Annotated in this window: 240 protein-coding genes, 4 pseudogenes and 2 riboswitches (2 of these 246 running past the window's edge); of the genes and pseudogenes, 66 read left to right on the top strand and 178 right to left on the bottom strand. The window is 35.9% G+C overall.

The window, feature by feature from the left end:
* From FC748_RS07255 to FC748_RS22275, 5 genes and pseudogenes are all read right to left on the bottom strand, one after another.
* Nucleotides 1–503, bottom strand: the 5' portion of a protein-coding gene (locus FC748_RS07255) for a fatty acid kinase binding subunit FakB (protein WP_024361844.1). Its footprint begins 394 nt before the window's first position; 503 of the gene's 897 nt are visible here — the first part of the coding sequence; its start codon is at nt 501–503; the stop codon falls past the left edge of the window.
* Between the two features lie 207 nt (nt 504–710).
* The gene (locus FC748_RS07260) at nt 711–1,814 is read right to left on the bottom strand and encodes a TFIIB-type zinc ribbon-containing protein (protein WP_024361845.1); all 1,104 of its coding nucleotides are present in this window, start codon (nt 1,812–1,814) and stop codon (nt 711–713) included.
* A 14-nt stretch (nt 1,815–1,828) separates the two neighbouring features.
* Complete coding sequence (locus FC748_RS07265; RefSeq protein ID WP_025219420.1) at nt 1,829–3,148, bottom strand: SPFH domain-containing protein; 1,320 nt, start codon at nt 3,146–3,148, stop codon at nt 1,829–1,831.
* 399 nt (nt 3,149–3,547) lie between these two features.
* On the bottom strand, nt 3,548–3,826 hold the full coding sequence (locus FC748_RS07270) for a YxxD family cognate immunity protein YxxD (protein WP_024361847.1): 279 nt from the start codon (nt 3,824–3,826) through the stop codon (nt 3,548–3,550).
* Between the two features lie 31 nt (nt 3,827–3,857).
* Nucleotides 3,858–4,025: pseudogene (locus FC748_RS22275) on the bottom strand (nucleotidyltransferase domain-containing protein); the annotation flags it as partial.
* A gap of 198 nt (nt 4,026–4,223) precedes the next feature.
* Here FC748_RS22275 and FC748_RS07280 point away from each other — a divergent pair.
* Nucleotides 4,224–5,006, top strand: a complete 783-nt coding sequence (locus FC748_RS07280) for an ABC transporter ATP-binding protein (RefSeq protein ID WP_025219418.1) — start codon at nt 4,224–4,226, stop codon at nt 5,004–5,006.
* A gap of 2 nt (nt 5,007–5,008) precedes the next feature.
* A complete protein-coding gene (locus FC748_RS07285) occupies nt 5,009–6,625 on the top strand; it encodes a hypothetical protein (RefSeq protein ID WP_108030880.1) in 1,617 nt (538 codons plus the stop codon).
* Between the two features lie 84 nt (nt 6,626–6,709).
* Here FC748_RS07285 and FC748_RS07290 read toward each other — a convergent pair whose 3' ends face one another.
* Both FC748_RS07290 and FC748_RS07295 read right to left on the bottom strand, forming a co-directional pair.
* Nucleotides 6,710–7,177 (bottom strand): GNAT family N-acetyltransferase, encoded by a 468-nt coding sequence (locus FC748_RS07290; protein ID WP_024361850.1) that lies wholly within the window; start codon nt 7,175–7,177, stop codon nt 6,710–6,712.
* Between the two features lie 180 nt (nt 7,178–7,357).
* Complete coding sequence (locus FC748_RS07295) at nt 7,358–7,783, bottom strand: acyl-CoA thioesterase (RefSeq protein WP_024361851.1); 426 nt, start codon at nt 7,781–7,783, stop codon at nt 7,358–7,360.
* Nucleotides 7,784–8,228: 445 nt separating this feature from the next.
* Between FC748_RS07295 and FC748_RS07300 the strand changes: the two genes are divergently transcribed.
* The 3 genes and pseudogenes from FC748_RS07300 (at nt 8,229) to FC748_RS07310 (ending at nt 9,191) form a co-directional block, all read left to right on the top strand.
* Nucleotides 8,229–8,612, top strand: coding sequence for a helix-turn-helix domain-containing protein (locus tag FC748_RS07300; RefSeq protein ID WP_167492648.1), 384 nt, complete (start codon nt 8,229–8,231; stop codon nt 8,610–8,612).
* A pseudogene (locus tag FC748_RS07305) lies at nt 8,572–8,835 on the top strand (transposase); the annotation flags it as partial. The gene FC748_RS07300 and the pseudogene FC748_RS07305, both read left to right, overlap by 41 nt.
* 17 nt (nt 8,836–8,852) lie before the next feature.
* Complete coding sequence (locus FC748_RS07310) at nt 8,853–9,191, top strand: inorganic pyrophosphatase (protein ID WP_024361852.1); 339 nt, start codon at nt 8,853–8,855, stop codon at nt 9,189–9,191.
* A gap of 145 nt (nt 9,192–9,336) precedes the next feature.
* On the opposite strand, the gene FC748_RS22020 is transcribed toward FC748_RS07310, so the two are convergent.
* The 7 genes and pseudogenes from FC748_RS22020 to FC748_RS07345 all read right to left on the bottom strand — a co-directional run.
* Nucleotides 9,337–9,501, bottom strand: a complete 165-nt coding sequence (locus FC748_RS22020; RefSeq protein ID WP_158694859.1) for a hypothetical protein — start codon at nt 9,499–9,501, stop codon at nt 9,337–9,339.
* Nucleotides 9,502–9,732: 231 nt separating this feature from the next.
* Complete coding sequence (locus FC748_RS07315; protein ID WP_108030883.1) at nt 9,733–10,170, bottom strand: DnaD domain protein; 438 nt, start codon at nt 10,168–10,170, stop codon at nt 9,733–9,735.
* A 619-nt stretch (nt 10,171–10,789) separates the two neighbouring features.
* Entirely contained in the window at nt 10,790–11,275 is a 486-nt protein-coding gene (locus FC748_RS07325) for an NUDIX domain-containing protein (protein WP_024361854.1), read from the bottom strand.
* Between the two features lie 172 nt (nt 11,276–11,447).
* Nucleotides 11,448–12,011, bottom strand: a complete 564-nt coding sequence (gene lepB, locus FC748_RS07330; protein ID WP_108030884.1) for a signal peptidase I — start codon at nt 12,009–12,011, stop codon at nt 11,448–11,450.
* A gap of 414 nt (nt 12,012–12,425) precedes the next feature.
* Entirely contained in the window at nt 12,426–13,058 is a 633-nt protein-coding gene (locus tag FC748_RS07335) for a type 1 glutamine amidotransferase family protein (protein ID WP_108030885.1), read from the bottom strand.
* A gap of 74 nt (nt 13,059–13,132) precedes the next feature.
* On the bottom strand, nt 13,133–14,095 hold the full coding sequence (locus FC748_RS07340; RefSeq protein ID WP_108030886.1) for a helix-turn-helix transcriptional regulator: 963 nt from the start codon (nt 14,093–14,095) through the stop codon (nt 13,133–13,135).
* Nucleotides 14,096–14,669: 574 nt separating this feature from the next.
* A pseudogene (locus FC748_RS07345) lies at nt 14,670–15,077 on the bottom strand (PBSX family phage terminase large subunit); the annotation flags it as partial.
* A gap of 113 nt (nt 15,078–15,190) precedes the next feature.
* Here FC748_RS07345 and FC748_RS07350 point away from each other — a divergent pair.
* The 4 genes from FC748_RS07350 to FC748_RS07360 all read left to right on the top strand — a co-directional run bounded on the left by FC748_RS07350 (nt 15,191) and on the right by FC748_RS07360 (nt 17,723).
* Entirely contained in the window at nt 15,191–15,406 is a 216-nt protein-coding gene (locus FC748_RS07350; RefSeq protein ID WP_108030887.1) for a type II toxin-antitoxin system HicA family toxin, read from the top strand.
* Nucleotides 15,407–15,498: 92 nt separating this feature from the next.
* The gene (locus FC748_RS07355) at nt 15,499–15,930 is read left to right on the top strand and encodes a type II toxin-antitoxin system HicB family antitoxin (protein WP_108030888.1); all 432 of its coding nucleotides are present in this window, start codon (nt 15,499–15,501) and stop codon (nt 15,928–15,930) included.
* Nucleotides 15,931–16,766: 836 nt separating this feature from the next.
* A complete protein-coding gene (locus tag FC748_RS22400) occupies nt 16,767–16,895 on the top strand; it encodes a hypothetical protein (protein ID WP_255313812.1) in 129 nt (42 codons plus the stop codon).
* 486 nt (nt 16,896–17,381) lie between these two features.
* Nucleotides 17,382–17,723, top strand: a complete 342-nt coding sequence (locus tag FC748_RS07360; RefSeq protein ID WP_024361862.1) for a hypothetical protein — start codon at nt 17,382–17,384, stop codon at nt 17,721–17,723.
* A 394-nt stretch (nt 17,724–18,117) separates the two neighbouring features.
* Here FC748_RS07360 and FC748_RS07365 read toward each other — a convergent pair whose 3' ends face one another.
* Nucleotides 18,118–19,818, bottom strand: coding sequence for a hypothetical protein (locus tag FC748_RS07365; protein ID WP_108030889.1), 1,701 nt, complete (start codon nt 19,816–19,818; stop codon nt 18,118–18,120).
* Nucleotides 19,819–20,161: 343 nt separating this feature from the next.
* Nucleotides 20,162–20,581 (bottom strand): ester cyclase, encoded by a 420-nt coding sequence (locus FC748_RS07370; protein ID WP_025219411.1) that lies wholly within the window; start codon nt 20,579–20,581, stop codon nt 20,162–20,164.
* Nucleotides 20,582–20,837: 256 nt separating this feature from the next.
* Between FC748_RS07370 and FC748_RS07375 the strand changes: the two genes are divergently transcribed.
* Nucleotides 20,838–21,095, top strand: coding sequence for a hypothetical protein (locus FC748_RS07375; RefSeq protein ID WP_025219410.1), 258 nt, complete (start codon nt 20,838–20,840; stop codon nt 21,093–21,095).
* A gap of 45 nt (nt 21,096–21,140) precedes the next feature.
* Here the strand turns inward: FC748_RS07375 and FC748_RS07380 are convergent, their stop codons facing one another.
* The 7 genes from FC748_RS07380 to FC748_RS07410 form a co-directional block, all read right to left on the bottom strand.
* Nucleotides 21,141–21,881, bottom strand: coding sequence for a lysozyme (locus tag FC748_RS07380; RefSeq protein WP_024361866.1), 741 nt, complete (start codon nt 21,879–21,881; stop codon nt 21,141–21,143).
* A gap of 219 nt (nt 21,882–22,100) precedes the next feature.
* Nucleotides 22,101–22,580 carry a glutathione peroxidase gene (locus FC748_RS07385; RefSeq protein ID WP_025219409.1) on the bottom strand — a complete coding sequence of 160 codons (480 nt, stop codon included), beginning with the start codon at nt 22,578–22,580 and terminating at the stop codon, nt 22,101–22,103.
* The gene (locus FC748_RS07390; RefSeq protein ID WP_051147711.1) at nt 22,567–23,034 is read right to left on the bottom strand and encodes a MarR family winged helix-turn-helix transcriptional regulator; all 468 of its coding nucleotides are present in this window, start codon (nt 23,032–23,034) and stop codon (nt 22,567–22,569) included. Before FC748_RS07390 ends, FC748_RS07385 begins: the two co-directional genes overlap by 14 nt.
* Before the next feature lie 172 nt (nt 23,035–23,206).
* Nucleotides 23,207–23,653, bottom strand: coding sequence for an SMI1/KNR4 family protein (locus FC748_RS07395; RefSeq protein ID WP_108030890.1), 447 nt, complete (start codon nt 23,651–23,653; stop codon nt 23,207–23,209).
* Between the two features lie 177 nt (nt 23,654–23,830).
* Nucleotides 23,831–24,724, bottom strand: coding sequence for a DUF3298 and DUF4163 domain-containing protein (locus FC748_RS07400; protein ID WP_167492650.1), 894 nt, complete (start codon nt 24,722–24,724; stop codon nt 23,831–23,833).
* A 7-nt stretch (nt 24,725–24,731) separates the two neighbouring features.
* Nucleotides 24,732–25,286 carry an RNA polymerase sigma factor gene (locus tag FC748_RS07405; RefSeq protein WP_024361871.1) on the bottom strand — a complete coding sequence of 185 codons (555 nt, stop codon included), beginning with the start codon at nt 25,284–25,286 and terminating at the stop codon, nt 24,732–24,734.
* A gap of 106 nt (nt 25,287–25,392) precedes the next feature.
* Nucleotides 25,393–26,235: a polysaccharide deacetylase family protein gene (locus tag FC748_RS07410; protein ID WP_024361872.1), complete on the bottom strand. Its 843-nt coding sequence runs from the start codon at nt 26,233–26,235 to the stop codon at nt 25,393–25,395.
* Nucleotides 26,236–26,627: 392 nt separating this feature from the next.
* Here FC748_RS07410 and FC748_RS07415 point away from each other — a divergent pair, with 392 nt between their 5' ends.
* Nucleotides 26,628–27,176, top strand: coding sequence for a hypothetical protein (locus FC748_RS07415; RefSeq protein ID WP_108030892.1), 549 nt, complete (start codon nt 26,628–26,630; stop codon nt 27,174–27,176).
* Between the two features lie 272 nt (nt 27,177–27,448).
* On the opposite strand, the gene FC748_RS07420 is transcribed toward FC748_RS07415, so the two are convergent.
* From FC748_RS07420 to FC748_RS07450, 7 genes are all read right to left on the bottom strand, one after another.
* Entirely contained in the window at nt 27,449–27,742 is a 294-nt protein-coding gene (locus tag FC748_RS07420) for a hypothetical protein (protein ID WP_244311195.1), read from the bottom strand.
* 72 nt (nt 27,743–27,814) lie between these two features.
* Nucleotides 27,815–28,195, bottom strand: a complete 381-nt coding sequence (locus FC748_RS07425; protein WP_029747172.1) for a DUF7668 domain-containing protein — start codon at nt 28,193–28,195, stop codon at nt 27,815–27,817.
* Between the two features lie 269 nt (nt 28,196–28,464).
* Nucleotides 28,465–28,812, bottom strand: coding sequence for a YhjD family protein (locus FC748_RS07430; RefSeq protein WP_024361876.1), 348 nt, complete (start codon nt 28,810–28,812; stop codon nt 28,465–28,467).
* Nucleotides 28,805–29,137 carry a YolD-like family protein gene (locus FC748_RS07435; RefSeq protein ID WP_024361877.1) on the bottom strand — a complete coding sequence of 111 codons (333 nt, stop codon included), beginning with the start codon at nt 29,135–29,137 and terminating at the stop codon, nt 28,805–28,807. Before FC748_RS07435 ends, FC748_RS07430 begins: the two co-directional genes overlap by 8 nt.
* 11 nt (nt 29,138–29,148) lie before the next feature.
* Nucleotides 29,149–30,408: a Y-family DNA polymerase gene (locus FC748_RS07440; protein ID WP_024361878.1), complete on the bottom strand. Its 1,260-nt coding sequence runs from the start codon at nt 30,406–30,408 to the stop codon at nt 29,149–29,151.
* Nucleotides 30,405–30,626 (bottom strand): WYL domain-containing protein, encoded by a 222-nt coding sequence (locus FC748_RS07445; protein ID WP_024361879.1) that lies wholly within the window; start codon nt 30,624–30,626, stop codon nt 30,405–30,407. The genes FC748_RS07440 and FC748_RS07445 overlap by 4 nt, the downstream gene beginning before the upstream one ends.
* Nucleotides 30,627–30,773: 147 nt before the next feature.
* Entirely contained in the window at nt 30,774–33,377 is a 2,604-nt protein-coding gene (locus tag FC748_RS07450; protein ID WP_024361880.1) for a cation-translocating P-type ATPase, read from the bottom strand.
* A 774-nt stretch (nt 33,378–34,151) separates the two neighbouring features.
* On the opposite strand from FC748_RS07450, the gene FC748_RS07455 reads away from it, so the two are divergent.
* Nucleotides 34,152–34,721 (top strand): GNAT family N-acetyltransferase, encoded by a 570-nt coding sequence (locus FC748_RS07455; RefSeq protein ID WP_108030893.1) that lies wholly within the window; start codon nt 34,152–34,154, stop codon nt 34,719–34,721.
* Between the two features lie 608 nt (nt 34,722–35,329).
* Here the strand turns inward: FC748_RS07455 and FC748_RS07460 are convergent.
* The 10 genes from FC748_RS07460 to FC748_RS07505 all read right to left on the bottom strand — a co-directional run bounded on the left by FC748_RS07460 (nt 35,330) and on the right by FC748_RS07505 (nt 44,369).
* Nucleotides 35,330–35,752, bottom strand: coding sequence for a hypothetical protein (locus FC748_RS07460; protein WP_025219393.1), 423 nt, complete (start codon nt 35,750–35,752; stop codon nt 35,330–35,332).
* Nucleotides 35,753–35,965: 213 nt separating this feature from the next.
* Entirely contained in the window at nt 35,966–36,352 is a 387-nt protein-coding gene (locus tag FC748_RS07465; RefSeq protein WP_108030895.1) for a hypothetical protein, read from the bottom strand.
* A gap of 742 nt (nt 36,353–37,094) precedes the next feature.
* Nucleotides 37,095–37,493: a hypothetical protein gene (locus FC748_RS07470; RefSeq protein WP_108030897.1), complete on the bottom strand. Its 399-nt coding sequence runs from the start codon at nt 37,491–37,493 to the stop codon at nt 37,095–37,097.
* A 74-nt stretch (nt 37,494–37,567) separates the two neighbouring features.
* Nucleotides 37,568–37,939: a hypothetical protein gene (locus FC748_RS07475; protein ID WP_108030898.1), complete on the bottom strand. Its 372-nt coding sequence runs from the start codon at nt 37,937–37,939 to the stop codon at nt 37,568–37,570.
* 17 nt (nt 37,940–37,956) lie between these two features.
* A complete protein-coding gene (locus FC748_RS07480) occupies nt 37,957–38,862 on the bottom strand; it encodes an SAR2788 family putative toxin (RefSeq protein WP_108030899.1) in 906 nt (301 codons plus the stop codon).
* A gap of 19 nt (nt 38,863–38,881) precedes the next feature.
* Nucleotides 38,882–39,577, bottom strand: coding sequence for a S8 family serine peptidase (locus tag FC748_RS07485; RefSeq protein WP_167492651.1), 696 nt, complete (start codon nt 39,575–39,577; stop codon nt 38,882–38,884).
* 607 nt (nt 39,578–40,184) lie between these two features.
* On the bottom strand, nt 40,185–41,231 hold the full coding sequence (locus FC748_RS07490) for a phosphotransferase family protein (protein WP_108030902.1): 1,047 nt from the start codon (nt 41,229–41,231) through the stop codon (nt 40,185–40,187).
* Nucleotides 41,232–41,242: 11 nt separating this feature from the next.
* A complete protein-coding gene (locus FC748_RS07495) occupies nt 41,243–42,019 on the bottom strand; it encodes an SDR family oxidoreductase (protein WP_108030903.1) in 777 nt (258 codons plus the stop codon).
* Nucleotides 42,016–43,251, bottom strand: a complete 1,236-nt coding sequence (locus tag FC748_RS07500; RefSeq protein WP_108030904.1) for an acyl-CoA dehydrogenase family protein — start codon at nt 43,249–43,251, stop codon at nt 42,016–42,018. Before FC748_RS07500 ends, FC748_RS07495 begins: the two co-directional genes overlap by 4 nt.
* A 227-nt stretch (nt 43,252–43,478) precedes the next feature.
* Nucleotides 43,479–44,369, bottom strand: coding sequence for a LysR family transcriptional regulator (locus FC748_RS07505; RefSeq protein ID WP_025219386.1), 891 nt, complete (start codon nt 44,367–44,369; stop codon nt 43,479–43,481).
* Between the two features lie 127 nt (nt 44,370–44,496).
* Between FC748_RS07505 and hutG the strand changes: the two genes are divergently transcribed.
* Complete coding sequence (gene hutG, locus FC748_RS07510) at nt 44,497–45,462, top strand: formimidoylglutamase (RefSeq protein ID WP_108030905.1); 966 nt, start codon at nt 44,497–44,499, stop codon at nt 45,460–45,462.
* Nucleotides 45,459–46,643, top strand: a complete 1,185-nt coding sequence (gene gltS, locus FC748_RS07515) for a sodium/glutamate symporter (RefSeq protein ID WP_024361893.1) — start codon at nt 45,459–45,461, stop codon at nt 46,641–46,643. Before hutG ends, gltS begins: the two co-directional genes overlap by 4 nt.
* Before the next feature lie 78 nt (nt 46,644–46,721).
* On the opposite strand, the gene FC748_RS07520 is transcribed toward gltS, so the two are convergent.
* The 6 genes from FC748_RS07520 to FC748_RS07545 all read right to left on the bottom strand — a co-directional run bounded on the left by FC748_RS07520 (nt 46,722) and on the right by FC748_RS07545 (nt 53,359).
* Entirely contained in the window at nt 46,722–47,981 is a 1,260-nt protein-coding gene (locus FC748_RS07520) for a polysaccharide deacetylase family protein (RefSeq protein ID WP_108030906.1), read from the bottom strand.
* A gap of 390 nt (nt 47,982–48,371) precedes the next feature.
* A complete protein-coding gene (locus tag FC748_RS07525) occupies nt 48,372–49,208 on the bottom strand; it encodes a D-alanyl-D-alanine carboxypeptidase family protein (protein ID WP_108030907.1) in 837 nt (278 codons plus the stop codon).
* Nucleotides 49,209–49,330: 122 nt separating this feature from the next.
* A complete protein-coding gene (locus FC748_RS07530; protein ID WP_024361896.1) occupies nt 49,331–49,942 on the bottom strand; it encodes a histidine phosphatase family protein in 612 nt (203 codons plus the stop codon).
* A 57-nt stretch (nt 49,943–49,999) separates the two neighbouring features.
* Nucleotides 50,000–50,416 carry a DUF3995 domain-containing protein gene (locus FC748_RS07535; RefSeq protein ID WP_108030908.1) on the bottom strand — a complete coding sequence of 139 codons (417 nt, stop codon included), beginning with the start codon at nt 50,414–50,416 and terminating at the stop codon, nt 50,000–50,002.
* Nucleotides 50,417–50,531: 115 nt separating this feature from the next.
* The gene (locus FC748_RS07540; RefSeq protein WP_108030909.1) at nt 50,532–51,044 is read right to left on the bottom strand and encodes a TetR/AcrR family transcriptional regulator; all 513 of its coding nucleotides are present in this window, start codon (nt 51,042–51,044) and stop codon (nt 50,532–50,534) included.
* Nucleotides 51,045–51,670: 626 nt separating this feature from the next.
* Complete coding sequence (locus FC748_RS07545; RefSeq protein ID WP_108030910.1) at nt 51,671–53,359, bottom strand: AAA family ATPase; 1,689 nt, start codon at nt 53,357–53,359, stop codon at nt 51,671–51,673.
* A gap of 93 nt (nt 53,360–53,452) precedes the next feature.
* On the opposite strand from FC748_RS07545, the gene FC748_RS07550 reads away from it, so the two are divergent.
* The gene (locus FC748_RS07550) at nt 53,453–53,881 is read left to right on the top strand and encodes a hypothetical protein (protein WP_108030911.1); all 429 of its coding nucleotides are present in this window, start codon (nt 53,453–53,455) and stop codon (nt 53,879–53,881) included.
* Between the two features lie 121 nt (nt 53,882–54,002).
* Here FC748_RS07550 and FC748_RS07555 read toward each other — a convergent pair whose 3' ends face one another.
* From FC748_RS07555 to FC748_RS07565, 3 genes are read right to left on the bottom strand one after another with little or no spacing between them, the layout of a single operon-like run.
* Entirely contained in the window at nt 54,003–54,191 is a 189-nt protein-coding gene (locus FC748_RS07555) for an N-acetyltransferase (RefSeq protein ID WP_227665437.1), read from the bottom strand.
* A 44-nt stretch (nt 54,192–54,235) separates the two neighbouring features.
* On the bottom strand, nt 54,236–54,415 hold the full coding sequence (locus tag FC748_RS07560; RefSeq protein ID WP_036204891.1) for a hypothetical protein: 180 nt from the start codon (nt 54,413–54,415) through the stop codon (nt 54,236–54,238).
* 44 nt (nt 54,416–54,459) lie between these two features.
* Nucleotides 54,460–54,648: a transmembrane Fragile-X-F protein gene (locus tag FC748_RS07565; protein ID WP_108030912.1), complete on the bottom strand. Its 189-nt coding sequence runs from the start codon at nt 54,646–54,648 to the stop codon at nt 54,460–54,462.
* 44 nt (nt 54,649–54,692) lie between these two features.
* On the opposite strand from FC748_RS07565, the gene FC748_RS07570 reads away from it, so the two are divergent.
* Nucleotides 54,693–54,986 (top strand): hypothetical protein, encoded by a 294-nt coding sequence (locus FC748_RS07570; protein WP_024361902.1) that lies wholly within the window; start codon nt 54,693–54,695, stop codon nt 54,984–54,986.
* Nucleotides 54,987–55,074: 88 nt separating this feature from the next.
* A complete protein-coding gene (locus FC748_RS07575; RefSeq protein WP_108030913.1) occupies nt 55,075–55,452 on the top strand; it encodes a VOC family protein in 378 nt (125 codons plus the stop codon).
* Nucleotides 55,453–55,877: 425 nt separating this feature from the next.
* On the opposite strand, the gene FC748_RS07580 is transcribed toward FC748_RS07575, so the two are convergent.
* Nucleotides 55,878–56,564 carry a DUF1963 domain-containing protein gene (locus FC748_RS07580; RefSeq protein ID WP_025219378.1) on the bottom strand — a complete coding sequence of 229 codons (687 nt, stop codon included), beginning with the start codon at nt 56,562–56,564 and terminating at the stop codon, nt 55,878–55,880.
* Nucleotides 56,565–56,873: 309 nt separating this feature from the next.
* Here FC748_RS07580 and FC748_RS07585 point away from each other — a divergent pair, with 309 nt between their 5' ends.
* Both FC748_RS07585 and FC748_RS07590 read left to right on the top strand, forming a co-directional pair.
* The gene (locus FC748_RS07585; protein ID WP_024361905.1) at nt 56,874–57,656 is read left to right on the top strand and encodes a hypothetical protein; all 783 of its coding nucleotides are present in this window, start codon (nt 56,874–56,876) and stop codon (nt 57,654–57,656) included.
* A gap of 142 nt (nt 57,657–57,798) precedes the next feature.
* Entirely contained in the window at nt 57,799–58,029 is a 231-nt protein-coding gene (locus tag FC748_RS07590; RefSeq protein ID WP_025219376.1) for a hypothetical protein, read from the top strand.
* A gap of 190 nt (nt 58,030–58,219) precedes the next feature.
* Here FC748_RS07590 and FC748_RS22025 read toward each other — a convergent pair whose 3' ends face one another.
* Nucleotides 58,220–58,393: a hypothetical protein gene (locus tag FC748_RS22025; protein ID WP_158694861.1), complete on the bottom strand. Its 174-nt coding sequence runs from the start codon at nt 58,391–58,393 to the stop codon at nt 58,220–58,222.
* Nucleotides 58,394–58,689: 296 nt separating this feature from the next.
* Between FC748_RS22025 and FC748_RS07595 the strand changes: the two genes are divergently transcribed.
* The 3 genes from FC748_RS07595 to FC748_RS07605 all read left to right on the top strand — a co-directional run bounded on the left by FC748_RS07595 (nt 58,690) and on the right by FC748_RS07605 (nt 62,039).
* Nucleotides 58,690–59,562 carry a DMT family transporter gene (locus tag FC748_RS07595; RefSeq protein ID WP_024361907.1) on the top strand — a complete coding sequence of 291 codons (873 nt, stop codon included), beginning with the start codon at nt 58,690–58,692 and terminating at the stop codon, nt 59,560–59,562.
* Between the two features lie 36 nt (nt 59,563–59,598).
* Nucleotides 59,599–60,927, top strand: a complete 1,329-nt coding sequence (locus FC748_RS07600; RefSeq protein ID WP_108030914.1) for a histidine--tRNA ligase — start codon at nt 59,599–59,601, stop codon at nt 60,925–60,927.
* An 809-nt stretch (nt 60,928–61,736) separates the two neighbouring features.
* Nucleotides 61,737–62,039, top strand: a complete 303-nt coding sequence (locus FC748_RS07605) for a hypothetical protein (RefSeq protein ID WP_024361909.1) — start codon at nt 61,737–61,739, stop codon at nt 62,037–62,039.
* Between the two features lie 287 nt (nt 62,040–62,326).
* Here the strand turns inward: FC748_RS07605 and FC748_RS07610 are convergent, their stop codons facing one another.
* The 3 genes from FC748_RS07610 to FC748_RS07620 form a co-directional block, all read right to left on the bottom strand.
* Complete coding sequence (locus FC748_RS07610; RefSeq protein WP_108030915.1) at nt 62,327–62,800, bottom strand: hypothetical protein; 474 nt, start codon at nt 62,798–62,800, stop codon at nt 62,327–62,329.
* Nucleotides 62,801–62,995: 195 nt separating this feature from the next.
* Nucleotides 62,996–63,931, bottom strand: a complete 936-nt coding sequence (locus tag FC748_RS07615; RefSeq protein WP_108030916.1) for a PD-(D/E)XK nuclease family protein — start codon at nt 63,929–63,931, stop codon at nt 62,996–62,998.
* An 11-nt stretch (nt 63,932–63,942) separates the two neighbouring features.
* Nucleotides 63,943–64,683, bottom strand: coding sequence for a sulfite exporter TauE/SafE family protein (locus tag FC748_RS07620; RefSeq protein WP_108030917.1), 741 nt, complete (start codon nt 64,681–64,683; stop codon nt 63,943–63,945).
* Nucleotides 64,684–64,776: 93 nt separating this feature from the next.
* Here FC748_RS07620 and FC748_RS07625 point away from each other — a divergent pair, with 93 nt between their 5' ends.
* From FC748_RS07625 to FC748_RS07635, 3 genes are all read left to right on the top strand, one after another.
* Nucleotides 64,777–65,280, top strand: a complete 504-nt coding sequence (locus FC748_RS07625) for a hypothetical protein (protein WP_108030918.1) — start codon at nt 64,777–64,779, stop codon at nt 65,278–65,280.
* A gap of 187 nt (nt 65,281–65,467) precedes the next feature.
* Entirely contained in the window at nt 65,468–65,776 is a 309-nt protein-coding gene (locus tag FC748_RS07630; RefSeq protein WP_025219371.1) for a hypothetical protein, read from the top strand.
* Nucleotides 65,764–66,408: a hypothetical protein gene (locus FC748_RS07635; protein ID WP_108030919.1), complete on the top strand. Its 645-nt coding sequence runs from the start codon at nt 65,764–65,766 to the stop codon at nt 66,406–66,408. The genes FC748_RS07630 and FC748_RS07635 overlap by 13 nt, the downstream gene beginning before the upstream one ends.
* Nucleotides 66,409–67,283: 875 nt before the next feature.
* Here the strand turns inward: FC748_RS07635 and FC748_RS07640 are convergent.
* Complete coding sequence (locus FC748_RS07640; protein WP_024361915.1) at nt 67,284–67,532, bottom strand: hypothetical protein; 249 nt, start codon at nt 67,530–67,532, stop codon at nt 67,284–67,286.
* A gap of 247 nt (nt 67,533–67,779) precedes the next feature.
* Between FC748_RS07640 and FC748_RS07645 the strand changes: the two genes are divergently transcribed.
* Nucleotides 67,780–67,974 (top strand): hypothetical protein, encoded by a 195-nt coding sequence (locus FC748_RS07645; RefSeq protein ID WP_024361916.1) that lies wholly within the window; start codon nt 67,780–67,782, stop codon nt 67,972–67,974.
* Between the two features lie 103 nt (nt 67,975–68,077).
* Here the strand turns inward: FC748_RS07645 and FC748_RS07650 are convergent, their stop codons facing one another.
* The 13 genes from FC748_RS07650 to FC748_RS07700 all read right to left on the bottom strand — a co-directional run bounded on the left by FC748_RS07650 (nt 68,078) and on the right by FC748_RS07700 (nt 77,990).
* Complete coding sequence (locus tag FC748_RS07650; RefSeq protein ID WP_167492652.1) at nt 68,078–69,031, bottom strand: Rpn family recombination-promoting nuclease/putative transposase; 954 nt, start codon at nt 69,029–69,031, stop codon at nt 68,078–68,080.
* Nucleotides 69,032–69,105: 74 nt separating this feature from the next.
* A complete protein-coding gene (locus tag FC748_RS22030; protein WP_158497877.1) occupies nt 69,106–69,273 on the bottom strand; it encodes a hypothetical protein in 168 nt (55 codons plus the stop codon).
* 105 nt (nt 69,274–69,378) lie between these two features.
* Nucleotides 69,379–70,065 (bottom strand): ABC transporter ATP-binding protein, encoded by a 687-nt coding sequence (locus FC748_RS07655; RefSeq protein ID WP_024361918.1) that lies wholly within the window; start codon nt 70,063–70,065, stop codon nt 69,379–69,381.
* 3 nt (nt 70,066–70,068) lie between these two features.
* Nucleotides 70,069–70,680, bottom strand: a complete 612-nt coding sequence (locus FC748_RS07660; protein WP_137102293.1) for a hypothetical protein — start codon at nt 70,678–70,680, stop codon at nt 70,069–70,071.
* 176 nt (nt 70,681–70,856) lie between these two features.
* Complete coding sequence (locus tag FC748_RS07665) at nt 70,857–71,639, bottom strand: hypothetical protein (RefSeq protein WP_108030922.1); 783 nt, start codon at nt 71,637–71,639, stop codon at nt 70,857–70,859.
* Nucleotides 71,629–72,444 (bottom strand): hypothetical protein, encoded by an 816-nt coding sequence (locus FC748_RS07670; RefSeq protein ID WP_137034859.1) that lies wholly within the window; start codon nt 72,442–72,444, stop codon nt 71,629–71,631. Before FC748_RS07670 ends, FC748_RS07665 begins: the two co-directional genes overlap by 11 nt.
* Before the next feature lie 81 nt (nt 72,445–72,525).
* Nucleotides 72,526–72,927, bottom strand: a complete 402-nt coding sequence (locus FC748_RS07675; protein WP_024361922.1) for a hypothetical protein — start codon at nt 72,925–72,927, stop codon at nt 72,526–72,528.
* Between the two features lie 60 nt (nt 72,928–72,987).
* Nucleotides 72,988–73,605, bottom strand: coding sequence for a hypothetical protein (locus FC748_RS07680; RefSeq protein ID WP_108030923.1), 618 nt, complete (start codon nt 73,603–73,605; stop codon nt 72,988–72,990).
* Between the two features lie 263 nt (nt 73,606–73,868).
* Nucleotides 73,869–74,504, bottom strand: a complete 636-nt coding sequence (locus FC748_RS07685) for a response regulator transcription factor (RefSeq protein WP_024363680.1) — start codon at nt 74,502–74,504, stop codon at nt 73,869–73,871.
* Between the two features lie 568 nt (nt 74,505–75,072).
* Nucleotides 75,073–75,240 carry a hypothetical protein gene (locus FC748_RS22035; RefSeq protein ID WP_167331266.1) on the bottom strand — a complete coding sequence of 56 codons (168 nt, stop codon included), beginning with the start codon at nt 75,238–75,240 and terminating at the stop codon, nt 75,073–75,075.
* 4 nt (nt 75,241–75,244) lie between these two features.
* Nucleotides 75,245–75,418, bottom strand: a complete 174-nt coding sequence (locus FC748_RS22040) for a helix-hairpin-helix domain-containing protein (protein ID WP_167331265.1) — start codon at nt 75,416–75,418, stop codon at nt 75,245–75,247.
* Nucleotides 75,419–75,567: 149 nt separating this feature from the next.
* Nucleotides 75,568–76,416, bottom strand: a complete 849-nt coding sequence (locus FC748_RS07695) for a helix-turn-helix domain-containing protein (protein WP_025219361.1) — start codon at nt 76,414–76,416, stop codon at nt 75,568–75,570.
* A gap of 350 nt (nt 76,417–76,766) precedes the next feature.
* Entirely contained in the window at nt 76,767–77,990 is a 1,224-nt protein-coding gene (locus FC748_RS07700) for an MFS transporter (RefSeq protein WP_108030924.1), read from the bottom strand.
* A 362-nt stretch (nt 77,991–78,352) separates the two neighbouring features.
* Between FC748_RS07700 and FC748_RS07705 the strand changes: the two genes are divergently transcribed.
* From FC748_RS07705 to FC748_RS07730, 6 genes are all read left to right on the top strand, one after another.
* Complete coding sequence (locus tag FC748_RS07705) at nt 78,353–79,219, top strand: S8 family serine peptidase (protein ID WP_244311203.1); 867 nt, start codon at nt 78,353–78,355, stop codon at nt 79,217–79,219.
* 15 nt (nt 79,220–79,234) lie between these two features.
* A complete protein-coding gene (locus tag FC748_RS07710) occupies nt 79,235–80,053 on the top strand; it encodes an SAR2788 family putative toxin (RefSeq protein ID WP_108030925.1) in 819 nt (272 codons plus the stop codon).
* Nucleotides 80,054–80,245: 192 nt separating this feature from the next.
* A complete protein-coding gene (locus FC748_RS07715) occupies nt 80,246–80,698 on the top strand; it encodes a hypothetical protein (RefSeq protein ID WP_108030926.1) in 453 nt (150 codons plus the stop codon).
* A gap of 159 nt (nt 80,699–80,857) precedes the next feature.
* On the top strand, nt 80,858–81,310 hold the full coding sequence (locus FC748_RS07720; RefSeq protein WP_108030927.1) for a hypothetical protein: 453 nt from the start codon (nt 80,858–80,860) through the stop codon (nt 81,308–81,310).
* A 154-nt stretch (nt 81,311–81,464) separates the two neighbouring features.
* The gene (locus tag FC748_RS07725) at nt 81,465–81,917 is read left to right on the top strand and encodes a hypothetical protein (RefSeq protein WP_108030928.1); all 453 of its coding nucleotides are present in this window, start codon (nt 81,465–81,467) and stop codon (nt 81,915–81,917) included.
* A gap of 167 nt (nt 81,918–82,084) precedes the next feature.
* A complete protein-coding gene (locus FC748_RS07730) occupies nt 82,085–82,579 on the top strand; it encodes a hypothetical protein (protein ID WP_108030929.1) in 495 nt (164 codons plus the stop codon).
* Between the two features lie 147 nt (nt 82,580–82,726).
* Here the strand turns inward: FC748_RS07730 and FC748_RS07735 are convergent, their stop codons facing one another.
* The 16 genes from FC748_RS07735 to FC748_RS07805 all read right to left on the bottom strand — a co-directional run bounded on the left by FC748_RS07735 (nt 82,727) and on the right by FC748_RS07805 (nt 95,909).
* Nucleotides 82,727–83,413: an MBL fold metallo-hydrolase gene (locus FC748_RS07735; protein WP_108030930.1), complete on the bottom strand. Its 687-nt coding sequence runs from the start codon at nt 83,411–83,413 to the stop codon at nt 82,727–82,729.
* A 193-nt stretch (nt 83,414–83,606) separates the two neighbouring features.
* Nucleotides 83,607–84,608, bottom strand: coding sequence for a hypothetical protein (locus FC748_RS07740; RefSeq protein WP_108030931.1), 1,002 nt, complete (start codon nt 84,606–84,608; stop codon nt 83,607–83,609).
* A gap of 15 nt (nt 84,609–84,623) precedes the next feature.
* Entirely contained in the window at nt 84,624–85,451 is an 828-nt protein-coding gene (locus FC748_RS07745; protein WP_108030932.1) for a hypothetical protein, read from the bottom strand.
* Between the two features lie 660 nt (nt 85,452–86,111).
* Complete coding sequence (locus FC748_RS07750) at nt 86,112–86,534, bottom strand: hypothetical protein (RefSeq protein ID WP_108030933.1); 423 nt, start codon at nt 86,532–86,534, stop codon at nt 86,112–86,114.
* 501 nt (nt 86,535–87,035) lie between these two features.
* Nucleotides 87,036–87,455 carry a hypothetical protein gene (locus FC748_RS22190; RefSeq protein WP_202974237.1) on the bottom strand — a complete coding sequence of 140 codons (420 nt, stop codon included), beginning with the start codon at nt 87,453–87,455 and terminating at the stop codon, nt 87,036–87,038.
* 497 nt (nt 87,456–87,952) lie between these two features.
* Complete coding sequence (locus tag FC748_RS07760) at nt 87,953–89,149, bottom strand: serine hydrolase domain-containing protein (protein ID WP_108030934.1); 1,197 nt, start codon at nt 89,147–89,149, stop codon at nt 87,953–87,955.
* Between the two features lie 53 nt (nt 89,150–89,202).
* Nucleotides 89,203–89,640: a MarR family winged helix-turn-helix transcriptional regulator gene (locus FC748_RS07765; protein WP_024363668.1), complete on the bottom strand. Its 438-nt coding sequence runs from the start codon at nt 89,638–89,640 to the stop codon at nt 89,203–89,205.
* Nucleotides 89,641–89,914: 274 nt separating this feature from the next.
* Nucleotides 89,915–90,451: a hypothetical protein gene (locus tag FC748_RS07770; protein ID WP_108030935.1), complete on the bottom strand. Its 537-nt coding sequence runs from the start codon at nt 90,449–90,451 to the stop codon at nt 89,915–89,917.
* Between the two features lie 96 nt (nt 90,452–90,547).
* Nucleotides 90,548–91,063 (bottom strand): imm68 putative immunity domain-containing protein, encoded by a 516-nt coding sequence (locus FC748_RS07775; RefSeq protein WP_108030936.1) that lies wholly within the window; start codon nt 91,061–91,063, stop codon nt 90,548–90,550.
* Nucleotides 91,064–91,218: 155 nt separating this feature from the next.
* A complete protein-coding gene (locus FC748_RS07780) occupies nt 91,219–91,866 on the bottom strand; it encodes a hypothetical protein (RefSeq protein WP_108030937.1) in 648 nt (215 codons plus the stop codon).
* Between the two features lie 301 nt (nt 91,867–92,167).
* Nucleotides 92,168–92,839: a hypothetical protein gene (locus FC748_RS07785; RefSeq protein WP_108030938.1), complete on the bottom strand. Its 672-nt coding sequence runs from the start codon at nt 92,837–92,839 to the stop codon at nt 92,168–92,170.
* Between the two features lie 70 nt (nt 92,840–92,909).
* Nucleotides 92,910–93,524, bottom strand: a complete 615-nt coding sequence (locus FC748_RS07790) for an Imm43 family immunity protein (protein WP_167492654.1) — start codon at nt 93,522–93,524, stop codon at nt 92,910–92,912.
* 681 nt (nt 93,525–94,205) lie between these two features.
* On the bottom strand, nt 94,206–94,337 hold the full coding sequence (locus tag FC748_RS22405) for a hypothetical protein (protein ID WP_255313708.1): 132 nt from the start codon (nt 94,335–94,337) through the stop codon (nt 94,206–94,208).
* Between the two features lie 12 nt (nt 94,338–94,349).
* Entirely contained in the window at nt 94,350–94,799 is a 450-nt protein-coding gene (locus FC748_RS07795; RefSeq protein WP_024363651.1) for an SMI1/KNR4 family protein, read from the bottom strand.
* 43 nt (nt 94,800–94,842) lie between these two features.
* Complete coding sequence (locus FC748_RS07800; protein ID WP_024363650.1) at nt 94,843–95,271, bottom strand: hypothetical protein; 429 nt, start codon at nt 95,269–95,271, stop codon at nt 94,843–94,845.
* 104 nt (nt 95,272–95,375) lie between these two features.
* Nucleotides 95,376–95,909: a hypothetical protein gene (locus tag FC748_RS07805; protein WP_024363649.1), complete on the bottom strand. Its 534-nt coding sequence runs from the start codon at nt 95,907–95,909 to the stop codon at nt 95,376–95,378.
* Between the two features lie 308 nt (nt 95,910–96,217).
* On the opposite strand from FC748_RS07805, the gene pdxR reads away from it, so the two are divergent.
* The gene (gene pdxR / locus FC748_RS07810) at nt 96,218–97,621 is read left to right on the top strand and encodes a MocR-like pyridoxine biosynthesis transcription factor PdxR (protein ID WP_108030940.1); all 1,404 of its coding nucleotides are present in this window, start codon (nt 96,218–96,220) and stop codon (nt 97,619–97,621) included.
* Nucleotides 97,622–97,658: 37 nt separating this feature from the next.
* Here pdxR and FC748_RS07815 read toward each other — a convergent pair whose 3' ends face one another.
* The 5 genes from FC748_RS07815 to FC748_RS07835 form a co-directional block, all read right to left on the bottom strand.
* On the bottom strand, nt 97,659–97,973 hold the full coding sequence (locus tag FC748_RS07815; protein WP_167492655.1) for a TIGR04104 family putative zinc finger protein: 315 nt from the start codon (nt 97,971–97,973) through the stop codon (nt 97,659–97,661).
* A gap of 103 nt (nt 97,974–98,076) precedes the next feature.
* A complete protein-coding gene (locus FC748_RS07820) occupies nt 98,077–99,300 on the bottom strand; it encodes a GNAT family N-acetyltransferase (RefSeq protein WP_024363646.1) in 1,224 nt (407 codons plus the stop codon).
* Nucleotides 99,297–100,025, bottom strand: a complete 729-nt coding sequence (locus FC748_RS07825; RefSeq protein ID WP_108030942.1) for an AAA family ATPase — start codon at nt 100,023–100,025, stop codon at nt 99,297–99,299. Before FC748_RS07825 ends, FC748_RS07820 begins: the two co-directional genes overlap by 4 nt.
* Before the next feature lie 723 nt (nt 100,026–100,748).
* Complete coding sequence (locus FC748_RS07830; RefSeq protein ID WP_024363644.1) at nt 100,749–101,297, bottom strand: pyridoxamine 5'-phosphate oxidase family protein; 549 nt, start codon at nt 101,295–101,297, stop codon at nt 100,749–100,751.
* Between the two features lie 136 nt (nt 101,298–101,433).
* On the bottom strand, nt 101,434–102,120 hold the full coding sequence (locus FC748_RS07835; protein ID WP_024363643.1) for a DUF421 domain-containing protein: 687 nt from the start codon (nt 102,118–102,120) through the stop codon (nt 101,434–101,436).
* 284 nt (nt 102,121–102,404) lie between these two features.
* Between FC748_RS07835 and FC748_RS07840 the strand changes: the two genes are divergently transcribed.
* The 3 genes from FC748_RS07840 (at nt 102,405) to fumC (ending at nt 106,096) form a co-directional block, all read left to right on the top strand.
* Entirely contained in the window at nt 102,405–104,024 is a 1,620-nt protein-coding gene (locus tag FC748_RS07840; RefSeq protein WP_108030943.1) for an ABC1 kinase family protein, read from the top strand.
* Between the two features lie 152 nt (nt 104,025–104,176).
* Nucleotides 104,177–104,395 (top strand): hypothetical protein, encoded by a 219-nt coding sequence (locus tag FC748_RS07845; protein WP_024363641.1) that lies wholly within the window; start codon nt 104,177–104,179, stop codon nt 104,393–104,395.
* A 312-nt stretch (nt 104,396–104,707) separates the two neighbouring features.
* On the top strand, nt 104,708–106,096 hold the full coding sequence (gene fumC, locus FC748_RS07850; RefSeq protein WP_024363640.1) for a class II fumarate hydratase: 1,389 nt from the start codon (nt 104,708–104,710) through the stop codon (nt 106,094–106,096).
* Between the two features lie 139 nt (nt 106,097–106,235).
* Here fumC and FC748_RS07855 read toward each other — a convergent pair whose 3' ends face one another.
* The 6 genes from FC748_RS07855 to FC748_RS07880 form a co-directional block, all read right to left on the bottom strand.
* Nucleotides 106,236–107,039: a hypothetical protein gene (locus FC748_RS07855; RefSeq protein ID WP_108030944.1), complete on the bottom strand. Its 804-nt coding sequence runs from the start codon at nt 107,037–107,039 to the stop codon at nt 106,236–106,238.
* A gap of 275 nt (nt 107,040–107,314) precedes the next feature.
* Nucleotides 107,315–108,403 (bottom strand): sensor histidine kinase, encoded by a 1,089-nt coding sequence (locus FC748_RS07860; RefSeq protein WP_108030945.1) that lies wholly within the window; start codon nt 108,401–108,403, stop codon nt 107,315–107,317.
* Nucleotides 108,400–109,083: a response regulator transcription factor gene (locus FC748_RS07865; protein ID WP_024363637.1), complete on the bottom strand. Its 684-nt coding sequence runs from the start codon at nt 109,081–109,083 to the stop codon at nt 108,400–108,402. The genes FC748_RS07860 and FC748_RS07865 overlap by 4 nt, the downstream gene beginning before the upstream one ends.
* Nucleotides 109,061–109,666, bottom strand: a complete 606-nt coding sequence (locus tag FC748_RS07870) for a class I SAM-dependent methyltransferase (RefSeq protein ID WP_108030946.1) — start codon at nt 109,664–109,666, stop codon at nt 109,061–109,063. The genes FC748_RS07865 and FC748_RS07870 overlap by 23 nt, the downstream gene beginning before the upstream one ends.
* Before the next feature lie 185 nt (nt 109,667–109,851).
* Complete coding sequence (locus FC748_RS07875; RefSeq protein ID WP_024363636.1) at nt 109,852–110,790, bottom strand: stalk domain-containing protein; 939 nt, start codon at nt 110,788–110,790, stop codon at nt 109,852–109,854.
* 124 nt (nt 110,791–110,914) lie between these two features.
* The gene (locus tag FC748_RS07880) at nt 110,915–112,684 is read right to left on the bottom strand and encodes a glycerophosphoryl diester phosphodiesterase membrane domain-containing protein (RefSeq protein ID WP_108030947.1); all 1,770 of its coding nucleotides are present in this window, start codon (nt 112,682–112,684) and stop codon (nt 110,915–110,917) included.
* Nucleotides 112,685–113,009: 325 nt separating this feature from the next.
* On the opposite strand from FC748_RS07880, the gene FC748_RS07885 reads away from it, so the two are divergent.
* Nucleotides 113,010–113,219 (top strand): hypothetical protein, encoded by a 210-nt coding sequence (locus FC748_RS07885; RefSeq protein WP_024363634.1) that lies wholly within the window; start codon nt 113,010–113,012, stop codon nt 113,217–113,219.
* A gap of 27 nt (nt 113,220–113,246) precedes the next feature.
* Here FC748_RS07885 and FC748_RS07890 read toward each other — a convergent pair whose 3' ends face one another.
* From FC748_RS07890 to FC748_RS07940, 11 genes are all read right to left on the bottom strand, one after another.
* On the bottom strand, nt 113,247–114,830 hold the full coding sequence (locus FC748_RS07890; protein ID WP_108030948.1) for an amidohydrolase: 1,584 nt from the start codon (nt 114,828–114,830) through the stop codon (nt 113,247–113,249).
* A gap of 13 nt (nt 114,831–114,843) precedes the next feature.
* A complete protein-coding gene (locus FC748_RS07895; protein ID WP_025219337.1) occupies nt 114,844–115,395 on the bottom strand; it encodes a biotin transporter BioY in 552 nt (183 codons plus the stop codon).
* 136 nt (nt 115,396–115,531) lie between these two features.
* The gene (locus tag FC748_RS07900) at nt 115,532–116,200 is read right to left on the bottom strand and encodes a TIGR04104 family putative zinc finger protein (RefSeq protein WP_167492656.1); all 669 of its coding nucleotides are present in this window, start codon (nt 116,198–116,200) and stop codon (nt 115,532–115,534) included.
* Entirely contained in the window at nt 116,187–116,702 is a 516-nt protein-coding gene (locus FC748_RS07905; protein ID WP_024363630.1) for a sigma-70 family RNA polymerase sigma factor, read from the bottom strand. Before FC748_RS07905 ends, FC748_RS07900 begins: the two co-directional genes overlap by 14 nt.
* Nucleotides 116,703–117,019: 317 nt before the next feature.
* Nucleotides 117,020–118,468: a tetratricopeptide repeat-containing diguanylate cyclase gene (locus tag FC748_RS07910; protein ID WP_024363629.1), complete on the bottom strand. Its 1,449-nt coding sequence runs from the start codon at nt 118,466–118,468 to the stop codon at nt 117,020–117,022.
* Between the two features lie 304 nt (nt 118,469–118,772).
* Complete coding sequence (locus tag FC748_RS07915; protein ID WP_227665434.1) at nt 118,773–119,015, bottom strand: hypothetical protein; 243 nt, start codon at nt 119,013–119,015, stop codon at nt 118,773–118,775.
* Nucleotides 119,005–120,069, bottom strand: coding sequence for a LolA family protein (locus tag FC748_RS07920; RefSeq protein WP_108030950.1), 1,065 nt, complete (start codon nt 120,067–120,069; stop codon nt 119,005–119,007). Before FC748_RS07920 ends, FC748_RS07915 begins: the two co-directional genes overlap by 11 nt.
* Entirely contained in the window at nt 120,066–121,514 is a 1,449-nt protein-coding gene (locus tag FC748_RS07925) for a sensor histidine kinase (protein WP_108030951.1), read from the bottom strand. The genes FC748_RS07920 and FC748_RS07925 overlap by 4 nt, the downstream gene beginning before the upstream one ends.
* A complete protein-coding gene (locus FC748_RS07930) occupies nt 121,511–122,209 on the bottom strand; it encodes a response regulator transcription factor (protein WP_025219332.1) in 699 nt (232 codons plus the stop codon). The genes FC748_RS07925 and FC748_RS07930 overlap by 4 nt, the downstream gene beginning before the upstream one ends.
* A 160-nt stretch (nt 122,210–122,369) precedes the next feature.
* Nucleotides 122,370–123,386, bottom strand: a complete 1,017-nt coding sequence (locus FC748_RS07935) for an inorganic phosphate transporter (protein WP_024363624.1) — start codon at nt 123,384–123,386, stop codon at nt 122,370–122,372.
* A gap of 15 nt (nt 123,387–123,401) precedes the next feature.
* Nucleotides 123,402–124,022: a DUF47 domain-containing protein gene (locus FC748_RS07940; protein WP_025219331.1), complete on the bottom strand. Its 621-nt coding sequence runs from the start codon at nt 124,020–124,022 to the stop codon at nt 123,402–123,404.
* Nucleotides 124,023–124,405: 383 nt separating this feature from the next.
* Between FC748_RS07940 and FC748_RS07945 the strand changes: the two genes are divergently transcribed.
* From FC748_RS07945 to FC748_RS07955, 3 genes are all read left to right on the top strand, one after another.
* On the top strand, nt 124,406–125,176 hold the full coding sequence (locus FC748_RS07945; RefSeq protein ID WP_080653353.1) for a sulfite exporter TauE/SafE family protein: 771 nt from the start codon (nt 124,406–124,408) through the stop codon (nt 125,174–125,176).
* Between the two features lie 143 nt (nt 125,177–125,319).
* On the top strand, nt 125,320–126,696 hold the full coding sequence (nhaC, locus tag FC748_RS07950) for a Na+/H+ antiporter NhaC (RefSeq protein ID WP_108030952.1): 1,377 nt from the start codon (nt 125,320–125,322) through the stop codon (nt 126,694–126,696).
* A 169-nt stretch (nt 126,697–126,865) separates the two neighbouring features.
* Nucleotides 126,866–127,624, top strand: a complete 759-nt coding sequence (locus tag FC748_RS07955) for a class I SAM-dependent methyltransferase (protein ID WP_108030953.1) — start codon at nt 126,866–126,868, stop codon at nt 127,622–127,624.
* Between the two features lie 163 nt (nt 127,625–127,787).
* On the opposite strand, the gene FC748_RS07960 is transcribed toward FC748_RS07955, so the two are convergent.
* The 4 genes from FC748_RS07960 to FC748_RS07975 all read right to left on the bottom strand — a co-directional run bounded on the left by FC748_RS07960 (nt 127,788) and on the right by FC748_RS07975 (nt 130,853).
* Complete coding sequence (locus FC748_RS07960) at nt 127,788–128,111, bottom strand: YnfA family protein (protein WP_024363619.1); 324 nt, start codon at nt 128,109–128,111, stop codon at nt 127,788–127,790.
* A 99-nt stretch (nt 128,112–128,210) separates the two neighbouring features.
* Entirely contained in the window at nt 128,211–128,951 is a 741-nt protein-coding gene (locus FC748_RS07965) for an urease accessory protein UreH domain-containing protein (RefSeq protein ID WP_024363618.1), read from the bottom strand.
* Nucleotides 128,952–128,970: 19 nt separating this feature from the next.
* Nucleotides 128,971–129,843 carry a LysR family transcriptional regulator gene (locus FC748_RS07970; RefSeq protein WP_108030954.1) on the bottom strand — a complete coding sequence of 291 codons (873 nt, stop codon included), beginning with the start codon at nt 129,841–129,843 and terminating at the stop codon, nt 128,971–128,973.
* 152 nt (nt 129,844–129,995) lie between these two features.
* Nucleotides 129,996–130,853: a patatin-like phospholipase family protein gene (locus FC748_RS07975; RefSeq protein WP_029747330.1), complete on the bottom strand. Its 858-nt coding sequence runs from the start codon at nt 130,851–130,853 to the stop codon at nt 129,996–129,998.
* 198 nt (nt 130,854–131,051) lie between these two features.
* Here FC748_RS07975 and FC748_RS07980 point away from each other — a divergent pair, with 198 nt between their 5' ends.
* A complete protein-coding gene (locus FC748_RS07980; protein ID WP_108030955.1) occupies nt 131,052–131,393 on the top strand; it encodes a hypothetical protein in 342 nt (113 codons plus the stop codon).
* A 340-nt stretch (nt 131,394–131,733) separates the two neighbouring features.
* Here FC748_RS07980 and FC748_RS07985 read toward each other — a convergent pair whose 3' ends face one another.
* The 5 genes from FC748_RS07985 to FC748_RS08005 all read right to left on the bottom strand — a co-directional run bounded on the left by FC748_RS07985 (nt 131,734) and on the right by FC748_RS08005 (nt 137,355).
* A complete protein-coding gene (locus FC748_RS07985; protein ID WP_108030956.1) occupies nt 131,734–133,452 on the bottom strand; it encodes an FTR1 family iron permease in 1,719 nt (572 codons plus the stop codon).
* A complete protein-coding gene (gene efeB / locus FC748_RS07990; RefSeq protein ID WP_025219323.1) occupies nt 133,427–134,686 on the bottom strand; it encodes an iron uptake transporter deferrochelatase/peroxidase subunit in 1,260 nt (419 codons plus the stop codon). Before efeB ends, FC748_RS07985 begins: the two co-directional genes overlap by 26 nt.
* 6 nt (nt 134,687–134,692) lie before the next feature.
* A complete protein-coding gene (gene efeO / locus FC748_RS07995) occupies nt 134,693–135,559 on the bottom strand; it encodes an iron uptake system protein EfeO (RefSeq protein WP_025219322.1) in 867 nt (288 codons plus the stop codon).
* Nucleotides 135,560–135,725: 166 nt separating this feature from the next.
* Nucleotides 135,726–136,922 carry an MFS transporter gene (locus FC748_RS08000; protein WP_108030957.1) on the bottom strand — a complete coding sequence of 399 codons (1,197 nt, stop codon included), beginning with the start codon at nt 136,920–136,922 and terminating at the stop codon, nt 135,726–135,728.
* A gap of 13 nt (nt 136,923–136,935) precedes the next feature.
* Nucleotides 136,936–137,355, bottom strand: a complete 420-nt coding sequence (locus FC748_RS08005) for a MarR family winged helix-turn-helix transcriptional regulator (RefSeq protein WP_108030958.1) — start codon at nt 137,353–137,355, stop codon at nt 136,936–136,938.
* Nucleotides 137,356–137,620: 265 nt separating this feature from the next.
* On the opposite strand from FC748_RS08005, the gene FC748_RS08010 reads away from it, so the two are divergent.
* The gene (locus FC748_RS08010; protein ID WP_108030959.1) at nt 137,621–138,664 is read left to right on the top strand and encodes an NAD(P)/FAD-dependent oxidoreductase; all 1,044 of its coding nucleotides are present in this window, start codon (nt 137,621–137,623) and stop codon (nt 138,662–138,664) included.
* A 309-nt stretch (nt 138,665–138,973) separates the two neighbouring features.
* Here the strand turns inward: FC748_RS08010 and pyrF are convergent, their stop codons facing one another.
* Both pyrF and FC748_RS08020 read right to left on the bottom strand, forming a co-directional pair.
* Nucleotides 138,974–139,921 (bottom strand): orotidine-5'-phosphate decarboxylase, encoded by a 948-nt coding sequence (gene pyrF / locus FC748_RS08015; RefSeq protein ID WP_108030960.1) that lies wholly within the window; start codon nt 139,919–139,921, stop codon nt 138,974–138,976.
* A gap of 278 nt (nt 139,922–140,199) precedes the next feature.
* Complete coding sequence (locus FC748_RS08020) at nt 140,200–140,466, bottom strand: hypothetical protein (RefSeq protein WP_024363609.1); 267 nt, start codon at nt 140,464–140,466, stop codon at nt 140,200–140,202.
* A 236-nt stretch (nt 140,467–140,702) separates the two neighbouring features.
* Here FC748_RS08020 and FC748_RS08025 point away from each other — a divergent pair, with 236 nt between their 5' ends.
* Complete coding sequence (locus FC748_RS08025) at nt 140,703–141,410, top strand: class I SAM-dependent methyltransferase (protein WP_229389480.1); 708 nt, start codon at nt 140,703–140,705, stop codon at nt 141,408–141,410.
* Nucleotides 141,411–141,549: 139 nt separating this feature from the next.
* On the opposite strand, the gene FC748_RS08030 is transcribed toward FC748_RS08025, so the two are convergent.
* The 6 genes from FC748_RS08030 to FC748_RS08055 all read right to left on the bottom strand — a co-directional run bounded on the left by FC748_RS08030 (nt 141,550) and on the right by FC748_RS08055 (nt 147,684).
* Nucleotides 141,550–142,167: an NUDIX hydrolase gene (locus FC748_RS08030; protein ID WP_024363607.1), complete on the bottom strand. Its 618-nt coding sequence runs from the start codon at nt 142,165–142,167 to the stop codon at nt 141,550–141,552.
* Nucleotides 142,168–142,314: 147 nt separating this feature from the next.
* A complete protein-coding gene (locus FC748_RS08035; protein WP_108030961.1) occupies nt 142,315–143,280 on the bottom strand; it encodes a quinone oxidoreductase family protein in 966 nt (321 codons plus the stop codon).
* A 121-nt stretch (nt 143,281–143,401) separates the two neighbouring features.
* A complete protein-coding gene (locus tag FC748_RS08040) occupies nt 143,402–144,565 on the bottom strand; it encodes a hypothetical protein (RefSeq protein WP_238600218.1) in 1,164 nt (387 codons plus the stop codon).
* 116 nt (nt 144,566–144,681) lie between these two features.
* Nucleotides 144,682–146,037: a PepSY-associated TM helix domain-containing protein gene (locus FC748_RS08045; RefSeq protein WP_024363604.1), complete on the bottom strand. Its 1,356-nt coding sequence runs from the start codon at nt 146,035–146,037 to the stop codon at nt 144,682–144,684.
* Nucleotides 146,038–146,188: 151 nt separating this feature from the next.
* Complete coding sequence (locus FC748_RS08050) at nt 146,189–146,371, bottom strand: hypothetical protein (RefSeq protein ID WP_024363603.1); 183 nt, start codon at nt 146,369–146,371, stop codon at nt 146,189–146,191.
* Nucleotides 146,372–146,585: 214 nt separating this feature from the next.
* Nucleotides 146,586–146,776: riboswitch (cobalamin riboswitch) on the bottom strand.
* 197 nt (nt 146,777–146,973) lie between these two features.
* The gene (locus FC748_RS08055) at nt 146,974–147,684 is read right to left on the bottom strand and encodes a hypothetical protein (protein WP_108030962.1); all 711 of its coding nucleotides are present in this window, start codon (nt 147,682–147,684) and stop codon (nt 146,974–146,976) included.
* Nucleotides 147,685–148,360: 676 nt separating this feature from the next.
* Between FC748_RS08055 and FC748_RS08060 the strand changes: the two genes are divergently transcribed.
* The 3 genes from FC748_RS08060 to FC748_RS08070 are packed head-to-tail and all read left to right on the top strand — an operon-like array spanning nt 148,361 to nt 149,780.
* Entirely contained in the window at nt 148,361–148,801 is a 441-nt protein-coding gene (locus tag FC748_RS08060) for a LytTR family DNA-binding domain-containing protein (RefSeq protein ID WP_108030963.1), read from the top strand.
* Nucleotides 148,798–149,229, top strand: a complete 432-nt coding sequence (locus tag FC748_RS08065) for a hypothetical protein (RefSeq protein ID WP_108030964.1) — start codon at nt 148,798–148,800, stop codon at nt 149,227–149,229. The genes FC748_RS08060 and FC748_RS08065 overlap by 4 nt, the downstream gene beginning before the upstream one ends.
* On the top strand, nt 149,226–149,780 hold the full coding sequence (locus tag FC748_RS08070; RefSeq protein WP_024363599.1) for a DUF7010 family protein: 555 nt from the start codon (nt 149,226–149,228) through the stop codon (nt 149,778–149,780). Before FC748_RS08065 ends, FC748_RS08070 begins: the two co-directional genes overlap by 4 nt.
* 19 nt (nt 149,781–149,799) lie before the next feature.
* Here the strand turns inward: FC748_RS08070 and FC748_RS22045 are convergent, their stop codons facing one another.
* The 3 genes from FC748_RS22045 to metE all read right to left on the bottom strand — a co-directional run bounded on the left by FC748_RS22045 (nt 149,800) and on the right by metE (nt 154,143).
* Nucleotides 149,800–149,949: a hypothetical protein gene (locus FC748_RS22045; RefSeq protein WP_103976839.1), complete on the bottom strand. Its 150-nt coding sequence runs from the start codon at nt 149,947–149,949 to the stop codon at nt 149,800–149,802.
* A 301-nt stretch (nt 149,950–150,250) separates the two neighbouring features.
* Nucleotides 150,251–151,495, bottom strand: coding sequence for an MFS transporter (locus FC748_RS08075; RefSeq protein ID WP_108030965.1), 1,245 nt, complete (start codon nt 151,493–151,495; stop codon nt 150,251–150,253).
* 353 nt (nt 151,496–151,848) lie between these two features.
* Nucleotides 151,849–154,143 carry a 5-methyltetrahydropteroyltriglutamate--homocysteine S-methyltransferase gene (metE, locus tag FC748_RS08080; RefSeq protein WP_108030585.1) on the bottom strand — a complete coding sequence of 765 codons (2,295 nt, stop codon included), beginning with the start codon at nt 154,141–154,143 and terminating at the stop codon, nt 151,849–151,851.
* 182 nt (nt 154,144–154,325) lie between these two features.
* Nucleotides 154,326–154,504: riboswitch (cobalamin riboswitch) on the bottom strand.
* Between the two features lie 225 nt (nt 154,505–154,729).
* Between metE and FC748_RS08085 the strand changes: the two genes are divergently transcribed.
* Nucleotides 154,730–155,092: a VOC family protein gene (locus FC748_RS08085; RefSeq protein WP_025219309.1), complete on the top strand. Its 363-nt coding sequence runs from the start codon at nt 154,730–154,732 to the stop codon at nt 155,090–155,092.
* Between the two features lie 43 nt (nt 155,093–155,135).
* Here FC748_RS08085 and FC748_RS08090 read toward each other — a convergent pair whose 3' ends face one another.
* Nucleotides 155,136–156,830: a methyl-accepting chemotaxis protein gene (locus tag FC748_RS08090; protein ID WP_108030601.1), complete on the bottom strand. Its 1,695-nt coding sequence runs from the start codon at nt 156,828–156,830 to the stop codon at nt 155,136–155,138.
* Between the two features lie 587 nt (nt 156,831–157,417).
* Between FC748_RS08090 and FC748_RS08095 the strand changes: the two genes are divergently transcribed.
* Nucleotides 157,418–158,350: a C40 family peptidase gene (locus FC748_RS08095; RefSeq protein WP_108030584.1), complete on the top strand. Its 933-nt coding sequence runs from the start codon at nt 157,418–157,420 to the stop codon at nt 158,348–158,350.
* 186 nt (nt 158,351–158,536) lie between these two features.
* On the opposite strand, the gene FC748_RS08100 is transcribed toward FC748_RS08095, so the two are convergent.
* Both FC748_RS08100 and FC748_RS08105 read right to left on the bottom strand, forming a co-directional pair.
* Nucleotides 158,537–159,922 (bottom strand): UDP-N-acetylmuramoyl-tripeptide--D-alanyl-D-alanine ligase, encoded by a 1,386-nt coding sequence (locus tag FC748_RS08100; protein ID WP_108030583.1) that lies wholly within the window; start codon nt 159,920–159,922, stop codon nt 158,537–158,539.
* 212 nt (nt 159,923–160,134) lie between these two features.
* Nucleotides 160,135–161,544, bottom strand: coding sequence for a Mur ligase family protein (locus FC748_RS08105; RefSeq protein WP_108030582.1), 1,410 nt, complete (start codon nt 161,542–161,544; stop codon nt 160,135–160,137).
* Between the two features lie 151 nt (nt 161,545–161,695).
* Between FC748_RS08105 and FC748_RS08110 the strand changes: the two genes are divergently transcribed.
* On the top strand, nt 161,696–162,901 hold the full coding sequence (locus tag FC748_RS08110) for an ATP-grasp domain-containing protein (RefSeq protein ID WP_024363591.1): 1,206 nt from the start codon (nt 161,696–161,698) through the stop codon (nt 162,899–162,901).
* Nucleotides 162,902–163,110: 209 nt separating this feature from the next.
* Here FC748_RS08110 and FC748_RS08115 read toward each other — a convergent pair whose 3' ends face one another.
* From FC748_RS08115 to FC748_RS08130, 4 genes are all read right to left on the bottom strand, one after another.
* Nucleotides 163,111–165,345: a YheC/YheD family protein gene (locus tag FC748_RS08115; protein ID WP_108030581.1), complete on the bottom strand. Its 2,235-nt coding sequence runs from the start codon at nt 165,343–165,345 to the stop codon at nt 163,111–163,113.
* Nucleotides 165,346–165,462: 117 nt separating this feature from the next.
* The gene (locus FC748_RS08120; RefSeq protein WP_024363589.1) at nt 165,463–165,894 is read right to left on the bottom strand and encodes a hypothetical protein; all 432 of its coding nucleotides are present in this window, start codon (nt 165,892–165,894) and stop codon (nt 165,463–165,465) included.
* A 293-nt stretch (nt 165,895–166,187) separates the two neighbouring features.
* Entirely contained in the window at nt 166,188–167,702 is a 1,515-nt protein-coding gene (opuFB, locus tag FC748_RS08125; protein ID WP_108030580.1) for an osmoprotectant update ABC transporter permease/substrate-binding subunit OpuFB, read from the bottom strand.
* The gene (locus tag FC748_RS08130; protein WP_024363587.1) at nt 167,695–168,660 is read right to left on the bottom strand and encodes an ABC transporter ATP-binding protein; all 966 of its coding nucleotides are present in this window, start codon (nt 168,658–168,660) and stop codon (nt 167,695–167,697) included. The genes opuFB and FC748_RS08130 overlap by 8 nt, the downstream gene beginning before the upstream one ends.
* 281 nt (nt 168,661–168,941) lie before the next feature.
* On the opposite strand from FC748_RS08130, the gene FC748_RS08135 reads away from it, so the two are divergent.
* Nucleotides 168,942–169,727: a glucosaminidase domain-containing protein gene (locus tag FC748_RS08135; protein WP_244311196.1), complete on the top strand. Its 786-nt coding sequence runs from the start codon at nt 168,942–168,944 to the stop codon at nt 169,725–169,727.
* Nucleotides 169,728–169,820: 93 nt separating this feature from the next.
* Here the strand turns inward: FC748_RS08135 and FC748_RS08140 are convergent, their stop codons facing one another.
* From FC748_RS08140 to FC748_RS08190, 11 genes are all read right to left on the bottom strand, one after another.
* On the bottom strand, nt 169,821–170,636 hold the full coding sequence (locus FC748_RS08140; RefSeq protein ID WP_024363585.1) for an SH3 domain-containing C40 family peptidase: 816 nt from the start codon (nt 170,634–170,636) through the stop codon (nt 169,821–169,823).
* Nucleotides 170,633–171,421, bottom strand: a complete 789-nt coding sequence (locus tag FC748_RS08145) for a serine hydrolase (RefSeq protein WP_233433797.1) — start codon at nt 171,419–171,421, stop codon at nt 170,633–170,635. Before FC748_RS08145 ends, FC748_RS08140 begins: the two co-directional genes overlap by 4 nt.
* Nucleotides 171,422–171,425: 4 nt before the next feature.
* Nucleotides 171,426–172,358: a S66 peptidase family protein gene (locus tag FC748_RS08150; protein ID WP_108030578.1), complete on the bottom strand. Its 933-nt coding sequence runs from the start codon at nt 172,356–172,358 to the stop codon at nt 171,426–171,428.
* The gene (locus FC748_RS08155) at nt 172,355–173,302 is read right to left on the bottom strand and encodes an ATP-binding cassette domain-containing protein (protein WP_108030577.1); all 948 of its coding nucleotides are present in this window, start codon (nt 173,300–173,302) and stop codon (nt 172,355–172,357) included. Before FC748_RS08155 ends, FC748_RS08150 begins: the two co-directional genes overlap by 4 nt.
* A complete protein-coding gene (locus tag FC748_RS08160) occupies nt 173,292–174,347 on the bottom strand; it encodes an ABC transporter ATP-binding protein (protein ID WP_274519750.1) in 1,056 nt (351 codons plus the stop codon). The genes FC748_RS08155 and FC748_RS08160 overlap by 11 nt, the downstream gene beginning before the upstream one ends.
* A 17-nt stretch (nt 174,348–174,364) precedes the next feature.
* Nucleotides 174,365–175,339, bottom strand: a complete 975-nt coding sequence (locus FC748_RS08165; protein ID WP_108030576.1) for an ABC transporter permease — start codon at nt 175,337–175,339, stop codon at nt 174,365–174,367.
* A complete protein-coding gene (locus tag FC748_RS08170) occupies nt 175,339–176,283 on the bottom strand; it encodes an ABC transporter permease (protein ID WP_108030575.1) in 945 nt (314 codons plus the stop codon). The genes FC748_RS08165 and FC748_RS08170 overlap by 1 nt, the downstream gene beginning before the upstream one ends.
* A 140-nt stretch (nt 176,284–176,423) precedes the next feature.
* A complete protein-coding gene (locus FC748_RS08175) occupies nt 176,424–178,250 on the bottom strand; it encodes a peptide ABC transporter substrate-binding protein (protein WP_108030574.1) in 1,827 nt (608 codons plus the stop codon).
* A 20-nt stretch (nt 178,251–178,270) separates the two neighbouring features.
* Complete coding sequence (locus tag FC748_RS08180) at nt 178,271–179,338, bottom strand: dipeptide epimerase (protein WP_108030573.1); 1,068 nt, start codon at nt 179,336–179,338, stop codon at nt 178,271–178,273.
* A gap of 21 nt (nt 179,339–179,359) precedes the next feature.
* Entirely contained in the window at nt 179,360–180,154 is a 795-nt protein-coding gene (locus FC748_RS08185; RefSeq protein WP_108030572.1) for a M55 family metallopeptidase, read from the bottom strand.
* Entirely contained in the window at nt 180,151–180,885 is a 735-nt protein-coding gene (locus FC748_RS08190; RefSeq protein ID WP_238600192.1) for a M15 family metallopeptidase, read from the bottom strand. The genes FC748_RS08185 and FC748_RS08190 overlap by 4 nt, the downstream gene beginning before the upstream one ends.
* Before the next feature lie 286 nt (nt 180,886–181,171).
* Between FC748_RS08190 and FC748_RS22285 the strand changes: the two genes are divergently transcribed.
* Both FC748_RS22285 and FC748_RS22550 read left to right on the top strand, forming a co-directional pair.
* On the top strand, nt 181,172–181,318 hold the full coding sequence (locus FC748_RS22285; protein WP_238600191.1) for a hypothetical protein: 147 nt from the start codon (nt 181,172–181,174) through the stop codon (nt 181,316–181,318).
* Entirely contained in the window at nt 181,288–181,362 is a 75-nt protein-coding gene (locus FC748_RS22550) for a hypothetical protein (RefSeq protein ID WP_420798349.1), read from the top strand. Before FC748_RS22285 ends, FC748_RS22550 begins: the two co-directional genes overlap by 31 nt.
* Nucleotides 181,363–181,796: 434 nt before the next feature.
* Here the strand turns inward: FC748_RS22550 and FC748_RS08200 are convergent, their stop codons facing one another.
* Nucleotides 181,797–182,852 carry a DmpA family aminopeptidase gene (locus FC748_RS08200; RefSeq protein WP_108030571.1) on the bottom strand — a complete coding sequence of 352 codons (1,056 nt, stop codon included), beginning with the start codon at nt 182,850–182,852 and terminating at the stop codon, nt 181,797–181,799.
* Between the two features lie 24 nt (nt 182,853–182,876).
* Complete coding sequence (locus FC748_RS08205) at nt 182,877–183,569, bottom strand: aspartate/glutamate racemase family protein (RefSeq protein ID WP_108030570.1); 693 nt, start codon at nt 183,567–183,569, stop codon at nt 182,877–182,879.
* Nucleotides 183,570–183,861: 292 nt separating this feature from the next.
* Between FC748_RS08205 and FC748_RS08210 the strand changes: the two genes are divergently transcribed.
* Nucleotides 183,862–185,259, top strand: a complete 1,398-nt coding sequence (locus FC748_RS08210) for an alanine/glycine:cation symporter family protein (protein WP_024363572.1) — start codon at nt 183,862–183,864, stop codon at nt 185,257–185,259.
* A 95-nt stretch (nt 185,260–185,354) separates the two neighbouring features.
* Here FC748_RS08210 and FC748_RS08215 read toward each other — a convergent pair whose 3' ends face one another.
* From FC748_RS08215 to FC748_RS08275, 13 genes are all read right to left on the bottom strand, one after another.
* On the bottom strand, nt 185,355–185,882 hold the full coding sequence (locus FC748_RS08215; protein ID WP_108030569.1) for a DUF1572 family protein: 528 nt from the start codon (nt 185,880–185,882) through the stop codon (nt 185,355–185,357).
* Nucleotides 185,883–186,114: 232 nt separating this feature from the next.
* Nucleotides 186,115–186,723, bottom strand: coding sequence for an SCO family protein (locus tag FC748_RS08220; RefSeq protein WP_107894227.1), 609 nt, complete (start codon nt 186,721–186,723; stop codon nt 186,115–186,117).
* A gap of 102 nt (nt 186,724–186,825) precedes the next feature.
* Nucleotides 186,826–186,948, bottom strand: coding sequence for a YvrJ family protein (locus FC748_RS08225; protein WP_080653352.1), 123 nt, complete (start codon nt 186,946–186,948; stop codon nt 186,826–186,828).
* Between the two features lie 73 nt (nt 186,949–187,021).
* The gene (locus tag FC748_RS08230; RefSeq protein WP_025219290.1) at nt 187,022–187,243 is read right to left on the bottom strand and encodes a DUF2922 domain-containing protein; all 222 of its coding nucleotides are present in this window, start codon (nt 187,241–187,243) and stop codon (nt 187,022–187,024) included.
* A 16-nt stretch (nt 187,244–187,259) separates the two neighbouring features.
* Complete coding sequence (locus FC748_RS08235; RefSeq protein WP_024363568.1) at nt 187,260–187,484, bottom strand: DUF1659 domain-containing protein; 225 nt, start codon at nt 187,482–187,484, stop codon at nt 187,260–187,262.
* A gap of 257 nt (nt 187,485–187,741) precedes the next feature.
* On the bottom strand, nt 187,742–188,518 hold the full coding sequence (locus FC748_RS08240; protein WP_024363567.1) for a sulfite exporter TauE/SafE family protein: 777 nt from the start codon (nt 188,516–188,518) through the stop codon (nt 187,742–187,744).
* A gap of 264 nt (nt 188,519–188,782) precedes the next feature.
* Nucleotides 188,783–189,418 carry a response regulator transcription factor gene (locus FC748_RS08245; RefSeq protein ID WP_024363566.1) on the bottom strand — a complete coding sequence of 212 codons (636 nt, stop codon included), beginning with the start codon at nt 189,416–189,418 and terminating at the stop codon, nt 188,783–188,785.
* Complete coding sequence (locus FC748_RS08250) at nt 189,411–190,445, bottom strand: ATP-binding protein (RefSeq protein WP_024363565.1); 1,035 nt, start codon at nt 190,443–190,445, stop codon at nt 189,411–189,413. Before FC748_RS08250 ends, FC748_RS08245 begins: the two co-directional genes overlap by 8 nt.
* A 3-nt stretch (nt 190,446–190,448) precedes the next feature.
* Entirely contained in the window at nt 190,449–190,814 is a 366-nt protein-coding gene (locus FC748_RS08255; protein WP_107894222.1) for a rhodanese-like domain-containing protein, read from the bottom strand.
* A gap of 54 nt (nt 190,815–190,868) precedes the next feature.
* Nucleotides 190,869–192,263: an MBL fold metallo-hydrolase gene (locus tag FC748_RS08260; protein WP_108030568.1), complete on the bottom strand. Its 1,395-nt coding sequence runs from the start codon at nt 192,261–192,263 to the stop codon at nt 190,869–190,871.
* Nucleotides 192,264–192,277: 14 nt separating this feature from the next.
* A complete protein-coding gene (locus FC748_RS08265) occupies nt 192,278–192,817 on the bottom strand; it encodes a helical membrane plugin domain-containing protein (protein WP_024363562.1) in 540 nt (179 codons plus the stop codon).
* A gap of 16 nt (nt 192,818–192,833) precedes the next feature.
* A complete protein-coding gene (locus FC748_RS08270; RefSeq protein ID WP_105928913.1) occupies nt 192,834–194,027 on the bottom strand; it encodes an NAD(P)/FAD-dependent oxidoreductase in 1,194 nt (397 codons plus the stop codon).
* A 437-nt stretch (nt 194,028–194,464) separates the two neighbouring features.
* A complete protein-coding gene (locus FC748_RS08275) occupies nt 194,465–195,346 on the bottom strand; it encodes a cation diffusion facilitator family transporter (RefSeq protein ID WP_167492687.1) in 882 nt (293 codons plus the stop codon).
* 846 nt (nt 195,347–196,192) lie between these two features.
* Here FC748_RS08275 and FC748_RS08280 point away from each other — a divergent pair.
* From FC748_RS08280 to FC748_RS08290, 3 genes are read left to right on the top strand one after another with little or no spacing between them, the layout of a single operon-like run.
* Nucleotides 196,193–196,705, top strand: a complete 513-nt coding sequence (locus tag FC748_RS08280; RefSeq protein WP_167492657.1) for an RNA polymerase sigma factor — start codon at nt 196,193–196,195, stop codon at nt 196,703–196,705.
* On the top strand, nt 196,692–197,645 hold the full coding sequence (locus tag FC748_RS08285) for an anti sigma factor C-terminal domain-containing protein (RefSeq protein ID WP_025219285.1): 954 nt from the start codon (nt 196,692–196,694) through the stop codon (nt 197,643–197,645). The genes FC748_RS08280 and FC748_RS08285 overlap by 14 nt, the downstream gene beginning before the upstream one ends.
* Before the next feature lie 15 nt (nt 197,646–197,660).
* Nucleotides 197,661–198,023 carry a hypothetical protein gene (locus FC748_RS08290; RefSeq protein ID WP_025219284.1) on the top strand — a complete coding sequence of 121 codons (363 nt, stop codon included), beginning with the start codon at nt 197,661–197,663 and terminating at the stop codon, nt 198,021–198,023.
* A gap of 612 nt (nt 198,024–198,635) precedes the next feature.
* Here the strand turns inward: FC748_RS08290 and FC748_RS08295 are convergent.
* Nucleotides 198,636–198,974 carry a winged helix-turn-helix transcriptional regulator gene (locus tag FC748_RS08295; RefSeq protein WP_025219282.1) on the bottom strand — a complete coding sequence of 113 codons (339 nt, stop codon included), beginning with the start codon at nt 198,972–198,974 and terminating at the stop codon, nt 198,636–198,638.
* 105 nt (nt 198,975–199,079) lie between these two features.
* Between FC748_RS08295 and FC748_RS08300 the strand changes: the two genes are divergently transcribed.
* A complete protein-coding gene (locus tag FC748_RS08300) occupies nt 199,080–199,463 on the top strand; it encodes a RidA family protein (RefSeq protein ID WP_025219281.1) in 384 nt (127 codons plus the stop codon).
* A gap of 156 nt (nt 199,464–199,619) precedes the next feature.
* Here FC748_RS08300 and FC748_RS08305 read toward each other — a convergent pair whose 3' ends face one another.
* On the bottom strand, nt 199,620–200,321 hold the full coding sequence (locus FC748_RS08305) for a Type 1 glutamine amidotransferase-like domain-containing protein (RefSeq protein WP_025219280.1): 702 nt from the start codon (nt 200,319–200,321) through the stop codon (nt 199,620–199,622).
* A gap of 302 nt (nt 200,322–200,623) precedes the next feature.
* Between FC748_RS08305 and FC748_RS08310 the strand changes: the two genes are divergently transcribed.
* Complete coding sequence (locus FC748_RS08310) at nt 200,624–201,526, top strand: cation diffusion facilitator family transporter (RefSeq protein WP_024363555.1); 903 nt, start codon at nt 200,624–200,626, stop codon at nt 201,524–201,526.
* 259 nt (nt 201,527–201,785) lie between these two features.
* Entirely contained in the window at nt 201,786–202,994 is a 1,209-nt protein-coding gene (locus FC748_RS08315; protein ID WP_108030597.1) for an MFS transporter, read from the top strand.
* Between the two features lie 67 nt (nt 202,995–203,061).
* Here FC748_RS08315 and FC748_RS08320 read toward each other — a convergent pair whose 3' ends face one another.
* Nucleotides 203,062–203,766 carry a CPBP family intramembrane glutamic endopeptidase gene (locus tag FC748_RS08320; RefSeq protein ID WP_024363553.1) on the bottom strand — a complete coding sequence of 235 codons (705 nt, stop codon included), beginning with the start codon at nt 203,764–203,766 and terminating at the stop codon, nt 203,062–203,064.
* Nucleotides 203,767–203,854: 88 nt separating this feature from the next.
* Here FC748_RS08320 and FC748_RS08325 point away from each other — a divergent pair, with 88 nt between their 5' ends.
* Nucleotides 203,855–204,580, top strand: coding sequence for a MerR family transcriptional regulator (locus FC748_RS08325; protein WP_024363552.1), 726 nt, complete (start codon nt 203,855–203,857; stop codon nt 204,578–204,580).
* 55 nt (nt 204,581–204,635) lie between these two features.
* Here FC748_RS08325 and FC748_RS08330 read toward each other — a convergent pair whose 3' ends face one another.
* From FC748_RS08330 to FC748_RS08350, 6 genes and pseudogenes are all read right to left on the bottom strand, one after another.
* On the bottom strand, nt 204,636–204,956 hold the full coding sequence (locus FC748_RS08330; RefSeq protein WP_024363551.1) for a thioredoxin family protein: 321 nt from the start codon (nt 204,954–204,956) through the stop codon (nt 204,636–204,638).
* A gap of 111 nt (nt 204,957–205,067) precedes the next feature.
* Complete coding sequence (locus FC748_RS08335) at nt 205,068–205,685, bottom strand: FMN-binding negative transcriptional regulator (protein ID WP_108030564.1); 618 nt, start codon at nt 205,683–205,685, stop codon at nt 205,068–205,070.
* A 25-nt stretch (nt 205,686–205,710) separates the two neighbouring features.
* Nucleotides 205,711–205,946: pseudogene (locus FC748_RS22290) on the bottom strand (GNAT family N-acetyltransferase); the annotation flags it as partial.
* Between the two features lie 128 nt (nt 205,947–206,074).
* Entirely contained in the window at nt 206,075–206,551 is a 477-nt protein-coding gene (locus tag FC748_RS08340) for a hypothetical protein (RefSeq protein WP_108030563.1), read from the bottom strand.
* A gap of 178 nt (nt 206,552–206,729) precedes the next feature.
* Nucleotides 206,730–207,632: a glycine betaine ABC transporter substrate-binding protein gene (locus tag FC748_RS08345; RefSeq protein WP_108030562.1), complete on the bottom strand. Its 903-nt coding sequence runs from the start codon at nt 207,630–207,632 to the stop codon at nt 206,730–206,732.
* 327 nt (nt 207,633–207,959) lie between these two features.
* Complete coding sequence (locus FC748_RS08350) at nt 207,960–209,315, bottom strand: FAD-binding oxidoreductase (protein ID WP_108030561.1); 1,356 nt, start codon at nt 209,313–209,315, stop codon at nt 207,960–207,962.
* A gap of 306 nt (nt 209,316–209,621) precedes the next feature.
* Here FC748_RS08350 and FC748_RS08355 point away from each other — a divergent pair, with 306 nt between their 5' ends.
* On the top strand, nt 209,622–210,050 hold the full coding sequence (locus FC748_RS08355; RefSeq protein WP_025219274.1) for a DUF2621 domain-containing protein: 429 nt from the start codon (nt 209,622–209,624) through the stop codon (nt 210,048–210,050).
* Nucleotides 210,051–210,130: 80 nt separating this feature from the next.
* On the opposite strand, the gene FC748_RS08360 is transcribed toward FC748_RS08355, so the two are convergent.
* The 5 genes from FC748_RS08360 to FC748_RS08380 all read right to left on the bottom strand — a co-directional run bounded on the left by FC748_RS08360 (nt 210,131) and on the right by FC748_RS08380 (nt 214,087).
* The gene (locus FC748_RS08360; RefSeq protein ID WP_024363544.1) at nt 210,131–210,322 is read right to left on the bottom strand and encodes a hypothetical protein; all 192 of its coding nucleotides are present in this window, start codon (nt 210,320–210,322) and stop codon (nt 210,131–210,133) included.
* 150 nt (nt 210,323–210,472) lie between these two features.
* The gene (locus FC748_RS08365) at nt 210,473–210,970 is read right to left on the bottom strand and encodes a CcdC family protein (protein WP_024363543.1); all 498 of its coding nucleotides are present in this window, start codon (nt 210,968–210,970) and stop codon (nt 210,473–210,475) included.
* Between the two features lie 24 nt (nt 210,971–210,994).
* Nucleotides 210,995–211,381 (bottom strand): response regulator, encoded by a 387-nt coding sequence (locus FC748_RS08370; RefSeq protein WP_029747323.1) that lies wholly within the window; start codon nt 211,379–211,381, stop codon nt 210,995–210,997.
* A gap of 33 nt (nt 211,382–211,414) precedes the next feature.
* On the bottom strand, nt 211,415–212,125 hold the full coding sequence (locus FC748_RS08375; RefSeq protein ID WP_024363541.1) for a cytochrome c biogenesis CcdA family protein: 711 nt from the start codon (nt 212,123–212,125) through the stop codon (nt 211,415–211,417).
* Nucleotides 212,126–212,407: 282 nt separating this feature from the next.
* The gene (locus tag FC748_RS08380) at nt 212,408–214,087 is read right to left on the bottom strand and encodes an L-lactate permease (protein ID WP_108030560.1); all 1,680 of its coding nucleotides are present in this window, start codon (nt 214,085–214,087) and stop codon (nt 212,408–212,410) included.
* Between the two features lie 481 nt (nt 214,088–214,568).
* Here FC748_RS08380 and FC748_RS08385 point away from each other — a divergent pair, with 481 nt between their 5' ends.
* The 4 genes from FC748_RS08385 to FC748_RS08400 all read left to right on the top strand — a co-directional run bounded on the left by FC748_RS08385 (nt 214,569) and on the right by FC748_RS08400 (nt 218,419).
* Nucleotides 214,569–215,300: a FadR/GntR family transcriptional regulator gene (locus FC748_RS08385; protein ID WP_024363539.1), complete on the top strand. Its 732-nt coding sequence runs from the start codon at nt 214,569–214,571 to the stop codon at nt 215,298–215,300.
* Between the two features lie 233 nt (nt 215,301–215,533).
* Nucleotides 215,534–216,250 (top strand): lactate utilization iron-sulfur protein LutA, encoded by a 717-nt coding sequence (locus FC748_RS08390; protein ID WP_108030559.1) that lies wholly within the window; start codon nt 215,534–215,536, stop codon nt 216,248–216,250.
* A gap of 25 nt (nt 216,251–216,275) precedes the next feature.
* A complete protein-coding gene (locus FC748_RS08395) occupies nt 216,276–217,703 on the top strand; it encodes a LutB/LldF family L-lactate oxidation iron-sulfur protein (RefSeq protein WP_024363537.1) in 1,428 nt (475 codons plus the stop codon).
* Complete coding sequence (locus tag FC748_RS08400) at nt 217,703–218,419, top strand: LutC/YkgG family protein (protein WP_108030558.1); 717 nt, start codon at nt 217,703–217,705, stop codon at nt 218,417–218,419. Before FC748_RS08395 ends, FC748_RS08400 begins: the two co-directional genes overlap by 1 nt.
* Before the next feature lie 109 nt (nt 218,420–218,528).
* On the opposite strand, the gene FC748_RS08405 is transcribed toward FC748_RS08400, so the two are convergent.
* The gene (locus FC748_RS08405; RefSeq protein ID WP_024363535.1) at nt 218,529–219,827 is read right to left on the bottom strand and encodes an MFS transporter; all 1,299 of its coding nucleotides are present in this window, start codon (nt 219,825–219,827) and stop codon (nt 218,529–218,531) included.
* 206 nt (nt 219,828–220,033) lie between these two features.
* Between FC748_RS08405 and FC748_RS08410 the strand changes: the two genes are divergently transcribed.
* The gene (locus FC748_RS08410; protein WP_108030557.1) at nt 220,034–221,275 is read left to right on the top strand and encodes a helix-turn-helix domain-containing protein; all 1,242 of its coding nucleotides are present in this window, start codon (nt 220,034–220,036) and stop codon (nt 221,273–221,275) included.
* Between the two features lie 69 nt (nt 221,276–221,344).
* Here FC748_RS08410 and rarD read toward each other — a convergent pair whose 3' ends face one another.
* The 4 genes from rarD to FC748_RS08430 all read right to left on the bottom strand — a co-directional run.
* On the bottom strand, nt 221,345–222,250 hold the full coding sequence (gene rarD, locus FC748_RS08415; RefSeq protein WP_108030556.1) for an EamA family transporter RarD: 906 nt from the start codon (nt 222,248–222,250) through the stop codon (nt 221,345–221,347).
* Between the two features lie 163 nt (nt 222,251–222,413).
* Entirely contained in the window at nt 222,414–222,947 is a 534-nt protein-coding gene (locus FC748_RS08420) for a hypothetical protein (RefSeq protein ID WP_227665458.1), read from the bottom strand.
* Between the two features lie 285 nt (nt 222,948–223,232).
* On the bottom strand, nt 223,233–226,961 hold the full coding sequence (locus tag FC748_RS08425; protein WP_108030555.1) for a S8 family serine peptidase: 3,729 nt from the start codon (nt 226,959–226,961) through the stop codon (nt 223,233–223,235).
* Nucleotides 226,962–227,339: 378 nt separating this feature from the next.
* On the bottom strand, nt 227,340–230,686 hold the 3' portion of the coding sequence (locus FC748_RS08430) for an S-layer homology domain-containing protein (protein WP_108030554.1). Its footprint extends 1,591 nt past the window's final position; only the last 3,347 of its 4,938 coding nucleotides appear in the window; its start codon lies off the right edge, out of view; it ends in the stop codon at nt 227,340–227,342.

Here is a 230,686-nt window from a genome sequence, read left to right on the forward strand (position 1 = left end):
AATTGTGATAAGCTCGCTGGGATAAAGGACAGCTCGCTATGATCTGCAAGTTCATTGATTTTTTCAACGATTTGTTGTGGTGGGACGCCTTCGCGTTCTAATTGCTGCCCGAGTTCTATCATTTTCATCATTGGGAATGAACCGATTTTAGAATCAACTGGATATACTTCAAATTGTGCTTGTTGTGCTGCTGTGAAAGCGCTTAAATAAGTGCCCGACAAATGTTGCGAAGTATGAATAGCAATAGCACAGTCATAGCCTTGCTGTTTTAACGATTTATATAACGCTACCACTTCACCAATGGCAGGTTGCGATGTCTTTGGATGTGTTTTAGTAGTACGAAGTTTGTCATAAAATTCATCATGTGTCATATCAACAGTTTCTCGTAATACGCCCTCTTCAAAAACAATATTGAGTGGTAACACGTGAATTTGATTGTCCTGTATGAATTTTTCATCTAACAATGCTGCTGTATCTGTAACCCATGCTATTTTCTTGTTCATTAAATGCTGTGCTCCCTGTCTATTGTAAAGTATTAATCCTTATAACTTATGCAACTATACATAGACAGAACCGTGATGAATAGTGACATTTATCATAATTGCACAATTTTTTTACAGCGTTCGACATTTTTTCGACAAAATTCACAATAAAAAACCGTGTCCTAAAAGTAAAAAATGTACACACTTCTAGGATACGGTTATTATTCGTTATTCATTCATAAAGAAATACCAGACTACCGCCGCAATCATTAACGATACAAGGACTGCAATTGTTACACGCAATGGCGAAATCGGTGCGTCTCCTCCAACACGACCTGTCTGACCATTCACCATAAATCGATAAATTTTCTCTTTATATCTAAAAGAAGAAAGCCATATTGGTAACATTAAATACTTATATGTAATGTCATCATGTGTTGTAGAAAATCGCAAATTGGAGACAACATCTGCAAATTTTTCTATACGAATCTTTGCCGTAATTTCCGCTTCTAAATGATCGTGAATTTCTCTCTTTGCTTGGTTCCAGCCATCCTGTAAACCAATGCTATAGCGTTCTGAGAGAAATCCTGCTACATACTCTGGTTTATAGGATTTATTATTTAATAAGTTAAATGGCTCTATTTTTCGCATCATCTGACGATCATAGCGAGTTGTTGCACTAATTAAATAATCATCTATAAATTCCTGATAGAAACCACTGGTAGTATACCAATCTGTAACTGTACGCTGATTGCCATCCTTATCAGTGACCGTTCGATGCTTACCATAGCTTGCCGAATAGCGTGAGCTTGTTTTTGTATCAAACGTCCAATAAGGTAGATAAACACCTTTAAAAGCATCCGGCTTTGCACTAATTTTAGCAGCCTTTGGCGTAAACCATTTACTTTTAATCCACTTTTGAAAATTTTCGCCTGCTTGTTTATCTGTTACTTCAAATGTACATACCCCATTTGGTGCAAGTGTATTTGAAGCACTCGCTTCCATTACTTGATTTGAGCCACAATATGGACAGCTATCTGCTACTTGTAATGCATCATAAATCGTTTCAGCAGCACAAGCTTTACAAACAACCGTTTTTTTCTCTACACCCCAGTTAAAGTTTCCTCGCTCTTCGGCCTTTGCAAAATCCATTTCTTGGGCCACTTTTTCTTGTTCCTTTTCCGGTTTGGCAATCTCGGTTTCAAAGCCACAATATGGACAAGTTAGCTTGCCTGTTGCGGGGTTAAACTCAATTGATGCACTGCATGATGGACATTCAGCATCGAATTCTAGCTTTGCCTCTTTGACGTTTTCCATTTCTTGCGTCGTCATCATCAGTCATCTCCTTACTTTAGATCATTATCATCGAAAACATCGCCACATTCAGGGCAAAATTTCGGAGGATTTGCAGGAGTTTCTGGCTGCCAACCGCATTTATCACAAGCATATTGCAATGCGCCAGACGGTTTTTTCGCCCCACATTCACTACAGAATTTACCTTTATTGATTGTGCCACATGAACATGGCCAGCCTTCTTCTACTGGCTTTGCTGCACCACAGTTTGAGCAAAACTTACCCGTATTCTCTTGTCCACATGAACATGTCCAAGCATTGGATGGGCTCGATTGTTGTGGCGTTGTTGCTTGTCTCTGTTTATTTTGCTCGCTCATTTGGAATAGTTGGCTTGCATTGACGCCACCCGCTTGTGTTGCCATATTCATCCCCATGAACCCAGCCATTGCACCGCCGTCATTGTGTGAAGCTGCAATCATCGCCTCTGCTTGTGCCCCAGTTAAATGCGCAGCCGCCATCCCAGGATCACGCATCACTGCATTGCGCTGTAGTTGTTTTATCATCGCTTCATCTTCTTCAGAAGCTTTTAATGAACTAATGCCAAATGATACGACTGCTAAACCACGTGTTGCCAACCATTTTTCAGATAACACTTTGTTAAGAGCATCTGCCAGCGCCACTGTATGCGCAGGGATTTCACTATAGCGCACGCCACTTGCCGAAATTTGAGCAAATGCTGGTTGTAATGCCGTCATAAGCTCTGTTTTCAATTGACTATCAATGGCATCCCGCGTATATTCACGCTCTACATTTCCACAGACATTTGTATAAAATAATAATGGGTCTACTATTTTATAAGAATATTCACCATGACAACGAATGGTAATATCAATATCTAAGCCAATATTGCGGTCAATGACACGGAAAGGAATTGGCGCAGGTGTTCCGTACTTATTGCCAACGATTTCTTTTTTATTGAAATAATACACACGTTGATCTTTAGCAGGCTCTCCACCAAATGTGAAACGCTTTCCAATTTGCTTAAACGTTTCCGTAATGTTTGCTGACAAATCATCCCCATACATAATAGATGGCTCTGTAGATGTGTCATAAACATATTCACCGGATTCGGAAGAAAACTCCACTACCTTGCCTTGCTCAACAATCATCATACATTGCCCTTCATTAATGGCAATGATTGAGCCATTACTAATCAGATTGTCGTTTCCTTTATTTGAGCCACGTTTCGAAGTGCGTTTAATACCTTTAGCAACAAGGACATCTGCTGATAAGGACTCACAGTAGAAATACTCACGCCATTGATCTTCTAATACACCTGCTAATGCCCCAATACCTGCTTTTAATAAACCCATTCTATTTCCCACCTTTAAATAAATACTTAATGTTATTTTATCATTAAAAATATTGTCCTTCCTATTGTACTACGCAAGAAAGGACAATTTGTTTCAAAATTTTCACTTGTGCATTAGGATGCTTATTACTTCCCTACTGAAAAACCGTCAAATAATTTTCCACCATATGGTGCAAGGCGAAGCCAAGCGAATTAATAATTTTCGCTAAAGGTCTTGCATAACTAATTTTTATAGGGGTTCGGAATATTCTTTATAATCATCATGTTACGATTAACTTTGCTCAACTACACATTTATTGCACATATAGTTTTAATTAATAGCAATAGAAAATGACCAAATTCAATATTAATAGAGAACTTGGTCATTTTTAAATGTTAAGTAAGTTAATCATAGTTATATTTATTTGTTAAATATAACTTCCCCTGTATCTGCTAATTTAATAATTACAGGTCTTTTATCACCTATTCCTATTTCGATATATTTGTTATTCGTCACCTCTTTCACCAATGCAACATGATATTCTTCATAGCCTTCGTCATGAAGTTCTAATCCGTTGTCTGTGTCATAAAATGTATCAATTTCGCATAAACTGGTCTGATTATTATCCCAAGTTATTTCTATTTTAGGCTTTGAAGTACTATACTCAAGTAATTTTAAAACTACATTATCAATATTCATTTTATCTAGCTCCTCATTAGGCTGTCTTTTGATTTTTATCAAAAACGACAATATCTAAATCCGAGGTCTCTATCGCCTCTCCCCGAATGACACTTCCAGCCAATAAAGCCCCATCGCAATGAGGGAAATGTTTTGTAATAAACTGAAGTGCTGCTTCGACTGCGTGATCCCTTTTTAAATAATCAAAATTGCCACCTATTCCTGAAAATTACTGAATTATATAGAATATACTTTCTACACTTGCAGAAAATCTCCTGTTAAAGCGAATCAAATTTTTACAAAGGAATTTGTAATTAATAACAGATTGCTAAAATCATGTATAATAATATATAGCACGATGAAAAATGGTGCTAATACCGTTGTATGGTTAATTTTCTAAACAGAAAGGAGCTATAACATGGACCAACAAGAGATTTTAACGATTATGAACTTAACGAAGAGCTATGGCAGCAAAGAAATTTTAAAAGGAATTGACTTACATGTGTCAAGAGGCGAAATTATTGGCTACATCGGTCCGAATGGCGCTGGCAAAAGTACAACTGTCAAAATTATATTGGGGATTGAAGGGGAATATGGTGGTGAAATTAAGCTATTTGGGGAGGATATTAAACAAAATAGCATTGATTATAAACGGAAAATTGGCTATGTGCCTGAAATAGCCGATGTTTATGATAATTTAACTGGCTATGAGTATTTGACTTTCATCGGCCAGCTTTACGGATTGCATTTAGATGTAGCGACCGCCAAATCTAAATCATTAATGGAATTGTTCGGTGTTGGAGAAGCCTATCATGCAAGAATATCTTCTTATTCAAAAGGCATGAGGCAAAAGCTATTAATTATCGCTAGCCTTATACATAATCCAGATTTACTGTTCTTGGATGAACCTATAAACGGCTTGGATGCAAATAGTGTCATGATTTTCAAAGAGATTTTAACGCAATTAGCAGCCCAAGGTAAAACGATATTTTATTCCTCCCATATCATGGATGTAGTCGAGAAAATCAGCAGTCGCATTATATTACTGAATGATGGAAAAATCGCTGCTGATGGAACATTTGCTCAACTACAAGCAGCTAATACGGCCGGAACGTTAGAGGGGATTTTCAACCAACTAACAGGTTTTCATAATCATAAAGAAATTGGTGAACAATTCGTAGCGGTTGTCCAGGAGGTGTAGTAATGAAAGATTTCAAAGTCCTGCAACTACTTGATAAAATGCAATTTATTTTTCGGAAAATGGGCATTGATTATTCGATTATGAGACAAATCCTCCATATTAAACTAACGATGGATGAACGAAAAGTACCAACCATCTTTAACCAAAATAAAAAAGATCAAAAAAATAGCTACTTCAAATCTTTATGGATTTACGCCCTTTATGGTCTTATACTCATTCCTTTTATGGGGTTTGGTGATAACTATCATTTTCAAATGAGCATTGCATACGGCATAGTTATCTTTATCGTGATGACTACTTTGATTTCCGATTTTTCTTCTGTACTACTTGATGTCCGTGACAGAAGCATCCTGTCAACGAAACCGATCAATGCTAAAACGATAAATGCCGCTAAAATATTGCATATCCTTATTTATTTAACTTATTTAACAATTGCCTTAACAGCGATTCCCCTTTTAGTCAGCTTGTTTACACAAGGAATATTATTCTTTCTATTAACCGTATTCGCTCTTATCTTCATCAATATTTTCATTGTCGTGCTTACAACCATTTTGTATATTGTGATTTTAAGATTTTTTGATGGAGAAAAGCTAAAGGACATCATTAATTATGTGCAAATTGGCTTATCCTTAGTGTTAATGATTGGTTATCAAGTGCTTATTCGCTCCTTTGAGTTTGTCAACCTTGAAATGGTCGTAACGTTCAAATGGTGGAGTATTTTCATCATCCCTATGTGGTTTGCCGCTCCTTATGAGCTTATCTTAAATGGTAATAACTCTTACTTCACGTTAGTAGGCACTATCTTCTCCGTCTTTATACCACTTATTTCAATAGGGCTCTATATAAAGTTAATTCCAACATTTGAGCGCAATTTACAAAAGTTATTAAGTACGAGCAAATCAAAGAAGGAAAAGAGAAGTCGTTTAAAAGATTATTTCTTATCTTTTATATGCCGAACAAGTGAAGAAAAGGCGTTTTACCGTTTTGCCTCTCTTATGATGAAACAAGAACGGGATTTCAAATTAAAAGTGTATCCATCATTAGGGTTTTCTTTCGTGATACCATTTATTTTTATGTTTAATATGATGCGGTCAGATCATGTTGACTACTCGACCAGTATAAGCTATTTAAATATTTATTTTAGTATGCTGATTATTCCATCTGCTGTGATGATGTTAGGTCATTCCGCAAAATATAAAGCGGCTTGGATCTACAAAGTCTTTCCAATTAAAGACTATACAGACTTACAAAAGGGTAGTTTAAAAGCCTTTTTAATAAAGCTATATATTCCGCTGTATCTCGTTCTTAGCATCGTATTTTGCTTTATTTATGGCCCGAGAATCATTCCAGATTTATTGATTGTTTTAGTAGCAAGCTGTTTGTACACAATCATTTGCTACATGGGCTTTGAAAACAAAGTTCCTTTCACGAAGCCCTTTGACGAAATCGGTGATGGGCAGAGTTGGAAGGCCTTAATATTATTTATTCCATTAGGTATACTTGCATTTATACACTATCTACTGGCAACAAGCATTTCTTATGGTACTTTTATTTATTTCTTTGTACTGGTCATTGTCAATTTCATTTCTTGGAAATTCTTGTTTAAACGAGCTAAGTAATACTTCAAAGTATTAGACATTGCTTATCTAGCTAGTAAAAATCCACTTTGCTTTAATGGCTCAGTGGATTTTTTGCAATTCTTTTTACAAATCGTAGCTCATAACGATTAATTCCCCTTTTATTCCCATCACTCTTACACCTTTATCGGTATAACCGCACTTCTTATATAGTCCTCGTGCCGCCTCATTTCTTACATTAACAGCCAATACAATTTCATTGACGTCACAGTAATGCTGTTTGACAAAGTCAGGTAATAACATTAAAGCTTTTTTTGCATAGCCCTTCCCTTGATGTCGATAATCTGTAGAAAAAGCTCTTATTAAAATGGCATCATCATTTTCACAATATGGCTTTACACCTTCTTTTCGATGTAACACAAAGAATACTACAAGCATTCCATCCTCAATTGCTAAAATGGCATGTCGATTGACATCCTCTTTAGCAAGCGCAATACTCTCTTGCGGTGTTCCTGTATATTCAAGTTGTTCAGCTGTTAATTGATACTGGTCAATGAACGCTTTAAAGCGATTATCGTATATGTATAGTTGCATAATTTCCCCCATCTCCATACAGAACATTTGTTCTAATCATAGCATATAACAAATTTTATGCAAGATAAAAAACTTGATGCATTTAACATGGTTAAAAGAAAAAAGACAGCACCAGTTATTATTCTGGTCCTGCCTTTGGCTTACTTCAATTCAATTAATGTAAACATCAAGCTGCTGATATTATTTCGTTGCCACTGCAATTTCTTTATATTTAGCATCCCAAACAGGGTCAATTTTACTTAAAGAAACAGGTCGTAATGTTTCTTTATGTGCTAGAATATGTACGGACTGTGCTGTTGCTGCAATCGTGCCATCTTCATGTAAAATTTCATAACCATATGTTGTACGTAGACGATCGTGTTTCTCTACCCAAGTACGCACGGTTGCCACCTGTCCATAGTGCATAGCAGCCTTATAGGAAATAGATAAATCCATTACTGGCGACACATACCCTTCCTTCTCTAATGCAGCGTACTCAAATCCCGCATCGCTCACTAACTGCGTACGTCCAATCTCCATCCAAATGATATAGTTGGCATGGTAGACAACACCCATTTGGTCTGTCTCCGCATATCGAATCTCAATCTGTTTTTCACTCACAAACATTTTCTTCACCTCGTCCTACATTATAGCGTAAAAATGCTGATTTGGCGGGGTTTAGGCTTTGGAGATTTCGATAGGTTGCAAAATGAAGGTTATAAAATTTTATTTTGAATTCAAAAATAAAATTTTAAGAATGAATACTTTAACACATATAAACACATATATACTCTTTTAATTGGGGTACTTTCTGGGGTACCGTGGGGTACCATTATTATAAAAGTTAAAATACAAGCAACGAGCAGGTGCAATAATTAATAGTCACTCATTTTGTACTGCACCCCAAAAGTTAGGCCAAAAATCTAACTTTTGGGGTGCATTTATTTTAGCAAAATACGATTATGAGTTTAAGAAAAAAGTCGTTGAAGCCTACATTCAAGGGCATGGAGGTTATAGACAATTAGCTCTTCAATTTAGTAATTCCTCAGGCCATGGAGTGGTGAGAAGGTGGGTGAAACAAGTAACTGCATTAGGATTTGTCTCTCTTAGGAAACAGGAAAGACGTTCGAATTACACTATTCAATTTAAACTTGATGTCATAAACTATTATTTAAATAGTGGAGAATCTATCCGAGATGTCGCTCATAAATTCAATCTGCCAAATGACTCGATGGTTTCATTGTGGACTACGGCATTTAGAAAACATGGTATCGGTGGAATTTCTCCAAAAACGCAAGGACGTCCATCCATGTCAGACAAACCGAAGAAAACAAAGGAAGAAAAGAAATTATCGCGTGAACAAGAATTAGAACGAGAAAATGAATTATTTACGTGCGGAGCTTGCGTTCATAACGTATCAGATGAGACAATACGCAAATCTACTGAAAAACAATAAAATATTTCAAAGCATGTCTCGAAAAGGAAACTGCTTAGACAATTCGCCAATGGAAAATTTCTTTGGCCTACTGAAACAAGAAATATATTATGGGACTACCTATACTAGTTTTGAAGAAATAAAACAAGCGATTGATAAGTATATCTACTATTACAATTACAAGCGAATAAAGAGTAAATTTGGATGTAGTCCAGTAACCTATCGTGTAAGATTGGCTGCATAGAAAGGACAAAAGTCGCTATGGAACTTCATAAACTACAAAAGTTGAAAATAATAGTAGATCGGCCAATGGGCTATAAGGATGATTTTGATAATGTCTATCCGATAAATTATGGTTACGTACCTGGAATCATTGGTGGCGATAGAGAGGAACAGGATGTCTATATCCTTTCAAATAAGGTAAAGGGGCCAATAGATGAATTTACAGGTAAACTTATCGCAATTGTCCATAGAAATGATGATATTGAAGAAAAATGGGTCGTTACTTCAGAGGATGAAAATTACACAAAAGAGCAAATTAGAGAACAAATAAATTTCATGGAACAATGGTTTGATTCAAAAATTGAGCTTTTAAATTAAAATAACGAAGAGGAAGAACTCCTCTTCGAAATAAGTCTAACTTTTGGGGTTCACTACAAAATGAATGGCTTGATTAGATATTATTTTATAAAAATTTTTTAAATAGTTGAGTGCTATTGATATAAAGCTCCCGTCAGTTGAATCATTAATCCACTTTATTCTCAATTTCCAATCTTTTTTGTTCCAAAGCTACTTTATCTCTTTCTAACTTAATTTGTTCAAGTTTTATATCATTTTTCTTTTTTATTTCATAAACAACAGCTGCAATAAGTGAGACAAATATAATAGCAATCAATGAAAAATAATCCATTGGTTCTCCACCACCTCTTTCCTTAACTTACTCATCGTTCCTGGGAGTGCATCACCAATATTATACTAAGCCCTTGTCTCCCTTTCTTTGTTGCATCACTAATGTTCATTCCCTTTTCAGTCCATAATACTTTATATAAAAATGCGAGCTCAGCTTCCTCCAAGCCGTCGGGTAATTCACCATTTTCGCTTGCGATAGTACGTTGATATTGAAGTATATATTTTGAGGACTTTATTTATTCCACTCTTCCCTGACAAATGCCATAGCGCTTTCAATAGTTGTGACGTTCTTATTGAGCCAACTTTCCCCTATATCTCTCACCAACGAGTGAATAAACCCAATTTTGCTAACAATTTTTACATAATCCAGTAATACATTTATAACACCATCATTTAACCCCAACTCTTGTAAATCTTTAACCAGTTCTATATCGTCCTGAGAAACAGAGCCATTGAGATTTTTAAGATAATCAATTGGTGTCGAAGAAATAACCTTTTTTATATACCATTCTTCGTAACTCATTCCTGTTTCAACTTTAAATCTTTCTTCTCCTTTTGATTTCCATTCCTCAATTGTTATCCCGTGCACTTCTTTAAATCGTTCTTCAGCAGTCGAGCCGTATATTACTTTGTCACTTATTTTCTTAAATCGTTTAATATCATTACTCACTCCATTTCATCCCTTTTCAACTTAATTTTCACTTAAACTATATTTCAGTTAGCAGATAGATATTTATTGAAAGTTATTAAAAATTAAATTGAAGAAACCCAAACATGTTCGGTAATATAAAGATTAAAAATAGCCCTGTAAACGAGAAGGTTATAAATCTTTTTCTATCTATACCTAGTCTTAATTCCCAGAGTCCCAGACACACTAAATATAAACCTAACAACATACTAATCATTGGTAATATCACTATGTAAATACTCATTTCGTTTTCTCTTTTAATGATTACGTTACATATATCTCTTTGAACTGACACAGTCCCTTTACTTTAATACGTCTAGCATGAATAGAAGTTCCAATTTTAAGTGATTTATCCATTAATATTTAACAGTTAACAGATGCCTTGATATTAGGGAAATTTTAAAACATGAAAAGGAATAATAAAAACTTAACCATTCTAGAGTTGCTACTTTTCATAGAACCGCTCTCTGCATAAAAAGCTGAATCAAAAATGTCACAAGAAAAGTCACAAACGTTGATTTAACAACATTCGTGACTTTTTGGTGTACGTCCAAACTTCTATTTGGGAACGTTATTTTGTATGGGATTGTATAAAATAACTCTAACGAACTTGATATACCTCATTTAGTTTATGCTCTTCTATTAAATCAATGTTTCTAGGATTTTGCGTATATTCCTGTAAATAAGGTCCGATGTTTGCGTACATTTCAATATTTTGTAACTCTAAAATAGGTAGCCATTTTACATCTATTTGATTTGAATCCGGGTTTTTTGGAAATTTTGGTGTACTAGGGCTTTTTATTTTGCATTCAAACATCATAACCAATGTATGTATTTTACCAAATTTATCTAAATTAAGGTGAGGTGTGTATTCATAAACAAAAGCTAGTGGACCTACTTCTACATCTATACACGCTTCTTCTTTGGCTTCTCTTTTTACTGTATCTATAATTGATTCATTGGGTTCTGCACCTCCAGCAGGTAAATCATAAACGATACCTCTTATTGGGTCATTATACACCGTTAATAATATTTCATTATTTTCTATTATTATTGCACCAGCTCGAACTCTAATATGAGAAGACATTTAAAACCTCCTAAGTTGATATATTAAGGTTTCTAGAAGATGTTATTGAATTCCTTTCAATGTCACCAAAGTTTCCTTTGGGAACGTTTATAAGGTTTTTTTTGTATACTTTATAAATCCTTGTAACACTAAATATCCGTTATTGTAATTATAGGTTCTCTGATGAATCGTATTATTTAACAATACCTACACTGTCAAATGGATAAAATCTAACGTTGGCTTTCCCTAATACTTTATCCATTGGTACTAATCCCACACTAGAATATCTACTATCAATACTATTTCTCCTGTTATCACCTAAAACAAATAAGTAGCCTTCTGGTATCGTGGAATGATCTGTTAAAGACTGTAAAGTGAAATCTTTTGTTAGTGTACCAGTGTCTAGTAGTTGTTTTTTATACAAATCTAAATATGGTTCTTCCGAGGCTTCATTGTTTACATAAAGGGTGTCATTCTCATAAGCAATATGGTCTCCTGGTAATCCTATGACACGTTTAATATAAATCTCATCATTAGGGGTTTTGAATACGATAACGTCAAACCTTGCAATACCAGAAATTTTCTTACCAATTTTATTTACTAGAACGAAGTCTCCATCTTCATATGTTGGCATCATTGAAGCACCACCTACTCTAGTTGGGGAAACAATAAATGCCATCGTAGCGATAACAATAACACACGTTATTACTGTAGACTTAACCCAGTCTAATAATTCCTTTTTCTTAGATTTCTCCAAAATAATCAACTCCTTGAATTACCATTATATAAATTATAAACTATTTTTTCCATCTACTCGTAAATTAAAATATATACCTTCCCAAAGTGTCGTTATTTGTACCATATCTTAAAAAATTGATATTCCGCAATCTGGCCCTTTAATGAAACCGAGCACTAATCCTTATTATAGAATCGCGCCCGATTGTAGAAGATTGTTCCAACATAATTGCAAAAGAAAAAAACACACCTTTGTTCAATAAGATTAAAAAGAGATTTAGTTACCAATTCTATTTATAACAACTTCAGGAGTGCTTTGTAAGTTTTTTACTTCCATAAACTATATTTAAGTTATATACAAAAACCATACTTTGACATTGTCTAAAGCATGATTTTTATTTGAACTAATATAAAACTGCTAAGTTGATTTTTTAGCTCAGCTATTTATTGAATTCATTAACTGGAAGAAGTATTCAGGTTTATGAGTCTTATTTAGGTTATACCATGAATGTAATGTGTCGGGTGCAAATACATCTAATTTTTTCAGTACTTCCATCGTAAATTCTAGAGGTGCTACTCCTGATGCAGTAATCAAATTCTCACCAGATACCGCAGGTCTCATCTCATAAAATTTTTCCCCTTTATAATTAGGACAGACCATTTTAATATACTCTAGGTCATTGCTTGTGTGTTTTCTAGAATCTAAGTATCCCATATTCGCAAGAGCCTCAGTTGCACCACAAATTGCAGCAACAATAGTGCCAAACTTTAGAGCTTGGCCAATTCTCTCCAAGACAGGTTGATGAATTTCTTCACTCCAAATAGTCCCTCCTGGTAAAATTAAAAGATCCTTACTCTCAAGAATACATTCATCAAGTGAAATATCTGGTTTTATGCTCAGTCCTCCCATAGTAGTAATCATTTCTTTATTAGCTCCTACTGTAATTACTTTTAAAGGTGCTAAATCTTTTTTGAAATATCTTCCTGAGTTAAGTTCAGCAATTAAATATCCATATTCCCAGTCCGACATTGTATTAAATACATATAGAAAAACTTTTTTTGTTTGCATCCAATAACACTCCAATCACAATTGATATAGCTATTATAAAATAACTTCCCTGACAGTTAACGTCAGGGAAGTTATCATACTTGATAAAATTTTATTAATTCCGACAGAACTTCAATAATTCTTTTCTTAAGACTTGTTGGCTCAATAACTTTAATAGATTTATTGTATGGTAAGAGTAAATAAGGTACATATGTATGTATTATATCTTTATCAAGAAGAAAAACTGCTTGATTTGAAGTCCGTGTTTGTAAATAATGTCCTAAAAACCAATGTTGGCAAATATCAGCCAATACACTTTTATCCCCATTAATAACCAAAGAAATAATCCTATCTTTATCTTCTATAGTTGGAAGAAGATTTTTTATAAAAATGTCACGTGCTGAAAAATTTTCTGGCCGGTTAAAATTATTTTCGGTTAGCATTAGACTTTCAATTCGATCTACTCTAAAACTACGGATATCATTCCTCAGATGACAAAATCCAATCACATACCACTTATTATTCCAATAGATAATTCTGTACGGATCGACCAATCTATAATTTAATTGCTTTTCGCCACTTTTATGGTAAAGAATTTTTACTGAGTACCCGTCAGCTATGGCCTGCTCCAACTCCTTCAAAAAAGCTTCCATAGAGAGTGAACTTAATCGACTTATTACTTCAAGACTAGTTAAATGTTGGTTGATCTTTGTTTTCTGCTCTTGATTTGAATATTTGCTTAGCTTTGAAATAGCCCTATTTAGTGCTTCGCCGCCATAATATCCAGCTTCTTCTGCAAAAACAGCAGCATGATAAAGTGAAGTTTGCTCCTCAAAATCAAAAAAAAGAGGAGCCTCAATAAAATTGTTCAATAAAGTGTATCCACCGTTATGTCCTGGTTCTGAAATTATAGGTACGCCACTTGTTGAAATTGTATCAATATAACGATACACAGTCCTTATATTCATCTCTAACTTTTCCGAAATTTGTTTTGCAGTAATTTTTTCACCTGAACGAAGCATCCATAGAATTGCTAACATATTGTCAATTTTAGGCATATAATTCCACCTCTATATAGTATTTATTATCTATCATATAAGTTTATTTTTCTTAATTAGTTATAAGTAAACTCTAGTTTATCATTTAAATTTAACTTATTTCCTTGAATTAGATTATTCTGTCTTTTTAGTTTAAGTATAATTCTTAACAATCTATTTCTGATTTTTAGTATACCCCATCATCTGCGTTATTAGTTTAAGTAAAATTCCCCACTAGATAAGCATAAATCCCAATAGAGCACGATTATTGAGGAAGATTAATAACACATATTTTCTCTTTATTTTTACTCCTCTCTGCTAAATTTCTTTCTCCACTCGTAATAACTTACATAAGGTAAAGTCACACTTGGTGGCTTAACTTCTTTGTAAGCTTTGTTAAACTCCTGCCTATACGTTAGTCCTAAATCATCCATGTAGTCTCTGCCTCGTCTATATTCAGGAAGTTTATCGTTTACTAAGTAAATCGAAAGAAACCTGCACTGAATATCCATGGATGCAACGCCCCATATTCTCAATCCTGTGTGCCATTTCAGTGTAGCTTTCACCTGCTTGTAAACTTTGCGCTATCTCGATATTCAAACTTCTTATAATGTCGTTCACTACATTCCTCCAACCAGATAAGTGAGATATTGTTGATTGATTTTAGCTTTTCTGGTTTATCCATACCTCGGAAGATGATTTTTGATCCGTTCGGAAACTTTACTGTCATTAGTGATGAGCTTATCTTCATACTTACCCCTAACCCCAAATCTTCGATGATTTCGCTAAATAAAGAAAACATACTTTCCCTGTGGGTATCGTAAACTTCACGAACGACTAAAGCTGTACGTTTTTCCTCAAGTAATTTAAAGATCATTTTTAATGCAGCATGATAGGATTTCGATGAGCCATAACCACCGACGAGGAGTTGAGTCTTACAACGCCAGTCGAATAGGAAAGTTTCGAAATGTGGATTTACTTCTTTTTCAATTAATAGTGTCATTTTACTCAACTCCTTTAACATTACACGCATAAAAAACACGCGTATTTTTGCACTCCAAAATAGACACGCATTATTAATGCGTGTTATAATAGAATTAGAAAGGAGGTAAGGTAATGGGAAAGCAAGTAACCGTAAGAGAAGCGCTAAAAAGACTCAAAAAAGAAGGATTCATCAAATCTCCTACTCATAAGGGTCCTGGCAGTCATCAAAGATACATACATAAAGATGACCCAACAAGATTTGCAGACATTAGCTATCATAGTAGTGGTCAAGCGATTCCTAAAGGAACTTTAAGAAGTATCGAACGGACATCAGGGGTTAAGTTTTAACCTCTCCGCTTTGCTTATTACCTTACCTCGTATGGATAAACATATAATAATTAAATAATTAAATAAAACTAAATCAGAAATGAGGTTTTAAATTGAGTTACCCAAATCATTTTATCTTTCCTGTTGTTGTTGAAGTTGCTGAAGGTGGTTTAGGAATGTATTTCCCTGATTTCGAAGGAACTGCCATCCTGGCCGAAAATATTACTTCTGGTATTCGAGAAGCTAAAGAAATGTTGGCATTTCGTATTTTAGAATTAGAAGAAAAGGACTTACCTGTTCCTGCACCTTCGACTCCTGAAAGCATCGAGCTATTAGATTCTACTGATCGAACTGTATTTATTGACATCTATATGCCCCCATATCGTAACGAAGCAGCTAACAAAGCAGTAACTAAAAACTGTACGCTACCTCGCTGGTTAAGAGATGCAGCTGAAGATGCCGGTTTAAACTTCTCTCAGATACTTCAAGCATCCCTTAAAGAAGCTCTTGGTATTGAACAAAACGACAAAAAAGCAGCCAATTAAGGTTGCTTTTTTTTTGCAGACAATATTAATTTCTATAGGTTTATTTTGTTGATCAGAACCAAGCTTTTCAATCTCCAATTTGGTTTTATCAATATTCACCTGCATCTGCTCTAGCTTCAATCGACTTTCATCATCCATATCTACCATTTCTTCAAACTGACGAATATTTAATTATCATTTCATGTGCACAGTGTCGTTTTGTACGTGTCCTTACTAAATACAGTAGATCACAATAATTTAAACATTCCTGTTATACCATCGTATCAGAGTTGTCGCATCTATATTTTTAATTTATACATGTTGTAAACGCTCCGTTCTTCCCCCGACACAAGCTCTGAGTAAAAATGAAAGTCATTGAGATGCGATTAATAGGTGCACCAATTAAATAGAAGTTTATTTTAATATAAAAAAGCCATTTCCGATTCGGAAACGACTTAAAAATTAATCGCACGAAGAACCTCCAGAATCACTGTTACTTGAAGTGGTGTCTGAACAATCATTTCTATCTGTATCTTGTAACGAAAAGACTGAACCTGATGAAATAAAATCAGTTGTATTATTTCCTGAATAGTTAGAACGGCTTCGATTGGTAGAACTATAGTTAGTACTTCTTATCTTTTTTAAGGTAATTATAATCCCTACTATCAAGACTAAAATTACTATTGCAATAAAGAACTCCCCCACGCATTACACCTCCTTTGTACAACAGTTTAATTTTACCATTTAAAAACAAATTAATCATTAGCTTACTCTCAAAAGCAAGTACCTGTAATTCAGCAGGGAGAGCTGTGGCTATATTTGCTATAATTTAATTAAAAATATTGGGAGGTATTACAATGGATTCTTCTGCTATATTTACTATTTCAATAGCAATTGCAGCTTTCTTCATTACTGGTATTAATGAAAAGAAAATTAAAAAATTAGAAAAACGAGTTGAAGAGCTTGAAAGAAACAAGGAATTTTAATTATATAATAGTATTCTAGAGCGATAGTAATCGCTCTATATTTTTTTACTTCCCCCATTTGTTGAAAACCTTTGTCCTCACTGAAACCACTATGAACTTATTTTAAGAAGTCATTGCCTCCAAACTTATCAAGATTATATTTCTCAATTTGAACAAATTGACAATATTTCTGACAACACATCCACTGTCTTGAATTATGGTGGACTGCACCACTACACAACCTTCAGACGAATAGAATCATCAGTTTGAACGCCATCACTAACTATTGATAATTTTTTATATTTCCCTCTCATTAGGTGTTTCTATCAGGTATTATGCCTTGCTAGACAGTCTCACCTTTGTTTATATTTTCACTTATTAGTTTTTCTATTTAATTTTTATTAAAAAAGACTTGGTTAATATGACTAGAGAATGTAACAGAGCACTGCATACTATAAAAATGTAATCTGCAGATTATAACTTTTTGTTTGAAGGAGGTGAATATATATGCCTTTAACTACTGGTCCAATTGAAAATACAGGTAATCTACCAGCTAATGCCTCTAGTGTGCGTGTCAAAATTCTTAATCTAACTGGAGGTTCTCTATCTGGAGTAGTCCGCGTTTATCGACTTAATGGCACAAGACAATTACTATCTACAACTCCTTTTTTAGCCGCTGCAAATGCTTCTACTTTTGTAACACCAAGTGTAGCTGGTTCGTTCCAATATGAAGTTGAAATTGCTCCGAATCAAACTGGTGGATTATATAGCGTTTACGGGCGAACAGCATCAGGTGTTATCATTGATGCTCAAAGATTTGTGAACTCAGAATTAACACAAATTCTTTAATTTTATAAATCTAAGGGTTAAAAACGTATAAGCCCTATTTTTTACATGCTTATATTGTTGACCAAAAGGCATAAAGAAGTGCACTCTTTATGCCTTTCGTTATTTTTAGCTCTATTTGAACATTCCTAATGTCTTATTGGAAATATGGTTGTAAGGTCAGGAAATAAAAAAATTTCCCGGGTAAGCGCAAGAAACGACATGTTTTAGCTAAACTAGCAAAAGCATTGCTCACGGATTCTTAAAAACCCCCTATCCCTGTTGATAAAGGCATGCAATTCTCTAAGATTCTAATGTCGATTTAGCTCACTTCTAGCATCCCGTTCCATATTTCTTGTGAATCAAAAAAGAACTTACGTTTGTTTATTACCCTTTTATCCGTAGTGAGCTTTAACTATTAATTTAAAGCAAAATTGTTAGATTGATCCACTACTAATGCCATCGCTAAAGCGTAGAATGCTCGTCGTGCTCCAGCACAGTTTGGAGATTCTTTATCAGTCGTAGTAAGGTCTGTAGCTAAATCAACAGTCCCATTTGTATTGCAAGCATCGGCTAATATATCTAGGCGGGCTAAATCCCAAAGACCTGAACGACCATGGGAAGGAAACTTACTTTGACCATGTAATGATTGCCCAATATCAAGTTGCAGTTTTATGGCCTTTGATACTTTATTATCAATGCTTGTAGAACCTTGCCCCGTAACGCCAGGATAAACATTAAATAATCCAATCATTGCTTGATTGATGCCCTCACCTTTATTAGGCATTTGCCATGGATTCTTCATTAATTCTGATGAACCCAACATGGCATTCTCAGGAATGTACATTCCCCAATATTTAGCATGGCTAAACAAATGACTAATTAGGTTATTTTTAATAATTGAATAGTTATCAAAAATAGCCTCGTAAGTATTAATTAACTGCGTAACCATAACTGCCGAATCCGAATCGTTATTAGGAACAAGACTGTTCCATGATGAAGCTGTCGGATTTTCTATTAAGCTTGCATAGATTTGCAAGAATGTTATAGCAAATGCATTATATGCTGGAGAATCGAATCGGGCACGTAACATATTATTTGTCAGGTTCACTTCAGAAAACCCATGCACTGGAAGAACCCTTTTTGCAGATAATGAATTGTTATAGGGCTCTTGCTGGAAACAACCTTTAGAGGCATTAGCCACTGAAGTATTGATTCCCCATTGAGTATAACTAAGTACATCACGAATTGCGTTTTTCAAATTATGTGCAGGTTCTAAGGAAGCTCCAGTCTCATGAACCTTTACATCATATATATGTGCTGCCATCCAACACGCAATCGCATTCAGCGAAGAATTCAGAATAAATCTTTGGTTTTTCGTATTAAAATCTGCATGATGGTTCAAATAATTTTTACTACTAGTTCCTGGTTGAATACCAGCAAACACAACCTTTCCTCCATCATCAAGAACTGTTTGTTTATCTAAGTAAGTTTTCTGTGGATCTGTTAATGGCTCTGCCGTTGTTATCCAATAGCCAATTTGACCGGCATATGGCCCCGTAGCAAAACGGTACGATTTTTCTACATCATCATATGTCCAAGCAGATGGCGTACGATAGTACATAATAATATGGTATTCTTTAGAATTTAATACTTCATTAGCAAAATGGTTTCGGTATTGCGCTAACAACGCATCTAAATTAGAAAAGGAAACATCGTTCTGTGTTTCATCTAACTTTTTTAGCATTGCTGCACCTAAATAAATTAAGCCTGCTAATTGATCAATTGGATTTGTTGGGAAATTTAATGCTTTATCGATTAGTTTTGGAATAATTATATCAACAATTTCCTTGTAAACTTCATCACGTTCTCCAGTTTGAGCCTTTTGTTGGGCGAACTGAGCACAAAACATCATTAATTGCCCAACACCTTGTTGTATTGGAGAGGAATTGAATGTTTCACTAGAACCATTTAATAAATAGTTTTGGATAAATTTTCGTACTCGTGGATATCGGCCTTTATCCTTTTTATAAGGATGTTTTAAAGATGACGGCTCAGTAGTTAGTAGAAATGCCTCTGCGAAGGCATGAGCTTCTTGTAATGCTGTAAATTGTGTCAAATCAAATCACTCCTATTTTTTCATCGTTAATAAATATACATTTTGCCAAGATTTATAATTGTAGCGTACTGGTCAGTTATCATTCTATTATGAAGCTAATACATAAATAGAAATATTTACCTTAATACCCCTTTATTATACATGTTAAACTTATAAATCCATAATATGTAATATCATTAACCTAATCTCTCGAAGTTTTAAGCTTGACCAAGCAATACAAAAAACAGAATTAATCTATGTAGAATTAACTCTGTTTTTAAATCGAATATTTAATTCTAGCACTAGATTATAAAAGAGAAAGCGGTCGGTTTGCCCAAAATATTTCCAAACACTAGGGGTGTTATTAATTTTTATTGCGTTCCAGTTGTTTTTCCATACCAGCACGATCAATTTGAATCCAATATTCTGCTATTTTTTCATTTTCAATGCGGTATACAGCACTTGCTATTTCAATGACTGGAAGACCTGTAGGCTGAAATCCATCAACTTCACCAATATGCTTGCCAACCTGTTTCCAGCGAACATAAACTTTAAAATCTTGGACCATCAACTCTTGAATTTCTAATGAGAAGTCACCATAAGCCTCTATCATTTCTTTTACATGATCAGCGTATTCTTTAGGCGTTCTTAGTACTGTTAATTCCTCTTCAGAGATTACTTGGTGGGCCAATACTTGCTCTGCCATTAATTCCACTGCGTAATCTGGATTACGCCCCGAACGTACTTCTTTAAAAAATTTCTCAACAATTTGCTTTGGTGTCATTTGAACCCTCCACTGAACTTTACTATATATTTTGGTGAAGATCATTAAATATTTCCATGATTAATCATAATGCGAACGCTTATAAATTGAAACGTTTATCTTGTTTTGTACTCAAAATCATCACTTTGTCCATTGGCAAAAGTGTTTAATATAGGAGCTAAACCATTTTATGCCTAACTTTTGATTTAAACTCTCGAATTAAAAAATGGATAAGGAATAAGATGTAATAAGGATTTTCGGTTAGGGAGGTGAAAAGATGAGTAAAAACAAGGATAATTTTACTGATCTTTTAGCGGGTATGGAAAATGATGCTGCTAAGCTAGCAGTTATTGCGGGAATTATTACTACATTAGGAGATGTCTTAGCTACTATCGCAGCAATAATGGCATTGGAGGAAGCACAGAAATCAAACAACAATAATAATAATAATTCAAACAAAATTGATGAATTAGAAAAACAAGTTCAATATTTAACAAAGGAACTACATAAACTTAAACATTCAAGAAAAGTTTAGTGTCAGGCACACAAACAATTCAGAATTGTTTGTGTGCCTGACACCCTAAAGCGTTGTTCCACGAATCGTTGCGTAACTTAATTTATTTGCTAAAATAGCGCGCTCGGCAATGATTTTTGCTTCTTCTATTGCGTTATACCAACCACTTATAAAACGCCAGCCATTTTCATTTGAGCTACCTTTTACTGGTTCTGCATACGCTAAATAATATTGTTTTAATGCGTCGTTCATCGCAGCTAACATTGCCTCTTGACTATTATATTTCCCACTTTGAATACGGAATTTCTTTGGCTCTTTGTCAATCTCAATATATTCTATTTTTTTACTTACATCTATTATAACAACAGGCTTTAAAAAAAGGGCAATTTCGTCTAGACGACGATTCACAAGCCCTTGTAGCTTTTTTCCACCAGCATTACAGTATAATAGCATTTCTTTGCTTACTTGTTCCCATTGCTTATTATTTAAATATACTAATAGGGCACTATTTCTTAAAATATATCGTCCTAAATTATATTGGAAACTTGCCAGTGCATCGTACTGATTTTGGTTAAGTGGCACTTTAACATAGTATTCAATGGTAGTAGCATGCTCTTGTGCTTGCTTTCGTAATAGTTCCCACGCATCTTCTTTTGTAATGGTTTGCCCCTTTTCAACTGCTTTGCCACTTGGCCATTTTGTTGTTCCGTAGCCGATGGTCCAAACATTGTCAGGACCTATATAGGCATCGGAGCGAAACCCTTCCCACTTCGCTATGAGATTTAGTGCATTATTTGAAATTTCCATCTATCTATTATCCCCCTTTCTTTTTCTGCACCTTCTCTAGTCTATTCAATTCTTAATATCCGAACGTTTACATAGATACAGAACAAGGAAATATAATCGTCATTTATACAATTAAGTAACAATATGAAGCTTTTGGAATACCCACATTCAAAATAAAAGCCCTCCATAATAGGAAGGGCTTTTGAAAATGTTAAAACCGCATTTTTCGCTGTTTCAATATTAGTGTAAATTCAAAACTCTTTTTATATCCGACTCAATGCTTTTTGGCTTATCAGTTGGACCAAATCGAGCTACTACTTCTCCTTCTGGATTAACTAAGAATTTTGTGAAATTCCATTTAATATTACTTCCTAAGAAGCCTTTCGAATGCGTTTTTAAATAATTATAAAGAGGATGTGCTTCTTTACCATTTACCTTGATAATTTCATGCATAGGAAATGTAACGCCATACGTTAAACGGCAAGCTTCAGCGGCATCCAGCGCTGAAGACATTTCTTGCTTAAATTGATTAGATGGAAAACCTAGCACTTCTAACCCCATATCTCGATAAGTAGTATACAATTGTTCTAATTCTTCAAATTGTGGAGCTAAACCACATTTTGTTGCAGTATTGACTATTAACAAAGCTTTACCTTTGTATTTTTCTAAACTATATTCTGAACCATCTTCTAATGTTACATTGATATCATAAATACTCATCTTTTACCTCCATGTTATTTAATTGAGTTAATAATTCATTTAAATTTTGCAACTGTGCCCTTAAATCACCGTCTATTACTGTCAAAGCATCACAATGTGCCATTTTCTCCACTAACTTTTCTGTAATCAACGTTTCAGTTGCTCTTGCCTTCTCAGTCAAAGAAATAATTACAGCACGTTTATCCTTAGACGATGTTTCTTTCGTCACCCATCCTTTATCAACAAGCTTATTTAATATTGGATTTAACGTGCCTATGCCCAAACTCAATTTTTCGCTAATTTGTTTCACCACTAGACTATCTTGTTCCCATAAAGCAAGTAGCACCAAATACTGTGGATATGTCAAACCAAATGGCTCCAGCACTTGCCGATATAACTTTGTAAATTGGTTAGCTGCCTTGTATACAGCAAAACATAGTTGATCTTCAAGTAAGAAAGCTTTAATTTTTTTCACCTCACAATATATCGCATACGATGTATTTTTATTTTATATCGTATGCGATGTATATGTCAATTTATTGAACTGTTTAAAATACTAATGAAACTTGCAATTACCATAGCCAATATCTAGCTCCCTGTGTAACAATAAATCTGTCCAGCCAAGTTTCAAAGTTCATAGGTAACCTTTAAATGTCTCCTTCATGAACAAAGATAAGATAATTATCCTCCCCATTAGCAACTTTTTGAGAATCAACGAACATATAATCACCATATCCTCTATAATTACCCATCATAAACCAATTTTTATCATAGGCACTTTGATAGTATATATTGGTCTCATATTCATGGATATAATTTAATATCTGGCTTAATTTAAATATTTCAAAGAAATCATAACCAAGACCATTATCATTAAATAATTTCGCTCCATTACTATGTTTTAAAAATAAGCACAATTCCTTCGGTAAAACATGCTGAGTTTCTAAAGTGAATTCCTGTAGTTCATGATTTGATATTGGACAATTCCAATCACAGGTTACATTTAAAATTTCTCCATTCTCCCTTTGTATGATAATCCTGTTCTCTTTATCTAACCTTTTATTTAATGCTGTTAAGATTAATTCAATCGACATATTATCTTCACCTAATTTCTAATAGTTTACCCACCAAGGAGATGTAGTACCTCGTAATTTTCGTTAAAACAGAAATAATGATAATATTTGCAATATAGTTACTTTATCGACAAAATACTATAAAAACCCAGTACCTTTTGTAGAGGGAACTGGGTTTTCTCTGTTGTTTTAATATGTTTAGCGTTTAATCTCAAATTCTTGTGGACCAGCATAGGGTGGAGCAATGTAATATTCATAGAAAAAGATGACTGGATTTCCTTGTTCATTAATATAGAAGTTTTTTGACGTATATTCGTCTATTCCACCATCTCCCTTTGAAGAATAATATTCTTGATAGTACGACCAAAGATTTTCATCGGTCTTCGCACGTTCCTTCACTTGACGCTCTATTTCTGGATCTACTATTTTTTCGTAATCTTTTCCTAGTAAATCTTCTAACGTTAGTTCCTTTCCTGTTGTTAAATCAATATTATAAAAATACTTTGTATCAAATGTTAATCCATTTGTAGTTTCTGTTTCATTAATGATAAATGACAAGATTTTTGCATTTGAGCTTTTTACTTCATAATCAAATTTGTATGTGCTAGGTGTATATTCATTAATATCCCTTGCATCCTCGCCCTCTCCAAGGAAGTTTTTCTTAAATTCCGCTGAGTCCTGTTTTGCTTTCGCAGCAAGGCTCTCAATTTTTTCCTTAATCATCGTATTAATCTGATTTTCTAATGATGGATTCCCTATATCAGAGAATTGAGGAATTTTAATATGTGCATCAATCGAATCTGTCTTTTCTATATATTCATCAATCGTAATCACTTTTACTACTGCTCCTAATACAGGAACCTTTGACATTGCCAGAGCAAAAGTCGGACTTAGATTTACAAAGAACATGAATAGTAGACAGGCCGTTAAAGGAATCACGATAAACTTCATTTTAAAAAAAGTTAAAAAATCTTTCTTCTTGGGCTTCGTTTCATTTTCAGCCATTGTTAATACTTTTTTTCGTATCCTTTCCTTATTTAATAAGTTTTCTTCTATAACACGTTTTAATACCTTTCGTTCATGCTGCTTCATAATCGCCTCAACCGTCCTTCCCAAACTTTTTTCGTATTTCATGAGTGGTGCGGTAAATATAATTTTTTATCGTGGATTGATTTAAATGTAGTAATTTTGCAATTTCAGGAATTGAAAGTTCAGCATAATAAAATAAGTAAAATACCTTTTGCACTTTTTGAGGTTTGGTTTGCAAAAAGCTCCAAATGTCAGATAATAATTCTTTGTTTTCTATTGCCATCTCTATCTCATTTTCATATTGCTCTATGTCCGTATCTGCATGATTATATTCTTCATCTTCTTTATTTATATCAAACAACGGTATGATACGCTTTACTTTTTCTTTTAAAGAATAATGTTGGTAGATTTTAGATTTAGCGATTCGTATGACATAAGCCTCTGGGTTCTTTAGATAATCAATGCCCTTGTCCTTTAGTATTCGATACAGCGCTATATAAGTTTCTTGTATTATATCCGGGATAACACTCGTATGATTGCATTTGCTAATGACATACACTACACATTGATGATAGGTTTTGTCATAAATTTCATTAAATTTCTCTTCGATTCTTTGAGTATTCAAAGGCTCACCTCCCGTTAAACGTTACTAGGGAATGCAATATACGAATGTTGAATAACATTGTTATTATGTCATGGTTTTATGGACTACATTCGTTTCCTTTGCACAATCAATTGCCGAAATAGGGATCGACTTTTTCACTTTTTAGCGATAACAGTTCTGATACTGTTACAAATTCATATCCTTCTTTTTTTAATGCCATTAATATTTCTGGTAAGGCTTCAGCTGTTGCTGTATGAATATCATGCATTAACACTACCGATTTATTTGCGATTTGATTTAAAATTTCGTTTTTTATAGCTGCTGGGTTGCGACTTTTCCAATCTAACGAGTCGACAGACCACATAATTGTAGTATAATTTTCTGACGCGGTATAATTTAGAATGTCTTGGTTGTATATCCCGTATGGAGGTCGAAATAAGGTTGGAGTTACACCTGTTGTTGCTTCAATAATTTTGTTTGTTTTATTGATTTCTTCTGTCATTTCATTGTGCGTCAATTTCTTTAAATTTGGATGACTAAAGGTGTGATTTGCTATTTCGTGACCTTCAGCAACGACTTGTGCCGCAATATTTGGATACATCTCAACTCTGCTTCCTAACATAAAGAATGTTGCCTTTGCTTCATGCTGCGCTAATGTTTGTAAAACGCGTGGTGTAACTTTGACACTCGGGCCATCATCAAATGTAAGTGCTATATATTTTCCGTCAGGATTCAATGCAACTGTTTCATTCTCTAATTCTTCTTCCTCTTCTTCTGTCCCTTCTTCCTCTATTACATCCTCACTATCATCATTTTCTTCAAATCTTGCCTTATCACTTGCAAGATTTTCAGCTTGCCCATGCTCTTCAACTTGTCCACCTAAAAAGTAGTATCCCGCACCTAGCATGATAGTAAAGAACAAAATGACCGCTACAAATCTTGTCCATCTAATTCTTTTCCTTGCTTTCATTCCAATACACCTTTCTTTGCTATTTTTTCTTTCTTAATATAGAAGAGAATTAGAGAGTTGAAAAAGTTTCAATGAAACTAAAAAAATTTTAATTATTTTGTAGGACAATAAAAAAGCATGAAAAGTCTTGATAAATATCACGTGTTCATCATGCGCAGTGGATGCGGTCTACAGTTCGGTATGTGATAGTGTGGGTAGTACGCGGCATTAATGGCGGACAGGCGTATAGTGGAAGAAGGGAAGATTAGAAGTAATGTAGAATATAAAAATGAATACTTTGCCAATCGTTTTGCCCCGTCACATGGGGTACGGGTATTAAAAAGTTGGCTCAAGGAGATGAATGCCTTTTTCGTGTTGTTCCCTTGAACCGAAGCAAAAGGAGTGAAATATGCATGAAAGAACCATCTGAACAGCTTATTGACATGCTTGGCCATCCATATAGTCCTAAAAATGTTCAAGCTTTGCTACAATCATTCAATGTCAAGCGAATGCCTTCCCCGAACAGCTATTTCAACGACGATATTATTTGGTCTGTAAAAGCATCGATACGCATTGATATTTATCGTGCCTCAAAAATAAATGATTTGACTGGACTCCACTATACAAATCAAGATGAATGGATTATTGGTGCTATACATTTTCTTGCTCCTGGATCAGATGACCGAATTAAAAAGCCGTTTTCTGGAAAGCTTCCTAAGGGAATCACGATGTGCTCAACACCAGATGAGTCAATAAAGGCATATGGTCGACCTGAAATGGATGAAAAATGTGCGTGGCCTGGGTTCTCTGGTCAAATTTTGGCTTGGCGCAAGCCGAACATAAATATCGCAATTGAATATGCGGATAGTGCAATCGATTGCGTAATGAGAAGCTACACTGCCTGTTTAATTGGCTGCATAGGCGCATGGCGAGACGATAACCCTGGGGTCTTTTCTCCCTGATGGTCAGTCGATTATACCGTGCTACGGGTGGTAGTTCGTTCGCTCTCAAATAAATGGCACTCTTTATCAAACTTTAAGCGCATGTTTTGAAAAAAGATTTCAAAACATGCGCTTTACATTTGTTCTTATATCAAGGTTGATATGGTTATGAAGACCTTCATTAATCCTTATGTCACGATTGAATTTTATCTTGCAAAGAATTGTCGATAATATAAAAAAGACACCGAGGTGTCTTATGTATTGTCAAGTTACGTTTATGGACAATCTGAGAGTTAATTATAATAATGAAATGCAAAACCATCTTCTGGTTCGCCCACTTCATATCCCAATAATTTTGTAGCGCGTTTCTTAAATAATGTAATCCATTCATTCCATTCTTCTGATGGCAATTGAGCATAAAATTGTAGTCCACTTGATTCAATACTTACTTCTATCAATTTACCATCTGAACCATACCACTGTGGACAGCCGTTTACAAAGTGGTTCCAGTTAGGCATTTCTCTATATAAACGCTCCAACTTATCCCAAACTTCTTGTGGTGCAGAATAATGAATATTCAAATTCATATTGTATATTTCCATATATTCTCCTTTAAATTTAGATTTATAAGTTGATTTGCGACTCTTCAAATTATTGTTTTACTGTGGGTCAACTGTGATAAAAACACTTTTTAATCCGTTATCCGTATATAAAAACTCCATTTGTAAACACATATCTGCCAGTTTTGAATTTGAAGTTAAATCATAATCAACTGCAAATCCACTGTTGTCCTTGAATTCATAAAAGTTAATTTGTGCATATTCGTATTGGGGATGGAAATTACATGGAGCTCCATATTCATCAAATGAATCCAATCCATTTAAGTTTAATGTTTCTTGGACATAATGGAATAAATCACCAATATCATACACTTTAGATTCATCCACATAATTTAATATTTTTTCATATTCTTTACTATGCATTACTTTTAATATATTGGTAATAACAGTTATGGCATATTGTTTATTTTCACTTTTCATATTGAACCTCCCAATTCTATTTTTCTTTCCATTCAACTGTATAATATCATACATTTTTGAGAAAATTTATTTGAACTGGAGATACCAGTGTAATGCCATTTTCGGTTTGCCTTAGCGAGTGTTTTAGTTGTATACGACTCTAATCAAATTTTATAAAATCTTATACTTAGTTAAAAATATTAACTCCATTTTGACAAATCTCTTTGCAAAATGGAGTATTTTCGGTTTTGCTAATAAATAAAGGTTGAAAGAATTTTTGTCATCACTCTTTATTCAACGCGCCGTATATGATTAATCAACAGCTTCTCCACCTGTGATTTAAGAGCTTGATTTGCATAACGGAGTACTACATCATTCCCTGCAGTAGCAACTTGTACGTCACTAAAGTATTCATCTATCGGTTGCCAACCTACTACTCGTATACGTTTTTGTGCAAGTTCTCGTTTGAGATTAAAATATTCTTGTCTTAGCTCCTTTAGTAATGAATCCATCATTGGAAGAAATACTGTTTTCATTTTAAACTGCTCTAATTTACAATAATCAACCTGTAATGATTTAACTGCTAGCTCTAACAAAAGATACTTATGAAGTAACTGTCTTTCATCGGCTTTAATCATAGTAATCAGCATCCAGTTGGGCTGATTGAATATTTGGGATGGGGATACTCTCCGTTTTAAGTAGCGTTTCAAGTATGAGGTCATTCGTATTCATCGATTTAACTATACCAGTCCATTGTGTGATTGTATGGTCCTTCCACACTTCTACTGTAACGGTCAACTGTTGATTAAAAGCTTGATTAATTGTTTTTTGTAGTTCTTCCAGTTCCCATTCAGTCAATTCTCTTGGCTGTTCCATATACTCTTCTTTGTACTCTCTGAGAAGCTCTAAATGTTCTGGCAACATCATCGATGCCCATTTAATCGTCCCTCTATCTTTTATCATTCCAATCACTCCTATGCCAAATGACCACCAACTAAGCGATCTCGTTTTATAGCTGTACCAGCTTTTGTATAAGAAACGGCTCTTAATATTGAGGTAGCTCCAAACCTGTTACGTATGGCATCCATTGTAGGACCAATTATCTGACGTTGCGGCTTACGTTCATCAAATAAATCCAATTGAATACTATGCTCTTTCTCTAGGTTGGATATTCTGACTGATAATTGTCGTGCTGGCTCTCCAGCAAAATGTTCATCCAGTAATTCAATACAAGCTTTATACATCACAAGCGTTTCACTTGTCGGCACTGCAATGGTTTTCGAACGATGAAACCCTTTGGTCATGGCATTATGACTATAGGAAAGACCTAAGCTAATTGTACGGCCAACAAACCCTGCATCACGTGTGCGCTTCATTACGTCTTCACACATTTCTAGAAGCACTACCGCAATCTCTTTTCGTGTGTGATAATCCCTCATCAGCATTTGACCCTTACCAAAACTTAATGCTCCGTTTGTTATTAACGGCTCCCCTAATTTAGATAGATCTATTCCCCATGCATGGTAGTAGAGTTGATTGCCCATTACCCCAAAGCACTTTTCTAATTCTGCTAAATCTGCATTAGCCAAACCACCAACTGTTTGTATTCCCATAGCATTTAGATTTGCCTCCATTCGTTTTCCTATGCCCCACATTTCAGATAAAGGTCGAACAGGCCACAGTTTCTTTGGAATATCCTCATACGTCCATTTAGCAAAACCTGTTTTCTTTGCTTCAAGGTCTAAAGCTAATTTGGCGATTAACATATTGGGTCCCATACCTACTGCACTAGGTATACTAAATTGGTCAAGAATAGCCTTTTGTATTTCCTTGGCCGTCTCTTCGGGTGAACCCCAAAGCTTTTCCGTGCCAGTTAAATCAACAAAACTTTCATCCACACTATACACATGTATCGCATCAACAGGTACGTAATTAGCGATCAATTTTGTAATCGTCATCGACATTTGAATAAAGAAACTCATTTTAGGCTCAAATAATCTAATGTCAGGATGTTTTGGTATCTCATAACGTCTACTGCCAGTTTTGATTTTATATTTCTCTTTCATTAATGGTGATGCAGCAAGCACTACGCTACCTGGCTGGTCAAAATTTGCTACTACTGCAACTGGTGTTTTTAAAACATCTAATCCATGTAACATCGCCACGATACTAGCGTAAAAACACTTCATATCGATACACATAATAGGTCTATTGGGCATCGCCTCATAATTCACACGACATCACGCTCTTGTGTTATAACTGGAATAATTGCAAGAACATTGCTGATAATAAAAGTACGCTTTGCTTGTCGTGTGAAGCAATATGCAGAAAAGCAGTTATTTACAACTTTTATGATTTTCACTTGCCTTTTTGTAATTTCACCGCATTTGGATACATACATCATATGAACTGACTGATTGCGTTGCATTGCTTTTATTAACTGTTCTTTCATCCAACATCCTTCTCCCCTCGTCCGTAACAAGAACGTTTGTTTGTATTTATATTTTACGCACGTACGTTCCTTTTTACAACTGGGAATTTAAAGAAATATTAAAAGTGTCAAGCACTATTTGGGTGCCTGACACTTTATGAAGTTGCCTTATTTACTTCTGACAAACAATAGTTTAAACCACTGATTAACTAAAAACGGCATAAACGATAAGCTATAAATAAAGCCTAATTGGGCGCCACTTAATGCGGCCACTTCGAAGATACCCGTAAATGATGGAACAAATAATACGGCATGTAAAGCAACAAAACCGATTAAAAATGCTAACCAAGTATATTTATTCGAAAATACACCAATGGCAAAAATCGATTGCTTCGATCTGGAATTAAAGCCATGAATTAATCTCGACAAACATAAAGTAGTAAACGCCATCGTACTAGCTGTTAAAGTATCTCCTGTTGACAATCCGATTTCAAAAGCAACAGCTGTAGCAATTGCAATTAATAAACCTTCCAGTATAACTTGCGTCGTAAAAGCTTTATTTAACAATGGTGTGCGAATATCTCTTGGCTTGTCCTTCATGGTGTTTTTATTATTTGGTTCCAGTCCAATGGCAATGGCCGGCAAACTATCGGTAAGTAGGTTAATAAATAATAGATGAACAGGTGCAAATGGAACGGGTAAACCTAATATAGTAGCATATAAAACGACAAAAATTGCCCCTGCATTTCCAGATAACAAAAATAAAATCGCATTTTTAATGTTCGTATAGATGCTTCGTCCATTCGAGATTGCTTTGACAATCGTTGAAAAATTATCATCTGTTAATATCATAGATGATGCATCTTTCGCTACTTCAGTACCGGTTATCCCCATTGCTACACCGATATCAGCTTGTTTTAAAGCGGGACCATCATTGACACCATCACCGGTCATCGCAACGACATTGCCCTTTTCCTGCCACGCTCTCACAATACGAATTTTTTGTTCCGGCGTTACGCGAGCATAAACTGAAACATCTTGAACTTTTTCTTGCAGTTCGCGATCCGTTAAACCTTCAATTTCAGCTCCTTCAATCGCTTCGGATGGGTCCTGTAAAATCCCGATTTGTTTGGCTATGGCAGTGGCTGTTATTTTATGGTCACCTGTAATCATTACAGGTTTAATACCTGCTTTAATACAGCTTTCAACGGCTGCCTTCGATTCCTTTCTAGGTGGGTCCATCATTGCTATTAATCCTACAAAAATTAAATCTCTTTCATCAAATACAGTAATTGGACGGCCTTCTCTTACTTCCTTATATGCAATGGCTAATACTCTTAAACCATTCATTGAAAAATCTCGATTCACTTCTTCGATTTTTTTTCGATGTTCTTGCGTCAGATTAACTAGACCTTGCGACGTATTCATTTTTGACATTTTGAATAGCAGAACGTCTAGTGCTCCCTTAGTAATCATAATACTTTGCTGATTAATCCGATTAACCGTACTCATAAGCTTCCGATCTGAATCAAAAGGGAGCTCTGCCACCCTTGGACAATGGTCTCTAACAAGTAATTCATCAAAATCATACTGCTTTCCTAATTTCACAAGGGCAATTTCAGTAGGATCCCCGATTTCCTTATGATCTCTTTCCAACGCATCATTACATAATAACGCCTTTAAAATCAGATCTTTCTCAATTGCATTTTTCATATATAGTTGATCGTGTGGAATCACTTTCTGATTAACGTATACATGTTGGACAACCATTTTGTTTTCAGTTAAAGTCCCTGTTTTATCTGAACAAATAACCGAAACACTTCCCAAACTTTCAACAGCAAAGAGCTTTCGTATTATAGCATTTTCCTTTGCCATTTTTTGTGTCCCAAAAGCCAAGACAATTGTGACAATCGAACTTAATGCCTCTGGTATGGCGGCAACTGCCAACGAAACAGCAAACATAAACGATTCTACTAATTCACGGCCTCGAACCAAATCAATTGTGAAAATAACAACACAAATCATCGTGATGCCTAAAGCTAATTTTTCTCCAAATTGATCTAGACTTACTTGTAGAGGCGTTTTCTTTTCTTTTGCAGTATCAAGTAAATTAGCAATTTTCCCAATTTCCGTGTCCATTCCGATAGCTGTCACAATAACAACGCCTCGTCCATTCGTGACAAAGCTTCCAGTGAAGACCATATTTTTCTTATCCGCAATGGTTACATCTTCCTTAATCGAATCGGCACTTTTTGCGACAGCTAATGATTCACCTGTCAACGAACTTTCATTAATATGAAGATTATGGCTTTCTAGTAATCTTCCATCAGCATTTATATAATCTCCAGCCTCCAAATATAGAAGATCTCCCACAACGATATCTTCAGAAGGAATTTCTATTATCTGATTATTACGCATTACTTTCGCTATGGGCGAAGACAGTGCTTTCAAATTACCTAAAGATTTTTCTGCCTTTACATGTTGAACAGTGCCCAGAACTGCATTTAAAATAATTACAATCAAAATAACAATCGTACTTTCTACTTCACCTAATAGAAATGAAATAAAAGCCGCTACCATTAAAATAATCACTAATAAATCTTTAAACTGGCCGAAAAAAACGGCAAGTGTACTTACCTTTTTACTTTCCTCTAAAACATTATACCCGTAAACCTCTTGCCTCTTTTGAACGTCATAATCACTCAATCCCTGATTGGTCACATTCAGTTTATTCATGACTTCAACGGACGACTGCTGATGATACTGTGTCATTTGATTCTCCTTCCAGTGTAAATTATTAATAATAGTTGTGTTATTCAACATAGAGCGGACTATTGCAATAGAAGGAAAACAACTTTATCTTTATTGCACAGTCTTTTAGCTATCAAAATGTCGTTTCTATCACTTGGCCCCTTTTGACTTGTATTTTTTCTATTACAAGCCGTGATTTCTGTTACATAATAGTAAAAATTATGTGCTCTTTTGCTCTCGACTCCATATTCCTAATAGTAGAACTATAACAATCTATTCCGTGTCCTAATCCAGTATGATAATAATTGATAGAGAGATTAAATTTTTTGTCCGATTAACAAAGCTAACTTTGCTCTCGCAAATAAAATAACAAGCCCCTCTTGACGTTCAGCATCAAGAGGGGCTATGGGTAAAAAACTTATCAAGGACTAGATTTCCATAATATGTAGAAAGCTAATTACTAGTGACAGACACCTGTTATTGGCTATTAAAAATGATGACATCACGTACTTCCATTGATTTCAAAAGATTTATAATACATAAATATCACAATTATTTAGTAATCTATGGTATACTGCTTTCAGTAGCACCATCAAAGGGCACAAACCAATTCGAAGCTGTAGCGTATTTTATACGATGCAGCTTTTTTATTTTAGATTTACTCAATTCCCACTTTACAATATAATGGTTTAACTAGAAAATATTGAATAAATACTTATTTAAATAACTTTACCAAATGAAAATTCCAAATCATTAAAACAACTTCGCCAAATGACAAGCAAAGGAGAAAATCCAATGAATGTAGAAAAAATCTTTGAAAGCTTCCCATTATTACATTCTAGCAACCTACAATTTAAACAAATAGAAGAAAGCCATTTAGACATGTTATTCGCTATCTACGATAATGAAAAAGTATTTCAGTATTGTGGCATTATCCCGAAACACAATATTCAAACTGTCCAAAAAATGATTAGTCATTTTGAACGTGACTTCACGAAAAGAAATAGAGTGAAATGGGGGATTTTTTATAAAGATCAACCAGATTCTTTAGTCGGTATAATCGAAGCGATGGATTTTAACCAAAAAGTAAATATGGTAACAATCGGCTACTATTTAGCAGAGGACTATTGGAATAAGGGCATTGCAACGGAATCTGTACAAACCATTTGTAAATTTTTATTTGATGAAGCGAACATTAATAGAATTCAAGCAGAGGTTATGCCGATGAACGATGCGTCAAAAAAAGTGCTTTTAAAAAGTGGCTTTATGAAAGAAGGTTTATTAAGAAAAGCTTCTTTCTGGTCTGGTAAAGGTATTGTCGATTTGGAAATTTACAGCATTTTGCAAGAGGAGTACAATAAATAAATTGAAAAGGCACGCTAAACAGAACTATTCTATTTAGCGTGCTTTTATTTGTTTATCTTCATACATGTTTGTAGCGTTAAACGGTTCCATAAACCGAATTTACAATCGTTTAATATCTGCTCATCATCACCTACTATTAGTAGTTTAACAAGTCAGGCTTTGTAATCAACAAGAGTATCATATAGCTTACCGACATTTGCAAAAGCTATTATTTTCTATTGTATGAATGTAGACATCCTACTCCGTTTTCATTCCTTTTTTAATCGTCTTTTGATTTCTGATGCATGTAAATCAATATTTCTTTTATCTTTCAAAGTGTTTTTAAACTCCAAAGTTCCAAAGATTAGCATTGCTATACTTAGAGGCACATATAAGAGTAAAAACACCTCTTTGCTGACTTTATTAGTAAAGAATAAAATTAGTATAAGGATAGTTATCGCAGTAATAAAGCTTACATATTTATTATCTTTGTAAGACATACAATCACCCTTTCTACCTTTTTAAATAGCTGGTATTTTACAAATAGACTGAACAATATACAGTTTTAACCAAAAATAGCCACGCGCATATAAATGAACGTGGCTTTTCTTGTATAGTAGAACGTTATTTTAGTTAATAAATGTAGAAATCTTTCCACTATATGTAGCTAAATAACCCTTTCCCGCTGGCACAGCTCCTTGTAATCTTAGATTTCCTTTATATAAATATCCATCAATCCATTTTTCATAAGGATACAATGTTGGTATAGAGCTATTAAATGTATAGTATACTTGATGCGATGCATCTGCATAAAGATAAAAACCTCTTGGATTAATATCAGATTTAGTGATTGTCTCTGATATTATTTCGCCATCTTCATATTCTTTATTGATGTCAAAACCAAGAGGTAGTTCTGTTACTGGTTCTGCTATTGGTGTAAATTCCCCAACATCATTAAAGCTTGTTTCCTCTGCAGCTAAAGAGATTCCTGAAAATGCAAAAATTCCAAAAACTAATGTAAACGCGCACAACAAAATACTTAGTCTCTTCATTTCCTTCATCATCTCCTTTATATTATAAATCATTTTGATTATAACTAATAACATCATTATTTTCAATATTATTATAATTCAGACTACTATAAAAATTTACTATTGGTAAGTGTTATATTTCTTGAAATAAAAAATCCAGGCTGAATAATCTATATCACCACTTTTAAGTTAATTTCCAAAAAAATCCTCAACTATCATTGCTGAGCCATTTCCTTAGTGGCAGCTGTTATTATTTACGCCATACAGTTTAAAAAGTTCACCGGATTGATATTGTTCAAGAACTATGCCGGCATGAAAACCGGTCATATTATTCTGTTCGATTCCTGCAATCTTTTCAAGCATTTTTACAGCATCAGCTCTGCGATAGTCCACTATAATTGCATAGATACTGCAAACATATAGGACAAAAGAATTTTCATGTAAAAACAACTCATCTAACACGGCTGTTGCAAGTTCAGATGATTGCTTTAATTGATCCAAAATAGCTAGCAACGCCTTATTTGATTTATTTCCTCTTTTATAATCTCCATTCATCTGTGTTTGTTCTGCTATTAAGGCATGTTTGATAAACTCTTCAACTAATATTTTCGTAGCTTTCATATATAAACACCTACTATATATTAGTTTAGCAAGGCTAACTTTGTATTAAATAAGCTTACCGACATTTACGAAAGCTGTTCTTTTCTATTGTATAAATACAGCCATACTACTTAGTTTTCATTCTATTTTTTAAATTTTCTTTTGATATCTGATGCATGTAAATCAATCTTTTCTTTATCTTTCAAAGCGTTTCTAAACGTTAAAAATCCCAATATTAGCATTGCTATACTTAGAGGAGCAAATAAGAGGAAAAACACCTCTTTGCTTACTTTATTAGTAACGAATAAAATTAGTACAAGGATAGATATCGCAGTAATAAAGCTTACATATTTATTATATTTGTAAGACATATAATGCACCCTTTCCAACTTTTAATTATTTGATTTTTCAGTTATTTAATTCTAGTATATAAATTACGTAGTTTTACATATGAACATTTATGAGGTACTTCAGAAACAGATAAGAGTAAGAGAGAGGTGAATTTCGTGAAAAGTAAAACTATTTTCTTTATTTTTTTAACATTACTCTTCATTTTCTGTTTAGGACTGCTATCATTCTATAGTCTTAGCAATGAATAGCAACGTTTATCTATCATCATTTGTATCCAAGCAAACAGCCCAGTCTATAACCACTTTAATGCAATAAAAGTACTCTAAACAGATAGATGTAGCCTTGTTTAAAGTACTTTTATTGATTAGCTGTATGAATTTTTAAAAACTATCCACAAATCAAATCTACAATCTTAAGATTTCAATTCTCGCCATTTCCAATATGCTTCATATAGCATATCATGTAGAAATTCCTCATACTCTCGTTCCTCATCTAGACCTCTCTGTTCTAATTTTAGCCCTAACCACACCGTATTATCTTTTCTAAATTTAGGATCACCAACACCATCTACAATACAGAAAAAGTGAAAAAAGGTTGAAAGCATCCGATCGCGAACAATCTTTTCAATGCCACAAATACTATGAAAATCAAATTCATTTGCTTTTAACGCTTTGACTTCTTCAACACTTAATTTAAGCTCATCCTCTATGCCTATTATCGCGTTTTCTGGATTTCGTAGACTATCACCCATTTTAGAGTATTCTTCAATTAAATCATGAACCTCCATTAGTAAACTCATTTGACTATCCATCTAAATCACCACTTTTAAGTTAATTTAGAAAAAACCAACAACTATCATCGCTAAGCCATTTCCTTAATGGTAGCTTATTTACTTACACCATACAGTTTAAAAAGTTCGCCGGATTCATATTGTTCAAGAACTATACTTGCATGAAAACTGGTCATATTCTGTTCCATTCCTGCAATCTTTTCAAGCATTTTTAAAGCTTCAGCTCTACGATAGTTCAATACAATTGCATAAATACTACAAACATATAAGACAAAAGGATTTTCATGTAAAAACAGCTCATCTAACACGTCTGTTGCAAGTTCAGATGATTGCTTTAGTTGCTCCAAAATAGCAAGCAGCGCCTTATTGGATTTGTTTCCTCTTTTATAATCTCCAGTCATCTGAGTTTCTTCTGCTATCAAGCAATGATTAATAAACTCTTCAACTAATATTTTCTCATCTTGCACATTATCACCTCAAGTTATTATCGTAATCTATCCATAATTTTTATACCATAATCGTATTGATAATCCCAACTCTTTCCTGCTAACCAATCCCTTACTCGTTTACCTTGCGTATGAGGTTGAATAGAATTATAGTATCCTGTAATTCTTTGATGATGTTGTATATCAATGGATACGATATTACGAGTATTGTGAATAGATGTTTTACTAAAGCCAGACTTTGCAATTTGTGATTGTTCAACAATATGATGCCATTGTCTATTTACACCAGCATTCCCCAAGAATTTCCTTAAAGAGTCAAAACTATTAAAGCCTCTATGAGATAAGTTTTTAATTGGTATTCCAAGAACATATCTTGCAGTTGTTCGAATTGCAACTCCTCCAACAACATACACAAAGACCGGTAATACAGAAGCATTTAATTCAGTTGTGTCAATATTGTAAACTTCACCTGTTTCGATGTCTTGTAAACTTGCTTTAAATACATCGTCATTGTTCTCATGTACAACTGCGGCAAGTTTTTTATGAATCTCTTCACCTTTTTCGTCTATAAAGGTACTAGTTAAGATAATAGTATCGCTTTCTGGATACATATCTAACTCAAATCCAGCTTCGAAATCAGTTGTATTCAAATTAAGAGTTACAATAATTTGTCCATTTTTAAGGATTTCAATGCCTAAGTCCAAAGATTCAATATCTTCAAGTGTTTCCTTTCCATATAAATTTGTAATTTCTTTTTCTATCTCTTTCCTTATTTCCTTTTCTGCTTCTTTAATTTCTGTATCAATATCATTTTGAAACTGTTTTTCATCATTATTTTCGTTAGAAAGCTTATTTATAGGAATAATCGTACTTGCACCTGCATGCGGGATAGTTACACCGAAAATTAAAAAAATAACCATTAATATAGAGATAATCTTTTTCATAAATAATCTCCTTTCGTTATTAATTATCTTCTATAACCCCATATCCATATTCACGATCAAAACCTTCTTCACCTAAATCTTTTGCTTGCTGCTTTAACAGTGCCACTATTGATTCCTTACTTAACGATTTATTTTGTGCAACGATTAGACTGGAAATATATTTAGTAGCCTTTGCAGTTGCAAAGGACGTCCCAGTAAATTTTCTATAATATCCATCTTTGTCTATAGCTACGACGTCTTCTCCCACAAAGGCAAAATCAATTTTTCCTTTTCCTGTTGAACTAAGTCGTCTCAATTCTTTATCAGTCGCAGTAATAGATATCACTTCATCATATTTTGCTGGATAATCAACACCAAAACCGAAAGTGTTACCAGCCGCTGCTATAATAAGAATTCCATTTGCAACGGCTTTACCAATAACAGTTTTGACAGCTAAATTTTCCGTTTGATATCCAAAGCTGATATTGATAATATCTACTTTTTGCTCAATACACCATTCTATGGCTTTAACTAAGTCATCTGCCTTCCCCTTACCGTCCTTGTTCAAAACTTTCACATCAATCAAGTCTATCTCACTATTTTCAATAATATTGGCAATTGGAGTTCCATGACTCATTTCATCAATAGTCGGCGATGTCGGGTCGATAGCATTAAATTCATCAACAATACCACTTTCCAAAAATTCTTCATTAATGCCACTATCTAAAATTGCCACCTTAAGCTTTTCCTTTTGGACTTCCTGATTTTCTGATACAACATGATGAGTAAACACTAAGATAATGATTAAGGTAGCAAATATAAAAAAAGATACTTTTTCATATAAACCTCCTTTAATACATTTAATAGTTTTGTCTTTCTCGACAATTATATATTAATTGAATATTTAAAAAATTTTAATACATTTAATACATATTTACTCTTAAAATTCATTTTTTCGACATTTTTTCAGTTCGAATACGAGAATTTCTTAAATATTCGACATTAAATTTGATGGTTCTATTAAAAGGAAATTTAACAAGAGAGTTCAGACAGCCTAAGAAAAACAACATCTTAATGAAGTTTTTACGCAAAATACTGATTTCGCTATTTCTGCCTAGTTCCTTCCCCCAAAGAAGAACATGCATTCCCCCTCTTTTATTTCTTTATCGTGAATATTTTGTATTGCATAATAAAGTTGGTGCGAGAGGATAATTTAAAAATACAAATTATAGTGTCGGATAATCTGTAGTTGTTATCTATCAATTAAATTAGCTACCATCAAAAAAAGATTGTAGATAAACCTGAATCGCAGGATTATCTACAATCAAACTGTAGCTATACTTCTATTTAATACTTTTAGCAGCTTGTTGTATAAGCGCAGCTACCATTGTATCCATTTGTGCGAAACGATCGTCCTTCGTTTGTCCGTTGACATAACGATAATAAATTTGTTGGCAAATGACCGCTAATTTAAAATAAGCAAACGTTATATAATAGCCGATTGTTGAGACATCTCGACCACTTTTCTCCGCATAGTGCGCGATAAATTCCTCTCTCGAATAAAATCCAGGATGAACCGTAATCGGTGGCTCCCCTAATGCATACAACAACATTTTTGGATCATCTGCATGCATCCAATAACTCATCGCAACACCGAGATCTGCTAACGGATCACCCACTGTTGTCATTTCCCAATCAAAAAGCCCAATCATTTCTGAGTAATCTTGTGAAAACATCGCATTGTTGAACTTATAGTCATAGTGAATAATTGTCGCTTCATTATTTGTCGGTATATTAGCCTTTAACCAAGCCGTTAGCGCTGCTACCTCTGACAGCTCAGCTGTTTTTGCTTTCTCATAACGGTCAACCCAACTAACCACTTGGCGTTCCATAAACCCTTCAGGCTTGACCATATCCTTTAAAGCCGTTTCCTTATATGGAATGGCATGGAGCGCTACAAGTGATTCCACCATTTTTTCAGACAATTGACGTGCAAGTGCTATTGTCGATTCTGTCCCTGATGGGAAACGTGTGTCCAACACGACACCTTTTTTTCGTTCCATTAAGAAAAAGTCACTGCCGATAATGCAGACATCATCGACGTATACATATGGTTTTGGTACAACAGCTAAAAACGGATGAAGCGCCGATAAAATGGTAAATTCACGCTTCATATCATGCGCTTTTTTTGCCACTGGCCCAAGAGGTGGTCTGCGAAGTACAATTTCAAAATCCGCTATTTTTAAACAGTAAGTTAAATTAGAATGACCCGCACTAAATTGAGAAATTTCTAGTTTCCCCTCTGGTAAGTCTGGGAAATGTCGCTTTAAAAAAGCATGTAATTGCTCTGTATCGATTCGTTCACTTGCCCTTACTTGTATCGTATCCATAGGAACCCCCCTTAAATAATTGCACTCATTCCACCATCTACCACAATCACCTCACCTGTAACATAATCCGAAGCTGCAGCTGCTAAAAATAATGCAACGCCCTTCAAATCATTTTCAGCACCTAGACGCTTTAAAGGTGTAGCCCCCATCAAATAATCTTGTCCTCGTTCTATTAAAACATTTGACATTTTCGTTGGGAAAAATCCAGGGGCAATGGCATTAATGTTTATGCCTGATGGTCCCCATTTCACCGCTAAATCTTTGGTTAACGTAATAACTGCACCTTTACTAGCGTTATAACCAATTGTATCCATAAAATCAGGGAGTGTACCACCAAGCCCTGCAATAGAAGCAATATTAATAATTTTCCCCGCTTTTTGTGCAAGCATCACCTTACCAACAGCCTGCGTCATTAAAAATGTACCGTTGACGTTCACATCAAACACCTTTTGCCATGCCTCGTATGGCATATCGACAGCCGGCGCCCCCCATGAAGCACCACTATTGTTTACTAAAATATCAATCTTACCAAAGGTCTCTAATGTTTTTGACACAACATGGGCAATTTCCTCTGGTTTCGTCACATCACAGGCAAGCGCAAGTGTCTGGACACCTAATTGTGCGAGTTGTGTCGCCATTTCCTCACAAGCCTCCACTTTGCGTGAGCACAGCACAACGTTGGCACCAGCCTCTGCAAAGCCTTGCGCAATTTGTGCACCAAGTCCACGACCACCACCTGTAACAATAGCGGTTTTCCCTTGCAAGCTAAATAGGTCAAGAACAGTCATTTTACCAGCTCCTTTTGCTTTGGGGCATGTTTTTTCAGTTCCAATTTCGCTACAGTATTACGATGCACCTCGTCTGGTCCATCTGCTAAACGCAATGTGCGTGAATTGGCCCACTGAGCAGCGAGCGTCGTATCAGGTCCAACGCCAGCAGCACCAAATGCTTGAATGGCACGGTCGATGACACGCAATGCCATATTCGGTGCGACTACTTTAATCATCGCAATTTCAGCCTTCGCCTCTTTATTCCCTACTGTATCCATCATGTATGCTGCTTTTAACGTAAGCAGCCTTGCCTGTTCAATATCAATACGTGATTCTGCTATTCGTTCACGCATCACGCCTTGGTCTGCTAGCGGTCGATGGAAGGCTTGACGCTCTAGTAAGCGGCTACACATTTCTTCTAAAGCGCGTTCAGCTGCTCCGATAAGACGCATGCAATGATGAATGCGGCCTGGGCCTAAACGACCTTGAGCAATCGCAAAACCTTTCCCTTCACCCCATAAAATATTGTCCACAGGTACTCGTACATTTGTAAACGTAACCTCTCCATGACCTTCAGGTGCATGATCATAGCCAAAGGCAGTTAGCATGCGCTTTATTTTGACACCTGGTGTATCCATTGGAACTAGAATCATTGATTGTTGCTCATGGATCGAAGCTGTAGAATCCTTATGTTTTCCCATAAAAATCGCGACTTTACAGCGTGGATCGCCAGCCCCGGTTGTCCACCACTTATGACCGTTTAAAATATACTGATCACCATCTCGTTCAATGCTAGCCTCAATATTGGTCGCATCACTAGAGGCCACTGCAGGCTCCGTCATCGCAAAGCAAGAGCGGATTTCTCCACGCAATAGCGGCTCTAACCACTCTTTTTTTTGCTTATCCGACCCATAGCGTACAAGTACCTCCATGTTCCCCGTATCCGGCGCATTGCAGTTAAAGACTTCCGGCGCTATTAATGATCGGCCCATAATTTCACATAAAGGAGCATATTCTATATTCGATAAACCTGCGCCATACTCGCTATCAGGTAAAAATAAATTCCATAGCCCCGCTTCCTGTGCTTTACGCTTCAATTCTTCCATAATCGGAGGAATCGCTCCCCAACGATTCGCCATTGCTTCCACCTGTGCCGCATACAGTGCCTCATTTGGATAAATATACTGCTCCATAAATTTCGTCAGTTTTCCTTGCAGTTCTACTACTTTTTCACTATAAGAAAAATTCATATGAAAGCCCCCCTTTGATTGACAACACGAATGAAAAATGAATGATTATTCATTCTTATTCTTACATTAAATGTTACCGCTATACGGCATGTAAATCAATCATCTATTCCATAAAAATTTGAATAAAAGAGAAAATCCATATGCAAAAACAGCTAAAAAAAGCATCTCCATTATGTCTTCTTTTTACAGCCATAAAAAATAATAACTATATTAAAATATCATCAACATTATCTTTTACTATCAAAATAATGTATAACACCATCAATGAATTGTCGGATTGCAAAGGGCAGATGTCGATTTTTTAAATACACTAAATAAACATTCCTTTGTAAATTAGGGCAATCAATTTCTTTTTGAACAATCGTCTTCGCGGTTGGCCCCTGTAAATAGTTTTCAGGCAGAATGGTAATACCTAGATTTTCGCGAACAAGGGATACAGCCGTTTCAAAACGTTCGATTTCAAATTGAACATTGATTGCTTGACCCGCTTGTTCAAATGCATTCAAAATATCCTGCCTTGTTTGAAATCCATCTGTACTAATAATGAAAGGCTCATTGCTTAAATCTGCAATGGTCAGTAAATCTTTCGTCGCTAACGGATGATGTAAAGGTAATACAGCGACAAGTCGTTCCTCATACAAACACTTCACTTCTAGCTCTTCATCGTCCATCAATTGATTGGTAATAATTACATGCGTTTTATAGCCTTTCAGTGATTTCTTGACACGCTTGCTACCTAAAATATCGACTAAATGAAATTTCATCTGTGGATAGCGCTTTTTATATTCGACAATTGCTTTTGGTAACCAATGCTTAATCGACTCCATTACACCGATGGTCAAATCACTTGTACCATGTACAATGACCTCGTCCATTTCAATTTTTAGCACTTCCATATTTTTTAAAATAACTTTTGCTCGTTCATATAGAAGCTGACCTGCTTCGGTTAATTGCAAATTTCTTGTATTTCTTTCAAGTAAAGAAGAACCAACTTCTTGTTCTAATTTTTTAATAGCATTACTTAAAGAAGGCTGAGAAATATGCAATTTTTCAGCTGCTTTCGAGTAATTCATATGCTCAATAACAGCGATAAAATATTGTAATTGTTTTAAATCCAAAACAACCTACCCCCCATTTATAGTTTTAAACTATAGATTAATAATAATTATATATTAGTAAATATAATTATGTGAATATATAATAAATTAACACTACAACAATAATGTTAATGGAGTTGATAAAGAGATGTATACAATGACAGATCAAAAACAATGGAAAGGTCGTATCGATTCAACTACTAATCCAAGTAGTTTCCGATTACATCAAAAAGTAAAACGATTGGCTATTACCGATGTAAGCGCTTCACAACAAAAAAATGCTGGGATTGTTGGGTTTATATGTGATGAAGGGGTACGCCGCAATCAAGGGCGTGTTGGTGCAGCGAATGGACCCAATGCACTTCGTGGTGCACTGGCAAGCTTACCGTGGACATTTGATGAGCAACAGGAAATTATCGATGTCGGTAACATTCTTTGCCTCAATCATGCGCTAGAGGATGCACAACAAGAGCTCGGTGAAATTGTTCAAGGTCTACGCGCTAAAAACATGCAATGTATTATCCTTGGTGGCGGTCATGAAACATTATATGGGCATTACTTAGGTGTTCGTGCAGCATTACAAAAAGATGCCCGTATCGGCATTATTAACATCGATGCACATTTTGATTTACGACCATATGATGAACAAACTTCATCCGGTACAATGTTCCGTCAAATTTTAGAACAAGATCCACATACAGACTATTTTGTACTAGGTATTCAACGTTATGGAAATACACAAGAGCTGTTTGATAAGGCACATGAGCTGCAAGTAAATTATGTGTTAGAAGAACAAATGACAGCAGACAACAACGCGCATATTATGAACGATCTACAGCAATTTATGGATAATCATGATTATATTTTACTTACTTTATGTATGGACGTTGTCAACACAGCTTACGCACCTGGTGTTAGTGCACCCTCTCCTTTTGGTCTAGATCCCAAAACGGTTCGAGCTGTAATTCAAAAAGTAGCATCCCATCCACATACCCATTCTTTTGATATATGTGAAGTGAATCCGTTACTAGATGAAAATGGTCAAACAGTCAAATTGGGTGCTTATTTTGTCTATGATGCACTCAACAACTTACTTAGGAGGAACGGTTCATGATCGAAATTAATCAAATTACAACAATATTTCTCGCAGTCGCGTTATTTGCATTCGGGAGCTTCCTTATTAATAAAATAAACTTTTTAAAGCGTTTCTGTATTCCAGCACCAGTTGTTGGTGGCTTACTTTTTGCAGCACTAGCCACAATATTAAAAACAACTGGCCTATTAGAAATATCTCTTGATACATCATTACAAAGCTTATTTATGATTACTTTTTTCACGACAATAGGTTTAGGTGCTAGCTTTAAACTGGTAAAACTAGGCGGTAAGCTATTAGTCATTTATTGGCTAGCATGTGGGTTCCTTGCGCTAATGCAAAACGTTATCGGTGTATCCCTTGCTTCACTAATGGGCATTCATCCATTAATCGGTATGATGGCAGGTGCAGTTTCTATGGAAGGTGGTCACGGTGCGGCGGCTGCTTTCGGTCAAACATTAGAAGATTTAGGAATTTCATCTGCTATGACAATCGGTGCGGCGGCTGCAACATGTGGCTTAGTGGCGGGAGGTCTAATTGGTGGACCGATTGTCAAATATTTAGTCGGAAAATACAATTTAACACCAGATGAACAAGAAGCAGAAGCTATTGAATATGAAAACAAACATGAACAAATTACATCGGATTCATTCTTTACACAAGTGGTAATCATCACATTTTGTATGGCTGTCGGAACGTATGTTGGAACTCTATTCTCCGAAGCTACAGGTTTCGTATTACCAGGTTACGTAGGTGCCATGTTTGTCGCTGTATTGGTCCGTAATATTTTAGATAAAGTGAAACCAAATGCCATTAACATGAAAAGTATTTCTTTAATCGGTGACGTCACATTAGGTGTTTTCCTATCTATGGCGTTAATGAGCATTAAACTATGGGAAATTGCGGATTTAGCTTTACCTCTATTTGTCATTGTTTTTGTACAAGTACTATTCATCGTTCTATTCTGTATTTTTGTATTATTTAAATTACTCGGTAAAAACTACGATGCAGCAGTTATGGTGGCAGGCTTTGCAGGACATGGCTTGGGTGCAACACCGAATGCAATGGCGAATATGTCAGCAGTTGTTCAACGCTTCGGTCCTTCTACAAAGGCATTCCTCGTTGTACCAATTGTAGGTGCATTTTTAATTGATGTCTTTGGTATTCCTATTATTATTACAACCATTAACTTATTTAAATAACATGAAAAAAGCCGTGCATAGTCTTTATAAGACCGTTGCACGGCTTCTTCCATTATAGAAAGAACTTCATAGAATGCATTATTGTAATATGTCACTTACCGTTACACATTCATAACCTTGTTTCTGTAAATAAAGAATAACATTTTCGAGCCCGTTGGCTGTCGTTTGATGAATATCATGCATTAAAATAATACTGCCATCTTTGACAGATGCTTTGACATACATTAATATTTTATCGGCATTGCGATGCTTCCAATCGAGTGTATCAATCGACCATAAAATAGAAGGCATTGGGATAACAGAGCGCACTTGGTCATTTGTCGCTCCATACGGTGGGCGAAAAACAGTTGGATATTGACCAATAGCTGCGTAAATGGCGTTGCTTGTCCGATCCACTTCTTCTTTAACGCTTGTTTTCGCTAAATTAGTTAGCTTCGGATGATTCCATGTATGATTGCCAATTTCATGACCATCCTTATACACTTGCTCTACAATTTTGGCATTGCTAGAAGCATTTTTCCCAACCATAAAAAATGTTGCTTTTACATTGTATTTCTTTAAAATGGCTAATATTTGTGGCGTAACTTTCGCATTCGGTCCATCATCAAATGTTAAAGCCACCCGCTTTTTCGCTCCTTTTGCTACTGGTACTCCTTGGTTGTAAACTTTATTATTTACGGTTAAGTCCGTTAGCTCTGAAGCCTTTATGTACCCTTTTTGATTGTCAGCTTCCACATACGCCCAGCCTGCTACTATTGTATATTGCTGCACAATGGTTTTATGCGCTAGCGTGCCTAGCACTTCACCGCTTGGGCTCGCAGTTAAATGAATAATAGCCCCTTTAGGTGCATTTACCTGCTTTTTTGTCGCAGTTGGTTTTTTCAGCGCATTTGTCGCGACATAGCCAAATTCATGTCCATATTGCACATATGACCAACCACCAGGTGCTATGCCATACACTATTAACATACTATTTTCATATAGCTGTCCAACTTTTTGTGCACTTGGACTTGGATAGGACATTAAGTTTAGGCTGCCTTTTTTCGCCACTACAGCTTTTTCTGGCGTTAGCTCTGCTAATGTTGAGGCTTCCACATACCCCTCTAACTGTGCCATTCGGATATGTATCCATTCCTCATTGAAAGCTGAGGCTTGCACAAAATTGCCTTGTTTAATATAGCCATTCACCTTGCTTTCTGTGGAAGCCTCTTCATACACCGTCGCATCCTTTAGAACTTGTTGGATAGCAGGCATACTAGCTTGAGCGGAAACATGATTCCCAATAGCCATACTACATAAAAATGCCCATAATAACGCAAAAGGTAATAATTTTTTCAATATTCTACACCGCCTTTTTACAATCACTGATGTCGTCTCCCGTGTAAAATATATACAAAACATAGGATTGAAATCTGATAATGTTATTATACCAGAAAATAGTAAGAATCAACTAGATTTGCTAATTGAAAAGTTCTGTAAGAATGATTTTTGATAATCCACATCGGCGGCATACTGTTAAATTCCTTCTTATACTTTTGCAAAAACTTTATTTGAGATAATGTAATCTTATCCATTCAGAATCTAAATTTCACTGTATTTCCATGCATACGTTAATCGCTAGTTTGCTAACCTTCACAGCATCCCCAACATATGTGCCAATCAGCAGCTTCCAAGTGGTTTACTCTACTTTTGGTGCATAAGCCGTTCAGCTTGCTATGCCATATCTTCCTATAGTGCTTGATATGCAGCCATTGCATCTTCAACATGTAAAGGTGGCGTCCAAACATGCCCTTCCGCATTTGTCGTAACAAAAATATACACTTCGCCATTTTTTTCAATTAAAGAAGCTAAGCAAAGCCCTGCTTCAGGTGTATAGCCAGTTTTGCCACCAAGAATGGCACCTTCGACCCCATCCATTTTTGAAAATAAAGTGCTAGCAATCGTTAACTCATTTGGCACTTGTGTTGTGTAGCTTTTTGTCGTCATAATCTTATAAAAAGTAGGATTTTCAATCGCATATTGAAAAAGCTTGCTAATATCACGAACACTCGATATATGTGCTGGATCATGAAGCCCACTAACATTTTGGTAATGAGTATCATTTAACCCTAGTTCAAGTGCTTTATCGTTCATCAGTTCCACAAACGCTTTCTCACTCCCTGCAATGGCCGTTGCTAGCGTGGCTGTTGCATCTGCACCTGATGCAAGTAAAGTACCGTATAGTAAATCCTCAATCGTTACAAAATCACCTGCCTGAAAGCCTGCCATCGAAGCATTTTGCGCAGTATATGTTGCAATTGTTTGTGGTGTAACCATCGTTTGCATTTGAAGATCTTTACTCGCCTCAATCGCTACAATGGCTGTCATAATTTTGGTTAATGATGCTGGATAGATAATAGCATCCGCATTTTTTTCATATAACACCTCTCCGCTATCGTTTACCAATAAAGCATTTTTACTATGTAACGAAGGTAGCTCAATATCCACTACTTGTTCTTTGGACTTATTCGTATAGAAAAAAAATGCGATGACACCAATACAACAAATTAATACAAACTTTTTCATAAAAAAACGCCTCCCACACATTATAATAGGAGGCAATTATGAATATTCCTGTAGGATATTTATGAAGAAATTCTTAAGGATTGCGCCAATATTTCGCGTTACGTAATAAAAGCTACTATATATCAATAAAAATCATCGAACGCTAGAGAAATGTTTTGGATTTTCTTATCGGATAATTTAAAAAATACATCCTGTGATACATCTAACTTTAGTGCATGGTCCTTGGCTAATCCAGCATAAATGCCCCGTAAAATCCGCCCAGTTAGACCATGGGATATGACAATCACGTTTTGTTCATCTTTTACACTATCGAGCCAATCAGTCAATCTAGCAACAACCGAGTCGTAACTTTCTCCATTCGGTGCATTGAAATACCAATTATAATGGTCTGTGTTTTCTAAAAGACTTGGCCAAGACTTTTCAATTTCTTTTATTGTAAGCCCAGCCCAATCTCCAACAGCCACTTCGGCTAGTCGATGATCCTTTACTACATCATTAAAATCATAGCCTATCGTTTCGCAAATAATTTCTGCGCTCTGCAATGCTCTTCCTAAAGAACTTGAAATAATTTTCCAATCTTGAGGATTGCCTAGTAAGCTTTTTAACATAACTGCGTTTTGTTGAACTTGTTCGATGCCAACATCGGTTAAGGGTGAATCCAACTCGCCTTGGTATCGTCCTTGCGTATTAAAAACCGTTTCTCCATGACGAAGTAAATAAATAATTTGCCTCAATCCCGTTCCTCCTCTATCTCTCTATTGCCAATTGCTAGTCAGATTGTACAAGCAAAGTTAAAAAAGTACAAATAAATACACTAAAGAAATGAAGAGACAGAGTGGGCTATACAACCATGTATCATTTCTTGCAAACTGTGAATGTTTTATTTTTTTAAAAAATCCTACATATTTAAAGTCGCCTATTGCTCGTATCAAGAATATAACTGCACAAACCGTACAACCAAGTGTAAAAAAGTTAAATTCTTGCACATTCCGTAAGTAAATCCCTTTTATTAAGAGTAGGAAAGCTGCTACCACAAGAAGGAATGCTACTAATAACGTTCCTATTTTACGAGGAACGAAAGCCGGTTCTTGGCCGCCTTTCTTTATAGGGAGTACTACCATCGCACCCCAACGACCACCAAATGCCCAATAGACGTGTATTATGCTTATCAAAAACAGAACACATACAACGAGTAGTAAACTGATCATTACCTATTCCCCTCCCACTTTGTATACTACATACCAAAACATACGATAACGTATGTTTTGGTCATTTATTTGTCCCTTAAGTTACTCAACTGCAAGGGACATGTTTCTTTTCTTGTTATATCTTTAGTAATAGTTCAAGCATTTTTCCTATCGTAAAATTAGGATTTTCTGTAAACCTTGTCATCCATCCTATATACGTTAAATAAGCAAGTCTTGCTCGTTCGACCGCTTCTAATTCATCACTTCCTTTTTTTTGATATAAATGAGCAATACAACGAATTCGCTGTTCCTCAATGTCGACTAACCGCTTTGCAACAACTTGGTTATATTTAGCCCAAGTATAAATGCCTATTTCAATTTTTTTATCACTACTAAAACTGATTGTAAAAAGCTCTTCTAATGACGAATCTTCCTGCTCCATACTATGAATAATGCGCTTTGTAGCAACCATTTCCCAATAATTGAACATAGCATCTAACAGTTCTTGATGGTCACGAAAATGGTGATAAAAACTACCTTTACTTATGTTCAATATACGTGCGAGCGTTTCAATACGAACTTTATGTATGCCTTCGTCCGCTAATTGATGTAAACCAGCCTTTATCCAGTCTTCTCTTGTTAATTGCATCATTTCACCCTCCAACATACGCTATCGTATGTTTTCAACAGAATATAACATATTGTAAATTTTGTCAAACAACATTGGTACAGAACTTAAACGAGGATGGGACATAACTAAAAAATTTAAGGAACAGAGGAAAGGTGTTCGTAAATTTTTCCTATTATAGGAACTTGACTATTTTAAAAAAATAGAAGTGTTCACTAGTTGTTGGTAGCGAAGGCGGTGACTCCTGCTCAGAACGCATACAATGTAAGACGCGGGTATTCCGCGCGTTAGCGAGGGTTGCGGCTTACTGTGCTGAGCGGAAAGCAACGCTGAAGCGGACAACAACGGCGCAGCAAAAAAGTGTTAGATTGACTGCCATCAATCTAACACTTTTTCTCTTTTGTCCCAGCCTCATCGCATTCATATAAATAGCTAATCTTCTTTCTTACTACCCTTGTTGACATTGATGTTGTTATTAAAGGTGATTGTAATGTGTAAAAATGTTGGTAAAACACACCCAAGTAACAATAGTAACGGCACTATTTTTTTCATCAAATTCTCCCTACTATATAAAAATCATCTATTCACTATATGAATCGTTCATAGTGAATATGATGAATGCTTATAGGTCGTCAACTTCCTAGCTATTAAAACGTACTATCAAAAAGATTTTCCGCAATCGCTTGTTCAATATCTGAAGCCGTAAATTCCATCAGTTCATTTCTTGTAATAGTAGGCTGTTGGATTAAACGATTCGACTGGATTGTTACCAGCTTTTCAAAGACATTTCGGATATAACGTCCATTTGAAAAGTTCGGGATGGATTCAACAGGAATTTGAGTTAATTGTGCTTTCATATGGTGGGTAAAGGTATCACCATAACGATAATCGTTATTTTTACAGAGCATCGCAAAAATTTCATACAGCTCATCCGTAGTAAAATTATCAAACTGCACAAAATGATTAAAACGCGATTTAAAACCTGGATTGGCTTGTAAAAATGCCTCCATCAGCTCGGTATAACCAGCTACAATAATGACTAAATCATCCCGTAAATCCTCCATTGCCTTTAATAAGCTATCAATGGCCTCTTTACCAAATGCATCTTGTTTATCATGAATTAATGAATAAGCCTCGTCGATAAATAACACACCACCGGTCGCTTTTTTCACTACTTCCTGTACCTTTAAGGCGGTTTGACCAACATAACCTGCTACTAATCCCGCTCGATCGGTTTCAACAAAATGCCCACTAGACAATACACCAAGATGTTTGTATATTTGCCCAATAATGCGCGCAACAGTCGTTTTGCCTGTTCCAGGGTTACCGGAGAAGACTAGATGATACGTAATTGGAAAACTCGTTAAGCCATGATCGACACGTAAACTTTGAATTTTAATGAAGTTGATTAAATTATGTAATTCCTTCTTGGCATTCGGCAGCCCGACAAGGCCATCTAATTGCGCCTGTAGCTTGTTAATCTCTCTCTCTACTTCAGGCGTAATACGTAAACGTTCTCCGTGGATAAACTCCCCGCTATAGATAATTTTACCAGCCTCATTATAATAATCCCCGCGACCATGCTTTTCCCCATTTACAAGGTCGCCAATATAAGATGCCTGTCCATTGGCATAATAAAGAGTGCCTTTCCCTGTCATCGCATCCTCTTTAAATTGACCTTCCGCTTCTAGCACACCCTGTCTTGAATACACTTTTCCTTTACCATGCTTCATATCTTCAAAAAAATACCCTTCATAGTAAAGGGGGGTTAAAGCAGATTCAATTTCCACTGTGCTTGGTGTTTCGGGGGCATAGTACAGCTTCCCTGCCCCTTGCATATGGTTCCACATAAAATCGCCTTCATATTGTAAAAAACCACTTGGGTAATATTGTGTACCTTTCCCTTTTTTCATGCCATGTACAAATTCACCTTCATAATGTGGTCGATTTAAATGCGGATATTGCGCCCGTATTTTTTTAAAAGGTGCAATGACAGTCTCTTCAAAATACAAAATACCATAGCCATCCATTAAATCATTGCGAAAATGGCCCTCGTAATAAATCTTTCCATCTTTATATAAAATACCATTGCCTTGTTTTTTATTTTGAATAAATTCGCCTTGATAAATCATTTGTCCCTTTAAATACATGATGCCGTTACCTTGCTTCATATGGTTAACAAATTCACCTTCAAATAATCGTTCACCTTCTTGATCAAAAATCGTCCCCTTGCCATCGTATATATCATGACCAAAATCATTTTTCTTAACGCCACCACGGTACATTAATGTCCCATCTGGGTAAAAAAGCTCTTTTTCTTGATGATTATCGTTCATTTTATTGCCATCCTTTATCATTTCAGTATATGCTCAATTATAGCGTGGAACAGAATACATATGTGCGAATTTTTAGAATTTAAGGAGAACAATATGAAAAAAAGATATAAAATACTTTTCACGATTCTATTACCCCTTATCATCCTTTATGTGGCGACAACTTTACTTACTCGAGATTCTACTTTTAATAAGGAAGTAATCGAACAACTCGATATTGAACAGATTAAGGAAATTGAAATTATCCGAGCATCTGATGAGAAAACAATTACAATAACAGATACAGCGAAAATCGATGAAATGATGCATTTGTTCGAAGATAAAGCGATTCGCAAAGTGCTTTTTGCCAAGTCTGACGTAAAAGAGGCATACTGGTTAACATTCAAGATTAATGATAATCGTGAAATCGGCATACGGATTGATGATTCAACCCACCTTTTTGTATATTTATATGAAGAAAATTATATGAAAGACTATAAGCTATTAGATAAATTGGACACGACGTATATTGAAAAATTATTTTAATATGACATAAAAATTAGCAAGAAGACCTAGTAACAGGAACAGCATATGTAGTAAGACGCAAACTGCGCCATCCAAAATATTGCGTCTTACACTGTACCTTAATAATTCCTTATTGACGTGATTAAACTAACTGTTTAACCATCGTGAAATAGCTACTTCCAGGCGGATAATCTTTTATTTCCCCAACAACTAGATAACCTCTTGCTTCATCAAATGTTCGCGCTTGAAAATCATAGGTAGTTAACAATGCCTTTTTAGCGCCCATTTTGATTGCAGTGGCTTCTGCTTGTAAAAGCAATTTTCCACCCAAGCCCTGTTTTCGATACTCCTTGCTAAACCAAAACTTATTGATTTCTAACCAATCCCAATAAACCTCTCGTTGGAAACAATAATATTTAAAGGCTGCACTGCACCCTTCTTTCGTATTTCTTTATGATAAGATGAATGTTCATCATTAAACTCTCTTAACTTAGTATTTAGAAATGTAACAAATGCTTCATGATTTTCTAATAAAACTTCTACATTGTCATTCATCTTTTTCACCCCAACTTAAAAAATAGTGACAATTGCGGTAACACCTATCGTTCTTTACGTTTCTTCATTGCCACGACCGTGACCATAATGACGCCAAATTTTACTATTAAAATAAGCACGTAGATACTAAAAGAAATCATCGCTGGCAACAGCACCAACCACCACGACCATGTTATAACCTCTGTTAGCTTGAGCACAATAAAAATAACCGTTAACACTTCTGCGATCCCCATGTTGTCACCACCATCGTTTGCATTCTATAGATAGGAGGTACTGTATGGAAGTAAATTCAAATCTAGCATCCATGGTACTATTCATTTGCACCCTCCTTTTATTTTTTATCATCAGTTCATCTGCCACATATTTAAATTTTTTTATAACTTATTTTCATTTTCACCCTTTAAGCGCTGTATTGCTTATGACAATCACTTGTTTTTTTCTAGCGCTGATTGGTTTGAAAGATGTCAAAAATATACAGTCATTATTTTTAAGCTTTATACTAATCACATTAACCCTGATTTTTGCAGGAATCATCTCTTTTACATTATTCATTGGGCATATGTTCAGCTAATAGCCCCTGTTGTTTTAAAAAGAATGGTTTTAGTCTCCCTTCTCTTCATTTACAATATAAGCGAAATAGACAAAAAAGGAGCTTGCAAATGAAAATTACACAGCTAGATCATTTAGTTTTAACTGTAAAAAATATTGAAGAAACATGTACTTTTTATCAACAAATATTAGGAATGGAAATCGTGTCATTCGGAGAAGGAAGAAAGGCACTTCGCTTTGGCCAACAAAAAATAAACTTACATGAAGTAGGTAAAGAATTCGAACCTAAAGCCATTATACCTACATCAGGCAGTGCTGATTTATGTTTCATTACGGATGTACCTTTACCCGCTGTCATAAAACATTTACATCAATTTGCTATTCGAATAGAAGAAGGACCAATTAATAGAACAGGAGCTCTTGGCCCCATTACTTCAGTCTATATTCGTGATCCTGACAACAATTTAATCGAAATTGCTAATTATTAATTTGAGGATACAAACAACGAGATATTTATAATACACAGAGTACACCGGAAGATAATGGCTATGCTGATATAGTTATAAGGCCAATCCTTTATTTCAAATATTGAATAAATCTTCAACGTACAATGAATTTAAACAGCACCGGAAAAATGAGCTTGGAAATGATTGTCCTAGCTCATTTTTTAACAAAGGACAAGTTGTTCCCTTTTTCTATAGTTACACTTTGTTTTACTATAAAAGCATAGTTATAGTCTTCGTCCTCACCCATTCACCACTGTAAGCTCCCAGGTAGATGAATTCTCCATTGCGGATTATAACTCACAACCTCCTGTTAAATGGTCAACTGGCATATTTAGCAAAATTCTAATATCGAAGGATGTCCATCATCTTTTCAATCTTAGGGACTCTTGACACACTACACTCGAACATTAATAAAAATCACAGTACACAATCCAATCCCCTTTTTCTGGATTGTAGAAAAAATAAAAACTACCACTATCTATAATATTGAAGCGAGCCTTTTCATCAGAACTTATTTGAAATATAAATGGGTATTCTTCCCCGAAAGAAACGCCACTTTGAGTAAAAGAAGGATACCCGCCAATTTTATGCGTGGCATATATTTTTTCAACAATGTCATCGTAATATTCAATGTCCTCCTCAAATTCAAGCCGTAAAATTTCATTTTCAATTGCTGGGGTAATACTATCCGAATCTTCCCAAGCAGGGGCATCATTATTAATGAATACAGGGGTTAAAGGAAAAGGCTTTATTTTCTTAGATTGTTTATTTACCTTTTGTAATTCATCCAGTTCCGTATAACAATTGATCTTAAAAAATGAAACTAAATCATCTCTATCTAGATTATTGAATACATCGAAGTCCATATATAGGGTTAATAGTTGATAACTTGTTAATTCCTTTGGTACATAAGGTAAATTATATAAAAACATTGTACAAATAGGGTCGAAATTAGATGGAATAGTTTCTCCTTCTTTTTCCCATACGACTTTGCCAATCCAACTTTCACCTAATTCCTCTGTTGGTCGGTATCCTCCTGTTTGAAAGATAGTAGCTTTTTTAAATAGTGCATGTTTAATTTGTGCAATATTCAATAATTTCTCCTCCTAGTATGTTTGTTATCTATTATATTAAATATCCTAAAAATTCAAAAAGCCTTTTTACTGTTGGCTAACTATCTCATTTCTGTAGAGACATGAAAAAATTAATCTAAATGTTAATAACCTAAATATTAACATTTATCAGTATTGCATTTCCATTTATTGTTTTACAGTGATAAAGAGGTACTTATTAAATACTAAGTATCAATAAATAAAGTAGTAAAGGAGGTTTCTTGGTCGGAAGCACTCAATTTATCATCGAGGTAACTCGCACAAAGTACGTATATACTAGGAGGAAGATACATGACAACTCAACTAATTCGAGAAAAATTTTCGTTTGCAGATTTACCAGCAGTGAATTCAAGTTATGACAAAGTCAGAGAAGCATTCAAGGAAAAATTCAAAGTCAACCCTGATGGAATCGCCGTCAATAGTGAAACGTATTTTAAGGGGGTTAAGCCTGCAATCACTGAACAATATGGTCACCCATGTTTCAAAACACTTGGTGATTTTTCTTATACAAAAGGAGATGGGGCACCACCTAAGTCAATCATTGTTGGGAGCAATATTGCAGTAAATCATGGAGATGAAGCAGCTACGATGACTTTAGAAGTTCAAGGTAGCTGGCAAAGTCAACAAACATGGTCTTCTGAAAGTACAACTGGGTTAAATTTTTCCTCCAAATTTACGATTGAAGGAATTTTTGAATCAGGCATGGAGTTCTCTTTTAGTACGACTACAGGAGAATCAAAGAGTGAAACAGAATCTAAAACAGCCACAGCAAAAATTGAGGTGACAGTACCCCCAAGAAGTAAGAAGAAAATTGTAATTGTTGGTACATTGAAAAAAGAGACGATGCATTTCCGTGCACCTATTTTTGTCAACGGCATGTTTGGCGCAAATTTCCCAAAGAAAGTACAAGATCATTACTTTTGGTTCCTTAATGCAGCCAGTGTCCTAAAAAATACTTCCGGTGAAATAACTGGAACAATTCGAAACTCGGCTGTCTTTGATGTGCATACGGAGATTGGTCAAACAGAACCATTAACAGTTGAAGAATTAAACGAATTCATGGCATTAAACTAAATAGCTGGAAACTTTATCGGTGGGATCCTTCAACCCACCGATTTTCCATTAGTAGCCACTATCACCTTAGCTTCTTAGTTTACGATAATCGCCTTGTTATGCTATGATTTTTTTGTATTTTTAAGCATAAGGGGGAGAGATTATGTCAAAAAACACCATGATATGGACCATTATTACTGCTGTTCTGACTGCTATGGTATACATAGATGGCTATTACTTGTGGGGTATCTTTTTTGTCACTATTCCTTTAGCGGTTGTATCAGCTATCATTTCGATGGTTGTTACATATAAAGAACAACGGCCTGTCTATATGCTTGTAAATGTATTGTTCAATTTTATTGCGATTATTGGTTTTTTTGTTTTACACAAATAACTTGACGGTAATAGCTATTTTAGCGCGTACACCCACTCGTAGAATTTAACTACTGCAGTTGATTTCCGCTACGTGCGGACGCTTCTCATTCATCATAGCGTTAGCCGCAACCCTCTGCTTGTAAGCGGTTTGGTTGCGGCTAACGCTGTGTGTATTTTCCCTACTCTCCGCTAAAATCTCATGACCTTTTTCAGAAGAAGGTTAATCCTTTCCGTTCTTTGTCTACAAACATCATATACTCACCTACTCCAACCGTTCCAAATGAATCCTCATCAGCGCCATTAATTTGCCATATTCTATCAATTTCACCCTGTCTATTAAATGTTTGTAAAACAGTTAGCAAGAAGCTTAACAATTTCTCCAATGTATATCAAAAGCGCCTCTATACCAGCGTTTCTAATCGTTAAATTTTATCGTCCCTCCATCACTTTTTCATAAATGTTTACGGTGTCCGCACAAATTTTGACGGTCTCCGAAAGCAAAAATTTCGGAATCCCACCATTGTAATGTCGGAATTTGTAATGATAGGATTAAATTAACTCGAGGGTATATCTATTGCTGTTGCAGCAAACTTATGAAATATACAGATTCTAGCGATTAACAAAAATTTACATTGCTATTATTTTTCATCTTTCCATAAATTCGTGAAGGAAGGTTCGTGTGAGAGATTTAAAAAAGGGCACTATTTATGCAATTATTTCAGCTTTATGCTTTGGCATAATGCCTATTTTCGCAATAAAAGCATATAGCTTTGGTATGTCCGTTTATACATTACTCGTTTTAAGATTTTCAATAAGCTCTTTATTATTTTTTATATTTCTAATATGGAAAAAAACAACGTTTAAAATAGGCAAAAAGGATTTCAAGTTACTTTTTCTATTAGGTGGTGTGTTATTTACACTGCTTTCAGTCTTGCATTTTGAATCATTAAAATATCTAACATCATCGATGGCCGTCTTATTATTATTTTCATTTCCTATATTTGTATCAATTTTTTCTTTTTTTATCTACAAAGAAAAGTTAAAGATACAATCAATCATCGCTTTATTATTCACCTTTATTAGCATGATTTTTTTATTAGGGGTTTCTTTTCAAGGTATAAATATGAAAGGTGTAGCTTTAGCGTTACTAGCAGCTATTGTCTACGCACTTTATATGATCCTTGGAAAAAAAGTCACTGATAATAACTCCCCAGTCGTAACAAGTACGTATGTTACCTTATTTGCTGCACTAGGTGTAATTTTAATTGGCCTAATTAGAAATGAACTACATTGGAATTTTACTTCAAATGCATGGATTTACGTATTCTGCATTGTTGTTATTTCAACTATTATTGGCGAAATAACGTTATTTAAATCTCTACAGATTCTTAATTCAACAAATGTTTCTATGATAAGTATGGTCGAACCGATATTTACTTCTATTTTTGGCTTACTATTTTTGCAGGAAGTTATGCAACCGCTTCAATTATTAGGAGGCTTATTTATCTTAATCGGATTAACTTTTTTAATATATTTTCAAAACAAAATTTAGTTCAATTCAATTACTCATCGAAAGGAAGATTCTAACATGGTTTTAAATCTAAGTGAACAGAAACTATCCATTCCTGAAGGAACCGAAGATGTTTTAGGGCTTGATATGAGATATCGAGAACACATCATCAATATTATTAAAGAAGTATATGAAAACTATGGTTTTAATCCACATAAAACACCTATTTTAGAATACTTAGAGACATTTAACGGACACCACGGAGAAGGAGAAAAGTTATTTTTTCATATAAAAGATAAAAACGACAAGGATTTAATTGCTCGCTATGATTTAACCGTTCCACTGGCTAGAGTAGCAAGTATGTATCCAGATTTACCAAGACCTTATAAAAGGTATCAAATTGGTCCCTCTTTTAGAGATGACGAGCCTGGAAAAAGTCATTTTAGAGAATTTACCCAATGCGATGCTGATATAATTGGCGCAGACAGTTTATTAGCTGAAATCGACATTACAGTAATGGCACATGAATTACTAACTATATTAGGCATAAAAAACTTTGTTTTAAAAATAAACCACCGACTACTTATACAAGCTTTAGCACTGAAAGTCGGTTTGCAGAGCAAAGAAGAGCACCTCGGATTACAAAGAGCTTTAGACTATGCTGATAAAGTGTCTAAAGATGGATTACAAGGTGTTAAAAACAAACTATTAGAAAATAATATTCCTTTAAATATCGCAAATCAAACCCTAATGGAAATTGAGAGTTTTGCTAACCTTTTAACGCAATTTGATGATTTACAAAATCAAATCAATCAAATTGAAAAGTTCTTTGATAACTGCCCTTCCGCAGCAAAGGCGGCAGCCGATTTGAAATTTATCATGTCTTATTTGCCAAAAAATGTTCAATCCAATATAAAAATAGATTTAACATTAGCAAGAGGAGCAGATTATTATACAGGTTATATATTAGAGGGCGTTGCAATCGATACTGAAATCGGAGCAATTTTAGGCGGTGGGCGATACAATCAGTTAGTTTCAGCTGTTGGCAATGCAAATGAAGCAGGCGTTGGCTTAGCCTTTGGTTTAGAAAGACTGTTATCCGTTTTGAAAAGCTTAGATTATATTGATAAAAATATCGAGCTACCTTCCAAAATATTGTTAGCTAATACCAACGTAGAATTCCATCCAAAACTATTTGTGATTGCTCGGGAATTAAGAAAATACTATGATGTGGATATTTATTATAATCAATCTCCATTTGGTGACATCGTCCATTTCGCTCAACAAAATAAGCATCAAATGATTATAGAACTTATTGGAAAACGACCATTAATTCACGCTGTCATAGAGAATGAGACCATGCAGTCAAAAGTGACTGATATTTTAAATAATTTAGACTGTATCTAATGATAACTACAAGATGTTAGGAACACGATTGTTAAACAACTTTTCTTGAACGCCAATTACTAAACATCCCCCATGGAAATATTGATACTAGGATTGTTACGTTAACTTTTGCAAGACGTAGCAATCCTATTTATATGTCGTAAATGTCAATTCATAACCAAAACTTCACAAGGCATACTAAAGCTAGCCATGATTATTAATTAGCCACTTTTGCCGTCATTCACTGCGTAATTCCACTCATTTGGTATAACATAATTCTTTAAAATTACAGCCCTTACAGCGCCATTCATCCGTCGTTTGCTGAAAGTCTTCAATATCCACTGGCTCGTTTGTCAGAATATCTGCTTGAAACTTAATTTAAGCTCTCATACAGGTTCTGAGTAAATCAAAACCTTTATGTAACAACGGTTTTCAATTATAGCATTATCATTATTAATCGCTAACTGTTACTGTAAATCGTTTTTGGTCGCTTTTTAGTCACTTATTTTATAACGAAAGACCATTCATTCTCTCGGAGTGTTCTGTTCTATTAGCGTTACTCACGCCCCTATAAATTCAGTGTTTTTGATATTTCTAACAAATTTAAATATATTAATATCGGAATTAAGAAAAATTAAAATGAGGTTTCAAAATGAACAAACTAGAACAAACAACCCAAGAATTACTGAAAGTTGGTTATACGCTTGAGGAAATAATTGAACAAACTATTATGCAGCATGGAACCGCTAACTAATTAGTTGTCTGTTTTTTATATACTTTCCACTCTTTATTTCCTACAATAGGAACAGAGAAGGAGGATAAACAAACTCATGAAATTAAACAATAATATCCATATGAATAAATTCCGCATAAGAAGATGGGTAAACTTGCACCGTGAGCAAGAAATCCTTATTACAAGTGAACATTATAATCGTTTGGGTGATATAGGATTGCTGAAAATTATAAAAATAGCTTCATATAAAGATAAAATCATTTCATACGACCCGCAATTATTTGAGGTTATGCAATCTAATGTTGACCCTACATCACTTTCAAAACTTACTAGAGACTACACACAATACACTAGAGAACGTTATTTAAATAATCAGAAAAAATCAACTCATTATATTTGAAAAAAAGATTGAGGCTGAGACATAACTAAAAAAATTTAAGGAACAGAGGAAAAGTGTTCATAAATTTTTGCTATATGGAGCAGAAAGCACCACCGAAGCAGACAACAACGACGCAGCAAAAAAGTGTTAGATTGACTGCCATCAATCTAACACTTTTTCTCTTTTGTCCCAGCCTCTAGTTATTTATTTTGATGACTTAATAATAAGTACTCAACTTGTGTTTTAAGGGCTTGATTAACGTTCTGTGTTGCACTAATTTATACTGCACCAGTGATTTCTTTATAAACTCAAAAACTATTTACCTCAGCTATTAAACTGTCTACAAATTCGTTAATTTGTTCCATTTTTACTTTTAGACATAGTGAAGGACCACTTTCTGATGCTCTATGACTATTCTTCTCCCCTGCATCTAATACAAAAATTAATCTATAATAAGGCTCCCACTCATCCCTTTCATGTTCGGGTACTTGAAGAAAACCATGTCCAGGATAATAATAATTACCAAATAGAGGAATGTGATAAATACACAAACCTGGATCGTGAGGCTCTAGCATACTTAGGTGCATAATATCAATTTGTTTTAAATCATCTAATAACCTTAAGAAATCTCTTTTTAAGCAAGCGATTTCTGTATGTACCTCTGGAAAAGCAGGTCCGGAGCGGAAATGAATGTAGAATTTTACACTCTCATCATTAACTAATTTTAAATTTATTTCAACTTCACAGCTAGGTTGACCACCATAATCTTTTAATAAAGCCATAAATAATTCCCCTTTACCCTTATTAACATTTGGTTATACTAGATAAAACACAACAATCTACAGTTACTATACCATGGCAGCCGAAATATAAACTTTAAGATTATCCAGGAGCAACTAGCTCACTCATATATAAAAATGATGCGTGCGACTATTTAAATTAATTGGTCTCTTGCGGTCACTCGCTCCATATTCCACTCATTTGGTATAACATAATTCTTTAAAATTACAGCCCTTACAGCGCCATTCATCCGTCGTTTGCTGAAAGTCTTCAATATCCACTGGCTCGTTTGTCAGAATATCTGCTTGAAACTTTTTCATTTCCAGTACACTACGTCGAAATGTATGTAAAATAGTGTCCATATCAAATGATGTAAATGTATATTGTTTTCGCTGCCCCGTTAGTAAATATTCATTGTATACCTCAATTTTCTCTAACGTTACCCCGTATTTTTGTTGGACGTAATAGGCATAGAGCGCTAACTGCTGACGATCATCATCGGATTTTCCTCCGGTCTTCCAATCGATAATAATCCATTTATCGGCCATATCATCGTAATAATGAAAGTCCATCACCACAAAAACCTGTGTATCCTCAATTTTCATTGAGCGAAACTGTTCGGGTTCACCAATCCGTAATGAACCTGTTTGCGCAGTTATTTGCATAAACGTCTCACTTAGTAGAAAGTTTGTAAATACTGCTTCCAACCTACTTTTATAGTCTGTTATCAATTCAGCATTTAGTTGACCATCATAGTAAATTTCCTGCATCATGTAATACTTATTAGGCTGATGTCGCCACAAGTCTCCATGACGGGTTGAATCAATAAAGGCGGCATTTAGTTGACCACGAGCACGATTAACAAGCTCCGCAACTGACGGCACTGCCCCCGTTTGCAAATAATCAATAATGGTTTGTTCGATGAGCCGGTGAACAATTTGTCCAAATAAAATAGGCATCGCTTGCAACTTTTTTAAGCGATACACATGCTGATGAAAGGGCTCAACTTGATAGCTCAACCAGCCATTATGAGCAAAATAATATTCATATCCATATTTTCTGGCGCAGCTCGTTAACGTTTTATGGCGTGAAAGTGACCAAGAAAAAGCTGGAAATGGTGATATGTCAAACATGGAAACCCTCCTTATAACTGGTGGAAGAAATCATAACAAAGTTGCAAAATCAACACAATTGTGACAACGCGTAACAGAATTTTTACTTGATTCGCTTTTACCTTAGTAGCTAGGATAATGCCTATTTGTGCACCAATAATGGAACCTATCATTAAGACAATTGTTAGCGGCCATTCAATTTTTCCCGTTGCAATATACGTAATAGCTGCCCCAGCACACATGGCAAAAACGCCTACACGAGACAAACCTACTGCTTTTATATAGGAAATTTTTTCATGGGCATAAGTATATAACGCTAACGTACTACTACCCGGACCAAATAACCCATCATAAAATCCTACCCCAAGCAAAATGGGACCTGTTTTTCGATTCATTTTAAAACTGTCCACTTCACCAAAATCAGCCCCACCGATAAAGGACATGATTAGTGCAAAGCCTAATAAAATAATAGCAATTAGTGTTAACGTCTGACCATTCAGAAAGGAAGCAAAAAGCCCACCTAATGTTCCCCCAATTAAAGATACAAGCAAAACGGAACGCATTTCCGCCCATGACAATTCCTTTCTTCTATAAATCGTATAAAAGCTAGAAAAAGCACTGACCATATTGGAAACTTTATTTGCCCCAATCGCTGAGTGAACCGGCACGCCCATCAGCATCATCGTTGGCAATGTGATTAAACCCCCACCGCCGACTAATGTACCAATTAGATTTCCTGCAATACCGATCACTAAAAATAAAACGTATTCCATCTAATCCTTCTTTCTACATCCAAATGATGTTAATCTTATGTTACAGTATAACAGAATCCTATTTTGAAAGATGAACATATTGAGGTGATCTTCATGCATGCACAACAAAAAACACCCATGCCGCGGCTTTGTAAACAACTAACGATTGTTGTAGCAACCATTTTTACTGCTAGCATTACTGCAACGTTAATTCAATATCGTAAGCTCCCCTCATCCATTCCTGTTTTACAAAGCTTTACGACTGACCATGCACAGTTTGGCCCTAAAATCGCCATTTTCTATTTACCCTTTGTAGCGTTAATGCTTTTTTTACTTTTACACTACTTAGAAATAAAGGCTGCTTATCCAGTAGTACGAAAACACAAGCCATTCCTTTCTCATCTGGAGCGACAAAATGGTATGATTACTTTTTGTCTTATTAAAAACAGTATTTTGCTATATTTTACATATTCACTTTTTAATGATTTAACAGTGGCAATGGGACATCATCGTATTTTACAACAATGGCATGCATATGGATTTCTTGCTTTGTTATTCGTTATCTTTATCGCCGGCATTATTCGCGGGCTATTACTTCAACATAAAGCAAAAAGCTAGCTGCACAATCACCTTTGCGCACTAGCTTTTTCTTATAATAACACAGTGCCTAACTACTGATTTTAGCGCCCCTTTTTCCTTATCAACTATTAGCAAAAAAATAATAAAATTTCCCCATAAAACCATTGACCGAGAATGATTCTCAATGATAAAATTTCCGTAAAAAAACGACAAAGGAGGACGACTTATGTCGAGTTGGGGATCAAGTATTGTAAATGCTGCTAAAAAAACGGCTAAAGATCAGATTTGGCCCGTTACAACTATCGCTAGTGCGGTGGGTGGTGGATTGCAGGGTGCAAGTATTGCTAGAGAAACAGCCAACCAAAACAAAGCAAATGCACACATAAAAAATGTTGCTAATGTTCACTTACCCGTTAAAAATGTTGCCAAGACTGTTGTTTCAACAGCAGTAAAAACAACTGGTATTGGCTTAGGCGTAACACTTGGCGTAAACTTTGGCTATCGTTTAGGGCAAGAAAGAGGATGGTGGAAATAATCGCTTCTTTCAAACTTAATTTTTCTGAAAATATAAAACATTTGGATATTTTCTACAAAATACATGATGAGTTATTGACTCAACAATGCTTTTATAATGAAGTAAAAGAATATTGGGAAGTAAAGATTGAAAACTTTCCTAACAATACATTATATTACTTTCAAACAAAGGATAACTACTTTTTAGATCCGAGCAATCCAATAATTCACCAAGATGGGCAAATGATTTATTCTGTTTATACAGAAAAGCAAAAAACACAACAAGTTAATATGACAGCAAGTGTTACTATAAACAATCAAAAAATAGATGGTGTCAATATTACACCTACAATATTTGTAAATGATGTTGTTATTTCATTGTCAATCACATTGCATTTCAATAAAATGGCGCAAACAACAGCGCATATTATCACAATTGAATGGATTAGTCCTGAAGAAACGTACTATATAATGGACAACCTTTTACGATTCGAAAAAGGCGCAACTAAAGTTCAGGCAAATCCTCATTTACGAATTGACCCTTCTACTATGAAACTAGGTATTTGGCATGTAAGAATTTTAATTAGTAACATTCTCGTGCAAAAAGTACAATTCAAGTTATCAACCATTTCGTACTTCAAGGAAAGTTGGTGAAGTATTATGTGGTATTATCAATCACTCGCTTATTTTTTATATTTTACTTTAATAATATTTATACCTTCATTTGTAAGGGGTTCTCCATACAAAGAGACCCCGAAGTCTTCTTATACAAGAAGGTTACTAGCCTCTATGGTAGTGGCTCTTATCATGACATGTATTGTTACTCTTTTAGATATAAGATTTCCTTTTGGATTTGATTAACTCACTCAATTACTACCCGATAATGCTAGGTATCTATTGAGGAAAGATTGTTATGCCAGCTTCTTGTGCAAAAAGTACAATTTAAGTTATCAACTATTTCATACTTCAAGGAAAGTTGGTGAAGTATTATGTGGTATTATCAATCACTCGCTTATTTTTTGTATTTTACGCTAATTATTTTCGTATCTTTATTTGTAACAGGTTCGCCTTACAAAGAAACACCAAAATCCTCCTATACAAGAAGGTTATTCACGACTATGGTATGGGCTCTTTTCTTAACATGCATAGTTACACTATTAGATATAAGATTTCCTTTTGGATTTGACTAGTACTGCCCTTACTATGATGATAGTTTAAATACATTGCTATTGCATGCCTCTTCTTCAAACAATCAGGAGGTGTTTCCAATTAGGAATACGTCAAAAAAAGATAAAGTAATAATCGCATCAGGCTTTTTCTTTCTTGTTTTTTTCGTAAAGTTAGTGAAGGAAATGGATGATTTAAGTTTACTGGATTTACTAGCATCTTTTCTTTTAGCAGTAATAGGTACTGGGATATTTTTCATTCTTAAATATCCATTTAACAGCAAATAATCTCATTTTATACGATAATCAACCATAAAAAAGTCGATTGCATCCTAAAATTTTGGACCAAACGACTTTTACAATTTATATTACATCATTCATTTTCTTTTTATTGTGGGAGAAGATACTTTCAAAATATAAATTCATTAATATCAGCCCTAATGCAAAAGCAATAAGACCTCCACTAATAAATGCAAGTAACAGTTTATAAAATAATCCAAAGTCAGCTGTATATTGATAATAATTTAATATTAGAAAAATGCCTATTGTGCCAATAATCGAAGTAAAACTAGAAATACAATATGCCCATATAAATTGTTTTCTACTGTACAAAATATTCCCACATCCTTTCAATGTGCTTGTATATATTAGAATGAGAAAAATAAAGCAAAAATATGCATTTTATAAACATTTATTTGAAAATAACAAAGGTTTGTTTTTATTATAGAAATAGAAAGAAGCAGTACTTAACGCTCCCCCAACAAATTTTCCGTTTTTTGTACTGGGTTTCACAAATTACGGAAAATAGATTATACTGGAACTAACTATTAACAATCTTATTCAAAAAGGGGAATCTCCTATGACAGAAAATAATCAGACAGAAGCACCAAAAAAGAAAATGAGTCTGCAAGAAGCAGTAAAACAACAACTAGAAAATAAAAAGAACAAAAATGCTGCGACTAAAGGGAAAATGAATGGCGATACTTCTACAAAAAAAATGAAAAGTCAGCAAACTAAAAAAGCAAGTAATACGCGTAGAAAAATGGGCGTTTAGTGGACATAGCACGCTAGATCAACAATCATTGATAATTCCAGATCCACTATAAAAGAAAAAGCATTCAAGGAACGGCTATGTTCCCAGAATGCTTTTTCTCTTATTAAATCTCTTGGCGTAAAGATTGAACTTCTTCAAGTGATAAGTTTGTTAACTCGATTATCTCTTCATTGCTGTTACCTTTTCTAATCATCTTTCTTGCAATGCCTTCTATACCTTGTTTCATTCCTTTTTTCATGCCTTTTTCTATGCCTTTTTCCATGCCTTCCTGTTCTGCATGATATTTTGCATCTTCGATATTAGCAGCTTCATCTAGCATATATTTGACCCTTGATTGATAAGCAAGAATGGTTTCGGGATCTTGACTAATTTCTTGCCATGCTTGAAACGCTTTACGTATGTTTTCATCTGTCATTGCGATGTCCTCCAATGCATTGTATATATCTTGACGAACTATCTTTTTACTGTCATCTACCATACCTAGCAACAGTAACCACCTGTCTAATTTATTAGAAGGATGTTGTTCCTTTGCCCATGTCTTCAAAAACTTATCCATTTCAATAAAATGAATTTCTAACACATTATCTTGTATACGTTGTAAAGAAATATCGTCATATAAATGATAGGTGCTATGATAATGGGCTGCATTTGGAAAAAAAGTAAAATCACAAATATTAATTGTAATGGTCGGGTTCAATGTATGGTATCCCTTTCCCTTTTGTAACTGAAGGTTGTACAATCTTGACCAATAAAATAAAGTACGTTTAAACATGTCTTTTTTATTGGCTAATTGGATTTCGATATTTATGAACTCTCCATATTGTGTTTTGACAACAATATCTAAACGGCATTGTTTATCCTCTTTATATTCGCCACTGACTTCTTGAGTAATAAAAGTCACTTCATTTATAGGTACTCTGCCAGTACGTTGTAAAATAGCATTTAACAATGCGATTGTTAATTGCTTATTTCGTTCACTACCGAAAAGTTGCTTAAAAGCAAAATCGATCTTTAAATCCAATAATTTTAAAAGCGGAACTTGACTAAGTGTATTCAAATTATCATTCACCTCTGTATCGTTTGCTCTCAATGTTCTCGATTACTAGCTTGAACAGTTAAGACAAAGACGTTTTACTGAACTGAACGAATATTTGTATTAATCATAATTCGTAATAATATCGTCGAACAAATTATTATTCCCGCATACGGGTAAAATAACGGTACATGAATAAAACCCATTAAAGTCAAAGCAATGATGACGCCACAAAGCACTAAAATTAAGGAAAGAATGTTTTTCATTATTGATTGCCCCCTTTCTGTTTTGCTTGCATTGATTCTGTTACTGCTAGAGTAACTTGCCCATAACCGACATTTCAACCGACAATATTTTTGTCGGTTGTCGTTCTATAGCGGAAGTACATCCTCATCTCTATTGCTAAATTTTGTAACATTCATTTTTTCTAATTTTTTATTATTGAATTCAAGTACCTCATCGCATATCAATTCAATATCTTTTGACATATGGCTCGTTAGAAGAATCGTCACACCTTTGTTCTTCAGTTCAAGTAATAATGTACGAATCTCTCGCACACTCGTTTTATCTAATCCGTTAAATGGCTCGTCAAGGATTAATAAATCAGGATCCTCCATAATAGCCTGAGCAATCCCTAATTTTTGTTTCATACCTAAAGAGTACTTTTTTACAGGTTGTCTACTTTCAGGATTTAGCCCTACCTTTTCAAGTGTAGACTTAATCGTTGCATCATTTATTTTATTTTGTATTGCAGCTAAATAGCGTAAATTATTAAAACCAGAATAGTCATCAAGAAAATGAGGCGTTTCTATCATGATGCCTGTATTTTTAGGAAAGTCTATTTCTTTTCCGAGCGTTTGTCCAAATACTTTTATTTCACCACTATCAGGGGAAAGAAAACCACTCAGTATTTTAAATAAAATAGATTTACCGCAACCATTATGACCGATAAAACCATACGCCTTACCCTTTTCCAATGAAAAAGATACAGCATGAAAAATGCACTGCTTTTTAAAAGTTTTTGAGATATTTTTTACTTCTACAATAAACTGTTGCATCATTTAACCCCTTTCCGAAAAAATTAACATATTTTTTTGGCTAGAAATGGAGAGATAGATCACGCTTCCTCCTATTACCAGTAACTGTGTTATCAGAAAGCGTATGTAAGTTACGTAATCTACTAGTATATTTGCAACAAATGTATGCTGTCCTATTATTATTGGGAAAACTAATTGTAAAAAATAGAGGATAACTACAAAAATAAACCCACTATTTAGTCGGTTAAATTTAATTGATACCGCAAGTTGCACACATGCAACACAAAAAGTACCGATAAATTGTCCAACAAATGCAGGAAGTATTAGCTTTAGAAACATGTTCTCTTGGGGGATTTCTATACCTGAGAACAGTGATTCAGTAATTGGCATTGAATGGTCATACAGCGTAAACGAACTAATCCATAATATGATTTGATAGACAAATAACACCAACCATAGTACAAAAGCGAGGGATACAACATGCGAAATAATAAATAGGTATCGCTTTTCTATTCTTAGCATACTAAAAATAGATTGCTTCCCCATCATATGCGCTATGTATACATCTACTATCATGGCAATTCCAAAGTAGGGAAGCAATAGAATGAGGATTTGTATAACATGTAGCTTCTCCATTTGTATCATCCCTATACATACTAAATAAACATCTATCGCCGAATAGTTAGTATACCCCTGGTTATATAAAGTATGGAAAATCAAGGTTGCTGTTATCCAGCCTAAGAAAAGGAATACTCGTTTAGAGATAAAACGAATATTGTATCGTATAATCGACAACAAATGGAAAAACAACGTTATAAATTCACCCCCTTAGATAGACGCAACGCAAGAAAAAGAAGTCCAATACTTAAAAGACTTAGCGGAGCCTGTGACCTGAACAGCTGGAACAAAATTGAATTATCTTGCGGGTTCAAATAATAGATATTTACAAAACTTAAATCTAAAATATTCAAAAAAGGGATGTGATGAAAATTTACAATAGCATTAAAAAGCAGGAGAAAAAACATGATGCTCACGCCTAACCTACTGGATTGCCTTTTCGTTATACTTTGCCAATACAAATAAAAACTCCCTAGAAAAATAATTGCCATAAAAAACTTTATCGCAAAAAAGCTACTTATAAGCATCGGTGACAATTCCAAAGGAAAAAACGTATAAGGATCAAGTCCGAATGCGGTTTCGTTGCTCCATGCAAATGTTCCCCCAAGAATTAAAATAGCTTCTATAATAACAACGACAAAAACATAGATAGTTAGAAAGAAGCCATATAAAATCATTGTTTTAATTTGAACTTTTATTATCGTAGCTTTTGTAAGTAACCTCCCCGCACAATAACGTAGGTTTCCTTCATTTGCAAGATCATATAGAAAAATAAGAAACACAGGCATAATGAATAAAAAATAGAGATACCTATTGCCAAAGATAAAAAATAGACCATTCCAATTGTTACTATCAACTGACCAGTCATTCATCAGCAAGACTATGAGGGGAAGAATGAGTAAATAAATTAAAATACATAGAAACTTTCTACTTTTTAAAATTCTTTTACAAGTGATTTTAAAGAAATTAGATACCATTTTTTAACTCCCATTGTCTATTTAAATAAAATGCTACTGTTCCTAAGAAGATTAAAAATAGATGCATCATCACTACATCATTCCCTTGTAAGTCTATACTTGACATGACGTAATAAATTTTAGTTAATGCGAATTTTTCTAGTCCATTAAAATTGGAAATAAAAATATCAAATGTTAAGTAAAGGGCAAAAGAAATAGCATAAACGTAAACAATTTTTGAAAAGAAACTTGTTATCCCCATAGCAAAAATAGCTATCGAAAAACCTAAAGAAAAATGCAAGGCTAAAACAAACAGAATATAAAACAAAGGAGTCGTAGCAAATAAATCTCCTAATAATCCGTCTGGTTGAAATTCAAATGGATAGAGAATTTTATTTTCGAAAAATGCACTCGTCCCTAAGAAAAAAAGAGCATTAGGTATAAATAATGCCAAACCACCAGCAACGCCATTGGCAAATAATTTAGTAAAACGATATTTTATATGCCCCATACGGATAACAGAAAAATAATGAAAATGTCCTCTTTTCTCATCTACAAAAGAGGCAGCGTAAGGATAGATGGCGGCTAATACAAATACTATTTGTGTATAATGGAAACCATTCAGCCAAATATGAAATGTATTCCCCCCTACTTCAAGAAGATGTTTTAGGCTTTCAGGTGTTAAGTCATTTGCATCCCTATCAATAAAAAAGTGTGAACTTAATAGATAACTATAAGCAGAAAAACAGGATAAAATAAACATAATTATAATAACTAAAACCATTCTTTTATTGAAGACAGCACGCCTTAATTCCCTCCTCAGCATAATCATCACCACCTATTTAAAAATAGTAGGCAAAAAGGTTTTCCTCCATGAAAATATGGAGGGAAACCTTTTTGTTAGATTCTAATAGGAATCAGGATTCCAGGCCCCCCTGACATTGTACCGATTATACCAACTTCCATCATCTGTTTGTATGCCCATCCGATATTGATGATTTTGAGCCATTCCTAGATTATTCAATAAACTAGAAGTAGCACTACGAGTTGTCAAAGTTGAGCTTCTGGCATCACCATTGGAATTAACAACTCCAAATTTTGTCCGTACACTCGATTCAATAAAATCCACTCTTAAAAATGGATCTTCGTCTTTTGTATACTTGTACGCTGGAGAAGTATAGACTTTTCCATTGAAAAGACCTGTATTCATATCAAAACTAAATTTAGCATTATATGCACTTACTCCTGTTACCCCCAAAAACATCATTACAGATACTCCTAATACTGATAAAGCTCTCTTCTTATTCATGAAAACTCCTCCTTATTAGCTCAGCGAATATATTTTGATACTGCTGTTATCATATAGTTGTCATCTTGTTAATGAGTGGCTATAAAATTCGTCTTTTATTCTGTCCAGATATAAATTACTATCTTCCCCATCTTCTTGAGGGAAACGCGCCATTAAAACAGGCATTAGCTTATCCCATAATGTGTCTATCACATAAAAATCTCGATCAAAGCTATAATCTAATTTATAAAGAGATATCCCCAGTGCCTTTGCGTAGCGTTCCTTTTCTGGCAATACGATATCCGCAACATTTGTAGCAATATATTGATTGACTTCATCTTGGGAGATACTTACACCATAAATCGCTTTCGCAATTCGTATCGCATCTATATACCTTTCTGTTTCCTCTACAGCGGCTTTTTCCAAGTAAGCATTGTTATGTTTCAAATGACTCATTTCATTATGAACTTTTAATCTAAACTCTGCTTTTCTTTTATCCAACGATTCTTCTACTAAAGCTAAACCACTTTCTTTAGTAGTTTCTTGAAGTTTATGGGCTATATCAGGCATTTCGTCTAATACTTTAGCTACAGCATATTCATGCTCAATCCTCTCCCTACTTACAGCATTTTGTTCTTTACCAAATACAATTTTGCTACTAATGCCGATTGTTAACAGAAGTGCATAGACAGCAATCATAATTCTTTTCTTAGGGCATACAAATTTCTCCTTTCGATAAGCTGTTAAATTAATTTTATCTTGCCCATAACCGACATTTCAACCGACAATATTTTTGTCGGTACCGTCAAAATTTCTGTCGGTCACGATTAAATTTCCTTTTTAACAATCTTCTAAATACCCTAAGTTCGAGCTTTTTCGCTTCTAGTAAATGCTAATGGCAAATGATGACGTCCAATTAAAAAAACTAAAAAAGTGCCGATTTCCCTCGACACTTTTTATCATCAATTATCTTTCATTTCATTAAGCAATTGTTTCTCTTTTGCAATCTCAACCGCTTCTAGCCGTGTAGACACACCTAATAGGCTAAAAAGCTGTGTTAAATGGCGTTCTACCGTACGTACAGAAACATTGCATATTGCTGCAATTTTCTTATTTGGGTAGCCGTTCATTAACATCTGCAGCAATTTTAGTTCTCGATGCGTTAACTTTAAATTAGCATATCGATCATTTATTTTCTCATTTACATAATCTAAAAAATCGGTTGGAATCACAATCTTCTCTTGAAAGCTTAAACGAATTGTTGAGATGATTTGATCAATCGGAGCGGTTTTTACAAGAATGCCCTCCACTTTTTTCTCCACTAATAGGGGATAATAGGAACAAACACCATCAGTCGTATATAAAATAATAATTGCTTGTTCCTGCTGTGCTTTAATTTCTGTCGTAAGTTCTAGATTGTTATTGGTGGCAATACAAGCATCAATTAAATATACATGGAATTCTTCCTCTTGCATTCTATCAAGAACCTTATGAGGATTCTTCTCAATTTCAAAATTAAGATCTTCTATCTCCAGTGACAACGTTTTTAACCCTTTTAAAACAATTGGATGATCATCCACAACTAAAACTGAAATCAATCGTATCCCTTCCTTCGAAAAGTTTTCATTTAAAGTTGCGACACATTTACAGTATCAACCACATTTTTTATGTACTATTTATTTACTTACCAATCTTACTTAAATAGTATCTAGCATTAGCAAAAAAGATCGTTCCAAAAAAGAACAACATACAAATAATCCAACTAGCATGGCTGAATAACGACCACCTAACATAAATTCACTAAACAAATTTACAAAAATAATAAGCATCATCATTACATATAAAGCGATTAAATATTTCATTTTATCCACCTCTAACTAAATTCATCGTAAGTCTAGAGCAATTGAAATAAATACTACCCTCTACATAACTTCCCTACAAATTTTTTTAAACCTATAACATGTGAGCTTAGAAAACACGAAACGAATAAAAAAACAGTCAATTAAAGGGCTTTTACCTTCTCAATCGACTGTTTTCTTGTTTTCACACGCCACTTACAATGTTAAGACATGGGATAAATTACGTTTCCAGCCTATTGATTGAATTGAAATTGTGAATACAAAACATACCTATGTACTTGCCTCAACCTCTTTATAAGAATTAAACCTACTGTAACTTCTTGCGCATCCTTCTTGAGTATATAAAGCCTGCCCCAATAAAGAAAACGAGCATCATTCCTTTTATAATTGGAAACATAAATAGCTTACTTACAATAAAAATAACAAGGATATAATAGACGACCATGGCTATTAAAAATAATGTGAGTTTATTCAATCCATTACCTACTTTCTTTTAATGCCGCTTCTATTGCTGCGAGTGCTTTGGGGCCTATTCCATGTAGATTTTTTAATGTCGCTAAGTCGACCTCTTTTAATTGTTGCAATTGTGTATAGCCAGCAGCATTTAATGCTCGAATAGCTGGCTTAGCGACGCCTTTGGGCCATTCCGTCATAGAAGTACCACCCTTTCTTTTTCCGATGAGTCAGCTGTATTTAAGTATGACTACCATAGCCATATCTTAATCAAGAGTTTAAACATTGACAGTCTTTCTTAAGACTTATTATGCAAGTGGTCCTAATGAAATGCAATGATGTACTTAGTTTAGTATTGCTTTATTTCCTGTTCTACTAACTGTAATAACATGAATTGTTCAAGCGCCATCAAAATATTTTTCCCCTTTCGTATCCATTTTCCACCTGCTTGTCCGAGGTGATTCAGACAGATCCCCTTTCTGACATAACAAATACCCAATAAAATGAAATCATTTTCTGTTTTGCATAAAGATATCGCGTTTGAAATTTCTTTTTGTGCTTTTGAATATTTTTTATCTTGTATTAATAGCAAAGTAATATTCATCGAAATATTAATTTTCAAACGTGAAACATGACGAAAGTTTTTATACAAAGCAATATGCCGTAAAGCAAATTGTTTGATTTGAAGAACTGTTGGTAAAGGGAATAAAAATAAAATGGCGTTTAACATATATAAATCCGCTACAAAAAGTTGGTTATATTTAGATAAGTCTTGCCAAACTGGTTCAACAATAGCCCTCGCTTGCTCCAAATCACCTGCTTTAGCTAGAATGATTAATCCATCTAAAATAGTAGAAATATGAATAATCTGTTGATCTTCCCTAGCTTCTTTTAAATAAAGTCTACATTTTTCCTTCAGTCTATAAAGTACTATTTCATTGTTATAGGGTAAACGAAAAAATTGGATGATTATATCATCCCGTTTACTATATTGATAGCCATTTTGAATATAAAAAAATTCCTCAAATGTAATACCTAGTTGATTTACTATCCCATGCATCGAGGCAAAGGTGATGTCCGTATTGTTATTCTCAAACTTTGAATACGCACCCTGTGTTAAAAAATGAGCTGCCACATGTTTTTGCGTATACCCTTTGCTAATCCTTATTTGTTTTGTAATCTCACCATAACCTTTCACGTTACCATTCACTCCTTACAAAATATTCTTTTATGAATATTTTTCTAAAATGATTGAAATGTATGCAATGATGTAGTTAACAAGGGGGTATTTAAATTGATCAATGAGGTCAAGATTGAAATAACAACTTCAACACTTTGGTTAATCGGTACTGAGAGAGGAAGCTAATTTGAAGAAAATCAAACTATTCTTAAAACCACTCTCCCCTGTTTCAAAATCGAGTAACGTACCAAATCTACCTTTATTGTACAATTAGCGTTTTTTTGTTGTCCATTAATAAAAGCCTTGCAAACCTCTTGAAAGAAAGGGGCTTGCAAAGCGTATTAATGGAAGTCAGAGCTTTCGCTCCATCAATTCGAATATTCGATTTTTTTCTTTTGTTCACGACCTAATACTTTTATTGAGACTAATGCAGTAACGACAGTTAGCAAGCCTAATATCCCCATAACAAGGTTTGGATTAATAGAATCTAATAACACACCCGTAAAAACTTGTCCCACCGGAATGGATATTAATAAGGCAGCACTTAAAAATCCAAAAAATCTTCCTTGCTTTTCAACGGGAATTTTTCTTCTATACATTATGCCAAAATAAGTATTCCTCATACCAAATGCTATTCCAGATAAAAAGTAAAAAATCGTTAGCACGAGTGGCGTATTAGCTAGACTCATCAATATATTAAAAAACCCCATGACCGCACAACATATAAAACCGTAAATAAATATGCTGGATTGTACTTTCCATTTCATTGACATAAAAGCCCCAATGATTACCCCAACAGGTGAGCCAACAAAAATAAGGCTCCACCATAATGAGCTTACTTCCATATTAATAACGATTACTCGTAGTGTTAACATAATTGCTGCACCTAAAATATTGATAATAGCCGCGCTAAAAAGAAAGGTTTTTAATATCTTATCTTGGAAAAGAATAGACACGCCTTCCTTTAAGTCTACTAGAAAAGATTGTTTCGCTTTAGCTTTATGCTGTTCTGTAATATTTGAAGTTAACAATATAAGAAGAGAAAGAACGAAGCACAACCCATTAATAAGAAAGAAGTTTCCTGGACTAAACACGCTAAATAACAGACCACCTAACGTTGGCGCTAAAACGCTCTCTAGCTGATTCGATGTTTGTCTAATAGCTACAGCCTCCTGCAGCTCATCATCATTGACAATAATTGTGAGCGCAACATTGGCTGCTGGGGAATGTATCGTACTGCCAAATGAATAGACAATAAAAATAAGAAGTATATACAAAAAATCAAAATAGCCCACAATGGTAATAACGGCAAGTAAGATTAATAACATACATCGTATACTGTTTGCGACAAGCATTAAATTTTTTTTATATAATCTATCGACAAAAGTCCCCATAAACGGAGAAAGAATCACGATGGCAATTGTACTGCAAGCACTTAAAATGGAAACGAAGATGGATGATCTTGTTACTTCCAAAATCCAAAGCGGTAAAATAAATAGGATAATTTTATCTGCAAGACCTGATAAAAATTGTGCATAAAAAATTTGTGTGAATTGTTTATTAATAAAATAAACTTTTGGAATGAATTTCACACTTCCTCACTCCTTACTCCCTCTTAATTTATGTAAATCCTATCAAACTTCTACTAGTTTTATGCTTACCTCCCTCCCCATTAGCATTTAAGCAATGTTGTTTATACAAATATACAAAAATCCCATCTTATTTTTACGAAATATTCCTAAAAGAATATAGCAATCAAAAATCTTCAATATTCTTTTAGGAATATTTTGAAAAAATCGATAAATCATCGCTTATTATAGAAGCATCAAAATTAGGCTATTCGTTCAATCATTACTATCCAAGTGTATTTCGTTTTAGCAACCAGTGCTTTAGATTATTTGAGGAAAAGGGTGATGAAAATATTAAAAAACACATTATAGTTGTGCTTTTTTTGGTGTTACTAGCGTTCCTTATAAATTATGCCATGCAACAGTTTGCTGGATATGAAGACAGTGCAATTTGGGGGTATGATGCGGTTCATTCAACTTTGGGAAAGAACGAAAAACCAACTAATAAAAAGATTAAAGTAGCGATATTGGATAGTGGTATTTCCCATCATGCTGCTTTAAAAAATAAAATTGTTGCGTCGTATAACGCTATCGAATCGGACCAAGAACCAATTGATGAGTTAAACCATGGTACAGCCATTGCCGGGATTATCGGTTCGTCTCAAAATAAAATGGGCTTTTCTGGAATCGCAAAGGATAATGTAGAGATTTATAATGTCAAAGTTTTAAACAGTCAAGGTAAAAGTGACTTTCAAACAGTTATCAACGGTATTGAATGGAGTATCAAAAATGATGTAGATATTATCAATATTAGCTTTGGATTTGAAACAAATAATCTGGAATTTGAAAAGGTTATAAAGAAGGCTTTAGCCGAAGGAATTATTATTGTAGCCGCTTCTGGTAACACACTAGGATTAAGGGTTGATTACCCAGCGAAATACGAAGGTGTCATTTCAGTTTCTGCATTAAAATCTGATTTCACAAGCTATAGCTACTCTGGAAAAGGCAAAATCGATTACGCCGCACCAGGTAAAAATATCTTATCTACTGACAATAATGGTGGCTACAGCATATTTAATGGGACATCTTTTGCGGCAGCTTTCGTTACGGGCTCTATCGCTTATATACTTGGAAACACTAATGAAAAGATGAATAGTACTAATTTAAATAGCTTTCTAGCACCTTATGTGAAAGATTTAGGTCTACCTGGATTTGATGAAGAATACGGACATGGTTTTATACAACTTAATTAGGAAAAGGAGTTATGAATGATGAAAAAATTCTTAATTAAATTAATTGTAATAACAATGCTAATTTCTCTTGTGCCAAGTGTTGATCCTCTCAAATCTTACGCAAATGATGAAGCGAACACGATCGAATATAATACGATTGAAGTCGAAAATGAAATATTACAAGAGCTCGGGATAGATGATACTGAACAATTAGATTTACATGTTGAAGAAGAAAGTGATTTGGTCACAGTATATACTGACATCAACACTACGGATGTTCATGTATCCACTGTAATATATTATGATACTATTACCGAATCCATTTTATTGCATGGTACAGTGGAAGAAGATGGAGAAAAAATCTCCCATGAATATGAAGTAATCGTTCATACAAATGAAGGACAAAATTTCTCAGCAACTTTTGTCGATCAATCTGATGGCGAAATTTATGATATTGATACATTAGAAGCTCAAGCTTCTGCTTTACCAGTAGTCATTATAGCCGCCGTAGCAAGATACGGTATTTCATATGCTATAAAAAAATACGGTAGAAAAGCTACAACGAATGCGATTCGCAGTAGAAATTTTGATAAAATATTGTCTTCTATAGAAAGATTAGATGCTAATTCACGCAAGCACATCCTAGATCCAAAGCATGATTGGCATAAAGTAACGAAGAATAATTGGGATGATGTAGCAAAAGTAATGTCTTACGTGATGCGCTACGGGAAAGAGGGTCCTTATGGCTCTGCAAGAAAGAAGACATTAAATATAAATGGTCATACAGTCACAGTAACTTTTGTAAGAAAAAATGGTAAAATACACGTAAGTAATGGGTGGGTGAATAGAAAATAGAAAATTGAATTCTTTCAGTAAACAGTTTTCTTTAAAGATACTGAAAAGCAATATTACAAAACAATGTTAATCAATTTACGTACTAGCCCTAGGTTAAAAATTTCAAGTTAGTTGTTTTAACTTAGGGCTACTTCAATAGATACAAGCATCTTTATTATCAAGTAAAATAAATAGTACAGAGGTGAATAAAAATTGGAAGAAAATTTAGAACTTTACATTCTATCAGCCAACTTTAAAGAGGCTGAAGCGTTATATCACAAAATGGATTTCCAGCAATTTGATGATGAAATCATAATTAGTGCTTATAATAACAAAAATATGATTAATTATACCTTTTTGCATTATTTATTAATGAAAGAAGAGTCAGCGAAGTTGCACAATCTTGCCTGTTCATTATTTGTAAATGCTCTAACACCTATTGAAGGTGCTTATCATTGTGCTCTCTATCACGCACAAAGAGCTGTCGAATTGACAAATGAACAAGATACATTTAGCTTAGAACATTTATTATTTCTTAATATTGTCCCCGATCAATTAGTGAGTGATGAAAAAGCGATTGACATTTGCCATAAAATTTTAGCACTAGACCCTTCGAATAAAACTGCGAAAACTTCTCTTCAAGAATTACAAAGTAAAATGAAGTAAAATTATTCATTACATTTGTGAAAAGACCTACAAGCACTGGGTTAAAACATTATAAGGTTTCGTTTTAACCTAGTGGTATTTCAAAAATTTCAAGTGCCCTTCTTATCTATTGATGCTATTTAAATAGCAAAAAATCAGTAATATGTAGGTGATGATTCCATGTTAAAAAATCTAGAGCAACTTATTTTATCAAACAACTTTAAAGAAGCTGAAGCGTTATATCACAAAATGGATTTCCAAAAATTTGATGATGAAATCATAATTAGTGCTTATGATGACGAAAATATGATTTATTATACCTTTTTGCATTATTTATTAATGAAAGATGAGTCAGCGAAGTTACACAATCTTGCCTTTTCATTATGTGTACATGCTTTAACACCTATCGAAGGTGCCTATCATTGTGCTCTCTATCATGCACAAAGAGCTATCGAATTGACAAATGAACAAGATGTAGGAGATTTAGAAAATTTATTATTCATATACGGAGTGCCCGATCAAGTCGTAAGTGATGAAAAAGCCCTTGAAACTTGCCATAAAATTTTAGCATTAGAGCCTTCGAATGAAATTGCCAAAAGTGTACTTAAAAAGTTACAACGTAGAATGAAGTAAACAATCGTATGCACTTGTGAAAAAAGTACAAGCGCCTTTCTTATCTACCCTATTACGCCTATTAATAAATCGGCGTAAATTTTTAAAACTAAAAAGCTCCTAGAAACTATAAAACTTTCTTCATTACGAAAATACAACCAAAGGAGAATGAAATATGTTAAAAAATGTAGAACAGCTCATTTTATCAGCCAACTTTAAAGATGCTGAAGCGTTATATCATAAGATGGATTTCCAACAATTTCACGATCAGCTGCTATGTATCGCTAATGATAACCGCAATATGATAAATTACACCTTTTTGCTTTATTTATTAATGAAAGAAGAGTCAGCGAAGTTACACAATCTTGCCTTTTCATTAATTATCATCCCTCTAACCCCTATCGGCAACCCCCATCATTGTGCCTTTTATCACGCACAAAGGGCTGTCGAGCTAACAAATGAACAAGATACATTTAGCTTAGAACATTTATTATTCCTTAATATCATTCCTGATAAATTAGTAAGTGATGAAAAAGCGATTGAAATTTGCCATAAAATTTTAGCGTTAGACCCTTCGAATAAAACTGCGAAAACTTCCCTTAAAGAATTACAAAGTAAAATGAAGTAAAATTATTCATTACATTTATGAAAAGACATACAAGCACTAGGTTAAAACGTTATAAGGATTCTTTTTAACCTAGTGCTATTTAAAATGGTTAAGTGCCATTCTTATCTATTAATGCGCTTTAAAATGTTTAAATAGCTAAAAATTAGTAATATGTAGGTGTTGATTCCATGTTAAAAAATCTAGAGCATCAAATTCTATCATTCAACTTTAAAGAAGCTGAAGCGTTATATCACAAAAGCGATTTCGACCAATTTCAGAGTCAACTAATATCGATCGCTTACGATAACGGCAATATGATGAATTATACTTTTTTGCACTATTTATTAATGAAGGAAGAATCTGTTGAATTACACAACCTTGCATTATCATTATTTATATGTTCATTAACGCCTATTGAAGGTGCCTATCACTGCGCCCTCTTTCACGCTGAAAGGCTAGTAACTTTGACAAATGAACAAGATCCCGATACGTTAGAACACTTATTATTCCTAAATGAGGTGCCCGATAAGTTAGTGAGTAATGAAAAAGCTCTTGAAACTTGTTATAAAATTTTAGCATTAGACCCTGCGAATAAATACGCTAAAGAAACATTGAAAAAATTAACAAAGAAAAATAAAACTTCTCTTAATGTGCTACAACGTAAGCTTAAGAAAAAGTTTTAATGCATCTACTTAAAATTAATTAATAAAAATGGAAAACTATAATACAAGCAATCTATTGAGACATGTCATTTCAATGTGTCAATAGAGTGATGCGCTAAAATTTTAATTTCTCCAATCACAATTGCCATTTGAACATGCTTCACCCTACTATAAAGCAATTATCCCACCATGATAACAATAGTACGTGTCAGCTTGAAGGTTTTGAATTTTTCGCAAAGAGTGTTTTGCGTTGTCCATGTTTAAACAAAAGTGTGGATTTGCAATAACTAATTCATGATTTTCATTAGCAGCAGCATCCCCTGTAATAACACTATTTAACTTTGGAAAATATAATGAAATATGCCCTGATGTATGACCAGGTGTTGCAACTACTCGACATTCGTGATGTAAAATCATGTCACCGTCATGGACCTTTTGATTGATTGCAATATGCTTTAAATCCTTTAGTTGTTTGATAAACCATTTGCCAAATTCCATTTCTTTAAGTGGCATATTTTCCAGTAATTCCTCCGCCTGAACTAATCTCTCAGAATTCATTTCGCCACTAATATATGATGATTCTATTTCACTAGCAATAATGTTTATCCAAGGATATTTTTCTTTGAAATCATGTAAAGAGCCGATATGATCATCATCATAATGCGTAATGATAATATTCTTTAAATATTTCATTTCATAGCCACGTTTAATAATTTCATTTTCAATCAATGGTAAAAAATTTATATACCCTGTATCGACCAATGTTAGTTCATTGTTCCATACAATTAAGCTAGGATATATCGTGTTCCTTTGTCCGTTAAATTCAAATTCAATCGGTAATTCTAAAATCTCCATTATCTTTTTCCCCCATACTGTCCGCTTCTATAAGAATCAATAGCATAATTTATACATTTATAATGCATTTGGATTTTTACAAAGACAACTTGTATAAAGAGATGCACATTTTTTTATTACCTTTCGCTAGATATAGTACCATTTGTCATCGTCTACTTGAACTCATAAAAAAGAGAGCCATTATAGCCCTCTTTTAGTTTCTTTTAAAAATTTTTACTTGCTCATATTTATGAACATAATCTTCTGGTAAAGGAAGTCTTCCGTTTTCATCCATTTTATACTCTTTCCCTTGAATTAAAAAAACTGTATTTTCGTCGTGACCATATTTGCGCCAATCTTGTTCGCGCATTCCTTTACTTTCTAAATCAACATTGTGCAAAATGCCGCTCGGACTAATTCGATATCGTTTAGACCCATTATTTATGGTAAAGGGTTCCTCAGTCGTAATGCCAAAACTTTCAAAGCCCTGTAAAATCTCACCATTATCTCTTGCAGTGTGTAACCATGAAGAACTACCTGTATGAATAAAGGTTTGGATGTCCTGTAACAATTGCCGTTTTCGCTCTAAATGAACACGTTTGTGATCGGATATTTGATTATCATAATGTAATAACTTTACATATCTAGATGACCCATCATCAATAAACTGATAATTAATAATCCCATAATCAGTTGGAATACCATAAACTTGATTGTTTTTGATAGTCAAATTAAAATTTGAATCGACATGGAGAACCTTCGCTTGGTATTGATTATGAAAATTACTTTCTCTTGATGGAGATTCTATTATATTAGAGTTTAATTTAGTCTGTTTTTTTTGAATATGTAACTCCATTTTTTTCAAAGCTGAAGCTACACTTCCTAAACTTTGAAACCCCTTTAAAACCTTATTCTTATCTCTTACACTATTTAGATAAGCAGGATTACCGGTATGAATATAATTTTGTATGCTCGCTAACATTTGGCTTTTTCCCTCTAAGGAGAAGCGTTTATAATTATTTGGATTACCTACAACTGGATGTTTCTCGATGGTCAAACGATTATCCCGCTTATGGTGATGTACTTCCCGTAATTGTGAGCCTAATTGATTTGAGTTTAAAGGAGCCTGTTGTTCTTTACGAGAAAACACCATTTTTGGATAAGATGGAGAGTTAAAAGTTTGTCTTTGAGAAATTGAACGTAATGAGTGCAACATGTTTAAATCCTCCTATTATTTCATTTCCCGTTTATAGCTTATTAAAACAAAGGGTTGTAAAGTATAGGTTCCCGGTAAATCGAAAGAAGCAGAGTATTTAAATGCATAAGGTTGCTTTACTTTTATTTGAGCATGCTTTGGAACAGCATCTAATTGTTTTGGATTATATAAAGGGAACGTAGCATCAATCCAAGAAAAACTAGATGTTGGACGAAGACTTCTCTTAATTGAATACAAACTAACTAAATAGCGATTTGTCTCCTTACCGCCTATTGTAAAATCTGTTAAAATAGCATCGTCAGGAATACTGCTAATATTCGTTAAATCAAAATATTGAATATCACTCGTTGTTTTTCTTGAAGATATAGAAGAAGTACGTAAACCTACTCGATAGCTTGGATTAGCATAAAGATAGACTGGCTCTCCTACAATTGTTCGTAAACTATAAGGATAATTATTTCTTCCATCTTCCGAAGGTTTAATTTGAATATAATATTCACCAACAATACTTGTTTCAAATTCTACTTGTCTATTACCCTCGTCCCCTAATCCCGTTTCTTGAACGATTCTATCACCATTTGGATCTGTAATAGTTACATCAAATGTTTTTCTAGTTACCAAGGTTAATTTCTCACTTCTGTTCATACCAAGGGCAACTTTATAAATTTTACTATCCCCATCTCCCATGATTGATGTTAAATCGCTTTTTTCAGGAATAGAAAAGTCGGTTCTATCATTACGCTGAAGTTCTATGGCCTCTTCAGAAAGATCATTTGCGTTAGTGACCAAGGGCATAAATACAAACAAAGATAAAATAAACAACAGAGAGAAAAATTTCTTCATTTCTAATCATCCCATCCTTCTATTCTTTTTTATTGAAAATAACTATACAATATTTTTGGTTAAATCATTTAAAATATTCCTAATTGAATATTAAGAGAATGTAAACCATATAGTAGCGTCGATTTCAACACTTATAGATTGTTCCAAGCAACTCTTTTGGTTTTATCTTTATAACCACTCAATATTTAAACATGCAAAAAAAGCGCTTATCCCCTGTTGTAGGCAATCAAGTGCTTTTAATTTATATCTTATGTAATAACAATCGTGATTTTTAAAATGCTCATAGTATTGACCATATGAATCTTTTATACCACATGTTAATTATGCTTAAACCATTCAACTTACATAAACTGGTTGTTTGTTTCTTGTTCAAATCAATCTCTTATATGTAAAAATAAACCTTATCCTGTTCTTGCTCTTATTGCTTTATTGTAAAAATAGCACTTCTCAATCGTGTAGGCTAAATGAGTCAAATACAAAGGGCTTATAGCGCACTCAATATCAATTAGTACAATGGTAATTTTCCAATCTTACAAATAGTCATAACTTTAACTATAGTGTCTTTTAACACAATATAAATTTGTTCAAATAGAGCTTATGATTTAATTGTATTGCAACATTATATGGTAATCTTGCTTTTTTAGCAATTCATCTTATTTTTCACTTAAATTTTTCCAAATCATAATAAGGATTAGCAATATTCTCGCCAACTTCATTTATTGTTTCCTGAATTTCATCTAGGGTTGATTTATCTATAGTATTATAATGCCCCAGTGATTCTTTTATTTTCTTAAAACAAATTTCTAGCCCCAAATTTACTACAATAGAAAGAATAGTATCTACTTCATCATATGAATCTGTCTTCCATAATCTAGAGAGAGTTCTATCAATATCATTTCTTATATCACTTCTTAATAACTCGTATGTCATAGTTTGCCTGTCTGTTAGTTGACTAAGGGTTAATAAAAAATTATCTTTTTTAATTTCATTATTTTTAAATTGATTTAATGCATTTTGAAACATCGATATAAGTGTTTCAGTTGGTACTCTATCAGGTAGATTCTTAATTTCATTTATATCCATTATTTCTCCTTCTCCAGAAGTATTTGAGAAAACTAGAAGACATACTCTCTTCTCAATAATTCAATAGGATACTTTATGCAGTATGTTTGTCCTCATAAATCGATTTAAATAACAATTACCTTCTAAACTTATGAAAGTGATACATGAAAAGCACTTGCTTCCTGCTAGTGACAAACAAGTGCTTCTTTTAAAACTTAGAAAACTTTTACAAACTAAATTCACTTCACACTTGAATCTTCTATTCCGGAACAAACCTCTATTAAATCACTTCAAAATAAAACATTTTTATTACTTCTTTAATCTTCACAGCGGGGTGCTCCTACCACGCCCCATTTCAGTAACGTTCAGAAGATCGCTCATCTAATTCATTACAACAAATTTTTTTGCCTAAAATAATGCCTGCTCATTCCATGCGGGGAGAACTTGGGCACCAGCATATTTCTCGTTTACTTTGCAAAATGTATGTTGGTAATAAGTGATGTAACTCTTTCTTTATCATATTTAACCTAAGCTTTTTAACCACCTATAATAATATTTAAGCTGGTCTTCAATTTTAACAAACTTCAAATCATCTTCACACTCAAATATATCAACTATATCTTCTGATATAGCGGGTTTTCCAAATTTTAATTTATATGCCAAACGCCCACTCCCCATCGAAAGTTGCATTTGAGATGGATAGATATTTAGCGCAGCTCCATTACACATAATCTGTATTTTTTTCTCTTCTAAATTTTGACGCAAACTTTGAAGCGCTTGAAAAAAGTTCTCATGTTGATAACTTATTGTGTGCCCCAAAATAGATAACACTATTAAAACCATCTCTTCATCATCTGGAGATTCTTCATATAATGTTAAAATTCCATCAAAAATCTTTCCATCATTCATATATAGTTTGATATTTTTATTTTCACAATTCACAATAGCACCTTCCAAATAAAATATTAAGAATAGATTTACAAATCTGTATCGCATCCATTTTTACATGTGCTCTAACTGTTCCATTTTAACTGAATCTATGGATATTTTAATGTTTATAGGATTCACAATAAATCTTCTATTAAGCGTCGAACGTAAAGGGACAACTTTATTTGTTTATCTAAATAGCCTTCCTTTTCAATTTAAAGAATAAAACAAAAACCTTCTTTAACTTCTATATAGAGATACTAAGGCTAACTCTTTATGGATAACACTCAAAATCAAGCGATTACCTCCTTAACTCCAAGATATCTTTGAAACAGACATTCTTCCATCCACTTATCATCCAATTCCTAACGGACACATTAATCCAATACTTCAGCTAATTGAAAAATAAAGTTTATTTTCTACAGTATTTGCGGCAATGAGTCTTAAATTAATCCCTTTATCATGTACATACTGCTTTTTGGCTTTCCATACATGTAACTTTTCTGACTATATCAATTAACTTTTTGATAAGGTACTTCAACACCTTCATCAATAAATAATTGATTCTCGATATTTACATAACTCATCGTATTACGTATCCAATAATACGACTCATCTATTTTATAAAGTGGCACAGGCAACTGATGTTCAAATGAAATCATAAATTGTCTTTCTTTTATAATCGTAAATCTTGTGCCAAGTTCATCTCCTAATTCATATCGACCCGTAATATCATCATTTTTAGAGAGCGATAAAATGTCGATATGTTTTGGTGCTTCTACAGAAGATTGTATTCCCATTAAGTAATTCATAATTTCTTGTTCATATTGAGGAAACACTTCTTGATTCGTTGCTAAAACGATCAATTCCGATGTGGCTGTGTTAATAAAAGCTTGTGCTGAACAACCAAGCCATCCTCCTGTATGACCAACCCAACCATCTTGAACAATAAAACCATAGCCATAATTATCAGCTAATTCTGTTGGGGTTAACATCAATTGGACATGCTCTTTGCTAATGAACTGACCTTGCAAAAATGCCTTTAAAAACTTAGCCACCTCTGCCACTGTTCCATAAATACCACCGTCACCATATGCATTATTATATTTTTCAATTTCATGAAAATACGGGTCATCAGAAACGTTTCTATATCGTTGCTCCTCATAATCATACGTTTGACCATGCGCTTCCCATTGTTTGGCAGGTTGAGTTGTTGTATAGGTAAGATTTAATGGTTCTGCAATATATTGTCGTAAATATGTTTCATATGATAAATTGCTAACTTTCTCAATTATTTTCGCAAGCAAAACATAATTCGTATTACTGTAATACCAGTACTCTTTTGGCGCAAATTGTGGTAGCCCTACTTCAATAAATGTTTCAACACTTATTGTTGTATCTTCTACTATGTACTCTGGTATACCGGATGTATGTGTTAGTAATTGTGCTACTGTTACTTCGGTAAAATAAGGTGCATTAAACCAATTTGAAATTTTATCTTCTAACTGTAACCTTCCTTTTTCTATTAGCTGGAACGTCATTACGGCAGTAAACATTTTACTTAATGATGCTAAATTAAATTGTGTATTTTGGTTAATATTATGCTTCTTTTCGAGTTCTTGATAACCATCATAATAGTGCTTGTTTTGTCCGTTTTTTTCATAATACACTGCACCTTTAAAAGCGATATTTTTAAGTATACTCTTCATTTGTTAACCTCCTAAATAAATTAGCTATCTAACATATCGGGTATGAAGAAGCTTTATAATAACTCCTTCATCGAAATCTCCTTCAATTTTTCAACAATCCGTTCTAATTCATCTAACTCATCTGATGAAAGTTTGCAATAAATTTTATCAGCAATTTGTCGTTCTACATAATCTTGCTTCGAAAAATACTCTAAGCCATTTTCAGCTAACGTTATAAATACTTCACGCCGATTTTGTAAATTAATTTCTCGCTTGATATAATTATTCTTTTCCAACTTCGCTATTAATTGGCTAACTGCGCTAGAGCTAATATTCATTTCAATCGCAATTTCACCGACCGTAATACGTTTAGATAAGTATACAATATCTAATACAACCGCTTGTTGCGTTGTAATACCGCTATTTAAATATTGCTTATAATGTTTATAGATCAAACGGTTTATCGTATATTCTGCTTCATTGATGCGCTTAACCTGTTCGTATAAAGACAAAAAACCACCCACTAATATGTTAGATGGCTAATATATTAGCAAGTATTTTGTCAATCGTCAACTTTATATAGAAATGTCTTACCGTTAGGGCATACAGGAGGTAAAAGGCTGATTTAGTGATAAATGTCTTGTCACAATTATGTAGTACGTGTTGCAAAACGAAGGCCATAATCCAGGAATAACATGATTAATCAATCCTTTAATCTTTGCTCTTTTGATAAATGCTGTATATAAAAACTTTTCTTTCTTAGAGTTTATGAACGCCTTATCCATTCTAATCCTTTAAATTCTCTAAGATTACGGCCCAACCATCCATTGGGCTGCCATATCCCCATAGAGGCCCCGTCATTTTATCCAATTGATGAATCTTTTCCTGATATTGTTTCACCATCGCTTGACGCTCATCTTGTGTGTACACATTCAAACGTTCTTCACTTACTTTATGTCGCATATTGTGCAGGAAGTTAATCATGTCACAATAAAGTGAATTATCCTCAAATGTTATGAAATCTGGAAAAATTGCATAAACTTCGTCAAAAGCATGCTGCAAATGAAGCAAGCCAAATTTCGCCAAAACCTCTGAAATATGCGGTACCAGTTCAGACTGATACGCAAAGATATAGTCCCAACCATCCGACTGCCAGTTGCCAATCGTATTGATGGCAATGTGAAGTTGAAATAACTCTGGCGAAACCTTTTCTTTAATCGTGTCCAATCCGCCAATTTCCCATATTTTATCAGATAGTTCCGCTAAAGCCATTTCATCTGCTGGGATTTCCCCATCCCATATCTCTTTCAAGCCAATACTCATCGTAACACCACTCCTGAAATTATAATTTTACTCGTTCGCACTGTGCTATTTTCATAGCCCTCCATAAATTCTTATCTTTGCTTTTTCAATCACTGTTTATATGTTCAGTTCTGCTATAATTTCCTTACAGTGTTTTGCAATTTCTCTCATATCATCTTCAGAACAAAACTCAGCCAAATCATAATGTAAAGGGTGATGAACAAAATCCTCTACTATTCCCCTTAACAGTGCAAGCTCTTCTTTTTCTACTTTTAAAGAAATAACAGCATTTTTGTCCAAGCTACCTCCATCCAAATCCACAAGACGAACCTTTTCGTTTTTTTGACATTCAACTATAATAGCCGTAACATCCATTATAAAATTGATTGCACAACCTATATCCTGACGATGACCGTTATCGTAACTAAAGTAAATGTCCTTCGTTTGACGAAAGTCTTTTATTTCCCGAGCATTAGTCAGTTGGAAGTCTTGCAACAAATTTTTAACGTCTATCTCTACGGGGATTTCTATCTCAAATTCTCTGTTAACCAAATAATCAATTAAAGTGCAAGTATCATCTGTTCCGCCAATATATTCTCCCCACCATCGTTCAATGTACATCCTCGCTTCCATTCTGATTCCCTCCAAAGCCTTGTTATTCAAAGTAGTTCTACAAATAGCCTATTACTGTCCACTATTACCTTTGCTTTGCATGAAGATGTTACAACCATTGCACCTTAAGAGGCAGATATCCCTCTACCATTTACAAAACGAAAAAAAATTATTTATTAACCGTATAAGTAATCAATTAAATTATCAGCGTATTCCTCTTTTTTCAAAATACTAATCAAAGAAGACTTTAATATTTCAACAAAATCATCGTAGATTTCAAAAGTTTCCTCATCCATTATTTCTCCTTTGAATTTTTCATGTATTATTTCTAATGTCACCGAAAGAGCATCTAGAAAGACAGAAAAAGAATCCGCGATTGGAAATAAGGCACTCGTTTCATAACTTGCAAAAACAGGTGAATTTTCTTGGTTTGTGACAACTACAATTGGATCATCATCCTTATCTGCAACTACAAGCCAATTTGGATTCCAATTTGGATTTTCTCTTTTTTCGGTTCCAATCCAACGAAATCCTTCTTGTCTACGAACCAATTTATCTGCGGCATACAAAAAAAGGAGGCTATTCCCTAAGTCAATATCTGTACAATCTAATTGATGGCCATCAGGACGTATATTACAAATTATTTCACACTGTTGATAAAATAATACTAATTCAGGAGAAAGATAAATTTTTTCATCTACATCAAGTTTTGCTAATTTTGACCTATAACGGACTCCTCCGTTTTTTTCAACGGGGGATTCTTCTTTTGGATATTCATTCATCGCCTGTATAAATTTTAATATTGATTTTTCTAGTTGTTTCATAAAATGTCTATCCTCTCGTTTCTATGTGATGTTTTGCTACATCATTTTTTAACGGTCTTTTATTTTGCATTTTTTAACATATTCAAATAAGTTAAATCTTTCAAATCATGGTCATTTCCAAGTCGATATATATGCATGAACAACACACCTTTTTTGTAAATAAAAAACATATGTAATGAAAGCGTCTTTTGGCGTTTTCTTTACATATGTCCGAAATATTTATCCTTATTTTACCATAATATTTTAAATATCTCTAATTGTACAGTGATGTTTTTATTTCTTTGTAGTTGCGCTATATTAACTAATTTTTCTCTGGGCTAATTATAATAACATTCTTTGAATTACGAACCTCTATACAATTGTATTTTTGATTTAAAATCTCAATTGTTTTGCCATACTTCATAATTGTGATATCTTGGAAAGCCAAAAAAGGTAAACTATTCAGTTTTTCTTTTATATCGTTAATAGAAAGGTTCAAATTAAAACATTTTCTTAGTTCCATAATAAATTTATTTGCTTCATTTGGTTTTCTGACTATATAAACTTTTACCTTATCTATCAAATCAGGTTCGTCTAAAGTAAAATCATCATCTTTTATTACAGCATCATTTTCCAGCCATCTAAATAAATCGGTATCTAAAGTATAAAAAGGCAACGATAATGCACCGAAATCTTGATAGAATACGTTAAGATCGCTATTCTTTTTTAAAAACAATCCTTGCCCTCCTCCATCATCTCCTATCAAAATATATTCTGGTGCATAAGTACTTACTTCGTACAAACCGTTTCTTTCGATTGCGATGTCAAAACCATAAATATTGATTCCGTTTTCAAATGAAACTTCATTATAAGATTTCCAAAATTCAATTAGTCTCGAAGGTATATAAGTTTGAAAATAAGTATTGATTTCAGGCGCATCAATATTTCTTGTTGTTTTAGTGATTAAGGGTGTAGACTTAAAATTTAAATTCATTTATTTCCTCCAAATAACAATGACCTAGTCTTTTTTATTATTGTAAGTTTTTGATAACTAAGGAACTTGATTATCGATTATAGAAAGAAAAATATTGAGGTACATCTGCCAATTCTATAAATTGAATTCCTTTCATTTGCTTTTCATCACAAAGTTGCTTAAACCTTTCTGAACAAAATAGATATCTTGCTAATTTTAAGTCATTCAAGCAAAACACGTCTCTATCATTTTCTTGTAGAACAATTTTTTGATATTTTCCAACCATATAATTTATGTCAAAAACCTTATTTTCTGGAACACTTCTTTTTGTAAACTCTGACTTCTCGTAATCAACGAAATCTTCTCTATTATAATACTTAATAAAATAATAGGGTTTTTTTACTTTAGATTTTCCCTTTGAACTAACAACTTGTAGATTTGATGTAACATACTTTTGTAAAGTATTTACTTGATTCATCAAAGTAAAAAAATCACTACTGATAATATGACCATTAAAACCCTCATAATAGTCAAATTCAATTTTATTATTAGTAATTAACCATAAATCTTTTGGCATTTCTTGTTTTTGAAAAAAGATTTTATTCCATTCGTATCCCATTCCTTCATTATATTTAGTTTCATCAAATGATTCGTGAATAACGCCCTTCATAAAAATAGGCGACTTTACATTTTTCTTAACAATCATATAGTATCTCATACTATCCCCTTAATCTTTGATATACTTAGAAGATTTCCTAGATTACACAGTACCTAAGTTTTGTATTCCTAGTGGTTTTCCAAAATAAATAAATCAAAGCTGTTGAACAAGCCTAAAGTTCAAAACGTAATATTTTATCACTTTTTTAACTTAAATTCTATAAGCAATGAGAAAATTGCAAACAGTGGAATAATCAAAAACATAGAAGTTAATCCATCAATTTTCAACACCCAAAGGTTGATACACCCTACCTATCCACACCTATGATATTGATTAAAATAAAGATCAATAGGTACCGTAATGATTAGCGTAAATAAATAAACACCTAAAAAAATCAAAATAAATAGCATGAGATTTTCAAACATCGTAAAGTGGAGTAATTCCGATTTGGAATTGCCCGTGACAACTTGACTAACCAAGGTGTAACAAATGCCACTAACAAAGGCAAAAACAGAAGCTTAATTGTACTGTTGTGATTTTTTTCATGTAGTTACCTCATATCATTGTTGTGAAAAACATCGCTAGACACATATCTTCTCTTAATTATCAGGATGAGAAGATTTTAAGCTTCTGACCCTCCCTATGTATTTGAACGAAAAAGTATTCCGTAAACACGAACCATATTATTAATATTGCAATGCATATATTAATCCATCTTTTGCATAAATATTACTTATAAAAATCGTCAATATTTTCCTGATTTAGTATTTTCATAATATAAAAAAGACTGTCATGAATTTCTTCTGCAATCTCTAAGTCTTCTGCACAACCTGTATTTTTTGCCAGAAGTTCTACCCCCACTTTTATTTCACCTTAATATATACGTTCTTCTTCCTCATCTTCTAGTATCTGATGAAAAAAGTCAGAAAAATCCTCCCATACATCTGGCTTGGAGATAAAGTCTTGCTGCTCTAATTTATTTATTTCTACAGAATCTAGCCAAATGATTGATGGTGTTTTTTCAGTATCCATAACAATAATACTTTCAGTTTGTTCAGCAATAACAACGAATCTATTCGGTAAACCAACAGCTTCTCTTATTCTTATAGTTTCGCGTATAAAATTAGTTGGCTCAGAAAATTGAAAAGAATGGATATCTATTCCACCAACAATACCTCCACTATAAAAGCCAGATATTTCACGAAAATTATTGGGTAGCTTTATTTGGAGTTCATTTTCAATTTTATCTAAAGACTCTTTAGTAACTCCATCAAAATCATATAAAGCCTGGTATTTATTTTGTAATTCATTTATATCTTTCATATTTTATTTACCTCCAAAATTCTATTTATCGGAAAAATAGAATCTAGTTTGTTTCTTCTAAATACTTCTGTTTTGTATCTTTGAATATTTCTTTAATCCAATTTATTATTACTTTTTTTATCTTTTCAATGTTATTATTGTTCAATGTACAAACTATTACTAACTCGTTCGGGCTGCTATTTTCATTAATCCAATAAGAAAATACATCATCATTATTAGAGCTTTCTTGGATAATTTTTATTATTTTATTCTCTTTTTTTGATTTTGCCGAAAATATCGGATTTCCATCCATCATTTTTTTTCCATTACTGAAGGTAGTGTTGTAATAAGGACATATCCAATCACTTCCCTCAATATTCTCTTGATGCAACCACATGAAAAACATATCCATCCAATATTTTTCTAAAGAAGAATATACATCTTCATCATCTAAATAGTTAACAAAATCATGAAGCAATTTGCTATTTTCCACGACACTTCTCTCCTCCAGCATTATCAAGTAAGTAAGTCATGCACAAACGGATTTGAATAAAGTAACCAGCAGGTGCGCATTTTACACGTTAATAGCAAGGTTGTTCAAGAGCATTGCCAGAAACCAGCAATAACCTCTCCTGTTTCATTATGCTTATATAGATATAATGCACCGTACATAAATACATAATCCATATTATCACTATAGCCTTCTTCGTCTATTTGTAGAAAAAAGGAGTAATTATCATTTTTCAACTCTTTATCATAATAACTTTTCGGTTGAATAAGACGTGGTTCTCCTAAAACTTTAATAAACAAATAATTATTCCCTTGTTTTTGCGAATAATCGCTTATGGAGTTTATACCTAAATCTAAAATACGCTTATCCGTATTTCTTCCAATTTCGGAGTATTTATGCTCTATAACCCGTACTTCAATTGAAGGATATATATTTCTTTCCAATAAAGTATCAAAATCCTTATGAATAATAATCGAAAGCATAACATCCTCTTTTTCTGGATGAACTAGAGTTGCATAAAACCTGTAATCATCAGATATTTTTTCTTCAATGAATTTTGGAGGATTACCACCTATTCTACCCCTCACATTATCATTAAAAGGAATACATTGAGCAAACAATTAAAACCCTCCCTTCCATCTGCTTTAAGCACCATAGACATAATCTTTTTTTGTTTTGGTGCTGGTAGATTGCTGATATCATCGGCGCTACGAAATACTGACCTGTGTATTCCAACGCTTCAAAATACACCATTTATTCCCACTGTACTTTTTCATTATTTTACCATTATTTAAAATTACAAACTAGTATATATCAAATGCATATTAGCATTCCCTTTCTACAAAGATTGCTGTACGCTAATACATAAGTAACTGACATATAAAAAGCGCGTTTTTTGTATTTTTTAAAATGTCATGGAGGTTTTGATATGGACGATTTTATATTTCCTATTCACAATAATGAGGCGAAATATAAGCAAATTTATCAGCAATTAAAGACTTTAATTGAGCAAGGAATCTTAAAGTCCAATGATTGCCTTCCTTCTATTCGACGATTGGCGGAGACGTTACAGGTCAGTCGTAATACGACATTAACTGCTTATGAACAGTTGGTAGCGGAAGGCTACATACGTGGTGAAGGTCGTAAAGGCTATTTCGTTAATGTATTGGAACAAGTGTTTTTACAGAAAGAGGAACAAACAAGTAGGACAGAAAAAATACAGCAGGTGTTGCCAGCTATAAAAATTGATTTTCGGGCTGGTGCTGTCGATCAATCCCATTTTCCGCTAAAAACTTGGCGACAATTTGCTAATCGAGCACTCCAGTTAGCAGATAGTTTTGTGTATGGCGATCCTTTTGGGGAGCCTGTATTAAGAGAGCAGCTTGTTCACTACTTACTTCAAGCACGTGGGGTAAAATGTGAGGCGGATGATATTATTGTTGGTAGCAGTACACAGCAATTGTTATTGTATCTCGGTTTTATTTTGAAGCATGATTTTACAAGTGTAATTGTTGAAAATCCAGGTTATGTTGGTGCACGTCAATCATTTACATTAAATGGTTTTGAGTTGGAAGCACTACCTGTTTTGGCGCATGGCGCTGAACTTCAGCTATTGACACACATGCAATCACGGCTTTTATATGTAACCCCCTCCCACCATTTCCCTTACGGTGTTTCAATGTCTATTCAACAAAGGCAATTGATGATTCAATGGGCAAAAAGAGTACGTGGTTACATTATCGAAGACGATTATGACAGTGAATTTCGTTATACGCAGCAACCATTTCCGGCACTTGCCTCTATCGACCATTCGCGCGTTATTTATATGGGAACTTTTTCAAAATCTTTTTTACCAGGTATTCGTTTAAGCTATATGGTATTGCCTAAGTCACTTACCCATCGTTACAAAGAACAATTTGATCAATTTGAACATAATGCCTCTTCTCTCCATCAATTAACGATGGCGGCATTTATGGAAAAGGGTGAGTGGACACGTCATATTAAAAGAATGCGTATTATTTATAAACATAAAATGAACTGTCTTGTAGAAGAACTTAAAAAGCACTTCGGGCACAATATGACGATATTGGGGGAGCATTCAGGTCTTTATGTATTGATTAAGTTGCATGTGCAGCAAACCGAAGAAGAGCTACTCCAAGCTGCTGAGCATTGCGGTGTAAAAGTGTACCCAACTAGCCAGTATTATCTGCAACAGACAAACACTGAACCAATATTACAGTTAGGATTTAGTATGTTGTCAATCGAGGATATCCAACAAGGCGTTCAATTATTATCACAAGCATGGCCGTTGCTACGTTCCAAACAACATTAAAACGCGGGCTTTCAAAAACCCGTGTTTTTACTATGTATCATTTTTGAGCGTATTTTTGCAAATGCTTTGGTATTTCCCGTAAATCCATTAACAACGGCATCATCATCAGTAAGGTCAATAAATAAATAGCAATTCCTATTGCCACAGCCGAACTTTTCACTTCCTCCTCAATAACATAGGGCATTGTAATATAAGGTACAAAGACCAAAAGTAAAATAGAAATACGAGTCATTGAAGTGAGCATTTGTTTTTTTGCGCAATAAGGGCAACTGATAAATCGTGAAAATGTTACAATCGAACGCATCGATTGCTTCCAAGTCCATTTCTCCTTACATTCAATACATTTTGGCATACAGTGCATCCCCTCCATTCACTAATTATGCCATATTCTTTCACAAAGAAGCACTCCATTAAAGCAAAAAAGAATTGCACAGGTTTTCCCTGCACAAATTCTTTTAAAAATAATCTATAAATGTCGGGATACCTACAGGTAGAACAGCTTCTAAAAGGGCCAATTCAATTGCTTCACCTTGTAAGCGCTCGATTTTTTCTAAATAGCTAGGTCGTTTATAGCCCAATAGCATCGTAGCTAACGTCTGTACGGTTAGTTGTATAGCATTTTCGGATAATTGTTCGCTCACCTTCTCAACAGATACTTCTCCGCTTTGCACTGTGACAACAAAGGTACCATTATTCCAAGCGACAATACGGTCAGTTACCGCAAAGCGCAGTTGGAAGTCACTTCCTATAAACGGATAACGCATTAAAAATTCCTTTACGTCCACAATGCGTGCCATAAAGTAAGGAGAAACCTTTTGAATAATTTCACTATCCTCTAGTAAAAAAGCGACTGCTTCATTGCCCGTTGTTTTCCCATACACGTTATAGACCATTGAGCTATGGGCAGAGACAAAGTTCCATAACCCTTTACGAGCTTCTTCCTGCATATAAACAATCTCATCAATATAGAAATTTTCTTCCATTATACGGTAGAACATATAACCTTGTGCCACATCGTCCTCATCGTAATAGATTGCAGCTTGTAGTTTGACATCACTGTCTATAAACTTTTCTTCCCAAAAGTCTTCTTGAAATTTTTCATTCCACGCAATACTATTACGCACCATAACGCCATGTGTTTTTTTGGCATAGCGTGCATAAATAGCGACTACATCCTCATCTTTTGGATCGACTCGGCGAATTTTACCGTTTAGTCCGCCATAATGAGGGAGTTGCGTATCTTTTACTTGAAACTCCACAATATCGCTCATAATTTCCCAACCCTTTTTGCGATAATATGGAATGGAATAAGGAAATAAATAAGAAATATATCGACCTTCCTCTCGCATTTGTTCGAGGCATTTCAAAATAAGACTTTCCATCAAGCCGTGTCTAGAATATTCTGGATAGGTACCAACAGCCGTAATACCACCCATTTCATAAAATTTTCCATGTACATTTACTTGAAAAGGTAAATTTAATATTTGTGATACTAGTTGAGAGCCGTCAAACCAGCCAAATGCATGCCCTTCATCGAACTGTTTACTTTTGGCATTGACGAAACGACGATCCTTATGAATGGACATAGACATTTGAAATACATAATTTAGTAAATCAATTGACTGAGCCATCTCATCAAGTCGTATTTCTCGCATTACTAAACCTTTTCGTTGATTCATGATTCTCTCTCCTCATCAAATAGCTCTGCAAAAATAGTGTCTGGTGCATTTAAAAATCGCTTCGTTACAATATAATGTATAGTGTCTTCGTATCGAATCGATTCAATTCCCCCATCGTCAAAACTGTAAATGGTCGCATTCGGATAACCAAGTAAAACGGGCGAATGGGTAGCAATAATAAACTGAGCTTCATGCTCTAAATCTTTCATGATTTTAAGAAGACTAAGTTGTCTCGTAGGTGATAAAGCCGCTTCAGGCTCGTCCAATAAATAAATCGCCTTGCCTTTAAAACGGTTCATAAATAGCGATAAAAAGGACTCGCCATGTGATTGGTGGTGTAGTGATTTGCCACCAAATGCAGCATACTTATTCGGATGTTCTAACAAATCAATATGACTTGCAAATTGATAAAACGTCTCTGATCTTAGAAAAAAGCCGTTCGTCACTTTAGGCCACCAAGATAAGCGAATATAATCTCCTAATGCCGATTCCGCCTTATGTACTTCATAGGTATTTTGACGTCCCCCACCTGCTGTATTAAATTCACAGCAATCCGCAATAGCTTCCAGTAACGTCGATTTTCCAGAGCCATTTTCCCCAACAAAAAACGTCACATTCGTTGGAAACGCTAACTCTTGTAAATCCTGCAAACTAGGTATATTAAAAGGATATAGGTGTTTTTCCTCTATGTTGTCCTGTAAAACTTTGCATGCTTTTAAATACATCCTTATTCCCCTCCCTTTTACTATTATAACTCCCAATAACTATTGTGAAACGGTCTTCTTTTCCAAATACAATTAAAAAATACCTGCTAGCTATAACAGCATAATGCCAACTAGGGAAATAGGTGACCAGACTAGCGTTAAACAGAAATAAAAGTCAGAATATTAAAATAAATCACAAACTCATCATTCCTTTTAATACCGAACAATACCGAATGCCTACTTGTCATACCTATATCGGAAACACGACATCCCTTGCCGTTACAGTAACTACCTACACAATATTTCCCGAGAAATATTTCAGTTATCCAGCGCAAATTACTAATAAAGATAATAAAATTATGCCATTATAACGATTTGAATAAGAAGGGGTGGTACTTCCTATACTTGATTGGCGTTCAACACTTAGCTCATAGTGGTTAAAAGCGTAGAAACTACAAGTGCTAGCAGTCCTATCATTGATACGTTATTGTTTGTTATGATGTGCATATAGCCTCCTCTACTTTTCATTATTTCTTATATTAAAAAACCCCATCTCCCAAAAATAGAGAGACGAAGTTATCCGCAGTACTACTTTGATTACATAAAGGCTTCCTTTAACAATATCAGTAGGCTGACTATAGCTATCTTATTTAGTACAAAGACGCTTGAACGAGTTCTCGAATTGTTTACCAGCAGCCACCGTGTAAACTTTCCCCACTATTATTTCCAAGTCAAGTTGCTATGTTAAATATCCTGTTGAATGGATCTACCAGGATAAAACTTCATTTGTCCATTATCTTGATGTGCTTTAGCGGTCATCGTTATTGGTTTCAATTTTAGAACAATCGTTTTACTTCCTAAAGAAGATTGATACTTCTCAACATGTGCTTTTGATAAGGGCGCTTGATAGTAAGCTGGGACATATTTATCTAGCATTGCTTGCATTGCTGCCGTTGCTTCGTCTAAATTTGTTACTACTTCGATGATACCGTTTGCGATAACGCTCATATAAGCAGTATCTGTATTAGCAGGAATCGGATCGGCAATTGTTCCGTAATTTTCACTTATGGTCATACAAGCATTTGAATTCGTATGTAAGATGGTGATTTTTCTTCCTTCATTTGCGCCATGAATATAAAAAATCCCTTCTTTGAATACAAAATTAAGCGGAATGACATATGGCATGTTATGATCTACCAAGCCAAGAAAAGCTGTTTGAGCTTCTCGTAAAAAGTTATAAATTTGCCCTTCATTTGTACACATTCGATCCGCCTTACGAATATTAGTTTCCATCCATATCACTTCTCCTTACCTATGATATTGGAAGTTTATAATAGAACCGTGCGATTAAGAAGGGACAGTTTTGGGAATATCCATGGGTACAAGAAACTGTTAAAAAACCAGCACGTATTTTAAATTACGTGCTGGTCTAATATTTTTGGATAAATAATTGCCCATTCGATTGGATTTCAGCATAGAATACTTCTTCAATATTTTCGATAGACATCTTTTTCAGTTCATCTTTTAACCATTGTCGATTTTTCCCAACTTCTAATAAATTTCTTTTTAATAATTTTCCATCTGATATTATTTCAATTGGCAAAAAAGGTGGATTTTCTGGTGAGATGTTTATATCTATTTTTTGGGTACCTTGAAATGGCGGTTTCTTAAGAATACTAAGCGTACCATTCGGTTCTAGAATGGCAAAATCTATTTCATCAATTGAAAAAACTTGGTATTGTCTAATCATCATCGTTAAGTCATCAATATTGACACCAGTTCGCTTCAATGCTTTTCGATCGATTTTGCCATGTTTTATAACAATTGTAGGCTGACCGTCAAGCAACATTCTTATTTTCCCTGATTTCAAACTAATATAGCCGATTAGTGTCGTCAACGAACACCAAATAATTAAGCTTACCAAATCTTTCATGTAATCTTTAGTACTTAAAACAATCATATTTGCGGCAATCGAGCCAATTGTGATTCCTGTTACGTAATTGAAAAAAGTAAGTTGACTTAATTGTTTTTTCCCTAAAAAACGTGTGAGGGCAAGAAGTACGAAAAAAGTTACAACTGTTTCTATGGCTATTTGTAAGTAGCTTACATCTTTCATATCACCACTCCTATCTATACAATAGAATGCGTTATGCAGTCCATAACATACACTCAAAACTAGGTGCATTCCTTGTTCTCACCACTAGCTTGCTTCTAGAAGAAATTTTTGTAAGGCATAAATAACCCCTAAGGTTAATTTAAGTGCTATTTTTTATTAGATTGATACATAAAATACAATCCATTTAGATTGGCAATTGGTGTATGATTTAGATATTCGATTTATAGGAAATATTTACATATAATTTGTCTTTTTGCTCAAATAAAAAATCGGAGGTATGTCGCATGAAAAAAAGGAAAAGTTGGTATCGTATGTGGAAAATACTTTCCTTCGCTTTTTCCATGTTGTTGCAAGTTTATTGGTTTCGCATTCGAAAAAAATCGGAACCACAATGGGAAATGCTCTGGGAAAAGCTTGGTCGACAATTTCGAGAAACGTTATTTGAACTCGAAGGTGTGTTGATTAAAGTCGGACAACTTTTAAGTATTCGCGAAGATTTACTACCAAAAAGTTTTATTAGCCAAATACAGGATTTAGTAGATCAAGTCCCTCCCTCTCCTTGGGAAGACATTCAACTTGTTTTGGAAAAAGAATGGGGAAGTCCTGTTGACAATGTACTTCTTTCAATCGAGACAAAAGCTGTCGCTTCCGCATCCATTGGAGAGGTTTATCGCGGAAAGTTAAAGGATGGTACGAATGTAGCAATTAAAGTACAGCGACCCACTATACCAACTATTATGCGAACGGATTTTCGTTCGCTAGCTATTATTATGTGGTTTGCGCAATATATTGCTCCAGTACCTAAAGGCTTTATTAATTTTAAATTGCTTTTTAATGAAGTCAAACATGTCATCAGTAGGGAATTAGATTTTAATAAAGAACTAGACACCATGACACATTTTCGCGAACGCTTTGCATCGATTGATGAACTTAAGATTCCTAGTGCGTATCCCGAACTTAGCACCTCTCAAGTATTAGTAATGGAATGGATAGATGGTGCAAGAATAACAGATAACGCATTTTTAACTTCCAATCAAATTGATAAAGAAGCATTATCTGAGCGATTAATGCGCATTTTCTTACCACAATGGCTAGAGGCTGGGCTATTTCATGCTGATCCGCACGCTGGCAATGTGCTAGTAACGGAGGATGGTACAATTGTCCTTCTTGATTTTGGTATGGTTGGCGAAATATCAAGAAAAGATGCAGCCAATTTTCAAATTTTAATGCAGGCTATTTTATTAAAAAATTATGCTCAAGCGGCTGAAACATTAAAAAACTTAGGATTTTTACTACCAGGAGCGGATTTAAAAATCATTGAAAATCTTCTAAGAGAAGTACTACTATTGGATTTAAACAAAGTAAAGGAAATGGATGTATTTGCTGTCAAAAAAGAAATGAATGACATGATAAAATTACTTCCTATACAAGTTCCTACACGATTTATCTTTTTAGGGCGCTCGTTTGTGACAATTGAAGGTATGTTGCTGACCCTTACTCCAGAGAAAGAAATTTTAGACATTATTAAACCTGTATTTTCAGATTGGATCAAGCAAGGAAGCTCAAATAATTGGAAAACTGTTTTACAATGGCTTAATGCGCTCCCAATTTTTAAAGTATTCCATTCCCTGCAAGACCTTGTGGAGACACCCCAGCGAATGTTAGTACAAAAAGATGCATTGCAGCAAAGGGATTTTGTCTTTGCAATCTATGAAAATCAAAAAAAGCAAGTCTTTATCATTAGTGTACTAGCATTAGGCGCAGTTTTCTTTGGCCTGTATTTACAATATGCCCTCCTTATAAAAGCATCGAGTGGCGTATTAGCACTTTCTAGTCTTTTTTATATCGTAAGTAGTTGGAAACAAAAAAGATGGTTACAACGGCTCTCCAAAAAAACGCTATAGATAACATTAGCCTCCTAATTCTAACGTTTAAGAGGCTTTCCTTATGCTTTCCAATGGGATTTTCATGCTATTCGTCCTGTTATACCAACTGTTCTATAATCAGCCAGTTACTCATAAATTGACTAAAATACAAAATAAGGAGAACTGCGAAAATGCATGTTGTTCATTTTTATGAAAATAAGATTTCCGTTTTGAATCAGCTATTAATTCGCATTCCAACTATTGATGAAAACATCCAAATTAAAGGTCGAAAAGCAAAAGTAGTGGACGTTATTCAAATGAATGAGCGCCAGTATCATGTCATTGTGCTTTTTGAAAAAATATCAAAAAAACAACCTTTAACAAAAGATCTTGGGAAGAAGAAAAGATAGTTCTTCCCTTTTTTAATGTTTATCAACATACAAGGTGTGGGTAGACAAAAAACATAACAGTACTCGCAATAATAATTGATTTTTTTGAACAAAATGCGAACTATTCTCATTAATAGTATTTTTATTGAGCAGAACAATTGACTTTTTAATTGATAACAATTATCATTATCATATAGATTATTTCTTTTCTCTAAACTGTTTATTTCAGAATCCCCCCTTATTTTTTGAAATAAACATGCATTAAACGGATATTCTTACATCACACTAAGAATATCCGTTTTTTAGTTACATAAATTGAAGGAGCTGTTCTCAATGGATTATCGTATTGAAAAAGACACTATGGGTGAGATCAAAGTACCTGCCAATAAAATTTGGGGTGCTCAAACCCAACGTAGTAAAGAGAATTTTCAAATTGGTACTGAACACATGCCGATTGAATTGATTCAAGCTATGGCGATTTTAAAGAAAAGTGCAGCAATCGCAAATAATAAATTAGGAAAGCTTTCGGATATTAAAGCCAATGCAATTGTGCAAGCGGCAGATGAAATTTTAAATGGTCAATGGGACGATCAATTCCCACTTGTTGTCTGGCAAACTGGTAGTGGTACCCAATCGAATATGAATGTCAACGAGGTGATTGCGCATCGTGCAAACCAAATTTTACAAGATGCTGGTGAAGCTGACCGCATTCACCCAAATGACGATGTCAATAAATCTCAAAGCTCGAACGATACGTTTCCAACTGCGTTGCATATTGCAGCCGTACTAAAAGTAGAAGACTATCTACTGCCTCGCCTTCGTTTATTAAAGGCAACATTGGATGAAAAAGCAGAGCAATTTAAAGATATTATTAAAATTGGACGTACCCATTTACAAGATGCTACCCCGCTGACATTGGGACAAGAAATTAGTGGCTGGTCTGCTATGCTAGGTAAATCCGAGCAAATGATTAAACATAATGTGGACTACATGAAAGAGCTTGCGATTGGCGGTACGGCTGTCGGGACGGGTATTAATGCACATCCTGAATTTGGTGAGCGTGTAGCAGCTGAAATTAGTGAACTAACGGGCAAACAGTTCACTTCCGCAGCAAATAAATTCCATGCTTTAACAAGTCATGATGAAGCGGTTGTGGCACATGGTGCATTAAAAGCACTTGCTGCTGATTTGATGAAGATTGCCAATGACGTACGTTGGCTAGCAAGTGGTCCACGCTCTGGTATTGGTGAAATTACTATTCCAGAAAATGAACCAGGCTCATCCATTATGCCAGGTAAAGTGAATCCGACGCAAAGTGAAGCGATGACAATGGTTGTTACGCAAGTAGTTGGGAACGATGCAACAATTGCCTTTGCCGCTTCGCAAGGTAATTTTGAACTGAATGTCTTTAAACCTGTTATTATTTACAATTTCCTACAATCGACACGTCTGCTAGCAGATACGATGAAATCATTTAATGATCACTGCGCTATCGGCATCGAACCAAACAAAGAGGTACTGGATCATAACTTGCAAAACTCGCTAATGCTTGTAACAGCCTTAAACCCTTATATTGGCTATGAAAATGCGGCAAAAATTGCGAAGAAAGCACATAAAGAAGGCACGACTCTAAAAGAAGCGGCCATCGCTTCAGGCTTATTAACTGAAGAACAGTTCGATGAATATGTTGATCCAGCTACAATGATTTATCCGAATGCATAAATACAAAAGGCACCAAGAAGTTTTGAACTCTTGGTGCCTTTATATTTTGATGGTCGTGTAAATACTGCCATCGTTGAATTCCACCCCTATTAGCAGTTCGTGGTGGTTTACCCGCGATTTACACTGGTTTATCAGCGATTTAATTCGCCTTTTCAACTACATAGCTTTCAGGAACGAAAAATGTGCTGTAAAGGTCAGATTCACTATTAAACGTCACTGCATAATAGTTACCAATTTTAAAACCTTCACTTTTAAGAACAGTACCTGTTGGCAATGGACGTGCAAGTCTTTGATAATAATCGTTATTGTTAATTAAATATGGTTTAATATGCTGTCCCGTATCTTTTGTGACAATAAATAATATATCCTTATTCACAACTTGCGGTTCGATTAGTTGAATATCTGTTGGATCAATTGTTCGCTTTTCAATACCGCCACCTACAAAACTCATATCATACGTATTGACAAGTTCCCCCTGTTCAAAGATAAAATTCCCCCATTTATTTAAATAGGTATAATAAGAGTGTGCATGCGTTGCCAAACTATCACTCTCATTATAAAACGAGTAAAATGGTTTATCTCTATTAATCCACATATAGGCAGGATTTTGATAAAATTTTACACGTTGTTCAAACGGAATCGCTTTAAATACAGTTAAATCGCTTGCTTGTACACGATATCCAGAGCTCATCCAATAATATGTTTGTTTATTATATTTTTCAATATTATATACACGGAAGTAATTTCCCTTTCTGACTAACATCGATTCAAACTGACCATTGGCCTTTTTCTTATACACTTTTACATCTTTCGAAAACGTTAGCTTCCCCGTTTGCCCTTTGACAATTTCTACGCCGTCATAGATTACTTTCGCTTTGGATGTTGATGGATTAACCATTAATACTACAAATGCTGCAAGTAACATTAGAAAAAATTTTTTCACTATTCTCCTCCTACTTCTTGATTCAATTCTACTAATCTATTGTTATTTTACCAATAAATAGATTTAGCCATCAAAAAACTATCAAAAATAACTTTTCCCCTTCTTGTCTTGCTTAGGTTAAAAGTTATTCTCAAATAGTTTATTCTTACCAATTTTTTGGACATCTACAATTTGTCCAATGTTCAGCAAAGACAAATAGCGAAACTGCATGTCGTTGGTCACTCCCAACTCCCCCCTGCAATATGATACAACAAGGTAATTTCCATTTTCTTAAATTAATTTTCTTTAATTGGAAGTTCAACAGTAAACGTAATCCAACCATTTTTGTACTCTGCACAAATATCGCCATGATGCAGCTCCATAATTCTTTTTGAAATGGAAAGGCCCAGACCACTACCTTGTGCATCCATTCTCGCTTTATCCCCTCTAAAAAACCGTTCAAACATTTTATTGATATTATCCATTGGAGCGTTTGCCATTCTGTTTGATACTTTTAAAATGGCAGTATTATGATTGGCCTCAAACGATATTAGTAATGCTGATGGTTTTTCGCTGTATTTTATCGCATTAATAAAAAGGTTTTCATAAACACGCACAATTTTTTCAATATCGATTACAGCATGTATGTCTTCATCAGTGATTAAATTTTGAACAGTCAATTGTTGCTCTTCGAATATTGGACTATACTCTCCTACGATTTGCTGTAGTAAACTCGCCATGTCCACATTGCTCAAATTCAACTTCACATCAGGGCTCGATAAACGGGTAAATTCAAACAGTTCATCAATCAGATTTTTTAGTCTTAATGATTTGGAATAAATCGTTTCCAAGTATTCTTGAAGTTGTTCTTTATGTGTATATTGACCATCCTTTAACAATTTCAAATAGCCAATGATTGATGTTAATGGTGTCCGTAAATCATGGGATATATTTGTAATAAGCTCGTTTTTTTCTTTTTCTATTTGTCTTTCATGTATAAATTTCTGTTCTAACTCTTGCGACATGTAATTGATATTTATCGCTAGCTGAGATAGTTCGTCTTTCCCTTTAATATCAATTGTTTGTCCTAGTTCTCCACTTGCAATTTGTTGAACGGTATCGGAGATTAACTTGACATACATGATTTTTTTCCTTATTAGCATGCTAAAAATTAACACAAAAGTTATAATGGCTGTTGAAAACCAAGCAGTAAAAGCTACACTTGCTTGCCATACATTGAGATGATTATTGTTCATGATGAAATTAATTAACTCAAATATAGGACGAGATATAATACTCATCACAAAAATAGCACCGAATAAACTGATGACAATCATCATAAGAAGCTGAAAAGAGATTTTATGACGAAACTTAATCGTTCTCATATTTTATACCCCACACCCCAAATTGTCTTAATATAAATTGGATGTTTTGGATCGTCCTCGATTTTTTCTCTAATTTTTGTAATGTGCACCATCACCGTATTATCAGATTTATAAAAGTCATTCTTCCAAACTGCCTCATAAATTTTTGCAATACTTAAAACAATCCCTTTGTTTCGAGCAAGCAGTTCTAAAATGTCGAACTCTTTTGGTGTTAATCTAATTTCTTGCTGTTGTACCCAAATTTGACGTGTATCTGTATTGATTGTTAGATTCCCTATCTCGATTACACTTTTTACGAAAGTAGTTTCCGTATTGTACTTTTTATACCTTCTTAATTGGGATTTCACCCTAGCGATTAATTCCAATGGATTAAATGGTTTAGATAAATAATCATCAGCACCAGCAGCAAGTCCTTTAATTTTATCCATATCCTCTGATTTTGCTGAAAGCATAATAATAGGCATGCTACGCTCTTCCCGAATCTTCAAGCATGCTTCGATACCGTCCATTTTCGGCATCATAATATCTAAAACAATAAGGTCAAACGCTTTTTTTTCGAGCATTTGTAATGCTTCCACTGCATCTTCTGCCTTTTCAGTTTCCATCCCTTCATTTTCTAAATATACTGCAATCAGATTTCTTATCTCTTTATCATCGTCAACAATTAGTATTTTTGACATCTACTATTTCCTCCGGATGTTTATTTGCTATAGCACAGCTAAAGATGTAAGCAGGTGGCCAATTTCTATATTCTCTTGTTATTTCTAATTTGGCAAAAAACTGTTTAATGAATGCCTTTTTACATTTTGTATATTGAAATGTAATGAACAATCCATTGTCTTTTAGAATTTTTGTAGTGTTGTCTAAAATCTTGTATGATACCTTTTCGGGCAAACTTGAAAATGGAAGCCCTGAAATAACGTAATCAGCATAAGGAATTTGATACTCTTGCAAATATGTTTCAATATTTTCAGCAGATCCACATTTAATGTATACATTATCATGGTCTTTATAGCGTTGTTTAAGCAACGAACAAAATTTCATATTATTTTCTACTAATAATACAACGGTCTTGGCATTTTTTTTGGCAAGCAATTTTTCTGTGAAAACACCTGTACCTGGGCCATATTCAACTATATATTTTGCTTTTGTAAAGTCAATTTTTTCAATCATTTTATCACCTAGAAAACTCGAACTTGGCACAATCGCGCCTATCATTTTAGGATTCACCATAAATTGAAATAAAAAAGAAAGCTTTTTCACAATTATTCACCTCTTGGTTTGAATTCATAATCTTACTTTAGAAATCAAACCTTAAAAGAACATGCCGAAAAACCTTAAGAATCCTGAAGAAAAATAAGTGCCAGTCACCGAAAATATTTAGAATATTCAGTTTTTGATATAGTAAAAAAACCCCTCCATTGTACTTTGGAGGGGTTTGGGACATGTTATTGCATTAATTCTTCAAAAAATTCAATAGGTACATACGTTTTCGTTGGTTCTAATAACGCAGGTGCTACTTTAAAGTAACGAAGTGCTTTATTGTAGCCGTATGCTTTTTCACCACGTGTAATTGTGTAGGATAGCGCCCCTTTTGAAACAATAGCGCCAGTACCTGTTGATTCCACTTTAAAGCCTAATTCTTCTGCAATTAGACGTAATGGCACCATTGTTGTACCATCCACTTCATAAAAATCTGTTTTAATAATTTCTTGTACTGCTGCATTAGCTGAAGCTTCCTCTGTTCCTTCACCTTGTTCTTTCGCTGTAGCATCTAACACAATGACTTTTGTTGGCGGTGTTTGTGCAGGAATACTTCTTGTTGTAATTGTATAGAACACAAGTAAATGTTGTTCGGCTAAATCTTTAGCTGAGACTTCTTTAGCTGATTGGCTTTGGATCACCGTTTCTTTGCCAACATTTAATTTTAAACTGTTATCCGTATTGACTAAATCCTTATTGAAAAAGTCAACAGTGACACTACCCATTTCCTTTGTTTCCACGATTATAACTTCTGGATTATACTGTGGTGGATATATCATCAGCATTGGCTTATTTGCATACGTATATGCTGTTACTTTATCACCTTTTTGTAGCTTTACTTCTTTTCCCGTATTATCAAAAATAAGTGTGTCCTTATTTACGACAAAGACGTTCGTATTTTCGCCATCTTTCGTTGTGTAATACGTTGCATTATTACGTTCTTCCACGCTTTCAATTGTACCGGCTACTTTAATAAAAACCGGCTGCACTTGTGGCGTTTGTTCATCCTGTTGGGCATTTGTGACAACTGCTTCTCCTTCATTTGCTGATGCAGTTGGAGCGATTGCAACGCCCCCTAATAATAATGCTGTCATTGCAAATGGTACGACCTTTGTCATTTTCATAAAAAATACATCTCCTTCATTTCACGAGTTCATTGAAGTAGTCGATTGTAAAAGGAAATGGTTACATTATTACCATATTATTTTCAAAAAAATTTCAAAAGAGAATAATTGCCACTTCACAGAGCTAAAAGATGAATGATAATCGATTTAGGACGCGTTGTAGAAAGTATTGCTGTTCACTTTGTTTTGCTCTTATCTCTAACGCTATATCTGGATGATCTGTAATTACGCCCGAAACGTTTTTCTCAATAAATTCCTGTAAAGAACGATCCTTATTTAAAGTCCAGATAAACAAATCTAGATGTTGAGCATTGAGTTCTGCAATTAAGCTCTCGTCCACCCACGATGCTTCTAACGCAATGAAATCTACAGTTAAATGATCCATCGGTCCAATATTCAGCGCATAAACAATTCCTACACGCAAATGAGGTGTTATATTTTTAAGTTGTGTCATCAATTGCGCATCTGAGGACTGTACATAGTACGTATCAAGCACTTTATAGGCGCGTAACTTTTCTACTAATCGAGGCAATAGGTCTTCTCTTTCTTTCCCATGTACTTTTAACTCAATTAATAATGTAACATCTAGCGCCTTGGCAATTTCGATAAAATCATCCAATGAAGAAATTTTATCGCTCATCCCATTCTCATAAATTGTAATGGTTTTTAATTCACTTAGCGTCATATTGGCAATAACCCCATTTTTCCCTGCTAGACGCCTTAATGTACGATCATGAAAGACCACAAATTCTCCATCTACTGTTTGCTGAATATCTAGTTCAATTAAGTCTGCACCTGCACTCGCTGCACTAACAAGCCCGCTAATTGTATTTTCCACATTGCCTGCTGTATAACCACGATGTGCAATAATTTTAGTATCTGGTGCGTACACACTTTTCTCTAACGAAAAAATATTGATTATGCTTAAAATTGAAAAAATAACACAAAGCACTAATGGCAAAGGAAAATAGTGTTTGTTTTGATAAGCGTTTCTTGTTAGAGCCAAAACACGCGTATTATACGTAATGGCAACCATGACTTGTGAAAACATAGCTTGCAACAGACTAAACAGCACAATAAAGGCCATTTCAAGAAATGCCAAAGTAAATCCTGCTGTTAACAGCGCTGTGCTTGGCATAAATCGTTCCAGGAAAAATAGTGGTAGTATACCGACTACTGTTACAACGATTAAAAGTAATAAATGAATCGTTAAAACCATTGCCAATAATACAAGTAGTTTAAACAAGCCCCGTCTTGAAAAACGCCAACTTTGGAGAAATGATTGCCTTAGTGAAATTTTTGGCTGTATTGTAAAAATAGGCAATGTCAACATACTCCTTATTCCAACCATCACTAAGATACTAGCAACAGCAGCATACAGTATTCTACCTGTAGGTGTACCCATTATTTCATTTGTCATAAAGTGTGGAATAGCTATCCCCTGTGTTAGCCAAAGAGGGAGTACAAATGAAGCTAATGGCAATAAAAGAGCTATATAGACAATTAAATAAAGAACTTGTAAGCTATAAAAATAAGAAAGTTTTCGATTTAGTTGTTGCCACATTGTCAAAAACCGATAACGAGTACCCCTTTGCTGATTAAAAGCCATTATAAACAGAAAACCCATCTCATAGTAAATAAAGAGCAATACGACCATTACTAAAAGGATCATTATCGCTATGACAAAGGGGTGCATTAAAAAACTTTGTAAATTTTGTTCCGTTATATGCGTGTAGCCCGTTACATTAAGCATTACATTAAAAACGAGTGTTGACACCGGTATTGCTAGTGAAAATTGAAATACACGAATCATAACGAAAACCCGTATATAGTCGATACGATACGTATAAATGTTATAGATGGCTTGTCGCATAATTTGACGAGCTTTTTGCATTCCCTCACCCCAGTTTCGTACTATCCCATTCCCTGATTGACAATTTGCTATCCGTTTTAAGTTATTTCTTCTTACTAACGTATGATAGATATTGTAATTCAATTTACTCTCAACATAGAAAATGTTATCCAATACGGCTGTATGGAATGGCACCCAGACTTTTCATGCGACTTGTAAGCGCATTTAAACATCTGCGGCATTTTATTTATGCCTTTATTTGAGGCAATTGTCATATTTGTATGCAATGTTCGTTAAAAAATTGAAACTTTTTACTTGCCCATCCAGTAAATACAGATAGCAAATAAAATTAGGAGGGGAAATCCAGTTGCAACTACATATTGGGGACATCATTAGTACTATTTTTATTCTTCTCATTTTTCTTGCTATGTTTTTCGTTATGATAAAAATGATTAAAAATGTAAAGTCAACAGCCGTCCTTCCTTCTCGAGACACACTACAACAACATGTGGATGAACTGACAACACGTGTCCGAGATTTGGAGGAACAAGTGCACAATTTATCAAAAAGACAATAGGAGAAACATCAAAAAATCGTTGTGTGGCTATGCCTCACAACGATTTTTTGTCTGTTCATAAACGATACGACCATCGACAACTGTATATGCAACTTGAATATGTGGGATTTTTTCAATATCAACTGTAAAAATATCATCGTCGAACACGGTAAAATCAGCACTAAATCCTTCTTTTATCTTACCTCGCCTATGCTCCTGACCGATGATTTCAGCAGACCCAACTGTATACAAACGCACCGCTTCAAAGCGCGAAATTTTCTCCTGAGGACCAAAGCCTTCATGACTCTCTCCAAAATTTCGTCTTGCCACGGCAGCATAAATTCCGTATAACGGATTCGGCACTTCAATGGGTGCATCACTACCTCCTGCTACAATCAGCCCTCTATCTAAAAGAGATTTTAGTGGATGTAGACCTTGTGAACGTTTCTCACCTAATTTTACTATTTCAGCTAAATATTCGCCTTGTACAAACTGTGGTTGCATATCTACGGCTATCGGTAATGCTGCCAACTTGTCTAAAATCTCTTCATCAACTAGGCTACAATGAATTAAACGATCTAATTGCCCCTCAAGAGGTGGATATGCCGCGAAAACATTTAGTATTGTCTCAATGGCTAAATCTCCGATTGCGTGCACAGCTACTGTTTGTCCATAGCGCCGTGCAAGTTGCACATATTGCTCTAATTGTGCTGTCGAATGTACAAGTATGCCATAATTATCTGGATCATCACAATAAGGCTCGCGCAGTGCAGCAGTATGGCCACCAAAAGCACCATCGACGAATATTTTCATAGCACCAAATTCCACATACGGCGTGGATTGTTCCTTTAACAACGCAACTTCCTCAAAAACGGAATGGTGCTGTAATAAATGCACTTTAAAAGATTTTTCGGCATCCACAATTTTACGAAAAGCTTGAATTGGTTGACTCGGTGGCCCAAAGTAGCTTAAATCTTCTGAATGCCCTCCAACTAAACCATAAGATTGAAGAGATGCAACAGATTTTTGAAGCGCTTCCTCTATATATGCAGGCGTATAATAAGGCATGTTGTTAACAATCAAGTACAATGCTGTATCTTTTAAAACTCCTGTTAATTGACCTTGTTTTTTTTCAATAATGCCACCTTCTGGAGAAGGTGATTCATTAGTAATCCCTGCAAATGCAAGTGCTTTAGAATTAGCTAAAATTAAATGATGGCAGCTTCGTTTAATAATTAAATGGGCTTCACCAAGTGCGTCAAGCTCCGACAAAGTTGGAAAAATGGGCTCTGTATACGCTGTTTCATTCATACCAATGGCAACAACCCATTGCTCTGCAGAAACGCCTTCCATACGCGCACCAATGATATGGAGCAGCTCATCCTTACTAGTTACGTTTGAAACATCTATATGCAGTAACTTCTCTCCATAGCCAATAATATGTAAATGGCTATCGACAAATCCTGGGTACATAACGTTCCCTTGCAAATGCTGGATAGTAGTTGCCTGTGGTAATAGGGTATCTACCGTTCCTACTGCCACAATTTTCCCGTCCTTCTCAAGAACAGCTTCAACTGTTTCACCAGCTCGTTCCATCGTATAAATTGTTCCACCTGTCCAAAGCGTTGCCATCCTTTATAACCCCCTATGCTACTGCTTCAATTAAATGTGCACTTACTAAGCGTCGACGTACAACAACACCAAGCCATGCAGCAAGTACTGCTTTCAGAACACCCACAATAATAAATGGTGCGGCTCCTCCCATAAATGCTGCAGTCCATGTTAAATCACCAACAATTTTTAACCATACTGTACCGAATGCCAATGTTACAACCATGCCGATAATGTTGGCAATCATTGCTTGTACATAAGTAATACCAAATTTATCTAAGTATACCCCCATTAAAACAGCCGCTGCAAGGAAGCCTACAATATATCCGCCTGTTGGACCTATGATAATACCATATCCCCCTGACATACCACTAAATACAGGTATTCCTGCTGTGCCAAGTAAAATATATACAAGTACAGATAGTGTACCAAGCTTTGTACCTAATATTGTGACAACTAAGCCTACTGCTAAAGTTTGTCCTGTAATTGGAATCAATGGTAGCGGTATCGTAACCTGTGCAAGAACTGCGATAATAGCCGCTCCGAATGCCGCTAACACATAATTGTAAGTACTACTCTTCTTCAAACGAAAATCCCCCTTTAGTTAACCTATCTTTAAAATAGGTTAACCAAAAGATAAAGCAAATAAAAACAGTTGTCAATCGATTTTGACAAATTCATATAAAAAGAGACTTTTATATTTCGTATCGTCCTTTAAAAACTTACCACAAGGGTTCATTGCTAGGGTCATCTTCCTGTAGTTTTATGACAACAGGAATTAAAATATAAAGATAAATGGCTACACTTACAATATAAAAGCTAATACCCATTAAAAGATTACTAAAGAAATAATTGATAAAAACCATAAATGGTATAGGTAAATTAGTGAATGCGTTTAATTGTACCGACTTTTTTGTGCGGTAATGTACTTTTTGACAATGTGGACAAGACATTTGTCCATTTTTCCAATAATATTTTCGGACTAGCTTAGCCGTCCATACTTCTCCACACGCCAAACATACTGGCAAACCATATCCTTTTTTTAGCAATATACGCTTGATCCACAATGCGATAGTGACAAATAAACTTAAGAGCACTAGTCCTTTTATCCAATCATGTTCTAAAAGCATCCATAAGCTCCATTTATTTGTCTCTTGCTGTAAAGCCGCTCCTTGCATTGTCCTTGTAGGATGTTCCGTTTTTAGTGTGACAAGGACGCTAAAACCAATGGCAAGCAATGTAAATGTTGCTAACACAATACGATACTGCCGCTGGCTATTCTGTTTTTGTCTATTTCTCCCCCTAGCTTTTTGTGCAATCTGTTGCTTTTTTTCAGCGGACAGCTTTACATGCTGTAGCTCATTTAACACGTTTTTTTTAAATTGATTCATAACGTAACACCTCCCAATCATCGTCACCAATTATTGATGCTAGTTGTTTTCTTGCCCGCTGTAACCTTGTTCGAATCGTTGCTTCTGGGCAACGAACTAGCTTGGCAATATCTACAGTGGTCATTTCCTCAAAATAATAGAGAATTAGTACTTCTCTGTATGGCACTGATAAAGTGAATAAAGCTGTTACTAGCTCCTGTTTAGTCGTTTTAGCGAGCAATTCTTTTTCCGGCGTAATGGTCGTTGCGCGTCCTATTATTTTCTCAAATAATGACAGCCGTTTGCTTTTCCAACTGCGTAAATAATCATGACTGCGATTGACTGTCATTTTGACCAAATATGTACGTAAAGAGGATTCTTGTCGAAACTGCTGTTGCTTTTGATAAAAGGCAATAAACACATCTTGAACTATGTCCTCTGCAGTTGCTTCATTCTTCACATATAGATAGGCAACCTTCAGTAGATAATCCCCGTGCTCTGCAATTATTTGTTCAATCTCCATTGCTGCCTCACCTTCTTTCTACACTACTGACGTTTACCAAAGACCTTCCGATTCACGATTGATAAAAAATTTTTTCTCTTGTTACTGACGTTAACTCTTGATTACTTACTGCTTAATTGGTTTGCAAGCAAATGGTAGCACGTAAAGCACACTGTACTACACTCAACTTTAGTTTTTATGTCAACAAAAAATCCGCTCACTTTTTATGGACTTTACAAAACCTTACACCTACTAGTAAGGTATTACATTGATTTGTCCTTTGAAAGGTCACGGATGTTTATACACGATTGAAAGTACAGACCAGTAAATATTTTCCTTTATTTACTATTTCCCGCATCGTTATATTGGTTATAGAGTGTTATTTGGTTACGTCCATTCCGTTTTGATGTATAAAGTGCACTATCAGCATTATGGATTAATTGTTCGAGTTGCGTAATATAACCATGTTCATTCGTGCTTACACCTATACTAAATTCTAATTGCACGACAGCTTCATTGACTGTCAATGCCAGTGAAGTTAATGAATGATATAGATTTTGAGCTATTATAGAGATTGACTCCCCTTCTCTTAGATGGAGGAGAACAATAAATTCATCACCACCAAAACGTGCGACAATGGATTCGTACGGTTGAAAAAACTGCTGCAATGTGGTCGCTGTAATGGATAATGCATCGTCTCCAAATAAATGACCATTTGAATCATTGATGGATTTAAAATGATCTAAATCAATCATCAAAAGAGCAAGTAGCTTTTGATTGCTTGCTGCACTTTTCACCATTTCTTTCGCCTGTTCATCAAAATAACGTCGGTTATAAATATTTGTAAGCGGATCTATATAGGAAGTTCGCTCAAAGTGTTTTTTCTGATCGTTATACTCCATTTCGAATAGTACCTGAGTATAATTCTCCCTTTGTATTTCTAATAAAATATTAATATATTCCTTTTGTACAGCGCTTAAAATAATTTTATTCCCTTGTTCTTCAATAAGCTTAACTAATGAATTGTAAATTGTCTGTAACAAAGATAGATCATTATTTTGCAATGCATAATGCTTTGATTTTTGATACATATCAATTGCTTCACCAATACGACCCTGTTTTTCATATAGTAGTGCTTGCGCATTAAACACCTCTAATTGTGCCTTATTATAAGGAGGGTCTTTTATTGTCATCAATAATTCCTGTAAGAGCGTATTCGCTTCTTCAAATTCCTCCAGCCAAATATGGGCAATAGCTAAATTAGTCTTGGCATGTATAATACCCTTATAGGGGGAATCGTGCTTCAAATCAAATTCATTTGTATAGAATAAGCTTTTTAAGGCAAGTCGCTTTGCCTTTGCATATTTACCGAGTTCAATTTCTAAACCACTTAGATTGTTATAAATTTTCCCCATGCTTTCAATATGTTGAATACGCTCTGCAATTTCTAGCCCTTTCATTAAAAGCTCTTCGCATTTTTTTTGTTGTCCGAACGTTCCCCAATAAATGGAGGCAAGTGAATAATATTGAATGACGTCAATATCATTCCCATATAAAAAAGTCAGTTCGCGGTATTTTTCTAATAAATTGATGGATATTTGTAGATCGCCCACTTGATAATAGCTCATACAGCTATAGCGCAATAGATGCATTGCCTTATCATACAACGCTAGTGCATTGGCACTTTCAATAGCGGGACTGCTTAACTCAATATATTCTAAATAGCGATTTGCACTATATAATTCATTTAGGGTAATCCATAGTTCTTCAAATTCTTGTAAATCCATACCGCATCCTCCTTTTTCTTTTCCTACTCCCTTAATACTACATTCGCTTCTAAAATATTACAATTCTTTATCCTTATTTATTTTCTATCATATGAGTAATTTAACCTAATTTAGGAATTTAAAAAACAAGCCTCTTTAAAAGAGACTTGTTTTAATTTATATATTTTTAACATTTTCTATTTTTAGCTCTTTCTTAACTTAGTTAAATTTCATCGGACTCCTGCGTATGAAACGAAAGTGAACGCCCCTAACCATCCAATAAAAAGAGAAAATCCACTTCAAATAGTAGTGGATTTTCTCTTTTTTAGATAAATCGTTTAACGATCGTCTCATATATTGCCACTATGAGTATGCCACCGAGTAACGGAATAAGAGAACTAAAGCTAAAATAAAAACCTTCATTATTGTATTCACCTAGAAATTGAAATTGTAGCCATGGAACGCTATACGTTTCACCAACACCGTATAAAAAACCAGTAGCAAATAAAAATAATGCTATGCACTTTATAAAATTCGCCTTTTGCACACCGTTCACCTCACTGAACATTGGTCATTTCCTCGGCATATGCTAAAATTTCTTCTTTAGTAAATTCAGGATTTTCACTTATAATGTTATATTGGTAGCCATCTTCAGACCAAGAAATAACAAAAAGTTCTCCTAAATCCATGCATGTGCCTTTTTTGCCTCGTACTTGGATTTCTTCTTCATTCCCAAGATTACCAAATTCCTCATTACTAACTTCTTTAAGAACTGAAACTGAAAATGCAGGTTGGTCATCTTTTTCAAATTCAAAAGAAAATTCTGGGCGCTCTTTCACTTTCATATCGACGATTGTGGATATGGACAAGCCATTTACCTCAGGTACCATTAAAAAGTTACCCAGTTGTTCCTTCACCTCTTCGATTGTTGCCGTTGATGTTTGATTTTGGGGATCTATTTTTTCTACCGTTGCATCTTTTGGAATATCAAAAGTAAACAATTTCTCCTCCATTTTCTTATTAACATCGAGCTTAGAATATTCTTGCGTCGTCACATTGCCTGCGTTCGTCGTAATTGTTTTTAACGTCAACCACGTTTTTTTATCAATCCATACTTCAACATCACCTAATAATGTATTCTTTTTTTGTGCTTTCGCTGTAATATGATAAGTATCTCGACCAGCAATTGATTCTTCTCCAGCAATGGTTATATCGTGAGAATCCTTTACTAAGTTTAATAATACTTGGGCGCTGTCTTTTGCCGATTGCCCCATAAAATCTCCTAATTCTCCATTTTCAAATGAAATAATCGTTGCCTTGTTTTCTTTTTTACTATAGGAAATAATTTGTTTACCGTCATTAACAGCAATAACATGATCGCCATCAACAGACATCTCAATCCGACGTTTGCCATCCTTCATCCATTCTTTTACGTTAGCGACTCCGGATTCATCTATATCCAAAGTATATTCTCCATAATAACTTGCTAGCTCTTGTGTTTCTTGTAATGATTGGTCTATAATCTCTTGCGGGGAATAAGATGTCTCTGAATTACAACCAACTAAACTCAATGTCATCAGCGTTATAAGTCCCCCAACTCGTATTGTTTGTTTCCAGTTCATTTGTCATTTTCTCCTTTGTAAGGCGGTAACCAACACAGTACTGCTGTGCCAACTCCACGCTTGGATACCATATTTATTGTTCCACCATGTTTTTCAATAATTTGTTTCGCTATGCTAAGGCCTAGCCCTGTGCCTCGTTGCCCTGTCTTTGTTCGGGCATGATCTGATTGGTACAATGGTTCAAATAATTGCTCGATTTCTTGTTCACCTACACCTGCTCCACTATTTTGCACAACTAAATACATGCCGCTTTTTTTTGTGAGCGCCTCGTTCACAAAATCAAAACCCCAATCGAGTTTTTGATTGCTGATAGCTGCTAAATAAATAGTCGTGCCTAAAGTGCCAAAATGAGTTGCATTACTCATCAGATTGTCAATCACACGTTGCATTTGTGAGGGCTGAACAGCAAAGGTACCCTCTACATCACAAAACGTTTGCAAGGATAGCCCTTTACTTTGACAAAGTGGTTCATAATCCGAGATTGCCATATCAAAAAATTCCTGTCCTTCTACTGGGACCAGTGTTACATCATAGGTTGTCGATTGAAGCAACGTGTACATAAGTAAATCTTCTAGCATTTGCTTCATATCCATTGCCTTTGTTAAAATCACTGCCCGATATTCTTCCTGCATATGCGCAGTGAGGGAAGCATTTTGTAGACTCTCTGCATATGCTTGAATTGCTGTTAAGGGTGTCTTTAAATCATGTGAAATACTGGCAATCATCAGTTCCTTCTGCTTTTGCTCATTTTTTAAATGGACACGTGCGACCTCAATTTCCCTTTGCATACTTAAAAAAGTATTTGTAAGCTCCCCGATTTCATCTTTTCTTGTAGCCATCACAGCGTCAACATGTTGTCCCTTCCCAAATGCATCCATTTGTTGCATTAATGCTTGTAACGGTCGATGTAATTTACGGTTAAGCAACAAAATGACTGCTGTATAAACGGCTAGAAATAACGTAATCGCGCTCGCTATCACGAGCCATGAACGCCTCTCTACACCTTGAACCCAGTCCTTTCTGATAAGTTGAATTTCATAAATGCCAACTAAATCGCCTTGTTGAAAAACGGGTTCCTTATATGTAAACGCATTGTATTTTTGCTGTAATACATATAAGTTTTTTAACACATTTTCTCTTGAAACAAATCCGGAGGTTAACGGATTAGATGAATAATAAACAAAGCCAGATTTTGCGTATAGCGTAATAGCTAGTTGATCACTCGTAAGTACTTTTACTTGTTGTATATCTGCATCTTTGGCATATAATGTTGGATCGTTCAGGACCGACTTGACATCGTTTAGTGTCGTCCATTTCTCAATATATTCTGCAAAGCTTTTATCATGGTAATAGGCATTGATCCATATATATAAGCCATACGCCCCGCCAATTGGCACAATCATCACAATAAAAAACATCATCAGTAGCCAAGATTTTATTTTCATAACGGTTCTCCTATGAAGCGATAGCCCTTGCCCCAAACTGTTTGAATATAATGTGGTGTTTTAACCGGATCCTGTAATTTTTCTCGTAATGCTTTAATATGCACAGTGACTGTATGTGTCTCGTCTACACTCGCTTGTTGCCAAATATGCTGATATAACTCTTCCTTTGAAAATAGTTGGCCTGGATTTTTAGCCAATAGCTTTAACAGGGCAAACTCTTTTTGAGTTAAGGCTAGTTCTTTGTTTTCCAGTGTTGCTAGTTCTTTATGCCAGTCAATTGCTAAGCCAAATGTAAATGTAGCGACATGTTCTGTCACTTCTATTTTCTTATAGCGTTGCCATCGACGTAAATGGGAGGCAACACGTGCCTTTAATTCTGCCAAGCTAAAAGGCTTTGCTAAATAATCATCAGCACCTTGTAAGCCTTCCACTTTATCAGCCTCGTCTTTACGGGCGCTCATCATTAAAATGGGCACATCACTTTCCCAACGAATATTTTGACAAACAGTAAGGCCATCCATTTCAGGTAGCATCCAATCGACTAATACTAAATCAAATGGTTGCGCTTGAAAGTCTGCTAGCCCTTCTAAACCTGTAGTTGCCCATGTGACGAAGTATCCCTCTTGCTCTAGTGTATCTTTGACGATACGACCTATTGCGTGATCATCCTCTATTAGTAATAGCTTTTCATTCATCGTTTTCCTCCTGTTACATAACCTTACTATGGATTGATGTATTTCTTCTGAACTTTATACTTTCTTTATAATTACCATAGATGGACTCACATGTATTAACAAGGGCAAATTCAAAGCAAAGAAAAAAGAATGCACATAAGTTGTGCATTCCTTCACTATTTTAGAAAAATAAGCTTAAAATAAAGTAAATTGTAGCAGCCATCACGGCAGAGATTGGCATTGTAATTACCCAAGTCGTAACAATTTTACGTGCCATACCCCATTTCACACCTTTGACGCGATGTGCAGTACCTACGCCCATAATAGAAGAAGAAATTACGTGCGTTGTCGATACAGGTAAATGAATTAACGTCGCACCAAAGATGATCGAAGCAGATGCTAAGTCCGCTGCTACACCATTCACTGGGCGTATTTTCATAATTTTACCACCGACTGTTTTAATTATTTTATAACCACCAACCGATGTTCCGAGACCCATCGCACAGGCAGCTGCAAAACGAACCCAAAACGGAATATCGTCACCTTGGTGTAAACCACCTGCAATTAATGCAAGGGTGATAATCCCCATCGCCTTTTGCGCATCGTTCGTACCGTGTGTAAATGATTGCAATGCCGCTGTACCGATTTGCATCGTTCGGAAGCCTTTATTTGTTCGATATAAATTCATATCTTTAAAGATTACTTTAAACAGTGACATCATGAAAAAACCAGCTACAAACGCAAGTAATGGAGAGAAAATAAGCGCCTGAAGGATTTTAATAAAGCCTGTGTAATTTAGAATATCAAATCCTGCCGCAGCAATTGCCGCCCCTGCAACTGAACCAATTAAAGTATGGGACGAACTAGACGGTATCCCAAAATACCATGTTAATAAATTCCATGTAATAGCTGACAGTAAAGCTGCCAAAATAACCACTGACCCTGTAATATCACCGTCATACGTATTTAGTGTAAACGGGTCAACAATATCTTTCGTTAATGCTTTCGCAACTCCAACAAATGTAATAGCTCCGATAAAGTTCATTACCGCAGCCATGTACACAGCAGTACGTGGCTTTAGGGCACGCGTTGATACAGATGTTGCAATAGCATTGGCTGTATCATGGAAGCCGTTAATAAAGTCGAACACAAGTGCGAATATAACGACTAATATTGTTATCAGTAATATTGTATCCATTTAGTACACTCCATCTTACGCATTTCGCATAATTATTGTTTCGATTGTATTCGCTACTGTTTGACAACAATCTGCAATATCTTCAAATTGTTCGTAAATATCTTTGAATACGATAATGCGCATTGGATCTTTTTCTTGAATAAATAATTGCTTCATAGAAGAACGGAATATCTCATCACATTCACGCTCATAGTCTTTAATTTGAATGGCATGTTTACGCATTTCTACAAGCTTTTTACTATTTAGTAGCTCCATTGCTTGTACCATTTCATCTGTACTTTTAGCAATGTACGTTAGGAATTGACGCATCGGCTCTGTTACTTCTGTTAAGTTGTACATATTAAAATGGGCAATACAGCCTTCCATCCCGTCAATTACATCATCTAATTTATTTGCTAGCGCTAATATATCTTCTCGTTCAATAGGTGTCATAAATGATTTATTTAGCATAACAATTAGCTCATGAATCAGCTTATCACCGCTTGTTTCATATTGTTTCATTGTATCGGCGATCTCTTTTAATGCATCGATATCATGAATACGCGCGTTATGAGCGAAGTAAATACCTTCTTTCACATTTTGAGAAATTTTTAATAAAGCCTGAAAAAATGGATCTTGCTTACTTGAGTTGAACATTATGTTCCTCCTGTTGAATAAATATTGTCGATTTCTGCAACTATCATAACAAAATCTTTACATAATTCTACATAACTTTAAAGATAAATAAATTGAATTTACAATAATGTAATATTAAAATTGCCATATTTCATTCAAACATACGTAAACAAGTTACAAACGTTGGAAATCTTCTAATAAAAAGACGTTTTTTGCTGTTGAATGTAACGTTTTTTCTTTAATTTTTATAAAAATACTTGAAAAAAATTTTTTCTTATAATTTTACAATGTAAAGGAATTGTAAATTTTAAATCCACAAAATATACAAACACCATTGTTATTTTTAGCCATAAGCAGTACGCTTACAAGAAAACATTGTATGATGCAAAAGGATGGTTATTTTCATGGATATTCATTTACTTTCACTTAGTACATTATTAGTATTTGGCTTTATCGCATCCTTTTTAAATGCCATTGTTGGTGGCGGAGGCTTGATTTCTTTACCAGCATTAATGGCGGTAGGATTACCACCAAGTACAGCCATTGCAACGAATAAACTAGCGAATACCATCAGTAATGGCACTAGCATGCTGACTTTTTTGCGGGCAGGTAAAGTCGATTTTAAAAAGATTGGAAAAATCTTACCTTTTATTTTTTTAGGCTCTTTAATTGGTGCATACACTGTGCACCTTGTATCACCTTCGATTTTAAAGCCACTTATGCTTGTTATGCTCGTACTAGTCGCAACTTATACAGTTTTAAAAAAAGATTGGGGACAACAGCCAAAGCAACGTATGTTAAGTATAGGAAAGAAAATAGCCTTTCTTTGTGCGTTTACGGTGGTAGGCTTTTACGATGGTTTTTTTGGCCCAGGGACAGGTTCTTTTTTTATTTTCATCCTTTTAATGATGGGAAATGATTTTTTGCAAGCTGCTGGGAATGCAAAAGCATTTAATTTCACATCGAATTTGGCTGCACTTGTAATGTTTTTAGTATTAGGACAGGTCAATTTTTTATATGGCTTGCCAATGGGCTTCGTTATGATATTCGGTGCTATTTTAGGGTCTAAATTTGCGTTAACACGGGGGACGAACATGATGCGTCTTATTTTTATTGTCATGACGTGTATCTTAATTATCAAAAATGCATGGGATTATGTTGCGCATTTTAACTAGTAGATAGCGAGAAAATATCGCTATCTTTTTTAACGGTCTATATAGACAGAATTTTCAATCAATTGACAATATTTATAAGCATGCTATAATACTTTTGGGCTTCACCGCATTGAAGCGCAGAAGTAATTGTTAGGAGGATTCGTATGTTTCGCATTGAAGCAAAAAGTAACCCTCGATTTATTGAGGCTTGCTTCATTACACTTTTAATTATTGCCACAATGGCCATTAGTATTGGCTATTTAAAAGCAACGCCACATATCCCCATTATTTTAGTAATCTCACTTTTAATTGCCTATGGACTATTGAAAAAAGTACCTTTCCGTGAGCTTGAATCTGGGATGGTTGCTGGTGCCAGTGCTGGTTTAGGTGCTGTCTTTATTTTCTTCTTTATCGGTATTTTAATTTCGAGTTGGATTATGGGCGGCACCATTCCAACACTGATATATTACGGTTTTTTAACTGTTTCACCTAGCTTTTTCTTTGCCATTGTTTTTCTTATTTGTAGCATTGTCGGGATTTCCGTTGGTAGCTCTTTAACAACAGTTGCGACAGTTGGCGTGGCCTTTATGGGAATCGCTGGCGCAATGGATATTTCGTTAGCCATCACGGCTGGTGCTATTGTTTCCGGCGCCTTTTTTGGCGATAAAATGTCACCGCTATCTGATACAACTAATTTAGCATCGGGTACAGTAGGTGTTGATTTATTTGAGCATATTAAAAATATGGGTTGGACGACTATTCCTGCCTTTGTGATTTCGTTTGCTTTGTATGCCTTGTTATCACCGTCTGGTGCCAATACTTCTTTTGAAACGGTTGAACAATTTAAAATAGGATTACTTTCTACAGGTCTTATTCATTGGTACACATTACTACCAATCGTTGTTCTGGTTATCATGACCTTATATAAAGCACCTGCTCTTATTACACTTGCAGTGGTTTCAATCGTTGGCGTTGGACTTGCTTACATACAAGAACCACTGGCCCTGTCCCACGTATTTGACATGCTGTTTAATGGCTATGTATCCGATACAGGAATTAAAGACGTAGATGCTCTGCTTACTCGTGGCGGATTGAATAGTATGCTCTTTACAATCGCTTTAGTATTACTTGCACTTACAATGGGCGGATTATTATTTACACTTGGTATTATTCAAAGTATTTTAGCAAAAATTGAAAGCTTATTTACAAGTGCTGGCTCCGTTATTACGGGTGCTGCGCTAACAGGAATTGGCGTCAACACATTAATCGGTGAACAATATTTGTCCATTTTGCTTACTGGAGAGGCATTTAAAGCGCAGTTTGCAAAGGTTGGACTTGCGCCGAAAAATTTATCGCGTGTCATGGAAGATGCAGGTACTGTTGTGAACCCGCTTGTACCATGGAGCGTGTGCGGAATTTTTATCGCTAGTGTACTAGATATTCCAACAACTACTTATCTACCATTCACCTTCTTCTGTTTGCTTGGTCCAGTTTTAACAATACTATTTGGCTGGAGCGGCAAAACGCTCACAAAGCTTTAATTATTGATATTACCTTAAAAGAGTCTGCTCGTTTACTACGAATTACCCGTAGAGCGAGCGGATTCTTTTTCTTTCTATCATTCCAAATTGGAATCAAAACAGCCCTTTTTTCGAATTTTCGTTCCACACCTCTCTTTGTTATGCTAAAAAACAAAGGAGATGGTAGACAATGACAACAAAATGGAATGCAACTCTTTACGATCAAAAACATGACTTTGTTTCAAAATTCGGAGAAAGTTTAGTCAACTTACTTGCACCACAAAAACAAGAACATATTTTAGATGTTGGCTGTGGCACAGGAGATTTAGCCAACGAAATAACGCAATGTGGTGCAGTTGTACATGGCATTGATGCTTCACATGATATGATTTTAAGCGCTCAACAAAAATATCCTACGCTTACCTTTAACACACAAGATGCAGCTACTATGGACTACACCCATCAATTTGATGCAGTCTTTTCCAATGCAGCGCTTCATTGGATGAAACAACAAGATAAAGTGATTGACAATATCTATCGTGCACTAAAACAACAAGGACGTTTTGTTGCAGAAATGGGCGGCCACGGGAATATCGCTTCTATTGTCGGAGCACTTAGAACAAGTATGGAGGCGCTTGGGCTGCCATATGAAGAGCAGTATTTCCCATGGTATTTTCCAGCAGCTGACGAATATCAAACGATGCTCGAAAAAGTGGGCTTTACTGTACAAATGATTACTTTATATAAACGTCCGACGCCGCTTCAAGGTGACGATGGCTTACGGAATTGGCTTGTTATGTTTAGCAACAACATTCTCCAGCATGTAAGTCAGCATGAAAAAGAACGCGTTTATGCAAAATGTGAAGAACTGTTGCGACCAACCAATTATCGAGATAAACAATGGATTGCTGATTATTGGCGCTTACGTTTTGTTGCAACAAAGGGCTAAAAAAGGGCTAAAAAATGATTAGCGTCACGAAAAGGTCATGATACGCCACAAAAACAAATGCTAGCGCCACTAATCTTTGAGAAACGTCCCCCGTAGTGGACAACTTCGTTCACAGCAAAAAAAGTGTTAGATTAATGACCGATAATCTAACACTTTCTCTCTATTATGAACGCGGCATTAACATAACCATGACTCCGATAATACAAATACCAGCACCTACTAAATCTAACATGTCAGGCTTTTGCTTATCTATGCCCCAGCCCCACAAGATGGACAGCACAATAAAAACTCCTCCATACGCTGCATAGACTCGACCAAAAGTCGGAAATGATTGAAAAGTTGCCACCACGCCATATAAAGCTAATGCAATCCCTCCAAAAATGCCCCAATAAAATGGTTTGCCTTCCCTTAACCAAAGCCAAATTAAATAGCCACCTCCGATTTCACCAATACCTGCTAATAGAAATAATGCGATTGCATAAATCATATGTTCCCTCTTTCCTTTCCTTTTTACAAATAAAAATAGAGACTGTCCTTACAGCAACAGCCTCCAAATTGTTCCACTCAAGCGCAACGTACTTCTTTTTCATATCGTTATACCCCAATAGGTAATAGTGTCCATTACGCCAATCATGATTAAAATGATACCTGCTACGATTTGTATTACTCTTCCCATTTTCATACTTGTTTTCATAATGGCGCGTTTTGTATCAAATATTTGAATCAATACCAACATTAAAATAAGTGGCATGGAAGTCGCAAGACCAAAAACCGCTGGCAAAACCAATCCATAGGAAGTAGTAACAACTGTAGGCATCAGCCAAACGAAAAATAGCACAAACATCGTCGGACAAAAGGCAATGGCAAAGCATGCCCCCATTAGAAATGAACCTGCCTTCCCTTCTTTCAATACAAGCGGGATATGGGATGATATTTGATGCAGCCATTTTAATTTTAAAATGCCGATTAGGACAAGACCTGTTAACAACATAATGGGTCCTATCGTCTTACGAAATATTGGAAAATAAGTAGTTATTGATGTTTCAAATGATTGTCCAAATAGCCAAGCTAATAAGCCAATTAAACTAAAGACAGCAACCTTACCGATCATAAAAGCCATTACTTCGCTCCAATTATTTTTCATTTGAATGGTACGATGACCATAGAATGTTATGGCGCTCAAGTTGCCGGTTAATTGACAAGGTGCTAGTGCGCCAACTAGGCCAAGAAGTAACGCGATAACAAGTGGAGAATGTTCGTAGGAATTTAAAAATAACGTGATGGGTCCACTAACGACTCGACTTATTTCTGACATCATATTATACATGCAAATATCACCTTCTCTTCTAGTAATAGCTCCCTCTGTTTTGATAGACAGCATCACAAACCGTAAAAAAAGCTTCAATATCAGCCGTTACGTACTTTGATAAAAAATAAGTGTTGGACACAATATGCGAGAATTCCTTTACCGAATAACTATGGAGCGATTGCTCATCATAAGCAGCTTCAATAACACTTTTCGGTAAAAAGGCAATTCCTAGCCCTTGTTTGACAAAGTTTTTTATAACTTCTGTTTGGTTAACCTGCATGCTTTTATAGCTTGGCAATTGCTGAAGTACTTGTTGTACTTCTTGCCAATAAGACGCGTATTCATGTGTTAAAATCGTTTCTTGTTGTAAAAGCGTCATTGGATCAGTCCATTTTTTCCCTATCGGTACGATAAGTTGGAGTGGCTCTTGGGCAAGCATTTTCGTGTGCACCGCACGGGTGGAGGTTAATTTCGAAATCCCTATATCTATAGCTCCCGCATAAACCGCTTCCCCAATTTCATTAGATTTTAACAGTTCAATAGAAAGATGAATGGTAGGGTTTTGTTGCTGAAAACGATCGATAATAGCTGGTAATGTGGAATTCGCTATTTGAGGTGCTACACCTATTGTTAATTTCGAAGTAAAACCACTTTTCATCAATTGTGTACTATGTACTGCTTCATCAACGATTTCTACCACTTTTTCAGCTTGTTGTAAAAAGTGTGCACCAATCCGATTGAGTTTGACATGCTTTGTTTGACGTTCAAAAAGCGTTGTCTGCAATTCCCTTTCTAAATGCTGAATATGTTTGGATACCGTCGATTGCGTGATAAAGCGTCTTTCCGCCGTCTCACGGAAATTTTCCGTTTTCGCCGCAACGATAAACGTGCGTAACCATTCTGTTTCCATATACGCGCCTCTTCTAGTTTTCATTTATTATATCGAAATGTGATGTGACATGAAATCTTTTCTACAATTTTTACATAATGAACGTTGATGCTTAAGCGCTATGAAAAAGAGAGCCCAAAATGCACGTTGGCCCTCCCCTTACCATTTTAAAATCAAGTTAAAAATTGCTTTAATGCATCTATTTGTTGCATCGCTTGCTGATAGCCCATGTCGTAATTTTTACGCATTTGCACTGTATCTTTCTCAAAGCTATTAAGTGCTTGTGTTGGGCGGAATATAAATGCCTTTCCTTGTGCCTCTAATTGTTCACAATAATCAAGTGAAGCGTTATAATGGTCTGCACGTTTTTGCATGCTTTTTACTAAATTCGGATAACGTTTAGCTAGTAGTTTCATAGCCCATTTACTTTGCCGATCTAGCTGTTTACGGTAGCCTTTAGGTCGGGTTAATACTAGTACATGCTTTTTAAAACCCGTTTCAACACCATGCATGATCGGAATTGGCTCTGCTAAGCCACCATCGTAATATGGCGTATTATTTAGTTTGATTTCTGGAAATAAGATTGGTATAGCACAAGTTGCACGCAACATCGTACACTGGCGATCCATTTCCTTTGCATCCATATATTCAACTTGTCCTGTTGCTGCATTTGTTACGCCAAAAAGCAATTTCCCATCATACTGCTTATACGTATCCCAATCAAAAATATCTAGCTCATTCGGAATCACATTATACGCAAAATCCAAGCCAAATAAGCTTTTTTCTTTAAGGAAATTTTTCAAGCCCATGTAGCGCTTATCATGGCGATAATCCATTAATACACGTAAAGACCGTTCCTTTTGCTGTGATACATACGAGCATGCATTGATTGCACCTGCTGAAATAGCGACAACATAAGGCATCATAATGTCATGCTCTAAAAAAGCATCCAAGACACCAGATGTAAACAATGTACGAAACGTCCCACCCTCTAATATTAAACTTGAATCCTCCACATTTACCTGTAGCATGCCATCACTCTTTCACTCTATATTCTCTTTAGTTTACAGCAAACTTAAATAAGTTTCTTGATTTTTTACAGTATAAAAAATATTGATAATAATATCCATTAAAAGTTATTTAATATTAAAATTATAGTAAGTTAGTAGAGAGGCGAGGAGAACAAATCATGTCGGAAGTGACGGATATCACCTAAATTATACGACAAATTGCATGAACAATTAGAGACATTACTAACTCTTTCTAAATTAGAGGCAACAGCATTAGTGGTTCTAGATATTCCTCCAATCCGACAACCTGTCAACAACCTATTATTAGAAACCAGTGCACAAATTCGCAATAAGCTTGTATTCAACACTGTAAGTAAAAAAAATGCGCCTCACCATAGAGGGGCAAATTGGATTGGAAAAAATTTAAAGGGGAAAGATTTAACAGCAACAGACACTGCGATGTTTTTAACGCAAATGCAAATCAATTCGGCAATCGGTAATCACCAAACAAAACTACCATTTTATTTGCGTATGCCTTCGCATTGGCATACTGCACCATAAAAAAAGGGGCTGGGACAAAAGAGAAAAAGTGTTAGATCGATGGGAGTCAATCTAACACTTTTTTGCTGCGCCGTTATTGTCCACTTCGGCGGTGCTTTCCGCTCAGCACAGTAAGCCGCAACCCTCGCTAACGCGCAGAATGCCAGCATCTTACGCTGTGCGCCGTTCTGAGCAGGAGTCACCGCCTCCGCTACCAACAACTAGTGAAGCCTCCTAATTTATTATTCATTGCAAAAGAAATAATAGAAAATATATTCTATATATTTTCTTAGCAAAAATTTATCATAACCAATGTACCTCTACTTAAGATTTTAAGGTTATGTCCCAGCCTCTTTTTTCGCTATTTTGCTTGTTTCTTTTTATAGATAATAGTTGCTACTACTAGCACAAGTAAAATCGCTTGCCCTATCATTGTTTCTAGTGTTGGATAGAAGCCAATTAAGCTAATGACTGGCAGGCCATCCACAATAGTCGTTGGTACACTATCTCGTAGTTGTAATGTATGCAAGCTGACACCGATGATTTTAAATGCTAACACATAAATTAACACAGTTGCCACCGCAAAAAGCTTATGAATGGCAATTTTACCACTCGCTTTGAATAAGACGATTGCGATAACAGCTAAGATGACAAGCGCCAAAACAATACCGAGTATAAATTGAGAGGTCGCCATTTTCGGTGCAATTCCCGCATAGAACACGAGTGTTTCTGCTCCTTCTCGGAACACCGATAAAAAGCTGACAGCAGCCATAGCAAATACGGAACCACTTGAAATAGCATTGCCCATTTGTTTTGAAATATAACGATTCCAGCTCGCAACGTTGGACTTACTATGAAGCCATATCCCGACTCCTATCATCATTGCAGCAGCTACAAGACCGACATAACCTTCCATTATTTCTCGGTTTGTATCGACCGTTGCTGAATGAAAGATCGTTGACATTAATACTGCCGCTACAGCCGATAATACTACCCCAGCTAAAGCCCCGATATAAATCCATTTACGTAACGATGTTTGTCCTGATTTATTTAAAAATGACACTAACGCAAGGATAATCAATAATGCCTCTAAGCCCTCACGCAACAAAATAAGTGCTGAATCCCAAATGGAATAATCGGCATTACCTTGTATTAATTCAATTTCGGTACGGAACTGATTAAGTTTACTTTTAATGGCCTTTTCATCGACCTGAGTCTTTAATAAGTCACTTACTATAATCGGCATATCACTTTCTATTTTAGTATAGAGATTACCGTTGCGTGTTGAAATTTCAATCTCTACACTTGGCCAAATCGTAATAAATTCACGTATTTTATCAGATGCTGCCTTGTAGTCACCATCGTCTATCAAATCGTTAGCTTCATCTATATACGCAATTAAAGATGCTAAAGAATATTCACCTGCTACAATTTGTGCTGTTTCGTTACCTGCTACAAAATCTTCAATCGTTTTCTTTAGTTCTGCAAATTGTGATTGCATTAATGTTACATCAGGCTGTTCTGAAGAAATTGTAATACGTAAAAAAGCCATTTGTGTTTCAATTTGACCGTACATTGCAATACTTTGTTCACGTACTGGTCTTTCATTTTTATTCCATTTCATATTAAACTCTTTGTACGCAGCGTCAATCGTTGTTATATCACCACTTGCTAACGCTTGCTCAAAGGCAGTCATAATTGGTTTCATTTTTAGACCAAAGTCAGCTCGTTGCTCCGCTTCATCTACTGGATTTTCGAGCTTTTCTAATACACGTAATGCATTCGATAGAGCCGACAATGCAGTTAAACGCTCTTCTTTTGAAGAAGCCTTTACAGCTTGCTCAAGTATTTGATCAACCTTTTCTTTTGCTTCAGTTTGTTGTGAATTTACAGTTGCCCAGTCCGTTGCAAATTGTTCAAGTGCACGCGTTGCTTCAGCTTGCTTGTCTTGCTTCGTATTCATCAGAGCGTCACTAATGGAAATGTACAAGTGACTATAAGATTCTGCTGCTTGTACTGGTACCGCAAGTGCCAATAATAAGCATACTATAATGCTACAGCGCGTTAAAAAGTGCTTCACCTAAATAACTCCCTTTTTGTACTCCAGGGAAGCAAGCAAAAACGGCACTGCCTCGATGAGTAATATATTCATTCATTTTGTCCATTCGTCCTAGACTGTTTTGTACTGTTGTAAACTGCGCTGGATCTTTTTGGAAAGAGATAAATAGGAGCCCTGCATCGTGCGCTCCTGTATTCGACATAACGCCTGATGCGTAAGAATAAGAGCGACGTAGTATGCGAGCACCTGATTTACGTGCTAAATGGACATGCGATGTATCGGGCATAATATACTCGCCCTTGTTATCTTTTGCTTCTACATCAAAATCATCGAATTCCTTCGTTTTACCAAATGGCGCACCACTATCGCGATAACGCCCAAACGTTGCTTCTTGATCCTTTAACGATGTACGATCCCATGTTTCAAGATGCATTTGGATTTTTCGAGCCACTAAATAGGAGCCACCCTTAAGCCACCCTTTATCGACCCATACTACTTTGTTTAAGTCTTGTTCATCTTTAATAGAAGGGTTGACTGTACCGTCCTTGAATGCAAATAAATTTCGAGGTGTCCCCCCTTCAGCTGGGAATGAGTTAAAGCCCGCTTGGGACCATTTAATCTCCACTTTGCCAGAAGCAGCGCGTACTAAATTGCGTACAGCATGGAACGCCACTTGTGGATCGTCTGCACAGGCTTGAATGCAAAGATCTCCACCTGTATATTCCTTTTGTAGTTGGTCTTTCGGAAAATGTGGTAAGTCCGCTAATTCGGCTGGTTTTAAATGAGCCATGCCAAGCTTATCGAACAGTGAAGGACCTACACCAAACGTTATGGATAAATTCGAAGCATCTAAGCCTTCTGCTTCTCCGGTATCACCCGTTGGAACTCTAGTATTTGTTGTTAAATCTACCATTAATTCACCATTCATTAAACGAACAACAAGAGGTGTCCATTTCTTGAACAACTCTTGTAGCTCCTCTTTTGATGTCACTAAAACCGTTAAAGAAGCAAAATATATATGTTTTTGAACGGGTGTATTAATGCCAGACTGATGTTTACCATAGAAATTAACTTTATTTTTTGCTGTTGTGCTATCAGCGACAGGTTCAAACATATCGTAACCCATCGCTTTCATTACACCACCAAAGCCAGAAGCACCTATCGCAATGCCAGCCACGCCCATGCCTGTTAGTTTTAACATGTCACGGCGAGATATTTTTTTATTTATCCATTTTTCATCATTAGACGTTGTCATTCTTTATCACTCCAAAATAATGCCCATTTGACTTAATGGCTCACCTAGTTGGTTCACTGCTGCTGCTAATGCTTTTGTATTTTCTTCTGTTAAATCTTCGTAAGAAATATAACCGCCATCAGCTGTTGCATGTAGTGCTAATAAGTCATCCACTGCTTTAAATTTTTCATCTAACGCTGCAACTAACTCTTTGTCTTTTGCTTCTAATTTTGGTCGAAGAATTTCAAAGATTTTTTCTGCCCCTTCAATATTCGCTTTAAAATCATAGAGGTCTGTATGTGAATAAATTTCTTCTTCACCCGTAATTTTTGAAGTAGATACTTCATTCAATAAATCAACTGCACCTGTAATCATTAAATCAGGTGTTACTTCTACTGTTTGAACAAGTGCATGTAATTCTTTAGCGTCTGCTAGTAGCTGATCTGCCACTGCCTCATAGCCCTTTGTTGTATTTTCTACCCAAAGTGCATATTCAAGCTTATGGTAGCCAGTCCACTCTTCTTTCCCTTTACCTTCTTCTTCAATATCGGCTAAACGGCCATCAATACGCGGATCAAGGTCACCAAAGCTTTCTGCAATTGGTTCAGAACGCTCGAAGTACATACGTGCTGGCGCATACGCTGCTTTTGCACCTTCCATATCACCCGCTTTAAACAGGTTGACGAACTTTTCTGTATCTAGCAAGAAATGATCCATCTGTTCTAATGCAAATTGTTGATAGGCTGATAGTTCAGTAGTCAAATCTACCGCTGCCGTTTGTGCTGCTTGCTCCGTTGCTGGTTTCTCTTCTTTTTTTGTGTCTTCTGTATTGCCACAGCCCGCCATAATTATGCCACCTGCAACTAACACTGATAATAATGATTTGTTTTTCATGCTAAATACCTGCTTCCCGAATTAGTCTCTATTGTGAATGATAATCATTATCATATTTGATTGCAAGAAGTATTTTTAATTTAAGAAAAAAACGTCATTTTGCAGTTGAATTTTATTTCCAACAAGCAAAAAGACGTTTGTTCTACAATATAATGATTATAATCTACTAAATATTGACTTGTTTTACTTTTTCATATTTCCCATATAAGACATAATAGAGCACGATTGAAAGGAAAATTACCGCTACCATCGATAAAAATATAGCGCTGTAACCAATCGTCGGTGCAAAAAGCCCTAAGAAATAAGGCCCTACACCTAATCCTAAATCGTACAAAATAAAATACGTTGAAGTGGCGAGCCCTAAACGCTCATGTGGTGTAACCTTAATAGCTATTGCTTGGGCTACTGAGTTAAAATTACCATAACCAATACCAATAAAAGCCGCAGCTATTAAAAATACAACAGTGCTTGTCGCTGTACTAAATGCATACATGCCCATCGCAAACAAGATTAGACATGGATAAATAATAATATTCGCGCCTCTTGCATCAAGCATTTTCCCTGTAAATGGACGAGTTGCTAAAATAACAAGGGCATAAACGATAAAGAAGTAACTGCCTGCTGTGACCAAATGAAGCTCTTTTGCGTAAAATGTCATAAACGACATCACACCTGAATAAGCAAAGCCAATAACAAGAGCTACAACAGCGATAGGCAGTGCACGCAATTCAATAAAGCTGGATAGCTTGAAGCCCGCTTTCTCTGCCATTATCTTTGGATTTTTTGGCGCATCTGGCACGGTCATCATAAAATACATCATGAAGCAAACTACTGCTAAAACCGAATCGACCGCAAAAATCATACGATAATCTTCAAACAACTGCGTTAATAATATACCGATAAACGGACCTATTGCAGTTGCTAAAATCGCACTTAAGCTGTAATAGCCAATCCCTTCACCTCGTCGCTCTGGTGGTAAAATTTGTGCAATAATCGTACCTGTAGCCGTACTCGCTACACCGAGCGCAATCCCCTGCATTAAACGATTCATCATCAGTAAAGGAAGATTTAAAGCAATAAAATAAGACATAGTCGATAGCATAAATAATAATAAGCCAATGAATAATGTTTTTTTACTGCCTAGATCACTGATAATTCGTCCTGTGCCAAGTCGTCCAAATAGTGTCCCGATAATAAAAATACTTGACACTAGACCAGCCGTACTTGTTGAAGCGTCAAATTGCTCCACTGCATAGCCAGCTATTGTCACCATTAATAAATAAAAAATTAACGTAATCGTAAAATTAATTAAAGAAACAACTAAAAAGTCTTTTGTCCATAATTTATGTCTTGTTGATTCCACTTGTTTTTCTCTCCTACTGATGAATATTCATACATATGGTCGCTAAAACCCGAGTAGCCGTTTCAATATCCTGTTTCGGCACACCTGCTAGTGCTTTTTCTAAAAATGGTTTTAAGTGCTCCTGCACTTCTTGCACGATGTTTTCTCCAAATGGCGTTAATTGTACCACTTTTTCTCGCTTATCTTTGCCTGCCACTGTCTCCACATAGCCAAGTTCTACAAGCTTTTGTACAAGCCTCGTTACGCTCGGCTTTTCAATTGACATAAAGCTCGCAATTTCAACGAGCGAATGTGGCCCTTTATCAATTAAAAAACGCAATACTGCCCACTGTGAACTATAAAGTTGAAAGTGTTCCAGTTGCATATTGAGTTGGTTAGTAAACGGTCGGTACATTAAGCGATACTCATTAAAAAACTGCTGTTCGATCGTCATATTACCCCTCCTTATATAGTTAGCCTAGCTAACTATATAGCACTTTGTTCTTCTTGTCTAGATAGAAGCTTAAATAAAGAAGCGATTCCTAGGCTTTACCAACAAAGATGGATTCAAATGGAAAAGCTTCTCTTTCTTTTTAGTTATACGCATGATATGATAGCAACGAATCAATATTGATAATCATTATCATTTAAATGATTGAACTATCCAATAAGGATATACAATACTTTTCCAATAAATTTTTAAGGATGTGGCGATACAAGTGCAAGATTTATATGATGTAACGATTATTGGCGGTGGACCTGCAGGTTTATATAGCGCCTTTTATAGTGGATTAAGAGGCTTGAAAACAAAATTAATCGAAAGCCAAGAACAGCTAGGTGGAAAGGTGTTACTTTATCCTGAAAAGTTAATATGGGATATAGGCGGTCACCCGCCCATTTTAGGCGAACAATTTGTCAAACAATTAATTGCGCAAGCCAAAACATTTAAACCAACAATGCTAACAAGCACAAAGGTTGACTTTATCGAACGTCAAGGGGATTTATTTGTAATACATACAGCACAGGGAGAAAAACATTATTCGAAAACCGTTCTGTTAGCTGTTGGTGGTGGTATTATTAATCCGCAAAAACTGACGTTAGAAGGTGCTGAAAAATACGAAATGTCCAATCTACACTATACAGTCCAGTCTTATAAACGCTTTGTAAATAAAGATATTATTATTTCGGGAGGCGGAAATGCGGCACTCGACTGGGCAGTAGAACTTAGCCCGATTGCCAAAAACGTAACGATTGTCTACCGTAAGGACACGCTTTCAGCACACGAAGCAACCATACAAGAGGCGCTAGATGTTGGTGTACAAATCGAATGTAATACAACCATTACAAAACTATCTGCCAATCCAGATAAAACAGCGATTCAATTCGTTACATGTGAAAATTCTCGGACCAACCAAAGCTATACACGCCAAATTGATGAAGTCATTGTAAGTCACGGTTATAATCGCGAAGCCTCGCTCACATTTGATGAAGCCATTGCCATTCCTAAAAAAGATGACTATTATTTTGAAGGAAAAGCAACTGGCGAAACAGCACAACCCGGAATTTTTGCAGCAGGTGATATTTTATCGTTTGAAGGGAAAATTCATCTTCTACTTGGCACATTTCAAGATGCAGCAAACGCCGTTAACTCCATTAAAACGTACTTGGAACCAACGGCTCATCGACATGCAGTAGTATCCTCTCATAACGAAGTATTTAAAGAAAAAAATCGCTCGATTATCGAAAACAGCTTATCGAAATAAAGTAGATAAACAAAAGTGTTAGATTGACAGCCGTCAATCTAACACTTTTGTTTATACAAACTTGGTGCCCGTTTTTAGAGCGTATTCTTAGGGTTTACTGGCGATACTTGGGCTTTTAATGGCGATTTCTATTCATTAATTGGAAATTCTAGGGGCTAATCATTTAACCCCTTACCATCAAGAATTTGCTGCGTATATTTTTCCATCCTAGAGACACGTGTTGTGGCTTGCTTAGCTTGCTCTTTGCCGTCCAGTTAAAAACTCATCAACTTTATTTGCACATTCCACCCCATCAAAAAACAACTTTTATTACCAATTTAATTTTCCTACATTTTTTAGGGCTGTATTAATATCCATGTTCATTTCTTGTATGGCAATTCGTGTTGTCTCTTGAATTGCTTGTTTTGACTGCGCATTTGCTTTTTCATAGGCAAAAATAATACTTCTTGATGCACTAATTAATGCACCGAAGCCATCTGCATTAAAAGCATTCGTAATATCTTTACCATTGCCACCTTGTGTACCATAACCTGGTACTAAAAATAGTGATTGTGGCATTTTTTTGCGGTAAATAGCCTGTGCTTCTGGATATGTTGCACCAACCACAGCACCAACCGATGAATAACCATATGTACCTATGTCACGTTGTCCATATTTCTGTACTAATGTAGCCACATTTTCAGCAATCGTTCCATTTTCAGTTAATAATTCTTGTAACTCACCTGAAGAGGGATTGCTCGTTTTGACTAAAATAAACAAACCTGTATGCTTCTCAATGGCTTGTTGAACGAATGGCTCTAAGCTATCGCTTCCTAAATACGGATTGATTGTTAACGAATCTACTTTCTTAGGTGTTTTCCATTCATTCTTTAAATTACCAAAAAAAGAAGTTGCATATGCTGTAGCAGTTGTATCTATATCACCTCTCTTTGCATCTGCAATCACGATAAGTCCTTTTTGTTGAGAGTATTCAACTGTTCTCCAGAAAGCTTCTATTCCTGGTGCACCATACTCTTCATAATAGGCAAGCTGAGGTTTCACAATGGCTACATCCTCAGATATTGCATCAATTATTAATTTATTAAATTCTAACAAGGCAAAGGCTGCACCATTCTCATTTTTACCATATTTCTCTTCGGCTTCATCTAAAATTATTGTTGGAATACGTGTAATGACTGGATCCAACCCTACTACTGCATGTGATTTTTTTTGTTTTATAGCAGCACAAATACGGTCTGCAAATTGAATATTATTCATTAATACCTCCAAAATTTAGTAATTCTCCTTTTAATTATAACTAAAATACAAAAGACAAATACAATTAAAATATTACCCTTTTATATTTTTAAGTATTTTGCGCAAAAAATAGAGGATAAATGTTCATTTTTCAAACATTTTATCCTCTATTTAATTAAGGGCTATCTACTATTTATTTTTAGTGATTTCTCATTTGATTCAAACAGCATGCATTTATAACCGAAACTAATCGCTGTATACATGCCTTGACTAAATTAGTACTGTGAATTCTTCATTTATTATCTAAATAGACTTAATAAAGACCCCATTTGCCTTAGCATATTAACCCCATTCGTTATTGTTCCTGCATGGCCCATCATTGCCTGTAAATTATTTGATAAATTTCCAAATCGAGAAGTTTGGGGTTGTTGATTGTTGAACGTAAAAGGTTGTGGACTATTAAAATTGAAGGGTTGTACGCGTCTACCTTGATTCATAGGATCAAAACTTTGTCTATATCTTCTTGGGACTGGTCTCCTTCTAGGATTTTGCGAATAATATTGCATCAATTCACCTCCTATACATAAAACGTTTATATAGTATACGTTTAGAAATTTTTTATGTTTAGACTTTTGAAGAACCTACATCAAAATAAATAGTATAGAAGCGTTCGATGGAAACCTATTGAAAACTTATAATTAGACATTTCGTTTTGCTTTTTATCCTATCGTTCGTTTCATTCCTCCACTAGGAACCATACTATTTTTCTTTTCATATCATACAAACAAGAAGAAAAAAGAAGGTGATCGTTATTCAAAAATCCAAATATCTCGAATTTTTATCTAAATTTGGCGTTGGCGGGGCACATCCTGGGGGCATGGCGTTAACAAAGCAACTTTTGAAAAATGAGAACATTACCAAACACTCTCAAATACTAGATGTAGGCTGTGGTACAGGCCAAACCGCCGCCTACTTAGCATCTCATTATAAAGCAAATGTTACGGGCATCGATAACAATGCCATTATGGTTGAGAAGGCTCAAAGCAGAATGGCAAAACACTCCCTACCAGTTCAAATTATTAAAGGTTCCGTTGAACAACTACCTTTAGCTAAACAACAATTCGATTTCATAATTGCGGAATCTGTTCTGTCCTTTGTCAACAAGCACAAAGCGCTCAACGAAATTTATCGTTTATTGAAATTTGGTGGTCAGCTAATTGCGATTGAATTTACGATACAACAAGAACTTGACGACGTGAGTGCGGAGGAAATCAAACAATTTTATGGCTTTGATCTGTTGTTCACGAAAAAAGATTGGGTAACACTATTTAAACAAACTGGTTTTCAGACGATTCACATTCGCAAAAATAAATCTTTTTCTTCAGCGCCTGAATTTCACTACTCACAGCAGATTGAGCCTGAATTGTACAAAGTCATGGAACAAAACATTGAGATGAATGTAAAATACGATGGGGTATTGGACTATCGAATTTATTATTGTACGAAGTAAGTTAAGGCGCGTATACTTTTCTTCTAAATAAAGAAAAGCATACGCGCCTTTTAAATAATTATGGAGATGTGCCCCTTATGTAGCGCATAGCTATTTTGAATAGGTGTGAGGAACAAAGCTGTGGAATGTAGCTATTCTGCTATTTTATCAGTTCTATAAAGTGTTTTAAAATTCGGGCGGTTAAACCCCAAATCGTGTATTGCTCATAATCAAAAAACCATTCTTCCATTGACCGCGTTCGCCATTTATACTGCGCACCATTAACAATTTTATCAAATGGAAAATCGATTGAAGGCATTGGTTCAACCGATACTAAATGCATATATGGCTCATAGTTTAATAACCAGTCAATTGGTACAGTCAATACTTCTTCCACTTCGTCTTTGTTGTATTCATGAATAATTTGATTGGTATCAATAATCGCTACAAATGGGTACGTTACAAATGAAGAAGATGTAATATATGGACTTAATGGTCCTACAACATGTACCGTTGTTGGATCGATGCCTAACTCTTCATGCGTTTCCCGTAACGCTGCAGCTAATGGAGATGCATCTGTGGCATCAATTCGCCCACCTGGAAAACTAATATCTCCTGGTTGCTTTCTCATTGTCAATGACCGTACTTCAAAAAGAATATGCCACTTGTCATCCACTTGTACTAATGGAATTAAAACGGCCGAACGAAAAGCAGTCTCTTCTCCAATAAATAGCGATTGATTTTGCTGTAACTGATGCTTCAATTTATCTAGAAACATGAGATTGTGCTCACCTCAATAGTTCATATTGTATTTTATCGTATCATGAATTAGTAGTTGGATAAACACTATCATATTCCAACTTTCAAATATGATAGTGTTACAATATCAAAGTAAAGGAGACAAGCAATCCTCCATCTGCATTATTTAGGGTTGTAATAATATCTTACCGATACTTTTGCGACTTTCCAGTAAAGTATGTGCCTGAGCACCGTCTTCAAGGGAAAAAATAGTCGGCTCAGAAATTTTTATCTTACCATCTATAATCCAGTCGAACAGTTGTTGTGAACGTATTTTTCTTTCCTCAAAGGAAGTCAGTACATTCCAAAGGTCTCCCCCCGTTAACGTTTTCGAAGTATCCATTAACAGACGAGGATCCACCGCCACAGGATCTCCCCCTGACATGCCAAAAAACACCACTGTTCCACCGATTTTTGTTGCCTCTAAACTATCTTGCAGTGTAGAGCCTACCGATTCGTACACAACATGAACCCCTTGACCATCAGTAGTATCCTTCACATGTTGCACCCATTGCTCTTTATATAAAAAGACATGGTCCGCTCCGATGGCGTATGCTACTTGTGCTTTTTCTGTTGAAGATGTGAGACCAATGACGTTAGCCCCTTTTAACTTAGCCATTTGGATTAAGTTTTGACCAACACCACCTGCCGCTGCGTGAATTAAAACCGTATCACCTGGTTGAATCGCATAGCTATCTGTCACTAAATATTGTGCCGTTAACCCTTGTAATAATATGGAAGCTGCCGTTTCAAAAGATATTTCAGCTGGTAATAACATCACTTTATCATGTGGCACTGCCACTAATTCAGCATTCGCAAAGGGTACGTCCGCAAATGCAATGCGGTCGCCTACTTGGATATTGTGTATATTTGCACCGACTTTTTCAACGACACCAGCCCCTTCATAGCCTAAAATAAATGGTGGCTGACCTGCTAAATGATAATTGCCTTTCCTTCGATAAATATCAGCAAAATTTAACCCAACGGCCTTTGTTCGTACTAAAACTTCGTTATCTGTCAGAATAGGATCAGCTACTTCTTGATATTGTAATACTTCTGGTCCACCAAATGTTTCAAAAACTAATGCTTTCATTTTCTAACCCCTTGTTAAATGTATGTAGCACTATATTACGCTAAAGAAAAAGGTCAATACAACTCTTTAAGCTTGAAAAAAAGCCAGTAGTGAAAGCATTCACTACTGACTACTTGCCTTATTACTTTGCTGTTAACGTGACATTATCCGCAGTTGCCCAATTGTTAATGGGTAGCACTTTATATGTGCCACCAGCCTTTAATGTTTGGTCCTTTACATCAAATATCCCGACAGCCCCTTTACGAGATGAATAGCGATATTGTGCTTGTAAAGTCGAGCCATCTTCAGCCTGCAATTCGACACTGCGACCTGCAAATAACTCCATACCAAGGTCCTGATTGAGTGTCACTTGGAATGACGTAGCATCAATTGGTTCAACCGACTTAATCGTTAAAGGCGCTATGTCAGTTGCTTTGAAGGTTGGATTTTTTATAGTTGCCCAGTCAGCTGACACGGTATAGTTTGTCCCCGCCTTTAACGCTTTTCCTTCTGGCAAGCGGAATTTTGGTGCTTGTCTGCCATCTGCAGCTTGTGTAAACAACACATAATCAGCTTGTAACTTTTCACCATTTTCTGCAGTCACTGTTACGACACGATCCCGTAAAGAGGAAATGACCTGATACTGCTTACCTTTTTCGTCCTTATTGTCATCATTCAATTGGAACGACAAGTCACCTCTCGCCTCTTTATAGGCTTCAATAATATTCGAATAATCAGTTACACCTTCATCTTTAAATGATTCAATTTCAAAAGTATCATTTGTCACTTGTTTCGTTTGGCTGAGCGTTATTTTTTCATCGATGCCATCAAAGGCCTTTGTTTCGCCATCTTTGTATCTTAGTGTGTAGTTTGTTCCTGCATTCTGCATAGTGACTGGCACAATATACGTACTTGTAGCACCAATTTTCAAGCGTGGCACATTGACAATACTTAAATCATGATTGAATGAAAAGGCTTTTTTTATTGTATCTAAATTTTCTACTTTCACACCTTCTTCGGACAATGGTTCAGAAAAAGTGACTTGTAAAGTCATGATGTTTATTGGCTTTATTTCTGTGATTTGCACTGCTTCTTTTGCTATCTCGTTTTTTGTTTCTTGTTGTGCTTGCCCTTGCTTGGATGTCTCCTGTTTATTGAGAAAATTACATCCTGTTAACGTTAGCAACCCTGTTAAAAGAATGGGTATCATAATGCTTTTTTTCATAGTCAATTGGCTAACCCCTTTCGAATTTTTTGCACACGAATCCTTCAACATCGCAATTAGTTGGTCTACCTCCGTTACCATTCTTGCCCACTCCGTAAGATTGTTATACGTAGGGGGTTGATACTCATTGCAAAGATTTCAAGTCAAAAAAACTAGTATGCTAGGAGAAATTTTTAGCATACTAGTTTAAAAGGTTTTTAGTTCATGTCATTTGTCGGTTTATTTTTATTCATTGCTTTCATCGCGAATTCAACGAATGCGACAAGTATTAAAGATAGGCCAAATAGCGGCATCATAACACCTAATAGAACGATTATCACGATAAAAGGAATCGAGATTTTCTGTGATAATTGAGGGGGTGCTGATAGTAGGCCTTTTTTCTTGCGCAATAACCATGTACGGAATCCCCAGAAAATAACACCTAAAAAGGCTACACAAACGAGTAAGTTAATTAGCTTATTTGGCCAACCAAATAAGTGACCTTCATGTAACGGAATTCCCCATGTGAACCATTTTGCCAAAATGCCATAGTCATCATAGTTTACCTTAGAAATAAAGTCACCACTATATTGGTCAAAGTACATTGTCGCTTCGTCATAAGGGCTCACATCGAGTCCTGTTACCCCTGTATTACTTGATTTAGCCACGGTAAAAACACCGTCATTACTTGTCGGATAAATAATGGAATATGGCTTTGTAATGCCATTAGCCTCAATTTGTTGTTGTAAACTTGCCACATCTAACTGATTTTCGTTTCTGCTTGTACTTGCAGCACCCATTCCATGGTGTGCATGTTTAGACGAAGATGGTGCTTCTTCCTGACGTGTTGCCCACGGAATTTCACTCATATCAGATGTCGGCGGTTGTTGTTGTAATAACGGAATACCGAAGGACGGATTATCTTGTGCTGCTGTATATATAAAGTTCCCCATAAATGCAGACCAAGGTAATCCAGTAAAAATGATAATAACCATTGGAATTGTAATAATCGTTCCAAGTAGGGCGTGCCATTTTCTATTTTTTTGTCGTTTATTTGCTTGTTTTACTTTCTTTAATACTTTTCCTTTAAAGGTCATGTATAGACCTGATAGCAATAAAAAGATTGCCCAACATGCCGCTAATTCTACTAAATAATTGACTACCGTTCCACCAACAAACAAGGAGCTATGTAAGCTTCTTAACACATTAGAAAATGTGTATGTAGGGTCTTGATGACCAACAATTTGATTATTATCATCTAAAAACACATAGCGTTGATCGCCTTCACTATTTGACAGTGTTAATCGTGTATTGTAAGGCTCATCTAACTCAATAATTTTGGTTGTTGTATAACCCGCAAATGCCGCTTCCGCTTGTTGAACCCCTTCGTCGATTGTCAATACTTCGGTTTTGTTACTATTGCCAAAGAAGTAGTCCTCATATAAATGATCTTCTACATCTGTATAAAACAAGTACCCAATGCCACTTAATGTCAGTGTGATTAGAAGTGGTGTAATAAATAATGCCGCATAAAAATGCATTCGCCAAAAACTTGAATAAGTTGCATTTTTCATCTCTAGTTCTCCAATCGATTTTATATTAAAAGCAAATTTATTATATAAAATAAAAGTGAAATAAGAATGAAGTCCTAGAAAAAAATTAATAAAATAAAAAGACTACTCTCGCATCCCTTTAATGGGTTGTCGAAAGTAGCCTACGCTATTTTTAGCCGATTATTTCTTTTCTAACATTGCAATAAGCTGTATAAATGTCTGAATGATGCGCTTCATCTTGCCCAAAAAATTGTTCGACAAGCTCATTTAACGTTTTTCTAGCTCCATCAAACTGCTTTTGCATAATTTCATATTTAAAAAGATTTTCATAATACTCGATAACATGTGGATTCATGTGATACACTCCTTCATTTTTAGCATAAAAAAACATCTTTCCTTCTTTAGAAAGATGCCTACTATGACAAATACACGACATAATACGTCGATGGCCATGACAGAAAAAGCATTCTATTATGCATAGAAGCTACCCTTTTGACAATCGTCGTACTATGAGCATGCAGAAGAAATTCTCTAGTCACACTCAACACCCCCTATCCTCGTAGGTTTTTTGGTTGTACTAGATAAAGGCAGGTCTCCTGGCTTATGTTCATCACACGTTTCACCTTCCCATTACACAAACGTAACAGTGGTTTTTTGAAATGTGCTCCCATCTACAGTTGCGGGACAGCGTCGGCTTTTCACCGATCTTCCCTTTTAAACAAATCGAATTTCGATTTGTACCTCTATCTTATTATTCCGTTTTTATTATTATACCATAAAGAATTATGTACGTTGACATGTGTATATTATTTCGTGAACATGATACTTATCATGTATCAAATCTGATTGTAAAGTTGGTACTACCTAAAGCCAAATCTCATAAGGCCCTCCTTCACGAGTGTTCTTCATTGGAAAAGTTTTAGCGGATTGTTCAAACCCTTAGTTTTTCTTTTTGAATTAAATGACCTCTTTAAAGCCTATTCGGTGAATAATCAGACGATAGTCAGCGTATCCTTCTTCGGATAGATACTGCTCATATTCGCCATAGACAATTATAGGCATATTGTTTTTGTATGCGTGCTTCAAATTGCTGAGAAGTTTTTCGTTCACGTCAGCATTAGCGCCCTTATAGTGACAATTTACAAGCACAGAGTATTTACTTAGATAAAAAGATTTGGTCCCATCACTATGCTCTTCGAGTCCATCTGAAAGAATACCGGCTGTCCACAATAGAGGAAAATGTGTTGCATAATAACTATCCTGCATGCCTAGTTCTTTCAGCAACACATTTGTATATTTATCTTGATCCTCAAAAGTAGAGTCCAGCTCTAACGTATCAAGCCGTATTTCTCCTACGTTGTCATACTTTTCAAAACTAGAATCTTCTCCGTCTAAAATGTCCGACTCTTTAAGTTCTACTACCGTTGCTTGATTTTCTCCGATAGCAGTATGCTCAGGTGGTACTATATAATCTGCGCCGCCCCGTTCCTCTATTCGTTCTTTCGCTGCCTCCAGACTATCTTCACTGAACATAGACTCTACCTGTTCTTGCGTATAAATTTCCTTTTCAACTTCGCCCATAGATGCTTCTTCTGGCTGCGAACTACACCCTGCAATAATTAAAAGTAAAGGTGCGAAAATTGTTATAACTAAGCTTTTTATTTTCATATTACATACTCCTCTCTCTCGTTCAATTTAATTCGAACTCTTTTATAATACCTCAAATAAAGTATATTTGGACAACTGTTTCCATTTGTAATAAAAATAGCCAATTCTCCAAAGTAGGTCTATTTTATATTTAACCAATTATAAAAAAGCGCTGGACGTTTCAATAAGGAATAGCTTCTATTAAAAAGATGAGCCCCTACAAGTATATGGCTTTTAACGTGCTTACTTTAATATCTACAGCAATTGAAATAGGCCAATACAGTTTGACCTGTGCTGCTCATACAACCTTATGCATTTCATGTTTCAAGTCATAACATCTGTCTATTTTCATCAAACCATTTCCTTTTTATATAATAAAAGCCCTCCACAATCAGCTGTGGAAGGTAAAAGAACTAGTCCTCTTTAATTAATTTTTATAATGAATTTGCTAAAAAACATACCACTTGTTCCATTTAGTCTGTTAAAGAATTGTGTACATTGACACTATTCAAATAGATTACTAATATCTAGTATAGTGGCAAATTTTCCATTTAATACATATTAATGCAATATTCATATATCGTTGTATAGCTTACTAAATCGAGTTGCAACAAAGTCAATTTTTTTTGCAACAAATCGAAAATTCATGGTAAGAACAAACCGGTGTTGCTACGATTAAAACTGAAAGGAGTACAACATGAAATTCAACTTTATTTGGAAAAACAAACAACCGTCATCTGAAATTGACATTATTAGTAATCCATCAAATCAAACATTACTTTCTACATTGGAACAGCATTTTTTACAATCTATACCATTAAGTGCAACAGATTTTAAAACAAATCGGCAGGTACTGATTGACCTCCATACTATCGAAGCCATTGAAGCAGCTGGTCATTTTACTAAAATCTTTTTAATAGATGGTACTGAACTATTACTGAATAAGATTTTAAAAGAACTAGCTTACTTAGAATCTTTTAGATTAGTACGCATTAACAATTCCATGATTTTAAATTTGAATCAAATCCAGTCGTTTGCATCAGGAAGCCACGCAAGACTGGAAGTTATAACAAAACAACAAAATAAGTATATTGTCAGTAGACATTATGCAAAATCTATTAAGGAGAAATTAATATGATCAAAGACTTAAAAAACAGCTTTATGTCCACTTCATTTTTGGGATTGATTTGGATTGTGTTTTTAATAACACTTTTTAATTTACATAAAGAACTGGTCAACTTTTATTATATTTGGAATTTAATTGGTATTAGTGTACTACTTGGTATCGTTTTTGGTATCGCCTACCCTTACTTATGGAACTACTCCACATTAAAAGGTACGTTCAAAATTATCATTAGTACGTTTTTAAATTTTTTCTGTGGCGTAGGCATGGTCTACCTTTTTTCAGGGCAAATGTTAGCATTTATTCAACCTTATTTGTTGCTGATTTTCGCCATCACGTTGATCGGTCATAGCTTCGGAATTTACTTTTTCTCAAAATATGAAAATAAAAGACTAGCAGCTAGCTTGAATCAATCGCTAGAACATGAAGGAGACAGAAAATGAACATTAATACTAGCTTACACGTCCTATTAAATGATATTGCGCAAAAACAAAAGAAGGGGCTCCCGTTTATCATGGCTTCCCTCTTTATTTGGGGAGTGATTACAACAATCGCATTACTTCCTATAGATTTAATGATTAAAAATATTGGCATTTTATCTTGTGGTGCTTTACTGTTTCCCGTTTCCATTGTTTGTGCCAAAATAGTAAATGTCGATTTATTTTATAAAGAAAATCCATTGATTAATGGTCTGCTGATTGCGACAAACAATCAAATTTTATACTTAATCATTTGTATTCTTCTATTAATTAAAGCACCGATGTTAGTCTTACCTGCATATGCAATAATTTACGGTGCCCATTTGTTACCCTATGCATTTTTTTACCAATCAAAAAACTATCAATATAGCTCTATCTTTATTTGTATAGCCATTTTGGTAAGTATGCTATTCTTCCATTTAAATAGTATGTATATCCCGATAATCGTAGAGGTTGGTGTACTTTTCTTATTTTTAATGTTAAAGAAGGAAATAAAAAAACATAGGGAGCTCTAGTCTTCCTATGTCATTCATCTTATTTATCTGTTTGTTCTTGCTTCTTTTTCAAATACTCCGCACGTATTTTTTCAAGTTGCTGCTTTTTATCAAATTTGGCAGGTTTGTTTTTTTCATGATACTTTGCCACAGCTACCTTACCTTTAGTATCCAATTGATATTTCCCCACGCTTGTTCACCTACTTTACTCGTCCTTTAAAAAATCTACTCAACACATATACTATACCTTATTTTACTGAAGTAAACCTTATTCGGGTACTGCTAGCCCTGCATATATCCATAAAAACAGAATAATTTACTTAAAATAATTCATTACTTAAAATTACCGATTATTATAACCTCATCAATCAAATCTTTAATTTTGACCAAAATAAAAACCACCTTTCTAGTTATTTGTTACACATAACAAAAAGAGAGTCAGCTTTTGATATATAAAATAATCGTATTATAAAACTAGTACTAACAATACATTAGGCACTGGTATGACTGCTTTTTATATTGAAGTTTCTAATAACAGCGGATGAAAACGCATAAACCGTCACTAATGTGTAGATCATCCCCGCTAGAATATACACATTCACGATTCCTATTTTATCCGCAAGGAAACTACCAAAAAATAAAGCAAAAGCATAAAAAAATTGAATTAGTATATTTCTAACAGCAAATACTCGTCCTAAAATTTTGTTTTCAGCATATTCTTGAAGTAAAGACTCCTGTACTATATTTCTTATTTGATATGGTAAACCCGTAAAAAAGGAAATTACTAATGCGATAATAGGAATAGTGTTTAATCCGTATGCAAAAGTAATTAATGCAACACCTAAGGAAGAGTAAATAATCACTTTTCCACCAAAAAGACGAATTCGATCTGCATACTTGGCAGTAATTAAACCTCCCACTATTGATCCAATAAGAAACGTGGCACCCTGATAGCCCCACCATTTTTCACTTGAATCTAGAATTTCTACAGTAAAGGATAAAAGGAACGTTGAAGCCCAAACAATATTTGCAAATGCTTCTCCTATATCCATCATAGTTATCGATTTTAAAACTTTATTTTTCCATAAAGTATTTAAACCTGTTTTAAAATTGTAGATAAATGAATAGCCAACAGGAATAACGTTGTCTTCTTGCTTTTCAACTGATAAAAACATAATTAAAACTGTTGAAATTAAGAATGTAAAACTTATTAGATAAATACTAAGAATGGAACCAAACGTTAAAACAATTGGTATTGCGACAATCCAACCCGCTGTTGTAGTAATTTGAATCACACTTACTAAAAAGCTGTTTGCCCGAATAAGCTGTTCTTTCTGTACGATGTTTGGTACTATAGCTGATCTTGCTGGTATAAAGAAGCTACTTATAATCGTTGTTAAAAAAGTCGTGATATATACAACAATAATATTTATTCCAATATAAGAAACTATTAATGCTAAGAAAAAAACTAAAATACAACTAAACAAATCTGAAAATAACATAATTTTCTTATGGCTGACTCTATCTAGAAAGTTGCTTGCAATAAAGCCTCCAACAATCGAAGCAATGGTATTTAGAACTAATATAAAAGAAGCACTTGCAATAGAGCTAGTAACTGTATAAACAACTGATATTACAGCTACATTTAGTAATAATCCACCAAATGCATTAAACACTAGGCTTGTTAATAGAAGAATAAAATTAGCATTTTTAAGCACCATTTGATTGTCTTTCATATAAGCCCCCTAAATAAGAAAATAAATGATTTTAAAAATCTTATAGCAAATAAGTATTTTGTTTTTATCATAATACTAAAAATTCAGAAAAAATAAAATAATATTTTTTTACTTGCTTTTAGTATTATTTTCAAAAATAATTATCAAAAATTTTAATTTAAATTTAATAAATTTCAAGATATTATAATTTTCTTAATTCTGAAATACTAGCTTTTATAATATTTTTTTATGTTCACATTAATTTATTGATTTTAATAAAATAAATTTAATATTAGCATTTATAAAACATATAACAATTTTGCATAGTCTTAAAAAACCCCCTAAGCACTTTTACGCTTAGGGGGCTGTCTCAATTAGTACGTTGATTGTTGGATTTGTTGACGCAATGTTTTGGTAGCTGCCACCATATTGGCAAGTGCCGCAATAGTTTCTGGCTCTTTTCTCGTTTTCAACCCGCAGTCTGGATTGACCCAAAATTGATTAGTCGATAATACTTGTAGGCTATCTTGCATGATTGTTAACATTTCTTGTTCATTCGGTACACGAGGGCTATGAATATCGTAAACACCTAATCCAATCCCTTTTTCATATGGACGGATGTGTAGCGATGCAATCAGCTCTCCATGGCTACGAGACGTCTCAATAGATAGTACATCAGCATCGAGTGCACTAATTGGTTCTATAAAATCATTGAACTCACAATAACACATATGTGTATGAATTTGAGTTTCATCCTTTACGTTCGCCGTTGCTAGCTTAAATGCATTCACGGTCCAGTCCAAATAAGCGCCCCAATTTTCCGTGCGTAATGGCAAGCCCTCACGCAAAGCAGGTTCATCGACTTGAATAATAGCAATACCGGCCGCTTCGAGTGCCTCTACCTCTTTCCTTAAAGCAAGTGCTATTTGATAGGTCACATCTTTCCGTGGAATATCATCCCGTACAAAGGACCAGTTTAGGATTGTTACTGGCCCCGTTAACATTCCTTTCACGTAGCGATTTGTTAAACTTTGAGCATAGGCTGTTTCTTTCACTGTCATAGGTGTCGCCCAAGCAACATCTCCGTAAATAATCGGTGGCTTCACACAGCGGGAGCCATACGATACGACCCAAGCTTTTTCTGTAAAAGCAAACCCTGTGAGTTTTTCACCAAAGTATTCCACCATATCCGTACGTTCGAATTCACCATGCACAAGTACGTCGATCTCTAAATTTTCTTGTATTTCAATCCAACGTTTCGTTTCTTGTGCAACAAATGTTGCATAAGCTTCATCGGACAACTGTTTCTTCCGCCATGCACTACGTGTCCGTTTTACCTCATCCGATTGAGGAAAGCTACCTATTGTAGTCGTTGGGAATAACGGTAATTGAAGTGCCTGTTGCTGAATTCGTTGACGCGTTTTAAAATCACTTTGCCGTTCAAAATCCTGTGTTGACACTGTTTGTACTACCCTGTGAACAGCCTGATTATTTCGAACAGGATGTTTTTTTAACGCTTCGATCGCCTTCATACTTTCGGAAATAGTGTAATTTGTTGCATGATTTTTTTCGTTTAAATACTTTGCTACCTCTGTTAGTTCCACTAATTTCTCATCTGCAAATGCAAGTGCATTTTTTAAGACTGGCTCTAATTTTGTTTCTAGTGCTGTGGAGATTGGCACATGCTGTAAGCTGCATGATGATTGAATCCATAGCTCCTCGGCACTGGTCAGTTGTTCAATTGCTCTAACTGTTGTACTAACCTCTGCTAAATTAGCGCGCCAAATATCTCGTCCATTAATAACGCCGGCTGCCAATACTTTATCCTGTGGAAAACCAAATTGACGTAGCGCCTCCATATTATGCGTATAGCCATGCACAAAATCTAAACCAATTCCTTTTACTGGTAGTTCGATAAGCATTTTATAAGCTGATAATGATTCAAAATAAGTTTGTAGCATGATGTTCGCCTCAGGGACAGTTGCTGCTAATTGTATATAGATTTCTTGCACTAGTTTAACCTCTGTCTCATCTAATGAGGTAACTAAGGCAGGCTCCTCCAATTGAATCCAATTAGCACCGGCTGTAACGAGTTCTTTGATAACCTGCGTATAAAGTGGTAATAGTGCTAAAATAAATGCAACTTGCGATACTTTATCGTAGCCTTTTGTTAGCTTACAAAAGGTATAGGGCCCAATCAGTGTTGGTTTGGCTGTAATACCAAATGCTTCTTTCGCTTCAAGGAAATCCGCAAGAATTTTATTTTCTGTTAACTCCAGAGCTTGCCCTTCAAATTCTGGTACGATGTAATGATAGTTGGTATTAAACCACTTTGTCATTTCGCTGGCGACTGCATCCTGATTACCACGCGCGATTCCGTAATATGTTTGTAATTCCACTTTGCCTCCTTGCCAACCAAAGCGCTTGGGAACTAAGCCAAACATTACTGCTGTATCGAGCATTCTGTCATATAGTGTGAAATCCCCAACAGTCACAATATCTAAGCCAATACGGAGCTGCTTATCAATACGAGCAAGACGAATTTCCTTCATTTTTTGTAAAAAATCAATTTCTGTCAGCTCATTTCTCCAAAAGGCTTCTAATACTTTTTTCCATTCACGTTCTCCCCCTATATATGGGTAACCAATTGCTGTCGTTGAATACGTCATATCCTTCTCCCCTTTAATTAAAATAAAAAAACCATCTTCCTTTTCAGGAAAATGGTAGTCATTGTCAATACAATTTAGCTATGATGAAACGATACGATAAAGGTTGATTATCGTATAAAGATTCGTTGTCGCACAGTGCCAATTGGGTCACATCTCACCACCTATTTCCACGTAGGTTATTTGGTGTGTACTAGATATTGGTAGGTCTCCTGGCTTCTCATCAACACGCCTCACAGCCTTCCCAGTCTCCCAGTGGCATTTGTGAATTGCTCCGATTTACAGTTGCGGGACAGCGTCGGATTTGCACCGACTTCCCTTTTAAGCCAAACTTTCATTTGGCACCAACTCTTACACAATATTTAATTATGTTGTTACTATAACATATATTTTTCTGAAAAGTATAACTTTTCTAAAATCAATTTATTGATTAAGTACTTATTTGCTGTCAAAATAAACGATACTTGTTATTAAGGAAATATTATTCTAATAAAAGATAGACTTATTATCATACTTTAGAAGGTATTCCAAGTAGTGAAGCGAAGTATATAGTTATACGTAAATATAAAGGAATTAAAGGAGGATTATGATGATTGTCGGTTTACATCACGTACAGCTTACCATTCCAAAAGATTGTGAGGAACAGGGGAAAGCGTTTTATTGCCATGTACTGGGGCTAAAAGAAATAGAGAAACCCACCTCCCTTCAAGGACGTGGGGGCTTTTGGTTACAAGTAGGAAATCAAGAAGTACATGTTGGGACAGAGGACGGGTTTGATCGATATACAACAAAAGCGCATATTGCCTATCAAGTTGACAACGTAGCGCATTGGAAGAACGTCTTATCCGAACACCAAATCGAAATACTTGATTGCGTGCCAATTCCACATGTTGAACGCTTTGAATTTCGAGACCCTTTCGGTAATCGAGTAGAGATGATGCAACCCATCTAAATGACAAAAGCAGCCAATATTGCAAAGTGGCTGCTTTTATTGTTTATAATTTAAAATGCTGTACTTCTTTGTTTAAACGTTCAGCCATCGAAGCGAGATCATCTGTATTTTTTGAAATTTCATCCATCGTTACGACTGTCTCGTCGATTGTTGCAGTCGTTTGCTCTACACCTGCTGCGGACTGTTCGGATATAGCAGCAATTTCATCAATAGAACGATTGATGTGCTCTGTTGTTGTTGAAATACCTTGTAAATTTTCTGTTATTCCTTGAATATTACTAAACATACTATTAACCGCAGAGGCTATTTGTTCAAAGGTTGTATTGGTATTCGTAATTTGCTCTGTTCCTCTTTTTACTTCTTCATATCCCGTTTGAAGGGAAGCTGTTACACCAACCGTTTCGTTTTGAATGCGCCCCACAATGGATGATATATCTGTGACCGAATAAGAAACCTGTTCCGCAAGTTTGCGCACTTCAGCAGCTACAACTGCGAAGCCTTTTTCCTGTTCTCCAGCCCGTGCCGCCTCAATTGCAGCATTTAACGCTAATAGGTTTGTTTGATTGGCAATATCGTCAATAACTGATACTAACATAGAAATTTCTTGCGATTGTCTATTTAACCCTGCTACTTTTGCAACAGCCTCTTGCACGATCGTATCAATGGCAAACATTTGCTGTGTCGATGTGTTCATTAATTGTTGACCGCTTGTCGTAAGTTGTAATACTTCACTTGAATAGCCTTGTAAATCAATGCCTTGTGCATTTGCTTGTTGGACATTTACTTTAAATGTATCAATTATTTGCGCTAAGTCACTTGCATTATGTGCTTGGGATTCCGAACCACCCGCTAACTCAAGCATCGTCAATGCTATTTGTTCTGCACCTGTTTTTACATCTAGCGAAGATTGTGCAAGCTGCTCACTATTTGCAGCTACATTCCCCGCAACAACATGGATTGATCCAATAATTTCATGAAGTTTTTGATTGAGCGTGTTTGTCGATTGTACCAGCAAGCCAATTTCATCTTTCATTCTTTCTGGCAATGGAGGCTGACTTATATCGCCATCTGCCATTTGCGATATTTTTTCAATTACCGCTTTTATCGGATTAGCAATCATATGCGCAGATATGTAAGCGGTTACAATTGCGATTAAAGTTATCATCACGCCTATTGCTAACCCTACATTCAGTGACTCTTTCGATTGGGCAATCATTGCCTGTCCTAGCTCATTAATAGAAGCTTCTCTTGCCTGCGCAAGCCCCTCATAACCTTTTCTAACCTCTGTAGCAAGCGAGTCAATAGAATTTAAGTTTTGTATAGCCAATTCTACATTTCCTTTATCATATTCATCAAACACTTTCGTTTGCACAAAACCTCGCCATTCCCTTGCTTTTTCTACAGTTTTCGATAGATTTGTATCAGTTGATAATTCCGTTAATAGTTTATTATTTTCTTCAGCAATTTTTACGTATGCTTCAAATTCTTTTTTATATTTCTGATCACCAGTCAGAACATAGCTTTTTGCAGCAGTTGTTCGAACACTGATTGTGGATGCTAACTTTTCATTTGCTGTTAACAACTGTAATTCTTTATAAACAATTTCTTCGCCAGCAGAAATGACACGCTTATTGGCAAAGTAGCTATACGTGTTAAAACAAGCAATAAAAAATACAACAATGAAAAATGCACTCAAAATTTTTGCTCGAATGGTTTTGAACCTCAGTTTCTGTAACATACCATTTTCCCCTTTCGTTAGTGAAATTATATCAATTACTTCTACGAAACAACATTTTTCGCTAGCTTTTGAGGATGAAAGTCTTGCTTGTTTTCTCCCTAAATATAACATATTATCCCTTTAACTCCCATGACTCGAACTATGTATTTCATAACAAAAGATGATAAGAAATAAGATTGTAAAGCGTGCTTATATAAGCATTATTCGAGCAAAAAAGTTATTTTTCTATCATAAAATATTCTTAATTTGATTTATAAAATTCGTATGGCAGTACGCTCTATTGCCACATTGCTTATCATTTTTTAAGTATTCTGACTTCCTTTTAAATTCTATTGTAATGTTATTTAATATAGAAAAAGATCCGATTGTTTATAACACAATTCCCCTTTTATCATCACAAACTGAAACATTTGTAATGAAACTGTAAATTCAAGCGATAAAGCCTTTACTATCAAGGTTTTCAAGTAGGTTAACGTGCACTGTGGAAACATTTACCTAGCAGAACCTTGTGTTTTTCATGCTACGATTATTGCAATGGCAAGCAAACAGAAAAATTTACTGCTCGCTTACAGGAGGTAAAAAACAGCATGAAAAAACATTTTTTAACAACTACATTAGCATTGTCGATTGGGTTTAGCTCATTCGGAATCGTTCAAGGGACATTTGAACCAGTAAAAGTGGAGGCAGCGACGACAAATGCGCAAAATAATGACCAGGCCGTTGCAGCAAAGGCCGATCAACTGATTCAAACAGGGAAAAGCTTAATTGGTAAGGCTACATACAGTAATAGCGTGTACAAGTCTACATATCCTTACAAATTTTCTTGTGCTTCATTCCTTATGTATATTTTTGAAAAGAATGGTGTAGATCTTGGTACGTATAATGAAAATTACATGATACAACAAGGGACATATGTTGCAAGAAACCAGTTGCAAAAAGGTGACTTAGTATTCTTTAAAAGTAAAAAAACAGGCACGGATCCTGATCATGTAGGTATGTACATTGGTAATAACAAAATTATTCATATGGCTGATTCCAAGCAAAATATTGTCATTTCAGATATGAATAGTAAGCCATATTATAAAGACAATTATGTATCTGCTCGCAGAGTATTACCAACATTATTATCTGCCAACCCCGCAACAAAGGGCGATAAAATCGTAGAAAATGCGATTACTTATAAAAATAAAGCAACAATTAGTTCCACAATTAATGAACAAAGTTTACGTTTTACAGCACCTGGTTTCGTTGAATATGTCTACCGTAAAAGTGGCGTAAAACTTGGTACTACAAACTTAAAAGAACTTATGGCGAAAGGAACTACGGTGTCACGTGCCAATTTGAAAAAGGGTGACTTAGTATTCTTTAATGGTGTGAAAGGTTCGAAAAACCCATCGCTTGTAGCTATCTACGCTGGCGATCAACGTCTCATCATCCCAACTTCAAGCGGTGTTACGACAAGAGTACTATTTGTTGATTATTATAAGGAACATTATTTAACAGCAAAACGAGTATTTTAAAAGACAAACAATCTAGCAATAAACATTTGAATGACTGCTAGCAATATATAAACATAAACATAGCATACAAAGCAGTGTCATTGACACGTTTGTATGCTATGTTTTCGCTTTAAATGGTTGGATGGAATTTTACATCGTTAAAGTATTGCTTGTCATTGCTGCCATAAAGATTGCCCTGCTATGCTGTTAGATTTTCTTTAGATGATTGGCAAATTCAATCATGGATCTACTCGACATTGGGCCTTTTATAAGCACAATCGTATCTTGGTCAAGTTTTGGTTTGAGTAATTCTAAAACTCCTACAACATCTTTAAAAACATGAACTTCCGCAGTAGTACCATCTTTTTTTGCTTGTTCTGCTATATGTTCGGCTCTTTTTCCAATAGTAATCAGCATTTGAATATTTCGCTCAGCCACCATGGAGCCAATCTCACGATGATACTTCTCTTCGAAAAGACCCAATCGCTTTATATCACCTAATATAAGGATTATTTTTTTATCTTTTCCTATCGTATCTAAAACTTTCAAGGCTGCTTCAACCGATGTAGGATTATTCGTCCATGTATCATCTACGATAGTACTTCCTTTAAGACCGGTTGACATTTCTAGATGCCTTGCCATCGGTTTAAATGTTTTTAAACGTGAGATTGCATTCTGAATGGACATGCCCATTTCTTTTGCAGCAACGATGGCCGCTAATGCATTATATACTTGGTGTTCTCCATAGCCAGGTACAAATACTGTATATTTTTCCTTAGCTACTTGCAGGGTAAATTTCATACCGTTGTTTATAAATTGCATGTTCGAAGCTTTATAATCGGCTTTTCCCTGAACCCCAATCGTAATAATTTTCCCTTTAAACGTATGCAGAGGAATTTTTTTTGTGTTTTCATCATCTGCATTGATGATTAACGTGCCATCTTCAGCTATTCCTTCTAAAATTTCAGATTTAGCTTTTATATAGCCTTCAAGATTTTTACAGCCATCTAAATGATGGACACCGATGTTTGTAATAATACCAATCGTCGGTCGATAAATCATACATTGATGCTTAATATTCCCCGTATTCCCTAGCCCTAATTCAAAAACCGCTGCTTTTGTCGTTTCATCGATGCCTATTAAATAAGGTAAAGATTGGCGAGGTTCATTTTTGCTACTAATAGATGCCTGCACATTCCAGTCTTTGCTCGCAATATGTTTAATCATTTCTTTTGTAGTTGTTTTTCCACATGTACCCGTTAATGCGACTACTGGTATGTCAAATAGCCCTCTATAATACTCAATAAACTTCCAGTATGCCTGCAACGTACTTTTTACTCTAATAACTGTTGTATTCGGTAGTGCTTTTTTTAGTTCTTCTAAAGGTTTATCTGAAATAACGAGGGATGGTCCCTTTTTATCGATTTCTTCCCAATTAATGGTCTCACTTCTATTGATAAACATGAGTGTATTCTTTTGCGTCAAATCATGGCGATTATAATAGATGGCATGTTTGATAAACCATTGCTCAGAACCACTTACTAAATCCCCTTGTAGTAACTTTCTAACCACAGTCACGCGAATATTTTGCACGTGAACTCCTCCCCCCTCTCAGTATAGTATGAAATATAATCACTAGAAGTGTGGGTAATGAAGAACCATTCTACCCTATTTCTAGTAACAACTATTATTTGATGACATGCTTTATCCTTTATTTAAAGCGCTCCTTTCTAGAAGATTACTATACAATATTATGATATGACTTTATGCGACACAGTCTTTAACCAGCTTTCATGACAAGTGCATTATTGCCTAGAATCATTTTCTTTTGGCAACGTTTTTTTAACTTTTAAATCAGCGGCCAGTTGGGAAATTTGCTTACTATACATATCTCCTTTTATTAGAATAATCGTATTGTCATCTACTATTTCATGTAATAACTTATAAACGAGAATATTATTATTAAATATATAAACGGGCTTACTAAAGCCTAATTTTACTGCACGATCAGCCATAATTCGGGCGTGCTCTCCAATAGTAATAAGAACATCTACACCAATTTTATGGATTAATTCTCCTGCTTGCTCATGGATAATATACCCCCAGGACCCTAAATCCGTAATCGTTCCGATAATGGCAATTTTTTTCTTGCCTTCTCCTAATGAATTTAAGACCTTTAAAGCAGCTTCTAAGGACGTTGTTGTTAAGCTCCAAGTATCGTCGATCAATATAGAACCATTGATTCCTTCAAAAAGTTGTAGTTGCTTATTCACTTTCTTGAATGTCGATAATTGTTTAATCGCTACGGAAATCGGTACACGTAATTCATGAATGGCCGCAATCGCTCCCAATGCATTATAGACTTGATGTTCTCCAAATCCAGGAACGAAAACTTCATATTTTTTCTTTTTATGATGCAATGTAAACTGCATACCATTTTCTACATAGCGAATATGACTTGCTCTATAATGGCATGATGCTTGCTGGCCGATGTAAATAATACGTCCTTTAAATTTCGATAAATCAATTTTTCGTATATTGACATCTTCTGCATTGAGAATTAATGCACCTTCTGGATTCACTATTTCAACCATTTCACCTTTCGCCTGTATATAACCTTCCAAAGTTTTACAGTAGTTTAAATGGTGCGCGCCGATATTGGTAATAATACCGATTGTCGGTTTAAAATACTTCCCTGCTTTTCTTACATCTCCTGGTGATCCAACAGCTGTTTCAAAAACTGCTACTTCTGTTTCCTCTTCAATACTAAGTAAATACTGCAATGAAGCGGTTCTAGAATTACTACTTAAAGTCGTAGCGGTTACTTCTTTTTCAGCAGAAAGAATATGTTTTATCATCTCTTTTGTTGTAGTTTTGCCTGATGTTCCGGTAATTGCAATAACAGGGATTTCAAATTGACTACGATAATAATGTACAAACTTCCAGTAGGCCTCATCTGTATTTTCTACTTGAATAATTATTACGTGTTGAGGAATTTCATGCTGACTATACACCCACTCTGTAACAAGCACTAGAGGAGCAAGCGATTCAAGACTTTTCCAGTTTACTATGCGTTTGTCTGTAAATAGAGCTGTGTACGGTTTTTTTACTTGTTTTAGCCGATATGCGCCATACTGGATCAGCACCTCATCCGACCCTTGCAATAATTTACCTGCAGTAATCGCTGTTAAATTCTTCACCGATAGAGGCTTCATATCATTTCACACTCCTTTCTTCTCTATTATATGAAGCACTTTAAAAGTTGCTTGGATGTAAACATGATACATAACTAGAAGAAAACTATTTCACAGCATATATATAAGGTGTATATTAATAATCCAAGTGCCAATTGAAGGAGTGATTTCACTGAAGGCAATTATATTTATCGGTACAAACAAATCTGGGTCTAGTCGTGAAGCGATAAAAGCAGCAGAAAAATTGGGCTACTTGACAATACTGTTCACAAGCAATGAAAAACAATTACAACAGAGAAAAGCCTATCCAGACATTCATAAAATGATTTTTATCGATACTTCCAATATAGAAGATATGATAGAGGAAATTCATGATTTGCTTGATACCGGTTTAGAGATAAAGTCCATTGTTAGTTTTGTAGATCCATTTGTTCATATTGCCTCTATTTTATGTGATGAATTTTGCCAAAACTATACTTCATCAGCAGCAATTGAAATGATGGAAGATAAAGAGAAAACAAGAAATCTATTAAAGGATCAGCCATACTCCCCAAAATTTTTCCTAAAAAAACCGCATGAATCATTTTCAAATAACATGGTATTTCCATTGATTGTTAAATCTCCTAAATCAACGGGTTCAAAAGACGTACTACTGGCGACAGATAAAAACCAACTCGATTCACATCTTACATTTCTCCAAAATAAAAACCCTGGTGAAACCATCATGATTGAGGAATATATTGATGGACCCCAATACTTAGTTGAAGCAATGGTCTATAAGCGACAAGTTCACACAATCGGTATTATTGAACAGGAGATTACACAAGGTAAACGATTTATTATTACAGGCTATGGTATACTCGCGGAAGTACCTTCTGATATTCAAAAAGGGATTGAAGAAGTGCTCCATTCTATTGTCAAAGTATTTGATATTGAAAATGGAACATTGCATCTAGAGCTTCGTTTAACAGAACAAGGATGGAAGCTCATTGAGATTAACCCTCGAATTTCAGGTGGCGCTATGAATAATATGCTACATGCGGCTTTCGGATTTAGTTTAGTAGAAGAAACACTGAAATTATTTTTAGGGGAACAACCAAATGTCCAACCTAGGCATAAAAAATTCATCTTTACAAAATATGTCATAGTAGAGAGCAAAGGTGTGTTAGAAAGAGTAATTGGTAAAACAAGGGCAACAAAAGCACCTGGTGTTGTCGATGTATATGTAAAACCGCGAAAAGGAACATTGTTAACCCCACCGTTGTCGATGGGTCATCGCTATGCCTATGTCATTGCCGAGGGTAAAACTTTAGCTCAAGCGAAAACCAATGCTATAACCGCCGCCAAAGAAATCAAATTTCTATTAAAAGCGCTCTAATTTGGGGGCGATTGCTGCTTATCGTTCCAACTTAATCTATCTTCTTAGTAAATATGCTGTAGTTGCGGATGTGGCTTTTGCTTCATCCGCTTTACTATGAGCAATTTAGGCAATAGCGCGCTGGATACATCGTTTTACTTTGTTTACGTTCACAACAATCAACCCGAGTAATTGCCCTATCCAATAGGCAACTACTCGGGTTTTCCTCGTTATGCTTTAAATGTTTGGTCTAAAAATTTAACGGTTTCAAACATATTCGTTTTACTAGCACCTTTGACAAGAATCGTGTCATGAGGTTCGATTATTTTCTCTAACAGCGCATGCAATTGATCTTTATTCGTAAAATGATAAATCTTGTTTGAATCCATGCCTTTTGCTATGGCCGCTGCTCCTATTTCTTCTGTCCTAAAGCCATAGGTAATTAAAAGATCAATGCCTTGTTCAACAATAAATTCGCCTAATTTGCGATATTCTTCTTCTCTTAAATCACCTAGCTCACGCATCTGCCCAATTATTGCCACACGCCGTTTGTTGCTAACATTTGTTAGCACATTTAGGGCTGCCCTTACGCCTTGAGGATGGGAGTGAACAGTATCATCGATGACCGTTATATGATCGCGGCAGTTATACACTGTCAACCTTCTTGGCGGCTTTTTAAAATGCAAACCTGCTTTTATTTCCTGTGGCGTAAACCCTAAATAATCTGCAACCGCAACCGCATTCAGAGCATTATAAACGTGATGTTCTCCTAAAATCGGAATAAATAGTTGGATTTCCTGACCTTGCAGTTCCATCTTAAATGCCATGCCATTTTCTTTATATTGTATGTCGTATGCTCGATAGTCCGCTTCTGTGTGAATACCAGTAGTCAGGATTTTCCCTTTAAATTGATCGGTCAATAAATAGTTTGAATTGTCGTCATCTTTATTTAAAATAAGTAACCCTTGCTGATCCATACCTTGAATTAATTCTGACTTAGCTTTCGCTACTTTTCGAACATCTCCATCAAAATTCCCAACATGCGCAAGTCCAATATTTGTAACGATACTTATATTCGGTTGGATAATGCTACAGTGGTTTGTAATAATACCTGGATAAGCCATTCCATATTCGAGCACAACGGCTTGGTGAGAATCGTTGATTTCTTCTGCATGTTTTTTAGTATGTTCAGTCGTATTCCAGTAATCCTTCGACTCAAATACATTCCATTTTTTAGACAATATAGACCCTAAAAATGCCTTAGATGTGGTTTTTCCTGCACTACCAGTAATCGCAATTATTGGTTTATCGAATTTTCCATGGTTCGATTGTGCTGTTACTTCGACTTGCTTTGGTTTTGAATCTGTAGGTTTTGGTACCACTGTTTTTGTGTTTGAAGTTGCAGGTTTTGCTTTTGGTTTTTTTATCGGTTGTTGGGTTTCTGCTAAGTACTTTGCATAACGAATCGAATGGATAACAACATCTAATTCTAAGTAAAACGCCGGCGGACAACCAGGACGCCAGTTTACCTCGTAGATCCATATTTTTTGTTGCGCATCGAGCCCGACATCTATTCCAATCTCATCAATGACCTCTCCAAACTTCGTCATCTGAATGTCATCTAAATGGCGTGCCAAAGATAATGAGAAATGTTCCAACATCCGACGAATATTAAAGGCTTCTTCTTTAAACTCTTGCTCTAAAAATGGATCCAAATAATTTGTATAACCTCCATTGTTGATGTTTGGAATAATTGAGCCATGTGGTGCAATACGTGGATAAACTGTTGTCACTACCCATTTACCTTCCCCATTTTTTTGAACATGTAGACGAAAATCATAAACTTGACCCGATTTCATTTTCGATTGAATATACGGTTGCATAATAAACGTACCCGTTTCAAGAAGTTCATGGATTAATGCATTTAACTGTTGCTTTGAGTACATACGATTCTCGCTATTTTGCCGTACCTCAAAATGGTCTCCTATTTTGATAATAAAATAGATTCCTTTTCCTTTCCTGCCGTCAATCGGCTTAAATACGATTTTTTTATGGTGGGCTATATAGCTATGAAAGACATCTGTGTTTTTTACTATTTCTGTTGGAATAATGTATTTATCAAATTCTTTCGCCTCTTTAAGTCGCTCCATAACATTCCATTTATTACCGATTGAATGTGTAGTAAACGGAATCTCCTTTTTCAATCGCTCTATTATTTTTTTTGACACCGCTAATTTTTCTGGACTTCCAGCATTATAAATTACATCTGGAAAGGGCATCACTCTTTCATGCCATTGCCCATCTTCTAATACCTGCCCATTGATCGTACGATTGTCAAAGTTTACCTTTTTAGGTGTAAAGTAAAAAAATTCTACTCCTTCTGCTTTTGCAACTGCTGCATATGCATATGACTTGATAACAGTTTTAGGATCTAGACGATGATGCAACATTCCTATAATTGTCATGCGTTAATCTTCCTTTCTATAGACTCTTTCTATTAAATTCAGATTACGCAGCTTGCATATGGACAGATGCTCTAGTTCTGCAATTATTTTAGTAGTTTTATAGGTAAATCATCTATTTTACCATTTAGGCTCAATGATAAATTTCTTTTTTAATAAGTCTGGATTTAATAACTGAATAGCTGATATACTGCCTAACTCAATTGATTTTTCTGTCGATGTTCTTTCTAATCTCACAACATCAGCAATTACATTTGTTTCATTGCCTTCATAATCATAGGCTCGTAACAGCGAAATAGTGCCTCGACAACGATCTATATCAATCGCTTCTATACGAAAAAACTCTGTTTCAAACTGTTTAACTGTATCTATTAATCGTAAATGTGCTCCATTATGCGTTATTAAAAAAAAGGGAATGGTATCACTACCAATTATTTTTACAAGAAGCTGACCATAATATTTTGAATGAAAATCTGTTATGATATCCTGTAGTGCTTTTATATCGTATAGCGCTTCGCATACAAAGTGCTTTCTTCCTTTTTCAATACCCAACGTTCCCAGCCCCTTCCTATTGCGTTTTAGCAATGGCTCCTTACTCGAACGATAGCAAAATCATTATTTGACCTATCTCGTTATAATATGTCCGTTTTTAAAATATGACGACATGATTTGTAAGGGGAGCTCTAAAAAAATAACAACTTCTTACATAAAAATAAAATACTTATGAAGCCGTACGCTTTACCCGCGGAAAAGCGGGATGTACCAGCGAAATATCGCACTTTACCCGCGATTCATCGTGATTTACCCGCGAATTAACCCACTTTACCCGCGATTCATACAAATGATTATAATAAACCTGCATTTTTCAAAAATGCCCTAGCTACATCCTCACTATTTTTCCCTTCCACGTTAACTTGATAATTCATTTCACGCATTTGATCATCCGTGATTTGATTGGCCAGTTTCCCTAACACCTTTTCAAGCTCAGGATATTTTTCAAGTGTTTCCTTTCTTAACAATGGCGCGCCTTGATACGGGGGAAATAACTGTTGATCATCCACTAATACAGTCAAATCATATTGGCGTAATTCGCTGTCAGTTGAATAAGCATCCAATAAATCGATATTACCTGATTGGATGGCTTGATACCTTAGCTTTGGTTCCATTGTTGTAACAGAGGCAATATCAATCCCATAGCGCTTCTGAATGCCTACGTAACCATCCTCACGATCATTGAACTCCAACGTAAATCCCGCTTTAATCGACTCTTGCATCGCCTTGATATCAGAAATCGTCTGTAATTGATAAGCTTCCGCTAGTTGTTTTGAAACGGCCAAAGCATATGTGTTGTTATACTGCATTGGACTGAGCATAACCATATCAAATTTCTTCAACATACCTTCTTTTGCCTGTCGATATACTGCTACTTGATCGTTACTTACCGCTTGTTCTTTTAAAAACTCTGCGATTGCCGTACCTGTAAATTCTGGATATATATCAATGCTTCCTGATTTTAGGGCATTAAAAACAAAGGATGTCTTGCCGAGTCCAGGTTTTAATTGAACATCTAAATCTGTATCATTTTCAATCAATAATTTATACATATTAATCAGGATTTCTGGCTCTGAACCAAGTTTACCTGCAATGACGATATCTGCTTTGTTATTAAAGTTTAGGAATGGCAGTGCAACCATCATCATAGCCGCAACACTAATGGCAAGTAATACCGAAACTGTTCGTTTAAAAGATAGTGATTCTAGCTTTTTCAAAAGATAATCGAACACTAATGCTAAAATGGCCGCTGGAACTGCACCTAATAGGATGAGCGAAGTATTATTACGATCAATACCAAGCAAAATAATATCGCCTAATCCTCCAGCGCCTATTAATGCAGCTAATGTAGCCGTTCCAACTATTAATACCATGGCTGTGCGAATGCCTGCCATTATAACGGGCATTGCAAGTGGCAGTTCCACCTTCACTAATCTTTTTGCTGTATTCATCCCCATTGCCATTGCCGCTTCCTTTAAAGACGGATCGACTTCGTTTATGCCTGTAAATGTATTGCGTAAAATGGGCAGGAGGGCATAGACCACAAGAGCGATTATAGCAGGCGTTTTCCCAATACCGAGTAACGGAATTAACAATCCTAACAACGCTAATGAAGGGATTGTTTGTAAGGCTGCACTAATGCCAATTATACTTTCCGCTATTTTCTTTTGATGCGTTAAGTAGATACCCAGTGGGATGGCAATGACTACTGCAAAAAATAAGGCAATAAATGATATTTGCATATGCTCTATTAACGATGCAATGAGTTGACCTTTGCGTTCATCCAACACATGTAAAAAATCAGTCATTTGCCTCACCCCGTTCCGTGGAATGGTTGGCTAAAAACTGCAACATTGATTGCCTTGTAATAACTCCAATAATTTCCTCTTCGCTTTTCACTGCCAGACACTCATAGTGCGCCAATTGTTGTAAAATGACTTGTAAAGTAGCCTGATCACCAACACTATGTATCACATAACTTTGATGTTTCGCCTCTACAAACGGTTCAATCACTTGTTGAATGGTAAACACATTCAATGCATCTTCCTTGACCCCAATAAATTTTCGAACAAAATCATTGACGGGATTTTGTATTATTTCCTTTGGTGTACCGATTTGTACTATTTCTCCATCTTTCATCACACAGATGCGATCCCCTAGTTTTAACGCTTCTTGCATATCGTGTGAAACAAAGACAATCGTTTTATTTATTGCACGTTGAAGCTCAAGCAGGTCATTTTGTAATTTTGTTCGACTAATTGGATCCAATGCACTGAATGGCTCATCCATTAATATAATTTCGGGATCTGCTGCCAATGCGCGGACAACCCCAACCCGTTGTTGTTCCCCACCCGACAGTTCATTTGGCTTCCTGTCACTATATTGAGCTGGTTCTAGCCCTACCATTTCTAATAATTCATGAACTCGTTGTTGAATTTTTGTCGTTTCCCATTTTTTCATTTCAGGAACAATGGCGATATTTTCAGCTATTGTCATATGAGGGAAAAGTGCAATTTGTTGGAGCACATAGCCAATATTCCATCGTAGCTCATGAATATTATAATCACTAATTCTTTTACCGTTAATTCGTATTGTTCCTTCAGTCAATTGAATTAATCGGTTAATCATTTTTAGTAATGTCGTCTTGCCACAACCACTAGGGCCTATAATGACAAAAAACTCCCCTTTCTGTATCTCAAAATTAATGGCATTTACTGCAATTTGGTTATTATCGTATTTTTTTGTAACATTCTCAAATGCAATCATTGACTAAGCTCCTTATAAATTTGATAGATTAAATGTCCGTGTTCTTCCCACTAGTATATCTTTCCACATATTCAAACGGTTAAACTAACAATAGGACAAAGCGATTTTAATAGACTTATAGTTTCATGTACATCTTAGACGCGCTATATGAAACTTTTTCATATGAAAGTTCGTTGTATTAATTATGAATTCTAGTGAAAAACGATGCTTTTTTTTATCTAGTTGTTTTACAATATGAAAAGAGTAAGCGATTTTTTAAGAGAAAAGAAAGGAGGAAGGTGTTGCATAGATTCAACATCTATAACTACATGAGATTATTCAAAAAACTATTAATCGGAATGATTGTCATAGCGTCTGTTATCAGTATTTCCACTTATTTTTTGATTCAGCTATTGAAGCCAACCGACACTGCCGTTCAAAAATATGTAGATGAAGGCCCAAGTGTGGAAGAATTTATTGGCTCTATTGCAGAAACAGCACGACAACTCGGTGCTGAAAATGACTTATATGCATCTGTCATGATTGCGCAAGCCATTTTAGAAAGTAAGCATGGGCAAAGTGGTCTTAGTTCCACTCCTAACAACAATTTATTTGGTATGAAAGGCAAATTTCAAAATGATTCCGTGACACTTGAAACAGTTGAGGATGATGGCTCTGGTAATATGACAACAGTGATGGCTGAATTCCGCAAATATCCTTCCTACGAAGAATCCATGAAGGATTATGTCCAATTACTCCGCAATGGTGTATCTTGGAACAAAAATTTTTATACAGGTGTCTTTAAAAGCAACACAACATCCTATGCAGATGCGACAAAATTTTTAACAGGCTCTTACGCAACAGATTCAACTTACAATGAAAAGTTAAATAGTCTAATTGCGAAGTACGACTTACAACAATACGACAGCCCTGTAAAAAATAAAAAAACCATTACAGTTGCGGATGGTGACTCGCTGATGCATATCGCACAGACGCATAATGTTAAAGTAACATCCATTAAACAATGGAATCAATTGCGTTCAGATAATATTGAAGCTGGACAACAGTTAAATATTTATCAATATTAGCGTAAACATACACAAGGCGAGGTATTCGACGATGCAACTACCGTCAAATGCCTCGTTTTTTTGCATCCATTTTTCTTCAAGTATTACATACATTTAAAACAAGCTTCCGATTGCGGTAATAGTCGTTGCTAAATCTTGGCGATATAACGGATGTTGTTCATCAAGGCTATTGACATTGACCTCATTGCCACCAAGTGAGGCATGAACATAAAGAGTCTGCCCTAGATACAGTGCTACATGCCCTGGGAAAAATAGCAAATCTCCTTTTTGCATACGATCAATTGTTATCTCCTTAATTGGAAAACCTTCTACAATTCTAGCATCTCGGAAAATAATTACGCCATTTAGCAGATAAGCCATCGAACATAAGCCTGAACAATCTATGCCTAGCGGTGACTTACCTCCCCAACGATACGGTGTGGCTATATAGCTTAGTGCTGTTTGTACAACATTTTCTCGAAACGCATGCTCTTCAAAAGTATGTTCAGCAATTTTAGGATGCAACCATTGTGAACGTAAATAGCCAATTTCGCCCGTCGCTAATTGAACGGCAGTCCATGGCGTGTTTGATGTCGTGTCGGAATCTACATTGTATAAAATAGAACCTTTTACCAATGTGATGATTTTGGTGCTTTGTATTTTCGGTTCTTGTAAAACATCTGCGAAACGCTGTCCAATAACATGTTGAGCCTTTTGAATCCATGTATTTGTAATCGCATCATCGAAAAGGACATGCTTTCGCTGACAATAACCTTCATAGCGATAGGCAGTGCGAACATACAGCCAATCATTTTCTAATTCTTCTATAATTTGAACAGGCATACCGTAAAGTATTTCATCAACAAGCTCGGCATGACGATTGGGTTCAGCATAAAGATTAGCCATCATAGCAATGACAATTGCGTTCATGTTGTCTCTCCTTTCACTCCTATCATCTTGTCATAGACTACCTTTGAAAGACGACCGATTAATTGTCGAGCGACATCATTTTGCTTGACCTCTGAGATAAAAACGCCAATACCATAATCTTGTACGTGACTGTAAACAATACCAACATCATGGTCAACGGTATCAAGACCACCTGTTTTATGGGCGATTGTCACATCATCGACGATGTAACGGCGCAAGCATTCATGAAAACGCTGACGACACAAGATATCAATAGCAAGCTGGCTTAACACTGGAGATAGCAGATTTTGCCTATAAATTTGGCTAAATAGATGCGCCATATCGCGCGCTGTTGTTATATTATCAATGCCTTTTGCAAGTCGCTCAAAGTCCATCATTTTTCTTTGTAATTGTGTATGGGTCAGTCCGATTTTATGAAAGTACTTATTTAGCGCTTCCATACCGATTACATCAATTAACACATTTGTCGCAGTATTATCACTTGTCGTAATCATCCAAACGCACAGTTCATAGATTGTGCAGGATGTTACTCGCTGTTCACTAATCACACTAAAATCAACCCAATCGCTAGGGCTAATGGCTATTACTTGATTGATAGGTATATCGCATACATCTATATAATCGAAAACAGCAATGAGTATAGGCACTTTAATTAAGCTAGCACTGGAAAAAGCTTCATCTAGACGCTCGTTGATAACAAAGTCATTTGTCTTAAAATCTTTTACAAACATATGCACTTTATATGGAGCTTCCTGTATAATACGTTGAATCGTTGGCTGCATCATGCACCTACCCTACCACTGTAATGTTTTGCGTTCCCGCATCTATGGTTACGATACGACCTAAAGGCAGTGACATCGTTGGTAAACAGTGACCACAAGCAAGATTTGATAAAATAGGTTTCTTCAAAGGTGTTAAGATTTCCTTAAAAATGGTGTTTAAGGATAAGCTATGTTCTGGCTGCTTCGGGTTTTCAGGCCCGCAATTTGTCCATGCCCCTAATAGTAAACCTACTGCATCATCAAGCTTCCCAGCTAATTTTAACTGTGTCAGCATGCGATCTATACGCTGCTCACTCTCATCTATATCTTCTAAAAATAAAATTTTACCTTTTGTATCAATTTCATATGGCGTGCCAAGTGACGCTGTAATCAATGTTAAATTGCCCCCAACGAGTTGACCTGTTGCAGTCCCTGTTAGGAGTGTAGTCATTGGTTGCTGTGGAGGATTTTCCAACAGAAACGGCATGGTATCTGTTGCCATCACACAATTCAAAAATGAATTCCATGTATAATGATCCATATTTTGTTGAATAAATTCTGTTGAAGGCATTGGTGTATGATACGTCACTAAATTACAATTTTGATTAAAGGCGATATGTAGTGCAGTCACATCGCTATAGCCTGCGAATACTTTGGGATTTGCTTGTATCATCTCATAATCTAGTCTTGGTAAAATTTTCGTTGCCCCGTATCCTCCACGAATACAAAAAATGCCGTTCACATGGGGATTGCGGAACATTTCATTGACATCATATGCGCGCAGTTCGTCTGAACCAGCTAAATATCCATGTCTAACACGACATGTTTCCCCCACAATGACGTTAAAACCAAGTTTCTCAATACTAGCAATGGCGGGAGCTAGCTTTTCTGGTGGTATAGCACCAGAAGCACTAAGTAGACCAATCGTATCCCCTTTTAGCAAAGCTTTAGGCACAATCATTCGCTCACCTCTACTTTTCGTAATGTACGATAATTGGCTATTTCCGCTTCATTAGCTAAAACATAATGCCCTTCTTCTATTTCTGTAAATGAAGGAGGCGCTAGCTCATATTGATGCTGTAACGGGTTGTAAATTTCTACGACCTTTTCTCGCTCCTTATACGGATTGGGTTCTGGCACTGCTGATAACAATGCTCTTGTGTACGGGTGAATTGGATTAGAAAAAAGTTTTTCGGTCTCTGCTAACTCCACAATTTTGCCTTTATAAATGACTGCCGTACGGTCTGTAATAAATCGAACAATTGATAAATCATGGGCAATAAATAAATAGGTTAAGTTGTTTCGTTGTTGAATCGTCGATAATAAATTGAGCACTTGCGCTCGTATCGATACGTCGAGGGCTGAAATTGGTTCATCCGCAATAATAAACTCTGGCTCCATTACTAATGCACGTGCAATGCCAATCCGTTGACGCTGACCGCCAGAAAATTCATGCGGAAAGCGACTCGCGAACTCGGGTAATAAGCCAACATCTAAAAGTGCGTTTTGTACTTTTTGCTGACGCTCCGCTTCATCTTTAAAGTTTTTCGTATTAATCAGACCTTCCGATATAATATAATCCACCTTTGCCCGTTCATTAAGCGAAGCCATCGGGTCTTGAAAAATCATTTGGATTTTTTGCGTTATTTGTTTGTCCCAATCCTTCGAGATTTTACCGTTAATGTTCTTTCCACGGTACAATATTTGACCACTCGTTACTTCATTGATGCGCATTATAGCGCGGCCAATAGTCGTTTTCCCAGAGCCCGACTCGCCAACTAATCCGAATGTTTCACCTTTATAAATATGAAAGCTGACATCATCTATTGCCACAAATTTATGTTTGCCTTTACCAAACACAATGTGCAAATTTTTCACTTCTAATAACACTTCTTTATCGCTCATTGGCGTACTGCCTCCCTTCTTCAAAAAAAGCTTGTAACGCTGCTGGAGGCTCCACTTTGGGCGCACGGGGATCCAACAGCCAAGTGCGCGCGAAATGTGTATCGCTTACTTGAAAAAATGGCGGACGTACTTCGTAATCAATTTTTAAAGCAAATGGATTGCGCGGGGCAAACGCATCACCTTTAATTTTTTTAAAAAGATTGGGTGGCGTCCCCTTAATCGAATAAAGCGGTTGCCCTTTTAACCCAAGTTGTGGTAGTGACGAAAGAAGCGCCCATGTATACGGATGTTTTCCATTAAAAAACACTTCATGTGTACGACCAACTTCGAGTATGTCCCCTGCATACATGACCGCGATACGGTCCGCAACTTTTGCTACAACGCCTAAATCATGTGTAATATAAACGATTGTTAAGCTATATTTTTGCTGAAGGCTTTTTAGAAGTTGCAAAATTTGTGCTTGTATAGTTACGTCCAATGCGGTTGTTGGCTCATCACAAATTAAAATTTTCGGTTTACACGCGAGCGCAATAGCAATCACAATTCGTTGCCGCATGCCTCCTGAAAATTCATGAGGGTATTGCTTGTAGCGTTTCTCTATATCACCAATACCGACGTCGGTTAATAATTTAAGTGTTTCAGTATAAGCTGCTTTGCCCTTGAGCCCTTGGTGTAACACCACGCATTCCTCAATTTGTTTGCCAATCGTTTTCAATGGATTCAATGATGTCATCGGATCTTGTGTAACGATTGCGATTTCTTTTCCTCGAATAGTTAACCATTGTTGTTCTGTGTTAAATAGCGCTAAATCCATACCATTGTATATAATTTGACCTTGGGCAATCGAACCATTTTTATCGAGCAAGCCCATAATTGATTTCATTAGAACGGATTTTCCTGAACCTGATTCACCAACAATGGCTAGACTTTCTCCTTTATATAAATCAAGAGAGATTCCCCTAATAGCTGTTAGTACTTGCCCTCGTAGTGTAAATGTAATGACTAAGTTTTCAATCGTTAAAATACGGGAATTTATTTGCTTCACAAACAATTATCTCCCTTCTATACATGATTTTTTGGATCTGCTGCATCTGCAAATGCATTCCCAATAATATAAAATGCTATCGTAATAATACTTAGTACAATACTTGGGAAAATTAACTGATACCTTAAATCAGGTGACATCATCAAGACACGCCCTTCATTAATTAAATTCCCTAATGATGGTTCACTAATTGGTAGCCCTAAACCGATATATGTTAAAAACACTTCTGCGCCAATCGCAAACGGAATCGCTAAACTCATGCGAAGCATAATAACTGAGATTAAGTAAGGTAATAAATTTTTTACAATAATTCGATAATCTGATGTCCCCAAACATTTCGATGCTAAATTGTATTCCCGATCTCGTAAAATTACGATTTGATTTCGAATAAAGCGCGCCATTTCTACCCACCCCGTAATGCACATAGCAATGATTATGGTGGAAATGCTCGGACGTAAAATATAAGACATTAAAATAAGGACAATTGTTGTCGGGATATTATCTACAACGTTATAAAGCTGTGTAATCGGCATTTCTAGCTTACGAGAAAAGCCCCACAGTGTTCCGATTGTAATGCCGATAAACGCTTCCACCAATGCGACCACACAGCCAATCATTAACGAGGTCCTTGTGCCAGCCCAAATTCGGGACCATAAATCTTGTCCAATGGAGTTTGTACCAAACCAAAACTCGGCATTGGGGGCAATATTACGTGCCTGTAATCCCGTTTGGTCATCGAGATAGATTTCGGTCGGAGATTTTTGTGCTGGCAAATACGGCTGAAAAATGGTGAACGCCACAATAATGCAAACCATTACTAATAAGAAAACAGCCCCTCGATTTTTTAAAAATGATTTCCAAGTGGAGCGCCAATAAGAATAATTGGAGTAGGCGGTGTCTTCTGCCTGACCATCAGTCGCTTCTACAAAGTCAAATAGTTGTGCACGGGACTTGTCTGATATATGATCGATTTCCTCTGTATACATGCTCATTAGCGCACACTCTCCCCTTTCCCTAATTTAATCCGTGGGTCCACGAGTGCCATCGCAATATCACCTAAAATTAAGCCAATAATGCCAAGTGATGAAAAAACTAGTACTAAACCTTGTACAATCGTATTATCCTGTCGTTGAATAGCATCCACGAGTAATCCACCCATCCCTGGAATAGAATATAAAGATTCGATATAAATGGAGCCTGTAATGGTAAAAAGAATCGTTGCGGGCAAATATTGTGCCATTGGAATAAAAGCATTGCGTAATACATGACTAAACATTAAGGTACGCTCTTTCACGCCTTTCGCACGTGCAAGCTTAATGTAATCTTTGTTTAATTCATCTACCATGTACCGGCGCATCCACATCGCATAGGAAGCAGTCGGTGCTAACGCCATCGAAGTAAGCGGTAATAGCCAGGTGATTGGCTTATATTCATCAAACAACATCGGCAAACGGAAAATATCTGTAATATACATTTGAATAACTAAGTAATACACTGCTGCTGGTACTGCAACGACAAAAACTATATAGCCAGTTCCTAACCGATCCAGCCAGCGCCCCTTCATTTGTGCCATTAATATTCCGAGCGGTACACCGATCAACAGCGATATGCCAACTGCTCCTAACCCAAAGAACAATGAATACATGATTTTATCTGCAATAATTGTCACAACAGGCACATCCGTACGATATGTAACGGATTTGCCTAAATCACCTTGCAATAAATCCGTATAAAAATTCCCCAATTGAACAAGCAATGGATCACGTAATCCTAAATTCGTTAAATACACTTCTTTTTGTGCGGGTGACATTTTCTCTGCCGCTGCCCCTAAGTAGCCTTCTTCTGGCATTAATCGTAGTAATGAGAACACAATTGTGATAATAATAAATAGCGTAACAATGGATTGTAACAAGCGCTTTCCTACATACCAAAGCATTTAAGCATCCTCCCTCCAGTAAAACTGTTACAAAAGCAGGAAGGAGATGCCGAATCAGCATTTTCGGTCATCTCCTCGATATTAAAAAATCACCACTATACGCCTACGGATTGCATTTTGGCAATGATTATTCCTTTCTTTTATTTGGCTGCGTTCGCCAATGCATCCATACGTTCTTGCTCCCACTGTGCCAATGCTTTCTTAAAGTCATCATTACTCATTGGCTTTGCTAACACTTGCTGTCCTTTAAACTTCTCTGCTGTCACACCAAATGGTGAGTACTGGGCTTCAAATGGATTTAATTTTGAAGCAACATAACCGCTACCACCTACAGAGTATGGAATAACAAAGGCCTCTTCAATTAAGAAAGCTTCTGCTTGAGCAAAAAGGTTATAACGCTCGGCCGTATCGATTGTCGCTTTCGCCTTTTCTAATAAATTTAAGTAAACAGTTTGACCATTTGCTTCCTTATAGCCTTCAGCTAATTCTGGCTTATTGTAAGTACCATCCACACTAAATGGTTCTGTATACGTTGACGGGTCTGCATAATCTGGCCCCCAGTTCGCTTCTAGTAATGCAAATTTACCAGGGCGTCGAACTTCTGATAAGAAACCTGTCGAAGGACCTGCTTCAACGATAATATCCACATAGTCAGTACCTAATAATTTTTCGACTTGTTGTTCAATGACTTGGGTACGATTGGCCCAGTCAGGCATTCCGGCGTTATATGGCATTAATACCTTTACTGGGAAAGTCGCTTTCCCTTCTAATGCCGCCTTCGCTTTGTCCCTATACTGTAAAGCTAAATCTTTATTAAAAGAATCATTGTTTGTAATCGCCGCTAATGAATCAAGTTGTGTATAGTCGACTCCTTCAACATCAACAAAGTTTTTCGGTGTGATCGTATTGCTTAGTAAATCTTGAGGGTTGAATGGTTCCACCGTTAGCATCGCTGATACACGATCAAGCCCATGGAAAAGCGATTTTCTGAAATCTTTATTATTAACGGCAATCTTCCAGTTTTCAGGTTCATATTCCGCAGCGAATTGCGGGTCAAAGTTTAGGGCATAAAAATACGAATAAAAATTATTTTGCGTTTGACGTACTTGGGATTTTTTCTTATCATCCTTCAGCCATTCGTCAATGATCGAAGTAGGAATGGTTGCTGTGTCGATTTCGCCCCGTAAAAATAGTTCGGGCGCAACGGTTGCTGCTTCTTTGTTATATTTATACCGAATGCGATCAATCAGCACGTTGTCTTTATCCCAATACGTATCATTTTTTACAAGAACACGCTCATTTTGAGGTTCGAATTTGTCTAATAGATAGGCACCGTTATACAAGAAATTTTCATGTGTAGTTCCAAATTGCTCGCCCTTTTCCGTTAAAAACTTCCCATTTACAGGGAAGAAACATACATAGTTCAACATCGACAGAAAATAAGGTGTAGGAGCCTCCAGCGTGTATTCAACCGTATGTTGATCGATTGCTTTGATGCCCACTTTTGAAAAATCAGTTAGCTCACCGTTATAAAACGCCTCCCCATTTTTGACTACCATGGCACTCCAGACGGTCGAAGATTCATTTTTTGCATCGAGCACATACTGCAAACCATCCACAAAGTCTTGTGCCACTAAATCTGCATATTCCTTTCCATTATGGGTAACCCATTTTACATCATCACGTAGCTTAAATGTCCAAACAGTCGCATCTTCATTTGACGACCATTCTTTCGCTAAGCCTGGTTGCACAATCCCATACTTATCATATTCAATGAGGCCATCCACTAAATTGGCAGCTACAGCAAATTCATTTGTTTCAGAGGTTTTTAAATAGTTTAATGTTTTAATCTCACCTGAATAAACGACCCGATACTCTGATTTTTTCTCATCAGAAGAATCATTACTACAGGCTGCACAAAGAAAGACGACTAGACATACTAAAAGAAACCATTTCCTTTTCCTCATAAGCATCCCCCTACGTATTTTTATCTTGAAAATCCTATTCCATTTTCATCCGTCATTGTGATTCGATCATTGTTAAAAATAGGACCACCTGCAATAGGATCTTTCAAACATAAACTTGGTCCGTCTAAATCTATCATTGTGATATTTTTTTGTGATGCAGCAAAATGTGCAGCCGCACTCACACTAATTTTTGTTTCAAGCATGCAGCCCATCATACAAGCAATGCCATGCGCTTCTGCAATATGGCAAATCTTTTGCGCATGAAAAATGCCACCTGTTTTCATTAATTTAATATTGATGAAATCAGCAGCACGTCGTTCGATAATAGTGAGGGCATCTTTTGCCGAAAAGACACTTTCATCAGCCAATATATTTGTCAACGTATTGGCTGTTACATATTGCATACCCGTTAAATCAGCATAGTGCACAGGCTGTTCCACTAATTCGATATTGCTATTTGCATCTTCAAGTGCACGAATTATCCGAACCGCTTCTTTTGGCGTCCACCCTTGATTGGCATCTACACGTAATGTAATGGCTTTGCCTACTGCATCCCGTATAGCCGTCACGCGCTGGACATCTGTCGCTGGATCCTTGCCAACCTTGACCTTCAATATTTGAAAGCCACGTTCAACCGCTGATAGGCTATCTTTTATCATGTCCGCTACACTATTCACGCTAATTGTAATATCTGTTGTTAATGCCTTGCGATAGCCCCCTAATAATTTATACAATGGCGTCTTGTGATGCTGTGCCAATAAATCATAAAGCGCCATATCTACCGCCGCTTTCGCACTCGTATTTTGATAAATACTGTTGTCCATTCGCTCCATCACAACGGCTATTTCTTGTAAATCCATACCTACTATGGCCGGCTTAATATAGTGTTCAATAGCATCTCTAATCGAACCTAAAGTTTCCCCTGTAATAACAGCAGTTGGCGCAGCCTCACCTATGCCAATTTGTCCGTGCTCACTATGAACGTAAACGGCAATATTTTCAATGCTACGCACGGTTCTTAATGCTGTTTTAAATGGCACAATAAGGGGGGCTTCTACTGTTGCAACAACAATATCTTTAATCTTCATGCATTCACCTACAGTCTATTCTTAAGTTAAGAACTGTAAAATTCGAAGTACTTCAAAATAATCATCCGTGACAAATTCAACCGTGTTGTGGGGCTTAAACGTTGCATTTGGATAAAAGGAATTGCGGTAAGCGCGTGTATGGTCACGGTAAATTATTTCCACTATAAATCGCTGAGGCAATGTCACTTGTAAGTCATCTCGGGAGACCTTCATAGAGGCTTCCACAAGTCGTTTCGTTTCAGCAATTGCCAATTGAGGACTGACACTTATTGTGGCATTCCCCACCCCTTCCTTGGTAGCAAATGTCACAATATTGCGATTGAAGGATTGAATTTCTTCTGTTAGTCCAACATCTCCACTAACAAATGAAACAGGAACACCATGTAAAGCAGCGGCATACGTATTGATAAGAAACTCACTTGCGTATTCACCATTAATTTTAATATCAGCAGTAACACATAGCGTGTGTGCTAATGGATTACGTTCACTGCCTCCTTTACTGTGATAGCCGATGAAAATAGCACGATCAAAACTACTATCAAGTCCGGCTACCATACACATCGGATCATATGTCCATCCGCGAATGACCTTACAATTAACTGGCAAATTCGAAATATCAAGATTACGAGCTGAATCATGCGCATCCTTTAGTAAAATTTCTGTGGCGCCTCCTAAAATGGCACCTTCAATTGCTGCCTCCACTTCCTTCGTCATCTGCTTTTGAAAAAAATAATAGTCAGGCGCATTCAGTTCCGTTTCACTCCAAGATGTTGTGCCTGTAATGCCTTCAATATCTGCACTAATATAGACTTTCATAAATATCGATACTCCTTTATCAAATTGTCATCAATGTGTGCCTCTATTGCACCGTAAAAAGCTTGTTTGGCATTTATCCTTCTTGCCCAAGCTATATTGTGTAAATCATAATGCCACCATTCCTCAGCATAATTCGTAAAGCCAACTGCCGTCATACAGTGATACAAAAGACGCCGATGAACACAGGCTTCCTTATTTTCATTAGGATGCTGTTCAAAATAACGGGTCGCAGATTTCTCACTAAGCTCATCAAATGCTGTCCCAAGATTTAACGCTTTCCCTTTACTATTTGCGAGCGTTAAATCAATGGCACCTCCCGTTAAATGTGGTAGTAGATGCTCTTGCCCCTCCCTTGGAAAAGCGACAAACTTTAATGTCTTGTTAAAAATTTCTTCTTTTGTGAAGTTTGGGTGTTGGTCTTTGAGTTGCGCAGCAAAATGTGTAAATAAATATTGTTGCACTTGTAGCGGTCGGTACCCGTCATAGACAATGAAACTATAGTTTTCAGGTAATAGTAATAAAGCTTGTTGTAATCGTTCATATACTGCTTGGCGCAAGTAAATGGATTGTAAGCTACTAGCAATTTGTTGCTTATAGTACACGGGCTGGGTAAAGATTCTTGGGTGTAGGTGGTCAATGTTCATCAATGGCTCACAACTGTTAAGCACAATAGGATTGGATGGATTTGTCGGTGTCTCGTGTGCAATTAGCAGCAATAATTTTTCATGCATTCGCATCACCTTTTATCGTAAAGAATGTTAAATTGTTAGATAATTCAGTATTTTCATTGAATATTAACACACCGCTTCATAGTTGACTAGATAAAAAAACAATAATTACATAATAATGGTTATTATCTAATCGTTATACAAAATTTGCTATGCAGCGCTTAAACACTACAATATATGGTCGAAACATTTATTTTTTTATACGACTTTAGCGATTAAGTAAACTTTAAAAATAGACATGATTGCCCAAATATCTTAATGAAAGGGAAGTTTTTATGGAGGTGATACCATGGTAATTATTAAGAACAATATGGTTCAATACTCGCTACAAAATCGAACTGATACACTCCAAATACCGTATGGGCTTATTAAAATGAAATCCAATCGGCATACAACGAATCCTTTGTGGCACCATCACTTTCCGTTCATCGCATAGAAATCTATTACGAAAAATATAAAACCATTCAGATTTCCCAATAGATAGACAGGCATTTGTAGAAGCGTTGCAACAAAAGAACCCATCCATTCGCCTTGATAATTGCATCTAGAATTGCGGCATGCGTCTGAGCTCTTCATTGAACTTTTTCTTTTTCTGGACGTAAACCTAGTTTCATTGCTTGAAATAAGTGCAATCTGCTCTGATTTTTTTCATTCTACAGTAGCATTGCCCTTACACATTATGCTAGGAATGTTAGGTAAAGAATGTACCTCTTGAAGCAACATATCCAGTTACCCGACTTTCTAGTTAGTAAAATAGTACCGCGTGGATAGCATAAGAGTTGATGTATGTATTAGATGATTATCAGGTGTATTTACACTAAAAAGAAAACACTATAGAGACTGCTTTTTTGGCAAGCTTTCAACATGTAAACAAAAAAGCTATTGAAACATTCGAATGTTCAATAGCTTTTCGTTTATTTTTTAAATGAATAGGCTTCTACTACGTGTCCGTCTCGACCCGTTGTTGTTTGCGCTTGTGACAGGGAATTTAAAATAGCTTCTTCTGTTGCTTCCGCAGCAGCGGTAAATAAATGATTCATAATAGGATGATCCTCACGTAGCTGTATACGTGTCTCCAAATGTTGGGACGAATGATGCGCAATATGGTGTGCCGTTGTAAAGCCGATGACTATATCACCACTTCCATGAGAAAAATGGCTACCTGTTCGTCCAAGCCCTATACCACAACGTTTAATAACACGTGTTAATTGGCGACTACTAAGCGGTGCATCTGTTGCTAACACAATAATAATGGAACCATCTGTTGGTGAGAACGCAGCATTGCTATTAGGATTTGGCAGATTGTAACGCTCAGCTATAAACTCTGAGCTATGACCGAAATTACTTAGCACGATAATCCCCACCGTATAGCTAATTTTATCTTGTTCTAGAGTCACTATGCGCGATGCAGAACCTATTCCGCCCTTATAGCCGAAACAAATCATGCCTTTTCCCGCTCCAACTGCACCTTCTTTAGCGGTATTTTCGGACGCATTACGAATTGCTTGGAGCGCGTGCTCTGGTGTGATTGGGCAAGCTCGAATCGAATTTAAATAACTATCATTACATTCCCCAACAACCAAATTAATTGTCCCTGTAGAAAGACCAATATCCTGATTAGTATTTAACATATATTGCAATGTTCCTTGCGTTACTGCGGGCACCCCAAACGTATTTGTTAGCATAATAGGAGCTTCAATAACACCTAGTTCATTGACTTGCACGAGTCCTGTCGTTTTGCCGAAACCATTTAGCACATAACTAGCACCTGTAACTTTTTGTTGAAACAAATTGCCACCATGTGGTAAAATCGCCGTCACCCCAGTACATGCATATGCCCCCACATCATCTAGCTTTTCATCCAGTGTGACATGCCCAACTTGAACACCTTGTACATCCGTAATGCAATTTTTTTTACCGACTGGTAATGTGCCAATGACCATACCCAACTCCCGCACTTTTTGTGTCATTTTTTCACCCCTTCTCAATGCTTTTTACTCTTTTAATGCATGTTCTACAGCAGCAAGCGCATGAATAATAGTCGTGTCGAAAACAGGGACTTGGACATCTTCTTGTTGTATTAGTAAACCAATCTCCGTACAACCTAAAATAATTCCTTGCGCACCTGATTTCACAAGGCGCTCAATAATTTGTAAATAGCTTTCTTTTGAAGTTGGTTCAATCTTCCCTAAACATAATTCCTCATAAATAATTTGATTAACCATTGTTCGTTCATCCGCGTTTGGCACCATTACATTTATGCCAAACTGTTCAATTCTATGTTTATAAAAATCTTGCTCCATTGTATATTTTGTGCCAAGCAACGCAATCGTTTGCAGACCAGCCTGTTGAATTTGAACGGCTGTTGCATCGGCAATATGTAAAATTGGAATAGTCAAACGCGCTTCCATAAATTCTATGACCTTATGCATTGTATTCGTACAGATCACAATGAAATCGGCACCTGCTTTTTCTAAAGACCAAGCAGCCTCTCCTAGTATTTCTCCTGCATTTTGCCATTGTTCATTTGCTTGATAGTATTCAATTTCTTGAAAATCGACACTATATAAAATGCATTTTGCCGAATGTAAACCACCCTTTTGTTGCTTCACTTGCTCATTTAGAAGGCGATAATACATAGCTGAAGATTCCCAGCTCATACCACCAATTAAGCCAATCGTTTTCACATCATCCACTCCCTATTCTATTAATCGTCATTTTTAAATAAACTGCTCTCGATACATTTTCATGTATTCAAATTAAAGGTATAAAAGAAAAAGCAAGTTGAATACTAATTTGGAAAAAGTATTGTGTTACCACAACGGTGAACTGTATCCATTTTACCTTTCCTATATATTACCACCACACAGCAAATCATTTCGAGAAAAATATCTTTTTATTATTAAGAATTTTTAAAAATTTGATATTTTATAAAAAAAGAGTGTAGACTAAAACTTATTAAAAAAAGGAGGAATATAAATGGAGTGGATATCAAATATAGTAGATAATACAAATAATATTCTATGGACGTATCTTTTAATCATATTATTATTAGCTGCTGGATTATATTTTTCATTTGGCTCTAAATTTGTACAAGTACGTCTTTTCCCAGAAATGTTTCGTTTAATAACAGAAAAAAGAGATGGTGAGTCGGGGGTTTCTCCGTTCCAAGCTTTCACGATTAGCGCAGCGTCTCGTGTAGGTACGGGTAATATAACAGGTGTTGCACTTGCTATAGGTGTCGGTGGTCCTGGTGCCGTATTTTGGATGTGGATTATTGCCATTCTTGGTATGGCAACCGCTTTTATTGAAAGTACACTTGCTCAAGTGTATAAAGTAAAAGACGGCGATACTTTTCGTGGTGGCCCTGCCTATTATATAGAAAAGGCATTAGGTCATAGAAAGTTAGGGATTGTTTTTAGTATCCTTTTAACATTAAGCTTTGGCTTTATTTTTAACGCAGTACAGTCTAATACGATTGCGACTTCTGTAGGTGAAGCATTTAATATTAGACCTTTTATTATCGGCATTGTATTAGTAGTGTTAACGGCTATGATCATTTTCGGTGGTGTACATAGAATTGTTAAATTTACACAAGTAATTGTACCTGTAATGGCCGTCTTTTATTTACTCGTTGCACTTTATGTCGTTGTAACAAATTTAGGGGAAATCCCAACTGTATTTAAACTTATTTTCTCTCAAGCGTTCGGCCTTCAAGAAGCTGCGGGCGGTGCCATTGGGGTAGCCATTATGCAAGGTGTTCGTCGAGGCTTATTTTCCAATGAAGCTGGTATGGGGAGTGTGCCGAATGCAGCAGCAACTGCCAATACATCACATCCTGCTAAACAAGGACTTGTGCAAAGTTTAGGCGTATTTTTTGATACAATTATGATTTGTTCTGCCACTGCATTTATCATTATTTTAGCGGGCTTATATAAAACAGGTGAAAGTAATGGAATCGTTCTTACACAAAATTCTCTAGCAGTGCATGTTGGTGACTGGGCTCCTTATTTTATCGCCATTAGTATTATTTTCTTCGCATTCAGTTCTGTTATTGGTAACTATTATTACGGTGAATCCAATATTGAGTTTATCAATGCTCATAAAAGCTGGATGACCGTTTATCGTCTACTTGTGCTGGCCATGGTAATGTTCGGCTCAGTAGCACAAGTTCAACTTGTTTGGAACTTAGCGGATTTATTTATGGGTCTTATGGCGCTCATCAATATTACGGTAATTATGATACTTGGTAAAATAGCTTTCCGTGTATTAGATGATTTTACACTACAACGAAAAGCAGGCAAAAATCCTGTATTTTACGCAAAGTCCATCCCAGGTTTGAAAAATACAGACTGTTGGGAAGATCATCGCTCATAAGAAAACGCCATTCCCTCAAGGATTACTTGAAGGAATGGCGTTTTTTCGTGCCCTTTTTTGGTGCCTGACACCCAAACAATTTTGAAAATTAAAAATTAGCTTTTTTTCATCGCTTCTGTAAATAGCTGCGATTGTCCTCTTGGAATACTCAATGTTTTCCATTCTTCCCCTTTTATTTGCTTCCCAACATAGATAATTTGCCCAACATGTGCTGCATAATGGGCCATCTGTCTTTCTATCGCATCAATCACTGTATGTTGTTGCCCTCTTATGAAAACATGTGCCATTAAATCCATCTCGGTTAAGCTTAGTAGTGAATCTAAGAAGACTTGCCAACCCTTTTCCCAAATAGTTAGTAGCTCTTCTTTAGTATCAATACTATCAATAAATTCTTCATCACGATTTCTTGTTGTTTTTTCTCCATCTGTCGTTAAAAAGTCTGTCCATCTTGAAATCATGTTGCCACTTACATGTTTGACAATGACTGCAATACTATTGGACTCTTCATTGAAAGCCCAGTGCAATTGCTCAATATCTAATTGTGCGATCGCTTTATCACCGTCCGCTTTAATCGTTTTAAATCTTTCTCGTACAGCTTTTAAATATGTTTCACCTATGCTCATTTCTAATTACCTCCCCCTTGTGCCTGTCACCCAAACAATTCCCAATTCTCAAACTATTTCTCTGTGGATACAAGTTAATACCCGCGGAAAGCATGGTATTACCCGCGATTTACCACTGAATACCCGCGAAAAATCATGAAATACCCGCGATTTAACCTTAAATACCCGCGAAGTATTGTCATCATGCTACAAAAAAGCTAGCGCTATGTCAATGTAGCACTAGCTTATCATGTTATAAGTTTTCATCTATATACGTTTCTAAATCCGAAACAATTGTATCGATTGGAACATCGTTTGCATCTTTTGCGTATCCGTCATATTGTTTTACAAGAATTCCGTCTTTATCCACTAAGAAAAACTGAATACCGTGGATTACTTGATCTGAATTCGGGTCGTCTTTGACAAGTAATTTTGTTGATTTCACTGCATATTGCTCAATATATGACTGTGAATATCCTGTAAGGAGATTCCATTTAGATTCGTCAGGTACAGTGTATCTCGTTAAATAATCAGCTAGTACTTCCGGCGTATCCACCTCAGGGTCTACTGAAAAAGCGACAATATTATAATCCTCTATCCCTTTTTTCTTCAGCTTTTCTTGCACTTGCGTCATGTTAAACGTCATTGGTGGACAAACTGAATTACAATTCGTAAATATATACATGCCCAACCAAGGTTTCCCTTTTAAACTGTCTAGTGAAACAGTTTCTCCTCGTTGATTAATATGTTCAAAATCCTGCATTTCCAAACTATAATCAGCTTTAAACTTTGCGTTCCCGCATGCACTAAGTACAGTCACTAAAGTCAATAGTAGTACAAACCCCATTACTTTATTTTTCATCTTTACACACTCCCTACTTACACTACCCCCATCTTATCGAATGATGTAAGCGTTGACAACCACCTGTCGTGACAGCTTTCGTACATCTTTGTGAAGTCAACTTCACTTAAGTGAAACAATCACATCATGAATCGCATCAAGCTTAACCTCTACTCGATGTAATAAGTAAAACGACATGAGGATAGGAAAACCAATATCAGATAACATTGTCAGCCATTGTTCCATACTGCCCTCTCCTTTCGACATGCTTTGCTTGTCTTAAAAATGGTCTTTGCAACAACTGCAAAGACCATTTCATTCATTCGTTCATGTTAAACGCTGAAACTTGACGATCAATCATACGTGCACCTTTTATGCCAACCAAAGCACCTGCTTGTCCACCAAATACATTACTCATAATGATTGTTTGCATCACTTGTTGAATTTCAGCAGATGTAACATGTGGCTTCGGTGCATCAATGGCAATCGTCGCCGTTTTTCCTAATGCTGTATGAAATTGCAACTCTAAAACTTTTGCCATCAGTCCTACCTCCTTTTTATTGTAATGACGACAATTCTGTTATTTCTTGCTTACTAATACTGTCAAGTGGCTTTGATGAAAGACTCGCAATCGCTTTCGCTACCGTTACTAACGCTGTTGGTGTATGCGTGTCGTTTACATTACGGTAGGTTTTAATTACAAATTTCGGCTTATTTGTTTCAGTATGTCCCACCACATACTTTAAGCGAAGTGATGCATCTAATAATTGGGTTTTTGCCATCCGTAACACCCCCTTTCTACACAATATATACAGCTATTTGTAAAAATAGGGACATGTTTCTCTTGAAAATTTAACGTAGAAAGCCATCAGCCACTGGGATAGGCATCGAGCAGTCCGCTGCTACCTGAAAAAACCCTTTTTCCACCTTCATTATTCCTACATAAAAAAAGCCCAGATACTCATATCTAATGAGCATCTGGTTGTGGCATCATCACCACTCGTTGCAATACGAGCATGTAATTTTTAACCTTCACTACTTACAAAATATCTAACCATGTTTTAATAGCTGTACCTAAAATTAATACTGCTAAAATTGCTTGTAGTGCTTTTGTATTGAGCTTGCCACCTATTTTTGCGCCAAGTGGAGCTGCAAGTAAACTTGCCACAATCATGATTGCTGCTGGCCCATAGTCGATTTGACCTGTCATAATTTTCCCTACTGTTCCACCGATTGATGAAATAAATGTTATCGCTAAGCTAGTGGCAATCGTCATACGTGTTGGGATTTTCAAGACAACAAGTAAGATTGGTACTAATAAAAATCCACCTGCTGCTCCAACAATCCCTGAACCAATCCCAACGACAAACGCTAAACCCGCTGCTAATGGTTTACTAAATGTAATCTGATCTAACTGCTTATCGTCAATTTGCTTTTTCGGAATAAACATCATAACAGCAGCAATTAAGGCTAAAACACCATATACAATATTTACTGCTGCTTCTGGTAACATGCTCGATCCAAAACTACCGATAAAGCTACCTATTAAAATTGCCGTACCCATAGTAAGAATTAGCGATTTGTTTAAATAGCCACTTTTGCGATATGCCCATACTCCTGCAATCGATGCAAAAAACACTTGAATAGCACTAATACCGGATACTTCATGTGCACTGAAAGCTGCTAACCCAAATAATGGTGGAATATATAAAAGCATAGGGTATTTAATAATGGATCCCCCAACGCCTACCATTCCTGATACGAATGATCCGACAAAACCAATTAAAAATATGACAACGATGAATGAAAACTCCATCGTCACACCTTCTTTCTACCTTATTTTCTTTAAGTATAGAGTGTGAATTGCTTTAAAAATATAGGGGGAAGCCCCTATCCTTCAGAAGAAAAGGCGATTATTTATTGTCGATAAGAGGAGGAAAACGATAGATATAACACCCTAGCATAGAAAAAGCGATAAAGCAGATTGCTTTATCGCTCAGGGAAGATATATAGAAGGTTGTTCCATTACAAAACGTCAGACTTTAGAAAGAAAAAGACTTTATTGGGCAGCCCACGTATGCTACGTAATATACTTATTTGTAATACCGTATTGAATAAGCTCTGCCTTGCTTTTTAAATTTAGCTTTTGCATAATGTTGGCTTTATGGTTTTCTACCGTTTTAGCACTAATAAATAGCTTTTCTGAAATTTGCATATTCGTAAATCCTAAAATGGTTAATCGAACAATTTCCTGCTCACGTGTAGATAAGATATCGGCATTGTTTTTACCTTTTTTCTTAAATAACTTTTCTAGTTGACCTTTTGGTAAGCCCACTTCATAGTAGCGACGGCCTGTATAGACACTTTGAATCGCTTCGTACATTTCGCCACCTTGACTATTTTTTAAAATATAGCCATCTGCTCCTACTTCCATCGCTTGTTGAATATAGGCTATCTCATTATGCATTGTCAGCATAATTATTTTCGTGTCAGGTAAATTTTTTTTAATTTCCTTTGTCGCAGTAAATCCGTCCAACCCATTTGGAATCGATATATCCATTAAAATCACATTCGGCTCAGTCTGGTAGGCAAGCTGAATCGCCTCTTCTCCATCACTTGCCTCTCCTACAACTGTCATATCTGAATAATTCCCTAAAAGGAGCGCAATGCCCTTCCGTATTAAAACATGGTCATCGACAAGTAATATTTTAATCATATTGCGGCCTCCATCTTGGAATGACGATATCGATACATGTCCCTTGTCCTACTTTGGACAGAATTGAACAAGTACCACCCAACTGATCGACCCGTTCCTCCATATGCTTTAACCCTAGCCCTGCATTTTGAATTTTGTCCCGTTCAAAGCCAATCCCATTATCTTGAATGGTCATATAAATATGCGTATTGTCCTTTTTAATATGGATATGCACTTGGGTTGCTTTTGCATATTTAATAATATTATGCAATGCTTCTTGTGTAATTCGATATAAATTAATCTCAACTGCTGGGTCACATCGATCAAGACCACGTGTCGTTAATTGAATATCTAAACCCGTTATTTGTTTTTTTATCGCATCAATTGTCGCCTGAATAGTCGGCTCTAAACCTAATTGGTCTAAACTGTGCGGTCGTAATTGGTGAGAGTATGCGTTAATGTCATTCATAACTTTTTGCAGTTCCGCACGCACCTCGGAAATATACTCATTCAACTGCGCATTATCTTGTACAAAAGATTCAATCGCTTGTAGCGCAATAGATACCGAAAATAAAGATTGGCCAACTCCATCATGTAGTTCTTGTGCTAAGCGTTTATGTTCTGATTCCTTTGCTTCGATTAATGCTCGAATCATTTTTTTATTAATGGCAGCCTCTTGTGCTTTTTTTAATGTTTCCTGATCACGTAAGACAAGTAAATATTCTGTTTCCCCTGTATTTTCATTAGCATAAATAGCGGCTGTGCTCATTTCGACATCAATCTTTCGACCATGATAAATGGGCATTTCCGATAAAAATGAAGGCACTTCATTGTTTGCAATTAAATAGCATGTTGGTTCACTCTGCTCCCTTTTACGAGTCATACAATAAGAACAATACGGCACAAAATCACCTTTTTGCCAACCAGTTAAGCGTTGTGCAGCAGGGTTCATCATAATGATTTCCCTGCTTTCCTTCATAATAATAATCCCATCTTGAATATGCTCATAAATTTGCTGTAAATACTCATTTTGTAGCTGGGAATGCATACTTTACACCTCCTTATACATCATTCCTTTTACTTTACACGGTCTTTTCATCATCGTGTAGCTATTTACACTATACCCTTTTTTTCGTAAAAAGCGGCTAGCCAGATTTAAATCCATTTGACTCTCTACTATCAGATGGACAGGGCGATTTTCGATTTGTTTATAAAAACGTGGTAAATAGCCGTATGGAATATGCTTACTATTATAAACTAAACAGCCGGTTGTATTGTAATCCCGTACATCAAGTATTTGATGTCCTTCAGCTACTTGACGGTACGGTATATCTTTTACCTGTTTGACAGGGACAAAACGAATATAATAAGCCCGTACTAAAACAATGGCTAGGGCAACAATTAGAAAAATGATCATAGAAACCTCCAAAAAGAGTGCCTCACATGGAAGGCACTCTTTGCACTAATTACTTTATTTTACTTCTTTCACCCATTGACCGTAGCCGCCAGTCATATTGACTAAATTGTGGAAGCCATTTGCTTTTAATACACTTGCTGCAATGGCTGAACGACCACCTGCTTGACATTGAACAATGAGTTTTTTATTTGGTACTTCGTCTAAACGATTTTTTAATGTACCAACCATTATGTGCTGTGCACCTTCAATATGTTCTTCATTATATTCTGTCAGATTACGCACATCTAATACAGCTACATCTTCTGTGTCCATCATCGCTTTTGCCTCAGAAGGTGTAATATTTTCATATGAATCTAGTTCATTTGCTTGCTCAATCATCGCTTCTACATCGGCATAACCTAGTACTTGGTCAATACCGATTGAGCGAAGTGCAATTAACATGTCTGGCATTTGAGCAGGGTTAGCAAGTAAATATAACGGTTCCTTGTAGTTAACAATCCAGCCCATCCAGTTTGTGAAGGAGTTATTAAATGGCACGTTCATCGTTCCTTTAATATGTCCTTGTGAGAAGGCTTGAGCATCTCGCGTATCTACTACTTGCTGACCAGCTGCAATCAGGCCTTCAATTTCTTCAACAGTAGTAATGGCTTTTACCTCTGGTAAATTTTTAATTAACTCAATGCCAATTTTATTAACTGATTTCATCACTGCAAAGTAATAAGGTGGTTCTGGTTGACCATCTAATAAAGCTTTCACAAAGTCTGGCTCGTTGTCGAATTGCATTGCCCAGTTGAATTGTTTTTCATAGCCTACTGTTGTCGATGGTACTGCACCAAGTGCTTTCCCACATGCGCTACCTGCACCGTGTGCTGGCCATACTTGTAAATAGTCTGGTAATTGTTTAAAGCGCTCTACAGATGTATACATCACTTTTGCCCCTGCATCAGCAGTCCCTTTAATACCAGCTGCTTTTTCTAATAAGTCTGGTCGGCCAATATCCCCCGCAAATACAAAGTCACCTGTAAATATTCCAATTGGTTTATCTGCTGCTGCACCATCTGTTAATAGGAATGAAATAGATTCTGGCGTATGACCTGGCGTATGCATCACTTCGAAAGTAAGTTTACCAAGTTCAAATTTGTCACCATCTTTTAATAGTACGTGTTGAATGCCATCTAAGTTTTGATATTTCCAGTTTTCATCGCCTTCATCGGAAATGTACATCGTAGCACCAAAACGATCAGCTAATTCACGAGAACCTGCTACAAAGTCAGCATGGATATGCGTTTCTAATGCTCCAACGATTTTCATATTTTCCTTTTCAGCTACTTGGATGTATGGCTCAATGTTGCGCATTGGATCCACAATCACTGCCTCGCCTTTTCGTTGACAACCTACCATGTAAGAAGCATGTGCTAATTTTTCATCATAGAAATAACGTAATAACATAAAATTCTCTCCTTTTAATTGGATTGTTTATTTAAAATTTGGATTGTTGCTTGTACATATTTCAGTGACTTTTGAACACTCGGGTCTTTTAACCACTTCATAATCGTAAAGAGTTTAATTGGTTCAGTTGTTGCTTCTGCTTGTTGTTGTATATCTTTGACGAGCGAGTATCCTTGTTTTCCTTTTTCTACAATCGGTTCTGTGTAAGATTTAATACTTGCTGTCGCATAATCAATTGTTTGCTGATCGGCTAACACAGCTGTTACAAAATCCACTATATCCTCTAACTGATTGATCATTTGTAAAAGCTTCGGCAATTTTTCTAGTAAGCCAACTAATGCTTCCACCGTTTCGAGATTTACGTTATAGCTTCGTACAAGTTCATCATATTTTTGAATGGATTGCTGATCTTGCAATACCGCTTGTCCAAAACTTACAACATTCCCGATGGCTTGTAAGTTTTTTTCATATGTTGGCAATTGACGTAGCAATGATACGAGCGCTGCTTCAATATCCGGCTGCTTTAGTTGCTCTAGTAACGGATTCGTTTCCATCACACATGCCTCCTTTCTACATCGTTCCTTTTAACATGCCATCCCAATACATGATTGGTAATAAATCTTTTTTCATCATATACATGCTTGCACGTTCCACCGCTTGGTTAAATGGCATCGATTCAGCAGGCTCTTTTTTATAGTCGAACTCTGCTAAAATTAGCTTGTTGTAGCCTGTCACGATTGGACAAGACGAATAACCGTTATATGTGTTGTCCATTGTTTGATTGCGCATACATGCCACAACATTTTCAGCTACCACAGGTGCTTGTTTGCGAATGGCTGCTCCCGTTTTAGATGTTGGCAAGTTTGCACAGTCGCCAATGCCAAAAACGTTTGCATATTTCTTATGTTGCAATGTATACATATCCACATCTACCCAACCATTGTCATCCGCTAAAGGGCTGTTCGCAATAAATTTAGGTGCATTCATATAAGGTGTGACGTGAATCATGTCATATTTCAATTGCTCTTTTGCGCCAGTATCTAGATTTTCAAAAATGGCGATTTTTTCATCCGCTTTAATCTCAATTAGGTTACGTCTGAATCGTGCATCAATTTGTTTGCGTTCCACTACTTTTTCTAACGCTTCACGGTATTTCAGTACATCAAAAATGGCTGGATTGGCAGAACCAAATACAACTTGCATATTTTGACGAACACCTGTTTTTCGGAAGTAATCTTCTGCTAAATGCATTATTTTTTGTGGCGCACCACCGCATTTTACAGGTGAATTTGGGTGTGTAAATAAGGCGGTACCCGATTTTAAATTGCGTATCGTTTCCCAAGTATAATCAACATGTTCAAATGAATAGTTACTGCAAACAGATTTTGTACCAAGTGCTTCTTTTAAGCCTTTAATGGCACCCCAGTTAATTTCAATCCCTGCTGCTACAACTAAGTAATCATATGAAATAGATGTTTGATCTCCTAGGATGACTTCGTTTTGTTCAGGTTTAAATTCAAGTACGGGTTGTTGGATCCATACTGCACCTTCTGGAATAAGAGATTCCATAGAACGTTCAGAATCTTCTTTTTTAGCAGCGCCTCCACCAACTAACGTCCATAACGGTTGATAATAATGTTTTGAGGCTGGATCTATTATCGCCACTTCATGATTGAGGCTTGGCGATTTTCGTAATAAGCGGGCAGCAACAGATATACCAGCTGTTCCCCCACCAACAATGACAATTTTGAAAGAATTTTTCATGCTTCTTCCTTCTTTCTGCATTTTGTGTTTGAAACTTACACTCTCATCATAGTGAAATCTATATGTAAAAAATATAGGGGTTTTCCCCTAAACAATGATTGTTTTAAAGGAAAACCCCTAATTTTAGTTGTGGATGTAACTTTTAAGGCAATTCAAACACTATTCACTAAAGAAGTGGATTACGCTATTGTCCATTAAGATGTTCTCAGCATCGGGTGAAACAACAGTTGATGCATTCAACCAACAGCAAGTATTCTACACAAACGCATAGAAGTGCAAATACGGCTTACAATAAGGAGGATCGGATACAAAATGTGCAATCGTTATTTGAAAAACGCTATCATTCAGTAAGTATACGCTGATTAGTTTGACCTCTTGAATAATCTACATGGAAATTGCATTATGTAGATTCCCCATCACGTAATGACATTTCCGTTCTAATTGTTCTTTTTTTCAATCTGTATCGTCATATGATGCAATGCAAATTCGTCGTGTAACAGATTTTGTATTTTCCGTAATACAATTTGTTCATCTGCTACTTGATTCACCACTACTTGACAAGTTAAAGATGGGAAATCCATTGTAATTAACCAAATATGTAAATCGGTAATCTCTTCGACTTCCTCAACAGTCATTAACTTCGCTTTAACATCATCCGTTGGCAAATTTTCTGGAGCACTTTCCATCAAAATATTAAAGGAGTCCCGCGTAACACGATAGCCGCTAATAATGATAAGAAACGCCACAATCATACTTGCAATAGGATCGGCTAAATTCCATTGAAAAAATAAAATAAGCAATGCTGCCGTAATAGCTCCTACAGAGCCGAGAATATCACCTAAAACATGCAAAAAAGCACTTTTTACATTGAGATTATCATTATCTCCTCGTTTAAGGATAAACGCTGCGCCAATGTTGACCAGTAAACCAAGTGTTGCAACGATTAACATACCCGTACTTGCCACGGCTGGTGGTTCTGAAAATCGGCGAAAAGCTTCATAAAAAATATAAAGCGAAATGGCAATTAACGTAAGACCATTTATAAAAGCGGCAAATATTTCAAACCGACGATAGCCATACGTTTTTCGATTTGTTACGGCTTTTTGACCAATGGATACAGCAATATAGCTTAACCCTAACGCTGCTGCGTCACTTAACATATGGCCTGCATCTGATAATAGCGCTAAACTGTTTGTCATGATGCCACCGATCACTTCGACAATCATAAACCCCGCTATAAGAAAGAAAGTCCATTTCAAGGCTATTTTATTTTTACTCCCATCTTGTTGCCCATGATTATTAAAATGTGACAAATTCATCATCCATTCTTTAATTTTTATATATTTTAAGCTGAAGCAATAGAGCAGTTGGAGACCCTCACTGTTCCATTGTGGAATTTTACCTTGCTATCATTATGCCGCTCAATGGCTCTGCTATACACTCCTTTATCTAGCAGTTTCGCTCGTCCATTCAAGTATGTTTTTTGAATAATGTTTAGAGCTGTCAAAAAAATATCATTTTGTAGACGATTTAGACAAAAATACCAGCCACTCCCTTTTAAATGAGTGGCTGGTTCTATATTTTATGGTTGGTAGCCCATTATAGAAATACTTTTTTACTACGTCTTGCGTTTTTTGATAGAAATTAATGATTTGCATGATAGATAGAATGCCTCTGACAGTCAAATATTTTACATATTTTTTCTAATACAGCACAGAGCAATAAACCAAATAACCAACAGAAAACAATAGTAAGTTCTAACCACTTGGCTAGTTCCTTCTGTTTTATAACCCACCACCTATCAACTGTCTAAAGAATAACCGATTATATTTCATAATTCAATATATTTTTATCGAAATACAATATATTTTTGAAACTAGTATTTGAATTAAATATTAGTCTCTCTTCTGACAAGCAGCTTGTAATTTGCAGGTTAATGTATATTTATTAAATACTTCGGAATCCTTATTTATAGATGAGTTAGAGTTAAAACGCCGATAGAAAAGTCAGGCTCAATATCACTCGGATATTCAGGCTTAACTTCTAAAACTATTAGTTCATAAAGAGTTTCCTAAAAATTTTTTAAAAAATTATTTTAAAATATGTATACTTTTTTAATACTTATTCGTTATACAAATGTTAACACAAAAGAACAGGTGGGCCACATGACAGTTCAAACTTTAGAAGAGTTGTATAAATTAAAGTTTCATTTGATTTATCGATATTTATTAAAAATCGGATGTACACGAGAGGATGCTGAAGACATAGTTCAAAACACATTTTATAAGGCTATTTCTAAAATGATTCATTTAGAAACTGAAAACCCTTCTTCTTGGCTATTTAAAGTTGCTATTCACAACTATTATGACTTATGTCGAAAACAAAAACGGCACCCTAAAGTAGAAGTAAACGATGAATTTATTGAAAATCTTTTTGCAAATGTAGAATATGGTGAAGTATTTATTATCAATAAAGAAAATAGAGATGATATTCAGGCAATTCTAGAACGACTTAAACCTCTTCATGCAAATTTGCTATTACTGAAATACGAAATGGACTTAACCTATGAACAAATAGCCAATCTTTTAAATATGAAGGTTGATACCGTACGTACGACACTTTATCGAGCCCGCAACCAATTTAAAAAAGAATGGAGTGAATCCTATGGAAGAAGATGAAATTTCAGAGGATATTTTTGAATTTAATAATGAAAAAAATATAATTAAAAAGGCTAAACGACATAGTTATATACGAATAACATTAATAAGTGGACTTGTATCCATTATTGGAATAACATTTTTAATAATTTTAAAACTACAGATAACTCCTTTTTTGTTAAACAAGGAGATTTTAGCGAAAGATGCTTATTATCAAGTATACGGTGCAAACTCATATTTAAGCCCTTGGAATACAGATATTGCATTAATAGGATCAACTGCTACATCAACTCAATATAAACTGTTAAATGGTCACCCTGTATTTAAAAAACTAATCACATTAGATACAACACCACATGAAACGTATATTGAATCTGCTCCAAATAAAACGTTTACCTACTATGGACAAAATGTCATGAACTTTTACCATCCTAAAATTGACTATGAGAATGTAGCACATGACGATTTGTTACAAAATAAAACGTTAGACGACAAATTATTTGAATTGGGCATTTCTTTTGATAAAGACTACACAATATCTGAGATAAATGCCATGATCCCAAAAGGGTTAACAATACAATGGTATTGGCTAGATACATTTAGTAATGAAGAAATTTCAAACATGCAAAGTTCTGTTCAAACAGATACTAAAATTTCTGGATACGTATTTAAGGAAGATGAAGTTATTGGAATAAAAACTTTTTCCAATACAGGAGAAAAATACAGCAATCCCACTAAAGAATTTGTAAACTCTATCCAATATTTAATAGAAAATAATAGAGCATATAAAACAGATATGCAGGTTATTTTAGACTCAATCACCACAAATAAAGAGTTAGATAAAAGTAAAATTAACATAATTGGAGCTGTAGTTGTTGGGAATGCAACAACATTATCTAAACTTGCAAAAGAACCGTTCGTTCGAGCTTCAAGCTTTGGAGCGAATATTGATTCATATTAAAAGGAGAACATACACATGAATAAACCTATTCAATATATAATTTGGTCACTTATCTTCACTGTAGTTAATTTATCCGCAATTCAAATTGCTTCTTTTTCGTTGTTCACAACAACAGAAGGTACTTCAATTTTCTCACTTGATTATCTGATTGCATTTACAATTCTACTTGTAGCGAACTTTACTACTATCCAACTATTTTTAGCTATTAGAAAAAGTCATTATAAAGGATTAATAATTGGTTTAATAATTGCTGCATTACAAGCAATTGGGTTATATATCTTTATTTATACCACAATGTTTAATTTCGGATTAATCCTTAGCGTGATATCTGTATCTGCCGCTCTTGTTTTATTAATTTTTGAAATAAAAAAGCGATAGGTTAATATATTTTCTTTTAAAACTTATCTTTGTTTTAATAATAAAACTGGATAAAATCGTGTAAAAAGTACGAGAAATCATTTAGAAACATTAATTTCCCGTGCTTTTTCTTATTCTTTACTAGCAAGTGACCATTAGTCATCATTGTAGAAACCTTCAAGTTAGAAACAGACATACACCTTAATCCTGTGCAATAAAATTTATCTAATCCTACATTTGTGTCCACCTGCACCTTACTATGTTACGATTCTTGTAGATAAAATTTTTTAGCTAGTAAAAAAAGCATTACTTTTAAGGGAGAATATGTCATGAAGAAAATAGTATTTCAATTGTTGATAATTGTATCGTGGATATATTGTTTGGGGTATATTTTATTCGATTTCCCTATTGATACTTTTGTCATGCGGGCGGTTAAAGGTGTACTGTCTATTGTTTTTTCTTGTAGTCTATTGTTGTTTCTATTTAAAATTATTGATACTAAGAAAAAGAAAAAAAGAGATGATTGAAGCTTTCAATCAATCTCTGCAACAGAAATGGCAAATTAACTGTAGCTCCTGCATCCATTCATCGCTCATTTCATTTAATTTGTGAGGTACGCTTTACAGCAAGACATTAATGCGTATTGTTTTTTTCTCCCCACTCACATAACTGTTCCAAAACAGGCAATAACGTTTCCGCTTTAGTTGTAAGACTGTACTCCACTTTAGGTGGAATCTGCGGATACTCTTTTCGACTGACTATTCCATCTGCTTCTAATTCTTTCAGTTGTGCACTTAATGTTTTAAAGGTAATTGCACCTATTTTGCGTTTCAAATCATTAAACCGAACCGTTTGATGTTCCGCCAAAATATAAATAATTAGCATTTTCCATTTACCACCAATTACTGATAATGTATAGCCAAACGGGGTTTCTTGGATAGTCCCCGTGTCTTTGTAATCAGCCAAACCCATATTTACACTATCCTTTCTGATAGTACCTTTCAAAAAAGTGCGTACTATTTTTTTGTTCGCGTTCATTTTATACTGACATTACTTTAAAGTAAAGGAGAGAAAAAAATGAAGAATATTACAATTTATAATCACGATCTTTGGGATCACGGTATTTCACAGGGCTACAGTGTCAACGGCACTATCTACATTTCGGGGCAGTTTTCCCATGATACGGAGGGTACATTCGTTGGCGATGGCGATATCGAAGCACAAGCACAGCAAACGCTTAAAAATCTAGATGGCGTTTTGGAAAAATTCGGTGCAACAAGATCTAACCTTGCTTATATGGAAATCTATTTAACAAATGCGGAAGCACATACTGAACCAGTCCTTCGACTATTCAAGGACTACGTTGGGCAACATCGACCAGCCGGTAGCCTTATCGGCGTGACTTACTTGGCATCACCAGAACAATTAATTGAAATCAGCGCCATCGCACATACCAACTAAGGAAAGGCATGTTGTGTCAGCGAAAGTAAGCTTCGGCTTCGGACCATTAAGTTAGGAGCCCGCTTATAACACTAACCCCGAGCAAAGAACCTTTCAAGAAAAGCGGAACTATTCGGGGTTTTGTGTTTTTGAAAGGAATTTGCCATTCCATCACTACTAATTAAAACCTAGAAATTTTGTTGCAAGCTCTTTCTCTATAACTTTATCATCATCATCATATACTTTATACGCTTTGGCATTAGGTCTTGAACTTACAATAGTATGGATTTCCTGATCAATGAAATGGATGGCAACACCGTCATCCGTTGCAAAACCGGGTTTAATTTTTTTATTAGTAATAAGCTGTTGATACGAAGGTCTTCTATCCGATTCTCCATCATAATGGGGACAATTACTCCCTTCTAGGAAACCTAAACACTGTAAAGGTTCCAATCCATCCCCATAAGAATCTGTCACCCCTTCCTCGAACCAGCAAATGGAGCCCGCGCTAATACCAGCGAGTATTATTCCTTGCTCCCACGCTTTTTTCAAAATAGTATCCAATCCCCATTCTTTCCATAGCACTAATAAATTCTTTGTATTCCCCCCACCAACATAAATAATATCTTTGTCCAGTAAGAAGCTTTCTATATTTCTTGTAGGTGGGTTAAATAATGATAAGTGCGAAGGCTGACAATCCTGTTTTTCAAAGAATTGATAAAATCGACAAATGTAATTTTCTGAATCTCCACTTGCTGTTGCAAGAAAGCAAATTTTCGGATTTTTTTTCATAGATTGCTGAAGAATATATTGATCCAGCAAAGGATTTTCTGGCTCCATAGAAAAGCCACCGCCCCCAAGTGCTATAATTTGTTTTATAAGTCTACGTCCTTTCTTGTTTAATACGTTATACATTTTTTAACTTTTATTACCTATATTATTAAATAGTACCACTGAACAATAAATATCCCCATTGTTTTTAAGAAAAAAAGTTGGACAAACCATGATTGAACCGATGAATAGAATATGTTACACTCAATGAACGCTTATATTGGAGTGAGAAAGATGATACACATTTCAAGTTTACAAAACCTATATTTTTTTAATCAAAACCTTTGACTTAAAACGAGTCAAAGGTTTTTGTTGCTTTTAGGAAAGAATTTTATTGGAGGTATACATTTATGAATCAAAGCACAAATTCCAATACTACAATCGTTGCTGGATGGATTAGTTTAATAAGCAACATCGTTTTAACTATTTTAAAAATAGCAGTTGGTACTATCTTCCACAGCCCCGTTCTTTTAGCTGATGGCTATCATAATGCAGGTGATGTAATAGCAAGCGGTGCCGCTTTAACATCTATGCGTATTTCTAAACGTCCTGCCGACGAAGATCATCCATACGGACACGGAAAAGCAGAAGTAATTAGTTCCGCCATTGTAGGAATTATATTAATAATGGCAGCTCTTTATATTGCTTATGAATCCGTTACAGCATTCTTTCAGGAACCTGAAAAAGCAAGTTTAATTGCCTTTATTACGGCTATCATATCACTTGTTTGGAAGCTCCTTTTATACGTATATACGATAAAAATTGGCAAAAGAACAAATAGTAAAGGCTTAATTGCCACTGCTTATGATCATCTTGCTGATGTATATGCTTCATTAGCAGCCGTATTAGGAATCGGGCTTGCACTTGTTGGGGAAAATTATCATATTCATATCCTTACATATGGTGATCCCATTGCAGGTATCATTGTGACCATTTTAGTTTTCAAGCTTGCCTATGGGATGTTATTAGAAGCTATCGACACACTTATGGAGAAAAGCGTAAGTCCTGATACACTAGCTAGTTTCAAAACGTTAATCCTCACTATTCCTGAAGTAAAACGAATAGATCGTCTACGAGCGAGAGAACATGGGCACTATGTATTAGTCGATTTGCGTGTGGGGGTACCTGCTGATTTAACAATCCAAGAAGGACATGATATTATTCGTAAAATCAAGAAAACGATAATGGAGAAACATCCGAATGTAGAAGAAGTTCTGATTCACCTAAATCCCTGGTACGATCATAATCAATAGAAGGAAAATCATTTGCACCTCCTAACGAAGCTTTATTCGTTAGGAGTTTTTTTAAAATTACAAGCAATGTTCTATGTAATAAACAAAATTTTTCACTGCAAATTGGCATATATCTACAATTGCAGGAGTATGGTAAGCTTGGTAAATGAGCTAAAAGTTTTTGTTAATCATATAGTTAGAAAGATGGTGTTTCATATAATTGGCTAGTGTAAATCATTCAATCGGGCAGTATGTAAATTCTCCCGAAAAGCTGAAAAAAATGTATAAAAGGGTTTTAATTGTAGTTAGTTTATCGCAAATTTTCGGTGGAGCAGGTCTTGCTGCTGGTATCACGGTAGGCGCTCTCTTAGCCCAACAAATGCTTGGCACGGACGCATTTGCCGGATTACCCTCTGCCCTATTTACATTAGGTTCAGCAGGGGCCGCTTTTATAGTGGGAAGACTTTCGCAACGCTATGGTCGCCGTATAGGGCTCTCAACTGGTTTTATCACTGGTGGTCTTGGCGCTATTGGCGTTGTTATCGCAGCATTAATTAACAGTGTTTTTTTACTATTTGCTTCCTTACTTGTTTATGGTGCAGGCACAGCAACAAATTTACAGGCTCGATATGCCGGTACAGACTTAGCAAATAACAAACAACGCGCAACGGCCATTAGTACTACGATGGTTATGACCACATTCGGGGCCGTAGCAGGACCAAATTTAGTGGATGTCATGGGCAAATTTGCGCTTTCTATCGGTATTCCTTCATTAGCTGGTCCATTTCTATTATCTGCCATTGCATTTATATTAGCAGGTTTGGTTCTTTTCATCATGCTTCGTCCAGATCCTTTACTGCTAGCAAAATCGATAGAAGCTCACCAACATCAAATTGTATCTGGAGAAGCTCTTCATCAGGCGCCTCCTTTAATGAATAAAAAAGGTATCATCGTTGGCGCAGTTGTGATGATTCTTACGCAAATCGTTATGGTAGCCATTATGACAATGACGCCCATCCATATGCAACATCATGGACATAGTTTAGGTGCTGTAGGAATCGTTATTGGTTTCCATGTTGGTGCCATGTATCTTCCTTCTCTTGTCACAGGTATCCTTGTTGACAAGATTGGTAGAACAGCCATGAGTATTGCTGCTGGTGTTATTTTACTGTTTGCAGGTTTAATAGCGGCCTATGCACCAAGTGATTCTATGTTTATGCTAATCGTGGCTCTTTCTTTATTAGGTATAGGATGGAATTTCGGCTTAATTAGCGGAACTGCTCAAATTGTTGATGCCACAGAACCTTCAACACGCGCTAAAATCCAAGGCACAATTGATGTTTTTATCGCATTGGCAGGTGCTTCAGGAGGGGCACTTTCGGGGATGATAGTAGCGAATTCCAGTTACGCCACTTTATCATTAACCGGTGGACTATTATCTTTATTATTAATCCCTGTGATTATCTGGTACCGTCAAGCAAAATCATGATTCAATCGACCGATCCAGGCTCTCAGTTTAATGAGACCTGGATTTTTTGTCGATGTTAACCATCTATTCATCCCAAACTTGTCAGCAAAACCATCATGCCATTCGTTAAGCCGTGAATGATAATGGAAGGCCAAATAGAATTCGTGCGTTCATATGCTAAAGCAAAAATAATGCCACTAAAGAAGTTGACGGGCATGACATTATAGGTGGGGATATGAGCAATCGTAAAAATAAATGAGCTAAGGATAATGGCACCGACCAATCCTAAGCGTGTACGTAACCAGCGATATAAAAAACCTCGATAAAAAATCTCTTCGTATATTGGTGAAATAACAGCCGCAGAGAGAAAGGCTATTAGTACCGTAAAGAAGGTTACGTTCTGCTGTATGGCCTGTGTTTTGCTATTTTCCACCGAAAACCCAATATAACTTGTTAGCACAACGATTAGTAAGGCGCCAATCATTAACAGAACCGAATAGCATAGTATCGTTTTCCATTGCTTTAACGAAATTGATGTTATTCCTACTTCACGCCATGAAAGCTTTTTAGGACGTAGCGCTATAAAATAAACACCAAAAACAAGCGTAATTGCAATCGTGAACCCTGTTAATGTTCCAGCATATAGCTCATTACGAAACAAGTGAGCATACATTGGTTTCACTAGCCATTTAATAATGCCGATGACAACAACAAACTCTACTAGCAATAATAAAATAAATTCTCTCCATCCCCAATTATCTTGATTTTTCCAGTTCATTTGTTTCGTTTCCATTCTCTATCCTTCTTCCTTTATATGATGTAATCTAAGTGTATGAGATGACGTAACGTCACCTGCAATCTTTTTTTCAGGAGGAATGAAAATGAAACAATGGACGACTGGAGAGGTAGCGAAACAGCGAAATATTTCCATTCGCACACTTCGGTATTACGATCAAATTAATCTGCTTACACCAAGTTTTAAAGATGATTATGGACGACGATACTATTCAGAAGAAGACTTGTTTAAATTAGAGAAAATCATCATTCTAAAAACGCTGTCACTTCCACTCGATAAAATTCGTGATTTATTAGATAAACTTTCCTATAAACAAATTTTAATTTCACATCACAATTACTTACAAGAACGACTTGCTGAACTGCAAACAAGTATCTCTCATACGACATCATTGATTAATATGATGGATTTAGAAGAATCATTATCGTGGGAACATGTGACGGAACTCGTTCAACGTTCTCAAAGCACCTCTAAAAAATGGGTGGACTATTTCCAAGAGCATGAACAAACATTTTTACAACAAACTATTCCAAACCTCAGTAGCAATGACATAATGACACAGCAATATATTGGATTACTACGACAAATTGAATGGTGTATCAAAAACAATATTCAAGCTGAATCGGACGAAGGCTTTCAAATTGGTTCCAAAATAATCGAATTATCAAACGATACGTTTCAAGGCGACACGGATTTAATGGATCAATTTTGGGAGGTTCGAAAACTCCCTACAGAGAAAACAGGATTATACCCGATTTCAGCAGAGGTACTAGCGTATGTGGAACGTTGTATTGCTTATGTAACAGCTTGAAAGCAGGCAAATAAAAAGCTATAGGAGATAGCGTCCCCTATAGCTTAGGCAAGTCTTACGATAAAGTTAATCCATCTAAAAAAGCTTCAATCTCTTGTTGTGTTTTACGGTCCTTACTAACAAAGCGGCCAACTTCATTGCCTTTATCATAAGCTAGAAAACTTGGAATACCAAATACATCTAATGCAACACATAAATCGATGAAATCATCGCGGTCAATTTTCACAAAATGATAATTGCTGTAGTTTTTTTCAATTGTCGGCATAATCGGATCAATAAATCGACAATCTCCACACCAGTCTGCTGAAAAAACAAATATTGTACGTTCACCTTTTTTTAAGTTTTCAAATTGCTCTATTGAGAGTAAATTTTCCATTAAAACAATCCCCTTTTTCACAGTTATTAGTTCATCATAACATTTATTAAAATATGGTTAAACAATCATGCTTTGCATGTCCATCTAGCGCAATAAAAAAGATGCCTCTCGTTATTTTTTACATTGCTTTGCCATTTGCTCTGCTATTTGTTTTGAATTTGGTGTTGCTTCATTATTCAATTGTGCAATAATATTTCCATAGTCTGCATCATTACGGTTTTGACTTAATTTATAGGCAGCCTGTATATCGCTAATCTTTATTTTAAATCCAACAATACCTTTCATTTCTTTTTCTAATAGCTCTGGTGAAAGGTTTTCCCATAAAACAGGTTGCTCTCTATGCTTCTCATATTTTTCTAACAGCCACGTTAAATCTTCGCTTAATTCATCTTTATCTAAAAGTGATACTGTGCCATAAATATGGACCGCCTGATAATTCCACGTTGGCACATTTTCGTGCGAATACCAAGAAGAAGAAATATACGCATGCGGCCCATGAAACATCACGAGCACATCCCCACAAGATGCAAATGTTCTCCACTGTGGGTTTCCATATGCCATATGGCCAGTAAGATACGTGTCCTCGCCTTTTTTATGTAACATTAACGGTAAGTGAGTGGCAATTGGTGTGCCTTGTTTTGTTGTGACAAGTGTAGCAAAAGAGTTCATTTGAATAAACGCTTCAATTTCATGAACATCTGTCACTTTATAGTATTTAGGAATATACATAATCGTCCGCCTTTCCAATTTAGTGATTTGTATTTACTTTTAAATAGCCCGCAGCGTCTTCATCGAAATAAATGAAATAAAATTGGGAACCACGATTCACTAGTTCCCGCTCCAATTGTTGAGGGGAAATGCTCTATCCAAATAGGCTAGCATATTTTCAGGCTTATTTTGTTTGCTATATGTATCCTGAAACGTTTCAATACTTTTTTCTCGGAGTACATGTACATCTTCAAGCTTGCACTTTTTGATTTGTATAGTCATTTGATATACAGCCCCTTTATAAATCTTATTTCCTTGATACAGCATGAAAACATAGCACGGAAATCTGCCATAATTCAAATACCAAAATCCTAACTTTATTCTAGAAAAAAGACTTCACATGCTTTAAGTTACACAAATGCGACACATATGTACTGTTCGTTCTGTAAGGTTTCAAGGTGATGGCTTTCGATTTCAGCAATATGGATACGACGGCTTTTTAATGTTCGGTCATATTCTCCTGCCCAAAACCTAATTAAGTCCACGTTTTGCTCCGGTTTGATATGTTGCTTTAAATAGCTTAATAAATCATCTAAAAATTGCGGGCCCCAATTGCCCTCAATGCCATATACATAACTTTTTTCATTATACAGCGCTAAATCATAGGGCGGATTATTCCATTCGAAAATATGCAATTGACCGAAAGCTGATTCATCTGGCGCATAGACAAGCCTTGCGTCATCATCCATCGAGTGCCAAGGCTGTTCTGGCGTATCCCCTGTTATCGGATGTAATTTTTTTAATTCTCTTACAGTGATTTCAGTAATTCCTGTACAATCTACTGTTTGTAATTCGCAATCTGCTACTAGAACGGAATATAACGTCATCTCTTTGACTCCTTCTATTTGCTCAAAACTGGCTTATTTAGTCTTCTACATTATAGTAAGTTACATAGAATTCAATTCATCCTATTTCGACACGCTTGTAATGAATCCCTTTTTACTTCCACTTTAACAAAAAAAGAATTTCCTAACTATTAGGAAATTCCCCTTGTTATCTCTTAACCTATTGTTTTGGTTGTAAATCCTCAATGGAATCGATATCCATATATGTAGGAACAACAAATCCATTTTTGGTCCCTGTTAAATTCTCTCCTAAATCAACAAAGTCATCTTTGTATTTTGCATAAAAGGAGCTATGTGTCGTTGGTAACCAAGCAGCGACAGTTGCATCGGCTACTCCTGATGCGATTGCTTGAAACATGATGGCAGGATCAACTGGGGTGATTGTGACTGTGTATCCAAGTTCTTCAAATACTGCTTGTAGTACACTGCTTGAAGCTCTTTCTGAATCCCATGGAGTGGATGCTAATTCAATTTCTTTGCCTTTCACTTTTGTCATCCCTTTTGTCCATTCATTTACCTTCTCTTCGTTTTGTGCGATCCATTTGTCTGCCGCCTCTTCAAAAGAAGTTGTTTGAGCTTCATACATTACAGCTTCCATATCTTCTGGTTCCCAATAGAATTGATCTAGAAGTGTATAGGCATCGGGTAAGTCTTTAGCCAAATCTTTGCGCACAAGTGTATTAATATTTTCCGTTCCACCTAATGTCCCTTGAGGGTCCTCTAAAAATTTTAAATCGTAGGATGAAAACATCCAATGCGGTGTCCATCCTGTAATAATAATAGGCTCTTCATTTCGAATAGCTTGCTCTAATGAACCCAACATCCCAGGTGTTGAACTTTCCTCCAGTTCCCAACCTTGCAAATTTTGATATTCCGCTAGCGTGTTTTCCGAAAGCTCCGTCAATCCTGCTCCTGGTTCAATCCCTATAATTTTATAATCAACCTGCTCACCTATGCTTTTGGTCTTGCCTGTTGCATCTGCATCATTTTTATCACCACATCCTGCTAATAGTAACGAAACAGCTATTCCAAAAGTAAGTCCTACTGTTTTCAACTTGACCATTTTACATCCCCCTTAATTAGAAGAGACTTTCCTTGTCTCTAGACCTTTGACCAACTTTATATAAGTTTATCCGGTTCAAAGTAACAACTTGATTTTAACAACAAGTTGTTACTTTTGTCAATTAAGGCAAATTTATATTTCCATTTAAAGGGATGTAAAAATAGCCCTGTTGGCTTTACTTTACCCCTTCGATTTAATTTTCAAAATGGGCATCTTGTATCTTCCTTTTTAGAAATAACGAAAAAGACGATGACCTAAAACGTCAATCATCGCCTTATGTTCGAGTGTTCTGAAAAATACATTCATTACGAACCCCCTGTGCAGTATTTAGCCTAATCCTTGAGGAAAACTAAAGACATTAAACGGATCATACTTTTTATTTACCTGATGCAAGCGTTGTGCATTGCCTCCAAAATATTCTTTGTCATAATTTGAGAGATGATTGATTGGAAAATTTACATAAGAGCCTTCCGTAATGGTTTTAATAAATTCAAAACGTTGACGCACCCATGCTTCATTTTCCTTTGCGTATTGATCTTCTGTCCACACAGACTGAATACCCATAATATACTTAGCATTGCGATAGAAAAATGCGGTTTCCGCTTTGCCAACTTGGCTAATTTCTCCGCCTAATGCATAAAAAGATATAGCCGTATACACGGAACCTTGTGGAGGATTATTTAGGAGCGCAACGGTGTTTTGAAGCTCCGTAAGTGTATAATGTCTTTGAACAAATCTACCTGTTGACTTAAATTTTTCATATGGTGGATAGGTTGCTTCTACCTTTTTAACCGCTTCTAAAAATGATAGTTGTGCTAGCTCTAGCTGAAACCCTTCTACCTCAGCAAAGGGTTGTAAAATTTTCTTAGCCATCTCCGAAGGTCCGTAAAAAAATCCGCTAGCAAAAATACCTAACCCTTCGCCTTCCGCATTATAAAAGCTTGCAACCACTGTCATTCGTTTATCTAACTGTGGCAACCAGTTTTGCCAAATATTCATTACTTGCATTTGCTTAGCTTGCGTTGTACCTACATAAAAAAATCTAATAAGTGTAATAGAAGCATTGATGGGCTTTGGCAACTGAAATGTCATACTGACCACAACTCCAAAGTTACCTCCCCCTGCCCCACGACACGCCCAGAAAAGATCCGCGTTACACTGTTGATTTGCTTTAATAAGCTTTCCTTCGTAATTAATTAACTCAAATTCAACTAAACTATCACATCCCAAACCGTATAGTCGACTAGAAAATCCCCAGCCTCCTCCGAGCGTAAAGCCTGCTACACCAACAGTTGGGCAAGTACCACCTGGAAAAGTATAACCATTCGTACCAATAAACTCATACACCTCAGCATTTTTTGCTCCGGCTTCTATTTTTAAGCGATGACGTTTTTTATCCATTGTCATCGCATTCATTCGACTAATATCAATAACCAATACATAATCACCTGTAGAATATCCTTCATAATGATGTCCACCAGATCTGATTCGAATAGGTACACAATGTCTACGTGCCCATCGAATAGCATTGATAACATCTTGCTTTCTTTCACAATAAACGATTACAATTGGATACTTTTGTATTGCACGATTCCATTCCTGTCGTGCCTCATCATAATTCGCATCTTTTAACGTGACAACTTCACCAGTCAGTCCTTTAAAAAACAATGAATCCCGCTCCATTTCTTCACCTCTAGTAGTCCGCGTTGTTTAAACTAGTATATTCGTTGTAGGGTGATAGGTTTGGGTATAAGGAAACTTACTGACTAGAAATAAATTAAGAGACTTAGATTCTTCTGAATATGGGCAGCAGCTCATCTTGCTTGCTCATCAAGCCCAACAACATACTGTGCCAAACTTAGTAACTTTTTTCACTAGAGTGCAATACTTACATTTATTTAAACGATTTATAAAAAGAGGCACAATAAGGATGAATTTTTTTGTTGAAGCTTTTATAATAGAGTGAGAGAAGACAAAGAGGTGAACGATTTGTTAGATGGTTGGTTTTTATGGTTTATTTTATTTTGGGTAGTCGTCCTTATTTCGCTAATGGCTATTGGCGGATTTTTCATGTTCCGCAAGTTTTTAAAAGCTTTACCAAAGCAGGATGGGAAATCAGATTTAGATTGGCAGGAATTTTACTTAGATAAAACGATTCATCTATGGGGACAACCTGAGAAGGAATTTCTATATGAGTTGGTGAGCCCAGTACCTGAGCTATTTAGACAAGTGGCGAAAGAAAAAATTGCAGGTAAAATTGGCGAGCTCGCTTTAGAAGAAAAGGCGACAGCTATAGACAATGATTTAATTATACGCGGTTATATTCAAGCTACGCCTAAACGTGACCACAAATTTTTACGTAAAAAATTAGATCAAATGCAAATTGATGTTACCCCATATGAGCATCTTTTTGACTAATAGGATGCAAAAAAGCCGCACTACAATAGGTGCGGCTTTTTTTGATATAGAACGATTTAATTAGTTTAGCGATTTATGCTTTATTTAAATAAATGATCAAGCGCTTGGTAATCTTGTTGATAGCGCCCACCGTCTGCCACTTCTGCATGATACAGTGCTTTTAATGCATAGTTTTTTTGCAAATCCATATCCGCCATTAGCTCTTTTAATCGGTCATGCAATTCACGGTTTTCTTTTACAAGCAACTGCATCTGTGGTTTAAAATATTTCATCTAAGTAACTCCTCATTTTTTAACATGGTTCCTAGTATACCACGTTGTCGATTAGAAATCGCTTATTGCACCATATCCTCTTAATACAAAAAATTATTGTATACGTTAAAAAAACTACAACAGCAAATGTGCTAGTGTAGTTTCTTTTCTTTACATATTTTTTAATGGAATCGTTTTCTTGATTTTTTTAAATTGAATCAGCATTGCAATTCGCCAAGGCAATAGCATTGCAAATGCTAAAATCCAAAACATACCTGCTAACTCCCCGACATCTATCGAGCTACTTAAAATCATTTTTGCCACAACACGGAAGATTAACAGCCCAACTAAAATAAATACAAACGCTTTTGAACGTTTTAAATAAATATCGTGACCTTTTACTTCAAATTTCGAAGTAGCAATTAAAATGGTCGAGAACACCATACCTACCGCAGCAGCTTCTAAAATCTGCATAGGTGGCACTCGAAATTGTGCAAATAAAAACATTAACGCACCTGATGACATGGCAATAGGTGGAATGATAATTTTCTTCTCATTTGTAGGTTTTTTGGAAGCTCGCATACGTAATACCATCACAAAGCTACCCATTATAATGGCCATTATAGTCGAACCTATAACATAATATTGAGAAGGGATATTGCTTAACATAAAGAATCCTCCTCTGATGTTAAATTAGCAACTTTGACCAACTAGCTGGTCTGCTACAGCTCTTAATTTTTCTGGCTCGAAAGGCTTTGTAATAAAATCTTTCGCTCCACTTTCAATTGCTTCTACAATTAATTTTTGTTGTCCTAATGCTGTAATCATAACTATCTTTGCATTAGGAAATTCTGGGATGATTCTTTTTACAGCCGCAATACCTGTCATAACGGGCATCGTTACATCCATTGTTACAAGATCTGGTTGTAACTCTCGATACAGCTCTACAGCTTCTTTACCATTCACTGCATTGCCAACTACCTCATAACCCCATTCAGTAAACATATTACTGATTGTAACACGCATAAATAGCGTATCATCCACTACTAAAACTGTAGGCACGTATTCATCTCCCTCCACGTTAAAGTATGGTATGCCCTTTAGTTTAGCAGATTAGAAGCCAATAAATCCACCGAAAATAGGCTGCAATAATCGCGTGATATATGTTAAACCATCAAAGAATAACAATATCCCCACCGCAATCATAATATAGCCGCCAACTTTTACGATTTTTTGACTGTGTTTGCGAATCCAATTCATACGTGAAATGAAGAATGATAACACAAAGAATGGAATGGCAAAACCTAAATAGTAAGCAAACATATAGCTAAACCCTGAAGAAGGATTTGCTCCAGCTAACGTAATAATGGACATTAGAATTGGACCTGTACATGGTGTCCAACCCGCCGCAAATGCGATGCCAATTAATATGGAACCTATATAGCCGGATGGTCGATTTTTGAATTGAAATTTTCGATCTTTCATTAAAAAATCAATTTGCAGTAACCCTACAATCATTAACCCAAAGATAACGATTAAAATGGCGCCAACTTGACGCAATAATGTTTGATAGTTTAGGAAGAATTCCCTTGCTAATGATGCGCCTAGACCAATCATAATAAAAATAATTGAAAATCCTAATAAAAAGAATAGCGTATGCAAAATAGCACGCCTTTGCATCATGCCACGTTCAGATTTTAGCTCATCCAAAGTCATTCCCGTTATGTATGATAAAAATGCTGGATACAGTGGCAGAGTACACGGTGAAATGAAGCTTAAAAAGCCCGCTCCAAACGCTAGAAAAACGTTAATATCAGTTTCCATATTTTTCATTCTCTCCTTACAGTTACTGCCTCCATCGTACCAAAAAACAATGGAAATTGCGCCCTTAATGCTTGTGAACGTTTCTTGACGAAAAGTTGTAGAAACTGCGAAATCTTTTTGCTTTGCAAAAGGCACTTCTGAATTATGCGCCCGCTACGTTTTTCTGTCAACGAAATTTGCAATAATACAAGAATTTAAAATAAAGCCTTTTTATGTTTGCTAATCAGAAAAAAGGTACTGAGAAAGCGATTCTCAATACCTTTTACTAAAAAATTCACTGCTCTATGGAATCATCCAAGATAGGACATTACTTTGTAAAAAGGTTAGTATACAGATAAATAATAGCAACATCACACTATACTTTAATGCGAAGCGCAGCAATTCTGATTCTCTCCCTACAAGTCCAACCGCGGCGGCGGCAACTGCGATAGATTGTGGTGAAATCATTTTACCGGTTACACCACCCGATGCATTCGCTGCAAGTGCAAGCACCGGTTCCATTCCAACAGAATCAGCCGTCACTTGCTGGAGCTTGGCAAATAAGACATTTGAAGATGTATCAGATCCTGTAATAAATACACCGAGCCAACCTAGCACAGGTGAGAAGAATGGGAATAATACACCCGTCTTCGCTAAAACTAAAGCAAGCGTTGTCATCATACCTGCTGTATTTGTCACATAGGCATAGGCAACGACACTACAAATCGTAATAAGCGGGTACTTAATTTCATTTAATGTTTCAAAAAATGTTGTTCCCCAATTGCGCCACGAAACGTTAAAAATAAATTTAGAAACGATGGCAGATAATAAAATAGCTGTACCTGCCGCACCTAGAAGTTCTACCTTATAGAAAGCTGCAATTGCTTCCCCCGTTGCGCCACTCACTACTTGATTATGTAAAAGCGGTACTTCAGCCGTAAATGTCATCGCTTGCCCCACTAAATTTACCCCTTTTAAAATAACATTTGTACCGTCATAATTTCCCGTTAAAGCACTTTTGACTACAGGAATCCCCCAGCAAGAAATAAAAGCCGTCAATATAATAAATGGTGACCAAGACTTTATGATTGTTCCTCCGCTGTACGACTCTTTTTTAGACATTGTATCAGCTGTACTCTCTTGTTCGGAAGCAAAACGATAAATCGTTTTCGGCTGCCAAAACTTCATGAAAACGGCAAGTGCAAAAAGTGATACTAGAGCAGATAAAACATCCGGTAATTCAGGACCGAGAAAATTCGAACTTAAAAATTGTGTGACAGCAAATGAAATACCAGATACTAAAATGGCTGGCATCACTTCCCAAGCTTTTTTAAAACCAGTCATAATAAAAATTAAGAAGAATGGAATAAAGACTGCTAAAAACGGTAATTGACGTCCAACCATTTTTGAAATTTCAAATGCGGCGATACCCGTAGGTCCTTCCATAGCCGTAATTGGTACACCGATGGCACCAAATGCAACTGGGGCTGTATTTGCAATTAAACAAAGACCTGCAGCATATAACGGATTAAAACCAAGACCTACTAATAATGCTGCTGAAATAGCAACCGGTGCGCCAAAACCAGCGGCTCCTTCTAAAAATGCACCAAATGAAAACGCGACGAGTAACGCTTGAATACGGCGGTCTTCGGTTATCGATAAGACGGAATAACGGATAATATTAAAATTCCCTGTTTTAACCGTGATATTGTATAAAAAAACCGATGTAATAATAATCCAACCGATTGGTAGTAGACCATACACAGCCCCTTGTGTGGCGGACATTACCGCTGTCCCTAGCGGCACTTTAAATGCAATAGCAGCCAATAATAAAGAGACAAGCAGAGTTGTTAAACCTGCCATATAGCCTTTCATTTTTTTTATGGCTAACGCCCAGAAAAAATAAAGTATTGGTATAACAGCAACGATTGCCGACCACGTCAAACTATCCCCCACAGCAGTAAAATTTTGTGTAAATGTCAAATTGCATACCCCCAAAATAAAAAGTTCTCCCCAATCATGACAATACGGCATTAACAGATTATTGATGTTTTCAGTTGCAGTCTAATAGAAGCAAGACACGACTATCACGAGCCTCTTGCTCCTCCAATGCTACTATCTTCGTTTTGTCAGACTTGTAAAAACGTCAATTGAAGTTATCTTGTAACTAAACATTCAACACTTTTTTGCTAAGCTGGTTTACGCCCTCCAAACTTAAATAGATTAGGTCATCTGATGACTATATGTTAAAATTATATGAACTAAATTTTAAAAATTCAATATATTTTTAAAATAAAATTTCCATTTTAGCTACTTTAAGTAGCAATTACTAGCAAAACTGTACAATATTTTAATCCTAAACACCCAAGAAAAGTATTCATGAGAAACAGTGAGTAAATTAGCATTCTTCATGTATAATATACTTATATAGAGCAATTGATTGAGATGAATGAGGTGTAGCTCCTTGGAATTAAAGAAAATTAAACCGAAAAAAATATATGAGGAAGTATCAGAAATGCTCTATGAAAAAATTCGAGCTGGCGACCTGAAACCAGGAGATCGTCTTGACTCTGTCGAACAACTTGCTGAACAATTACAAGTAAGTAGGTCTGCCATAAGAGAAGCCTTATCTGCACTAAAAGCAATGGGCTTAATCGAAATTAAACAAGGTTCCGGCACTTTTGTTAAGAGCACTCCATCCAAACAACTTGACTTCCCACTTTCAACACTCACATTAACAAATAAAAAAGATGTCTCCCATCTATTAAAAGTACGCAAAATTATTGAAGTGGGTGCCGCTGCCAGTGCTGCCATTCATCGGACAGATGAAGATATACAAACAATGTTGCGTATTTTAGATGACATGAAACTAGCACAGGGTGATGGAGAGCTTGGCGAAAAAGCGGACTTTCAATTTCACGCGGCAATCTCTGCTGCCTCTCAAAACCCCCTACTGGCAACAATTTTAGACCAAGTATCCGGTTTAATGATTGAAACAATGAAAGAAACGCGTCGTATTTGGTTGTATTCTAAAAAAACGACAAGCGAAAAATTATATGATGAACATATGCAAATTTTTCTTGCCATTAAACAACAAAACGAAGAGCTAGCAAAGCATGCAATGTCTTCTCATTTAAGCAATGTAGAGGAAGTTTTAATGCACTATTTCGACACAACCGAATCTACAAAGGAATAAAATTCATAAATTGCCAGAGCTGATGTTATCGCAAAAAGTGTTAGATTGATTAAACACAATCTAGCACTTTTCTTTTTTGTCCCTCCCCTATTTTTTGAAAATTTGCAAATAGCACTTCCACCCATCTTATAGGTTGTAGTATGATAAAAACAATCTAACTGTCCACCAAGTCATCTGATGACCAGTTGATTAATCAATTGAAATTGCAAATCCATACAAAAGGAGCGAAAAGCATGAAAGTAACATTGTTTGCGACTTGTTTAGTCGATATGTTTCAAGGTGAGGTAGGAAAAGCAGTTGTCGAAGTTTTAGAAAGACTAGGTTGTGACATCGACTTTCCAGAAAATCAAATTTGCTGTGGACAGCCTGCTTATAATAGTGGTTATGTACAGGATTCGAAAAATGCGATGAAAAAAATGATAACTGCTTTTGAACATGCACAGTACGTCGTCTCCCCTTCTGGCTCTTGTGCTTATATGTTTAAAGAATATCCTGAAGTATTTAAAGGGGACCCTATATGGGAAGCGAAAGCACAGGCGTTAGCTGCTAAAACATATGAATTCACGGAATTTATTGTAGACATTCTACAGATTGAAGATGTAGGTGCACATTTAGAAGGTAAAGCGACATTCCACACCTCTTGCCATATGACTAGATTGCTCGGTGTGAAAGAAGCACCAATGAAATTATTAGGAAATGTTAAAGGTTTACAATACGTAGAACTCCCAGGAAAAGACCGCTGTTGTGGTTTTGGCGGCACATTTTCAGTAAAAATGGGGAATATTTCTGGAGAAATGGTCAATGAAAAAGTACTAAACGTGGAAGAAACGGAAGCAGATATTTTAATCGGTGCGGATGCGGGCTGTTTAATCAATATCGGGGGGCGTATTGAGCGACAAGGCAAACCCATTAAAGTGATGCATATTGCGGAAGTACTAAACTGCCGATAAGTGGCTTTTAGAGGAGGATAATCGAATGGCAATGAAAACAAGCGATGATAGGTTTAACAAGCGAGTATCGAAAGAGCTAGAAAATACCTTTATGCGAGGTGCGGTATCCAGTGCACAAGAACGCTTTCAAACGCGCCGATTACAACAAGCAGATGAGCTTGGGCACTGGGAAGAATGGCGTTCACATGGTGAGGAAATTCGCCAGCATGTTCTCGCCAATTTAGATTATTACTTATATCAACTGAGTGAAAATGTAGCAAATCGTGGTGGACATGTATATTTTGCTAAAACTGCCGAAGAAGCTACTAGCTATATTCAACAAATCGCCGAAAAAAAACAAGCGAAAAAAATCGTCAAATCTAAATCCATGGTAACAGAAGAAATCAATTTAAATCCCGCGCTCGAACAACTGGGCTGTGAAGTGATTGAAACAGACCTTGGCGAATATATTTTGCAAGTTGGAGATCATGAACCCCCATCGCATATCGTCGTACCAGCATTGCATAAAAATAAAGAGCAAATTCGCGATATATTTAAAGAAAAACAAGGCTATGAGCAAACAGAAAAACCAGAAGAACTAGCCCTTTATGTTCGTGAAAAACTACGAAATGAGTACTTAACAGCAGATATTGGCATTACTGGCTGTAACTTCGCTATCGCAGAAAGTGGCTCCATCACACTCGTTACAAATGAAGGAAATGCTGATTTAGTAACCGCCTTACCTAAAACACAAATTACTGTGATGGGCATGGAACGAATTGTGCCCACGTTCGAAGAAATGGAGGTCCTCGTTAGTTTATTAACGAGAAGTGCTGTTGGGCAAAAGCTAACAAGCTATATTACGACGTTAACTGGTGTAAAAGATGAAGGCGATACGGATGGGCCAGATGAATTCCACTTAGTTATTGTCGATAATGGCCGTTCAGCTATTTTAGGGGGGGAATTCCAACCAATTTTGCAATGTATTCGCTGTGCAGCTTGTGTTAACGCTTGCCCTGTATACCGTCATGTTGGTGGACATACGTACGGTTCAATTTACTCAGGTCCTGTCGGTGTTGTGTTGTCACCATTGCTAGGTGGTTATGATGATTTCAAGGAGTTACCATATGCCTCGACTTTATGCGGCGCTTGCACAGATGCATGTCCTGTCAAAATCCCATTGCATCAACTGATTCATCGCCATCGTCAGGTCATCGTTGAAAATGAAGGAAGAGCCCCGGTGTCCGAAAAGCTTCTTATGAAGGCGTTTGGCTTAGGTGCTTCCTCCCCTACTTTATACAAAATGGCAACGAAAATGGCAGCACCAGCCATGTCTCCATTTACAAAGGATAATAAAATTTCAAACGGCCCAGGACCATTAAAAGCGTGGACAGAAGCAAGAGATTTCCCAGCTCCGAATAAAGAAAATTTCCGAAGCTGGTTTAACAGCCGTACAAAAGGAGGTTCTGAATAATGGCAGGAAGCATTGTAAATAGAGATGCATTTTTATCGAATATTGCCAAGCAACTTGGACGAGCACCAAAAACACAACTAACAAAACCAGTTTGGCAATACCAACCTCAAGACCGTGTGTTAAAAGATGCTACGAAAGATGAACTCGTTGCTGTCTTAGCGAAGCAATGTAAAAATATTAATACTGATGTTATAGTTACTACTACAGAAAATCTAGCAACGGATTTACAAAAAGTCGTAGAGCAATACGGTGGTCGCTCTGTCATCACATGGCAAGACAAACGCTTTGAAAATTATGGTTTAGCTCAATTGATGCATACACAATGGCCACAAGTCGATATTGAACTTTATGTATGGGATGAAACACAGCCAGAGGAAAATATCCGACAAGCCGAAAAAGCAAATATCGGACTGACAATTAGTGAGATGACTTTAGCCGAATCTGGAACAGCCGTCCTATTTAGCGATAAATATAGAGGGCGAACGGTAAGCTTTTTACCAGAAAAGTCGATAATTTTGATGCCAAAAAGCACCATCGTTCCACGCATCACCCAAGCAGCTCGATGGATGAGCCAAAAAGTTCAAAATGGGGAGCATATCGCTTCTTGCATTAACTTTATTACAGGTCCTAGTAATTCCGCAGATATCGAAATGATTCCTGTCGTTGGTGTCCACGGCCCGATTAAAGCCACTTATATCGTTATCGAAGATCAATAATGATGGAAACAGGCATGCCAGATGTACTGCATGCCTGTTTTGCTTTATATTGAATCAATCCGATAGTGGTTATCGCCACTAAATCCCCGTTTTCGCCACTGCTAGAATTCTACCTATTTGGTATTAGTTTGCTATTCTTTGCTAGCGTTTTGTCATCGTAAAATTCAGGATGCGCTTCCTTTAAAACTGACCTCCGCAGTAATACAAGTGTCATTACCACTATAATTATACTTGTCACTAGCAATATACCAGTTGCTGGGAGAGAATCGTATAGTACTCCATAGACAAGCATACCAATTGGCATCATGGACATCGCCATTGTTTCCATTAGTCCAAATACGCGTCCGCGATACTCCTCGGAAATAAGCTTTTGCATAAAAACGCCTAGAGGCATATTTACACCCATTTCAAAAATAGCAAAAATAAAATACAAGCCAATATAAAAGATAACAATCATTGCATACGATAGATTCGTCACTAAAGGGATTACCGCAAAACTTAAGCTATTTGAAAGCAACAATAAACTTATTTTAGAAAAACGAAGTGGCACTTTTATTTCGGCACGTGATGCAAAATAGATGGAGGCCACTAACATACCACCCGCCCCCGCTGCTTCAATAAAACCAAAATGGGTAGATTCAACCTTTAGTAATTCGATGATGATATACGTTCCACCAACGACAATGGCAGAGAAAAATAAATTAATCCACAACGATAGCCACATCACAACTTTAATGACCTTATGTTGTTTGATATAGCTAAAGCCTCCAACAAGTCCTTGCCATATCTTTTCCGCTTTAGCAGTGTCCCCTCGCGTACTATACAAATTAAAATTCATCGTGGCCTCTAAGCAAAAGGCTATCGCGTACGCTACCATATGAACAATTAAAAATACTTCCATAGAGAAAAAGCCGTACATCATCCCACCGATAACAGGTCCCCCAACAGCCGCTACAGACACGGACATTTGGTTAAATGACATTGCCCGCTGTAAACGTTCTGGATTAACGAGTGTTGCAATTGCTGAAGTAAAGGTTACGCTCGAAAATGCTGAACAAAGCGTATAAAATACGGTAGTCACATAAATCGCATTAACAGACATACCAATTGTCTCTGTATAAAACAATAAACTTGCCATCGTTAAAATCGTTCCAGCTTGTGCTATTAATATTGTTCGTTTCTTTGAATAATTATCTGCGACATATCCTGCTAATGGCGCAACAAGTGCTCTAGGTAATATGGAACAAATCATATTTGTTGCAAAGCTGGTAGCGGAACCCGTCATCGCTAAAATATACAAACTAATACCAAAAGACAATACATGCGACCCTAACATTGCAATCATTTTACTGGCGGTAAAAGTCCACAAATGATAGGTCGCCTTTTTATATTTTGCCGCTTCACTCATTAAAAAACCCCTCCATATTTTAATTTAATTTAAAAGTTTAATTTTATTAAACAAAATATAACACGATTCCCGCTTTTCGCGCAATAAAAAGTTTAATATAATTAAACAATTAGGTGGCATCGAGTTTCTCTTTTGCTTTTGGCAAAATGTATAGACTTTACAAAGATTAGTGATTATTGTTAGTAGTAAAGAAAGGAGGCGGGGCAGTGGACTCTTTAGGCACGCGAATTCGCAAATTACGAAAAGAACGAAAATTAACATTAGAGGCGCTTGCTGCCGATCGTCTAACAAAAGGTATGCTCAGCCAAATAGAAAACGATAAAGCGAAGCCATCGATGGAAAGCTTAGAATATATTGCGGAACGACTTGGAGTCAAAGCAAGTGAACTACTTGAACAAGTAGCATCCTCTGATATACGTCAGTTGCTGGAGCAAGTAGAAATTATGTTTGCTGAAGTAAGACGAGGAGATGCGGATAACCATCAGCAAATTGTTGATATCATTCAACCTTATATAGAAGATTTCCCTCTCAGCTATGAAGCAGGACGTTTACTGTATATCTATGCTGATGCCCAATATGAGGCAGGTTTATTGACATGGGAGGCGCCGCTACAACAAGCACGGCAAATATTTAGAGAAATTAATTTATTAAGCCATTGGTTAAAAACTTATATTCTACAACTCGCTATTTTGTCAGAAAATCGTCGATACAATGAGGCTTATCGCTGTATTCTACAAGTAAAAGAAGAAGTTGCACATGAAAACTATCAGTTAGATTCCCGAGATACTGCAAAATTAGCTTATTATATTTGTATTTTTCAACTAGCCATCGGTGAACATGAAGCTGGTAAACAACTCATCAAAGAAACGATAGAACATGCACATCAAAATCAATTGTTTTATCATATCGATGATTTATACCGTATTGGTGCCTATTGTGCGATGATAGATGGTGACTTCAAACAGGCGGATAAAATGATTATGAAGTTGGAGCAATATCGCATGTTTGTTGAACAAGCTGATGTCGACGCCTTTATATACGTCTTAAAAGCCCATTATTATAACAATTATACACATGATTATAAGCAAGCATTAGTTGAAATCGAACAATTCCGTACACTTACTGGCTCCACTAAACTAGATTCGAATTTTTATTACGCTGAAAAGGGAAAATCGTTGTATTTACTTGGTCGTTATGCGGAATCACTTGAGGCCTTTAACCACTTTACAGAAATCCCTATTTTCATCTCACATCCTTATGATTTGCTTAGTATGAATGAATGTTTTTCCTATAAAGCTCTTTGCTATGCACAGCATGGTGAATTGACGACTGCCTATGAAATTGCCAAAAAAGCTTATATTGACTCAATCGATTTAATTGACCTTCCATATAAGCAAAAAATTAAGGAAACCTATTTAACGATTAAAGCACAAATCGATTCGAGGTAATAAACGAAGAACGGGACATTGAAAAAAGTGTTAGAATGACCGCTGTCAATCTAACACTTTTACCTTATGTTACGCAGATTTATGATGTGCTTTTCTTATTTCTAAAATTTTTGAACCAGAAAACAATAATAAGGCTACCCAAATAATACTGAATGCCAACAGCTCTACTGGACTGAACGGTTCCTTATACAGAACGACACCCAAAATTAACACGATGGTCGGTGCCACATATTGTATAAAGCCCAATAAATAAAGCGGAATATTTTGAGCACCTTTTGCAAATAAAATTAAGGGCACTGCTGTTACAATCCCACTCACGACCATGAGTACATCCGTTTGGATATTGACGTGTAAAAATGACGCTTGGCTTGTTGTAAATAAATAGACGTAATATCCTAGTGCAAACGGCAGGATAAATAGCGTTTCAATGGCAAGTCCCCTTGTTGCATCCAGGGTAATTTTCTTCTTCAATACCCCGTAAATAGCAAATGATAACGCAATAAGAATTGCCACCCAAGGCACTGTTCCATAGTTTACCGTTAATATGATGACCGCAATAAAGGCAATTGCTGTTGCAACCCATTGTGCACGACTCAAACTCTCTTTAAAGAAGACCACACCAAAAATAACCGACAATAGTGGATTAATATAATAGCCAAGGCTTGTCTCTATTAAATGTTCATGTGTTACTGCCCAAATATATAAGTACCAATTCATTGAAATAACAAAGGAAGCACAAGCTAGTTGCCAAAAACTCTTCTGATGCGTCCATAAATATTTTAAATCAGCTATTAAATCTTTACGCATACCGACAATAATCACTACTAATACTGTAAAGACGAAAGACCATATGACACGCCCTAATAATATTTCCATACTCGGCACATGCTCAAGCAGTTTCCAATAAAGTGGGAATGCTCCCCAAATAGCATAGGCTAAAAACGCTGCCCATACTCCTTTTTTCTCGTTTGACATTGTCTTGAATTCTCCTACTCTTCTTAAATCACTTACGATTTCTCGTATTTCCACATGATGACATTCATAATGTAAAGAATAGACTAATTATAGGACTTTGATTGGCAACTGTAAATGCGCAAAATTACTATGGACGTGTTGTTTATCGCTTAAACACGTTTTGTTACGCTTTATTCTCACTTTCTAGCTCAGAAATATATTTTCGCACCATACTATAACTTATATCAGGATTAATTTGACGTTTTATACGAATATGAATTTCTTTAATGCCTACACCTTGCTCTCGCATATCTCGAATCATTGATTTTAATGGGCCTGATAGCGATTCCTTTGAAAGAGCTGTATATTTACTAAGCTCAATTAGCAAGTCGGTATTCTGTCGACGGAGTTCCTTCAGCTCATCGATTACACAATTATATTCGGTAAGCTTTTTTTGTAGCACCGCATTTTGCTGCGTTAGTTTTTGTATGTCTGCTTCAAGCGTTGTGTTTTGTTTTTTTAAACTTTTCTGTTCTTGCTCCAAAACAAGTTGCTTCTCATCTACATCAAGATGCATGTCATTTAATAATTTTTCAAAATGAAGTAATTCCTTATAGCGACTTTGCGTTAACACCATGAGCGTTTCCGTCGTTTGAACAGCTAGTGTACCATCTTGCATTTTTTCCCATGTTAATGCTGATTGATCCATTTTGCTCATCACTTATATCTCACTCCATTACTAAATTGTTCGTGTAATGGGATTACCTTGTTCAACATCTTTCAGCTTCCTTCGTTATGATAATCATTCTCATTTACCTTATCATAATGACAAAAGTCTTTTTTGTCAAAATAAAAAATACAGGCTTCTTAAATTTAAGGAACACAGCAATCCAGCCCAGCCAGTTAGTTTACTAGAGACATCCATCTTAGTGTTGCTTTACAGTCCATAATAAAAAGAGAAATTGCGCAGTGCAATTTCTCTTTTTGTTTGGACTGATTGTAATTATAAGTCACCCTCGGTAACTTCATTATTATTGTTATTACCTTTGCCATTACCGTTACCATTGCCATTTCCATTTCCATTTCCATTGCCGTTACCGTTACCATTGCCATTACCGTTACCTGGCTTTACAACCAACACATCAAATGTTAGTGTATGCTCACCATACGTTACTGTAATCGTCGTATTCCCTTGACCTTTTCCTTTTACGGCACCTGCTTTTACAGTAGCTATTTTATCATTTGCTACTTCGTATGTTGCCAGATTTGTCACATCTTTTTCTGTCGTTTTACCTTCAAAAGTAGTAACTTCCGTAATTTTAATCGCAACCTCTTTACCAATTCTTGTTTCTACCTGCGCTTGGTCAATTTCTAATGTGACAATTGGAGTTTCTACATTAGGTGCTTTCACTGTCACATTCATCGTCACTTCATTCGCACCGTATGTCATAGTAATTGTCGTTGTGCCTTCCCCTACTGCCATTACTACGCCATTGACTACAGTGGCAACATTTTCATCTCCAACAACATACGTAGCTTTAGACGTTACATCTTGCACTGTTGCTTCACCTTCTGCAGGTGTTGACGTTTCTGTTAGCGTTAGTTGTGCTGTTTCTCCAGTTGTTAGGTTGAGCTCAGTTGGATTTACAGAAAGTGTCACTACTGGCTCTACCACTTCTTTTTCATAGATCACTGCTTCCCCAACATTCCCCGCAGCGTCATTAATTTTTACTGTAACCGCATTCGTTTCTGCTGTTACTGGGAATGTAAAGCTACCGTCTTGATTTAGTTCAAATGCAACTGGCGCTTGTACTTCCCCATTTACCGTCGCAATATAGGAAGCTTTTAATTTATCATTTAAATTGTAATTTAAACCGTATGCACTTAACGCTACATTGTAATCAATATACTTATCTGTTACCTGCCCAGTAGCAACGCCTTGCGCTACTGAACCAGTAATTTCTGGTTTAGTCGATTTGACAAAAATTGGTCCAACATAGTCTGACACTACGCCTGATGCTGCAAGACCAGTAAAGTCAATTGTATACACACCATCTGGAATCGTTGTGGCAGGTGCCGATCCCCATGGTTTGTATTGCCCACCTACTTTTAGCGTATAAGAACCTTTTCCTAGTGCAGTCCCTGCATGTATATAGCCAATGTAGCCATCTCCATATTCTCCGCCTTCTGGATTCATAATATCCCAAAGCTCAATATAGTTCGTTGTTACATCTCCAGTTAATGTGAATGATAGTACAGCCGAGTCTTTCACTCCATCTCCGTTAAAGGAAAGATCCGTTTCTGTAATAGTCAAGTCTTTCACTTCAGTTGTTGCCTCTGCGCCAAAATCGGCTGCAAATGGCAATGAAATTTCTGTAGCTCCATTACCGATGTAAATATAACCTAGTAATTCAGAGCCGTTTGGAGCGGAAGCTTGCGAAGCTGTTAACGTAATATTTAAAACTTGCTCACCTACTAGATTAAATGTTGGCTGGTCTACTGTAACAGTTGCATCACCAAATGTTTTTGTTACATCAACTGAAACATTATAGTTACCGCCGTTCCCTTTGATATCTTTTACTAATACTTGTTTCGTGACAGAAATATCTCTATCTTTAAGTGATTGTGGACCGAAAGTAACGGTACCTTTCAAGTTTTCTGCCACTGCACCCGTTCCATCTAAAATTGCGCTATCAAGTGCATAAGCAAGAATTTCCGGATGAGCTGCAGCATATGCATTGACACGCCCTGCCCCTTGAGAAAATACATCGTATTTTGTCTTATCTAAAACTTTTGCTGTATTAGAAAGCGCTACTTTTACATCGAACGCATTCCAATCAGGATTTGCTTGTTTAACTAACGCCGCAATACCTGCGATATGTGGTGTTGCCATAGAAGTACCTGTTTTACGAGCATATGCTTCAGCATAATTGGCATTAGGGAAATCTTTTTTATACATTGGAATCGTAGACATAATATTTGTTCCAGGTGCACTTACATCTGGTTTAATATCAAAGTTTGGTGTAGATGGGCCACGTGAACTAGAAGAGTTTACCTCATCGCCCGTAGTATTTGTTGAAGCAAATTTACTAAAGCTTACTTTTCCTGCGCCACTTGCTAAAGCAGCGCGAATGGCAGCACCATCTGTTTGGGACATATCAAATGTTGGTAAAAACTCAAATGAATCACCAAGGAATGTGCCTGAAATGTTTGGTGCATTCGTTCCACCAGCAAAGTTATGAATAATTGTTGCAACTGCTCCATTTGCCTTTGCATTGGCGATTTTATCAACGAATGCGATACCGCCTCGAGAAATCAAGGCTACTTTCCCCGCCACATCGATTCCTTCATAGTCTTTTACTTCACCGTTTCCAGGGACAGCTACTAAATCAAATTCCCCTTGCAGCTGTGTTGCTACATTTTTCCCAAAAGTCGTACCCATTAACGGAAGTTGTTTTGTTAAGTTGTAATTGCCAACGGTAACTTTGACTTCCCCGTTATACATTGTTTCAGGATTCGTTGTGTTCCCTACAGCAATTCCTAAACGAGCCGTTGCAGGCGTACCCATTGTTCCGCGATTTGGACCAGAGTTTCCTGTTGCAATGACTCCGATTGTGCCAGCTATCATTGCGTTATTAATCGCAAATGAACCAGCGTCTGTTTCAGAGTTTGCTCCCCCGCCAAGCGAAAGATTGATAATGTCCATTTTTTCTAATACAGCCGTTTCAATTGCTTTTACAATACCGGATGTAGCACCACTTCCGTAAGCCCCAAGAACACGGTAAGCATAAAGGTCTACTTTTGGTGCAATTCCTTTAATACCGTATTGATTAGCTCCGATTGCTGCAATTGTTCCCGCAACATGTGTACCGTGAGAAGTATAGAATGCGCTTCCTTTTTCATTAAACTCCGGTGTTCCAACTGGACGCTCCGAAGGTAATGTTTCTGATGCATCGTTATCTGCACGAGGCTTCGAGTAAGTTGATGAATATGGAATAAAGTTTTTTCCACCTTTATAAATTCCAGCAAATTCAGGGTGATCGGCGTCAATACCCGTATCTAATACGGCTACCTTAATGCCTTGTCCTTCCAATCCTTCGTTCCAAAGCTGTTCAATGCCAAGGAAAGAATTACTTGTATTCATTTGCGCTTCTACCTGATCTTCCTTAACCAGTTCCGATGATTTCATCGTATCATCTTCTGATGCGTAAACAATGGCATCTGGTTCGATTAATGTAATGCCTTCGATTGTAAGCAATTTTGGAAGATCATTTGCTTTTACAGTTGCTGCGAAGCCATTTAACACTGTATCGAATGTGTAGCCTTGCGTCATCTGAACATTTTTAACAGCTAACTCTTTTTGTACTTGTGCTTGTTGTGCTTTTACATTAGAGCGAGCTTCATTTGCCTGAGCTTTAGAAAATCTTTGGCCTTTAAGTTGGCTTATTCCTTGCTCTAGTGCCACAGGCATTTCAGATAAATGAACAATAACTGCCACCTCTTGATTGCCTGATACATTTTGTAAGCTTTCATGGAGCGTTGGACCATCTTTAGACAAGCTTAGCTGTTCAGCGATAGCAGCCTTTAATTGAATAATACTTTCGCTTTGACCATCCTGCTTGAATGGTTTCGATTCTTCAGCACTAGCACTCGATAATGGAGCCAAGAGAGAAAGCACCATAATGAAAGCTAAAATACTACTTAAAAATGTCGTTAACTTAAACTTTTTCAAATCTCATTTCCCCTTCCTCCTTTAATTGTCACACTTTTCAGTTTAGTGTGATATTTCCAATTTATCACAAATAAACTAATTCGAATATCGTAATATTTGAATATTTTGAAATATTGATAGAAAGTAGCATTTTCAATTAGTTGTGTTATATCTATATACCTAGTAATTTATTAAAAATTAGAACTTAAAAAGGATAAATGAATTATAAAATTCATATTCAATTAATCCTATAAAGATAGGAATTTTATATCAGATAGTTTAGTTGTTTACAGAACATCAGGAGAGTAGGGAGGGGGAAATCGGGTGAACATTAAAATAGCTGGCGATTATTAAAAACCGCCAGCTAATAGCATCGTAATAGAAGATAATGGAATGTCCTTATTTTGTTTCATTTGTTGCAGCAGCTTGAATTTCATAGAAAGCCCAGTGATTGTTTGGAATATCCTTAAAGATTGGTACTGTGCTATCTGTCAATACTGGACGATTGAAAAGTCGATTTAGGACTTTTACCGCCTGTGCACGTGTTAGTTTCTCTTCAGGTCTAAATTGACCATTACCTGAGCCAACCATAATACCCATCGAGCTTATGCGTTGGATTTCCTGTGCAGCCCAATTCGTAGATGCCACATCACTGTATGTTTCGCCGTTTGCTGTTATTGCACAATACGGCGTATCTGTAGTTCCTTCTGCACATTGCTTATCAATCCACCTTACAGCAATGACCGCCATTTGGGCTCTCGTTATCATATCGTTCGGACCAAATGAACCATTTTGACGACCTTGCATAATTCCTTCGGTACGAACATACTCTATATCATTTTTTGCCCACGAAGCAGCTGTATCTGCATAAAAAACATTAGATGCTTCTGGTACATTATGATTACTTAGGTTTCTTGCTAGCATTGCTGCCATTTGCGCACGTGTGACATAGGCATTCGGACGGAATGTACCATCTGCGTAGCCTTGAATATAAGAAGCAAATGACTTGCTATCTTCTGTAGGTTCCTTTTCGGGTTCTTCTTGTTGTGCTTGTTCTGCATATAGTAAAGTAAAAGTAGAAAAATGCTGCACATCAAAAGCAATCGCTGTTTGCCCTTTCGCAAATTCTACAATACGTCCACTGATGATTTCGGCTGAACCATTACTATGCTCTACGTAAACCATCAATTGTTCCCGTTGAGCTGAAGTTAAATTCGCAGGTAATGGTAGTAGCACTGTTACTGGACGATTTTGTAGATTTGTGTCAATCGATATTGATTGACCAACAAACTTTACATTAGCGCCATGACTCTGTTGTAACACTATTTCCGCTTGTTTCGCTCGGTCTTCGATTGCTTTTTGCCGTAGGGCATCCTTAATCGGAACGATTCGGAAGTAAATATCTTCATTGAAGTCTGTCATAGAAGTAAAGGGAACATCTATTTTGACCATCGTCATATCAATACCAAAATAGGATTTACTCTCTAGTAATCGTTTAGCAGCCTCTTTAGCAAGTATCACCTTTGTCTCACTTGCTGGTTGCGCCATCTCGGGAATGACAAGTCGAGATTTTTTATCTTCTTGATTTGCTAACTTTCGAAGAAACTCGTTTGCATTTGCCACCGTAAAATGCACGCTATCTTGGAAACTACCGTTACTAAATACACGTGTTAACACGGTTTGTAAGAGTACCTCGTTTGGCTTACGCGGATCTACTATATTCACCATAACTTGATTACTTGGTACAACGGGGTCAGGACTTGCTGTTGATGATCCCCCATCTCCTGGTACATAGTTTGCTGACCATAGCGCATACAATACGAGGTTCCCTTTCCCCATTTGAAGCGTTTGCCCTGCTTTATAAGTAACGCCTTTTCCATCAGCTTTCGTATTCCAACCTACGAATGAAAAGCCAACTTTATTTAAATTCCCATGATTTAACACCGTTATTGTTTCCTGCGTTTTATAGCGCTTCGAATCGATAGGCACGTTCCCCCCATCCGCTCCGTTGCTGTCATAGATAACGGTGTACGTTGGCAATGCGCTCGTTGTAAAATGCCAAGTCGTAGTATTCGTAATGCCGTCATACACATTACCAGCCAAATCAATAAATGCTCCTGCATCAATTTGAATGCTATAAGCCGTGTTATTATTTAAATCCTTTGTAGGATTTATTGTCACGCTGTGATTCGCGATTGAAACATTGGCATGCGTAACGTCAATCGTTTCAACAATTTGATTTGTAGAAGCATTGCGAATTACAATATTTTTATTCGTAACTGGCAAGATCTTTTCATTAAACGTTAGCACAAGATTATCTGTAGGCTGTACATTCGTTGCCTGATGCGCTGGGAAATAGGTTGTTATTTCAGGAGCCTTTTTATCAAACACGACAACTGTTCCTAATGAAACGTCTGTCACTTGTAAGCCATCATTCCCCGCTAAATCTTGATAATCCATTGTAAAAGGAATCGGTCCCTCTGCATCTACTGACTGAAGCGTATAGCTTGCTTGCCATGTTTTAGCATCCCCATCACCTTTATCGCTTACATTTGCTGTTTGTCCTAGAATCGTAACATTTGGCGATTGAATTGCCTCACTTGTCTCAAAGTCGATTGTAATACTATCATTAACCTTAGCAACTGTTGGATTAGCATTGTTTGACACCATAGTACCCTTCTTTACAGTTGGCTTTATGCCATCAACTGTAACAAAGCTGCCATCCGTTACGTCCGTTATCTCTATGGCTGCATTACCTAGCACATCTTTGAAATTGATGGTAAAAGGTGCTATGCCTTCTAAATCACCATGCGCTATCACATAAGTCGCCTGCCAGTTCGTTGAAGCGCCACTTACAGTAGCTGGTTTTCCGGCAATGGTAACAGATGGTGTTTGGATCGTCTTATCTGTTTTCATTGCTAAAGTGATGGTATCGCCTACCTTCGCCTTTGTCGGATTTAGATTAGTCGATTTAATGGTCACTTCTACTGCTTGTGGCACAACTTTATCAATCGCAAAAGTAACGGTAGTCGTGTTACCTGCGCTATCTGTTACAACCAAAGTATAATTTCCAGTTGACTTTACAATAGTGCCACTTGTGAAGGAAGCTCCATTCAAGGTAGCAGTTCCTTCATTAAAGCTTATCGTTACGTCGGTGTTGTAAACCCCACTATTTGCAACACCTGTTATAACTGGAGGCATTGTATCGAGCACAATCGTATCTGAAAATACATTCGATAGATTACCAGCCGTATCCTTTAGTTGCATATAAACCGTTTTATTACCATCCCCGCTTGATAATGTCCAACTTTTTGTTGATACGTTTGGCTCCCAACCGGACCACGTAATCCCATCATTCGAAAAGCGCATTTCTATCGCTTCTCCTTCTGTATCCGTTGCCGTCATTGTTAAGGTAACGTTAGGAGTACTTGTAGATGCTAGTCCATTATGAATAGTCATTGTGCCTGTAGGTGCATGATTTTTAGTAACTTGGATTATAAACTCTTTATCAAACGTATTGCCAGCCTCATCTGTTACGCTTATCGTAATCTTATAACTATTTTTCGTATCGTAGGCAAATAACGCATTTGTCTTCAATACATTTCCAACAATCGTAAAGAAGCTTGTATCCCCTGACTGTAATGTATAGCTGAATGTTGGTGAACTTCCTGAATCTGTTGCTGTCAGTGTCCCAACTGTTGTACCAATGGGCGCCTTTTCTTGTACAGTCGTATTACTAAGCGCAA

This window comes from Lysinibacillus sphaericus (assembly GCF_005217585.1).
In the GTDB taxonomy this organism is placed as follows: Bacteria; Bacillota; Bacilli; order Bacillales_A; family Planococcaceae; genus Lysinibacillus; species Lysinibacillus sphaericus.

Coding starts and splice junctions, on each gene's coding strand:
- FC748_RS07260 (WP_024361845.1), bottom strand. CDS start 1,814: ATGACGACGCAAGAAATGGAAAACGTCAAAGAGGCAAAGCTAGAATTC.
- FC748_RS07265 (WP_025219420.1), bottom strand. CDS start 3,148: ATGGGTTTATTAAAAGCAGGTATTGGGGCATTAGCAGGTGTATTAGAA.
- FC748_RS07270 (WP_024361847.1), bottom strand. CDS start 3,826: ATGAATATTGATAATGTAGTTTTAAAATTACTTGAGTATAGTACTTCA.
- FC748_RS07280 (WP_025219418.1), top strand. CDS start 4,224: ATGGACCAACAAGAGATTTTAACGATTATGAACTTAACGAAGAGCTAT.
- FC748_RS07285 (WP_108030880.1), top strand. CDS start 5,009: ATGAAAGATTTCAAAGTCCTGCAACTACTTGATAAAATGCAATTTATT.
- FC748_RS07290 (WP_024361850.1), bottom strand. CDS start 7,177: ATGCAACTATACATATACGATAATCGCTTTAAAGCGTTCATTGACCAG.
- FC748_RS07295 (WP_024361851.1), bottom strand. CDS start 7,783: ATGTTTGTGAGTGAAAAACAGATTGAGATTCGATATGCGGAGACAGAC.
- FC748_RS07310 (WP_024361852.1), top strand. CDS start 8,853: ATGGAACTTCATAAACTACAAAAGTTGAAAATAATAGTAGATCGGCCA.
- FC748_RS22020 (WP_158694859.1), bottom strand. CDS start 9,501: ATGGATTATTTTTCATTGATTGCTATTATATTTGTCTCACTTATTGCA.
- FC748_RS07325 (WP_024361854.1), bottom strand. CDS start 11,275: ATGTCTTCTCATATTAGAGTTCGAGCTGGTGCAATAATAATAGAAAAT.
- FC748_RS07335 (WP_108030885.1), bottom strand. CDS start 13,058: ATGCAAACAAAAAAAGTTTTTCTATATGTATTTAATACAATGTCGGAC.
- FC748_RS07340 (WP_108030886.1), bottom strand. CDS start 14,095: ATGCCTAAAATTGACAATATGTTAGCAATTCTATGGATGCTTCGTTCA.
- FC748_RS07350 (WP_108030887.1), top strand. CDS start 15,191: ATGGGAAAGCAAGTAACCGTAAGAGAAGCGCTAAAAAGACTCAAAAAA.
- FC748_RS22400 (WP_255313812.1), top strand. CDS start 16,767: ATGGATTCTTCTGCTATATTTACTATTTCAATAGCAATTGCAGCTTTC.
- FC748_RS07360 (WP_024361862.1), top strand. CDS start 17,382: ATGCCTTTAACTACTGGTCCAATTGAAAATACAGGTAATCTACCAGCT.
- FC748_RS07370 (WP_025219411.1), bottom strand. CDS start 20,581: ATGACACCAAAGCAAATTGTTGAGAAATTTTTTAAAGAAGTACGTTCG.
- FC748_RS07375 (WP_025219410.1), top strand. CDS start 20,838: ATGAGTAAAAACAAGGATAATTTTACTGATCTTTTAGCGGGTATGGAA.
- FC748_RS07380 (WP_024361866.1), bottom strand. CDS start 21,881: ATGGAAATTTCAAATAATGCACTAAATCTCATAGCGAAGTGGGAAGGG.
- FC748_RS07385 (WP_025219409.1), bottom strand. CDS start 22,580: ATGAGTATTTATGATATCAATGTAACATTAGAAGATGGTTCAGAATAT.
- FC748_RS07395 (WP_108030890.1), bottom strand. CDS start 23,653: ATGTCGATTGAATTAATCTTAACAGCATTAAATAAAAGGTTAGATAAA.
- FC748_RS07400 (WP_167492650.1), bottom strand. CDS start 24,724: ATGAAGCAGCATGAACGAAAGGTATTAAAACGTGTTATAGAAGAAAAC.
- FC748_RS07410 (WP_024361872.1), bottom strand. CDS start 26,235: ATGAAAGCAAGGAAAAGAATTAGATGGACAAGATTTGTAGCGGTCATT.
- FC748_RS07415 (WP_108030892.1), top strand. CDS start 26,628: ATGAAAGAACCATCTGAACAGCTTATTGACATGCTTGGCCATCCATAT.
- FC748_RS07420 (WP_244311195.1), bottom strand. CDS start 27,742: ATGAATTTGAATATTCATTATTCTGCACCACAAGAAGTTTGGGATAAG.
- FC748_RS07425 (WP_029747172.1), bottom strand. CDS start 28,195: ATGAAAAGTGAAAATAAACAATATGCCATAACTGTTATTACCAATATA.
- FC748_RS07430 (WP_024361876.1), bottom strand. CDS start 28,812: ATGATTAAAGCCGATGAAAGACAGTTACTTCATAAGTATCTTTTGTTA.
- FC748_RS07435 (WP_024361877.1), bottom strand. CDS start 29,137: ATGATAAAAGATAGAGGGACGATTAAATGGGCATCGATGATGTTGCCA.
- FC748_RS07445 (WP_024361879.1), bottom strand. CDS start 30,626: ATGAAAGAACAGTTAATAAAAGCAATGCAACGCAATCAGTCAGTTCAT.
- FC748_RS07450 (WP_024361880.1), bottom strand. CDS start 33,377: ATGACACAGTATCATCAGCAGTCGTCCGTTGAAGTCATGAATAAACTG.
- FC748_RS07455 (WP_108030893.1), top strand. CDS start 34,152: ATGAATGTAGAAAAAATCTTTGAAAGCTTCCCATTATTACATTCTAGC.
- FC748_RS07460 (WP_025219393.1), bottom strand. CDS start 35,752: ATGAAGAGACTAAGTATTTTGTTGTGCGCGTTTACATTAGTTTTTGGA.
- FC748_RS07465 (WP_108030895.1), bottom strand. CDS start 36,352: ATGAAAGCTACGAAAATATTAGTTGAAGAGTTTATCAAACATGCCTTA.
- FC748_RS07470 (WP_108030897.1), bottom strand. CDS start 37,493: ATGGATAGTCAAATGAGTTTACTAATGGAGGTTCATGATTTAATTGAA.
- FC748_RS07480 (WP_108030899.1), bottom strand. CDS start 38,862: ATGAAAAAGATTATCTCTATATTAATGGTTATTTTTTTAATTTTCGGT.
- FC748_RS07490 (WP_108030902.1), bottom strand. CDS start 41,231: ATGGATACGATACAAGTAAGGGCAAGTGAACGAATCGATACAGAGCAA.
- FC748_RS07495 (WP_108030903.1), bottom strand. CDS start 42,019: ATGACTGTTCTTGACCTATTTAGCTTGCAAGGGAAAACCGCTATTGTT.
- FC748_RS07500 (WP_108030904.1), bottom strand. CDS start 43,251: ATGAATTTTTCTTATAGTGAAAAAGTAGTAGAACTGCAAGGAAAACTG.
- hutG (WP_108030905.1), top strand. CDS start 44,497: ATGTATACAATGACAGATCAAAAACAATGGAAAGGTCGTATCGATTCA.
- gltS (WP_024361893.1), top strand. CDS start 45,459: ATGATCGAAATTAATCAAATTACAACAATATTTCTCGCAGTCGCGTTA.
- FC748_RS07525 (WP_108030907.1), bottom strand. CDS start 49,208: ATGAAAAAGTTTGTATTAATTTGTTGTATTGGTGTCATCGCATTTTTT.
- FC748_RS07535 (WP_108030908.1), bottom strand. CDS start 50,416: ATGATCAGTTTACTACTCGTTGTATGTGTTCTGTTTTTGATAAGCATA.
- FC748_RS07540 (WP_108030909.1), bottom strand. CDS start 51,044: ATGCAATTAACAAGAGAAGACTGGATAAAGGCTGGTTTACATCAATTA.
- FC748_RS07545 (WP_108030910.1), bottom strand. CDS start 53,359: ATGAACGATAATCATCAAGAAAAAGAGCTTTTTTACCCAGATGGGACA.
- FC748_RS07550 (WP_108030911.1), top strand. CDS start 53,453: ATGAAAAAAAGATATAAAATACTTTTCACGATTCTATTACCCCTTATC.
- FC748_RS07560 (WP_036204891.1), bottom strand. CDS start 54,415: ATGAATGACAATGTAGAAGTTTTATTAGAAAATCATGAAGCATTTGTT.
- FC748_RS07565 (WP_108030912.1), bottom strand. CDS start 54,648: ATGGGGATCGCAGAAGTGTTAACGGTTATTTTTATTGTGCTCAAGCTA.
- FC748_RS07570 (WP_024361902.1), top strand. CDS start 54,693: ATGGAAGTAAATTCAAATCTAGCATCCATGGTACTATTCATTTGCACC.
- FC748_RS07575 (WP_108030913.1), top strand. CDS start 55,075: ATGAAAATTACACAGCTAGATCATTTAGTTTTAACTGTAAAAAATATT.
- FC748_RS07585 (WP_024361905.1), top strand. CDS start 56,874: ATGACAACTCAACTAATTCGAGAAAAATTTTCGTTTGCAGATTTACCA.
- FC748_RS07590 (WP_025219376.1), top strand. CDS start 57,799: ATGTCAAAAAACACCATGATATGGACCATTATTACTGCTGTTCTGACT.
- FC748_RS07600 (WP_108030914.1), top strand. CDS start 59,599: ATGGTTTTAAATCTAAGTGAACAGAAACTATCCATTCCTGAAGGAACC.
- FC748_RS07605 (WP_024361909.1), top strand. CDS start 61,737: ATGAAATTAAACAATAATATCCATATGAATAAATTCCGCATAAGAAGA.
- FC748_RS07610 (WP_108030915.1), bottom strand. CDS start 62,800: ATGGCTTTATTAAAAGATTATGGTGGTCAACCTAGCTGTGAAGTTGAA.
- FC748_RS07615 (WP_108030916.1), bottom strand. CDS start 63,931: ATGTTTGACATATCACCATTTCCAGCTTTTTCTTGGTCACTTTCACGC.
- FC748_RS07620 (WP_108030917.1), bottom strand. CDS start 64,683: ATGGAATACGTTTTATTTTTAGTGATCGGTATTGCAGGAAATCTAATT.
- FC748_RS07625 (WP_108030918.1), top strand. CDS start 64,777: ATGCATGCACAACAAAAAACACCCATGCCGCGGCTTTGTAAACAACTA.
- FC748_RS07630 (WP_025219371.1), top strand. CDS start 65,468: ATGTCGAGTTGGGGATCAAGTATTGTAAATGCTGCTAAAAAAACGGCT.
- FC748_RS07635 (WP_108030919.1), top strand. CDS start 65,764: ATGGTGGAAATAATCGCTTCTTTCAAACTTAATTTTTCTGAAAATATA.
- FC748_RS07645 (WP_024361916.1), top strand. CDS start 67,780: ATGACAGAAAATAATCAGACAGAAGCACCAAAAAAGAAAATGAGTCTG.
- FC748_RS22030 (WP_158497877.1), bottom strand. CDS start 69,273: ATGAAAAACATTCTTTCCTTAATTTTAGTGCTTTGTGGCGTCATCATT.
- FC748_RS07655 (WP_024361918.1), bottom strand. CDS start 70,065: ATGCAACAGTTTATTGTAGAAGTAAAAAATATCTCAAAAACTTTTAAA.
- FC748_RS07660 (WP_137102293.1), bottom strand. CDS start 70,680: ATGGAGAAGCTACATGTTATACAAATCCTCATTCTATTGCTTCCCTAC.
- FC748_RS07665 (WP_108030922.1), bottom strand. CDS start 71,639: ATGGTATCTAATTTCTTTAAAATCACTTGTAAAAGAATTTTAAAAAGT.
- FC748_RS07670 (WP_137034859.1), bottom strand. CDS start 72,444: ATGCTGAGGAGGGAATTAAGGCGTGCTGTCTTCAATAAAAGAATGGTT.
- FC748_RS07675 (WP_024361922.1), bottom strand. CDS start 72,927: ATGAATAAGAAGAGAGCTTTATCAGTATTAGGAGTATCTGTAATGATG.
- FC748_RS07680 (WP_108030923.1), bottom strand. CDS start 73,605: ATGATTGCTGTCTATGCACTTCTGTTAACAATCGGCATTAGTAGCAAA.
- FC748_RS22040 (WP_167331265.1), bottom strand. CDS start 75,418: ATGACGGAATGGCCCAAAGGCGTCGCTAAGCCAGCTATTCGAGCATTA.
- FC748_RS07710 (WP_108030925.1), top strand. CDS start 79,235: ATGATGAAAAAATTCTTAATTAAATTAATTGTAATAACAATGCTAATT.
- FC748_RS07720 (WP_108030927.1), top strand. CDS start 80,858: ATGTTAAAAAATCTAGAGCAACTTATTTTATCAAACAACTTTAAAGAA.
- FC748_RS07725 (WP_108030928.1), top strand. CDS start 81,465: ATGTTAAAAAATGTAGAACAGCTCATTTTATCAGCCAACTTTAAAGAT.
- FC748_RS07730 (WP_108030929.1), top strand. CDS start 82,085: ATGTTAAAAAATCTAGAGCATCAAATTCTATCATTCAACTTTAAAGAA.
- FC748_RS07735 (WP_108030930.1), bottom strand. CDS start 83,413: ATGGAGATTTTAGAATTACCGATTGAATTTGAATTTAACGGACAAAGG.
- FC748_RS07740 (WP_108030931.1), bottom strand. CDS start 84,608: ATGTTGCACTCATTACGTTCAATTTCTCAAAGACAAACTTTTAACTCT.
- FC748_RS07745 (WP_108030932.1), bottom strand. CDS start 85,451: ATGAAGAAATTTTTCTCTCTGTTGTTTATTTTATCTTTGTTTGTATTT.
- FC748_RS07750 (WP_108030933.1), bottom strand. CDS start 86,534: ATGGATATAAATGAAATTAAGAATCTACCTGATAGAGTACCAACTGAA.
- FC748_RS07760 (WP_108030934.1), bottom strand. CDS start 89,149: ATGAAGAGTATACTTAAAAATATCGCTTTTAAAGGTGCAGTGTATTAT.
- FC748_RS07770 (WP_108030935.1), bottom strand. CDS start 90,451: ATGAGTATTGGCTTGAAAGAGATATGGGATGGGGAAATCCCAGCAGAT.
- FC748_RS07775 (WP_108030936.1), bottom strand. CDS start 91,063: ATGGAAGCGAGGATGTACATTGAACGATGGTGGGGAGAATATATTGGC.
- FC748_RS07780 (WP_108030937.1), bottom strand. CDS start 91,866: ATGAAACAACTAGAAAAATCAATATTAAAATTTATACAGGCGATGAAT.
- FC748_RS07785 (WP_108030938.1), bottom strand. CDS start 92,839: ATGAATTTAAATTTTAAGTCTACACCCTTAATCACTAAAACAACAAGA.
- FC748_RS07790 (WP_167492654.1), bottom strand. CDS start 93,524: ATGATTGTTAAGAAAAATGTAAAGTCGCCTATTTTTATGAAGGGCGTT.
- FC748_RS07795 (WP_024363651.1), bottom strand. CDS start 94,799: ATGAAAGATATAAATGAATTACAAAATAAATACCAGGCTTTATATGAT.
- pdxR (WP_108030940.1), top strand. CDS start 96,218: ATGGACGATTTTATATTTCCTATTCACAATAATGAGGCGAAATATAAG.
- FC748_RS07815 (WP_167492655.1), bottom strand. CDS start 97,973: ATGCCAAAATGTATTGAATGTAAGGAGAAATGGACTTGGAAGCAATCG.
- FC748_RS07820 (WP_024363646.1), bottom strand. CDS start 99,300: ATGAATCAACGAAAAGGTTTAGTAATGCGAGAAATACGACTTGATGAG.
- FC748_RS07825 (WP_108030942.1), bottom strand. CDS start 100,025: ATGTATTTAAAAGCATGCAAAGTTTTACAGGACAACATAGAGGAAAAA.
- FC748_RS07830 (WP_024363644.1), bottom strand. CDS start 101,297: ATGGAAACTAATATTCGTAAGGCGGATCGAATGTGTACAAATGAAGGG.
- FC748_RS07835 (WP_024363643.1), bottom strand. CDS start 102,120: ATGAAAGATGTAAGCTACTTACAAATAGCCATAGAAACAGTTGTAACT.
- FC748_RS07840 (WP_108030943.1), top strand. CDS start 102,405: ATGAAAAAAAGGAAAAGTTGGTATCGTATGTGGAAAATACTTTCCTTC.
- FC748_RS07845 (WP_024363641.1), top strand. CDS start 104,177: ATGCATGTTGTTCATTTTTATGAAAATAAGATTTCCGTTTTGAATCAG.
- fumC (WP_024363640.1), top strand. CDS start 104,708: ATGGATTATCGTATTGAAAAAGACACTATGGGTGAGATCAAAGTACCT.
- FC748_RS07860 (WP_108030945.1), bottom strand. CDS start 108,403: ATGAGAACGATTAAGTTTCGTCATAAAATCTCTTTTCAGCTTCTTATG.
- FC748_RS07865 (WP_024363637.1), bottom strand. CDS start 109,083: ATGTCAAAAATACTAATTGTTGACGATGATAAAGAGATAAGAAATCTG.
- FC748_RS07875 (WP_024363636.1), bottom strand. CDS start 110,790: ATGAAAATGACAAAGGTCGTACCATTTGCAATGACAGCATTATTATTA.
- FC748_RS07880 (WP_108030947.1), bottom strand. CDS start 112,684: ATGCAAAAAGCTCGTCAAATTATGCGACAAGCCATCTATAACATTTAT.
- FC748_RS07890 (WP_108030948.1), bottom strand. CDS start 114,830: ATGGCAACGCTTTGGACAGGTGGAACAATTTATACGATGGAACGAGCT.
- FC748_RS07900 (WP_167492656.1), bottom strand. CDS start 116,200: ATGAATCAATTTAAAAAAAACGTGTTAAATGAGCTACAGCATGTAAAG.
- FC748_RS07905 (WP_024363630.1), bottom strand. CDS start 116,702: ATGGAGATTGAACAAATAATTGCAGAGCACGGGGATTATCTACTGAAG.
- FC748_RS07910 (WP_024363629.1), bottom strand. CDS start 118,468: ATGGATTTACAAGAATTTGAAGAACTATGGATTACCCTAAATGAATTA.
- FC748_RS07915 (WP_227665434.1), bottom strand. CDS start 119,015: ATGTTCAGTGAGGTGAACGGTGTGCAAAAGGCGAATTTTATAAAGTGC.
- FC748_RS07920 (WP_108030950.1), bottom strand. CDS start 120,069: ATGAACTGGAAACAAACAATACGAGTTGGGGGACTTATAACGCTGATG.
- FC748_RS07925 (WP_108030951.1), bottom strand. CDS start 121,514: ATGAAAATAAAATCTTGGCTACTGATGATGTTTTTTATTGTGATGATT.
- FC748_RS07930 (WP_025219332.1), bottom strand. CDS start 122,209: ATGAATGAAAAGCTATTACTAATAGAGGATGATCACGCAATAGGTCGT.
- FC748_RS07935 (WP_024363624.1), bottom strand. CDS start 123,386: ATGGATACAATATTACTGATAACAATATTAGTCGTTATATTCGCACTT.
- FC748_RS07940 (WP_025219331.1), bottom strand. CDS start 124,022: ATGTTCAACTCAAGTAAGCAAGATCCATTTTTTCAGGCTTTATTAAAA.
- FC748_RS07945 (WP_080653353.1), top strand. CDS start 124,406: ATGGATATTCATTTACTTTCACTTAGTACATTATTAGTATTTGGCTTT.
- nhaC (WP_108030952.1), top strand. CDS start 125,320: ATGTTTCGCATTGAAGCAAAAAGTAACCCTCGATTTATTGAGGCTTGC.
- FC748_RS07955 (WP_108030953.1), top strand. CDS start 126,866: ATGACAACAAAATGGAATGCAACTCTTTACGATCAAAAACATGACTTT.
- FC748_RS07960 (WP_024363619.1), bottom strand. CDS start 128,111: ATGATTTATGCAATCGCATTATTTCTATTAGCAGGTATTGGTGAAATC.
- FC748_RS07965 (WP_024363618.1), bottom strand. CDS start 128,951: ATGTATAATATGATGTCAGAAATAAGTCGAGTCGTTAGTGGACCCATC.
- FC748_RS07970 (WP_108030954.1), bottom strand. CDS start 129,843: ATGGAAACAGAATGGTTACGCACGTTTATCGTTGCGGCGAAAACGGAA.
- FC748_RS07975 (WP_029747330.1), bottom strand. CDS start 130,853: ATGCTACAGGTAAATGTGGAGGATTCAAGTTTAATATTAGAGGGTGGG.
- efeB (WP_025219323.1), bottom strand. CDS start 134,686: ATGACAACGTCTAATGATGAAAAATGGATAAATAAAAAAATATCTCGC.
- efeO (WP_025219322.1), bottom strand. CDS start 135,559: ATGAAAAACAAATCATTATTATCAGTGTTAGTTGCAGGTGGCATAATT.
- FC748_RS08005 (WP_108030958.1), bottom strand. CDS start 137,355: ATGACGATCGAACAGCAGTTTTTTAATGAGTATCGCTTAATGTACCGA.
- pyrF (WP_108030960.1), bottom strand. CDS start 139,921: ATGAATAATATTCAATTTGCAGACCGTATTTGTGCTGCTATAAAACAA.
- FC748_RS08020 (WP_024363609.1), bottom strand. CDS start 140,466: ATGCAATATTATTCGCAAAATCCTAGAAGGAGACCAGTCCCAAGAAGA.
- FC748_RS08030 (WP_024363607.1), bottom strand. CDS start 142,167: ATGTTTCTAGATAAATTGAAGCATCAGTTACAGCAAAATCAATCGCTA.
- FC748_RS08035 (WP_108030961.1), bottom strand. CDS start 143,280: ATGAAAGCATTAGTTTTTGAAACATTTGGTGGACCAGAAGTATTACAA.
- FC748_RS08040 (WP_238600218.1), bottom strand. CDS start 144,565: ATGGTAACGGAGGTAGACCAACTAATTGCGATGTTGAAGGATTCGTGT.
- FC748_RS08045 (WP_024363604.1), bottom strand. CDS start 146,037: ATGAAAAATGCAACTTATTCAAGTTTTTGGCGAATGCATTTTTATGCG.
- FC748_RS08050 (WP_024363603.1), bottom strand. CDS start 146,371: ATGAATCCACATGTTATCGAGTATTATGAAAATCTTTTTAAATATGAA.
- FC748_RS08055 (WP_108030962.1), bottom strand. CDS start 147,684: ATGAAAATAAAAAGCTTAGTTATAACAATTTTCGCACCTTTACTTTTA.
- FC748_RS08060 (WP_108030963.1), top strand. CDS start 148,361: ATGAAATTCAACTTTATTTGGAAAAACAAACAACCGTCATCTGAAATT.
- FC748_RS08065 (WP_108030964.1), top strand. CDS start 148,798: ATGATCAAAGACTTAAAAAACAGCTTTATGTCCACTTCATTTTTGGGA.
- FC748_RS08070 (WP_024363599.1), top strand. CDS start 149,226: ATGAACATTAATACTAGCTTACACGTCCTATTAAATGATATTGCGCAA.
- FC748_RS08075 (WP_108030965.1), bottom strand. CDS start 151,495: ATGAAAGACAATCAAATGGTGCTTAAAAATGCTAATTTTATTCTTCTA.
- metE (WP_108030585.1), bottom strand. CDS start 154,143: ATGACGTATTCAACGACAGCAATTGGTTACCCATATATAGGGGGAGAA.
- FC748_RS08085 (WP_025219309.1), top strand. CDS start 154,730: ATGATTGTCGGTTTACATCACGTACAGCTTACCATTCCAAAAGATTGT.
- FC748_RS08090 (WP_108030601.1), bottom strand. CDS start 156,830: ATGTTACAGAAACTGAGGTTCAAAACCATTCGAGCAAAAATTTTGAGT.
- FC748_RS08095 (WP_108030584.1), top strand. CDS start 157,418: ATGAAAAAACATTTTTTAACAACTACATTAGCATTGTCGATTGGGTTT.
- FC748_RS08105 (WP_108030582.1), bottom strand. CDS start 161,544: ATGAAGCCTCTATCGGTGAAGAATTTAACAGCGATTACTGCAGGTAAA.
- FC748_RS08115 (WP_108030581.1), bottom strand. CDS start 165,345: ATGACAATTATAGGAATGTTGCATCATCGTCTAGATCCTAAAACTGTT.
- opuFB (WP_108030580.1), bottom strand. CDS start 167,702: ATGACTGATTTTTTACATGTGTTGGATGAACGCAAAGGTCAACTCATT.
- FC748_RS08130 (WP_024363587.1), bottom strand. CDS start 168,660: ATGATTGCATTTGAGAATGTTACAAAAAAATACGATAATAACCAAATT.
- FC748_RS08140 (WP_024363585.1), bottom strand. CDS start 170,636: ATGAACGCAATTGTCATTGCTATGATGGCTAATCTTTATGCTGAACCC.
- FC748_RS08145 (WP_233433797.1), bottom strand. CDS start 171,421: ATGATGCAGCCAACGATTCAACGTATTATACAGGAAGCTCCATATAAA.
- FC748_RS08150 (WP_108030578.1), bottom strand. CDS start 172,358: ATGATTGTGCCTAAAGCTTTGCTAAAAGGGGATACGATTGGTCTACTT.
- FC748_RS08155 (WP_108030577.1), bottom strand. CDS start 173,302: ATGAGCGATAAAGAAGTGTTATTAGAAGTGAAAAATTTGCACATTGTG.
- FC748_RS08165 (WP_108030576.1), bottom strand. CDS start 175,339: ATGAGCATGTATACAGAGGAAATCGATCATATATCAGACAAGTCCCGT.
- FC748_RS08170 (WP_108030575.1), bottom strand. CDS start 176,283: ATGCTTTGGTATGTAGGAAAGCGCTTGTTACAATCCATTGTTACGCTA.
- FC748_RS08175 (WP_108030574.1), bottom strand. CDS start 178,250: ATGAGGAAAAGGAAATGGTTTCTTTTAGTATGTCTAGTCGTCTTTCTT.
- FC748_RS08180 (WP_108030573.1), bottom strand. CDS start 179,338: ATGAAGATTAAAGATATTGTTGTTGCAACAGTAGAAGCCCCCCTTATT.
- FC748_RS08185 (WP_108030572.1), bottom strand. CDS start 180,154: ATGAAAGTCTATATTAGTGCAGATATTGAAGGCATTACAGGCACAACA.
- FC748_RS08190 (WP_238600192.1), bottom strand. CDS start 180,885: ATGCATGAAAAATTATTGCTGCTAATTGCACACGAGACACCGACAAAT.
- FC748_RS22285 (WP_238600191.1), top strand. CDS start 181,172: ATGGTAATTATTAAGAACAATATGGTTCAATACTCGCTACAAAATCGA.
- FC748_RS08200 (WP_108030571.1), bottom strand. CDS start 182,852: ATGACACAAAAAGTGCGGGAGTTGGGTATGGTCATTGGCACATTACCA.
- FC748_RS08210 (WP_024363572.1), top strand. CDS start 183,862: ATGGAGTGGATATCAAATATAGTAGATAATACAAATAATATTCTATGG.
- FC748_RS08215 (WP_108030569.1), bottom strand. CDS start 185,882: ATGAGCATAGGTGAAACATATTTAAAAGCTGTACGAGAAAGATTTAAA.
- FC748_RS08220 (WP_107894227.1), bottom strand. CDS start 186,723: ATGAAAAATAAAGTAATGGGGTTTGTACTACTATTGACTTTAGTGACT.
- FC748_RS08225 (WP_080653352.1), bottom strand. CDS start 186,948: ATGGAACAATGGCTGACAATGTTATCTGATATTGGTTTTCCTATCCTC.
- FC748_RS08230 (WP_025219290.1), bottom strand. CDS start 187,243: ATGGCAAAAGTTTTAGAGTTGCAATTTCATACAGCATTAGGAAAAACG.
- FC748_RS08235 (WP_024363568.1), bottom strand. CDS start 187,484: ATGGCAAAAACCCAATTATTAGATGCATCACTTCGCTTAAAGTATGTG.
- FC748_RS08240 (WP_024363567.1), bottom strand. CDS start 188,518: ATGGAGTTTTCATTCATCGTTGTCATATTTTTAATTGGTTTTGTCGGA.
- FC748_RS08245 (WP_024363566.1), bottom strand. CDS start 189,418: ATGATTAAAATATTACTTGTCGATGACCATGTTTTAATACGGAAGGGC.
- FC748_RS08250 (WP_024363565.1), bottom strand. CDS start 190,445: ATGCATTCCCAGCTACAAAATGAGTATTTACAGCAAATTTATGAGCAT.
- FC748_RS08255 (WP_107894222.1), bottom strand. CDS start 190,814: ATGATCATTTTTCTAATTGTTGCCCTAGCCATTGTTTTAGTACGGGCT.
- FC748_RS08260 (WP_108030568.1), bottom strand. CDS start 192,263: ATGTTATTACGTTATTTCTATGATGAAAAATTAGCACATGCTTCTTAC.
- FC748_RS08265 (WP_024363562.1), bottom strand. CDS start 192,817: ATGGAAACGAATCCGTTACTAGAGCAACTAAAGCAGCCGGATATTGAA.
- FC748_RS08270 (WP_105928913.1), bottom strand. CDS start 194,027: ATGAAAAATTCTTTCAAAATTGTCATTGTTGGTGGGGGAACAGCTGGT.
- FC748_RS08275 (WP_167492687.1), bottom strand. CDS start 195,346: ATGAATTTGTCACATTTTAATAATCATGGGCAACAAGATGGGAGTAAA.
- FC748_RS08280 (WP_167492657.1), top strand. CDS start 196,193: ATGACAGTTCAAACTTTAGAAGAGTTGTATAAATTAAAGTTTCATTTG.
- FC748_RS08285 (WP_025219285.1), top strand. CDS start 196,692: ATGGAAGAAGATGAAATTTCAGAGGATATTTTTGAATTTAATAATGAA.
- FC748_RS08290 (WP_025219284.1), top strand. CDS start 197,661: ATGAATAAACCTATTCAATATATAATTTGGTCACTTATCTTCACTGTA.
- FC748_RS08295 (WP_025219282.1), bottom strand. CDS start 198,974: ATGGGTTTGGCTGATTACAAAGACACGGGGACTATCCAAGAAACCCCG.
- FC748_RS08300 (WP_025219281.1), top strand. CDS start 199,080: ATGAAGAATATTACAATTTATAATCACGATCTTTGGGATCACGGTATT.
- FC748_RS08310 (WP_024363555.1), top strand. CDS start 200,624: ATGAATCAAAGCACAAATTCCAATACTACAATCGTTGCTGGATGGATT.
- FC748_RS08315 (WP_108030597.1), top strand. CDS start 201,786: ATGTATAAAAGGGTTTTAATTGTAGTTAGTTTATCGCAAATTTTCGGT.
- FC748_RS08320 (WP_024363553.1), bottom strand. CDS start 203,766: ATGGAAACGAAACAAATGAACTGGAAAAATCAAGATAATTGGGGATGG.
- FC748_RS08325 (WP_024363552.1), top strand. CDS start 203,855: ATGAAACAATGGACGACTGGAGAGGTAGCGAAACAGCGAAATATTTCC.
- FC748_RS08330 (WP_024363551.1), bottom strand. CDS start 204,956: ATGGAAAATTTACTCTCAATAGAGCAATTTGAAAACTTAAAAAAAGGT.
- FC748_RS08335 (WP_108030564.1), bottom strand. CDS start 205,685: ATGTATATTCCTAAATACTATAAAGTGACAGATGTTCATGAAATTGAA.
- FC748_RS08340 (WP_108030563.1), bottom strand. CDS start 206,551: ATGACGTTATATTCCGTTCTAGTAGCAGATTGCGAATTACAAACAGTA.
- FC748_RS08345 (WP_108030562.1), bottom strand. CDS start 207,632: ATGGTCAAGTTGAAAACAGTAGGACTTACTTTTGGAATAGCTGTTTCG.
- FC748_RS08350 (WP_108030561.1), bottom strand. CDS start 209,315: ATGGAGCGGGATTCATTGTTTTTTAAAGGACTGACTGGTGAAGTTGTC.
- FC748_RS08360 (WP_024363544.1), bottom strand. CDS start 210,322: ATGAAATATTTTAAACCACAGATGCAGTTGCTTGTAAAAGAAAACCGT.
- FC748_RS08365 (WP_024363543.1), bottom strand. CDS start 210,970: ATGTTAAGCAATATCCCTTCTCAATATTATGTTATAGGTTCGACTATA.
- FC748_RS08375 (WP_024363541.1), bottom strand. CDS start 212,125: ATGGAAACTGATATTAACGTTTTTCTAGCGTTTGGAGCGGGCTTTTTA.
- FC748_RS08390 (WP_108030559.1), top strand. CDS start 215,534: ATGAAAGTAACATTGTTTGCGACTTGTTTAGTCGATATGTTTCAAGGT.
- FC748_RS08395 (WP_024363537.1), top strand. CDS start 216,276: ATGGCAATGAAAACAAGCGATGATAGGTTTAACAAGCGAGTATCGAAA.
- FC748_RS08400 (WP_108030558.1), top strand. CDS start 217,703: ATGGCAGGAAGCATTGTAAATAGAGATGCATTTTTATCGAATATTGCC.
- FC748_RS08405 (WP_024363535.1), bottom strand. CDS start 219,827: ATGAGTGAAGCGGCAAAATATAAAAAGGCGACCTATCATTTGTGGACT.
- rarD (WP_108030556.1), bottom strand. CDS start 222,250: ATGTCAAACGAGAAAAAAGGAGTATGGGCAGCGTTTTTAGCCTATGCT.
- FC748_RS08420 (WP_227665458.1), bottom strand. CDS start 222,947: ATGAGCAAAATGGATCAATCAGCATTAACATGGGAAAAAATGCAAGAT.